Origin of the sequence: Flavobacterium sp. 90, assembly GCF_004339525.1 — a bacterium.
Classification (GTDB): domain Bacteria; phylum Bacteroidota; class Bacteroidia; order Flavobacteriales; family Flavobacteriaceae; genus Flavobacterium.
Map to the genome: position 1 here is coordinate 5,882,100 of NZ_SMGE01000001.1, position 230,686 is coordinate 6,112,785.

179 protein-coding genes and 1 riboswitch (2 of these 180 only partly in view) are annotated in these 230,686 nt (G+C 33.4%); of the genes, 92 read left to right on the forward strand and 87 right to left on the reverse strand.

What is annotated here, in order from left to right:
- The 3 genes from C8C83_RS23970 to C8C83_RS23980 form a co-directional block, all read right to left on the reverse strand.
- Positions 1–61: the 5' portion of a DUF2490 domain-containing protein gene (locus tag C8C83_RS23970; protein WP_121331049.1), read on the reverse strand. Its footprint begins 746 nt before the window's first position; 61 of the gene's 807 nt are visible here — the first part of the coding sequence; it begins with the start codon at positions 59–61; its stop codon lies off the left edge, out of view.
- A gap of 91 nt (positions 62–152) precedes the next feature.
- Positions 153–1,646 carry a DUF1254 domain-containing protein gene (locus tag C8C83_RS23975; RefSeq protein ID WP_121331050.1) on the reverse strand — a complete coding sequence of 498 codons (1,494 nt, stop codon included), beginning with the start codon at positions 1,644–1,646 and terminating at the stop codon, positions 153–155.
- A gap of 388 nt (positions 1,647–2,034) precedes the next feature.
- Positions 2,035–2,595, reverse strand: coding sequence for a hypothetical protein (locus tag C8C83_RS23980; RefSeq protein ID WP_121331051.1), 561 nt, complete (start codon positions 2,593–2,595; stop codon positions 2,035–2,037).
- Positions 2,596–2,775: 180 nt separating this feature from the next.
- On the opposite strand from C8C83_RS23980, the gene C8C83_RS23985 reads away from it, so the two are divergent.
- Entirely contained in the window at positions 2,776–3,186 is a 411-nt protein-coding gene (locus tag C8C83_RS23985) for a helix-turn-helix transcriptional regulator (RefSeq protein WP_121331052.1), read from the forward strand.
- Positions 3,187–3,312: 126 nt separating this feature from the next.
- Here the strand turns inward: C8C83_RS23985 and C8C83_RS23990 are convergent, their stop codons facing one another.
- Both C8C83_RS23990 and C8C83_RS23995 read right to left on the reverse strand, forming a co-directional pair.
- The gene (locus tag C8C83_RS23990) at positions 3,313–4,146 is read right to left on the reverse strand and encodes a macro domain-containing protein (RefSeq protein WP_121331053.1); all 834 of its coding nucleotides are present in this window, start codon (positions 4,144–4,146) and stop codon (positions 3,313–3,315) included.
- A gap of 48 nt (positions 4,147–4,194) precedes the next feature.
- Positions 4,195–5,130, reverse strand: coding sequence for a toll/interleukin-1 receptor domain-containing protein (locus C8C83_RS23995; protein ID WP_121331054.1), 936 nt, complete (start codon positions 5,128–5,130; stop codon positions 4,195–4,197).
- A gap of 151 nt (positions 5,131–5,281) precedes the next feature.
- On the opposite strand from C8C83_RS23995, the gene C8C83_RS24000 reads away from it, so the two are divergent.
- Both C8C83_RS24000 and C8C83_RS24005 read left to right on the forward strand, forming a co-directional pair.
- Positions 5,282–6,175, forward strand: a complete 894-nt coding sequence (locus C8C83_RS24000) for a retron St85 family effector protein (protein WP_121331055.1) — start codon at positions 5,282–5,284, stop codon at positions 6,173–6,175.
- 188 nt (positions 6,176–6,363) lie between these two features.
- Positions 6,364–7,323, forward strand: a complete 960-nt coding sequence (locus C8C83_RS24005; protein WP_121331056.1) for a retron St85 family RNA-directed DNA polymerase — start codon at positions 6,364–6,366, stop codon at positions 7,321–7,323.
- Positions 7,324–7,598: 275 nt separating this feature from the next.
- On the opposite strand, the gene C8C83_RS24010 is transcribed toward C8C83_RS24005, so the two are convergent.
- The 5 genes from C8C83_RS24010 to C8C83_RS24030 form a co-directional block, all read right to left on the reverse strand.
- Entirely contained in the window at positions 7,599–9,023 is a 1,425-nt protein-coding gene (locus C8C83_RS24010; RefSeq protein WP_121331057.1) for an amino acid permease, read from the reverse strand.
- A gap of 179 nt (positions 9,024–9,202) precedes the next feature.
- Complete coding sequence (locus C8C83_RS24015; protein ID WP_121331058.1) at positions 9,203–11,200, reverse strand: hypothetical protein; 1,998 nt, start codon at positions 11,198–11,200, stop codon at positions 9,203–9,205.
- A 1-nt stretch (position 11,201) separates the two neighbouring features.
- On the reverse strand, positions 11,202–12,287 hold the full coding sequence (locus tag C8C83_RS24020) for a S8/S53 family peptidase (RefSeq protein WP_121331059.1): 1,086 nt from the start codon (positions 12,285–12,287) through the stop codon (positions 11,202–11,204).
- A gap of 2 nt (positions 12,288–12,289) precedes the next feature.
- Positions 12,290–13,186, reverse strand: a complete 897-nt coding sequence (locus C8C83_RS24025; RefSeq protein ID WP_121331060.1) for a hypothetical protein — start codon at positions 13,184–13,186, stop codon at positions 12,290–12,292.
- Between the two features lie 2 nt (positions 13,187–13,188).
- Positions 13,189–14,775: a hypothetical protein gene (locus tag C8C83_RS24030; protein WP_121331061.1), complete on the reverse strand. Its 1,587-nt coding sequence runs from the start codon at positions 14,773–14,775 to the stop codon at positions 13,189–13,191.
- A gap of 691 nt (positions 14,776–15,466) precedes the next feature.
- Between C8C83_RS24030 and C8C83_RS24035 the strand changes: the two genes are divergently transcribed.
- Positions 15,467–19,579, forward strand: coding sequence for an HYR domain-containing protein (locus C8C83_RS24035; protein WP_132011936.1), 4,113 nt, complete (start codon positions 15,467–15,469; stop codon positions 19,577–19,579).
- 127 nt (positions 19,580–19,706) lie between these two features.
- Here the strand turns inward: C8C83_RS24035 and C8C83_RS24040 are convergent, their stop codons facing one another.
- Both C8C83_RS24040 and C8C83_RS24045 read right to left on the reverse strand, forming a co-directional pair.
- Positions 19,707–20,735 (reverse strand): rod shape-determining protein, encoded by a 1,029-nt coding sequence (locus C8C83_RS24040; protein WP_121331063.1) that lies wholly within the window; start codon positions 20,733–20,735, stop codon positions 19,707–19,709.
- Between the two features lie 264 nt (positions 20,736–20,999).
- Positions 21,000–21,698, reverse strand: coding sequence for a DUF1826 domain-containing protein (locus C8C83_RS24045; RefSeq protein WP_121331064.1), 699 nt, complete (start codon positions 21,696–21,698; stop codon positions 21,000–21,002).
- 417 nt (positions 21,699–22,115) lie between these two features.
- Here C8C83_RS24045 and C8C83_RS24050 point away from each other — a divergent pair, with 417 nt between their 5' ends.
- Positions 22,116–22,910, forward strand: coding sequence for a polysaccharide lyase (locus tag C8C83_RS24050; protein ID WP_121331065.1), 795 nt, complete (start codon positions 22,116–22,118; stop codon positions 22,908–22,910).
- Positions 22,911–23,033: 123 nt separating this feature from the next.
- Here the strand turns inward: C8C83_RS24050 and C8C83_RS24055 are convergent, their stop codons facing one another.
- Positions 23,034–24,122, reverse strand: a complete 1,089-nt coding sequence (locus C8C83_RS24055; RefSeq protein WP_132011937.1) for an NADH:flavin oxidoreductase — start codon at positions 24,120–24,122, stop codon at positions 23,034–23,036.
- A 278-nt stretch (positions 24,123–24,400) separates the two neighbouring features.
- On the opposite strand from C8C83_RS24055, the gene C8C83_RS24060 reads away from it, so the two are divergent.
- From C8C83_RS24060 to C8C83_RS24070, 3 genes are all read left to right on the forward strand, one after another.
- Positions 24,401–24,766: a DsrE family protein gene (locus C8C83_RS24060; RefSeq protein ID WP_121331066.1), complete on the forward strand. Its 366-nt coding sequence runs from the start codon at positions 24,401–24,403 to the stop codon at positions 24,764–24,766.
- Between the two features lie 265 nt (positions 24,767–25,031).
- Complete coding sequence (locus tag C8C83_RS24065) at positions 25,032–25,499, forward strand: nucleoside deaminase (protein WP_121331067.1); 468 nt, start codon at positions 25,032–25,034, stop codon at positions 25,497–25,499.
- Positions 25,500–25,505: 6 nt separating this feature from the next.
- A complete protein-coding gene (locus C8C83_RS24070; protein WP_121331068.1) occupies positions 25,506–26,387 on the forward strand; it encodes a helix-turn-helix transcriptional regulator in 882 nt (293 codons plus the stop codon).
- 10 nt (positions 26,388–26,397) lie between these two features.
- Here the strand turns inward: C8C83_RS24070 and C8C83_RS24075 are convergent, their stop codons facing one another.
- A complete protein-coding gene (locus C8C83_RS24075) occupies positions 26,398–27,585 on the reverse strand; it encodes an MFS transporter (RefSeq protein WP_121331069.1) in 1,188 nt (395 codons plus the stop codon).
- A 96-nt stretch (positions 27,586–27,681) separates the two neighbouring features.
- Here C8C83_RS24075 and C8C83_RS24080 point away from each other — a divergent pair, with 96 nt between their 5' ends.
- Positions 27,682–28,638 carry an AraC family transcriptional regulator gene (locus tag C8C83_RS24080; protein ID WP_233566195.1) on the forward strand — a complete coding sequence of 319 codons (957 nt, stop codon included), beginning with the start codon at positions 27,682–27,684 and terminating at the stop codon, positions 28,636–28,638.
- 307 nt (positions 28,639–28,945) lie between these two features.
- Here C8C83_RS24080 and C8C83_RS24085 read toward each other — a convergent pair whose 3' ends face one another.
- Both C8C83_RS24085 and C8C83_RS24090 read right to left on the reverse strand, forming a co-directional pair.
- Entirely contained in the window at positions 28,946–29,704 is a 759-nt protein-coding gene (locus C8C83_RS24085; RefSeq protein ID WP_233566196.1) for a carbonic anhydrase family protein, read from the reverse strand.
- A gap of 148 nt (positions 29,705–29,852) precedes the next feature.
- On the reverse strand, positions 29,853–30,206 hold the full coding sequence (locus C8C83_RS24090) for a helix-turn-helix domain-containing protein (protein WP_121331070.1): 354 nt from the start codon (positions 30,204–30,206) through the stop codon (positions 29,853–29,855).
- Positions 30,207–30,312: 106 nt separating this feature from the next.
- Between C8C83_RS24090 and C8C83_RS24095 the strand changes: the two genes are divergently transcribed.
- Positions 30,313–31,056: an SDR family oxidoreductase gene (locus C8C83_RS24095; RefSeq protein WP_121331071.1), complete on the forward strand. Its 744-nt coding sequence runs from the start codon at positions 30,313–30,315 to the stop codon at positions 31,054–31,056.
- Between the two features lie 122 nt (positions 31,057–31,178).
- Here the strand turns inward: C8C83_RS24095 and C8C83_RS24100 are convergent, their stop codons facing one another.
- Together C8C83_RS24100 and C8C83_RS24105 are read right to left on the reverse strand one after the other, a co-directional pair.
- On the reverse strand, positions 31,179–32,201 hold the full coding sequence (locus C8C83_RS24100) for an LLM class flavin-dependent oxidoreductase (protein ID WP_121331072.1): 1,023 nt from the start codon (positions 32,199–32,201) through the stop codon (positions 31,179–31,181).
- Positions 32,202–32,315: 114 nt separating this feature from the next.
- Positions 32,316–34,712, reverse strand: a complete 2,397-nt coding sequence (locus C8C83_RS24105) for an outer membrane beta-barrel family protein (protein WP_121331073.1) — start codon at positions 34,710–34,712, stop codon at positions 32,316–32,318.
- A 285-nt stretch (positions 34,713–34,997) separates the two neighbouring features.
- On the opposite strand from C8C83_RS24105, the gene C8C83_RS24110 reads away from it, so the two are divergent.
- Genes C8C83_RS24110 through C8C83_RS24120 form a run of 3 tightly spaced genes read left to right on the forward strand, consistent with a single transcriptional unit; the run spans position 34,998 to position 37,468 of the window.
- Positions 34,998–36,323, forward strand: a complete 1,326-nt coding sequence (locus tag C8C83_RS24110) for a HAMP domain-containing sensor histidine kinase (RefSeq protein ID WP_121331074.1) — start codon at positions 34,998–35,000, stop codon at positions 36,321–36,323.
- On the forward strand, positions 36,320–37,018 hold the full coding sequence (locus tag C8C83_RS24115; RefSeq protein ID WP_121331075.1) for a response regulator transcription factor: 699 nt from the start codon (positions 36,320–36,322) through the stop codon (positions 37,016–37,018). The genes C8C83_RS24110 and C8C83_RS24115 overlap by 4 nt, the downstream gene beginning before the upstream one ends.
- 18 nt (positions 37,019–37,036) lie before the next feature.
- Positions 37,037–37,468 carry a hypothetical protein gene (locus C8C83_RS24120; RefSeq protein WP_121331076.1) on the forward strand — a complete coding sequence of 144 codons (432 nt, stop codon included), beginning with the start codon at positions 37,037–37,039 and terminating at the stop codon, positions 37,466–37,468.
- A gap of 351 nt (positions 37,469–37,819) precedes the next feature.
- Here the strand turns inward: C8C83_RS24120 and C8C83_RS24125 are convergent, their stop codons facing one another.
- Both C8C83_RS24125 and C8C83_RS24130 read right to left on the reverse strand, forming a co-directional pair.
- On the reverse strand, positions 37,820–41,485 hold the full coding sequence (locus tag C8C83_RS24125) for an HYR domain-containing protein (RefSeq protein WP_121331077.1): 3,666 nt from the start codon (positions 41,483–41,485) through the stop codon (positions 37,820–37,822).
- Positions 41,486–41,908: 423 nt separating this feature from the next.
- A complete protein-coding gene (locus tag C8C83_RS24130; RefSeq protein ID WP_121331078.1) occupies positions 41,909–42,565 on the reverse strand; it encodes a DUF6766 family protein in 657 nt (218 codons plus the stop codon).
- Positions 42,566–43,005: 440 nt separating this feature from the next.
- Between C8C83_RS24130 and C8C83_RS24135 the strand changes: the two genes are divergently transcribed.
- Both C8C83_RS24135 and C8C83_RS24140 read left to right on the forward strand, forming a co-directional pair.
- On the forward strand, positions 43,006–45,147 hold the full coding sequence (locus C8C83_RS24135) for a catalase (protein ID WP_121331079.1): 2,142 nt from the start codon (positions 43,006–43,008) through the stop codon (positions 45,145–45,147).
- An 18-nt stretch (positions 45,148–45,165) separates the two neighbouring features.
- Positions 45,166–45,729, forward strand: a complete 564-nt coding sequence (locus tag C8C83_RS24140) for a ferritin-like domain-containing protein (RefSeq protein ID WP_121331080.1) — start codon at positions 45,166–45,168, stop codon at positions 45,727–45,729.
- A gap of 346 nt (positions 45,730–46,075) precedes the next feature.
- On the opposite strand, the gene C8C83_RS24145 is transcribed toward C8C83_RS24140, so the two are convergent.
- On the reverse strand, positions 46,076–46,525 hold the full coding sequence (locus C8C83_RS24145) for a response regulator (protein WP_121331081.1): 450 nt from the start codon (positions 46,523–46,525) through the stop codon (positions 46,076–46,078).
- Between the two features lie 650 nt (positions 46,526–47,175).
- Between C8C83_RS24145 and C8C83_RS24150 the strand changes: the two genes are divergently transcribed.
- Positions 47,176–47,760: a hypothetical protein gene (locus C8C83_RS24150; RefSeq protein ID WP_121331082.1), complete on the forward strand. Its 585-nt coding sequence runs from the start codon at positions 47,176–47,178 to the stop codon at positions 47,758–47,760.
- On the opposite strand, the gene C8C83_RS24155 is transcribed toward C8C83_RS24150, so the two are convergent.
- Positions 47,755–48,969: a helix-turn-helix domain-containing protein gene (locus tag C8C83_RS24155; protein ID WP_121331083.1), complete on the reverse strand. Its 1,215-nt coding sequence runs from the start codon at positions 48,967–48,969 to the stop codon at positions 47,755–47,757. The two genes, C8C83_RS24150 and C8C83_RS24155, sit on opposite strands and share 6 nt — an antisense overlap.
- 219 nt (positions 48,970–49,188) lie before the next feature.
- On the opposite strand from C8C83_RS24155, the gene C8C83_RS24160 reads away from it, so the two are divergent.
- Together C8C83_RS24160 and C8C83_RS24165 are read left to right on the forward strand one after the other, a co-directional pair.
- Positions 49,189–52,092 carry a TonB-dependent receptor gene (locus C8C83_RS24160; RefSeq protein ID WP_121331084.1) on the forward strand — a complete coding sequence of 968 codons (2,904 nt, stop codon included), beginning with the start codon at positions 49,189–49,191 and terminating at the stop codon, positions 52,090–52,092.
- A gap of 27 nt (positions 52,093–52,119) precedes the next feature.
- Positions 52,120–52,935 (forward strand): tyrosine-protein phosphatase, encoded by an 816-nt coding sequence (locus C8C83_RS24165; protein WP_121331085.1) that lies wholly within the window; start codon positions 52,120–52,122, stop codon positions 52,933–52,935.
- A gap of 61 nt (positions 52,936–52,996) precedes the next feature.
- Here the strand turns inward: C8C83_RS24165 and ppk1 are convergent, their stop codons facing one another.
- On the reverse strand, positions 52,997–55,030 hold the full coding sequence (gene ppk1, locus C8C83_RS24170; protein ID WP_158598190.1) for a polyphosphate kinase 1: 2,034 nt from the start codon (positions 55,028–55,030) through the stop codon (positions 52,997–52,999).
- Positions 55,031–55,453: 423 nt separating this feature from the next.
- On the opposite strand from ppk1, the gene C8C83_RS24175 reads away from it, so the two are divergent.
- Positions 55,454–56,755, forward strand: a complete 1,302-nt coding sequence (locus C8C83_RS24175; RefSeq protein ID WP_121331087.1) for a hypothetical protein — start codon at positions 55,454–55,456, stop codon at positions 56,753–56,755.
- A gap of 537 nt (positions 56,756–57,292) precedes the next feature.
- Complete coding sequence (locus C8C83_RS24180) at positions 57,293–58,132, forward strand: hypothetical protein (RefSeq protein ID WP_121331088.1); 840 nt, start codon at positions 57,293–57,295, stop codon at positions 58,130–58,132.
- Position 58,133: 1 nt separating this feature from the next.
- On the opposite strand, the gene C8C83_RS24185 is transcribed toward C8C83_RS24180, so the two are convergent.
- From C8C83_RS24185 to C8C83_RS24195, 3 genes are read right to left on the reverse strand one after another with little or no spacing between them, the layout of a single operon-like run.
- Positions 58,134–58,556, reverse strand: coding sequence for a hypothetical protein (locus C8C83_RS24185; RefSeq protein ID WP_121331089.1), 423 nt, complete (start codon positions 58,554–58,556; stop codon positions 58,134–58,136).
- 21 nt (positions 58,557–58,577) lie between these two features.
- Positions 58,578–59,408 carry a Sir2 family NAD-dependent protein deacetylase gene (locus C8C83_RS24190; protein WP_121331090.1) on the reverse strand — a complete coding sequence of 277 codons (831 nt, stop codon included), beginning with the start codon at positions 59,406–59,408 and terminating at the stop codon, positions 58,578–58,580.
- 18 nt (positions 59,409–59,426) lie between these two features.
- Positions 59,427–60,065 (reverse strand): hypothetical protein, encoded by a 639-nt coding sequence (locus tag C8C83_RS24195; protein WP_121331091.1) that lies wholly within the window; start codon positions 60,063–60,065, stop codon positions 59,427–59,429.
- A 142-nt stretch (positions 60,066–60,207) separates the two neighbouring features.
- On the opposite strand from C8C83_RS24195, the gene C8C83_RS24200 reads away from it, so the two are divergent.
- Positions 60,208–61,245, forward strand: coding sequence for a hypothetical protein (locus C8C83_RS24200; protein ID WP_121331092.1), 1,038 nt, complete (start codon positions 60,208–60,210; stop codon positions 61,243–61,245).
- A gap of 81 nt (positions 61,246–61,326) precedes the next feature.
- Here C8C83_RS24200 and C8C83_RS24205 read toward each other — a convergent pair whose 3' ends face one another.
- Positions 61,327–61,518, reverse strand: a complete 192-nt coding sequence (locus C8C83_RS24205; RefSeq protein WP_056194237.1) for a cold-shock protein — start codon at positions 61,516–61,518, stop codon at positions 61,327–61,329.
- 284 nt (positions 61,519–61,802) lie between these two features.
- On the opposite strand from C8C83_RS24205, the gene C8C83_RS24210 reads away from it, so the two are divergent.
- Positions 61,803–62,417: a YdeI/OmpD-associated family protein gene (locus C8C83_RS24210; protein ID WP_121331093.1), complete on the forward strand. Its 615-nt coding sequence runs from the start codon at positions 61,803–61,805 to the stop codon at positions 62,415–62,417.
- Between the two features lie 55 nt (positions 62,418–62,472).
- On the opposite strand, the gene C8C83_RS24215 is transcribed toward C8C83_RS24210, so the two are convergent.
- From C8C83_RS24215 to C8C83_RS24240, 8 genes are all read right to left on the reverse strand, one after another.
- Entirely contained in the window at positions 62,473–63,453 is a 981-nt protein-coding gene (locus tag C8C83_RS24215; RefSeq protein ID WP_233566197.1) for an alpha/beta hydrolase, read from the reverse strand.
- A gap of 104 nt (positions 63,454–63,557) precedes the next feature.
- Positions 63,558–64,139, reverse strand: coding sequence for a sugar O-acetyltransferase (locus C8C83_RS24220; protein WP_199735327.1), 582 nt, complete (start codon positions 64,137–64,139; stop codon positions 63,558–63,560).
- An 84-nt stretch (positions 64,140–64,223) separates the two neighbouring features.
- Positions 64,224–65,099, reverse strand: a complete 876-nt coding sequence (locus C8C83_RS24225; RefSeq protein ID WP_121331096.1) for a helix-turn-helix domain-containing protein — start codon at positions 65,097–65,099, stop codon at positions 64,224–64,226.
- A 344-nt stretch (positions 65,100–65,443) separates the two neighbouring features.
- Positions 65,444–65,590 carry a hypothetical protein gene (locus C8C83_RS27290; protein WP_158598191.1) on the reverse strand — a complete coding sequence of 49 codons (147 nt, stop codon included), beginning with the start codon at positions 65,588–65,590 and terminating at the stop codon, positions 65,444–65,446.
- An 808-nt stretch (positions 65,591–66,398) separates the two neighbouring features.
- Positions 66,399–69,533 carry a lantibiotic dehydratase gene (locus tag C8C83_RS24230; protein WP_132011938.1) on the reverse strand — a complete coding sequence of 1,045 codons (3,135 nt, stop codon included), beginning with the start codon at positions 69,531–69,533 and terminating at the stop codon, positions 66,399–66,401.
- A gap of 4 nt (positions 69,534–69,537) precedes the next feature.
- Positions 69,538–70,722: a lanthionine synthetase LanC family protein gene (locus tag C8C83_RS24235; protein ID WP_121331098.1), complete on the reverse strand. Its 1,185-nt coding sequence runs from the start codon at positions 70,720–70,722 to the stop codon at positions 69,538–69,540.
- Between the two features lie 178 nt (positions 70,723–70,900).
- Positions 70,901–71,062: a class I lanthipeptide gene (locus C8C83_RS27295; RefSeq protein ID WP_158598192.1), complete on the reverse strand. Its 162-nt coding sequence runs from the start codon at positions 71,060–71,062 to the stop codon at positions 70,901–70,903.
- A gap of 268 nt (positions 71,063–71,330) precedes the next feature.
- On the reverse strand, positions 71,331–71,987 hold the full coding sequence (locus tag C8C83_RS24240; protein WP_121331099.1) for a response regulator: 657 nt from the start codon (positions 71,985–71,987) through the stop codon (positions 71,331–71,333).
- Positions 71,988–72,088: 101 nt separating this feature from the next.
- Here C8C83_RS24240 and C8C83_RS24245 point away from each other — a divergent pair, with 101 nt between their 5' ends.
- The 6 genes from C8C83_RS24245 (at position 72,089) to pgl (ending at position 79,647) form a co-directional block, all read left to right on the forward strand.
- Positions 72,089–72,802 (forward strand): LytTR family DNA-binding domain-containing protein, encoded by a 714-nt coding sequence (locus C8C83_RS24245; RefSeq protein WP_121331100.1) that lies wholly within the window; start codon positions 72,089–72,091, stop codon positions 72,800–72,802.
- 383 nt (positions 72,803–73,185) lie between these two features.
- Positions 73,186–73,338: a hypothetical protein gene (locus C8C83_RS27300; RefSeq protein ID WP_158598193.1), complete on the forward strand. Its 153-nt coding sequence runs from the start codon at positions 73,186–73,188 to the stop codon at positions 73,336–73,338.
- A gap of 87 nt (positions 73,339–73,425) precedes the next feature.
- Positions 73,426–75,435: a sensor histidine kinase gene (locus C8C83_RS24250; protein ID WP_121331102.1), complete on the forward strand. Its 2,010-nt coding sequence runs from the start codon at positions 73,426–73,428 to the stop codon at positions 75,433–75,435.
- A 540-nt stretch (positions 75,436–75,975) separates the two neighbouring features.
- A complete protein-coding gene (gene gndA, locus C8C83_RS24255) occupies positions 75,976–77,385 on the forward strand; it encodes an NADP-dependent phosphogluconate dehydrogenase (RefSeq protein ID WP_121331103.1) in 1,410 nt (469 codons plus the stop codon).
- Positions 77,386–77,417: 32 nt separating this feature from the next.
- On the forward strand, positions 77,418–78,950 hold the full coding sequence (gene zwf, locus C8C83_RS24260; RefSeq protein ID WP_121331104.1) for a glucose-6-phosphate dehydrogenase: 1,533 nt from the start codon (positions 77,418–77,420) through the stop codon (positions 78,948–78,950).
- A complete protein-coding gene (gene pgl / locus C8C83_RS24265; RefSeq protein WP_121331105.1) occupies positions 78,931–79,647 on the forward strand; it encodes a 6-phosphogluconolactonase in 717 nt (238 codons plus the stop codon). The genes zwf and pgl overlap by 20 nt, the downstream gene beginning before the upstream one ends.
- 117 nt (positions 79,648–79,764) lie before the next feature.
- On the opposite strand, the gene C8C83_RS24270 is transcribed toward pgl, so the two are convergent.
- Entirely contained in the window at positions 79,765–81,276 is a 1,512-nt protein-coding gene (locus tag C8C83_RS24270; protein WP_132011939.1) for an SBBP repeat-containing protein, read from the reverse strand.
- Positions 81,277–81,619: 343 nt separating this feature from the next.
- On the opposite strand from C8C83_RS24270, the gene C8C83_RS24275 reads away from it, so the two are divergent.
- Both C8C83_RS24275 and C8C83_RS24280 read left to right on the forward strand, forming a co-directional pair.
- Complete coding sequence (locus tag C8C83_RS24275; RefSeq protein WP_121331109.1) at positions 81,620–83,614, forward strand: DKNYY domain-containing protein; 1,995 nt, start codon at positions 81,620–81,622, stop codon at positions 83,612–83,614.
- Positions 83,615–83,694: 80 nt separating this feature from the next.
- Complete coding sequence (locus C8C83_RS24280) at positions 83,695–86,259, forward strand: hypothetical protein (RefSeq protein WP_132011940.1); 2,565 nt, start codon at positions 83,695–83,697, stop codon at positions 86,257–86,259.
- A gap of 101 nt (positions 86,260–86,360) precedes the next feature.
- On the opposite strand, the gene C8C83_RS24285 is transcribed toward C8C83_RS24280, so the two are convergent.
- The 7 genes from C8C83_RS24285 to C8C83_RS24315 all read right to left on the reverse strand — a co-directional run bounded on the left by C8C83_RS24285 (position 86,361) and on the right by C8C83_RS24315 (position 96,352).
- The gene (locus tag C8C83_RS24285; protein ID WP_132011941.1) at positions 86,361–87,770 is read right to left on the reverse strand and encodes a TolC family protein; all 1,410 of its coding nucleotides are present in this window, start codon (positions 87,768–87,770) and stop codon (positions 86,361–86,363) included.
- 2 nt (positions 87,771–87,772) lie between these two features.
- Positions 87,773–90,922, reverse strand: a complete 3,150-nt coding sequence (locus tag C8C83_RS24290; protein WP_121331112.1) for an efflux RND transporter permease subunit — start codon at positions 90,920–90,922, stop codon at positions 87,773–87,775.
- Positions 90,923–90,993: 71 nt separating this feature from the next.
- Complete coding sequence (locus C8C83_RS24295) at positions 90,994–92,112, reverse strand: efflux RND transporter periplasmic adaptor subunit (RefSeq protein WP_121331113.1); 1,119 nt, start codon at positions 92,110–92,112, stop codon at positions 90,994–90,996.
- A gap of 174 nt (positions 92,113–92,286) precedes the next feature.
- Positions 92,287–93,363, reverse strand: a complete 1,077-nt coding sequence (locus tag C8C83_RS24300; RefSeq protein ID WP_121331114.1) for an adenylate/guanylate cyclase domain-containing protein — start codon at positions 93,361–93,363, stop codon at positions 92,287–92,289.
- A 173-nt stretch (positions 93,364–93,536) separates the two neighbouring features.
- Positions 93,537–94,292 carry a LytTR family DNA-binding domain-containing protein gene (locus C8C83_RS24305; protein ID WP_121331115.1) on the reverse strand — a complete coding sequence of 252 codons (756 nt, stop codon included), beginning with the start codon at positions 94,290–94,292 and terminating at the stop codon, positions 93,537–93,539.
- Between the two features lies 1 nt (position 94,293).
- Positions 94,294–95,394, reverse strand: a complete 1,101-nt coding sequence (locus tag C8C83_RS24310) for a histidine kinase (protein ID WP_121331116.1) — start codon at positions 95,392–95,394, stop codon at positions 94,294–94,296.
- Between the two features lie 124 nt (positions 95,395–95,518).
- The gene (locus C8C83_RS24315; protein ID WP_121331117.1) at positions 95,519–96,352 is read right to left on the reverse strand and encodes a universal stress protein; all 834 of its coding nucleotides are present in this window, start codon (positions 96,350–96,352) and stop codon (positions 95,519–95,521) included.
- Positions 96,353–96,619: 267 nt separating this feature from the next.
- Here C8C83_RS24315 and C8C83_RS24320 point away from each other — a divergent pair, with 267 nt between their 5' ends.
- Positions 96,620–97,069: a hypothetical protein gene (locus C8C83_RS24320; protein ID WP_121331118.1), complete on the forward strand. Its 450-nt coding sequence runs from the start codon at positions 96,620–96,622 to the stop codon at positions 97,067–97,069.
- A 461-nt stretch (positions 97,070–97,530) separates the two neighbouring features.
- On the opposite strand, the gene C8C83_RS24325 is transcribed toward C8C83_RS24320, so the two are convergent.
- From C8C83_RS24325 to C8C83_RS24335, 3 genes are all read right to left on the reverse strand, one after another.
- The gene (locus C8C83_RS24325) at positions 97,531–98,955 is read right to left on the reverse strand and encodes a SusD/RagB family nutrient-binding outer membrane lipoprotein (RefSeq protein WP_121331119.1); all 1,425 of its coding nucleotides are present in this window, start codon (positions 98,953–98,955) and stop codon (positions 97,531–97,533) included.
- Between the two features lie 12 nt (positions 98,956–98,967).
- On the reverse strand, positions 98,968–102,159 hold the full coding sequence (locus C8C83_RS24330) for a SusC/RagA family TonB-linked outer membrane protein (RefSeq protein WP_121331120.1): 3,192 nt from the start codon (positions 102,157–102,159) through the stop codon (positions 98,968–98,970).
- Positions 102,160–103,105: 946 nt separating this feature from the next.
- Positions 103,106–104,698, reverse strand: coding sequence for a S8 family serine peptidase (locus C8C83_RS24335; RefSeq protein ID WP_158598194.1), 1,593 nt, complete (start codon positions 104,696–104,698; stop codon positions 103,106–103,108).
- A 431-nt stretch (positions 104,699–105,129) separates the two neighbouring features.
- Between C8C83_RS24335 and C8C83_RS24340 the strand changes: the two genes are divergently transcribed.
- Complete coding sequence (locus C8C83_RS24340; protein WP_121331123.1) at positions 105,130–106,737, forward strand: class I SAM-dependent methyltransferase; 1,608 nt, start codon at positions 105,130–105,132, stop codon at positions 106,735–106,737.
- A gap of 615 nt (positions 106,738–107,352) precedes the next feature.
- Here the strand turns inward: C8C83_RS24340 and C8C83_RS24345 are convergent.
- Entirely contained in the window at positions 107,353–110,301 is a 2,949-nt protein-coding gene (locus C8C83_RS24345) for an Ig-like domain-containing protein (protein ID WP_121331124.1), read from the reverse strand.
- Between the two features lie 478 nt (positions 110,302–110,779).
- Here C8C83_RS24345 and C8C83_RS24350 point away from each other — a divergent pair, with 478 nt between their 5' ends.
- From C8C83_RS24350 to C8C83_RS24365, 4 genes are all read left to right on the forward strand, one after another.
- Positions 110,780–111,043 (forward strand): hypothetical protein, encoded by a 264-nt coding sequence (locus tag C8C83_RS24350; protein WP_132011942.1) that lies wholly within the window; start codon positions 110,780–110,782, stop codon positions 111,041–111,043.
- 26 nt (positions 111,044–111,069) lie between these two features.
- Positions 111,070–112,524, forward strand: coding sequence for an NAD(P)/FAD-dependent oxidoreductase (locus tag C8C83_RS24355; RefSeq protein ID WP_233566200.1), 1,455 nt, complete (start codon positions 111,070–111,072; stop codon positions 112,522–112,524).
- A gap of 95 nt (positions 112,525–112,619) precedes the next feature.
- Positions 112,620–113,501, forward strand: a complete 882-nt coding sequence (gene fdhD / locus C8C83_RS24360; RefSeq protein ID WP_121331127.1) for a formate dehydrogenase accessory sulfurtransferase FdhD — start codon at positions 112,620–112,622, stop codon at positions 113,499–113,501.
- Between the two features lie 72 nt (positions 113,502–113,573).
- Positions 113,574–115,937, forward strand: a complete 2,364-nt coding sequence (locus C8C83_RS24365) for an FdhF/YdeP family oxidoreductase (protein WP_132011943.1) — start codon at positions 113,574–113,576, stop codon at positions 115,935–115,937.
- A gap of 350 nt (positions 115,938–116,287) precedes the next feature.
- Here the strand turns inward: C8C83_RS24365 and C8C83_RS24370 are convergent, their stop codons facing one another.
- Entirely contained in the window at positions 116,288–117,223 is a 936-nt protein-coding gene (locus tag C8C83_RS24370; RefSeq protein WP_121331129.1) for a Dyp-type peroxidase, read from the reverse strand.
- 1,158 nt (positions 117,224–118,381) lie between these two features.
- Between C8C83_RS24370 and C8C83_RS24375 the strand changes: the two genes are divergently transcribed.
- From C8C83_RS24375 to C8C83_RS24390, 4 genes are all read left to right on the forward strand, one after another.
- Positions 118,382–119,365, forward strand: a complete 984-nt coding sequence (locus C8C83_RS24375) for a beta-ketoacyl-ACP synthase III (protein WP_099712035.1) — start codon at positions 118,382–118,384, stop codon at positions 119,363–119,365.
- A 227-nt stretch (positions 119,366–119,592) separates the two neighbouring features.
- A complete protein-coding gene (locus C8C83_RS24380; RefSeq protein ID WP_121331130.1) occupies positions 119,593–120,183 on the forward strand; it encodes a hypothetical protein in 591 nt (196 codons plus the stop codon).
- A gap of 20 nt (positions 120,184–120,203) precedes the next feature.
- Positions 120,204–120,719, forward strand: a complete 516-nt coding sequence (locus C8C83_RS24385) for a hypothetical protein (protein ID WP_121331131.1) — start codon at positions 120,204–120,206, stop codon at positions 120,717–120,719.
- A 122-nt stretch (positions 120,720–120,841) separates the two neighbouring features.
- A complete protein-coding gene (locus tag C8C83_RS24390; RefSeq protein ID WP_121331132.1) occupies positions 120,842–121,540 on the forward strand; it encodes a hypothetical protein in 699 nt (232 codons plus the stop codon).
- A 229-nt stretch (positions 121,541–121,769) separates the two neighbouring features.
- Here the strand turns inward: C8C83_RS24390 and C8C83_RS24395 are convergent, their stop codons facing one another.
- The 7 genes from C8C83_RS24395 to C8C83_RS24425 form a co-directional block, all read right to left on the reverse strand.
- A complete protein-coding gene (locus tag C8C83_RS24395; protein ID WP_132011944.1) occupies positions 121,770–122,615 on the reverse strand; it encodes a DUF4249 domain-containing protein in 846 nt (281 codons plus the stop codon).
- 5 nt (positions 122,616–122,620) lie between these two features.
- Positions 122,621–125,233 carry a TonB-dependent receptor gene (locus tag C8C83_RS24400; protein ID WP_121331133.1) on the reverse strand — a complete coding sequence of 871 codons (2,613 nt, stop codon included), beginning with the start codon at positions 125,231–125,233 and terminating at the stop codon, positions 122,621–122,623.
- Positions 125,234–125,344: 111 nt separating this feature from the next.
- The gene (locus C8C83_RS24405) at positions 125,345–126,187 is read right to left on the reverse strand and encodes a FecR family protein (RefSeq protein WP_121331134.1); all 843 of its coding nucleotides are present in this window, start codon (positions 126,185–126,187) and stop codon (positions 125,345–125,347) included.
- Positions 126,188–126,199: 12 nt separating this feature from the next.
- The gene (locus tag C8C83_RS24410; RefSeq protein WP_099712024.1) at positions 126,200–126,415 is read right to left on the reverse strand and encodes a hypothetical protein; all 216 of its coding nucleotides are present in this window, start codon (positions 126,413–126,415) and stop codon (positions 126,200–126,202) included.
- Between the two features lie 41 nt (positions 126,416–126,456).
- A complete protein-coding gene (locus C8C83_RS24415) occupies positions 126,457–126,978 on the reverse strand; it encodes a sigma-70 family RNA polymerase sigma factor (protein WP_099712023.1) in 522 nt (173 codons plus the stop codon).
- Between the two features lie 293 nt (positions 126,979–127,271).
- The gene (locus tag C8C83_RS24420) at positions 127,272–128,093 is read right to left on the reverse strand and encodes an alpha/beta hydrolase (RefSeq protein WP_121331136.1); all 822 of its coding nucleotides are present in this window, start codon (positions 128,091–128,093) and stop codon (positions 127,272–127,274) included.
- A 90-nt stretch (positions 128,094–128,183) separates the two neighbouring features.
- Positions 128,184–128,954: an alpha/beta hydrolase gene (locus C8C83_RS24425; RefSeq protein ID WP_121331137.1), complete on the reverse strand. Its 771-nt coding sequence runs from the start codon at positions 128,952–128,954 to the stop codon at positions 128,184–128,186.
- 573 nt (positions 128,955–129,527) lie between these two features.
- Here C8C83_RS24425 and C8C83_RS24430 point away from each other — a divergent pair.
- Positions 129,528–130,070 carry an isochorismatase family protein gene (locus tag C8C83_RS24430; RefSeq protein ID WP_121331138.1) on the forward strand — a complete coding sequence of 181 codons (543 nt, stop codon included), beginning with the start codon at positions 129,528–129,530 and terminating at the stop codon, positions 130,068–130,070.
- 10 nt (positions 130,071–130,080) lie between these two features.
- Here C8C83_RS24430 and C8C83_RS24435 read toward each other — a convergent pair whose 3' ends face one another.
- On the reverse strand, positions 130,081–130,419 hold the full coding sequence (locus tag C8C83_RS24435; RefSeq protein ID WP_132011945.1) for a hypothetical protein: 339 nt from the start codon (positions 130,417–130,419) through the stop codon (positions 130,081–130,083).
- Between the two features lie 238 nt (positions 130,420–130,657).
- Entirely contained in the window at positions 130,658–131,305 is a 648-nt protein-coding gene (locus C8C83_RS24440) for a GNAT family N-acetyltransferase (RefSeq protein WP_233566203.1), read from the reverse strand.
- Positions 131,306–131,594: 289 nt separating this feature from the next.
- Here C8C83_RS24440 and C8C83_RS24445 point away from each other — a divergent pair, with 289 nt between their 5' ends.
- The 3 genes from C8C83_RS24445 to C8C83_RS24455 are packed head-to-tail and all read left to right on the forward strand — an operon-like array spanning position 131,595 to position 133,088.
- Entirely contained in the window at positions 131,595–132,176 is a 582-nt protein-coding gene (locus tag C8C83_RS24445; protein WP_121331140.1) for a TetR family transcriptional regulator, read from the forward strand.
- 59 nt (positions 132,177–132,235) lie between these two features.
- Complete coding sequence (locus C8C83_RS24450) at positions 132,236–132,727, forward strand: acyl-CoA thioesterase (protein WP_121331141.1); 492 nt, start codon at positions 132,236–132,238, stop codon at positions 132,725–132,727.
- Positions 132,720–133,088 carry a nuclear transport factor 2 family protein gene (locus tag C8C83_RS24455; protein WP_121331142.1) on the forward strand — a complete coding sequence of 123 codons (369 nt, stop codon included), beginning with the start codon at positions 132,720–132,722 and terminating at the stop codon, positions 133,086–133,088. Before C8C83_RS24450 ends, C8C83_RS24455 begins: the two co-directional genes overlap by 8 nt.
- Positions 133,089–133,178: 90 nt before the next feature.
- On the opposite strand, the gene C8C83_RS24460 is transcribed toward C8C83_RS24455, so the two are convergent.
- Entirely contained in the window at positions 133,179–135,275 is a 2,097-nt protein-coding gene (locus C8C83_RS24460; RefSeq protein WP_121331143.1) for a M56 family metallopeptidase, read from the reverse strand.
- Positions 135,272–135,634, reverse strand: coding sequence for a BlaI/MecI/CopY family transcriptional regulator (locus C8C83_RS24465; protein WP_121331144.1), 363 nt, complete (start codon positions 135,632–135,634; stop codon positions 135,272–135,274). Before C8C83_RS24465 ends, C8C83_RS24460 begins: the two co-directional genes overlap by 4 nt.
- Positions 135,635–136,244: 610 nt before the next feature.
- On the opposite strand from C8C83_RS24465, the gene C8C83_RS24470 reads away from it, so the two are divergent.
- Positions 136,245–139,172, forward strand: coding sequence for an Ig-like domain-containing protein (locus tag C8C83_RS24470; RefSeq protein ID WP_158598195.1), 2,928 nt, complete (start codon positions 136,245–136,247; stop codon positions 139,170–139,172).
- A gap of 97 nt (positions 139,173–139,269) precedes the next feature.
- Here C8C83_RS24470 and C8C83_RS24475 read toward each other — a convergent pair whose 3' ends face one another.
- Positions 139,270–140,538, reverse strand: a complete 1,269-nt coding sequence (locus tag C8C83_RS24475) for an amidohydrolase family protein (RefSeq protein WP_121331146.1) — start codon at positions 140,536–140,538, stop codon at positions 139,270–139,272.
- A 3-nt stretch (positions 140,539–140,541) separates the two neighbouring features.
- The gene (locus C8C83_RS24480) at positions 140,542–141,666 is read right to left on the reverse strand and encodes a hypothetical protein (protein ID WP_132011946.1); all 1,125 of its coding nucleotides are present in this window, start codon (positions 141,664–141,666) and stop codon (positions 140,542–140,544) included.
- Between the two features lie 341 nt (positions 141,667–142,007).
- Between C8C83_RS24480 and C8C83_RS24485 the strand changes: the two genes are divergently transcribed.
- The gene (locus C8C83_RS24485) at positions 142,008–142,934 is read left to right on the forward strand and encodes a phytanoyl-CoA dioxygenase family protein (protein ID WP_121331149.1); all 927 of its coding nucleotides are present in this window, start codon (positions 142,008–142,010) and stop codon (positions 142,932–142,934) included.
- Between the two features lie 11 nt (positions 142,935–142,945).
- Here C8C83_RS24485 and C8C83_RS24490 read toward each other — a convergent pair whose 3' ends face one another.
- Positions 142,946–144,127, reverse strand: coding sequence for an MFS transporter (locus C8C83_RS24490; RefSeq protein WP_121331150.1), 1,182 nt, complete (start codon positions 144,125–144,127; stop codon positions 142,946–142,948).
- A 257-nt stretch (positions 144,128–144,384) separates the two neighbouring features.
- Between C8C83_RS24490 and C8C83_RS24495 the strand changes: the two genes are divergently transcribed.
- The 3 genes from C8C83_RS24495 to C8C83_RS24505 all read left to right on the forward strand — a co-directional run bounded on the left by C8C83_RS24495 (position 144,385) and on the right by C8C83_RS24505 (position 148,903).
- Complete coding sequence (locus tag C8C83_RS24495; RefSeq protein ID WP_121331151.1) at positions 144,385–145,725, forward strand: lytic transglycosylase domain-containing protein; 1,341 nt, start codon at positions 144,385–144,387, stop codon at positions 145,723–145,725.
- A 454-nt stretch (positions 145,726–146,179) separates the two neighbouring features.
- Positions 146,180–146,917, forward strand: a complete 738-nt coding sequence (locus tag C8C83_RS24500) for a hypothetical protein (protein ID WP_121331152.1) — start codon at positions 146,180–146,182, stop codon at positions 146,915–146,917.
- A 444-nt stretch (positions 146,918–147,361) separates the two neighbouring features.
- Complete coding sequence (locus C8C83_RS24505; RefSeq protein WP_121331153.1) at positions 147,362–148,903, forward strand: hypothetical protein; 1,542 nt, start codon at positions 147,362–147,364, stop codon at positions 148,901–148,903.
- 78 nt (positions 148,904–148,981) lie between these two features.
- Here the strand turns inward: C8C83_RS24505 and C8C83_RS24510 are convergent, their stop codons facing one another.
- Positions 148,982–149,422, reverse strand: coding sequence for a nuclear transport factor 2 family protein (locus C8C83_RS24510; protein WP_121331154.1), 441 nt, complete (start codon positions 149,420–149,422; stop codon positions 148,982–148,984).
- Between the two features lie 127 nt (positions 149,423–149,549).
- On the opposite strand from C8C83_RS24510, the gene C8C83_RS24515 reads away from it, so the two are divergent.
- Positions 149,550–149,948, forward strand: coding sequence for a helix-turn-helix domain-containing protein (locus C8C83_RS24515; protein ID WP_121331155.1), 399 nt, complete (start codon positions 149,550–149,552; stop codon positions 149,946–149,948).
- A gap of 123 nt (positions 149,949–150,071) precedes the next feature.
- Here the strand turns inward: C8C83_RS24515 and C8C83_RS24520 are convergent, their stop codons facing one another.
- Both C8C83_RS24520 and C8C83_RS24525 read right to left on the reverse strand, forming a co-directional pair.
- Positions 150,072–151,169 (reverse strand): SDR family oxidoreductase, encoded by a 1,098-nt coding sequence (locus C8C83_RS24520; RefSeq protein WP_121331156.1) that lies wholly within the window; start codon positions 151,167–151,169, stop codon positions 150,072–150,074.
- Between the two features lie 86 nt (positions 151,170–151,255).
- Positions 151,256–151,840, reverse strand: a complete 585-nt coding sequence (locus C8C83_RS24525; protein ID WP_121331157.1) for a Crp/Fnr family transcriptional regulator — start codon at positions 151,838–151,840, stop codon at positions 151,256–151,258.
- 109 nt (positions 151,841–151,949) lie between these two features.
- Here C8C83_RS24525 and C8C83_RS24530 point away from each other — a divergent pair, with 109 nt between their 5' ends.
- The 7 genes from C8C83_RS24530 to C8C83_RS24560 all read left to right on the forward strand — a co-directional run bounded on the left by C8C83_RS24530 (position 151,950) and on the right by C8C83_RS24560 (position 158,183).
- Positions 151,950–152,507: a GNAT family N-acetyltransferase gene (locus C8C83_RS24530; RefSeq protein WP_121331158.1), complete on the forward strand. Its 558-nt coding sequence runs from the start codon at positions 151,950–151,952 to the stop codon at positions 152,505–152,507.
- An 18-nt stretch (positions 152,508–152,525) separates the two neighbouring features.
- Positions 152,526–153,131, forward strand: a complete 606-nt coding sequence (locus C8C83_RS24535; RefSeq protein ID WP_121331159.1) for a DNA-3-methyladenine glycosylase — start codon at positions 152,526–152,528, stop codon at positions 153,129–153,131.
- A 25-nt stretch (positions 153,132–153,156) separates the two neighbouring features.
- On the forward strand, positions 153,157–153,663 hold the full coding sequence (gene mug, locus C8C83_RS24540) for a G/U mismatch-specific DNA glycosylase (protein WP_121331160.1): 507 nt from the start codon (positions 153,157–153,159) through the stop codon (positions 153,661–153,663).
- A 62-nt stretch (positions 153,664–153,725) separates the two neighbouring features.
- Positions 153,726–154,202: a GNAT family N-acetyltransferase gene (locus tag C8C83_RS24545; protein WP_121331161.1), complete on the forward strand. Its 477-nt coding sequence runs from the start codon at positions 153,726–153,728 to the stop codon at positions 154,200–154,202.
- 8 nt (positions 154,203–154,210) lie between these two features.
- Positions 154,211–154,924: a DUF6193 family natural product biosynthesis protein gene (locus C8C83_RS24550; protein WP_121331162.1), complete on the forward strand. Its 714-nt coding sequence runs from the start codon at positions 154,211–154,213 to the stop codon at positions 154,922–154,924.
- A gap of 472 nt (positions 154,925–155,396) precedes the next feature.
- Complete coding sequence (locus C8C83_RS24555; protein WP_121331163.1) at positions 155,397–156,863, forward strand: glycoside hydrolase family 130 protein; 1,467 nt, start codon at positions 155,397–155,399, stop codon at positions 156,861–156,863.
- Positions 156,864–157,217: 354 nt separating this feature from the next.
- Positions 157,218–158,183, forward strand: a complete 966-nt coding sequence (locus C8C83_RS24560; protein ID WP_121331455.1) for a hydrogen peroxide-inducible genes activator — start codon at positions 157,218–157,220, stop codon at positions 158,181–158,183.
- Positions 158,184–158,740: 557 nt separating this feature from the next.
- Here the strand turns inward: C8C83_RS24560 and C8C83_RS24565 are convergent.
- Both C8C83_RS24565 and C8C83_RS24570 read right to left on the reverse strand, forming a co-directional pair.
- The gene (locus C8C83_RS24565; RefSeq protein WP_233566204.1) at positions 158,741–159,538 is read right to left on the reverse strand and encodes an alpha/beta hydrolase; all 798 of its coding nucleotides are present in this window, start codon (positions 159,536–159,538) and stop codon (positions 158,741–158,743) included.
- Between the two features lie 55 nt (positions 159,539–159,593).
- Positions 159,594–160,013: an OsmC family protein gene (locus tag C8C83_RS24570; RefSeq protein WP_121331165.1), complete on the reverse strand. Its 420-nt coding sequence runs from the start codon at positions 160,011–160,013 to the stop codon at positions 159,594–159,596.
- Positions 160,014–160,598: 585 nt separating this feature from the next.
- Between C8C83_RS24570 and C8C83_RS24575 the strand changes: the two genes are divergently transcribed.
- Positions 160,599–161,192, forward strand: coding sequence for a hypothetical protein (locus C8C83_RS24575; RefSeq protein WP_121331166.1), 594 nt, complete (start codon positions 160,599–160,601; stop codon positions 161,190–161,192).
- 95 nt (positions 161,193–161,287) lie between these two features.
- On the opposite strand, the gene C8C83_RS24580 is transcribed toward C8C83_RS24575, so the two are convergent.
- Genes C8C83_RS24580 through C8C83_RS24590 form a run of 3 tightly spaced genes read right to left on the reverse strand, consistent with a single transcriptional unit; the run spans position 161,288 to position 165,638 of the window.
- Entirely contained in the window at positions 161,288–162,424 is a 1,137-nt protein-coding gene (locus C8C83_RS24580) for a PKD-like domain-containing protein (protein WP_121331167.1), read from the reverse strand.
- A 23-nt stretch (positions 162,425–162,447) separates the two neighbouring features.
- Positions 162,448–163,608, reverse strand: coding sequence for a YncE family protein (locus tag C8C83_RS24585; protein WP_121331168.1), 1,161 nt, complete (start codon positions 163,606–163,608; stop codon positions 162,448–162,450).
- Positions 163,609–163,640: 32 nt separating this feature from the next.
- Positions 163,641–165,638: a TonB-dependent receptor gene (locus C8C83_RS24590; RefSeq protein ID WP_233566205.1), complete on the reverse strand. Its 1,998-nt coding sequence runs from the start codon at positions 165,636–165,638 to the stop codon at positions 163,641–163,643.
- A 154-nt stretch (positions 165,639–165,792) separates the two neighbouring features.
- A riboswitch (cobalamin riboswitch) is annotated at positions 165,793–166,029 on the reverse strand.
- A 538-nt stretch (positions 166,030–166,567) separates the two neighbouring features.
- Here C8C83_RS24590 and C8C83_RS24595 point away from each other — a divergent pair.
- On the forward strand, positions 166,568–166,786 hold the full coding sequence (locus tag C8C83_RS24595) for a DUF5808 domain-containing protein (RefSeq protein WP_121331170.1): 219 nt from the start codon (positions 166,568–166,570) through the stop codon (positions 166,784–166,786).
- 605 nt (positions 166,787–167,391) lie between these two features.
- On the forward strand, positions 167,392–170,070 hold the full coding sequence (locus C8C83_RS24600; protein ID WP_121331171.1) for a T9SS type A sorting domain-containing protein: 2,679 nt from the start codon (positions 167,392–167,394) through the stop codon (positions 170,068–170,070).
- Positions 170,071–170,300: 230 nt separating this feature from the next.
- Here the strand turns inward: C8C83_RS24600 and xylA are convergent, their stop codons facing one another.
- Positions 170,301–171,626 (reverse strand): xylose isomerase, encoded by a 1,326-nt coding sequence (gene xylA, locus C8C83_RS24605; protein ID WP_121331457.1) that lies wholly within the window; start codon positions 171,624–171,626, stop codon positions 170,301–170,303.
- A 153-nt stretch (positions 171,627–171,779) separates the two neighbouring features.
- Complete coding sequence (locus C8C83_RS24610) at positions 171,780–175,166, reverse strand: glycosyltransferase (protein WP_132011947.1); 3,387 nt, start codon at positions 175,164–175,166, stop codon at positions 171,780–171,782.
- A 228-nt stretch (positions 175,167–175,394) separates the two neighbouring features.
- Between C8C83_RS24610 and C8C83_RS24615 the strand changes: the two genes are divergently transcribed.
- Positions 175,395–178,019, forward strand: coding sequence for a phosphatidylglycerol lysyltransferase domain-containing protein (locus tag C8C83_RS24615; protein WP_121331172.1), 2,625 nt, complete (start codon positions 175,395–175,397; stop codon positions 178,017–178,019).
- A 224-nt stretch (positions 178,020–178,243) separates the two neighbouring features.
- On the opposite strand, the gene C8C83_RS27305 is transcribed toward C8C83_RS24615, so the two are convergent.
- The 5 genes from C8C83_RS27305 to metN all read right to left on the reverse strand — a co-directional run bounded on the left by C8C83_RS27305 (position 178,244) and on the right by metN (position 182,220).
- The gene (locus tag C8C83_RS27305; protein WP_158598196.1) at positions 178,244–178,414 is read right to left on the reverse strand and encodes a hypothetical protein; all 171 of its coding nucleotides are present in this window, start codon (positions 178,412–178,414) and stop codon (positions 178,244–178,246) included.
- Positions 178,415–178,473: 59 nt separating this feature from the next.
- The gene (locus C8C83_RS24620; RefSeq protein ID WP_233566208.1) at positions 178,474–179,010 is read right to left on the reverse strand and encodes a hypothetical protein; all 537 of its coding nucleotides are present in this window, start codon (positions 179,008–179,010) and stop codon (positions 178,474–178,476) included.
- Positions 179,011–179,219: 209 nt separating this feature from the next.
- Positions 179,220–180,038, reverse strand: a complete 819-nt coding sequence (gene metQ / locus C8C83_RS24625) for a methionine ABC transporter substrate-binding lipoprotein MetQ (RefSeq protein ID WP_132011948.1) — start codon at positions 180,036–180,038, stop codon at positions 179,220–179,222.
- A gap of 504 nt (positions 180,039–180,542) precedes the next feature.
- Positions 180,543–181,196 (reverse strand): methionine ABC transporter permease MetI, encoded by a 654-nt coding sequence (gene metI, locus C8C83_RS24630; protein WP_121331173.1) that lies wholly within the window; start codon positions 181,194–181,196, stop codon positions 180,543–180,545.
- Entirely contained in the window at positions 181,189–182,220 is a 1,032-nt protein-coding gene (gene metN / locus C8C83_RS24635) for a methionine ABC transporter ATP-binding protein MetN (RefSeq protein WP_121331174.1), read from the reverse strand. Before metN ends, metI begins: the two co-directional genes overlap by 8 nt.
- 539 nt (positions 182,221–182,759) lie before the next feature.
- Here metN and C8C83_RS24640 point away from each other — a divergent pair.
- The gene (locus C8C83_RS24640) at positions 182,760–183,092 is read left to right on the forward strand and encodes a hypothetical protein (RefSeq protein ID WP_243653117.1); all 333 of its coding nucleotides are present in this window, start codon (positions 182,760–182,762) and stop codon (positions 183,090–183,092) included.
- Positions 183,093–183,443: 351 nt separating this feature from the next.
- Here the strand turns inward: C8C83_RS24640 and C8C83_RS24645 are convergent, their stop codons facing one another.
- Positions 183,444–185,648, reverse strand: a complete 2,205-nt coding sequence (locus C8C83_RS24645; protein WP_121331175.1) for a TonB-dependent receptor plug domain-containing protein — start codon at positions 185,646–185,648, stop codon at positions 183,444–183,446.
- Between the two features lie 135 nt (positions 185,649–185,783).
- Entirely contained in the window at positions 185,784–186,662 is an 879-nt protein-coding gene (locus tag C8C83_RS24650) for an NAD(P)H-binding protein (RefSeq protein ID WP_121331176.1), read from the reverse strand.
- An 83-nt stretch (positions 186,663–186,745) separates the two neighbouring features.
- Between C8C83_RS24650 and C8C83_RS24655 the strand changes: the two genes are divergently transcribed.
- Positions 186,746–187,126 carry a helix-turn-helix domain-containing protein gene (locus C8C83_RS24655; RefSeq protein ID WP_121331177.1) on the forward strand — a complete coding sequence of 127 codons (381 nt, stop codon included), beginning with the start codon at positions 186,746–186,748 and terminating at the stop codon, positions 187,124–187,126.
- Positions 187,127–187,193: 67 nt separating this feature from the next.
- A complete protein-coding gene (locus C8C83_RS24660; RefSeq protein ID WP_121331178.1) occupies positions 187,194–187,835 on the forward strand; it encodes an NAD(P)H-dependent oxidoreductase in 642 nt (213 codons plus the stop codon).
- 113 nt (positions 187,836–187,948) lie between these two features.
- Here C8C83_RS24660 and C8C83_RS24665 read toward each other — a convergent pair whose 3' ends face one another.
- Positions 187,949–188,386, reverse strand: coding sequence for a GNAT family N-acetyltransferase (locus C8C83_RS24665; protein ID WP_132011949.1), 438 nt, complete (start codon positions 188,384–188,386; stop codon positions 187,949–187,951).
- Between the two features lie 84 nt (positions 188,387–188,470).
- A complete protein-coding gene (locus C8C83_RS24670) occupies positions 188,471–189,937 on the reverse strand; it encodes a PLP-dependent aminotransferase family protein (protein WP_121331180.1) in 1,467 nt (488 codons plus the stop codon).
- A 78-nt stretch (positions 189,938–190,015) separates the two neighbouring features.
- On the opposite strand from C8C83_RS24670, the gene C8C83_RS24675 reads away from it, so the two are divergent.
- The 6 genes from C8C83_RS24675 (at position 190,016) to C8C83_RS24700 (ending at position 195,565) form a co-directional block, all read left to right on the forward strand.
- Entirely contained in the window at positions 190,016–190,459 is a 444-nt protein-coding gene (locus C8C83_RS24675; RefSeq protein WP_121331181.1) for a DoxX family protein, read from the forward strand.
- Between the two features lie 255 nt (positions 190,460–190,714).
- Positions 190,715–192,316, forward strand: a complete 1,602-nt coding sequence (locus C8C83_RS24680; protein ID WP_121331182.1) for an arylsulfatase — start codon at positions 190,715–190,717, stop codon at positions 192,314–192,316.
- 216 nt (positions 192,317–192,532) lie between these two features.
- Complete coding sequence (locus C8C83_RS24685; RefSeq protein WP_121331183.1) at positions 192,533–192,823, forward strand: hypothetical protein; 291 nt, start codon at positions 192,533–192,535, stop codon at positions 192,821–192,823.
- Between the two features lie 408 nt (positions 192,824–193,231).
- Entirely contained in the window at positions 193,232–194,068 is an 837-nt protein-coding gene (locus C8C83_RS24690) for a sulfite exporter TauE/SafE family protein (protein WP_099711973.1), read from the forward strand.
- Positions 194,069–194,072: 4 nt separating this feature from the next.
- On the forward strand, positions 194,073–194,462 hold the full coding sequence (locus C8C83_RS24695) for a DUF1634 domain-containing protein (protein WP_233566209.1): 390 nt from the start codon (positions 194,073–194,075) through the stop codon (positions 194,460–194,462).
- A gap of 80 nt (positions 194,463–194,542) precedes the next feature.
- On the forward strand, positions 194,543–195,565 hold the full coding sequence (locus C8C83_RS24700; RefSeq protein WP_121331185.1) for an LLM class flavin-dependent oxidoreductase: 1,023 nt from the start codon (positions 194,543–194,545) through the stop codon (positions 195,563–195,565).
- Between the two features lie 82 nt (positions 195,566–195,647).
- Here C8C83_RS24700 and C8C83_RS24705 read toward each other — a convergent pair whose 3' ends face one another.
- Complete coding sequence (locus C8C83_RS24705) at positions 195,648–198,032, reverse strand: TonB-dependent receptor (RefSeq protein ID WP_121331186.1); 2,385 nt, start codon at positions 198,030–198,032, stop codon at positions 195,648–195,650.
- Between the two features lie 210 nt (positions 198,033–198,242).
- Here C8C83_RS24705 and C8C83_RS24710 point away from each other — a divergent pair, with 210 nt between their 5' ends.
- A complete protein-coding gene (locus C8C83_RS24710; protein ID WP_121331187.1) occupies positions 198,243–199,523 on the forward strand; it encodes an acetyl-CoA C-acetyltransferase in 1,281 nt (426 codons plus the stop codon).
- A 239-nt stretch (positions 199,524–199,762) separates the two neighbouring features.
- Here the strand turns inward: C8C83_RS24710 and C8C83_RS24715 are convergent, their stop codons facing one another.
- Entirely contained in the window at positions 199,763–200,374 is a 612-nt protein-coding gene (locus C8C83_RS24715) for an NAD(P)H-dependent oxidoreductase (protein WP_121331188.1), read from the reverse strand.
- 107 nt (positions 200,375–200,481) lie between these two features.
- Here C8C83_RS24715 and C8C83_RS24720 point away from each other — a divergent pair, with 107 nt between their 5' ends.
- The 4 genes from C8C83_RS24720 (at position 200,482) to C8C83_RS24735 (ending at position 205,099) form a co-directional block, all read left to right on the forward strand.
- Positions 200,482–200,859: a helix-turn-helix domain-containing protein gene (locus C8C83_RS24720; RefSeq protein ID WP_121331189.1), complete on the forward strand. Its 378-nt coding sequence runs from the start codon at positions 200,482–200,484 to the stop codon at positions 200,857–200,859.
- 205 nt (positions 200,860–201,064) lie between these two features.
- Complete coding sequence (locus C8C83_RS24725) at positions 201,065–202,168, forward strand: hypothetical protein (protein ID WP_121331190.1); 1,104 nt, start codon at positions 201,065–201,067, stop codon at positions 202,166–202,168.
- Positions 202,169–202,325: 157 nt separating this feature from the next.
- Positions 202,326–204,236, forward strand: a complete 1,911-nt coding sequence (locus C8C83_RS24730; protein WP_121331191.1) for a fumarate reductase/succinate dehydrogenase flavoprotein subunit — start codon at positions 202,326–202,328, stop codon at positions 204,234–204,236.
- A gap of 116 nt (positions 204,237–204,352) precedes the next feature.
- A complete protein-coding gene (locus C8C83_RS24735) occupies positions 204,353–205,099 on the forward strand; it encodes a succinate dehydrogenase/fumarate reductase iron-sulfur subunit (RefSeq protein ID WP_121331192.1) in 747 nt (248 codons plus the stop codon).
- A 346-nt stretch (positions 205,100–205,445) separates the two neighbouring features.
- Here C8C83_RS24735 and C8C83_RS24740 read toward each other — a convergent pair whose 3' ends face one another.
- Positions 205,446–206,195 carry a dihydrodipicolinate reductase C-terminal domain-containing protein gene (locus tag C8C83_RS24740; protein WP_121331193.1) on the reverse strand — a complete coding sequence of 250 codons (750 nt, stop codon included), beginning with the start codon at positions 206,193–206,195 and terminating at the stop codon, positions 205,446–205,448.
- A 588-nt stretch (positions 206,196–206,783) separates the two neighbouring features.
- Here C8C83_RS24740 and C8C83_RS24745 point away from each other — a divergent pair.
- The 15 genes from C8C83_RS24745 (at position 206,784) to C8C83_RS24815 (ending at position 225,990) form a co-directional block, all read left to right on the forward strand.
- On the forward strand, positions 206,784–207,218 hold the full coding sequence (locus C8C83_RS24745) for a DUF1810 domain-containing protein (RefSeq protein WP_121331194.1): 435 nt from the start codon (positions 206,784–206,786) through the stop codon (positions 207,216–207,218).
- A 142-nt stretch (positions 207,219–207,360) separates the two neighbouring features.
- Complete coding sequence (locus tag C8C83_RS24750) at positions 207,361–207,711, forward strand: hypothetical protein (protein ID WP_165877255.1); 351 nt, start codon at positions 207,361–207,363, stop codon at positions 207,709–207,711.
- A gap of 311 nt (positions 207,712–208,022) precedes the next feature.
- Positions 208,023–208,718 (forward strand): ATP-binding cassette domain-containing protein, encoded by a 696-nt coding sequence (locus tag C8C83_RS24755; RefSeq protein ID WP_121331195.1) that lies wholly within the window; start codon positions 208,023–208,025, stop codon positions 208,716–208,718.
- Between the two features lie 33 nt (positions 208,719–208,751).
- Positions 208,752–211,040 carry a TonB-dependent siderophore receptor gene (locus tag C8C83_RS24760; protein ID WP_121331196.1) on the forward strand — a complete coding sequence of 763 codons (2,289 nt, stop codon included), beginning with the start codon at positions 208,752–208,754 and terminating at the stop codon, positions 211,038–211,040.
- Positions 211,041–211,045: 5 nt separating this feature from the next.
- Complete coding sequence (locus C8C83_RS24765; RefSeq protein WP_121331197.1) at positions 211,046–212,497, forward strand: DUF3526 domain-containing protein; 1,452 nt, start codon at positions 211,046–211,048, stop codon at positions 212,495–212,497.
- A 1-nt stretch (position 212,498) separates the two neighbouring features.
- Entirely contained in the window at positions 212,499–213,845 is a 1,347-nt protein-coding gene (locus C8C83_RS24770) for a DUF3526 domain-containing protein (protein WP_121331198.1), read from the forward strand.
- Positions 213,846–214,411: 566 nt separating this feature from the next.
- On the forward strand, positions 214,412–215,011 hold the full coding sequence (locus C8C83_RS24775; protein ID WP_121331199.1) for an RNA polymerase sigma-70 factor: 600 nt from the start codon (positions 214,412–214,414) through the stop codon (positions 215,009–215,011).
- Between the two features lie 67 nt (positions 215,012–215,078).
- The gene (locus C8C83_RS24780; RefSeq protein ID WP_121331200.1) at positions 215,079–216,191 is read left to right on the forward strand and encodes a FecR domain-containing protein; all 1,113 of its coding nucleotides are present in this window, start codon (positions 215,079–215,081) and stop codon (positions 216,189–216,191) included.
- Positions 216,192–216,193: 2 nt separating this feature from the next.
- Positions 216,194–219,547, forward strand: coding sequence for a SusC/RagA family TonB-linked outer membrane protein (locus tag C8C83_RS24785; RefSeq protein ID WP_121331201.1), 3,354 nt, complete (start codon positions 216,194–216,196; stop codon positions 219,545–219,547).
- A 4-nt stretch (positions 219,548–219,551) separates the two neighbouring features.
- Positions 219,552–221,030 carry a RagB/SusD family nutrient uptake outer membrane protein gene (locus tag C8C83_RS24790; protein ID WP_233566211.1) on the forward strand — a complete coding sequence of 493 codons (1,479 nt, stop codon included), beginning with the start codon at positions 219,552–219,554 and terminating at the stop codon, positions 221,028–221,030.
- The gene (locus tag C8C83_RS24795; protein WP_121331202.1) at positions 221,017–222,510 is read left to right on the forward strand and encodes a hypothetical protein; all 1,494 of its coding nucleotides are present in this window, start codon (positions 221,017–221,019) and stop codon (positions 222,508–222,510) included. The genes C8C83_RS24790 and C8C83_RS24795 overlap by 14 nt, the downstream gene beginning before the upstream one ends.
- Positions 222,511–222,691: 181 nt before the next feature.
- Positions 222,692–223,840, forward strand: coding sequence for a cytochrome c peroxidase (locus C8C83_RS24800; protein ID WP_121331203.1), 1,149 nt, complete (start codon positions 222,692–222,694; stop codon positions 223,838–223,840).
- Between the two features lie 144 nt (positions 223,841–223,984).
- Positions 223,985–224,311, forward strand: a complete 327-nt coding sequence (locus C8C83_RS24805; RefSeq protein WP_121331204.1) for a metalloregulator ArsR/SmtB family transcription factor — start codon at positions 223,985–223,987, stop codon at positions 224,309–224,311.
- A gap of 58 nt (positions 224,312–224,369) precedes the next feature.
- Positions 224,370–224,843, forward strand: a complete 474-nt coding sequence (locus C8C83_RS24810; protein WP_121331205.1) for a DUF6428 family protein — start codon at positions 224,370–224,372, stop codon at positions 224,841–224,843.
- A gap of 736 nt (positions 224,844–225,579) precedes the next feature.
- Positions 225,580–225,990 (forward strand): arsenate reductase ArsC, encoded by a 411-nt coding sequence (locus C8C83_RS24815; RefSeq protein WP_121331206.1) that lies wholly within the window; start codon positions 225,580–225,582, stop codon positions 225,988–225,990.
- A 93-nt stretch (positions 225,991–226,083) separates the two neighbouring features.
- Here C8C83_RS24815 and C8C83_RS24820 read toward each other — a convergent pair whose 3' ends face one another.
- Positions 226,084–227,529 carry a serine hydrolase domain-containing protein gene (locus tag C8C83_RS24820; protein WP_121331207.1) on the reverse strand — a complete coding sequence of 482 codons (1,446 nt, stop codon included), beginning with the start codon at positions 227,527–227,529 and terminating at the stop codon, positions 226,084–226,086.
- 78 nt (positions 227,530–227,607) lie between these two features.
- Positions 227,608–228,333: a hypothetical protein gene (locus C8C83_RS24825; protein WP_121331208.1), complete on the reverse strand. Its 726-nt coding sequence runs from the start codon at positions 228,331–228,333 to the stop codon at positions 227,608–227,610.
- Between the two features lie 213 nt (positions 228,334–228,546).
- Here C8C83_RS24825 and C8C83_RS24830 point away from each other — a divergent pair, with 213 nt between their 5' ends.
- A complete protein-coding gene (locus C8C83_RS24830) occupies positions 228,547–229,200 on the forward strand; it encodes a VOC family protein (RefSeq protein WP_121331209.1) in 654 nt (217 codons plus the stop codon).
- Between the two features lie 53 nt (positions 229,201–229,253).
- Positions 229,254–229,655: a tautomerase family protein gene (locus tag C8C83_RS24835; RefSeq protein ID WP_121331210.1), complete on the forward strand. Its 402-nt coding sequence runs from the start codon at positions 229,254–229,256 to the stop codon at positions 229,653–229,655.
- Positions 229,656–229,916: 261 nt separating this feature from the next.
- Here the strand turns inward: C8C83_RS24835 and C8C83_RS24840 are convergent, their stop codons facing one another.
- On the reverse strand, positions 229,917–230,686 hold the 3' portion of the coding sequence (locus C8C83_RS24840) for a BamA/TamA family outer membrane protein (RefSeq protein WP_121331211.1). The gene runs 307 nt beyond the window's last position; the window shows 770 of its 1,077 coding nt (coding positions 308–1,077); its start codon lies off the right edge, out of view; it ends in the stop codon at positions 229,917–229,919.

Below are 230,686 nucleotides of genomic sequence, written 5' to 3' on the forward strand. Positions count from 1 at the left end.
ATCCTGTTGATTTGCAAATAATAAAAAGGAGAATAGTAATCGTAGTCTTAATTTTATGCATCACTTTTTCTAATTAAAGTTTTGTGAATCAATTATTTCATCAGGCAAAAAGATTTTTTTAGGTCTTTTACCGATTTTATTTTCTGAAACTTTTATTTCGATTTCACTACTGCAGGCGGATTCCAGCTGTCGTTTAATACCGCTTCTTCCGGCCAATAACATCTTACATATAAAGAGAAAATTTCTTTTGGTGCAGGAAGCCAATTGCTGACTTTATCTTCAGAAGGTCGTGTGTTTTGAACATAAATGGTCAATGATCCATCGGCGTTCTTTTTTAGACTTTTATTTTTTGTTCCCAAAGAATATCTTTTAAGCTCATTTGGCGCGAAAAAATGTTCGGCATTATACAATGTAAGCGACCAGAATCCTTTTACAGGAGGAAGTTGTCCGTTTGCAAATGTTACCGTATACTTGTTTGCTCCATTTAATCTTATAGCTCCTTCATCAAAATCCTGATAAAAATATCTGGTTTCATTTGGTTTATTTACAAAAATATTGGCTTTGGCACAGGAAAGTCGTGTTAAGTAATCGTACCCAAACTGTCCTCCGTTACGTTGTGTTGTCCAATTGTATTTTACAGGATATCCTACATTTGCAAATTGAAATAATGGCGTAACGTAATTTTTATCCGCATCAATTGCAGCGTTTATGGCAACTTGTTTTAGTTTTGGGTTTTTAGCCAATGCGTCCAAAAGTGCCTGCGCCTGTGCATAAAACCCTTCTTCTCCCGGCATTGGTGGAACTTCCTTTAAAATATCAGATAATTGATCAAAGAATGTTTCAGGTTTTACCCATTTTGTTTCCGTTTTAGCACCATTTGGATCTGGTGGTGTTACTTTCGTTTTTTTCCAATCAGTTATTTTCATTTTACCATCAAAATCTTTCAGGGGATATAATCCAATTTGATTTATCAAAGGTTGTATCGCTTTTTTATCTACAGGATCATCTGTTTGAAATACACGCGGAATTACAATTCCACGACTTGTTGTAGCTCTAAAAACTGCGGTAATTCCGTCAGGTACTTTACCATTCCAGTCTTTATTAGCCAAGAGATAAAAACCAGGTTTTGTGCCATACATTTTGCCTAAACTCGCAAATCCGTCTGTACGCTGATCGCAAACCTGATATACCCAAAAACGATCACCAAAATCCGGTACCTGAACTACAACCGGACCTAATGTAAGATCTAGTGGAGACAATCCGTATACAACATCCTGATTTGGGCAAGCGACTGCTCTTTCTGCTGGTTCTACATAATCATTTAACATACATAAATGATTTGGTGGCGCTAACGGAAGTACTCCTCCCGCATATATAGCTCCCGGAAGAGCTCTAAATGTTTCTACACGATTATGAATGTTTGTCAAAGGCCAGCCCCAGGCATAAACAGTAGTAGCAAGATTCTTTACAAATGCTTCTGTCATTATAGTATTAGGAACTGGTGGAGCCGGTAATTTTTTTGCTATTGCAGTATCTGCTGAAGTTACTGTAGAATCTGCTGATTCAGAACTTACTACCTTATCTTGTTTTTTGCAAGCTGCTAACAAGAACACTAAAGAAAATAATAAAAAGAGAGTTTTTTTCATCGTATCAATTATTAAAATTTAGAAATAGAATACTGAATTTTTGGTACAAACTGAATCCTAATTTAATTCTGAACTTTAGTTAAAAATCAGAGTTTTATATATTTTAATTTGCCTTATAATTCGCTCTTACTAAATTATATCTAATGCTTAAATGAAAATTTTTAAACATGTTTCAAATTATAATTTGAAACAAAGTTTACAGGCTTTACGAGAAAATTCAAATATTTGACGGTAGATTACAAATATTCTAAATCAATACTCTTGATGTTTTATAACAGATGGACTTGCAGAATCAGGAATTAGAATAGCGATGTGTAAACATAAAATTCCAAAAAATCGATTTTGAAGTTTTCATACTTTCGATTTTAAGGTTTGGATAAGAGCTGTTTTACTCGGTTAGAGAAACAATCATATTTGGTTTCCTAATTTTCTCAACTCCCCTTTCTCGCATTAATCCTGCTGCATCGAGCATTTTGATTAAATGAATATAAGGCGTCGTCAGGTCAGATTCAGGATCTTCGGCATATGGAGATAATGAAAGCTCGAGGATTAGACATAGAAAGAATTCAAATTCTTTAAACGTTTTTTCGGCAAATGCTTTTTTAAATACAATAAAAGGATCGTCGTATTCTTCCCTTGTTAGCGAAGAAAAATGAAAAGCCGTTTCAGACCGTGAAGATTCCTTTACTTTCCATTTTTTGTTTTTCGCTTGAAGGCAATAACAGACTTTGAGAAACGAAAAGATAGCGGTGTAAAACACAAAAGCATTGCTTGGATTATCTTGTTCATAAACTTTAGTTTTATAACTGTAAATTACCAGTTCGGTTAAATTTTGTTTATAATAATCGAGACGTGCAAAAGCAAAAAAAGTTTCAATTGCCTTAAACGGATTTCCTGCCACATATTCTGTGCAAAAGTTAGTTTCGAAGCATATTTTATTCTTTTTCATACCAAAGCGATTTAAAATTTAACAGCTAATTTCCGTTCTTTCAAAAGGATAATCTAATCGAAATGCGCATATATTACCCCACAAAATGATGTATTACGGGATATTTTTCTATCTTTGAAACTCAGGATTTTTTAATCCGAAGGGCTTTATCTTTGAGCTTTTAGAAAATTAATATTCATTATGGAAGAGAAAATACATCAGGGAAGAAACGTAAAACGATTCAGAGAAATGCTTGGTATTAAACAAGACGCATTGGCTTTTGATCTGGGAAATGATTGGAATCAAAAAAAAATATCTCTTTTAGAACAAAAAGATGTAATTGAAGACGGTCTGTTGAAACAAATTTCGGCTGTATTAAAAATTCCAGTTGAAGCTTTTCAGAATTTTGACGAAGAACAAGCGGTGAATATTATTTCTAATAATTTTACAAGTAATGATACATCAACTTTAAATGCAGTTAACCCAAATTGTACATTTAATCCAATTGATAAAATTGTTCAGTTGTATGATGAAAAAATTGCATTGTATGAGCGTATGTTGAAAGAGAAAGAGGAAATGATGGCGAGGTTTGAGAAGTTGATCAATAAGTGATTACTTATAAAGATATAATAATGCAAAAAGAGACTTTCGAAGTCTCTTTTTTTTGTTTAAAACATTAGATAATTCTTTAATATTCTCCTATTTTTAATTGTTGTTACAAATTCCATGAAATTATATTTATTTCCAGTTATTTTTAATTAAATTTAGATCTATTTTTTCAAACATATCTTCAAGAAGTACAATTTTTACCGTTGCGCTTAATTCTTTTTCCTTAGTAAATTTCAATAATGACATTAATATTAATTGCAGCAATTGACTGGGGGGAAGTCCCACTCCTGAAAGTCCGTTACCAATAAGTGGCAAGTTAATATTGAATCCATTACCTTCGATTCTAACTTTTTCCCATAGCCCAGAAAGTGCAATTAACATCGATGAAGGATCACAAGTAGCTTTGCAATCGTTATCACTATTACATAATGCGAAAAGAAAGTATAAAGTTTCGCTATGCTTTAAAGTAATCGTTGTCCCTAGTGGAAATTTATTAATTTTACCTTCTGGTCTTTCTGTAATTTCGATATCTTTTCCCTCTAGTTGTCTATTCACCTCTACGTCGATTATATTATTATAACCGCCTAAAACTCTTTCAATGAATACTCCATGAACACTATTGGGTGAGACCGGCTTACCTATTAAGCTATCAAAATACTCATTAACAGGAATAACTCTATGACCATCAACCGAAAAAAGATCACCAAACTCGATTATAACTTTTGTGTTTGTATTTAGTAAATCAAATTTGACCGTTTTCTTCGGAAAGACAGAAATAATGCCTATTATAAAACTTGCTATAAAGTAAATTAATAAACAAAGGCAATTGTAACCTGTAATATTAACTCCTGATAATGCCATTAAAGGTTCTAAAAAAGTCCAAATCGAAGTATATCCGAAAATTATTGCTAAGACAAATCTCTTGGGATGTCTTTTTATACCTATTAATACTTTATTTACCATTTTTATTTGTTTTTATATAATAACCGATATGCTCTGACTTCAAATTTTCTATGCAGCTAAAGCATAATTATTTTCCCCTCCAATTGGCGTTCTTCTCGGTTTGCGATTTAAATTATTGACAAAACGAATAATTTTTTTCTCTAAATCAACTTCAACTTGATAATACTCTTTAGAATTAATATATAACTCATCTCTAATCCTTTTGTCAATAGTAATTTTCAAATCATCCGTCCTATATCCCGCAAAGTGTCCATAACTTGAGTAAGGCATATCAGATTCAATTCTAATTTTCTCTCCGAGTTCTAATTTAAAAACTCTTTTTAAACTTTCTGGTAATAAAAAAGGTCTTAAATTTTCAACATTTTCTTCACTATTATCTTTTTTATAAATCAAGTTCTGATATTTTAACTTCGATTCTACTGTATTGAATCCCACAAGTTCATAGTTCCCCCTATGTATTGAATGCGAATGTGACTCAGTTATTTCTTCGGAGGATTTTATTGTTTTTATTATTTCTGCTTTCTCATTTGAATTTATTGCTTTAGAAGAACTTCTTATTGCCTTCACTAATTTTAAAAAAAAACTTTCAAAACCATCTGAAATAAATTTTATTCTATTAGGGTCTGAAGCTGGTAAAACTACCTCTTCGGATAAATCAGCATATAATAAATCTTTTAATTCTTCAGGGATTTCACATTCTCTATATTTCACTGGTATAATTTTTTGCATTAAACCTGTTCGCTGATTAGAAATTGCTTTATTTAATTCAAACTTTACCCAATCTGATTTTACCGAAGTTGGTGAAAGAATTATGACTAGATGAGATGAAGTATTTAAAGCATTCTCTAATTTCGTCACTAAACTATCTCCTAAATCCAGTTGATCTTCGTCTAACCAAATTTCAATACTATTTTCAACTAAACAATCTTTTAAAGTTCGTACAAATTTTTTGTCTACACTACTATGAGAAATGAATACTTTCATATATTTGTTTTTATTTCTTCACTAATTTTTCAGAACACCAAGTGTAAGAAAAAAAAACAAGTAATTATTTTTTTGTTTTAAAATTTTTATCACTAATAGGAAAATTTAGTTGCGAAAAAATCAACAATCACTGTAATCATAAAATATAAAAATGGATGATATTTCAAAGGATGATTGCATAAAGTTATCTAATAAAATTAGAGAAGATATTTATAAACCTGCAAATACGTTTAAAACAACAATCTTTTTATGTGGTGCCGACATATATCAAAAAGATAAAATCCGATACCAAATTGCAGAAATAATGAAGAAAAATTGGCAATTTTCTTACACATATGACATTATATATCCCGAAGATATTTTTGATGAACTTTTACATAGTTCAAAAAAAAGAGATTTATTATCCCTAGAAGGATTATTAGCTGATAGCGTTGATGCAATAGTTTTAATACCCGAAAGCCCAGGATCCTTTGCTGAACTAGGTGCATTTGCAAATGATGGAAAATTACGAAAAAAAATAATATGCCTAGTTGATAAAAAATATAAAAAAGATAAAAGTTTTATTAATCTAGGACCTTTAAAACTTGTAAAAAAAGAGAATCCACATGGAGTTATTTTTATCGACCCAAATAATATTTCAAATGAAATGGGTAAGTTGTTAAATTCTTTAAAAAAAATGAAAAATACCAGCTTAAAAATGAGTAATGTAATTTCTCTATTACAAATTGATAATTTTTTACTACCCTCTATATATTTGTTAGAGCCTATCTCAAAATTAACTCTTATTAAACTGGTAGAGGTTGCAACTCAAGATGATTTAAATTCATTTCAAGTAACTACTACAGCTTTAACAAGTTTAACAAAAAAAAGATATGTTGAATTAACAAATACAGGTTATAAACTTACTAATCTAGGACTAGAGAATTTTCTAAAATTTAGAACTAATAGTAAAAAAAATATTAGAAAAAACAAAACTGTAGAAATTGATAATTTACGTTTAGAAATACTAAATTTGAAAAATAGAAATAAAAAATTAAGGATATAGGGAAAAATGATTTTAGACGCATTTTGTTTTATACATTTATGCGAGTGGCTGTTGTTCCAACAGCCGAGTTTTAAGCTAACTTTTATTATCACGAATTTTAAACAGAAAATCCCGTAGGTTTTCTATTTAAAATTCACTCAAAAATTTTGATGTAAAATATTTTCCCTATACCTTTTTAACAAATATAAATGAGTAACAACGGAATTATCAAATTAAACATGTTTGGATTACCAGTAATTCAAACCCTAGATGATTTTTCATTTATTTCGCATATTTCAAAATATACTATATATCAACTTTCTAAAAATTCTGATTATTATTATAAAATATACTTCATAAAAAAGAAATCAGGAAAACATAGGAAAATTTGTCAACCTAGTAGAAAGCTAAAAGGATTGCAATCGTGGATTCTTGTAAATATTCTGGAAAAGATAAAGGTTTCAAATTCTTGTAAAGGTTTTGAAAAAAATTCTTCAACTTTAGATAATGCAATACCACATGCAGGAGCAAATACGATATTAACTTTAGATTTGAAAGATTTTTTCCCATCTATCACAAGTAACCAAATATTTAATATTTTTAAAACTCTTGGATATAATGATCTAATATCCACTGTTTTTACCAATATATGTACATTTGACGGTTGTCTGCCTCAAGGTAGCCCCTGCTCTCCAAAATTAGCAAATTTAACTGCATGGAAGTTAGATTCAAGGATACAAGGTTACGTGGGCAAAAGAGGAATTAGTTATACTCGTTATGCAGATGACTTATCATTTTCAGGATTAAATCCGGTAAAAGTGGTAAATATTATACCTATGATAAAAGAAATAATTGAAGACGAGAATTTTTTAATTAATAATTCTAAAACTAGAATTTCAAGTTCAGGAAGAGCTAAAATTGTGACAGGTTTAGTAATAACGGATGAAAAAATAGGTATTGGCAAAAAAAAATTTAACAATGTCAGATCAAAAATTCATCATTTATCAATGCCTAGAGAAAATGGTAATATTAAACTACTTAATGAAGTACAGGGCTGGCTCTCATATTTAAATAGCGTTGATCGTGAAAGATTAATTAAAACGCAAAAATATATTGACCATTTAAATCAAAAATATCCGAACTCAATGATAAAATTTTTAGTAAAATAATATTTTGTTAAGACCTGAATCGTAAATTATTTATTTTAATTTATTTATTGAAAAAAAACTCATTGATATATCTAGTGTAACAACCATAGTCACCATTTTACTACTATAAATCAATTTGATTTCCAAAGATTTAAAAAAGCTTTCCTGAACTACTTTGTTTCAAGCAATTTCCTAAATAAATCATCAATAAAACAAAAACATAACATTAAAAAAAGGCATTGAAAATCAACTACAAATTGATAATCAATGCCTTTAAAATAATATATAAAATCTACTTATTCTTTCGCTTTAAGAACTTTAAAACATATAAAAAGAATCCCTAACCAAATAGGAATTAATTCTACGGATAACTTCATATTTGTGATCCACATGATGGATAAAATACCAAATAAAAACACAAAACAGATATAATTACTTACCGGATAAAATAAAGAAGGAAACTTAGTTTTTGTGTTTTCCTTGTCTTTCGAAAGTCTAAATCTTAGATGCGTATACGAAATCATAACCCAGTTAATAACTAAACAAGACACTACCAGAGACATTAAAATACTAAAAGCTTCTTCGGGCATTACTTTATTGATTAAAATACAGATCGCTGCAAAACACGAAGAAATTAAAATAGCATTAATGGGTACTGCATGTCGGTTTAGCTTCTTTAAAAACTTAGGCGCACTACCCTGATCTGCTAAACCGTATAACATACGCGAATTACTATATACACTACTATTATACACGGATAAAGCGGCAGTTAATACAATTAAATTAAGCACATTAGCAATAAGTTTTGTGAAAAATATTTTGGTGCCAAATAGCTCAAATTCCATTCCGTTTAGGTTTTGAAAAACCATTACAAATGGGCTGCTATCTGTAGTAATTTGTCTCCAAGGTGACAAAGCAAATAAGATTACCAATGCACCAACATAAAATATAAGGATTCTATAAATAACCTGATTGGTCGCTTTCGGAATGTTTTTTTCAGGATTTTCGGCTTCAGCAGCGGTAATTCCAATAAGCTCTAAACCTCCAAAAGAGAACATAATAAGCGCCATTGCAGATAATAATCCTTGAAAATCACCCTTTGCAGTTTTCTCAAAGAAACCTTTTGGAAAGAAACCTCCATCGTTATACAAATTATGAATTGTAGCGTGTTCTCCTCCTGTTCCGCTTATTAGCAAATAAGTACCAAAAAGTATCATTGCAATAATGGCAACAACTTTTATAATTGAAAACCAGAATTCTGTTTCTCCGTAAACTTTTACAGAGGCAAAATTCAGAGCATTAATAACCAGAAAGAAAAACAAACTAGATGCCCAAAGCGGAATTTCGGGCCACCAAAACTGCACATAAACACCAATGGCTGTAAGCTCAGCCATACTCACTAAAATATATAAAATCCAATAATTCCAACCCGATGCAAAACCGGCAAAAGAACCGCAATATTTATAAGCAAAGTGACTAAAACTTCCAGAAACAGGTTCTTCGACAACCATTTCGCCAAGTTGTCTCATTATAAAAAAAGCAATAATTCCTGCAATAGCATATCCTAAAATAACAGATGGTCCTGCTAATACCGCTGCCGGACCAATACCAAGGAAAAGTCCCGTTCCTATTGATCCGCCCAAGGCAATTAACTGAATATGGCGATTTGTCAGCCCGCGTTTAAGCTGATTATCTTGTACGTTTTCTTGTGTGTTTTTCACAAATTAGATTTTTAAGCGAGTAAAATATACCCACAAATGTATAAACAGCGAATATAAGTTAAAAAAGGAATCCTGCAAAGCACGCATTATACCAAAGGAATATTTATTTGTCTTTGTGAAGGCAAAACAAATAAAAACAGCAATTTATTTACAGGAATACTTTTAGCTAAAAACCAGAACTAATTTTGTGTATATAAATTAAAAAAAGGAATATCCACCACGAGGTTCAATCCATATCTTACATAATAATTCTTATCTACATTGATGTCTGTTGCTGTAACTTCTCTCAATTGCGGACCTAATTGTGCGCCTACACCAACCGATATAGGACATTTTCCAAAGCCCAAATAAAAATATAAACCTGGTGAAATAATATTTGAGAGCGTAACCTCAGAAGCAACTTTACTGCCATCATCTCCAGCTCTAAACGCAGCTACAGCACCAACGTCTATTAAGGGAACAAAAATGGTAAAACTTTTACCTCCTACATCAACAATATTATCGCCCTTCCCTCTTGTTCTAGGCTTTTTATCACAACCAAATTTCCAGATATTTCCCCAACTGAAAGCTATACCTACCGGAGCTGTAACGCCGTATGAAAATGCGTATCGATCCTCCTTCTTAAAAGTAGGCATATATTCAGCACCGACAAATGGCCCTATGTAAGCATTCAATGAAATATTAAAATCTGTTTCTCGCTTAATAGATGAACTGCCAACAGGCAATACTGCTGTTTCAATAGCCGCTTTAACTTCGTCAGAACTTTTGGCTTCTACAATATTGGCCATGAAAGTTCCGTATTTGATATATTTTTCTTTTAATTCAGGATTTATACCTTTTATTTCAGGAAGCAAAAGCGAAGTGTGCAATATCAACGCACTGTAGTTTTGTGATTTAATATCATAACACAGGTTTGTAGCGGCGTCAATAACCGTTACAAATTTTTTAATATCAGCAGTTAACTTTGAAGCAGTAGAATCTATAGCTGGATTATTAGGAAGCAGTTGAACAGTTAATTTCAGAAAATCAGAAATAGAAGATGCATACTCGGCATATTGTATTATTGAAGGTTGTTCACTTTTTTGTGTTATAGCTATAATGCTTTTTGTATTATCAGCTACACTACTCGCTTTTAGAGCAATATTTCTAAACGATTCAATAAACTTACGACCAGCCGGATCTTTCCATTTCGTATTTAATTCTGTTAAAAAACTTTGCAATGTAATTGATAGCGTTTTAAACTTAACTGGACGACTGCTATTCTTATCTGCTTCATAAAGCAATCCGAAATAGATTCTTAATGTAATATCATCTTTTATTAAGTCGTTAACTTGTTGTTTTGTAATCCAAACTCTATCATCGTCATTGCTTCTTAAAGATTTTGAGATTAAATTAACAAACAGGATTGCATTCGAAAAATTATCCTCAGGTTCACATGCTTTATCATTTGCAATCTGATCTATAATATCGGCAGTATTAGTTCCTTTAATAATTTCATCTGCTGTAATTATTGCGGCACTGATAGATCTGCCAGAAATACTATCTTTTAAAAAATGAGATATGGCATCTGCTCGCACTTTTATTATTTCATCGGTCCCATAACCTTCATAGCTAGACGTTTCACGTAAATTTAGAAGATTGGAACTAATAGCATTCAAATCTTTTTGAAATGAAGCTCTCAAAGCAGGTAACATTGCTGCATAATTATAGGCTGCTATATTATTTATAACACTTACAGTAGTGGGAAAAACAATTCTTGCTTCAGGATACTTACGCAGAAAATCTTGAAACTTTCTAAAAAAAGCAACGTTTAATTCCTCTTTGCTGCGTTCTACTAAAAATTTGGCAAGACCGTCAGCAAAGTTTGTGACATCAAGATTACCAACAGAGGAAAAAAAATTGCCTTTTAAATATTGATTATCTTCTCCTGCTGGTGCAGAAACCGATAGAAATGGGTTTCCACTAAAAACTGTAGCTATTTGGTTTTCTGTTAATTCAGCATCTGGAACATAATTTCTTAATATTTGATAAGCAGCAGGATTTTTTGTGACGACGACTTTGTTATTAAATATAACAGGTTTTAATTCAGCGAGTTTTTTCGCATCATAGTAGATATTTTGCCCATGTCCTGCACTAAATATTAGTACCGTGATAATCAATATTGAAATTTTCTTCATATTAAAATTTTAAAGGATTTAAGAAACTATACGAATCCGAATAATTACCTGATAAAGATTTTATTAACAATAAAACATCTGCCTTAGATGAGTTTTTATCTAATTGTTTGGTCGAAAAAAGTAATGCAATTATGGAAGTTATTACAGAAGTTGCCCAGCTTGAAGACACATCATTTGTTTTTGAATAGTCAATTCCATTTCCTTTAAATGATGTATAACCAAGAATAGGTAATAAAAAATTTAAACGAGAATCAATTTTAGCGGCATTATTAGCAAGAAACTCAAGTGATGCCGTACCAACCGAAACCGCGTTTTCGCTGTTTACTAATGGACAATTATCAATTTTTCGAAGTGTTTCATTCGTGCCAGCAGAACAAACAAAAAATACATTTTCTAAATCTTTGAATTTATCAAGGGCAAATTGTAAACTATCGTCTATGTTATAACTAACATTTATAATTACTTTGGTGTCTTTAAATAAAGAAATACAATTAATAAGTTTCTCATAATATTTATCATCCATTATCAAATTTCCATTCACATCATTATAGGTTAAATCTAGAATCGTAGCTGCAGAGCAAATTCCTTTTATAGTTGAAGTTGCATTAGAGCCAATTATGCCTGCTATAAAGTTGCTGTGTGACAATGGTACCTTTTCTGTAAGAATATTACCTGGTCGTAATATATTTTCGAATTTCAAATTCGTGCTAATAGGAAGATCTATAATTCCAATAACCGAATTTATCCCCTTTGTTTTTTTGATTTCTTCAGGAATATTCAAAAGGAAATTATAGTCTATAACTTGTTTAAGGTTTGTTCCGTCAAACCGTTCATCAATATACTTCTGAACATTTACACCCGCCTTATTTATAGTTGGTTGAAAAGATGAAACATCTCCACTTACCCACTTATCACTTACCCAACCATCTTCTATTTTATGCCAAACACCCAAGATGTTTTCATGTTGCTCAGTACTTTCATGAATAGAATCTTTTACAATAACCCCTACAACATTACTTTTCTTCGCAAAATCAATTACGGGAGTTTTACGAACGTTGAGTTTATTTGCTGTGACTACTACTTTCATAATTATATTCCTTTATTAATCCAGTTCAGAAACTGCAAAACACTATTGGCATAATTTTCCGCCTTTTTTCCGCTGCCATTATAAGCTTTAATGGTATGAAAGAGATCATTTGTATTATTTTTCCATTTGCTCATAAGTTCCTTCATAACCTTTTCAATACAATCATCAATAAAATACCAGCGTTTTTGTTCGAAAAAAGCTTGATCTGTTTGGATATGCTGCAAATCATACTGAAAAAGTCCATAACCTGCATATACCCAATGTTTTGGTCCCCAACCTCTTAATGCTCTTGTTTTATTAGCTTCTGTGATAAGTTCATTTGCTAGCGTCTGTCCGTATTTTTTTATAAAAGCTGCTGTATTTTCAGGAAACGCTTTTCGGGTTCCATTAGCATCACCACTGGCATCAAAAACACAAAAGCTTAATATCTCTTCAGGTGTATATTCATTAATCCATTTATAAATATAAATAGCAGTCTCTTTGCAAACAATTGCATAAAGTAATTGTTTTGTAAAAGGTGTATTCTCTACAGCAGTTTCGCATTTAGAGCCAAAATGTGTTTCCATCCACCTTGCTACCTTCAAACATTGTGTTTCATTTAGCGGTAAGTCTTCCGGCGGAGCTTTTGGCAATCCAATAGTTGCTTTACCTAAATTGCTATTAGTTACAGGAGAAGTATTGTTTGTTGAAGTCAGCGAAATAACGTCAAGTCCTTCTCCCCAATAATAATATCCGCTTTGATCACAGTACCACTTACCCAGAATATTTGTTAACTTTTCTTCCCCTTCGAATATGTGTCCCTTGAAAACTGCTCCTTTGATATTTGATTTATCATTAAAATCAGTTATCGGACCTGTTCGTTTATTCAATTTATTTACGATTACTTTTAACTGTGCCATAATTAACCAACAGCCTCCTCACCTGAATTGTTATTATTATTTGTTACCGGACTTGTACTGTTAGAATTTGAACCCGTTCCATTTGGCTTCCCTCCCGTTGGATCAGGATCTGTAGTTGGAGAAGCTTTAGATCCGGCACCGCGAACACTAATTAATTTGCTAAGCAGATCAAACCAAAACGGAGCGCCTAAAGTCAACGCTAATGCTGTTATCAGCCAACCCATAATAGTTTCCCATTCTCCTTTTTGATAGGAACTATACTGCAACCATTTAGCATCTTGTATTATGGGACATCGCTTGTTTAAAACGATCATTTTATTTAAAGTATCTTTGAACGTCGTTAAGCTATCAGAATGGTTTTCTTTCAATTTATTAGTTACCGTATCTTTCTCTTTTTTTAACTCTAGAATATCTTCATTCAGTTTTTTAATATTCTCTTTAAAAGCCGGAATAATAAGTAATGAATCTTTTGTTTTTATTTGTTTATTGAAACTGTCAAGTGTTATTAAAGAAGACTCAATTAATGCGATTTTTTTCTGTAAAACGCTTATGTTTTTCTTTACTTGTAATGCATCTTTATCACATTTAAAATACTTTTCACAAGTAGTACACGAATCCTTCCAGGGTCTACCTAAACCCATAATACTCTCCGCTTCCTTAGCATCCTTAGCCACCATTTTATAAGTATTTTGAAGATCTGTCTCATTTTGTGGCAGTGTTCCTTTTCGAATATGATCAACAGTACCGGCATAATTTCCCTGATCTTTAATAGCCATTTGAACAAGCTGTTCTCTTGCAACTTTATCTTTGCTCAGAATTCGGTGAATAGCAATCGTGTCCACATTAAAAGTACAAGCCATTATAAAACCAATAACAAACAACAAAACTCTGGTATATCTTCTATACCAACCCGTCGTTCTCTCCATTGTATCGTTGAACCATTGTTCCAGCATTGCTTTAAATAAATCAATATCCGCACCCGATTCCTGCCAAAGTGATCTTAGAAAAAAAGCTGTATTGGGATTTATTTCAACAGTTTGAGAAGCTGTTATTGTGCCAACTTGCTGAAGATTTTTTTCTTCAATTAATAGCTTAAAAGCCGGATTTGACTTATCATCTTGAGCATTTCCGCTACTAATAGGTAATTTATAAATTCTACCTTCTTTTATCGATTGATTTATGGTTTGTATTGCTTGTGATTCAGGCTTATCGAAGCCTTTTAATAAATCGATAATTACTTTCGAAAAATTAGCTGCAGTCAAATAAGCCGGTTTACTGTAGTAGTTATCTTCTCCCAGATATTTAATTAATGGGTGTGCATAAAACCAAACTGCTACTTTCTTGTTTTTAAGCATATTGACTAATCCAAACAAATGAAGTGTTCCATATATCCTATCATCAATAAAAGAAGACCACGTTACTTTTGTTTTGCCATCTTCCAACATTCTAAGAATGGCTTTCTCAAGCAGTTTTGCTCTAAAAGAAAATCTTACGGCAATCATTTCCTGAACTATTGTTGCTAAAAGACTATACAGCAAGAAGATGAAAGTAAGTCCAATAAAAACATCAAGGGCGACATTATTTATCATATCGAGAGTATTTAGATATTTATAAATATTAACTTTTATGAATGAGACCAAAATTGCAAACAAATCTGATTAATAGCATCTCTCCAACTAAATGAAAATATGTCAAAAAAATACAGAATCCATTATGCTTTCTTACATAATATACAAATTAGCCAAACCACATAAAAAGCTAAAAATCAAATAATTAAAAACAAATCGAAATTAAAAAAAATAAATAATATACTACAGGGTAAAAACACCTGTTTTGCATTGATTCATCTTTTTTATCTCTTTTAAGCAGTAAATTGTACCTCTTGATTTATTTTATTTTAAAAAACTGCTAAAAGCATATATCTGTTAGCTGCAAACCTTGAAAACAATAATAGATTTTTCACAAATATATATGCTCATTATAGATCTCAATTATGGCAAAACCGTAAAATTTTGTGCGTAATTCTTTCTGCTATTTTCCTTTTCTTCCTTATCAAATTCAAGTATTCAAGTATTTGCTATCCTCTAAATCTTACAAGTTTTTTTTATCAATATGGTTAATTTACTGAATAAATTGATTAATTTTAATCTTAAAATTCCTAAATAAAGACAGTAAATTTATAAATTTTATAATAATAGCTTAACTTTAAAGGTCCTAAATTTGAATTCTAACAACCTTATTTTTTAACAAATGAAACACTTTTACCAAACTCGCCATCTCATGGCCTTTTTAAGTCTTTTTTGGTGCTTCTCAATGTCCTTATTTGCACAAGGAACATCTCCGGCACCTCAAAATTTGCCTTATGTACAAGATTTTTCCTTATTAGAAGCGACCTCTACCGCATATCCCTCAGGATTACAGGGTTGGACAGCAAGTACAATTCCCGGAAGTTCATACAATACAAACGCTGTCTTAGTAGGAGATCGAGCGCTAACAGCCAGCAGCTCTGCTTCTACCACAAGTGGTAATATTCATAATTACAATGGAAAAATTGGATTTTTAAATTCCGGTTCATTAGACTTAACAATTGGTTTAGCAATTAACACATTGACAAAGTCAGGCATCGTAGTACAATATGATGCGATGGTAATTCGTAATCCTTATGACGGAACTGCCAACACTCGTATTAATGAAATGGTTTTGCAATATCGAATAGGAGAATCTTCAGTTTTTACTACTTTGCCTTCGACTTCATATTTAAGCAATACTGTTAAACAAACGACTTCCGGAGTTACTTCTCCTTTAAATCCCGTTACGATTAGTGTAATTTTACCGACTGAATGCGACAATCAGCCGGTTGTACAATTAAGATGGATTTCCAGACAAAATTCAGGCGCAGGTTCTCGTCCTTCTTTTGCTATTGATAATATTACGATTCAAAATGACACTACTCCGCCTGCATACGCTGATGGATATCCTAAAATAGAAAATATCCTATCCAATGGTTTTGATTTTTCAACTCAACTAAACGAAACTGGAAAAACATATTTTGTATTATTAGCATCAGGAAGTTCAAAACCAAGCGCTTCTCAAATCAAATCAGGTTTGGATGCCAATGGAAATGCCGCTTTACAATCTGGTATATTTGATGTGACCGACAAAACTTTGGCTTACACTAAAAGTATTTCCAATTTAACTATTGATACAGATTACGTTGTTTACGCTATTTCAGAAGATTCTTATGGCAATATTCAAACTGACAGTAATCAGCTGAATGTAAAAACCTCTAATGTTTTAGTACCTTCAATATCCATAACAAAGAATATAATAGATTTTGGTTTTTCAGAACAAAATTTTGCATCCAAAACAAGCAGTTATCAAATTCAGGCGCTTCATCTTAATGATGTAGTTACTGTTACTGCTTCAAATAATTTTACAATTTCAAAAAATCCAAATGATAGTTTCCAATCTTCTTTGGTTTTTAATGTACAAGATTTTGATACTAATAATACTCCAACGGTTTATGTGCGATTCACACCTAATGGAACTGGTAATTTTTCGGGACAAATAGACCATCAAACTTCAGGAGCAAGTACAAAAACGGTATTATTAACCGGTACAGGAATCAATCCTTATTCTCAAAATTTTAATGATGTAAATGTACTTACAAACAGTGGCTGGACTGCTTATAGCGTTGCAGGTGATAAAATTAAATGGGCAAGTACAAGCAGCCGTTTTAATAGTTCACCAGCAGCAGTCTCCATAAATGGTTATGCCGAAAACGGAGCTAGTAAGGATTGGTTAATTTCACCTCGATTACATTTAGATAGTTTCGATAAATTTCCATTATTATCTTTTTATTCCCGTAAATTCTATTCGGGTCCAAACTTAAAATTAATGGTTTCTGTTAATTATGACGGAACAAGCAGCCCTGAAACTGCTACATGGACAGAAATTGAAGGTGATTTCCCTTTAACTACAGGAGTTTTTAAAGCGTCTAACTTCATCAATTTAAGTGCTTATAAATCTGATAACACTTATATCGCGTGGGTATATGAAACTACTGCTTCAGGTGCAGATAATGCAGCCGAATGGACAATTGATGATGTAAGTATTACCAATGAAGCAACATTTTTAGCTTCTAATCCGAATTTAAATTTTAGCGAAACAAACGCAAATTCAACTTCAGACAGTCAATCGTTTATTTTCATGGCTGGAGGTTATGGTGATTTTACGATTTCTGCACCAACCAATTTTCAATTAGCGCTTGACAATACTAATTTTCAATCCAGTATTACTGTTTCTGCAAATGATGCATTAGTTGGTAAAACTATTTATGCACGTTTTGCTCCTTCAGTAAAAGCATTAAGTTTAGAAGGCTCTTTAACGGTTACATCTACCGGATTAAACCAACAAATAGGTCGTTTTACAGGTTCTTCTTTTCCAAAATCTGAAACTTTTGATATTGTAAGTTACAACTTAGAGTTTTTTGGAAGTGATGTAGTTGGAACAAGCGGAGAATTTGGTCCAATTGACGATGCATTGCAAGTTGAAAATGTAGCTAAAGTAATGAATAAATTAAACGCCGATGTTTATGTCGTTCAGGAAGTTTCTGATGAAGCTGCTTTGGAATCTTTGATTCAGAAAATAAGCGTAAATGGTAAAACATTTGACAAAAGTATTTCTCCGGCGTGGTCTTATTCATTTTCGCCACCAGATCCTCTTTTCCCTCCTCAAAAACTAGTGGTTATTTACAATACACAAACAACCAAAGTAAATAAAACACGCGTTATGTTTAACACTTTGTACGATAATATTCGTGCAGGAAATACCAGTTTACCTAATTATCCTGGTGGTAATAGTTCTAGTTTCTTTGCTTCCGGACGTTTGCCTTATTTAGTGAATGTTGAAACGAACATTAACGGCGTTAAAAAAGAAATCAACATTATCGATCTTCATGGTCGCGCCAATAGCGGAACTGATATTTCGAAATATAACATGCGTAAATACGACGCTGAATTATTAAAAGATAGTTTAGATGTAGAATTTCCTGATGCAAACTTTATGATTCTGGGAGATTATAATGATGATGTCGATGTATCTGTTATTACTCCGAATCCTTCTTCGTATCAAAAAATAGTAGAAGATACTGCTCGTTATAATGCTTTAACTTTAGAAATTAGTAAAGCAGGAGCTTATAGTTACTTAGCTTCGGGAGGATTTTTAGATCATATTATTATTTCTAATGAACTGACAAACGAGTATATTCCAAATTCTACTACTGTTTATGATCCGCGTTTGGATATTCCGAATTATGTGAATACAACCTCTGATCACGGACCTGTTATTGCACGTTTTGATTTTAAGAAAGCAGCGCAAAGCATAAACTTCCCTTCTATCACTATTACAGATGCTACATCTTATGATCTAAATGCTACAGCAACATCTAGTTTAGCAGTTACTTATGCAAGTTCTAATGAAGCTATTGCAAAAATTAGTAACGGAAAAATCCAGGTAATTAGCGCAGGAACAGTAACAATTACAGCTTCTCAATCAGGAAACGAATATTATTTGGCTGCAGCCGATGTTACTCAGTCTTTAACCATAACTGACACAAAATTACCTGTTATTACAGCACCTGCAACAATAACGCAAAGTAATGATACAGGAATATGCGGAGCAAAAATTACCTATGTAGCTCCAGTAGGAACCGACAATTTTCCGGGAGCAACTACGGTTCAAACTGCAGGATTAGCTTCTGGTACTGTATTTCCGGTTGGAGTAACAACAAATACATTTAAAGTAACTGATGCGTCTGGAAATACAGCAACAACCTCATTTAATGTAATTGTAAAAGACACTGAATTACCAATATTAAGCTGTCAGGAAAACATTATCCAGAAAAAAGATAACAGAATAAATGGTGCGGTAGTAACCTATTCTACTCCTTTAGCAACTGATAACTGTTCTGCTATTACCGTTACACAAACATCAGGATTGAAATCAGGAAGTGTTTTCCCAATGGGTATTACTACCAATACTTTCAAAGTAGTTGATGCAGCAGGAAATACAACAAGTTGTTCTTTTACTGTAAATATTGTAAAAACTTTACCACCAGATTGTGAACCAAACGGAGGAGTTTCGATAAAAGCATATCCTAATCCTGCAACTGACTTTGTCAATTTTACGGTTAAAGCAGACAAACCAAAAAATATGACAATAAAATTGTATGACATATTTGGATTTCAGGTTGTTACACCAGTAGAAATAACAGGAAATGCAACTGAAAACACCGTACAAATAGATATCAGTCGTCTTTGGAGAGGTATTTATATTTACACTTTAAGTAGTGGTAACAAAATACTATCTATTAATAAAATCATCAAAAAATAAAATAACTTACCTTATATTAAAAATGCCGGATTCCTTTAAAGAGTCCGGCATTTTTTGTATCCTGTAATTTTGGATTCTTTCGCATCTAGAGCTAAGTTTTGTCTAAAACAGATGCAACAAAATCTTTCTATTTTATAAGTACACTTTTATATTTAGCTATATTTTTTAAAACAATGCCGGTGCCTCTAACCACCGCTCTTAAAGGATCTTCTGCAATAAATACGGGTAATTCTGTCTTCTGTGATATTCGTTTATCAAGACCGCGCAACAGTGCTCCTCCTCCTGCGAGATATAATCCTGCATTATAAATGTCGGCAGCAAGTTCCGGCGGCGTCAATGAAAGCGTCACCATAATGGCATCTTCAATTCTTTGTATTGATTTATCTAAAGCTCTTGCAATTTCACGATAACTAACGTGTACCTCCTTAGGTTTTCCGGTAAGAAGATCCCTTCCGCGAACCGTTATGTCATCAGGAGCCGTTTCAAGTTCTTCCATAGCAGCTCCAACATCAATTTTTATTGCCTCTGCAGACGCCTCTCCAATATACAAATTATGGTGAGTTCTCATGTAATACAAGATATCATTGGTAAAAACATCACCGGCAATTTTTATCGATTTGTCGCAAATTATACCTCCAAGAGCAATAACGGCAATTTCGGTAGTTCCTCCTCCAACATCCACAATGATGTTTCCTTGAGGAAGCATAACATCCAGCCCCATTCCAATCGCAGCTGCCATAGGCTCATGAATTAAAAATACTTCTTTACCATTTACTCTTTCGCAAGACTCCTTTACTGCTCTCATTTCCACTTCCGTTATACCACTGGGAATACATACAATCATTCGCAATGCAGGAGTAAAAAAGTTTTTCTTCAATTCTGGTATGTTTTTTATAAACCAGCTGATCATTTTTTCCGAAGCATCAAAATCAGCAATAACGCCATCTTTTAGCGGTCGGATTGTTTTAATATTTTCATGTGTTTTACCCTGCATTAAACTAGCTTCTTTACCTACAGCGATAATTTTTCCATTCCTGATATCTCTTGCCACAATTGATGGACTATCTACTACGATTTTTCCGTCATAAATTATTAAAGTATTAGCCGTTCCTAAATCCATAGCTATTTCCACTATCATAAAATCAAATAAGCCCATAATATAGTTTTGTTTAAGAACGCTTTTGTTACTGCTTTATTCTCTAAAAACACGAAAATTTAACTACAATTCTTGCTCTCTGGCTGATATTTAGGTAAAAAACGAATTACAACTAACCAATTTTATAATTTTATTAATGAGAATTTTTGTTCAATGAGGCTCAATTTTTCTTTGTAAAGTAGTTGATTAGAAAAACGAAATATAGAAGTATTAATTTGAGATCATCAGGATACAAGAAGATTGTAATCCTTAAATTTTATTTCCTTAACAAATCAGCAACAACCTATATTCTCCTTCATTTTCTATTGGTGCTCTATGAATACAAGGCAAAACTTCTTGTTTTGGATGATCTACGGCCAATCGCCAAAGATGTCCTAAACCCAGATTAACAAGTTCTGCATCTGCATTTAGCTGATAATGCAGATCGAAATAATTTTCCTTCAAAAAGTCTTCGAATTCTTCTTCTGGTCCATCATGCAGCTCTTTTAACTTTGTTCGGATTTCCGGAATCAGGATTTTTTGTTCTGCTCCCGAATTAGAAACAATATCACTTGCCGCTCCGTGATACGTACATAAAAAAGTATCTGTTGCAATGGGCGAACGGTCAACATGAAACGAATACACATCTGTCGATATGAAATCAAATTCGTCGTCACGTTCATAACACTTTAGTAAATTAAGAGAAGGCGAAGCGCCAAAATCCGTTAATAATTGCAAATCGTTTAAGATTATTTCTCTTGCTATATTTCCCTTTTCTGATAATTGGAGCGCTATTAGATCCTCGGGATAAACTTCGGTTATGTTATCTTCTAAAGACAATTGCGCTACAATCTCATTAAAATCGCCATCCAAATTTCTGTACCAGCATAATGCGTTCCTTTCTCCTTTGAAATCAGTATTTATAAGCTCAGAAAAAGTAGAAACTAGTCCTATTTGGCTGTTGTCAGAAAATGTATTGTTCATCGTATATCTTAAGAAGCAAGTTACTTTATAGATTACAAAATTATATAATAGTAATCAGTTGCGGTGTTTTTATTGTTATAAACATTAGCTCCAAATCTCATTAAGTTAAATACTATATATAATCTTATTTGCAACATAAGATACTAAATCATTAATTATCTGAATCTTATACATTCTTTTTCACCTCTTTTTACTAATACTCATTTTAAAACCTAAAAAATAGGCAGAAAATACCACTTCGGGATTTCTGTGTACCCAAAATCGTACTTTTTTAATCCATTTACAAATTGTTATTAATCAACTTTGCTATATCAATTACTAATCTCATTGATACTGATTTTGAAAATTATTAAAAGCTTTCTATTTCATTATCAACGATGTAATTGTTATTTTTTTACTAACCCTAAACCTTTAAAAATGAAAAAATTATTAAAATTAACAAGTTTGCTTTTTATTACAGCATTAGTGTTTAACTCCTGCGAAAAGGAACAAGATTTAAATGCGCAGCAAAGCGTTAACAAAGACGAGAGCCAAATCGTCAACAATGAATTACAACAAAACACTAAAAAAGCCGCCGCATCAGCTGCTGCTGCATTAGCAGGTAGTGCCGGATCGAGAACAATCACTTTGCAAACCAATACATTATCATGTCCGGGTGGTTTGTGTACGTCTTATGGAGTTTGGTCTGAAGGTGTTTACACGGTTTGGTTCCAAATGAAATTTAATTCGGGATTTTACTGGAGCCGAGGCGGTAAATGCGGATACGGTATATTAATTGGTGACCAAAACACTGGTGGTGATCCGGGATGGGATGGAAATGGCGGAAGTGCCAGATTCATGTGGTATTGCCCAAATGGATCCAATTCTGCTAAAGGAAGCGGAGCTTATCTTCAGCCTTATGTGTATTATAGAGATCAGCCGGGGCAATTTGGTAATGATTTCGGAAAAAAATACTTCATCCAAGAAGGAGTTACTTATAACTGTCAGATATCTGTTAAGTTAAATACGGGATCTAGCACAAACGGATATGTCAAATATTATGTAAATGGAACAGAATTATTGAATCAAACCATTCGTTGGGTAACTAACGATTCTAAGCGAAATGTAAATGCAGTAAGTCTACACACTTTCCGAGGCGGAAGTCAGGAATATTGGAAAGCTCCGGTAACAAGTTCTATTACTTATCCAAGCGCGTCTTGGGATGCGCAATAGTTGTTATTCACTTTAAAACAATTTTGGTCGGAATAAAATAAAATCCAGCAACAAAATGATTTATAAATTATTCCGTAAAAGCCAATCACAAAAAAGCCCATTTCTTAGGAAATGGGCTTTTTTTTATAATGAACCTGCTTTTACAAAAGTCTGCCAACCACGCATTGTATCAATAAAACGTTCACTTAATCCGCCTTGACGCAAATAATCTGCCATTACAGGTAATTGCGGACTATCGTACATTGCGTCTGCTTTTACCTGAAGCGGAAAATCACGCTGAAGAATCGCTGCACGAGCAATAAGTACAAAATCACAACCTTCATCCAGAAGTTCTCCGGCACGTTGCGCACTCATAATTTTTCCTGCAGCACCTAAACGTACTCCCTTACGGGGAAGTTCGGTAAAAACGCTCAACATAGTTTTGCCTTTAAAAGTTCCTTCACGAACGATTTGAGCCGAATCCCACAAAGCTAAATCTAAATAATCGATTAATTCCCGATCAAAAATATCCGCGGTCACTTCCCGTAATTCCTCCAAAAGAAGTCCGTATCGCTCAATCGACAATCGCCATCCAATTTGAAAATCCGGGCCGCAAGCTTTGCGAATTCCTTCAATAACTTCAATTGTAAAACGAGCACGATTCTCCAGACTTCCACCGTATTTATCGGTTCTATCATTCAAATTTGGAGACATAAATTCCGAAAGAATCCATCCAAAAGCACCATGAACTGAAATTCCGTCAAATCCTGCCAGTTGAGCCCTTTTCGCAGCAGCGATAAAACTATCCTGAATTCGTTCTACTTCTTCGGTTGTAATTGCTTTGATTCCTTCTACTGTTTTTCCCGATGCAGGAGCCGGAATCCCTCCTATTGAAGCTTTGGCACGATGTCCGGCGTGATGCAATTGCACCGCTGATAATCCGCCTCCATTGCGAATAGAAGTTGCCATTTTGCTTAAACCCGATAAATGATTATCACTATGAATCCCTAACTGGCGCTCGAAAGCTATACCTCCGGCTTCTACGGTTGAGGCGCTGGTTTGAATTAATCCGTAACCGCCTTGAGAAAGTTGTTCCATCCAATATTGGTCGTATTCAGATGCTGTACCATCAAAATCACTTTGCTGACTCGTTAACGGCGCTAACATAAAACGATTTCTCATTGCCGAACCATGCAGCAAACTAAGAGGTTTAAATAAATCAGAAACAGACATATTATTTATTTTTTAAAGTTCTACTTATGTGAATTATTATCTGATGCAAAGTTGCTTAGAGATTGCTTCGGAAGAAATGGAGAATTTTTACTTTATAATGGACGTTTTGAATCTAATTTTCCAAAGTCATATTTTATTCTAAGTTTTTAAATCCTACCAATAACAGTATCTCGTAAGAAATCTGATGCTGAAAAAATTCTCCATCATAAAGTAAATTTCATCCATTCTTTAGCGACAATTGCTGCCGGATCTTTGCCCTGTTAATAAAAATTAATCAAATGAAAAAAACAGCAATTATTATTCTGTCTGATCCAAAAGTAGGTTCAGAAGAAGCGTTAGGACGTGTATTCAATGCTTTAGCATCAGCATATGAATTCAAACACGAAGGTGAAGATGTCAAAATTATTTTTCAGGGTGCAGGTATTAGATGGCCTGAACAACTGGAAAAACCTGAACATCCGGTTCACGCTCTTTATAACGAAGTAAAAGATCATGTTCACGGTCTTTCTAAAGGTTGCGTTGCCGTATTTGGTACTGAAATTTCAGGTTATGAATTATTGAATGATAATGAAGTTCCGGGAACTCCGGGTTTGCCAAGTTTTGTTAACCTTAGAAAAGAAGGTTACGAAATTTTGATTTTCTAACTCTGTTTTAAACTGTCCTCTTATTCTTTTAGAGGACAGTTTTTAATCATGTAAAAAAATGTTAAACACATCGAAACATAGATTTTATGTGCAAAAAAAAGGAGACAAAAAGAAATACATTTCTTTCACATAGCTTACTATGTGTATTTAGATTAAGTGAAACGCCTTATTTTAGTTTATCCCGATGCTTCGGGACTATGTTTCTATGTGTTAAAAAAATATACCTTTATAAAATCAAACGTAAATGACCTTTAAATTATAAATTATGCAAAAGGAATTTCAAGATTATATGCATCAATGTTTGGATCTTGCTAAAACTGCTTTGGCAGAAGGTAATCCGCCTGTGGGTGCCATTATTGTTTTAGATAAAAAAGTAATTGGTACAGGTATCGAATCAGGAAAATCAACTGGAGACATTACCAATCATGCCGAAATAATGGCAATTAGAGACGCGTTAAAAAATGGATTTTCAGATAAACTACATTTGGCAAAAATGTACACTACACATGAACCTTGTATTATGTGTTCGTATATGATTCGCCATCACAAAATACCTGAAATCGTTTATGGTACAAGTGTTCCTTATGTTGGCGGTTTCACATCAAAATACAATGTTTTGGCAACAGAAGATGTTCCGAAATGGGGAAATAAACCAAAAGTTATCGGCGATATTTGTACAGAAGAATGCAATGCTCTTAATGCTCAATTTTTAGAATTATTAAACAAATCGTGAATCGTTATGTTATCACAATCTGTATATACGCTGGTTAATCAGCAAAATGGCAACTTATCATTCAAAGTATTTGAGTTTGATAACAGTAGTTATTTTGATCATATTCAGCGCAATAATTACTTTACGTTGATTCTTATTACGTCAGGCGAAGGATTAGCTAAGGTTGATCTTTCCGAATATAGTTTTAAAGAAAATACTTTGTTTGCTTTTTATCCATATCAGCCTTTTATGTTGGCTTCAGAAGGAGTTTTGACCGGAATTTCTATTCAGTTTCATCATGATTTTTTCTGCATATACAGAAATCACAAAGAGATCGCCGCAAATGGTATTTTGTTCAACAATATTTATCAGCAGCCTTTTATACTTCTAGATCAAAATAATAAACAAACGCTCCTAAATATCGTTAACGAAATTATCGCCGAATTGAAAATGGAAGCTTTGAGAAAAGATGAGGTTTTGGTTTCTTATCTCAAAATATTTTTAGTGCTTGCAACCCGAATAAAACTCGAGCAACAAACTATTAACAATGAAGTTCGCAATGACAAACAATTGCTTATTATCCAAAACTTAAGAAATGCAATTGAAGATAATTTCCGAACCAAACATTCTGCAAGTGAATATGCCGATATGCTTCATGTAACGCCTGTTGTGCTTGCACGAGCTGCAAAAAATCACTTCAACATGACACTTTCTGACTTGATAACCGAAAGAATCATTGTCGAAGCAAAAAGAGAACTATATCTCACAAACAAAACCGTAAAAGAGATTGCTTATGAACTTGGTTATGATGATGAGTATTATTTTAGCCGTGTATTCAAAGGCAAAACTGATATCTCACCACAATTATATCGAGACACAATAGGTTTTAACCGAGCAGCTTTGAGCTAGTTTCCGCTAATTAATTCTTCGGTTTATACTTCACATACATCATTGCAGCCATAAGCACAATAAATGCCGCAGTTGCATACAAAATACTTGGACTATAATAATAAATAGCCGCCGCCAACAACGGAATAAACACATTAATAGCCGACTGTAAACTTTGGTTTACACCCTGCAATTTCCCTTGTTTACTTTCTTCTACAGATTGCGATAATTTGCCATTGTATGTTGGATCAAATAAACCTTCGCCCGAAATAATACAGATTACCGCAAGTGAAATTAGTACTGTCGAATGTACATAAACGCTTAACAGAATTAATCCTAGACCAATTCCTAAAATAATTAAACCTGTAGTTCCGATATTTTTCTCGTTGAAATGTTTCAATAACCAAGGCAACAAAACAGCTCTGGTAAGAATATCACAAATGCCAACAAAGGTTAAAATTCCACCAATAAATCCGGGAGTCCATTGGTAAATATCTTTTAAGAAAAGGGTAAAATTAAACTGAAATATACTTAAACCTATATAGAATAAAACGCCTAAAATAAGTAAAGGTTTGAGTCCTTTTAGTTTGAAAATTTCATTAAAATGAGAAAAAGTATTAAAACTGGAAACCGATAAATGTTTGGTTCGTTTTTCGGGAGCCAATGATTCGGGCAAAAGAAAATAAACCGCTACACCAGAAAGAAATATTAAAACCGCTGTTACAAAAAATGGTAATCCGATTGATATACTTCCTAATAATCCGCCCAAAGCAGGTCCGCCAATTTTTCCTATTCCCATAACGGCGCCAATATATCCAAACCATTTGGCTCTTTCTTTAGGTTCAGTTGTATCAGCTATATAAGCGAATAAAATACTGATATTTCCCGCTGTAAGTCCGTCGATTATTCGTCCAAGGAAAAGAATCCATAATGCGCCGCCAATTCCAAACAAAATATAGCCAATTACAGAACCAAGCAAACTGATCAAAAGGATATTTTTTCTTCCGTATCTGTCGCTCAATGCTCCAAAAACCGGTGCCGAAAAAAAGGAACATACTGCAAAAACCGACATCAGTAAACTCATGCCTATAACTACTTGTTGAGAGGGTAAATACTTGCTTATCAAAAAAGGAAGAAGCGGCAATACAATAGAAAAACCAATGGAATTCAAAAGAACGATTCCTATAATAATCCACAATTTATATTTCTTAGATTTCATGATTTTAAAAACTTTTAAATTATGGTACAAATTTATTCACTACATTAGAGTCAAAATAATCTTATTAGGCATAAAAATAGCCGTAAAAGACATTTTATGATTCAAAAGCAAACTGTGCCAAATGTTCTAAAAGCATTTGCTCATTTATTGAATACAGAAATAAAAGACTGGAAACTGGAAATTCCTGAAAAGTTTGGAAGAGGATATTGTATTGGCTTTAGGTTTAATGCCAATATCAGAATGATCATTTCTAATTATGAGCTTAATGAAGATATAATTGTCGAAAATATAGATCTCGATCATTCGAAGAAAACACTATTTTTTAAGTTTCAGAATATCTTTCCTGTAGCAGAAACTTTGCCTGGAGAAGTGTTGTTAAAAACCCTTCCATCGGTTTTAATCGGAACTAGTAGTTTGAATACCGATGCTGTAATTCCCATTCATACCAATACTGCGACTATCAATATTGAGATAAATGCTGATTATTTGAGCGAACTATTTGAAATTTCTGAAACATCAACGATTTTATACAATCTGTTACAGAATAAGCAGCCTTTGTTATTCGAACAAATGTTATATCCTTCTTTACAGAAAATTGCAGATGAAATTATATCAGAATCTGTTACAAAAACTTTCAAGCTATTTTTTCTAAGAATAAAAGCCGAAGAACTGATTTGCCGATTATTAATTGAATTAGAAAAAAGAGATACAAAACAACTCTATACTTTAAACCCTAATGATGTTGAAAAAATCTACAAAGCAAAACAGCAAATGCTTGAAAATCTAAGCATTCCGCCTGTAATTAACGATCTTGCCGTTTCTGCTAATATGAGTCCTACCAAACTGAAGAATTTATTTAAGCAGATTTTCGGGAATAGTATTTTCAATTATTATCAGGAATTTAGAATGAAAGAAGCTGCAATACTTCTAAAACAAGGAGATTTATCCGTTTCTGATGTTGGTTACAAATTAGGTTTCACCAATTTAAGTCATTTTTCGAAAGTCTTTGTTGCTCATATTGGTGTTAAACCGAAACAGTATAGTAAATTGTAAATTAGAATTCTAATAATAGTAAAGACACAAAATCGAGAAGATTTTGTCATTTCGACGGAGGAGACCCGAGCGATAGCGAACAGACGAAGTAAATCTTCACAAGTAACTCTGTAAAGAGAATCCAATCTTTGTCGAGCTTCTCGTGGAGATTTCTCCTCCGTCGAAATGACAATATTGAGGTATATTTAGATTACGCAAACCTTTGTCAAAGTTTAAAACTTTGACAAAGGTATCCATAGTTCTATAAATCTATCGCTAAGTTTTTTGTCAAGAAACTTAGCGTCTTAATGTCTTTACCAGATTAATTTTATTTTAAAAACTCTACTCTGCCTGTTTTCATATTATATACGGCTCCGCAAATAATTATTTCGCCCTTTTTTTCCATCTCTTTCAAAATTGGACTTCTCTCTCTAATTTCCGCTATCGAATGATACACATTTGCGTCACAAACTGCCTCTACAAACTCTTCATTATCAGCTTTGGCTTGTCCTTTAAAATCTTTTTTAGCTGTTGCAATTGCAGGTTGTATTTTATCCAGTAAAGTTGTGATGTTTCCTAGTTTTACATTTTTAATGGCTGATATAACTGCTCCGCAATATTCGTGTCCTAATACAACTACTACTCTGGCTCCGGATACTTTGCAAGAATATTCAAGACTTCCCAATATATCATCATTGACGATATTTCCCGCAACTCTGGCAACAAACAAATTACCTAAACCACTGTGAAATACATCTTCAACGGGAACTCGGGAATCGAGACAAGATAATACAACTGCTTTAGGAAATTGACCTAACGAGGCATTTCGAACACGTTCGGTCGTATTTCGAACTGTTAAATTATCTTCGACAAAATCTTTATTTCCTTGTTTTAAACGATTAATCACATCGATTGGTTTCAGTTTGGCTTGTTCTTCTGCGGTGAGAGGTTCCGTAACTAAGATGTGATCTTTTTTTATTGATACCGTATTTACAGTATCATTTTGCACTTGGGCTTGTGACGATGCTTTTTCTTTTCCGCAAGACACCATCAAAAGAATAGCAATAATTAATATACTTTTTTCCATAATAATGTAATTTAATATTTGATTAATAAGTGTATGGTTTATACTTATAAAATTAAAAAATATTTTGCAATGTAAAAACAGTATATATACTGAAAATCAATAATCTAAATTATTGATAATAATACTCAAATACTTTTAAGAAGAAGATTTATCTGTTTCCTGTAATCATTTTTCGATGTTCTATTCCCCAAGCTGTAAGTTTCTTTATGATCTCTTTTAATGTCAAGCCATACTCTGTTAGCTGATATTGAACACTTATAGGCTGAGTATCTAAAACAGTTCGGCTTATGAGTTGATTCATCTCTAACTCTTTTAATTCTTTACTCAGCATTTTATTTGAAATGCCGCTAACATCACTTAAAATATCCGAAAATCTTCTTTTGTTGTAATAACAGATAGAGGAAATAATCGAAATTTTCCATTTTCCGTTCAACACATCCATGGCATCATGAACTGCCATAATCTCTTTTTTATGTCCTAATTGACATTCACTGTCTTCCATAAGTTACCTTGTTACTCAAATGTTACTGTTACTTTTTGTTACAAAGTAACTAAAATAAATCTACCTGTACTAACTTTGCTCTATTAATACTAAAAATTACATAGAAATGGATTTCACAAACAAAAATGTCATCATAATTGGCGGAACTACAGGAATTGGATTAGCGACTGCTAAAGAATTTATAAATTCAGGAGCAAACGTTTGGATTACAGGAAGAAATAGCGAAAATCTTCAAAAAGCAGCAACCGAAATTAACAGCACTAAATTGACTACTGTAGTTTCAGACACTTCAAATTTGGCAGATATCTCTCTTTTGATAAATGCGTTTTCAGAAAGTAAAAGAGAATTAAATGTTCTTTTCCTAAATGCAGGAATTGGAACATTCGCAACAATTGATCAGGTAACAGAGGCTGATTTTGATGCTCAGTTTAACACCAACGTTAAAGGTCACTTTTTTACTCTGCAAAAATTACTTCCTTATTTAGCAAACGGCGCTTCGGTCGTATTTACTTCGTCAACAGTAGCAACGACCTCAAATTTATCAACCAGTATTTATTCTGCCACAAAAGGAGCGTTAAATAAAATTGCTCAAATTGCAGCAAATGAACTTGCAGAACGAAAAATCCGTGTCAACATCGTGAGCCCCGGACCTATCGAAACTCCCGGATTAGATACAGTTGTTCCTGCTGAAGCAAAAGAATATCTTGCAAATGCTGTAGCGCTTCAAAGATTAGGAGATCCAAGCGAAATAGCCAAAACGGTACTATTCTTGTCTTCTGATGCGGCGAGTTTTATCTCGGGAACTGAAATAGTAGTTGATGGAGGTTTTATCAATTATGCACTTAAATAAAACAAGCTTTTATTTGCTTAAAACTTGATCGGAACCAATAATCTATTGACTTTAAACAAATTAAACGCAAAAAAGCTCTCTTAAAAAAATAAGAGAGCTTTTTATGTTTGTTTTGAAGTTGTTTATCGCCAGCCCATTTCCGGAGCAATATGTTCAAGTATCGACGACAATATATGAACATTGTATTCAACGCCCAATGTATTTGGTATTGTCAGCAACAACGTATCGGCTTCCTGAATGGCTTCGTCTTGTTTCAACTCGGCGATGAGTTTATCAGGTTCAGCAGCATAGCTTTTTCCGAAGATTGCTCGTTTATCACTTTCGATGTTACCAAAACTGTCTGATCCTCTGCCTTGATCGCCAAAGTACATTTTGTCCTGATCGTTCATTAATGCAAAAATAGAACGGCTAACTGAAACTCGTGGTTCACGGTCATGTCCGGCTTTTTTCCATGCTTCTTTATACAACCTGATTTGTTCTGCTTGCTGAATATGGAAAGGTTTACCGTTTTCGTCGTACTTCAAGGTAGAACTTTGCAGATACATTCCGTTTTCAGCAGCCCAAACAGCGGTTGCATTAGACGCAGCTCCCCACCAGATTCTATCTCGTAATCCTTCTGAATGTGGTTCCAAACGCAACAAACCTGGAGGATTAGGAAACATAGGAAATGGATTTGGCTCAGCAAATCCTTCTCCTTTAAGCCTTTCTAAGAACTCTAAAGCTTTTTTACGTCCCATATCAGCATCTGTCTCGCCTTTTTCAGGTTCATAACCAAAAGCGCGCCAACCGTCAATAACCTGTTCCGGTGATCCTCTACTGATTCCTAATTGCAAACGTCCTTCTGAAATTAAATCAGCGGCACTGGCATCTTCAACCATATACAAGGGATTCTCGTAACGCATATCGATAACTCCTGTTCCAATTTCTATTTTGCTCGTTTTAGCGCCAATTGCTGCGAGTAACGGAAAAGGCGATGCCAATTGTCGGGCAAAATGATGTACTCGAAAATAAGCACCATCCAAACCAATTTCTTCTGCAGCAACTGCCAAATCAATAGATTGAAGAAGTGTATCGCTAGCCGTACGAGCTTTATAGGAAGGATGATTCGCCCAATGTCCAAACGACAAAAATCCTATTTTTTTCATAGATAGCTTTATTATTATTTACTATCTCAAATATACGCATCATTATCGAGTATTTCTAAGCGCTATTCATTTTATCGAAAAAACCAATTCCTAACAAAATGAACTTTTTTTTGACTATAATCTTTGCTGTTCTTCGGTTTGTCCTTCTTTCTTTTTATTTTCCAACTTCTGGTTTCCAAAATTATATTTAAAGCCTAATCTAATGCTTTGACTATCACCATAGGACAAAAAATAGTTGTATTGATCTGCATAATCTGTAGCGACTTTTTCCTTTTCGCCACGATAGATATCTGAAAGGATCGCGTATATTTCGCCATTACTTTTCCATATTTTCTTTCGAATAGAAGCCGAAAGATTTGAGGTTTCGCTAAAAACAAATGTACCCTGAACTGATGATGAATTGTATTGAAAATTTAATTCTGCGGTTAATTCTTTCTTTTTATTCAGAACAAAATGGTTGCTGATACTTGTATTATAAGTAGGTTTTCCGTTTTTGTATAAGTTCCCGTCTCTGCCCTGAAAACGATCTTCGACATAACTTAATCCAGCCTGAATTCCGGATTCCCAGAAATCATAGAAAGTAAGATTGGTATTAAATTCCAGTCCAAAGGCAAAATCTTTTTTAATATTCGTAAAATGATACACCAACATATTGGTTTCATAATCCTGATACGAAATTTCCATCGAAGGATCTTTTTCTAAGCGGTAAAAAAGATCAAAATTGTATTTGTTTTTCAGCGTATAAAGTAAACTAAGATTGTGACTTATCGTTGGCAATAATTTTGGATCGCCCGTAAAATAAGAATATGAATTATAATACGAACGAAACGGATTTAATCTGCTGTATTGCGGACGCGTAATTCGTTTTCCGTACGAAATTCCAATTTCATGACCTTCTGTTGGTTTGTAAAGCCCGTAAAATGTTGGGAAAAGCTTGAAATAATGCTGTTCATTAACTTCAAAAGTTGTCACCGAATTTCCTTTCAGACTTGTGTATTCGCCACGTAAACCCGCTTTCAGGCTCCATTTTCCAAATTCTTTATCATAACTTGTATATCCTGCCAAAATAGATTCATCATAAAGAAAAAGACTTGTTCTGTTTGGATTATTCACGAATTCGCCATTGATTTCGTCTTTATAATCAAGATTACTTTTGGCTTGTACATTTCCGAATTTTAATCCGGCTTCAAAAGTGCCGTTTTTTTCATTCGAATAATCGGTCTGGGCCGAAAAAAGCTGAATATCCTGTACATTATCACTGATAAAACGTGTTGTACGATAAGGACTTTCGTCGGGAAGCGAAAAAGCAGAAGCAATATCCTGACGTTCCTGACGCCAATATGTTGTATAATCTGCCATTACAGATATTTTCTCTTTTGCATCAAATAAATGATCGAAAGACATATTATAAGCGTTATTTCGTAACGGAGTTCTACGATTATTTCGGGTTACATAAAGGGAATCCAAAGCTCCATTTGCTCCGTAAATAAACGTTGGAACAGTAAAATCGCCCATTTGTTTAGGCGTTATTAATCCAGTTCCTCCGGCAGAAATTGTATTTAGCGAATCAATTTCGTAAGAAGCCTGAAGTCGATAAGAATGTTGTTGCAATGATTTTGATTTGCGTCTCATGATACTTTCCCAGCGAGAATCGATCGAACCATCTTCTTTTAGATAATGCACAACATCTGTTCCTTCATTGACATATACGCCAGCTCCAAAGCCATATCTTCCGGCAAGAGACAATTTTTTTCCTTTATAAAACTGGTTTGTCGACACAACTCCCTTTGGATAAATAGATTGCACATATGCCGTATTTACAGAACCTTTATACCCTAATGATATATTCTTTTTTAGTTTAATGTTCAAAACGGCACTTCCCTGCGCTTCGTATTTTGCAGGCGGATTGGTAATTACTTCTATCGATTTTACCTCTTCTCCACTTGTATTTTCAAGAAATTGCTTTAGTTCTTCTCCACTCAAATAGACTTTTTTGTCATTGATGGTTACAAGTATACTTTGGCTTCCGCGAATGCTAATTGCTCCCGTAGAACTTGTCGTTACGCTTGGTGTTTTGCTTAAAATTTCCCAAGCATTGTTTGAAGAAAGTGATGAATTTTCTACAGCAAACTCGAGTCTGTCCGTCAATCGTTTTACAATAGGCTTTTTTGAGGTAATGGTAACTCCGTCAAGATTATTTGAAATTTCTTTTAAAGAAAGGATTCCCAAAACGGTATCATTTTGAATGGTTATCTTTTTGAAATATTCCTCAAAACCAACTGTTTTCAATTTTAGCAGATAATTCCCTTTTATTATTCCGCTTAAGCGAAATTCTCCGGATTCTTTGGTCTGCGTTTCTTTATAACGTATAGAATCTTTTGTCTGCAAAAGCAAGACATCTGAAAAAGGTACGGCTTGATTAGAGCCGTCGATTACCTTTCCAGACAGGGAAACTTCTTGCGAATATCCCGCAAAAGAACCCCACAACAGTAACATGATTAATTTTTTCATTGATGATTTATTTGATGCAAATCTCTTTAAATCATTTTCCGAAAATGGTTAATATAGGGTTAACGAAGGGTTAAACACCAGAAGATGAAAACTGGATTGTAAACGCAAAAAAGCTTTTGATAAAGACAATTTAATCGTGACGCGGGTTTGCCTGATTTATGGTTTACAAATTTGGTTAAAGTACGGTTAACGGTGGTATTTTTAATCCGAGAAAGTTAAAAATGCAATAGCTTTGCTTTAGTAAAACAAACTGATTTCCTTTCTTAATCAAAACTTTGAAAACAGATGAAAAGAAAAATAATGCTTTTAATTGGTGCCTGTATTTTTACAGTAATTGCTTTGGCTACAATTCAAGGCTATTTTATCTACAATATTTATAAATTAAATGAAAAGGAAATAAATACGGCCATTAAAAAGCAAATTGCCCGACTGGAAGACACTAATGAATGTGAAAATCTGAACGATACCTGGATATTACAATCAAAAAAATATGTAAAGAAATATGTGAAGGGAAATGCAACAAAGCAAGATTATACCAAATACATTATTAGCAACAGAGATTCGCTTTCGAGAGCCATGAATGCTTACATGAAAAGGAATGCGCAACCTGGAGATTATCCTATTAGTTATTCGGTTTATATCAATTCAGTTGCAATCGTGAATCATGGAAAACCGGAGACTTTGTTTAATGGAAAAATATTAGTTCTGGCTAATGATACTTTAAAAAAGAACCAAATTCTCTCTTCGATGGGGCGTTCGGAAACTCAAAATACGGAAGACGAACTTACAATCGTTGTAAAAAGTGATCGTTATTATAATTTTGAGAAATTGCAGCAAACTATTATTTCTAAAATGACAGGTTTATTAATCTTTTCCGTTGTATTAATGGCGTTTGTGGTTTTCTTATATTATATGTCACTCAAAAACCTCATCACTCAAAAACGAATTGCAGATATCAAAACTGATTTTGTCAACAATATTACGCATGAGTTTCAAACGCCACTTGCAACAATGGATCTTGCCATTAAAACATTACAGCGAAAAGACGCACAAATGAGTCCGGAGCATTATAAAAATACGCTCGCTATGATTGCAAGGCAAAATGAAAGACTGCAAAAATTATTTCGTCAGGTAACCGAAGCTTCTGTAACGCCTATCGCCGGCAAAGATGTCATTCAGGTTACGAGTGAAGAAATTAAGGATATGATTGCAGATTTCGAACTTTCGAGACCTGATATAACTATTGAATTTACAAGTCAAAAAGAAGCTTTTACCATTTCAATGGATCGTTTTCACTTTAATACGATTTTGATAAATCTTTTGGACAATGCGGTAAAATATGGCGCTTTTAAAATTTTGGTCGACTTAAAACTAACGACAGGAAACTTTATTCTTGCTGTAACAGACAACGGAAAAGGGATTCCTGTTCAGGAGCAGGTTTCGATTTTTGATAAATTTTACAGAGTCGAAAAAGGGAATATTCACAATAACAAAGGTCTTGGCCTTGGGTTATTCTATATTAAACAATTGGTACAAACGTATAAAGGAACTATTAGCGTTAAAAGCGAAGAACAAAAAGGATCTTTATTCACCATTACAATTCCGGTATGAAACATCATATTTTATTAGTCGAGGACGATTTTGATTATGCTTCTATATTAAGGCAATATCTTGAATTTTCAGGCTTTAATGTAACCTGGGCAAAAGACGGTAAGGAAGCTTTGAAAATTTTTCCGGATACGAAACCTGATATCTGTATTCTGGATGTCATGATGCCTCACATGGACGGTTTTACGCTGGCTGAAAACATTATTGACAAACACGCCGAAACTCCTTTTATCTTTTTGACAGCAAAAGGTTTTAAAGAAGATAAAATAAAAGGTTTGCGTCTTGGCGCCGATGATTATGTGGTGAAACCTTTTGAAGTCGAAGAATTGATTTTGCGAATTCAAAATATTCTAAGGCGAAGTCAAAAACCAGTCGTAAAGAATGCACCGGAACCTATGGTATTTTCTATTGGGAAATATGTTTTTGATGGTGACAATTATACGCTTTCGCATGAAAAAATCACACAAAAGATTACCGAAAAAGAGGCACAATTGATTCGGTTTTTATATGCCAATAAAAATAAACTGGTCAAACGCGAAGATATTCTAAAGGAAATCTGGGGCAATGATGACTTCTTTTCCGGTCGAAGCATGGACGTTTTTATCAGCCGTCTTCGGAAATATTTTAGCGAAGATCCAGACATTTCTATTCCCAGCGTTCGAGGTCTGGGATTTAAATTTAATAGCAACAATGAATAAAAATTTAAAAATTCTATTATGAAAATCATCTTATTACTAACCCTTTTAATTTGGGGAACTTTAGCTCAGGCACAAACAGCAACTGCAACTGCGGGAAATACAACTGTTGTTGCAAAAGCGCCTTCCACACAAACAAAAACGACAAGATCTTCTTCATCTGTTTCGATTTCTAATTCAGATGATTCTTATTCTTTACTGGCAAATTTCGATGCTTCGAAAAGTAAAAAATTAGAAAAATTATTGTCTGATAACTTAGACAACGATATGGAATCAACTGAGCGTGGCAGCAAAATCTGGAAGAAAGACAACAATGGCGAAACTGCTTATTCTTTTGTATTAAAAGAAGGAAAATTAAAAGTCAGCATTGATAAAGAATTAGTTTCTAATGAAACCTTTGAGAAATTAAAAACATTAGGAGATAAAATTTCTGAAACACTTTCAAAAAACTAAAAGTTACTTTTTAGATTTCAAAATCACTAAATATTTGGATAAATCTCTCTCAAAGACACAAAATCACAAAGATTTTGTCATTTCGACGGAGGAGAAATCTCCGCAAGAAGCTCGACAAAGATTGGATTCTCGTTGCGGAGTTACTTGCGGAGATTTCTCCTCCGTCGAAATGACAAGATTACGTAGCTATGTGAAAGAAATGTATTTCTTTTTACATTTTTTTTAGCTGAAAAAAAATCTATATTTCTATGTATTATTTTTTTTAGAATAAAAGAACTAAAAAAAGCCGAAAATCAATGATTTTCGGCTTTTTTATTCAAAGAAAACTAAACTTTTATATCAGTATTAAACTTAATCTTTAATTACTTTTTTAGTCACAATTCCAGTCTCATTTGAAATCTGAAACATGTAAACTCCAGTTGGTAAATTAGAGATATTTAGTTTCGTAGCTGTTGCTTTTAATTCTTTCGAAAGGATAATTTGACCTGTTACGTTAAATACATTCAATTTTGCATTATCTGATGAATTCATTTCAATTGTGATGAAATCTTTAACCGGATTTGGATACAATCTGAATGAATTTTGAAATTCGAAATTTTTTGTTCCCAGAACTGTAACATCAAAACAAGTACTTTTTGCCGCACATCCGTTTTTTGTCACTTCAACAGCATAACTACCTAATTGTTTTGGCGTAAAAACAGGATTGGTTTCATTTGGAATTGTTGTAAATGTTCCGTTATTGCAAGTCATCCATTTATATGTCGCTCCAGTTTCGGCAACAGACAGTTTTCCTGCATTGTATGTAAGCGTTACATCAATACCTTTTACGGTTACTATTTGCGTCGCTGTTGCAATGTTATTACTTATGTCTTTTGCTGTCCAGGTTACTGTTGTGTTTCCGACAGGAAAACTTCCGGGAGCATTATTTGTAACGGAAACATTTGCACAACTATCCGTTATTGCCGGATATCCTAATACAACATTTATTGCGCTGCAATTTGTCTCCATCTCTGCTACGACATCAGCCGGAGCGGTTATAGTTGGTGGAGTTGTATCTTTTACGGTTACTATTTGTGTTGCTTTTGCGCTATTATTACTTCCGTCAGTTACAGTCCAGGTAACAGTTGTTTTTCCTAAAGAGAAACTTTTTGGAGCATTATTTTTAACTGAAGCAACTGAACAATTATCAGCCGTTGTTGGTGTTCCCAATACTACATCTTTGGCGCTGCAATATTCTCCAACTTCCACTGTTACCGCTGCCGGTGCTGTGATTGTAGGCAAAGTAACATCTTTTACGGTAACTGTTTGAGTAGCGGTTGAAGTATTATTGTTTGCGTCTTTTACTGTCCAGGTTACTTTTGTGTTTCCTAACGGAAATTCTGTTGGAGCGTCATTTGTCACTGAAACTACCGTGCAATTATCTCTCGTTACAGGAGTTCCCAATGAAACCTGTGTTGCTGTACAACCTGTGTTTAAATTTACGGTTACAGCTTCCGGAGCAATAATAGTTGGTTTTTCAATATCTGAATCTGTAATTATGACAAAATTCTTCGTTACAGTTTCCGAATTAGCATCTGTTATTTTACACCAATAATTTCCTTCCGGTAATCCGCTGGCGGTCGCTGTTGTTGCTCCATTAGACCAAAGATAAGTATAAGGACTTTTTCCATCGTAAACTGATACTATCGAAGCTGAACCGGATTGATTTCCAGGACAAGTTAAATTGGTTTGGATGGTTGTTGCGTTTACCGTAGGTTTAACATAAGTACCTTTTAGACGAATAAAATAAGCAGACCTAATTCCTTGATAACCTGAAAACACTCCGCCTACATTTATTTTTCCATCAGGAAATAAAGATATAGTATAAACCGGACTTCCAAATCCTGTTTTTGCGTCAAAGGTATTGTCTATTGTTCCATCAGTATTTAGACGTGTTAAACGGTTTTGAGTAACGCCTTGATACGTATTATATTCTCCTCCTAAAATTATTTTTCCATCAGGTTGCAAAACCACAGAAGTAATTGTACCGGTATAACCTGTTCCCACATTTTCAGTTATAGTTCCGTCAGCAAATAAAGTATCTTTACTTCCATCTGAATTTAAACGAATCAAATAACTTTGATAATTTCCCTGAGGGTTAGTATAACCTACAGTTACAATTACTTTCCCGTCTGGCTGTAAAACAATATTACTAACATCAACTGCAGAATCATGCAGCGTTTCGACATTAAAGGAAGTGTCTCTACTTCCGTTCGGATTTAGACGAATCAAATACTTTTCAGCAACTCCGTTAAAAGCAGTAAATGATCCTCCTAAAAGTATTTTACTATCTGGTTGTACTACAATAGAAGAAATTAAAGTTTTGGTAAAATCATAGCCCGTTCCCGGTTTAAAAGATTTGTCCTCGCTGCCATCGATATTCAAACGAAATAATTTTCTATAAGGTAAGTTTGGATAACTATCCACAAAAGCGCTTACGAGTATTTTGCCATCAGGCTGTAAAGCCATCTCTTCAACCGCATATTCAAATCTCTTAAGAAAGGAAGTATCCAGCGAACCATCAGGATTTAAACGAACCAGAGAATTTTTGGGTGAATTACCAGTCTCCGTAAATTTTCCTCTTACTAATATTTTTCCATCAGATTGCAATAGTATTGAACTAACTTCATTATTGAATTTATAATCAGGGTTAAATGAAGTATCCTTGCTTCCATCAGCATTTAAACGAATCAGTTTCTTTTGTGTTACTCCCTGAAAATTGTCAAAAAATCCTCCTATCAAAGTTTTTCCGTCAGTTTGTACCGCCGAACAAAACACCGCTGCGTCAAGACCTGTGTCTTTATTAAAAGAAGAATCTCTGGTTCCATCGGAATTTAAACAAACAATGCCTTTATCAATAATATCCCGACAGTAAGTATATTTTCCTCCAATAAGGATTTTTCCATCATTTAAAAGAGTTATGGCGTTAACATCCGCATTTGAACGCCCATTAAGAATATTTGCACTTTCACTAAAAGAAGGGATTGAATAAGTCGTATCTACGGTTCCGTCAGTATTAAAACGATAGACAGCATCATCACCATTAGATCTATAAACGGTTGCAAGTAGTTTCCCATCAGACTGTAAATACATATTACTCACACTTTCACTAGTCATGTAAATAAAATTACTTGGATTGACAAATGAAGTATCAATGCTTCCGTCCGGGTTTATACGAACCAAATATTTCTGAGCTACTCCCTGATAGCGTGTAAAACCACCGCCTACCATTATTTTTCCATCATTTTGTATTATAATAGACGCGACTGAACTGCCGGCGAAGCCAGATCCCATATTAAATGAAGTGTCTTTTGTACCATCTGCATTTAAACGTACCAAATAACTCTGGGCAACTCCCTGATAGGTACTAAAACTCCCGCCTGCAATTATTTTTCCGTCAGATTGAACAGCGACTGCAAAAACATTGCTATCAAATCCGTTTTTTATATCAAAAGTTGAATCAAGGCTTCCGTCAGCATTCAAACGAATTAAGCGTCTTCTGGGTTCTACATATTGTTTTTTATTAACCACAAGTATTTTCCCATCAGTTTGTAATGCTAAAACACTCACAAAAGCACTATTCTCCTGTACGGCTCCAAACTCAAAAGAAGTATCTTTACTACCATCCGCATTTAAACGTATTACAAGATTTTTGTCATTTTTATCGAGACCTCCTATAAGTACCTTTCCATCTGGCTGTAAAGCAACCGCTTTTATATCAAAAGTATTGTCTCCGTAATAATCAAAAGTTGGATCAACGCTTCCGTCAGGATTAATACGAATCAATAATTTTGTTATCGCACCATTATAGATACCCGCACCTTTTACAATTATTTTCCCATCTGGTTGTGTTACCATACAATTTACAATACCGCCAAATCCTGGTACTGGTCCAAAACTGTGCTCAATATCAGCAGGGTTTTGGGCAAAAGTTATTAAAGATTGTAAAACACAAAAAAAGAGTAGAATTTTCTTCATAGACTAGTAGTATTTATTTTATTATAATTAAATAAGCATCAGAATCTCAAACAAGTGAGGATGTCAAATCGCAACAAACATAACAAAAAACTTTACTTTTTTATTACGGTTTCCCGTATTGGTGGTATTAAATCAAGTAGAATATTTTTCTTTCTATCATTTCTCTTTATTCATCTCATTTATTCTCCTGATTTAAGGTTTCAGTATATCATTGGCTGTGCCTTCACTTAAACTCTTCCAGCGCACAAAATTTAAGACACAAACAATAAATATCAACAAAAGCCTTTAAAATGAAACGATAAAACCGTCTTGAATTTAGACGGTTTTTTTTATAGAAAAACGGGAAAATGTATATCTAATTTAAAAAAGCTGTTAGCTAAAACATCTTAATTTTAAATACTTATAAAAATCAAAAAAGAAAATTTATTCACCTGTTTTTGTATGAGGAGCATCTACAGCTTTCGATTGTGATGAACCTATTTGACGGAGAAAAATAGAAAGAACTATAATAGCAAATACAGATAGAAACTCACTTTGCCAATTTTGAAATGATTCAAACCAAAATCTGGAATCAGCGATATATTGAGAAGCTTTTTCTAAGGGTTTTCCTTTTATAGAGAGTTGTTCGTTTTCATCTTTTAAACTTCCGTAAAAGTGAGCCAAAAATGATAGCAGAAATAATAAAAGCAATGCAATACTTAACGAATGCTTATAAATGGCAAGAATCCATCCACCTTTTTTAACAGCCCACGGAGCATCTTTTTTAGTAGACGAAGGTTCTTTGTCTACCTCCTCTTCTTTATCAAAGTCTTTAGATTCTGAAGATCCTTTTTGCTGTAGAAAAATAGTTAATACAACAAGAAGTCCCATTTGAAGAAATTCACTTTCCCAATTCTCAAAAGTAGATTCGATAAAATGCCCGGTTGAAAAATAAGACATTAAAGTTATCGATGAAGCGCCATTTTCTATAAGTTCTTTATTGTGTTCCTTAAATCCAAAAATAATTTGTCCTGCAAAAGTCGCCACAAATAATGCAAAAAAGCAAATGGAAAGCCCATTGTTACGCATAAAGGTTTTCATAATTATTTTATGTTTATGAAGTTAATTCGTTAAGACCTATTTATTCTCTTTCTTACTATTTAATTATTTCGTCTACCAGTAAAACCTGCGATTCCATAAATTTTTCAGATCTAATAATAGCTTTTCATTTTTCTCCTTGAAATATGATAAAATTACTTCGCACCTTATTCAAACTATTTACATTATTCTAAAGCATTATTATATTATTACTTGTTTTTGTCACGAAATAAAACAGCTGTCAATATATTGATTTACAATAAATTAAACTCAACTGGCAATTGTATAATGTAAGAATTGTAATCTTATAACTGCAACCATGAGAGTAAGAGTACATTTGGAAACCCTGATTATTACACCATGTTTTATTTTCATTTTTTATAGAAGATAAACTTTATGGAACTTCTTTTTTCAGGCTTTTTTAACCAATAATACTAAACAATATGGAAAATTTGCAGGATGAAAAGCAGAGAGATCTGTCTATCAACAAATCTGACGGCACCAATAAGTTTTTAACCACAGACCAAGGTGTCAGAATCAATGATGATAATAATTCTCTAAAGGCAGGCGAAAGAGGTCCGTCATTATTAGAGGATTTTATTTTAAGGGAAAAAATCACCCATTTTGACCACGAAAGAATTCCTGAAAGAATTGTGCATGCGAGAGGTTCAGGTGCTCACGGTTTTTTTGAAGTAACAAACCCAATACCTGAATTAACCAAGGCCGGATTTTTACAAGAAGCCGGACTTAAAACCCCAGTTTTTACACGTTTCTCAACTGTTGCAGGATCACGTGGTTCTACAGATTTAGCAAGGGATGTTCGCGGATTCTCGGTAAAATTCTATACTCAGGAAGGAATCTATGATTTAGTTGGAAATAATATTCCGGTATTTTTTATTCAGGATGCGGCTAAATTTCCAGACCTTGTGCATGCTGTTAAACCGGAACCTCATAATGAAATACCGCAAGCTGCATCAGCTCACGATACGTTTTGGGATTTTATTTCGCTAATGCCGGAATCGATGCATATGATAATGTGGGTAATGTCTGATCGTGCCATTCCAAGAAGTTATCGAATGATGGAAGGATTTGGAGTTCATACTTTTAGATTAATCAATGAAGCAGGAGAATCTTCTTTTGTAAAGTTTCATTGGAAACCTAAATTAGGAACTCATGCTGTTGCCTGGGACGAAGCGCAAAAAATTTCAGGAAAAAATCCTGATTTTCACAGACAAGATCTCTGGGAAGCAATTGATACCGGTAACTTTCCTGAATGGGAATTAGGTGTACAAATCATTCCATCAGAAGACGAAAATAAATACGAATTTGATTTACTTGATCCTACAAAACTCGTTCCTGAAGAACTTGTGCCGGTTACTATTGTGGGAAGAATGGTATTGAATAAAAATCCTGATAATTTCTTTGCAGAAACAGAGCAGATTGCCTTTCACCCCGGACATGTTGTTCCCGGAATTGATTTCTCTAATGATCCATTATTACAAGGACGTTTATTCTCTTATACTGATACCCAATTATCACGATTAGGAAGTCCTAATTTTCATGAAATTCCAATTAATCGAAGCATAGCACCTGTACACAATAATCAGCGTGATGGACATATGCGTCAGGAAATTAATAAAGGCCGTGTAAGTTATCATCCAAATTCGTTAGGTGGCGGTTGTCCTTATCAGGCTAAAATTGCCGAAGGCGGTTTTTCAAGCTTTGAAGAACGTGTAGATGCACATAAAGTGAGGGAAAGAAGTGAAAGTTTTAGCGATCATTTCGGACAGGCAAAACTATTCTTTAACAGTCAGACAAAGACAGAAAAAAGTCATATCATCAAAGCTTTACGTTTTGAACTTGGTAAGGTAGAAACTGCTGCAATTCGATTAAGAATGCTTGGCTTATTATCTCAGGTTGACAGGGATTTGTCCGAAAAAGTAGCTATTGGTTTAGGAATGACTGTTCCAACAATTTTAGAAAGACCTTTAAATCATGGTGTCTCTCCGGAGAACGAAAATGGAAAACAAGAATCTAAAACAGTTGAATCTTCTGTACCGTCATCAGATGCATTGACAATGCTGAATAACCCTACCAACTCCCCTACAATTGCTTCAAGAAAAGTTGCTATTTTATGCGCCGACGGAGTATCTGAAACCGCAGTTTCAAATATCAAAAATGCTTTGCTAAAACAAGATGCCAAAGGTTGCATTATCGCACCGCATTTAGGATCTGTCATTACCGATACTGACGGTGAGCTTCATGTAGATTTTAGTTTCTTAACGGCATCATCAGTATTATTTGACGCTGTTTATGTTCCGGATGGATTAGGGCTCAACTTACTTGTCGACAGCGACGAAGTGAACGAGTTTTTAAACGATGCTTACAAACATTGTAAAGTCATTGGTGCTGATGGAGCGGCTTCGGCTGTATTAAGTGCAGCACCTTTTGCATCGAAAATCACAAATAAAGATCAGGGTTTAATAATATCAAGCGATGTTGCAAGCGAAAATTTTGCCAAAGAATTTATTACCGCTATGGGAAAACACAAATTCTGGGATCGCGAACCTAACCTGTACAATTAATTTTTTAAACTAATTATCATGAAAAATTCAGAAAAACCAAACGATACAAAATCGGCTAACAATAGTAAAGAAGCAATTGTTCAGCCTGTCAAAGATGCCGCAACAAAATTAAGAGAACTATTTATTGACAGCCTCAAAGATATTTACTGGGCAGAAAATGCATTAGTGCGCGCATTGCCCAAAATGGCCGCCAACGCAACTTCTGCATCGCTTGCCTCGGGTATTAAGGAACATCATGCCGTAACAAAACATCAAGTTGCACGTTTAGACCAGGTTTTTAACCTGTTGAAGCAAAAAGCAGAAGGAAAAAAATGCGAAGCAATGGCAGGACTTTTAAAAGAAGGTGATAGTATTCTTGAAGAAACAGAACCCGGAGCTGTAAGAGATGCAGGAATAATTGCGGCTTCTCAAAAGATCGAACATTATGAAATTGCTACTTATGGAACTCTGGTCGCGTTTGCAAAAACACTTGGAGAAAATGATATTGCAAAATTATTAACACAGACGCTTTCCGAAGAAAAAGAAGCGGATTGTCTGTTAAATGAAATTGCCTTAAACGCGGTGAATATTGAATCAATATAAAAACCTGTTGAGCTATAAAATTAAGGATGAATTTAAACGCAAAGGGCGCAAAGTTTTTTTTGTTATAGATTAATCGCATTAAACGCAAAGTTCGCAAAGCTATATTGATAAAGCTTTGCGAACTTTGCGTTTATATAAAACCTTAGAAATAAAAAACCTTTGCGAACTTTGCGGTTAAAATAATTAGTCAATACAAAATATTTTATGTTTCTCCACAGGTTTTTGTGTTGATACTGAATATTGTCACCGCCGAATAGCTTATGTTTATTTTAAAATAAAAAAAATCTGTAGTTTATGCAGATTTTTTTTGTTGTAATAATTTATAAAATTAAAGTTTTATAAAAAATCAAATTAATCTAAAATGCTTTTTACTTTCGCTGAGCGCAATCATGTCCATCTGCAATACTTGTTTTATAAGTGATTTTAGTCCGTTAAATGAACTAGGTTTTACAGCATAAAATGATGCTCCATATTCAAGTGCTTTATCAATAGTTAGCGGATCACTGCTGGTAGAAAGCATTATTATAAATAATTTTTTCAAATTGCTATCTTTTTTTATTTCCTGCAAACATCCAAAACCATCAAGCTTTGGCATGTTTATATCGAGAAAAACGATTTCCGGTAAAGAATCAGACTGCGTTTGAAGAATATCTATTAATTGCTTGCCATCTTCGGCCTGCGTTAAGATTACATTTTGGTCTACTTCAAGCAGGGCATCGACAAACATGATTCTATCATCATCATCGTCATCTGCTAAAAAAATAGATCTTTGATAATTATTATTTTTTAAAGACATTGCTGTATATTTTATAGTGCAAAAACATAAGACAAGAATTTAGAAATCTGCAAATGTTTATATAAAATATAAGCTATTGAAAATCGATAAATGATCGAATTATATCCCTGTAACGGGTTAATAACATTAAAGATAGTCATTAATTTTAAGAAAAATCACATAAAAAACATATTTTTAACATTTTATTCTAGAAAAGTGGCTCATATTACACGTTGTTATTAAACATCCTTCGAAAAACTATTAATAATCAAACAATTCTAAAAAAATCCAATACAAAGAGCAATTTTTATCCTCTTCTTCATTTCATTATTCTTATTTATTTCCTGTAAAGAAAAAACGATAATTTTTTTAAGTTATTTTACCTACACTTCATTATTCTATTAGCTCAGAATCTTCAACAGTAAATTCCAACGCTTAAACAGCAGTAAATTCAATACAAATTAAAAATATCGTAGTAGTACGGCGCATTTGCCAATAGTTTCGGAGACCAAAATCTTTATTTCAGTTCTCACTAACACATTAATTATAAAGTAATTGTAAATTTAATTTTAAACAAAAACTATCAAATTAAAAAAAAACAACTAAATTTAAATCCCAAAAATTTCTTTTAATTGCATCAGTAAAATTCTAACCATCTAATTTTTTATAGTATGAAATGGTTTAACAACTTGGAAGCAAAACTTAAGACTATTTTTTTTAAATCGAATACTTCGCAGGAAGTAGTCAATTTAAAAAAAGGAAAGAAACTTTATTTGTCGAACAAATTCAGTGAAGCTTTACTATACTTTGATAATTCGTTAAATTCCCGGTTTGATTTAAAAGTCTTTAAATTAAGAGCAAAGTGTCTTCAAAAATTAAATAAACATTCTCAGGCAATTGAAGATTTTGACAAATTGATCGAAGAGAATCCGTTGGAATTTTCGAATTATTACAGACGTGCTATTTCAAAAAATGCAGTATTTGATTTGCGAGGTCAAATTGAAGATCTTCACAATTGCATTTACTATTATAAAAAAAGTAAAAATATCGAAAGACCTATTCTGAAAAATCTTGAAACAGATTTAATTGATGCCGAAAATTATATCGAAATGGTGAAAAATTCTATTACTTCAATTCATAATGTCACTTACCTCGAAATAAAAAATCTCGTTAATGAATGTCTTCATCAAATAAAAAGTATAAGACTTCAAAAGAACCAATTTAGACAGATAGAAAACAATCCAATCTTGTTATGAAACTAATATTGGTGTCGAAATTAAATTAATATATTCTCTGGGTGTATGAGTGGTAATTTCTTTAAAATATCTATTAAAAGATGACTTAGAATTAAAACCAGATTCATAAGCCAAATCAAGAATATTAATACTGCTGTTTTTTTCTGTTAAACTTCTCAATTTCTCTTTTACATATTCAATTCTGTATTCATTCACAAAAGTGTAAAATGGCTTATTAACGAAATGATTTAATGTTTCGCTTATATGATATTTATTAATCATAGTAAGTTTTGCCAGTTTGTCAAGCGTTAATTCACTTTCCATAAAATACTGCTCTTTTTCCATCGCTTTTTCAAGTTTTAGCAATATTTTAAACATCTCGCTTTGACTTAAAATTTCCTTTCGCTTTTGTGGCTCGGGTTTTTCTTTTTCTAAAATCAGAATATTTTCAATTGGAGAATTCAGTACATAATTATTTTCTGGAGCTGAATTCATTTCGTCCTTAATTTCTTCGGATACATTATAATTAGCTGTGCTTAAAAACATTTCATTATTTATAGTAGTTGAAACAGGATCAACCAATACTCCATATTTATAAGTAATTATTCTAATCGTAATTATAACAAGTATGGTATAAATTATAGATCTGCTCAGGTAATTTAGAGAAAAAAATGAAGAGCTAAAGATTAAAAATAAAACGCTTAATATCCCGATCGATAAAAAAAGAGAAGCAAGCTGAACGATCAGTTTTTTTTCCTGACTATTTCTTGGCAGCTTATTTATAGCCAAATAAATGATTCCGCACGAAAAAATAATATCCAACGGAAGTAATGTATAAAGGCTAATAGTATTGTACCAATACAAAACCAAATAGGCTTTTGGAGATGTAACCGTCAACACACAAACCGTAGAAAAATAGCCAATCGCACCAATAATAAACGGAATAAAAAGATACCACTTTGAAGCGCTGACAAATTCAGGGCGAATGGTTTTTAAGGTATAGAGATACAATAACGGAATATAACAAAACCCGATAAAAGTATTGAGCATATTAAGAACCTGCTGGTCCTCGACAAAAGTAAAAATGAAAAACTTAATCGAGAGATGTAATCCTATGCAAACTACTAATGATATTAGCAAATCATCGGCGTTTTTTCGTAACCTGCTTCTTAAAAGTAATACTACGGCTAATAATGCCTGAAATATCCCAATGGCAATAATATATTTCATCTTAAAATCTTTGTGCTAAAGTACCATGACGCTGTTAAATTAATGTTTAGTAAATGCAAAACAATTGATTCATAACAATTTAATAACAAGAATTAAACACCTAAAAATCAACAACTTAATCACAAATCAAAAGATTGACACTTGATAAAAGTAGTTCTGGTTCGATAAAGTCGTTTCGTAGTTTAAATCGCAGCAATCTTTGCAAAAAAACTATAAAACATGACACCTACCATTATTTTAAAATCTTTGTTTAAAAAGGAAAAGATATTTAAAAAAATACTTTTCACCACCCTACTTACAGTTTGTTCCGTAACATCAAATTATGCACAAACTATAAAAGGAGTTATTACCAGTGATGCAGGAACATTACCTACAGCCAACATTGCTGGTAAAACATTTAATAATTCGGCAATTTCAGATTTACAAGGTGCTTTTACCCTTACTGCACCTGCTGAAGGAGAAGTTACTATTGAGATTAGTTATATAGGCTTTGAAACAAAATCTCTAACGATAAATCTTGTAAAAGGAATCAATGATCTTGGTTTGATTCAAATGTCGCCAGATGGTTCAAGTTCACTGAAAGAAATTGTGGTTAAAGGAACAATGGCGCCGTCTCAGGCAAAAGCGTACAGCATCAAGAAAAATTCACTTGCTATTATGGATGTAATGGCGGCAGATGCAATAGGAAAACTGCCGGATCGTAATGCTGCCGAAGCTGTACAACGCATGCAAGGTGTTGCCGTTGCGCGTTATCATGGCGAAGCAGATCAGGCAACCGTGAGAGGAACTCCTTTTGCGTGGACTTCTACTCTATTTAATGGAAATCGTCTTCCGAGTTCGAATGTTATGGGAAATCGTTCTTCTGTTTTGGATGCTGTTCCATCTGAAATGATTCAATATGTACAGGTTTCAAAAGCGATTACTCCAGATATGGAAGGAGATGCAATTGGCGGATCGATCAATTTTATTACGCGCAATGCGCCAACAAAACGTGTTTTGAATATTAGTGCTGCAGGCGGTTACAATACATTTAGCGAAAACGGTACTTACAACGGATCTGTAACTTATGGAGATAGATTCTTTAATAATAAACTTGGCGTAATTGTTTCCGGAGCAATCTGGAGCAGACAATGGGGATCTGATGAGTTTGCTGCAACTTATAATACCGGTGCAACTATTGTTGAGCAAAAAAAATCTCTTAATACAGTACTTTTTAAACGCTATATGGGAGAACGTGAAACTAAAGGATTAAACGTTGGTGCCGAATATAAATTGACGCCTTCTGATAAAATATTCTTTAGAGGAATGGCTAATAAATTTGATGATGTTCGTCCTGTTTATGAATCTTATATCGATTATACCAATTCTCGTTTTCAATACAATTACAGATATTCTCATTATCAAACTGCTTTGAATGGTTTTGAAATTGGCGGAGAACATCAAATGAGCGAAAAATTCAAACTAGACTGGAGTTACAGCAATCATAAATCCGAATATTATCTGGATACTCCTCCAACTTCTGGCAATAAAGGACTTCCTATTGCGACATTCCGTCAAAAGATTACGGGTGGTTTTAATGATCTTTCAAGCGATGGAAAACGCTATTGGGGATTTGACTCTCCAAACGGAGTTGGTGGAACAGTAGATCATTTTGAAACGGGAATTGCAAATCCAAATGAAGTAATGGATCCATCAAAATTATTACTAAACCAATTGGTAATTGCGCAGCTTAACAATAGTGAAAGAGACCAAATTGGACAAATTAACTTAAAAGTTGAAGCCAGTTCTAAAGTCAATTTGAAGTTTGGTGGAAAATATCGTCATAAAGACAGAACAAACACTTACGGATCTAATTATGTATATCTGCCTGGAGCAGCGGTCGGAATTCCAAATTCACCGGCTTTAGTACCACTTTCAAATTTACAAACAACAAATTTTCCTAGCGGAAGCAAGTTCTTCGGAAACATGAATGGCGATTTCAGTCAGTTTATTGTAAATCCATTGACCAAAGATCAATTGTTTGATATGTACGGAGCATCTTTTCAAAAGGCTAACGGATTTATGGATTTTACATCCAAAACAAATGCAACGGCTTTCTATACCGGTGATGAAAATGTAATTGCAGGTTATGCAATGGCTGAAATCGATGCTACAGAGAATTTTAAAATCGTTGGAGGTTTACGTAACGAATATACTTCTATGACTTTGAACGGAACTAAAGCAACTACACAAGGAACTCCGGCGGTTATTACTTTAAGTCCATCTGTGGTTGAAAATAATTATAATTCGTTTCTGCCAATGTTGCATTTGAAATATAAACTAAACGAAAAAGCAAATCTTCGTGGCGCTTATACACGCACATTTGTTCGTCCGAATTTTGGAGACATGACGCCGGGAAGTTCGACAAATACTACATCGTCTCCGCAAACTATTACGCAAGGAAATCCGGATCTAAAACCTACGTTCAGTAACAATTATGATTTAATGGGCGAATATTATTTTGACAATGTTGGAATTTTATCCGGAGGTGCATTTTACAAAAACATTACAGATGTTGTATTTACTGATGTAAGCATGCAAAATATTGATGGAAGTGATTATTTAGTTACTCAGGCAAAAAACTTAAACAAAGCTTCTTTATTTGGCTTTGAAGCCGGAATCAATAAAAGGTTTGATTTCCTTAACGGATTCTGGAGTGGTTTTGGAGTAGAATTTAACTACACTTATTTAGATTCGAAAACAGAAGTGCCTCGTGTTAGCGGAACCACTGTTTATAATGATAAAACAAGTTTACCAAACCAATCCAAAAACTTATTTAATGCAATTCTTTTCTACGAAAGAAATGGTGTAATGTTCCGTCTTGCAGGAAACTACCGCGGAAATTCAGTCGAAACAATTAATCAGCAATTAGGTCCTGATTACTACATCTGGACAGATTCTAACTTTACAATTGATGCTTCGGCAACGTTTAACATCAACAAAAAATTCAAGGTATTTGTTGAGTTGAATAATTTAAGTGATTCTCCTGTAAAAATGTACATGGGGAATGATAAACGCCGTGTTACTTCGCAAGAATGGTATGGAAGCCGTGGACAAGCAGGAATACGTTATGACATCTTTTAAAAACAAATAAATTAACTATAAAACAAAATGAAAAAAACGATAATTATGACTGCTATTTTGGTACAAACATTAGCAAATGCTCAGGTTACAGACAGCATAAAAAGATTAGTTCCTGTAAAAGGCGCTTTAAATTTCAGAGATGTTGGCGGATATAAAACTACTGATGGAAAAGAAGTTGTCTGGGGAAAAGTATACAGAAGTGCCGCAATTGATAAATTAACACCCGAAGATATTGCACTTTTAGACAAAAAAAAGATTCATACTGTAGTTGATTTTAGAGGTGTTGCCGAATCAAAAGCTGCTCCCGATCGCTTACCTCAAAATACTGATTATACTTTAAGTCCGGCAGGAAGCGATAGTATTCCGAATGCGATGCAAATGGTTAAACTTTTGAAAGAAGGTGGTTTCCTTGAAAAATTTTACGGAATCGACGCTGTAAAATATAGTGGTGACAGATTCCGTCCGTTGTTTGTAAAATTATTGACCGCAGACAAAAAAGAAGCTGTAATGTACCATTGCACTGGCGGACGTGATCGTACCGGAATGGCAACGGCTTTATTTTTGTATGTTTTACAAGTTCCTGAGAAAACTATCGAAGAAGATTATGTTGCATCAAATATCTACCTGAAGAAAATGAATAAAGGAATGATGGCGCCACTTGCAAAAATGAGCGGTTTATCTGAAGCTCAAATCGAAAATGAAATGGCATTAAAACCAGAACTTATTCGTTCGTTTTTTGGAGGAATCAAAACTCAATACGGAAGTGTGGAAGGTTTCCTGCAACAAGAAATGGGAATTGGACCAAAAGAAATAAATATTCTTAGAAAAAAATATACAAAATAGTATTTTCAAGTTGTTGTTGTTTATTAAAGCCTTTGCAAATGCAAAGGCTTTTTTCGTCAGATTAAAAGTCTTGAGATTCCTCTTTATTATTTTGAGCAATCCAATTGTAAATTTCGGTTTGAGCACGTCTCGGAATTTCTGAATTTAAAATTTCCAATTCGTTAATTCCTTCGCTATTTATACTTCTGCGTTTTGTGTTATCTTCCAGTTGTAATTCAATAATCTTATTGATTTCTGCAATATTTCTTTGATCATAAATAGGGAAAGCAACTTCTATTCTTCTGTTTAAATTTCGACTTAACATATCTGCCGATGACAAATAAACTTTTTCCTGACCATTATTAGCAAACTTATAGATTCTCGAATGTTCTAAAAACATATCTACAATACGGTAAATCTCGATGTTTTCAGATACATTTTTAATTCCCGGTAACAACGTGCAAATTCCGCGTACAATCATGATTACATCAACTCCGGCTTTGCTTGCTTCAATAAGTTTATCGATAATATCCTTTTCGTCAACTCCGTTTACTTTTAGAAAGATATAAGCTTCTTTGCCGTCTTTTTTGTTTTTTATTTCATCGTCTATTAATTCTATTAATTTCTCTTTCATATTAAAACCTGCTGCCATAATATGTTTTGGAGCTTCGGTTTTCTTCTTGCTTTTTAAGAATGTAAAGACTTTTTTTAAATCGTCTGTATATCTTTTTTCCGAAGTAAAAAATCCAAAATCAGAATAAATATTTGCGGTACTTTCATTAAAATTTCCCGTTGACATATAATTATAATGTTTTTTGTTTCCGTATTTATCTTTCATTATCACCATTGCAACTTTGGCGTGAACCTTTAGATTCGGCATACTTTGAATAATTTTTATTCCGGCATTTTTCATTTCTCTGGACCAGAATAAATTATTATATTCATCAAATCGCGCTTTAACTTCTACAAAAACAGTTACTTTTTTTCCGTTTTTTGCGGCACTTATCAGAGCATTTGCAATTAACGATTCTGATGAAATACGGTATAAAGTAATTTTTATCTCCAGAACATTTCTGTTAATTGCTGCCTGATTAAAAAACTGAAGTACATAATAATAAGATTGATAGGGAAAATGAAGCAATTGATTTTGTCTGTCAATAATTTCAAAAACCGACTTATTGCTTTCGAAAGGCAAATGTTGAAGACCTGGATAATTTGCTCCCTGAAGATTTGGTTTTACAGGATTTGGAAACCTAAATAAATCATAAAGATTGTGATGACTTCCTCCTTTTATCATTTCATTAGTATGAAGTCGGAACGCTTTTTTACATACCGAAATTGTTTCGGCATCCATATTATAATCATACAGAAATCGTGTCGATGAACCTCGTTTTCGTTCTTCAATTTTTGCTTCAATCTTTGCAATTAAATCTCCTGAATTTTCATCTTCTATCAGATAATTTTCGTCTCTGTTTAGCTTTATCGCATTGCAGGAAACTACTTTTCCGGTTGGGAATATTAGAGACAAACATTTCTTTATAATAGTATCAATCGAAATAATATAATCTGTATCTCCCAGACTTTGCAATTTTTTATATCGATCCAATTTATCCGATGGAATATTCAGATAAGCATAATGATAATTGCCCGCTGTATCTTTTAGCTTTACTAAAAAGTACAAACTTCGATTGTTTAAAAAATAAGTTTTCGGAAGGTTTACTGCGATATAAATGACCTGAATATAAGACAAAATAATACTTTTAAAATAATATTCGATCTCGTGTAAATGTTCTTCTAAAAGCTCTTGATTTTCATAATAAACAATATTATTTTCGGCTAATTCCGGCACAATCGAATTGTTCCAGATTGCACCAAATCTATTTTGCTGAAGATTAATTTCGGCTAAAATTTTATCTAGCAAATCTTTGTTTTTCTTTGAATTCTTGATCAGCAATTTTCTGATTTTAACTCTGAAAAACTCATCCAGATTTGAGGAATGAATCGCTAAAAACTTGATTCGTTCGTATAATGCATTATTAGCATCATTTGCTTCATCCAAAATACAGTTGTTGAAAGAAAGCCATGAAATCTCTGAAGGTATAAGGTAGTTTTGCACGTTTATTAAAATACTATTATAAGGGAATAAATTGGTTTGTGCTTTTTGACACTGCTGTAAATTTGAGAATTAATTACATTAAAATAAACTCAAACACAACCAGTTAACCATAATTTAATTTATCGGTAACATATCTTAATCTTCCTGATATCACGGTTATAACTTATCTACATACGCCATTATAACTGCGATATCTGCTTTAAATACTTGAACACTTTTACTGACTTCGCAAGCAATAAATAATCTTAATCCTATTAACTTTTTGTTAACCGTATTATAATACCCTCCAGATAGTACGATTTCTCTTTTACAGTACTTATAACTAGTAAGAATTATAATTCAAAAACAAAGTTTCTAATGCTAATCCGTAATGTATAAAAATCAGTGTATTTAAATCTATTATAAACCATTAAACCTAGAATTATGAAAAAACAGAATCCAAAAAAGATTTTAAGTAAAGTCTTAATTATTGCATTATCAGCAATTGCAATCTCTTGTCAGGACACGACAATGGACGAAGCAGAAACTACCGCTGTGGCAAAAGAGCAAAAAAGTTTCAAGAAAATGAGTTCAGCAGCAACTTCTGATTTGGCAAGAAGATGGGCGCCTATTCATTACAAAGATGTAGACGCTACAGGAACGTATTCTGAAGGTGGAAAATCTGATTATCTTACGGCTATTAATTATGACAATGACTGGAATGGCGAAAACAACTGGAACAATCTTCCGGCTTTTGCCAATTCTTTAGCGGCGCATTGTTACTATTCTGTAGTAGAATCAAACACGCATTGGTTCATTACGTATGCTTTTTTCTCTCCAAGAGATTGGACAGATAATCCGCTTTTGTACTCATTAGACCAACACGAAAATGATATGGAAGGTGTATTAATGATTGTAGAAAAAAATGGTTCAACTTATGGAACTTTAAAAGGTGCGGTTACGGTAAGTCATTCTGATTTCTTTTCGTATGTTCCATCCGGAAGTACTTTTGTAAGCGGATTGGAAAGTGTTGACGGAACTCTGCAAATGAGAGATTTTAACGGAGAATTACATCCTATTACGGCACAAGATGCAAAAGGACATAGCCTTAAAGCGTGGCCGCAGCACGATATTGACGGAGACGGGATTATCTATTATCCATCGGCAAGCGGAGTGGCTCAAATACCAGCTGACAATTATGATAATTATGTGGAATATAAACTTGTTGATATTTTTGAAAGCGGCGGATTATGGGATCAACGTTTTAATACACAATTGTTTTCTAGTCCAGGTGGAGGATTTACAGGAAATGACTTTAAAACCGGTGGTGCAAACGCTCCGTGGGCTTGGAATGACGGAAATGATGCGATTGTACAAGGTGGAGAATTTGCAACAGATCCTGCAAAACTAGCCGATAATTATTTTGATGGTGTAGGCAATCTTTCCCGCACTTATACGGATAATAAATACAATGCTTCGGCTGGAGGGATTGTAACGCTATACCAAAATTGCAATTATACAGGTTATGCAATCGCTCTGCCAGTTGGTAATTATACATTGGCTCAGCTAAAATCTTATGGTATTGTAAATGATGATTTATCATCTGTTCGATTAGAAAACGGGTACAAAATCACCATGTATCAAAATGATAATTATGGCGGAGAATCTGTTGTAATAACAGGAAATAATAGCTGTTTAGGAAGTTTTAATGATAAAGCCAGTTCGGTAAAAATTACTGCTCTGTAAGTTTTCTTTTTATTTTGGATATGCAAACGAAAATATTAGTACTACACTATATTCTTGTTTGCATATCCTTTTTATTCCTAATAAAAATCAAGAGTTGAAATGTGCCATTAGGCACTCAATATTGGTAATCATTATAGTTCAAAATTCACTGGCGTGCCGTAGGTACGCAACAAAATAATAACTATTGCGTACCTACGGCACGCTAAATTTATTCTAATTCATGTTTTCTACCAATATCTAGTGTCTAACGACACAAATTGTAATTAATGTAAATCAAGTATTCAAATGTGCCATTAGGCACTCAATATTGGTAATCATTATAGTTCAAAATTCACTGGCGTGCCGTAGGTACGCAACAAAATAATAACTATTGCGTACCTACGGCACGCTAAATTTATTCTAATTCATGTTTTCTACCAATATCTAGTGTCTAACGACACAAATAACAAAATTTTCAGCTTTTACAAAACTGATCTTTTTTTTATTAAATACTTCTGTATATTTGGATTAACCATAACCAAAATATAACCAACGATAATGCTTAAAAATACGCTGATTTGTTTTATTGCTTTTTCATTTTCCTTATTCATTTCCTGTAAAGAAAAGAACAGCAAAGTCAAGGATATTTCATCAAAAGAAGTAGCAAACGATACGAAACAACTAGAAGCAGAAATTGCAGATAACACGATTTATCCTGTCTATAATCTGGCACATAATACAACAGCAATAGTGGTAGAAATGTTTGATTCTGATAAAAATGGTGAATATCAAAAAATCTATACTAAAATCAACGAAACTGATTCTTTAGAGAATGATTTTTACAAACATGCATCTTTAAACGTAAGAAAATTTGAGTATTATGATACTTTAGGAATCGTTCAGCTTATTAAAAGTAAAGAATTAGAAAAGGAAATTAAGAAAATTATCGAACCTAAATATTATGTTTACGGAACTAAAGGATTTGCAGAAGTAACTGTCGATGAAGTCGTTTGCAGAATCGACGATTGCAGAGAAAATTTTATTGGTTTGACTTTTAAAAATTTTGATACCGCCAAAAATGGTAAACCTCTTCTCTGCTCTATTAAACCATTAAAACTAACTTACGGAAAGAACTATTTTGCCGTTCAAAATAAAATCCAAAAAATGGATGATAGTTTGGTCTATAGATACAGCGATACCGATCCTACAAGAGTAAAAGTTTTTGCTAATATTGGTCCGGCATATTTTGTCTATAATGATGATTTTTTATGGGGAAAAAATTCAAAACTTTCAAAATGTAAATTCCCTGAAAGAAGAGCTCTTATTCAGCAAAAAAAGAATGAATTTAAAACCATACTTTTGGGCGGATTAGATTTGTATGGTTTGAGTTGCGATTAAACTATTCAAAACTTACAATTCCGTAATTTATTTTTTCCATTTCATACTTAAAAGGCAAATACCACTCAGCTATCCATTCTCCATTTCTAAACACAAAAGATAAATGTCTTTTATTAAGATTTTCAGGAGTAAAAATTTCAAGATTATCTCCTTCATTTGGTTGATAATCAAAATCGAAACAATTTTTACTGTTTAGATCAATAAGCATTCTTTCATTTGTCAAATCTTCTGATAAAACTTTGTCCGGCATATACCCCATTCCGTCCATTGTGTACTTACTTGGACCCAAACATTTTTCTAATGTCCAGGTAAATTCATTACGCTTTTTATTTTTGGATTTTCTGGAATTTTTGTGATGCACAATCTTATCCATAGTAGCTGGAAAACAAGTACAAAGCTTAATTTCTTTTTCGGTTTTGCACATAAATTTTACTCTTAAAACAGATTATTCTTTTGTTATATCTTCTAATATTTCCCGAATTGTTTTTAAGGCTTCGGTTGAAGTTTCGCGAATGATAATTTTATTTTTCTTGTCTTTAATAAGCGCCGTAAATAAATTATCTTCGGTATTAATATCAACAATTGTTCCTCCATATTTTAAGGTTGTTTCTGCAATTGCCATTGGCAAATTTGTTGCTCCCGATGTTCCTACAATAAAAAGAATTCCTGAGTTTTTAGCTATTTTTAAAGCACTGAATTTTTTGTTTGTCTTTTCGTCATAATACTCATCAAACCACAAAATATTGGGTCTCATCCAACTTCCGCATTCTTTGCATTTCAGTAATTCGATATCTTTTTCGTTTAGATCTTCATCTATGTCTTTGCCTTTGATTTCAGCGGGAAGAAACTCTATTTCTTTACAGCCATTCGAACATTTAATTTCTCTGTTATTGCCGTGTATTTCGTATATTCTTTCTACTCCGGAACGTCTGTGCAGATTGTCTATGTTTTGAGTTATGAGATGAAATCTATCTTGCAAAAGATTTTCGATTGCAGCTATTTCGTGATGGCTTTTATTGGTCTGCGCATTTTCGAACATTTTTTTTCTGAAAAGAGAATATTGCCAGACTTCTTCGGGATTTTCCTTAAAATATTTAAACGTTCCAAATTCTTCCGGTTTATGAAATTTAGTTCCTTTTACCCAGATTCCGTCAACTCCTCTATAAGTTGGAATACCGCTTTCTGCCGAAATTCCGGCTCCGGTTAAAAACGTAAAAAGATTTCTGTTTTTCTTCTGATAAACCTGCCTTATGATTTCAGTAAGTTGTTCGTTCATATTTTAATTCTCTTACTATTATTTTGTCTTACTGAATGTTATATCGTCAGAACCAAGATCAGATTTCAGTATTAATTCATCAGAATTTTTTATTTCGAAAGTTAAATTTCTGGAAATATCCATTTCTGTAACTTCCCATATTTTATTTCCTTTTGCTAAAGCTTCTTTACTTGATTTAATAGTTAATGGAATAGGATTTTCGAAAATAACCGAAGAATCTCCATCGATACTTACTCTCAATGCATTATTATGAAATGGTTCAACTTGTACATTGGCAACAAAAAAGCCAGGCGCATAACCTTCTCTAACATCATCAAACAAATCTGTATTGCCATAAAGCAATCCTGCTAATGTTTTCTCAACTTCTTCTCTATTTTCATTATTTTCTTTCCATGAATATCCTTCAAAATTAGGAATGCTTTTAGGATCAACTTTTTCTAAAACCAAAAAGAGACTTTCCTTTGGATTATCAACATTTTTATATTCATATAATCCAACAAAATCAGTTAACTGCTCGTTAATTACTGGTTCCGTTTTATCTTTGACAATTTTCTGAGTTTCTTTGGGGATATTTTTATTAACAGCTTCTTTCTTTTCTTCTTTGCATGATGCTATAAGAATTGAAATAAGAAATAGGAATAGTACTTTTTTTACCACGATTTGTTTTTAAGTAAAACTAGGAAATTTTATTTCTCAACTCCAAAAGATTAAAGCAATAATTTTAAAAAGACTTTGGCTACTTTATTTTTAAATCATAAAATAAATTTTATCTTTCAACCAACCAAAAACTGACAATTAATTGAAAACAATTAAAAACCAACTAGCCGTTATTCTTCTATCTATTATTACTTTATCTTCTTGCAAGAATGATGAAAAATCAGCTAATAATAAAGCAAATACAACCATTAAAAAAGATAGTACCAAAATAGATACAAGTCTTAAAATGTCGACGATATTTTCTATTGCTAATTCCGATAATTCCGAAATAATTAAAATATCAGGTAACGAAGACACAGCAACCGACGATGATAAATTTTTGTTTTCCGGAGATAAAATTACGCTGATAGTTTCAAAATTTAAAAAAAACAAAGAAATTTTAAAATTAATTCAAGCAGATACCTTATTAAAAATTGAATATTGCATGGTCAATATCGATCCTCAACTTTTTTTAAGAAAGAAGATTCAAGATGTAGATTATTTTCTATTTGCAGTAATGAAATCTCCAATGGGCAATGGAGATCATAGTTTGTATTTGAGTTTTATAATGTTAAACATGAATACTCTTAAATTCTATACATTAGAATATATTGGAGAAAATACAGTAAGATCCAGAGAAACAGAAACAGTTGATGGTGCTTTCGAAGAAAGTAAAACCCTGGATTCTAACCCTGAAATCAAGAAAGAATTATATGAGTTTGCAAATCAAAGTAAATGGATTTACAAACCAACCGGAAAAGAAAAAGATATTAATTATTATACGAATTTTGAGCAAAAATGGTATTCAGATAATGCTTCAAAAAACGGAAAATCACCTGATATTATAACAAGCACGTACTATTCTGAAGATTTATTTAAATTTAATGGCGAATATGATAAAGACCAGGTTACCGAAAATGAATCTTTCAAAATTGTCACTTATTTTCGAAATAACGTTATAGCATACGACAAAAACAAAAAATTGTACTTTCCTATTATTGTGGAATCCTGTGCTCATGGATGCGCTAAAACAATAGAATTTGTATCTGAAAATGAAATCGAAGTAACATACGAAATGGATGTTCAGGAACCTTATACAATTGATTTGAATACGATCAAGTTCTTAAATAATCCATTATAAGAACTAAATATCTCTAAATATTTTTTCCAAAAAAAAAGCACCTGTTTTTCGACAGGTGCTTTTTTTCTTTGTCCTAATGTATTAGGCTACCACAACATTTACAGCATTAGGTCCTTTTTTACCTTCTGCTACGTCGTAACGTACTTCATCGTTCTCACGTATATTTTCTGATAAACCTGAAACATGAACAAAAATTTCACTTCCACCATTTTTTGGTGTAATAAAACCAAAACCTTTTTCTTCATTGAAGAATTTTACTGTACCTTCTTGCATCTTAAATAATTATTTGTTGGTGTAAATATATTAATTTTAATAGTACAAAACTGAAAAAGAACGAATTAGACCTAAACAATATATAAATTGTAACATAAGTAAACTAAATACCTCACATTTTTATCAGCTTGTAACGTCCCGATAACTTAAAATAAACTTAAGCGTTGAATCAAACTATCTGGATATCAATGCGATTTTGTATTTATTAATATGATAATTTTGAAAAACTTAAAAATAGCAATTATCTTTAGCTTCAGATTTCCCATTCTCAAAACACAATTAAAATGGCACAATTAAATTCAAAAGTAGACGAATATATTGCAAAATCGGAAGACTTTGCAAAGGCAATCCTGGAATATTTACGACAAATTATTCATGAAACCTGTCCGGATGCAGTGGAAGATATTAAATGGGGAACTCCTCATTACTCTTACAAAGGCGACCATTTATGTATGATTGCAGGTTTCAAAAATCATTGTTCTTTCAGTCTTTATAAAGCAGAGTTCCTAAAAGACAAAGAAATCGCAGAAAGTGTAAAAGCCGGAAAGAAATTTGGCTATATGGATAAACTGAAATCTGTATCTGAATTACCATCAAAGGAAGTTTTGGTTTCACTCCTTAAAGAAGCAATGACAATTAATGAGAATGGAATCAAAAAAGAAAAGCCCGTATCTGACAAACCAAAAGTGATTGAAACGCCTGAGTATTTAACAGAAGCGCTTAAAGCAAATACAAAAGCAAAAGAGGTTTGGGAATCGAAATCAGATTCTTATCGCAAAGATTATTTAGTTTGGATAATTGATGCAAAAACAGACGCTACAAGACAAAAACGAATTGAACAATCTCTGGAATGGATAGCGGAAGGAAAAGGCAGATTCTGGCAATACGCAAAGAAATAATTTTATAAATTAAAAAAACTCCAAAGTCATTTGATTTTGGAGTTTTCTAATTATGTTATTCTTTTAAATATTTTACAAAGAAGCTTTGTAATTTATCAAACGGAATTAATTCTGTTCTATCATAAAGATCAACGTGACCCGCACCCGGAACATAATATAATTCTTTTGGTTCTGCTGCACGTTTGTACGCGTCTTCACTAAATTCTTTTGAATGGGCTTTGTCTCCTGTAATAAAAAGTAATGGTCGTGGCGAAATTGTCTCGATATCATTAAAAGGATAAAAATTCATAAACTTAGTATTACTGCTCAAAGTTGGATGAGTTGTAGTTTCCGGCGATCCTCCTTTGGGAGTAAATTCACCTCTTGGCGTGCGATAGAAATCATAAAACTCACGTTGAATTGGATGTGTATTTTCATCTAATTTATGTACGGTTCCACTGGTGTATTTTGTTTCGCCTCCGTTAAATTCGGCATAACGTTGTTCTGCGGCTGCAGCAATAATTTTTTTTCGTTCTTCGAGTGTCTGCGAATGATTCAATAAATTACGATTTGCTGATCCCATATCATACATACTCACCGTTGCAATAGCTTTTAATCTTGGATCAATTTTGGCAGCACTTATAACAAAACTTCCGCTGCCGCAAATTCCAATAATACCAATATTATTTCTGTTTACAAACTGACGTGTTCCCAAGAAATCAACCGCCGCACTAAAATCTTCTGCATACATGTCCGGAAGAACTGCATTACGGGGTTCGCCCGCACTTTCTCCCCAAAAAGACAAATCAATTGCCAGAGTTACAAATCCACGTTCTGCCATGTTTGCTGCATACAAATCTGCACTTTGCTCTTTTACCGCTCCCATTGGATGTCCTACGATAATTGCAGGATTTTTTTCATTTTGATTAATGTTGTCTGCAATAAAAAGATGTCCTGCAACTTCTAAATTATATTGGTTTTTAAAAGTAACTTTATACATTTTGACATTATCACTTACTTTAAAAGTTGTAAATTCTTTTGATGTAATTTGTTTCATTTTTGTTTGATCTTTTTTGCCTTTTTGTGCAAAAGCGCTCGCACATAACATAAGGGACATAATTATTATAATTGAAATTCTTTTCATTTTATTTTCGTTGAATATTAATACTGATTTTCAGAAATAGATTTGATTATTTTAGCCGGAATTCCTCCCACAATAGTATTATCGGGAACGTTTCTGGAAACTACAGCGCCTGCAGCAACTATAGAATTTATACCAATTGTAACTCCCGGAAGTATTGTTGCTCCTGCTCCTATCCAGGCTCCTTTTTTTATTACTATAGGCATCGAAATTGTTGCTCTTCTTTCGACAGGATTAATGGGATGATTTGTTGTGATAAGATTTACCTTTGGACCAATGAGAACATTATCTTCAAGTGTAATTCCGCCTCTGTCCATAAAAGTACAGGCGTGATTTACAAATACATTTTTTCCGATAGTAATATTTTCTCCAAAATCAGAATAGAAAGGTGGAATTACAAAAAAAGTATCATCTACTTTCTTACCAATTAATTCGCTGAAAATAGCATTGATTTCCTGTATTTCATCTGTTACAATTGCATTGAGTTTTGCAGTTGTACGAATAGCTTTTTTAATAATCTTAAATAATTCAGGATATTCAGGATCATTAAGCTGAATTGTTTCGCCAGATTTATCTCTTGTAAAAATAGTTGTAGTTTCCATATTACTTTGCATTTATTGTGAATACAAAATTATTGGGAAACCGGATTTAAAGGGTAATAAGAATCAAACCGATAGTTAAGAATTTCAAACCAAATCCAAACGGTAGCTTTTAGGATTTGTTCCTGTGTTTTTCTTAAAGAAATTATTGAAATAAGAAGGATATTCAAATCCCAAAGCATACGCTATTTCGGCAACATTCCAGTCTGTATGCTGCAAAAGCGCCTTTGCTTCGCCAATAATGCGTTCAGAAATATGTGTTGTAGTAGATTTTCCTGTAACAGCTTTTACTGCGCGATTTAGATAATTTACATGCAGTGATAATGCATTTGAATAATCTTGTGCTGTTTTTAATTCAAGTGGTCTTTCGCTAGTCTCAATAGGAAATTGTCTCTCTAATAGTTCTAAGAAAACAGATGTAATTCGGGATTGAGCATTATTGATATTCGTATAATTTTCTGAAGGCTGCATTTTTAAAGCCTCATGAATTATTAAATTAATATAGTTTCGGATTAAATCATCTTTGAAAGCATAATCTGTTTGTTGTTCGGTTATCATTTTCTGAAAAAGTGTATTCAAAAAATCTCTTTGTTCTACGGTTATTTTCAATATAGGCGTGCCTCCTATTTTAAATAATGGCGAATGCTGTAAACTTTCGGAACGATCCGATTTTAAAAATTCTTCAGAAAACAAACAAGTATATCCAACATAACTTGTTGAGAGTGTTTCCCATGAATACGGAATATGCGGATTACCAAAGAACAGAACAGTTCCTTCTGCATTAAAACTTTTATCGGCATAATGTATAATACTTTCTCCGGTAGTCAAACAGATTTTATAAAAGTCTTTGCGGCTATAATTACGTGTCGCATTGCCATCGCTTTCTATTTGAAAAACATTAAAACCCTTTAATTTTAATTCAGTATTGAATTCTGAAACTGAGCGTGTGATTTTGTTTTGCATTTTACAAAGTTATAAAAAACAAACCTTCATTTTATTATAGTTCTGGATCAACACGAAAACCTGTCGAGCTATAAAAATTAAGGATGATTTTAACCGCAAAGCACGCAAAGGTTTCTTGTTATAGATTAAGCTTATTAAAGGCAAAGTTCGCAAAGCTTTATCAATATAGCTTTGCGAACTTTGCCTTTAAAATGATTAACCTATAAAAATATTTTTATGTTTCTACACAGGTTTTTGCATTGATCCATAGTTCTTCTATTCGGTTACTATTTTCAATAGATAAATATTTAATTTTTAAACCAAAAAAAACTCCAAAATCAAATTACTTTGGAGTTTTTTTTATTTTATTTATTCTTACGAACTTCTTTATTTGGCTTTTCTATTGCAGCATTAACCGGTTCTTCTGTTTTGTTCTGAAATAAACTTGAGAACAAACTTTTTTTCGACGTTAGGTTGATTCTAGGATCAATAATAGGGTTTATAATTTTCATAATGGTTTGGTTAAATTCGGTTTAGTAAATTATATTGTCAAAGTTTTTGCCAAAATAATAAAATTTTATCATTCTGAAACAAACTAAAATAAATATTAACTAAACTATTTGAGAGATTAGCAAAACAGCAATAAAGAAGACAATAGAAAATACCATTAAGTTGATGGTTCTGTCTTTATTCTTCAGTGATTTATTTGACATATAAAGTTTCGTAATCTCTTGGTTTCTTGTTTTGTTTGCTTTCATATTTCTAATAATTTGATGGTGTTTTGGGGCTATATAAGTTCATTTTCAACCAATAAAAAACAAACGCTATGCCAAAACGCTCCAAAACACCTCAAATTACTGACTAATAAATAATTACAAAACCAAATCTTTATATACTTTATATTTTCTTATCAAAATGATATGATACGCCTTCCAAAATGAAAGGCATTTATTAATTTTTACTTTTAACGCAATGCCATTGAACTAAGCTTTTTTAGACGCTTATGACGAGAAAAATTTCGCGCAAAGTCGCAGAGCCGCCAAATTTACATCGTCTTTTAAGTCTTCGCGACTTTGTGACTTTGCGAGAGATTCATTCAATACAGCGTTAAAATATTTCCCTTCACTTAATGACATTGACCTTTAACGTAATGCCATTGAGCTAAGCTTTTTTAGACGATTATGACGAGAAAAATTTCGCGCAAAGTCGCAGAGCCGCCAAATTTACATCATCTTTTAAGTCTTCGCGACTTTGTGACTTTGCGAGAGATTCATTCAATACAGCATTAAAATATTTTTCTTCACTTAATGACATTGACTTTTAACGCAACTGCATAAGCTCAGAATCTATCAGAGACGTTTTACAATCAAATTTTAATCTTGCTAACTTACCTTTGTAATGTCTCGCCAGCAAATCATAAACTACAAACTCGTTAGTGCGATTGCGCCCCATAAAAAGTCGGTCTAAATTCATGTGCAACAAACTTGAAAGTAATCCATTCAGTTTAACTTTTAGTTCATTTTGATCTCTTAATTTAAAAATCTCGTCCACTAAAAATCGATTAGATTGGCTCCGAATCTGAAGTAATTCCACAATAGGATAATATTCTTTTTCTTCTTCATTATTCGAATCCAGAATATCTTCTAATTGACTTCGTAATGTTCTAAATTTCTGATTCAAAGTTGTTTTTAACTCTTGTTTTCCGCCGTGTTCTTTAAAAAAAGAATTACTTAGCATTTCTATCAGATTATATTTTTCTTCTAATGTCAATCTAAAATCATTCAAAAATTCATCAACCGACCGAATTGCCATTTGCCATCTAATTGTTCCGCCATGATCAGCATCAATCATTTCCAGCATATCTGTAACAAATATGCTGTCATTAAAAAATAATTGTTCAGCAAGTTCAATGCTATTATCTCCATATCGATCTAATTCTCTTTTGTACGTATCAGTTTGAATTTTAGATATAATATGTTGGTCTAATAATGGTTCTAATTCTGCATTTATAAGCTGTAATATTTCACCATATTTTTCGAAATTAGTAATATGCAATCTAAATCTCAGATGAATATCAGGATCCGCATATCTGATAAAAAACCATTGATCAATACTGTTTTCACTTAAAAGTTTTTCGGTTATGCATTTTATTTTTTCCGATAAAATAGAATCGGCTGTTTTTACACCGCAATAAATTTTATAATACAACCATTCGCTACCAATAGAAAAGCTTTGTTTGCTTGCAAAAGTTTTCTTTTCTATAACTTTTGGCGATTCCTTTTTGGCAGTTTCATTTAGTACAATAGCAATACATTCGTTTGTGAACTCTGCTCCTTCTGTGTCTTTTATTAATGCAGCATCTTTTTCGAATAAATATTCAAATATGGTAAGTTCATTTCTGTTTTTTACAATATCTATAAAGGTGTCAACCGCAATTGGATTATCGCATGAAATCAATAATTCGTTGTCATATTCAATTACTAAAAACTTGTTTGGCAATTCAATTCGTTCTTTTAAATCAAAAAAGAGCTTTTGCTTTTCAATATTCGTTGCGGTTTTATTTTGAAATGGTTCTAAATCAGACTTATTTAATTGCCATGTTGCCGGACTTAAAACTGAATTCTGATATTCGACTCTTGGCAAAAAGCTAAATTGATTCGTTAATACTCCCCAATTGAAACCTAAAGCTGTCTTTGTAAAATATTGAGTTTGTAAATCGCCTAAAAAATGATAAACCGGTAAACTATTATTGCTGTGATTGTGCGCATTTCCCATACGGGGAATAATTTCTTTTTTTAGACGATTGTCGAATAAAATAATTTTATCGTCTTTTAATTTCAGTACTAAATCTTCCATTTTGACCTGAAATTCATCATCAACAGAACTTTTAGCCAAATACGGAATTTCATAATCACGAAAAGCTGGTCGCGACAAAACGTTTCCAGTTCTGCTTTCGGGTAAATGAACTATTTCTGCCAAGATTTTATCAGGCATTTGTTGTTGCTCAAATACTGCAATTTCTTTAGAAATATTCTCCAGCTTTTTACTGCCGCCCGCAAACCTGCCTAACAAATTTATGGCGCTGCTATTACCTGTACCTGAAATCGCAATTTTATTAGTTTCGGCATTAAGTACTTTGAACATTATTGAATAAGAAGAAGTCAATACTGAATCTGAAAAATCGATTCCTTTAAAGTCTGATTCGCTAATTTCAATAACTTTTTTATGCTCTTTTATGCTGCTAATAATTAATTTCAGTAAATGTGGCTGTACCGAATCCCATTTTATATCCTGTTCTTTGCTTGTTACATCTGCATAAATAGTATCGATTAAATCATTAATACCATTGTTGTCTTTTTGCGGATATCCAATGCCTGTTTCGGTATCTAATGCCAGTAATAACGGGATCTCTTTACCTTCATAATAATCCTCAAATCTGGTCTTAAAGTTCTCGAGATCAGAATTTATTTCCGGTGGCGTAATTTTATTCAAAAACGAAATCGCATTGTGTAATTGTGTCTGTATTGTTTTGTTCAAAGTTGCTGTCTCAGCTTTTTTATACAAATCAATTTGAAACAAGTTTGTTTCGCTCAATTCCGGTAAAATGATTTTTAATTTTTGATGTATGCTTTTATAGGTATCAATAGAATTGAAAAGTGATGCGTCATTAAATTCTATTAATTCATCGACTGAATCGAGTAAATTAATCAAATGCTTTAATTCATTACCAGGATTTATTTTAAAGATATTGTCCAGATTTTCGAGTAATCTTGAGAAATAATCTTCTCCGGTAATTGTAGGCTCAAATTCATTTATAAGCAATTGAGAAGCAATAATTTCTTCAACAAAATCATTGGCTTCCTCAAAACTAATTTCGTCATTAATCAATAAATGAACCAGTTCATCCTGATTTAATCCGTTTTTGCTTTGTTCTAAAATAAGGTCCAGATAAGGTGAATAATCAACTTTATTTAATTTATGAAAACGACGATTCTTAAGATAATAATATTCGATATAACGATAACAATCTCCAACAAAATAGATACTTGCGTTAGGAAAATATCTCAAATGAGGTTTAATAAAAGATTGTTTTGTTATTTCCTGCGCAATCGAAAAAAGCACATTCATGTCTAAACGAGTTCTGCGATTCAGGGTTTTGGTTAAATCTTTATTAAGCTCAATCTTGTTTTCGTCAGACCAATTACCAATACTCAAACCTGCAAATAAACCAAATGGTGTGCAACGATTACTTGCACGACTTTGATATTTGTACAACGAATTATTGATTTTCTTTAGCTCTTTATTATCAGTAATAGGTTTATTAAGATGTTTTCGAAATTCTTCATAAAATGCCGGCGATGCCACATATAGTGCTTCTAAAAAATTAGTTTCATTAATTTTTTGTTCAGTACTATAAAATGGCGAGCGAAAAATAAAGTGAGAATGAAATTTCATATACTTATGATAATAATAATGTCCTGTCCCATTTTGGTTCAATATTACTGATTGCACTAATCAAAGAAAGTCCGATACCGGAAACTCCTTCAAACAAACCAAATTCATTTACTAATGGCTCATCTTTACCGTGAAATTGCTTATATCCGGCAATTCCATCAGGATGTTCTGCTTTTTCTAAAGTGATTCCGTACCAATATTCGGCAGTTTCTCTGTATAATTCGATATTAGTATAATTATAGATTCTGGCATAAATATGTGCAATACCGGCGCTTCCGTGGCAAATGCTTGCGTCAACAACCGTATAAGTAAGAACATCTCTTTTTGAGGAATGCTTTGTAAATATTTCTAATGCAAATGCTACTAAATCTCTTTTGTCAAAGTATTTAGCATATTGAAAAATTGCCATCGCAACTCCTAAATCTCCATAACACCAAGCCAGATTACTGTCGGTTTTGTCATTATTTACTAATTGACTTGGAAAATAAAATTCTGATGAAGCATCAAATCTAACGCTTAGCAAAAAGTCAATACTTTTATTTAAATATTGTAGTAATTTAAAATCTTTCTTTCTATCAAATAATTTTAGCAGAACAAGAATTATAGACGGCACTCCATGCGCAAGTCCAAAAGAATATCCTTCTGTAGGATGTTCATCTTTTGCCAATGTAAAATCAACTTTCCATTTTAAAAAATTTGGATCATTCTCTTTTATTCTATCAATCGAAGCTAGCCAGGCGTCAAATAAATAATCATATTTAGACCCAATATTTTGTTCTAAAAGACTAAATACAACTCCTGTATTACCGTGCAAAAAATCTAAAGAGGTATCATTAGAAATAAATTCATGAAAAATTGAGTAGTCAAAATCGCTGATGTTATCCTCAAAATCAAAAAAATCTTCTTTCTCTAAATGATAAAGCGTATGCAAAATTCCGGCGATTCCAAAAGAAAAATTCAAATTATCCGGCTCCTGAAAATAATCAAATAACTCCTGAACATAAGCTTCACTTTCATTTAAGCGTTCTTTGTGCTTAGAATGATAAGCCATGAATAATACCAATCCTGATTGTCCTAAAAACAAAGAACAATCTGATTCGTCGTAAGTGTCGAAGGATTTTGAAATTTCCTTTAGTTTTTTCTCTACTTTACTTACTAAATCGTCGTTTTTTATAATTTTATTCCACATTTGTTATACAATTAAATATCACTGAATTCTTAAAACAATTTTAATGATGCTATCAATATTAAAAATATGGGCATTCACGTTTTCTAAAGAGTTATTACATTTTTTTATAATTTAACACCTTCCTATTTTTCAAGGATAAAACAGGAAGGTGTCTCAAAGTATTAAAAACCAAAAAAACTTAGTAAGTACACAATAATCCGCAAGTATTGTTAGTTGACTTTGTTGTAGATGGTTTTTCAGTTTGTCCACCACCAACAACTTTAGTCATTTGTTCATTATTTAATTTTGCAACGGTAACTTTGTTTAGAGTTAATTTACCTACGAATTTTACTTTTTTCATGTTAATTGTTTTTTATGTTTTTTGTATCGCTCCTTCACGTGGTTTATTCGGTTTAAGGTTTTCTCCTTTATGTTCCCTCAATTCTAAAAAATTGCAACCAACCCTTCTCTAACATTAATCATGTGCACTTGGTTTTTGTTAAAAAAGCAAATAATTGATAATTTTTATCAAACTTATAAAGAAGAGATGAATTGTATACATAGCAAAAACAACCTTTAACAAAGAAGGTTGTTTTTAGATAAATATTGTTAATTTTTGAAAATTGGTTTTAAATAAACCCTTGTTTTATAGCTTCTTTGACCAAACCGGAATCGTCAGTCACGTCAAAAGCTCTTTTCATTCTGATAATGCGTTTTTGGATTGCACTTGTAGTCAAAAAGATAACTCCTTCCAGTTCTTTTACTTTAAAACCTTTGGATAAATAGAATAGAATCTGACGGTTATAATCTTCAACCATTAATTCTTTTTTCCAGATGTCGTTAATGCAGTTTTGAACTGTAATACTTTTATATGAATTGCCTTGTAAAACCTCTGCTACAGCTTGTTGCAATTTATCCGGAGTAATATCATTTTTTATGATAAGTCCATCTAATCGCACATTTTTGTACAGTTCATAAACAACGAGAACTTCGGTATGTGCGGTGATCATAATAATTTTGCAATTGGGCATGATTTCTTTAATAAAACCAGCCAAATCACTTCCTGACAGAATAGATTTTTCTTCATATCCCGGCAAACCTTTATCAATTATAGCAATGTCAAATGATACTTTGGTTAAGGAAGTTTTCATAAGACAATTGTAAGCTTCCTCGCAATTATGGGCTTTTGAAAAAATAGGAGAATTTAATGCAAAAGGCGCCATTGAGAGTGCATTTATATAACCTTCTACGGTCATTGGATGATCATCTACTATGAGTACATTCATTCAAACATTTTTTTTAAACTTTAACAAAACAAGCAGTTTTTCTGCAACAAAAAAAATATTTACTTGCCTAGCTTGCAGCTTTTTATTCTTACTATAATTTAATGCGATTTTCTTTTCTTCTTATCGACGACAATGCCACTGATGTCAAGGGAACTCTGGAACTCTTTGACAATTTCCCTAATTATTTTTGCGCTGGTGTTGTCAAAGATAGTCAATCAGCGATAAACCAAATTATAAAAATAAAACCACAATTGGTATTTTTTCGCATTTCTGCTAAATCTAATGATGCCAACGCATTCTTTAAAACTGTAACAGAGTTATTTCAGTATCTGGATTACATTCCGTATTTCATTGCATTGGCTTCAACGCCAGATTATGCGCTTAGTGCCATACAATCAGGATTTTCAGATTATATGACTGAACCTTTACATTTGCACGAATTGGGGAAAATGTTATTTAAATTCGAAAAAAGAAATCCTCCAAATGTTGTATCAACAATTTGTATTAAATCTTATAGCGATTATCAATTTGTTGATTTGCAAAACATTACCTATTTAAAAGCAGACAATAATACTACTGATATTCAAATGGATAACGGCAAAACGGTTAATGCCTATAAAACGCTGAAACATTTTGAAGGCACTTTGCCATTTTACTTTCTTAGAATTCATAAAAGCTACATCGTAAACATCAATCATGTATCGAGAATACATTTGAGCAAATCAAAGTGTTATCTTAATTACAATGAAATATTGCCATTTTCATTGACGTACAAAGACAATGTTGATGCAATAATCAGGAAAATCAATATTTAAATTTCGATGAAATTATTCTTTTTGATAGTTCTAAAAAACTAAGGATTTTAAATACTCCTATTTCACCACGCAGATTCTACTTAAAACTATTCTGGTAAACAGGCTCACTATAACCTGCCTAAAATTCTACAATCTGTCTCTTATATCCGTTTAATTTGCAACAGATTTAACCAAAGAAGCTTCTAAAAATTGATATTGAAAATGGGGGAACATCTGCTTTTTTGCAGTGTCATTTTTAATATTTCAGAATGGTCAATTCCCGACTTTTCTAAAAAAGGTATTCCAATGTGGATAATGCCCAAATAAACCATTTTCTAATTTTTAACTATTTTCTAATGAAAAAACTAATAACTCTTTTCGGCTGTTTAACAGCGATTATTTTAATGACATCTTGTACTGCAGACAGTGTTGAAGGACCAAATGCTGAAGCTTTGAATAAAGAAACTAAGATAACTCCTCCAACCAATAACGATAACCCAAATACTACATCTAAGCTTACTGATGGGGTTGATGATAAAGATAAAGCTCAAGGTTAAGATTTTTTAATTAATAACCAGATAATACTGTTATTATCTGGTTATTAATATTTATTTTTGGAAGTATAACCACTATGTCCAAAACAATTGAAAGCAAACTTTAAAATAGTACTGCTAATTATTTTTTTTCAAATTACAGCGTGCCAGGATGCACACAAAACTGACGAATTAAAAAAAAATGTCACCATCGCTTTAAAAAATCTTGATTCTTCATCAGCGGAAAATGACGAAAAAGATAAAATAATTGACACACTCTACAATCAATTATTAGAACATAAAAACGATTCGATCAATAGAAATCTTTATTTCAAAATTGCAAGCAAATATTATAGCATCGATAAATACAGCAAATTTCTGACTGTAGTTAAAAGTGTCCATAATTTATCTGTCGAAGCAAAAGATGATGCTCATATTGCTAAATCATTATATTTCTTTGGGGATTATTATGATGAAGAATCACAATTGGACAGCGCTTTTAATTACTATTCTCAATCAGAAAAAGTATATTCTCAAATAAAAGATACGCTAAACATTGGCAGAACAAAATTATACAAAGCCGGAATTTTGTTTGATGCCGGAATCTTTTCCGAAAGTGAAGCACAAGCTGTAGAAGCTTTGAGATTACTTATAAAAACGAATAATACACGACTAATTTATGAATGTTATGTAATATTGGCCATTTCGCTAAAAGAACTTAATAACAGTACAGAATCTCTAAAGTATTTTGACCTGGCTCTAAAACAATTAGAAAAACAGGAAAAAGAAGGTTATCCTAAAAGCAAAATCGAAAAATCGAGAGTATCTTGTTTTAACAATATCGGAAGAGTTTATGAAAAACTAAAAAATTATCCCGAAGCAATACGTTTATACAAAAAAGGTCTAAAAATAAAGGACATAAAAAACAAACATCCAAAATCATACGCGATGTTATTGGATAATCTTGCTTACTCAAAAATGAAAATTGGCGATTTTAAAGGTGTTGATAAGCTTCTGTTTGAGTCCTTAAAAATAAGAGATAGTCTCGAGGTGTCAATTGGTATTGCATCGAGTAAAATTAATATTGGTGAATATTATCTTTATAAAAAGGATAAAAACAAAGGATTAGCTTATCTGAAAGAAGGTCTTAAACTGTCTAAAGAAATTAAAAGTAATCTGCATACCATTGAATCATTGAAGTTGTTAATGGCGAATGATTTAGAAAACAAAAACTTTTATACTTCTCAATATTTAAAAATTAATGACAGTCTGCAAAAAGTCGAAAGAATTACAAAAGACAAATTTGCAAGAATAGAATATGAAACGGATCAGGTCGAAGAAAAAAATGAGATTTTATCTCGTAGAAATACCATTATTATAATTAGTTCCGGAATTATAATTCTCTTTTTAGGAATCTTTCTGATTATATATCGTTTACGAGTAAAAAACAAAGAGCTTTCTTTTATAAAAGAACAACAAGAAGCAAATGAAAGAATTTATCAGCTTTTGCTAAAGCAGCAATCAGAAACAGAATGTGTGCGTAACGAAGAGAGAAATCGTATTGCGATGGAACTTCACGACGGAATTGTAAACAGTGTTTTTACAACGCGTTTTAATTTAATTCAGCTGGATTCTACTCAAGATGATAAAAAAGAACAACTTGTAAAAGAGCTTGAAAAAACAGAAAATGAAATCAGAAGAGTTTCTCATAACTTAACGCAAAACCAACTTTTTGAAGATAATAGTTTTACTGATGTAATAAAAAATCTGGTAGAATCGCAACAAAATCAGTTCAATACAAAGTTTGATTTCTCGGTTGATAAAGTTATAGACTGGACTCCGGTTTCAAGTACGAATAAAATACATATTTATCGCATCATTCAGGAAGCCTTGCAAAACAGTAACAAATACTCTAAAGCCGAAAGATGTTATATAATGCTTTTAAAAACCGGAGATAAAATTACCATTCGCATTTGGGATAACGGAATTGGATTTAATTCCGAAAAAATAAAAGAAGGTATTGGACTGCGAAACATAAAAGAAAGAACGAAATCACTAAACGGAGAAATGAAAATAATATCCGAAACAGGAAAAGGAACGACTATCGAAGTGATTTTTTAAAGCTGTTTTCTACTATATTTTTAATCTCGCAAAGGCGCTAAGACGCAAAGTTCAAACACAATATTGTCATTTCGACGGAGGAGAAATCTCCACAAGTAACTCCGCAACGCAAATTCAATCTTTGTGTAGCTTCTCGCGAAGATTTCTCCTCCGTCGAAATGACAAACCTTTGCGATTTTGCGTCTTTGCCAGAGTTTTGGCTAAAGCCATTCAAATTGATCTTATATAAACTCCAGCTAAAGCTGGAGCCTCTTCAAAAAAATTGTGTTTAAGCTTTGCTTTTAAAAATCTTGAACAAATAGAAATACTACAGATTTCGAGTTTTTATTTCCACAAGAAAAAAAGTATGATAATAAGCCTAAAAGTGGATTATTAATCACCTCTTATTTCACCATTTTTCTCTAACTTAGCGCTGTAGATCTTAAAATATAAGATTAAAACTAACTTTTTTTGATAACGAACTGAAAGAAAAAGGATTACTATTTTCTCTGGTTTCTATTCAGAAAAGCATTTTATAATAATTTTAGTTAATTGAAAACTATGAACAAATTTGATTTTGGAATTGTAGGACTCGGTGTAATGGGGCGTAATTTACTTTTGAATATTGCGAGTCATAACTTTGCTGCAGCAGGTTTAGATTTAGATACTGAGAAAGTTAATTCACTTCAACAGGAAGCTGATTCTGATCATATAATTGAAGCTACTACAGATGTTAAACATTTTGTATCGCTTATTCAACAACCAAGAGCTATTATGTTGCTGGTTCCTGCGGGAAAACCTGTCGACAGCGCAATAGCAAGTTTATTGCCTCACTTGGACAAAGGAGACATTATAATTGATGGTGGAAATACTTTTTATACGGATACTGACAGAAGATTTTTAGAATTATCTGATAAAGGAATTCACTTCTTTGGAATGGGAATTTCAGGTGGTGAAAAAGGCGCGAGATTTGGTCCTGCAATGATGCCGGGTGGAGATCAGAAAGCATACGAAAGACTTCGCCCAATTTTTGAAGCTATTGCAGCAAAAGTAGATGGAGAACCTTGTGTAGAATATCTAGGAAACGGTTCTGCCGGAAACTATGTAAAAATGGTTCATAACGGAATCGAATACGGAATTATGCAGTTGATTTCTGAGATTTATGACTTGATGAAAAGAGGTTATAATCTTGATGAAGAGACGATTCAGAAAACTTTTGAAGAATGGAACCAAACTCACGAGCTTAAATCTTATTTGATCGAAATTACCGGAAGTATCTTAAAAGAAAAAGACGAAGACGGAAGTCCGTTAATCAATAAAATTTCGGATTGGGCAAAATCTAAAGGTACAGGAAAATGGACTTCTCAAAACGCAATGGATTTGCAAGTTCCAATTCCAACAATCGATGCAGCAGTTTTTATGCGCGATATGTCTAAAACTAAACCGGAAAGAATTGAAGCTGCCAAAAAATTAACTTGGGAAGCTACTAAAACTGATGTTAATACAAGTGAAGCAATTGCGGCATTAAAATCGGCTTTATATTTTTCTATCGTTGTGACTTATGCGCAAGGATTAGCTCAGCTTCACACAGCTTCTAAAGAATATAATTACGGATTAAATCTGGAAACTGTTGCCAAAATATGGCGTGGCGGCTGTATTATTCGTGCTGCTATTTTAGAAGATTTCAGAAAAGCATATGTTTCGAAATCTGATTTACCAAACTTACTTTTAGATTCTGGAATCGCTTCAGAATTAACAAATAACCAGGCAGGAATGAGAGCAGTTATTCAATTTGCTGTTCAAAAAGGATTGCCTGTAGCCGGACTTATGAATTCATTGGCTTATTTTGATGCTTACAGATCAGAAAATCTTCCAACAAATTTAATTCAGGCACAACGAGATTATTTTGGAGCACATACTTACGAACGTACAGATGTTCCGGGTGTGTTTCACACAAAATGGTCTGAATAAAGAACTTTAAACAACACAACGACAACACACAAATGGGTAAGTTCAAAAATATAAATCCAACAATCATTGTGATTTTTGGAGGAACCGGAGATTTAGCAAAAAGAAAACTCTTTCCTGCATTTCAAAATCTTTATCTTGACGGACGTATGTCTGATAAGTTTGAGATTATCGCACTGGGAAGAGCCGAAAAAAGCAATGAAGATTTCCGTAGTTATGTCTTAGAAAATCTGGAAACCTTTTCGAGAAAAAAAGGACTTTCGGATCCTGAAACTCAAAAATTTCTTTCACATATAAGTTATCACAGTCTTGATATTGACAAAGAAGAATCTTATCAAAGTTTAAACGATAAGATAAACAGTATCGATGAAGCTTTTGGAGAACGTGCCAATCGTCTTTTTTACCTTTCGATTACGCCTTCTTTTATTACTACAATTTCAAGTAATATTAAGAAAATTGGTCTTGCAGCTAATCCAAAGCAAGATCGAATTATTATCGAAAAACCTTTTGGTTACGATAAAACTTCTGCAATTGAATTGAATGCCATGCTTTCGCAGACTTTTCAGGAAGAACAAATTTATAGAATTGATCATTACTTAGGTAAAGAAACAGTACAAAACATCTTGGCTTTCCGTTTTGGAAACTCAATGTTTGAACCTTTGTGGAGCCGTAATTTTATTGATTTTGTTCAAATTACAGTTGCCGAAGAAGTTGGCGTTGAAGAACGCGGAGGATTCTATGAAGGCGTTGGTGCATTAAAAGATATGATTCAAAACCATTTGCTTCAAATTTTATGTATGACGGCTATGGAAGCTCCGGCTTCACTTGAAGCAGATGATATTAGAAACCGTAAAGCCGATGTTTTAAAATCGATTCGCCGCATTAAACCTGATGAAGTAGATCACTATATTGTTCGCGGTCAATACGATTCAGGACTTATAAAAGGAAAACCTGTTGTAGGATATCGTGAAGATAAAGGAATTGCTCCTGATTCTAATACCGAAACCTATGTTGCGATGAAAATCTATCTGGATAACTGGAGATGGCAGGGAATTCCGTTTTATTTGCGTACCGGAAAAAGAATGCAGGAAAAACAATCTTCGATCATTATACAGTTTAAACCTGTTCCGCATTCGGCATTTTCTTATGGAAAAGAAGGAATGACACCAAACAGATTGATTATCAATATTCAGCCTGCAATGGATATCAAGTTGCAGTTTATGACCAAAAAGCCAGGATTATCACTTTCATTAAGACCGGCAGAAATGATTTTTGATTATTTCTCTTGTTCTACAATGTCACCGGAAGCTTATGAAACGCTTATCGCCGATGCTTTGGCAGGAGATCCTACTCTATTTATGCGTTGGGATCAGGTAGAACAAGCCTGGGATGCAATTGATACGATTCAACAAGTTTGGAAAACTACGGCACCAACCAATTTCCCTAATTACAAAGCAGGAAGCTGGGGACCTGAAGAAGCCGATGAACTATTGGCGCGTCAGGGTCATAAATGGATTCCAAACATACAAACAAAAGAAGAAATTTTAGATGATAAAGATTTACAATAATACAGAAGAAATTAATACTACAGCTGCCGATATTTTCGTAACAGCTGCACAAAAAGCAATTGCCGAGAAAGACAAATTTACAGTTGTACTTACGGGAGGTTCTTCTCCTGCAGGAATTTACAAATTATTAGCTTCTGATGCTTACAAAACTAAAATAGACTGGAGCAAAGTTTTTGTATTCTGGGGAGACGAGCGTTGGGTGCCTTTAAATGATGATTTAAGCAATGCAAAAATGTCTTATGCGTCATTATTAAGCCACGTTCCTGTTCCGGCAGAAAATATTTTTGAAATGTACAAAGATGGTGTTACACCAGAAGATTATGCAGTTACTTACGAACAATCTATTAGAAAAGTTCTTGGCGATGAAGGCAAATTTGATCTTATCTTATTAGGAATGGGAGACGACGGACATACAGCGTCACTTTTTCCCGGACAAGAAGTATTACAAGAACAAACTAAATGGGTTGACGCCTATTATCTTGAACCTCAAAAAATGCACCGAATTACGCTTACAGCTCCGTTAATAAACAAAGCCGAAAAGATTGTAGTTGTAGCTTTTGGAGAGAAAAAAGCGCATGCTTTAAAAGAAGTAACAACAGGAAATTACAATCCTGAAACTTACCCAATGCAGTTGATAAAACCTGTTTCGGGAGAATTAATATTTCTTGTGGATAAAAGTGCTGCGGGAACAAATTAAGATTTTTTTATACCCTAATATCAAAAAAGTTTATGCCTCACAGCATAAACTTTTTTTGTTTTTTATAATAATAAAAGTATGATATGCAAAGCTGTTCTCTATCAAATCAAAAATATTCTAATTGGTCTTTATTATCTCATTTTCATTGATATTACATTCACTATAAGAAGCTAGAAAAGCGCCATAAGTAGCCTTTTTTAATTTGACAAAATTGGCATTATTTAGCGGATCAAAACTCGCCGGACTGTCAAATGTTCCCGCAAGATATATCCTTCCGTCTGTTGTAAGTGCGATACCATGTCCTTTATCATAATCCTTGCCTCCCATAGATTTGGCGTAAATATAATTACCTTTAATATCATATTTCGCCAGAAAAATATCGGCTTCATAACCTGTCGTTTCTTTTGTTCTCCCCGGACTTGTCAGCTTGGCAATTTCTGCACTTGGGTCAAAATCAACTGTACCTTCAAAATAGCCTGTAACATATGCGTTTCCTGTGCTGTCTACAGCAATAGCATTGCCAATTACTCCTCTTCCTCCAGACATACTTTTGGCATAAATATAATCTCCTTCTGCATTATATTTGGCGAGAAACATTCCGCTTGGTTCTGGTGCAGATGAAATTGCGGTTCCTATTCCCGGATCAAAATCTGCTTCGTTTTCAAAAAATCCGGTAAGGTAGATATTATTGTCACGATCAAGAGCTATAGCTTTACTTTCATCTTTTGAACTTTCGCTTCCTATATTTTTTACAAAAACGAAATTCCCATAAGAATCATATTTTGCAAAGAAAATATTCTCATCATAAATACTCTTCATAATTGCAACTCCCTTTCCTGGATCAAAATCTGCAGTACCTGCATAATATCCGGTAAGATAAACGTTGCCTTTATCGTCATTGGCAATTCCTGAACTGTTGCCATTTATGTTTTTTGCATATACATACTCACCATTTGCATCATATTTGGTAAAAAACAAATGAACGCCATCTTGACTGGAGAGATTGGTTATTCCTTTTCCAGAGTCAAAATCGCAGATTCCCGTAAAATAACCTGTGACATATACATTTCCATTATCGTCCGCAGCAATGGCTTGTCCATAATCACGCTCTTTTCCGCCTATTGTATTCGCATAAAGTAATCTTCCGTCAGGATCATATTTAGCAATAAAAATATCAAAATCACCCGCACTAGCCTTTTTTATTATTTTTTTCTTAGAAGTAAAATTGGCTTTATCTTTAAAGCTTCCGGTAATATAGGCATTCCCATAACGGTCAACAGCGAGTGCGTTACAATTATCATATTCGATTCCGCCTAAAGCACAGGCGTATATATATTTTCCGTTGAAATCGTATTTTGCTACAAAAACATCCTCTTCGCCGGCACTCGTCAAATTGGCTATTCCTTCACTTGGATCAAAATCGGTTGTACCGGTAAAGTTCCCAGCAAGATAGATATTCCCTGCAGCATCAGTTTTTACGCTTTTAGCTTTAACAGAAAATAGCGCATTAGATTCTAATGGATTAATCCAATTCAACTGCAACGAGGTCTGAGCATGAATAGCAGGCATGAAAATAAAAAGCAACATTGGTAAAAGTAATCTGTGCAAAAATGTAGTTTTTAAATTCATAAAATAATTTTAAGAAACAGTAATAGATTCTCAACTTACAATAATATAAAAAATAGCTTTATTTTTTTACCCAAATATAAGTCAGTTTATACTTTATATGTACTACTAAAATTAAAAATTAAAGTTTTCAGGAATTTAAAAACCTCGTAAAATCATTTCTCACTTTTTAACTTTTATTACACACAAATTAAACAGTAAACTATCCCAAACTAATCTATATATTAGCATTTTTAACAGTACATTAATTGATAAAACAAAAAAAGTTTCTCCTCTCCCAACCTTTTTAGATTTTAATATATCTATATAATAAAGAGAACCGAAAAACCATAATAGATACCACAACATGAATAAATATTACTTTTTAGTATTATCAATTATATTGCTTTCAAATTTAAGCTGTGCACAAACTCCGGATTCCTTTTCGGTAATAGATCCTATTGTTGATACTGCTTTTGCAATATATCCAAGTGCAGGTTATTCGGCTCCGCTTTATATCAAAAACAATAACTATGTAATTTTTCAAAAAAATGCGAGTGAACGAAAAATTCTAAAAGACGCAGATGTTGAATCTTTTAGATCTCCAAGATTCAATGAATATGGTCTTTTTGCTTTAGATAAAAATGGTGTTTATTATAATGGCGATTTTATAGCAACTGATACAACCGGATTTAAAATCCTGGCCGAAATCAGGAATACAGAATACCTTGCTCGCCCGGATTTAGTATGGAAAACAAAGTATAAACTTTTTAAAAACAATATCGAGATTACAGAAGATATTGATATCGAAAGTTTCAGATCTGCCAGTAATTTTTCAACGCTTTATTTTAAAGACAAAAATCATCTTTATTATAATTTTAAAAAGATAAAAAACGCCGATGTAAATTCACTTTCAGAAACTTTTGAAGCTATTATTTATGACAAAAACTATGTTTATATAAATGGCGAGATTGGACTGCATAATGGCGATACGCTTCGTTCTGTAAATGATTATTTAATGAAAACTTCAAAAGAAGTATTGACATTAACAGGCCGGATGCTTGTTCCAAATATTGATGCAAAAACCATTCGACCATTGTCCCGACATTATTCTATAGATAAGAATTTTGTGTATTATGATGGTGAAAAAACAATACTTACAGCAAAAAATCCAGAAAAAATAAAAGCTTGGGATCAGGAAAACAGCCGTTTTATTTCTGATGGAAAAATGATTTATGCGGGTACAAATTATCCATTTCCTGAAGTTGACGCTAAAACTTTTGGAATGATTCCGTTTTCAGATTGGTACTTTGATAAAAATGGAATTTATAGACGAGAATGGAACGAAAAAGAAGGAAAATCTGAGTTTAAGAAATTCCCTTTTGTTTATACACATAAAGTTACATCCAAAAATACTTTTCTTGGCCAATCCTATCGCTATTTGATATATGAAAATCAGGCTTATGATCTTTCTAAAAAGAAAATGTATAAAAATCTCTCTCAGACGCAAATCAATGCTGCAAAAAATGCTAAAACAGACATCTTCAATTCAACAGGAAAGAAACTTTACGAATATCAGTTGTATGAAAGTGATAATAAAATTTATATCAACAGCAAAGAAACAACCGCAGATGCTGAGACTTTTGAAAGAATTCTGAATTGTTATAAAGACAAAAATAATGTTTACACTTATTATAGAAGTGATAAGCTAATTCCTATAAAAGGTATTGATGCACAAAGCGTTAAGCCATTCTTTAATTTTCTGGCGGACAAAGATTATATCTACAGTGGCGCCAATAAAGTAATAAAAAATAAGAATGTCGAAATATTAGCAGTCATAACAGGAAACAGACCCGGTTGTGGTTTAGATACAACTCCTTCTTCTGATTATTATCTTCTAAAAAATGATGATGGATATTGGCTTGCTTTAATTTCAAATGTAGTTAATATTAAATATTTAGGCAATAAACCAATCGAAGGCACAGGAAATATTGGTACCCTATATACTCCTCCGGCAATAATCGCGCCCGGAACTATAGACGAAAACAAGATTTATAATACAGTAGACCTAGATGTATTGCCAGATTATAACGGAGGAATGGCTGCAAGAAATAAGTTTGTAGAGAAGAACTTTAAAGCACCAAAAGACGAAGGAGAAAGAATTCAAGGAAAAATTTATTTGTATTTTATAATCGAAAAAGACGGAACAATTACGAATCAAAAAGTACTGCGAGATTATGGTTATGGTTCCGGCGCAGAAGCTTTGAGAGTCCTGAATAAAATGCCAAAATGGATTCCGGGACAGATAAAAGGAAAAACGGTAAGGTCTGCTTATAGTACTGTATTTGTTATTCAGAAATAAATTAGCATCAAAAATTATTAGACCTGTTTATGTTTGAAAAACCATATTCTGTAATTCCAATTTGTATAAAAGAGTGATTTATGAAAAGAATACTATTTGTTATTTTGCTTTGTTGCGCGTCAAATAATTTGTTTTCGCAAGCCAAAACCGGATATACCTTAATCCCTGATTCTAATTTTGAAAAATGCCTGATTGATATGGGATATGATTCTGGTAAACCTGACGGAAAAGTATTGACAGCTAGTATTGCCAATGTAAAAAGATTGGATATTTCGAAAAAAAACATCTCAGATTTAACTGGCATACAAGATTTTGAGTCCTTAACTGAATTGTTCTGTGGTGGAAATAAATTAACGAAGCTCGATCTTAGCAAAAATACCGCTTTGACTAATTTAGATTGTTTTGATAACAGACTGAAATCATTAAATTTAACCCAAAATACAGCTCTTATTTATTTACGTTGTTTCAATAATTTATTAACAGCATTAGATGTAACACAAAATACAAAACTAAGTGAGCTATTTTGCTCCAGCAATAAATTAGAAACTTTAGATGTAAGTAAAAACAGTATTTTAATAGAATTATTTTGTTTTCAAAATCAGTTAACTTCTTTGAATTTGCATCAGAATAAAGTTTTACAATATTTGCAGTGTTTTAATAATGAACTTACTTCGCTGGATTTAAGCCAAAATACAAATTTAGCTACTTTAGAATGTCAATATAATAAACTAACCCAATTGAATTTAACTCAGAACATTAATTTGGGTTATTTACAATGTTTTGACAATCAACTAACAGCGATAAGTTTTTCCAAAAATAATACCCTTAAAACCATAGACTGTTCCAATAATCAATTGACTGCATTGGATCTTAGTCCTAACAAAGCTTTGAAAGATTTGGGATGTCGTAAGAATCAGTTAAAAACATTGGATTTATCAAACAGTCCTTCTTTAAAAGGTTTTGATTGTTCCAAAAATCAATTAACTGATTTGAATATTAAAAATTGTCCTCGTATAAGTTATATGTTTGTTGAGGAAAATCCTGATCTAAAATGCATTAGCGCAGATTTTGATGGTAAACCATATGATGGCAGTTCTATGTCAGACTTTTCAAAATGCAGGATAATATGCATAGAACTCGAACCTGGATATACGGTGATTCCGGATATTAATTTTGAGAAAGCTTTAATTGCATTAAAATATGATTCTGGTGAACCGGACGGAAGAGTCTTTACAGCAAATATTGCCACTATTACAGATTTGGATGTTTCGAATAGCCAAATCAAAGACCTAAAAGGTTTGGAAGCTTTTATCGCTTTAAAAACGTTGGATTGCTCTAAAAATGGTATTGAAAATCTGGACATTAGCGAATGTAAAGCCTTGACAAAACTTACTTGTACTAAAAACCAAATGAGCTACTTAACTGTAAGCAATAATAAAAATCTGACTGCGCTTTACTGTCAGGAAAATTGGCTTACTACTTTGGATATTTCTACAAATAAGGCTTTAAAAGAATTAAATTGTGAAGTGAATAGTATCGATTTAGATGTTTCTCACAATAAAGCACTTACTTTTTTAAATTGTGAAAATAATCATATGACTTCTTTAGATGTTAGCCAAAATAAAGCTTTACTAAATTTGAGCTGTGGTTACAACGATTTAAAATCTTTGAAATTGTCTAAAAACAAAGCACTTACTACTTTATATTGTGACAATGCCTTATTAACGGAGCTAGACGTTAGTAAAAACACTTCTCTAATCGAATTGGGCTGCTATTCCAATCAAATAACAAACCTGGATTTGTCTAAAAATATGCGTTTGAATTACATTGATTGTCAGTCTAATAAAATGAAGAATTTAAATGTTTCCAAAAACACTGCTTTGACAATTTTACGATGTAATGACAATAAATTGACAACTTTGGATTTATCTAAAAATGTAATTTTAGAGGAGTTATTTTGCAGTCATAATCTCTTAACTGTTTTAGACATTAGTCAGAACCCAAAATTAGAAAAACTTGAGTGTGCCGATAATCAATTGACAAATCTGGATATTTCTAAAAATAAAAACCTGAGCAAGCTGTATTGCAATGAGAATAAATTAAAAGAACTTAATGTAAGTTCAAATACAATATTACGTAATTTTAGCTGCGCATCGAATCAAATAACAACTTTGGATGTCTCTAAAAATACGGTTTTATGGTATTTTAATTGTAGTTCAAATAAACTGACAAGTTTGGATCCAAGTCAAAATACTCTTTTAATGTATCTTGAATGCAACTCTAATCTATTGAAGAATTTGGATATCAGTAAAAATACAGCTTTGAAAGAATTTCGTTGTAAGCAAAATAAATTAGAAAATTTAGAGCTGTCTCACAATCTTCAATTAACGAGAGTTTCATGCGAAGAAAACAAGTTGAAAACTCTCGATTTATCCAAAAACACAGCATTGCTTGATTTAATTTGTTCTTCGAATGAATTGATTTCACTTAATCTCAAAAACGGAAATAATAGCACAATATCCTATGTTTCTGCTCTTAAAAATGAAAATCTCAAATGCATTCAGGTTGACAAAACAGATTTTACTTCTTCGAGATGGTTCAAAGATTCTGGTGTGATTTTTAGTACTTCATGTCAATCGAATTAAGCCTTATAATATTCTTTTCTTAAAATTTACAACCATTTATAAAACAAAAAATCCATCATCTTTACAATTACTATAAAGATGATGGATTATTGAATGTTTTTTTATTGCGCTCCTCCGCCTAAAGCGCGGTATAAATTTATTGCTGCATTTAGCTTTTCTAATTTTATAGCTACAACATCAAGTTCATTTTGCAACGAACTATTTTGCGCTACAATTACTTCAAGATAACTCGCCATTCCGCTTTTGTATAAAAGTCCGGCATCTGAAGTTGCTTTTTCAAGCGAAACTGATTTTTCTGTCGCAAGAACAATTCTCTCATCTGCATATTTTAATCTTGACATCGCATCATTTACTTCTCCAACCGCAGTTATATAAGATTGCTTAAACTGAATCGCTGCTTTTTCTTGTTCTAAAAGTGCAACCTGATAAGCTGTTCTTAACTGTTTCTTTCTAAATATAGGCTGCGCTAAATTTGCTGCAATCGATTTGGTTACAGATCCCGGGAAATTAAACCAAGTATCAAACTGAAATGAATTTACTCCAATCGATGGACTTAAACTTAATGTTGGATACATCGTAGCTTTTGCCAATCCTGTTTTTGCATAAGCAGACATTACAGCATATTCGCTTGCTTTAACGTCTGGTCTTCGACTTAAAAGCGAAGCTGGAATTCCAGATGGAACCTCAACAGCAAATTCTGATGCATTTAAGTTTCCTGCACGTGCCACAGTATTTGGATATTCTCCGCATAAAATCTGCAAAGCATTTTCCTGAACTGCAATATTCGCTTTTGCTAAAGGAACCAATAATTCGGCTGTTTTTTTCTGCGCTTCACTTTGGTTTAATGCAAGAGAACTTATTGATCCTGCGGTATATTGCAACTTCATCATGTTTAAAGTGCTGTCGCTCAATTCAATATTTTTCTGCGCAATTTTAAGCTGTTCGTCTAATCCTAAAAGGTCATAATAAGCTTGTGCTACCTGAACAATGATTCTGGTTTTTAATGCCGAAAGATTTTCTTTCTGAGCAAAATAAGTTGCTTTTGCGTCTCTTTTTTGCATTGCAGCTTTTCCCCAAATATCAACTTCCCACGACATACGAAGATTGGCGCTGTAATCATCCAGATAATTTTTACTCGTAAATTGGGCGCTTAACGAGCCATTCAGCGAGTTTTTAGACTGATACGTTCTACTTGCTCCTGCATCAAAATCAAGTGTTGGAAGCAATGATAATTTTGCTTGTTTGTAATTCAAATCCAACTGTTCCATGCTTTTCATTGCGATAAGCACCTCGTTATTTTTAACGAGGGCTTTTTCAATTAAATCAACCAATAATGGATCTTTGTAATAACTTTTCCACGGAAGTAAAACCGTATCTCCCGTTACCGCAATTTCTTCGCGGTATTTATCAGGTGAATTTAATTCTGCACGGGAATATTTTTTTCCTACCACACATGACGTTAAAATCAAGCCGGTAAACAAAGTAATTCCGATTTTATATAGTATTTTCATTATTATTCTTTTATAGTTTGAACTACGGTTTTCTTGCCCGAAACTTTTTCCTGTAAATATTGAAATACAATGAAAAGCAACGGAATCACAAAAACTCCCAAAATAACTCCGCTCAACATTCCAATTGATGCGCTCACACTTATCGATCTGTTTCCTACTGCAGTTCCTCCAGCGGCAAACATCAACGGAATCATCCCTACAATAAAGGCAAGCGAAGTCATGATAATTGGTCGCAACCTTGACCTTGCACCTTCAATTGCCGCTTCAACAATACTTAAACCTGACAGACGTCTTTGAAGTGCAAACTCTACAATTAAAATGGCATTTTTAGCAAGAAGTCCCACTAACATAATGAGCCCGACCTGAACGTAAATGTTGTTATCTAAACCAACAGCTTTTACTCCGGCAAAAGCGCCTAAAATTCCTGTTGGAATTGAAAGCAAAACCGCCAACGGCAATAAATAACTTTCATATTGTGCTGCCAATAAAAAGAATACAAACAACAGACATAATCCAAAAATGGCAATCGTTTGGTTTCCTCCTGCTTTTTCTTCCAGACTTAAACCTGTCCATTCATAACTGTAATCAGCTGGAAGTTTATCTAAAACTTTTTCTAAATTACCCATAATCTGACCGTTACTGTAACCCGGCAATGCCATTGCGGTAATATTTACCGAATTATAAAGGTTGTAACGATTCACCGATTCCGGCCCGTAAACTTTATGGAATCTCACGATTGATTTTACAGGAACCATCTTCATCTCTGCATTTCTAACAAAAATTTCGTTAAATGCATCCTGATCCATTCTGAAGATTCCATCGGCTTTTACATTAACTCTGTAAAACTTACCAAATCGGGTAAAATCTGATGATTGATCTCCCGCAAAATACGTCTGAATATTTCCTAACAGCTCTTTGATATTTACTCCCATTTGACGCGCTTTGTCTTCATCAACTTCCAATTCCAGCTGCGGATAATCAGCTCTAAAAGTCGTATACGCATATTGAACTCCGGGTTGCTGCATAATTTGTCCGATCACTTTATCTGACATTGCTTTTAAAACTTCCGGACTTCTTGCCATTCTGTCCTGCAATACAATTTCGGCACCACTCGTTACACCAAATCCTTCTACAGGCGGCATTCTGAATACCATAACCGAACCTTCTTTGATTTTGGATAATTTGGCCGTAACACTATTCAAAATTTCATCAATATCTTTAACTTCACCTCTATCTTTTTTAGGCTTTAATTTAATAAAACCCAATCCGTATGCGGTACTGGAACTGTTACTCAAAATATTAAATCCAGTAATACTCGTATTAACATCAATCGCTTTTTCTGATTCTAATATTTTCTCCATTCTCTGAACTACTTCAGTTGTACGATCAAGCGCTGTTCCCGGTGGCATCGATAAACTGTACACCATAAATCCATCATCTTCAAGCGGAACGAAACTTTTTGGCGTTGACATCATCATATAAATTGCAAGGGCAGTTATTCCGGTAACCAATCCTGCTGCAATCCATTTTCTTCCCACAAGAAAACGAACACCTTTGATATATCTTCCGGTAAAATTGTTGAAACCCGTATTGAAACCCACAAAAAAACGGTCTTTAAAACTGGTTTTATGTTCGTGATTTCCGTGTTTGTCACCATGGTTTTTTAATAGAAGTGCACATAAAGCAGGCGTTAACGTCAAGGCATTTACAGCCGAAATAATAATCGCAATTGCCAAAGTATAAGCAAATTGTTTATAAAAAATCCCCGAAGATCCTGTCATAAAACCAATTGGAATAAATACTGCCGACATAACCAAAGTAATCGAAACTACTGCTCCGGTAATTTCTGCCATTGCACTGTGAGTCGCTTCTTTGGCTGAAATCCCTGCGTCTTCTTCCATTTTACTGTGAACGGCTTCTACCACAACAATAGCATCATCGACTACAATTCCGATCGCCAAAACCAACGCAAAAAGTGTTAGAATGTTAATCGTAAATCCAAAAACCAACAAAAAGAAAAAAGTTCCTACAATCGCCACTGGCACTGCAATAGCTGGAATAATCGTCGAGCGAATGTCCTGCAGGAATATAAATACAACAATAAATACCAAAATAAAAGCTTCAAACAAAGTCGATTTTACCTGTCCTGTCGCTTCGTCCAAACGATCTTTGGTACTCATTACGTTCACGTATTTAATTCCGGGAGGAAAAGACTTCGATAATCGCTCTACTTCTTTATTAATCCCAATTTCAATATCGTTTGCATTAGAACCCGAAGTCTGTAAAATTGCCATTGTAACCGCATTTTTACTGTTCGATTTATTATCCCCGCTATAAGAGATTGAACCAAATTCTACTCTTGCGACATCTTTAAGACGCAACAAATTATTACCGTCATTTTTAACTACAATATTTTCATATTGCTCCGGTTTGTTTTTCTTTCCTTTATATCGAATTACATATTCTAAAGCCGCTTTTGATTCTTCTCCCAATTTTCCCGGAGCAGATTCTAAACTTTGATCTGCAATTGCCTGCGTAACATCAGATGGAACCAAACCTGCATTTGCCATTTTTCTTGGGTCAAGCCAAATTCTCATCGAATAATCCTTCTGACCAAAAATCTGAACCTGACCAACACCAGGAACACGTTTCATTTGTGGAACCAGATTGATATTAGCATAATTCTGAAGAAAAAGCTCGTCGTACTTTTTGTTATCATCTGTATACAAGTTGAAAATAACAATCATACTATTTTGCTGTTTCGACGTTGTAAGTCCCATTCTGATTACTTCTTGCGGAAGTTTTGGAGTCGCTTGCTGTACTCTGTTTTGAACGTTTACCGCAGCCTGATCCGGATCTACACCTTGTTTGAAAATAACGCTGATCGAAAAAGATCCGTCATTACTGGCAGAAGATTTAATGTACTGCATATTTTCAACACCATTAATCTGCTCTTCTAACGGAGTTACTACAGAACGGATTACTGTTTCACTATTTCCTCCCGGATACGAACCACTAACCATTACTGTTGGAGGCGAAATATCAGGAAATCTGGTAACCGATAATCTTGTAAGACCAATAATACCCAAGATCACCAGAACAATGGAAATTACTGTCGCCAATACTGGCCTGTCTATTATTTTTTTTAACATGGAAAATGTTATTTATATTAAAAACTAAAAATTATTTTTACTAAGAGCCTTTACGATAACAGCATTTAGCGTTACTTGATTATCGCTCTTACTTCGATACCATCACTTAGCGCATCGATAGAATTTAATGCAATCTTATCACCGCTTTTTACACCGTTTTTCACGAAATAATTTGTGCCCGAACTTCCGGCAACTTCAATTGGTGTCATGGCTACTTTATTGCCTTTGCCTAAAACAAAAACAAAAAACTTATCCTGAATATCCTTCACGCTTGCCATTGGTACCGTTACAACAGAAGACAAATTGCTGTTTAAAATAATTCTTGCCGAACCTCCTGCGCGTAACAGTTTTTTAGGATTTGGAAAAATCGCTTTTAAGGCAATTGTTCCGGTAGTTCTGTCAATGTTTCCACTCGCAATTTCTAATGTTCCTTTTTGATCGTATGCACTATCATCTGCCATAATAAGACTTACTGTTTTCTTTGATTTTGAATCTTTGGCGAAAGTCAGATAATCAGATTCGCTCATCGAGAAATAAACAAATACTGTATTGATATCTGATAAAATAGTCAACGGAACAGTATCTGATGGCGTAACCAAATTTCCAACACGGTTTGGAATACGGCTGATATAACCGCTTACCGGAGCTTTTATCAAAGAGAAATCAGCGTTTATTTGTGAAGATCCTAAAGCTGCTTTTGCTTGTGCTGCCTGAGCTTGTGCTGCATCGTAATTTGCCTGTGCCGTTTTTAGCTGCATATCCGAATATACTTTTGCGTCAACCAAAGGTTTTACTTTTTCAATTTCAAGTTTAGCATTCGCTAAGTTTGCCAAAGCGCTTTTGTAAGCTGCACGACTGCTGTTAACCTGCTCTGCATAAACATCTCCTTTAATTTTAAAAAGTAATTGTCCTTTGTTTACATAATCACCTTCTTTTACATAAATTGCTTCAAGGTATCCTGAAACCTGCGCTTTAATATCAACATTTACGGTTCCTTCTACAGTTCCGGGATATTTTTTCTCCACTTCACCTGTAACAGATTTTGCCTGAAAAAAATCTACTTCCGGTTTTGGAACCGCCATTGCATCTGCTTCTGATCCGCTTTTACCGCATGAAGAAAAACCGATGATAATCAATAAAACTACAACCTTATTGAGTGTTTTATAATTTTGGAAAAATTGTTTTGTCATTTTATTTCACTTTAATGAATACATAGAATTTGACGGCAAAATAACAGCACAAAACGACCTTTAAACAGAAGAAAGTTACCCAAACGGAATTTTTCGATACTGAAACGAATACGTATCTGACCAAAGAAAATCAGATCTTTTAAAAATGGAATTTTAGAAAAATATCAGTAGCAATTATTCGGCTGTCATGTATATCGTAACCGATTTCTTTTTGCCACGTAAAAGCGTAGTTCCGGCAACTATAAAGTTTTCCTGATTTGCATGAGACAACTGCTCATAAAAAGAATTTGTAATTAAAAGATCGGCTTTAAAACTATTGCATAAATCCCGTACTCTTGCCGCTGTACTTAATACATCGCCGTGATATGCAATTTCGGTTTTAATCTGACCAATTTCTGCTACGGTAACAAGGCCTTCATTTACCGAAGCTTTAAATTTTGGCTTTAAGCCGAATTTCTTTTGATAAAACTGCTTTCTTTCTAACAATCTGATAGAAAATTTCTCGTAAAGTTCGATGCATTGTTGTCTGTCAAAACCTTCTGAAACTTTCCAGGTTAAAACTGCTTCGTCGCCTACATATTGATATACTTCGGCATTGTACTTTGGAAGCAATTCTGATAAATCATTAAAACATTCCTGAAGCAAAAGGCTGTAATTATAATGTCCGGCTTCTTCGGCTGCAGTTGTTGAAGAATACATATCGAGAAACATAAATATTCGGTATTCTACAACCGGAATCATATAGTTTCCTCTAAGTAAACTTTCGAAGTAATTTTTCCCCATTCGGCGGCGAAATACCTGAAATAAAGTGATAAAAACATAAACAATAAGGCAGTAAAATGTAAAGCTTAAAATCCACATATTGCTAAGTTGCAAAACAAATAAATTGTCAATTGTTATATAATGCGCTTTATTAAGTCCTGCAATTATAATAAGTCCAATTATACATGTTATTAGAAAAAGAAGGCTTCGAAGCAGAATCATTAGTAAGATTCCGAAGTTTTTAAAAAACCTCGGATACACATATTCCTGTAGTAAAAAGAGGTTTGTACCAATAAAAATACCCACAAAAAAAGCAATGATAAGCTCTGCTTTTAAAAAATCTACTGCACTTGATCCAATCTCCTGAAAATAAAAATCGCTAATCATACTATACGTCATAAAGACATAGAAAAACAGCGCCATAATCCATAATACAATAATCTGCAGGTATTCTTTGAGCTTTAAAAAGGTTTTTAGGGAATATTTCATTTAAGATAATTTTGATACAAACCAGACTAAAAAAAGAATAGAAGTCCGGGAAATAATGTTGCAGCAAAATTAAAACAAGAAGATAACGCAATAGAAAAAGTCTTACCCAACCGTTGATTACACGTGCTCAATAGTGAATTATTACAACCCAAAATGATTACAAAATATTCCTTTTAGCGATCCATCCATTGTTTGAAAACCGGAGCTTTTTCGCGGCTTATGATTACTTCACGTTCAGTATCTAATTTAAGCTGTATTTTGAGCTTTGCATTAAAATAGTTTGAGATCGATTTTATACTTTCTACCCGAATAAAAAACTGTCTGTTGGCGCGAAAAAAAACATCAGGATCAAGTTCCTGTTCTAATTCTTCCATTGTTTGGGTAATTGGAATAACGGTGCCATCTTTAAGCACTAAATTACTGGTTTTAAATTCAGAATATATAAAATCAATATCGGCGACATCTACGCTTTTATAACCATCGCGATAGGTTACTAAAAAACGCAATCTAAAAGAAGGTTTATTCATAAAACCTTTCAGAATTCCGGCAATATCTGTGGCATTATTTTCAACTTTCGAAATGGATTTAAACTTTTTTAAAGCAAATTGAAGTTCGTTTTTTTCGATTGGCTTCATCAGATAATCAATGCTATTTACCTTAAAAGCTTTTATGGCATATTCATCATAAGCCGTTGTAAAAATAACAGGAGAAGTAATTTCGACTTCATCAAAAATAGAAAAACTCAATCCGTCTGCCAGACGAATATCCATCGTGATTAAATCCGGTGCGGGATTTGAATTCAGCCATTTAACAGAATCTGCAACGGTATCAATAATTGCCAGAATCTCGCAATCGGGTTCCAGTTCTTCCAACAATCTTTTTAGACGGCTGGCGTTGATACTTTCATCTTCTACAATTAAAATTTTCATACTATTTTGTAATTAAAGGCAAACGTACACAATAAGCCCCATTTGACTCTGAGAAAACGGGCATTCTATCGTGCAGAATTTTATATCGAAACTCAATATTTTTATGTCCGATTCCTGTCGAAACCAGGCTCTTTCCGGCTGTTGGCTGCAGATTATTTCTAACCACAAGATCGCCAAGATCTGAATAAATAGAAATCGTAAGCGGATTTGACACAGTTGCCATATTATGTTTTACGGCATTTTCGACCAATAACTGCAATGTTAATGGCGGTAAATGACGGTCTAAACAACTCATATCAATTTGTAATTTTAATTCGATTTTTTCGCCTTGACGTTTCTTTAAAAGATAAAAATAAGCATTCAAAAATTCAAGTTCTTCTTTTACCGTAATCGTATCTTTATTTAGGTTTGAAATCATATAACGATACACTTTTGTAATATTCTCCAAAAATGATGCAGCGGCTTTTGGATCTTCATGAATCAACTCCGTTAAAGCACTAAAATTATTAAAGATAAAATGCGGATCAAGCTGTAGTTTTAAAGACTCTAATTCATATTTTGCTGCAGCTTCCTGAAGTTCAGACGCTTTGACTTTTAGTTCTGCCGCTTCTTCAGATGTTACACGCCAGCGGTTTAGCAAAAATATACTGGTATGGATAAAACTTATAAAAAGGGATAATATCGCAGCCATTAAATTGGACTGCCAGATTTGGACAAGTTCGCTCTCTTTTAATGGTGTCCAAGAGTATAAGTACATCCATAAATAAGAGAATAAATAGTTTAAAAGAATGTTACCTAAAATAATACATATAAACTGTGCAAAAGCTCTAAAAATTGGCTTTTGTTCCCAACTGATCCAATAATTTAGGGTTCTCCCAACAAAGAGACTTAATTCTGTAAGTACAGCACAATAGATCAGAATTATAAATATATCAAGCGTCCAATCTATCACTAATAAAGTATTGTGCTCAAAATCCTGATAGGGATTCAGAAAATAATACGATGATAAATAAATCAGGAAAACCACCGGTATCACAATAACTCTATAGTATTTATAGAAAAAATTCTTTCCGGATGGTTTATTTTGAATACTTGAATTCATTAACTAATAATTGGTGAAATACTAAATTTATGCATTTTAATTGAAACAAAGATAAAAATTGACAATGCCTATTACACTTCTAAAACCTTTTTCTTTCTGATATATGATTTTAGTTTATTGCTTTCTAATAATTTGGGAAAGACAATAACGGAATATCCAGACCTGCCGCCATAATTCTGGTTTTGCTTTTATGAACTAATGAATCCCAAAAGCCATATTTTTGAGGTACCATTACTAAAATATCAGCATCATAATTTTTGATTTCTTTCTCTATTTCCTTGATAACCGAATTTGATTTTACACTTTTATACATGTATTTCACTTGCTCAAATTCTTTTTCTAATGTAGAAGTCAGCAATATTTTCTCTTGTTCTTCTTTTAAATTATTCAGTTTTTCTTCTACGCTAAAGAACTCAATTTCTGCTCCCAAATCACTAACAATCTGCCTTATCCAGCTAAATCTTTTAATTGCTGATAAACTCAAAGTATCAGAAGCATAAAGTATTTTTTTGACATTATGGAAACGGGCTTTTAAAGGCACAGCCAAAACCGGAATATTCAAATTTTTTATGACAGCTGTAGTTGAATTTCCCATTAATTCCTGTTCAAAAGAACGCTCTGCCATTCCCATAACCACAAGACTTGCAGCTGTACTGCCAATAAGATAAGAAAGTTCATCTTCTAAAAAAGAATACGTGCAGACAGAACTAACTTCTATTTTGTATAAATCAGCTATTTCTGAGCTTAATGTTTCAAGTCGGAAAGCTGTTTTTTCAATTTGTTTCTGCAAGTTTTCTGCAGTAATAAGAGAATTAGCACTGTGAAAACTTAACGAAAAGGAGTTAAACAGAATCAGCTTGGCTCCTGCAGTTTTTGCAATTCCTGCTGCATAAGTAACAGCATTATTTGATATTTCTGAAAAATTTGTCGCGGCAATTATAGTCAGTGGAGAAATCATAAGTAGATCAATTAAACAATTATTGTTGTAAAATTGCTTAATTAACGCTTTCGGTATTTTTTTAAATTACTGAAGAATCATATTTTTAATCTCAACCGTATTTTTGAGTTTCTGAAACTAAAGTATAACTTTGGATACGGCAAATTGTCTTTTAAAATATATTTTAGAACTTTAGCTTAATGCGTTCTTAAAAGTATACTACTATAAAATTTCATTCCTATCACTTTCATGCTTACCTTTGCCGCGTAAAAAATTTTACGCCCCTTTATGATCTTATACCTACTTTTTCAAATTCTGATTTCCTGGTTGTTAACCTGTTGCATTCTCAAAATATTCAACGCGGCATTATCAAACTCAGACAATGAATTTTACCGTGAACCCACTCTTCTTACAAGTCTTCTTTTTGCTATTGATATAAATTTACCGCTTAAAGCGAAATTAAAAGCGGGAAAGATATTCCATCACAGCTTTGGACTTTGTTTTGCTACCATTTATTATCTGCTTTGGTACAATGAATTTGCAGAAATTTCATGGACGCCAACTATTATTATTGGTTTCATTAATGGTTTAATCCGAATTATAAGCTGGACTTTTCTCGTCGAAATTATACCATCAGCTCACACTAAGAATTTTAAAGGTTATTATCTGCAACTTGTATTTGTACACAATATTTTTATCATTATTGCATTTTCTGTAGACTGGTTAATTCAGTTATAACTATTATAATTTATCATCTCAAGAACATAAAAAAATCCGCAAAGTCAATAATAGACAATTGCGGATTTTTTCCTTAATTTGATTTTACTAGTAAGCACTAAAATCGAGTGTATTACTTTTGTTGAGTGTAATTTTTAACATATAGAAACATAGATTTTCTTTCCCTAAAAGGCGTTTCACTTATTTAAATACATCCCGATGCTTCGAGCAATGTCATTAAGTTAAGGGGAAATCTACAAAATTACTTAACAGTTTAATCCGGAAAGTAATTAGAAAAATCCGTTTTTATCAGCGTTTTCGCTTTAGCGAATCAGTTAAATCAGTGTCTAATTTTGACGCGGATAAAACAGATTTACTTCGTAAAAACGCAGATAAAAACGGATTTTATTTTGTTTCCTTTTTTTTGCACATAAAATCTATGTTTCTATGTGTTTAGTTTTTTTTCGAATTACAACCAAAACTTATTTTATATCAAACCATAGTTTTGTAGTCAACAAATCTTTTCCCTGAGTTGCTATTGCAGCTTGGTAGCTAGTTCCATTTAGTGATTGCTCAGTACCCGGATAAAAGAAACGCGAAGGAATCTGTCCGTCTAAAACTGTTGCAGGACCAGCTGTCAAAACAGGATAATCAAGTCTTCTCCATTCTACAAAAGCATCAAGCCCTTGTCCGTAGAATGCAATCCATTTTTGAGTACCAATTGATTTCGCATAATTTGTTGCATCGTACTTTACATCCGCCTGATTAAGGTAATTCGAAACCACTGTTGCATCGTTAATACCAAATTGATTCAATGAAGCAGTAATTGCATTTTTGTAAAGCTGCTCTGCATCTCCGGGAATAAAACCACGCGCTACAGCTTCAGAAAGATTGAATAATGTTTCAGAATAAGAAGCAATTACAGCTGGAGAAGTTGATGTTAAGAAATATTTACCCGGTTTCGATGTTTTGGCAAAACCCTGACTATTAGCATCACTATTTGATAATCCGTTTGCTCCACCAACATATTTACCTACAGTTGCATCAGATGGCAATTGTGCATAAACCGGCAAACGCGGATCTGATAATGCATATAATTTATCCACCAAAGTTTTTGAAATACGGTAATCATCTCTCGTTTCAAACCATGCCGAAGCCGGATTTTGTTGCGGCGAACTGATGTAAACAAACTGAAAAGTATCAGCATTACTGCTCAAAACTCCTGCAGCATCGCTTGTTGCATCAATTGCAGCTTGTTTTGCCAAAGCAGGTTCTCTGTCTGAAATTCTCAACGCAATACGCAAACGAAGTGAATTTACCAGTCTCTTCCATTTTAAAATATCACCTTTGTAAACCAAATCTCCTGTTACTGTACCGTTTGTTGTAGCAAGCAAAGACTGCGCTTTTTTCAAATCTTCAAGTAATCCTGTATAAACTTCTTTTTGAGTATTATAAGTTGGTGTTACTTTTTGACCTGCATCTTTATAAGGAATACTTCCGTAAGCATCTGTCAACAACAAAAATGTCCATGAACGCAACGTTAGTGCAATTCCTTTGTAATTTGAATTTGCCTGTTGATCAGAAAAATTCAGAATTGTGTTCAAATCCGTAATTAAAGTTGCATATCCTGTATTCCATAAAGTCGTAAAAGACGTGTTGGATACATCGAATCTGTCCGGTTCTGTATATTGAATTTTAGCCCAATGCTGAACAAATAATAAAGACGAATCAAAGTTATTTGTTGAACCCCAATATAAGTCAGCGCCCTGTTTTAATGATCCTGTTAACAGGTAAGGTGCCAAAGGTGTTTCGGTTGCATTTGGATTTTTATTTATTTCATCCAAATCGTTGCTGCAAGAAGTCAGCGACAATGCAAATAGAGTTATATAAGCTATTTTTTTTAGCATGATTTCGTGTTTTTAGAATTTAAGATTAACATTAAGGCTATAACTTCTGGTAGTTGGCAGAGACAAACTCTCTAAACCTTGTGCATTTCCAGTATTAAAAGCCGATTCAGGATCGATATTTGGCGCGTCTTTGTAAATAAAGAACAGGTTACGACCTGAAGCTGTAAAACTTGCTCCGGCTAATCCCAGTTTCTTAACTAGTTTTTTATCAACATTATAAGTAAGTTTTACTTCTCTTAATTTCACGTAAGTTGAACTATAAAGATAGGCTTCACTTATATTGTAAGATGCTTTGTAATATTCCTGTGCACTCAATAATGTAGTATTTGGAGTTCCATCAGCATATACTCCTTTAAAGATCATTCCGTCATCATAAACTACAGCGCCACTTGGAGCAGTTGTACCAGCTGGAAGCGACGTTTTTACACTTCCGTTACTTGCCGTTGTATAATAGCTTAAACCACCATTTGCTGCGTCACGACCCGGCATTGTTTGATCTAAAACTCCTGTATAATTACCAGTTCTGTTCGTTCCGGAGAAAATCTGTCCTCCTACACTTGCATCAACAAGAAATGAAAGTTCAAGATTTTTGTACGTTAATGTGTTTGTAACACCTCCTGTATAATCCGGAGTATAATGTCCTAATACTTTCTTTTGTGGATCTGCTTTTGGCAATCCATTTGCTCCAACTACAATGTTTCCGTTTGCGTCACGTAAATAAGCAGTTCCGTAAAGTGCTCCATAAGCCTGACCTACAGATGCCAATACATCAACACCTCCAGAAGAACCAATTGTGTAGTTTTGAATTTGTTTATCATAATCCAAAATCTCAACTTTACTTATGTTCTTAGCATAATTTACAGCAACATTCCATCTGAAATTTTCTGTTTGAACAGGATTTCCGTCCAATTGAATCTCTACACCATGATTGTTTATTTTTCCTGCATTGATTAATTGTGAATTATATCCACTCGCAGCTGTTGTTTTGATTTCTAAAATCTGATCTAAACTGTTTGTATTATAATAAGCAAAATCAAAATGAAGTCTGTTTTTCCAAAAAGAAGCTTCTAAACCAACTTCTGTAGAACGTGTAGTTTCAGGCTTCAGATTATCGTTAAGTTTCTTTTGTGAAGAAGTTTGAATTGGATTTCCGTCAAATGCCGTTTGAAAATTATAAACTGTAGACAATTGATACGGATCTGCGTCATTACCAACTTCTGACCAACCACCACGTAATTTTAAGAAATCAAGTGTATTACTTTTCAAATTCAAAGCGTCTGTTAAGATCACACTTCCATTAACAGAAGGATAAAAATAAGAACGGTTATTACTTGGCAATGTTGATGACCAGTCGTTACGAGCAGTTACGTTTAAAAATGCATAATTTCTAAAACCAAATTGTGCCGATGCATATGCACTGTAAACTTTTAATCTTGAATAAATATTTGATGAAGTTAACGGATCACGTGAATTCGTCAATGTATATAAATCCGGTACAGCAAGACGCGGTGCTTTTTGATAATTGTTTGCATCACTGTGCGTACGAACGTTGAATCCTGCAAGAGCATCTAAACTAAAATCATCGTTTAATTTTTTAGTATAAGTAAAGATACCTTCTGTATTTTGTTCACTAACTGTATAAGCGTCTTCGGCATACGATCCAAAAGGAGTTCCGTTTGTACCATATTTAATCTCATATTTTCTACGATCATTGTAATAATCAATTCCTGTACGGAATTTAAAATTAAATCCTTCAGCAAGTTTTGCATCCAAATGAATATCACCAATCAAACGGTTACGTTGCTGACTAGTTGTATTATAATAAGCATTCCAATATGGATTACTATAATAGCTGTTATTCCAGTTTACATTTCTGTTTCTTTGAACTTCCTCAGTATCTACCTGACGTCCAAACCATAAAAATTGTAACATTACACCTGCAGCACGGTTACCAGACGGACCACCCGGAAGTGCCGGAGCGTCTGTAACAATATAGTTCGCATTTACACCAACTCTAACGCCTTTTGAAATTTGGTAATTCGTATTAATCGTAAAGTTTGTTTTGTTTACTTCACTATTTGGTACAGTTCCCAATTGTTTTTGATTGTTTACTCCTAAACGAAAATCTGATTTATCATCTGATTTTGCAATAGAAATACTATTATCATAAGTAAGTCCTGTATTAAAGAAATCCTTCACATTATCAGGATGCGCGATAAAAGGAACCGCTACACCATTTGAATTAAATTGCGGAATAAGACGTCCGTCTAATTTTGGTCCCCAGCTTTCATCAACACCATCATTAACTCCGCCACCTTTACCATCTACGAAACTAAATTTTCCGTTTGATCCCTGACCAAATGAGTTTTGAAATCTTGGTAAAGTTGTAACCTGAGAAACCGTAATACCGGTATTAACTGTGATACCAAGTCCTTTTTGATTTTTTCCTGATTTTGTAGTAATCAAAACAACACCATGTGCAGCACGTGATCCGTAAAGTGCCGCAGCATTTGGACCTTTCAATACTGTCAAAGTTTCAATATCCTGCGGATTAATATCGGCAATTGCATTTTTGAAATCACGAGTTGCTCCACCAACGCTTCCTAATTGCGAGTTGTCTACCGGAACTCCATCAACCACAAATAATGGTTGGTTATTTCCCGCGATTGAAGTTTCTCCACGAATAACAATACGTGAAGATCCCATATCTCCCTGAGAATTAGTGATACGTACACCCGCCAATCTACCGCTAAGACTATTCAGGAAGTTCGTTTCTTTAGTTTCTCCTAAATCCTTTCCTTTAACTGCTTGCGTTGTATATCCAAGAGATTTCTTTTCTTTTGAAATACCCAATGCAGTAACTACAACTTCTGAAAGTGCATTTTGTTCCTGAGTAATTTCAATTACAACCGAATTTTGATTAACTACAGTTTCCAGTCTTTTATATCCCAAAAAGCTTACGATTAAAGTATAAGGAAATTTTTGTCCGGTTTGGAAATAAAACTTCCCGTCAAAATCTGTCTGAACTCCGTGTGTAGTACCTTTTATGTTTATTGAAGCTCCAATAACCGGCTCCTTTGTAGCAGCATCAATCACTATTCCTTCGAGTTTGGACTGAATTAACGGTTTGGTCTCCTGAGCCTTAATCCCTATGGAAATCAACAAAATGCATAGGTATGCATATCTATTTAATTTTTTTTTCATTACTTTGTTTTGGTTTAAAAAATAAGGCGAGTCCGGAAGGATTTACTCCACTCCCACTTTCCTTATAGAGATGTACAATTTCTTTAAGCTTCACCATTTCTGCTGCAACAGAAATGGTTTTTTTTTATCTGCATTGCATTCGTTTTTTCATTTTCTTTTTTTTTATTATTATTTTGATTTAGTTTTTTACAAGATTTCTACCCTAAAACTTTAAGGTTCGTAATTATTAAAATTTATTTTGAATTAGAGATTGAAGAGTTTTTTACAACGAAAAATCAGAAGAAATAAATTGCCGAATGGTTCTTACTTGTTGAAAAATGAAATGTTTTTTGTAACCTTTAATCTTTTTTTATTTACTTTATTTTTAAACCCTACTAATTTGATAGAACAAAAGTATGTTAAAAATATTAACTCCAAAAGTTTAATCGTTTTTTTTGTAAAAAAAATGTTAATTAAAATTTTAGTAAAACTTTAAAGCGCTAAAAACAAAAGAGTTAATAGTAATTCCGTTTTTTTAACACCTGTAAGAAATTTTCTAGAATGAAAGGATTAAACACCAAAAAACTATTGTTTTAAATCCTGCAATTAATAATGTGAAGTGAGTTTTTTGCTGAATAAATGATAATTTGACTGTGAGTTTTACTCCATCTCTTCTCAAATTATCATTGTTTTGTACTAATGCACTTTATAAATACAATTACTTCTAATGGCATTTTTGTCAGAATTATTTCGGTAGGTTTTATTTTTATTTAAAAAAAAGCTCCCTAATTGTGATTTAAAAAGAAGATATTTGGGAGGAAAAATGGAAGAAAAAGTATTGCAAAATAATGCTGGTTTATACTTTAAAAAAAGAACAAAAAGTGATTCAGATTTATGTATTGTATAATACTTAAAGTTTTATAATATCTGTATCTAAGAAAAAAAGGCTTAATCTTGAAAGATCATATCATTTTTTCTTTTTACTTACCTTATCTGCAAGCTGCATTGCATTATAAACATTCAAAACTTTTCCCGATTTGGATAATTCAGAAAAAGGAACTTTTTTATCTTTTGTTCCCGGAACTATAACTTGTAAATCATAAGATGTTCCTGAATTCATAATGATTTCCTTAACCTGAGCAACAGTTAGATTTGGATAATAAAGCCAAATTAACGCTGCAGTTCCTGAAACCATCGGAACAGACATTGAAGTACCAGAATCAAATTTATAGCTGTTGCCTGCACCGGTAGAGTATATTTCATCTCCCGGAGCAAATAAGTCTACATTTTGTTTTCCGTAATTAGAATAATCAGAAACAAAATTACTGTCCAATTTATGGTTGACACATCCGACTACAATAAAATTGGAACAAAATTCTTTGTTATCTTCAGGATTAGTATCTGTTGTATAATATTTTACCTTATCAAGATCATCACCTTCATTACCCGCACTGCGAATTAATAATACATTATGTTCTTCGGCATATTTAAAAGCTGCTGTAACCCAATCCTGATGCAAAGAAAACTGCTTACTAAAAGACATATTAATAATCTTTGCTCCATTGTCTACAGCATAACGTATAGCCATCGTAATATCTTTATCATGTTCATCTCCTGATGGAGAAATATTAATAGGCATGATTTTAACATTCTGAACAATCCCTTTTATACCGATATTATTTTCTCTGTTAGCACCAATAACTCCTGCCATTTTTGTGCAATGATCCTGAATAGATCTATGTCCTGCTCTATTATTGCTGACATTATTATTGCCATAACCTTTCTCTAAGATATTAGGGTTGTCACCTATTAACAGGCGCTCATTGTACTCTAAATTCAGGTTTTTATTTACAATAGAATCAAGTTGAGTTTGTAGATCTACTAACTCTTCTAAAGTACTGTCATCAGTATTCAAGTTAACCATCATATAAGATATTAACGCTCCCAGATCTTTATCATTATCATCACGTCTTTGTCTGTATCTTTTATCATTTATTTTATACTTTTTGTACAAGCTATCCAGTTGTTTATAAGTATAATCTTCTTTAGGAAAGAAGTATTTTAAAGTATCTTTTACCAAAGGATAAATGGCGACATTATGATTTATGGATTTCAACCAATTTTTTGAATATTTTTCTTTTTCATCAAACTTTTTTAAAGCTCTCTGATATTCGTTATACTTATATAGATCTTTAGGATCAATTTGGGCTTCTGTTTTATCTTTAAATAATGGTCCCCATTCCTGCATAATACGAACATATTCATATCTATTCCAGACTACATAACCACCGCTTTTGGTTCCTGTGAAACTCCAGCCGTTAATGTCATCAACATAACCGTTATGGTCGTCATCGATGCCATTATTTGGAATTTCTTTGTTGTTTGTCCAAAGCTGTCCTTGTAGATCTTCATGATTTATATCAATTTGAGTATCTATTACCGCTACAATAATACTTTTACTTTTGGATTGCTTTTTATTTAAACGGTACCATTTATCTAACGAAATACCTGGAATAGTATCTTCTTTATAATCTTTTAAATACCAAGTTTGTAATTCCAAAGATGTAAGATCTTTTTTAGGGTCTTGCTTAAGAGGATTAGCTGACTCTTTTACGGATTTACAACTAATTAAAAATAAAATTGAAAGAATAATTATATAAATTGATTTTGGCATTTCTTAAATTGAAGTCTATGAATGTTTAAACTTTGTTTTATTTATGTTATTGACTTTTTCGGCTAGTGGCATGATTTTACAAATATAAATTTTATTTAACATGTAAATACCTGGCTTCATTTTCTACTTATAGAAATGTAGTATCTTTTGCAATTTAATATATCTGTTAACGAATGTAAGAAGTATTCTTATGAATAAAAAAAACTGAAAAAGAAAAATATCTAAAAATCATTCTTCGAAATAATATTAATTAGCTTTTTACTTTTTTAAGGTATCAAATTAAATCACTATTTTTAACAAAGCATCAATCTCTTACTATGACCGATAAATCACAACTTCGCAGCTCCATTTTCAGACATCTTGACGGCCTGGCTGTTGCTCCTGTAGCAATAGCATTGAAGAATCATGGCGTTTTAGAATTTATCTTAGAAAAAAAGCAAATACAATTATCTGATCTTGTAACTGTTTTTAAAGCAAATGAAGGTTATCTGAATGTTGCTTTAAGGATTTTGGCTTCTCAGGACTTTTTAGAATACGAAGTCAATAACGAAACACAGGAAATTAAGATTTTTGTAAATGAAAAAACAGAAATAGCTTTTTCAATGTTTCCTCTTTATCAGGATGTCGTTGATTTACTGCATTTTTCTACTCAGTTTCATTCCCGTCTTTTTGATGATGCGCCGTTTGAAAAACTCAATGTAATTTTCGAAAAATATAAAAAAAATTACGGAATCGAGTTTTCTAATGATGCTTTGAAAAAAAGTATTCAGGAACAAGTTTTAAAACATATTGAAGGTTATTTGATTGGTCCAACAATCGTTCGTCTGGCGATGAACGGAATGTTTCACAAGTACTTTATGGAAACTTCTTTCAGACCGGAAGAGTTTCATAAATCTCCTGAAAATTTCAAAAAAATATTAGACTTTTTTGTACATCTTGGATGGTTTCTCGAAAAAAATGGAAATTACCAATTTACCGAAGTCGGTTTGTTTTTTGCCAAAAGAGCCAGTGCTTATGGCGTTACCGTTTCTTATTTACCAACATTTGCCAAAATTGAGGAATTAATTTTTGGTGATCCAACTGTTTTAAGAGCCATAGCCGATGGCGAAAACGAAATTCACGTTGATCGCGAAATGAATGTTTGGGGCAGCGGCGGTGCTCACGATACTTATTTTAAAGTTGTCGATGAGATTATAATTAGTCTTTTTAATCTGCCAATTGAACAACAACCAAAGGGAATCCTGGATATGGGTTGTGGCAATGGCGCTTTTCTGCAACATATTTTTGAAGTAATCGAAAGACAAACCTTAAGAGGAAAAATACTGGATGATTATCCGTTATTTCTCGTTGGTGCCGATTATAATCAGGCTGCACTAAAAGTAACCAGAGCAAATCTTATAAAAGCAGATATTTGGGCAAAAGTAATTTGGGGAGATATTGGTCGTCCCGATTTACTATCAGATGACTTGAAAGAAAATTATAACATCGATTTGAAAGACTTGCTTAACGTGAGAACTTTTTTAGATCACAATCGAATTTGGACAGATCCGGAACACATTCACAAAGACAGAATAAGTAAATCTACCGGTGCATTTGCTTATCGCGGAAAAAGAATCAGCAACAATTTGGTAGAAGATAATCTTCTGGAGCATTTACAAAAATGGTCGCCATATGTTCGCAAATTCGGTTTACTTCTGATCGAATTGCATTCCATAGATCCAAAACTTGCAGCCACTAATTTAGGAAAAACTCCTGCAACGGCTTACGACGCAACACACGGTTTTTCTGATCAATATATTGTTGAACTTCCTGTTTTTAATAAAATTGCTGCAGAAGCAGGATTATTTCCCGATAACTCGTTTTCTAAGCAATTTCCTGACGCTAACATCGCCACAGTAAGTATCAATTTATTAAAAGGAAAATAAATAAAAATGCCAGATCAAAAGTCTGGCATTTTTGTTTTTTAATATTTAATGCAAATCAAGGTTTAAAATGTGCCTTTAGGTACTAAATATTGGTAGTCATTGTAGATTCAAAATACGTTGGCGTGCCATAGGTACGCAACAAAATGATAATAATTGCTTACCTACGGCACGCTAAATTTATTACTAATTCTCATTTTCTACCAAGATTTAATGCCTAAAGGCATAAAATATAGAATTTCAACTCTTGATTGGTATATTTAATAAATTACTTCACAATTAGCTTTTTAGATACACTACATTTAATGTCTAATGGCACAAATTATGGAATTTCAACCCTTTGATATATTTAACAAATCACTTCACAATCAACTACTTAGACACATTAAATTTACTATTTAAAACAAATCAAGGTTTAAAATGTGCCTTTAGGTACTAAATATTGGTAGTCATTGTAGATTCGAGATATGTTGGCGTGCCGTAGGTACGCAACAAAATGATAACTATTGCGTACCTACGGCACGCTAAATTTATTACTAATTATCGTTTTCTACCAAATATTTAGTACCTGACGGCACAAATTATAGAATTTCAACTCTTGATTGGCGTGTTTAAAAATTACTTCACAATCAATTTCTTAGAAACATTAAATTCATTAGAACTAATCGTAACGATATAAACTCCTGAAGTCAAATGATGATCAATTTTTGCTGACACGTTGAGTTTGTTTACCAAAACCTTTCTTCCATTTATGTCCGTAACCGTTACTGTTGCCTGATTCCCTGCTTTTAATTCCGGAAAAACAACATTAAACTCATTGTTGATCGAAGGATTTGGATAAAGACTAACTAACGAATTATTCTCGATAGTTACTGCTTCTTCAATTCCATTTGCTTTTTTGGATGTCGAAGTACTTTGAAATTGCCATTGTGCACTTTCCCAGTTGTTTTGAGCTCCGGCATATTGAGCAGAACCATTTAGATTTTCGATATGAATCATGCTTCCGGTTTGCCATCTGTTTTTAATTCTCACCCAGGTTGCGTCAACATTTTCGGTTGACCATTGTGCGCTATACCAACCATTTGAACCAACATTACATTGCACCGCTCCTGTTAAGTTTTCGATATTCATCATATCTCCCGTACCCACATTTTTTAAGATATAATAAGTGGCATCAACAGCAACTTTTTCCCATTTGTAGTTATTGTTTGCTACAGTTGGGCCATATCCTACATTTGCTCCGGCATCATATAAATAATTACCGGTCCATTTATTTTTGATTGTAAAGTAGTTTCCGGTTGCTGTAGTAACCGTAATTGCAGCAGTACTTGTTTTATTTCCGTCTACGGTTGTTACCGTAATTGTTGCCGTTCCGCTTGCAATTGCTGTTACTAAACCTGAAGCATTAACCGTTGCTACGCCAGTATTATTTGAGGCATAACTAACCGATTTATTAGTTGCGTTTGAAGGTAAAACTGTTGGCGTTAATTGTTGCGTTGCTCCTACTGATAATGATGCAGATGTTGGGCTTAAACTAACACTTGTTACTGCAACATTTGAAGAACTTACGGTAATTACAGCAGTTGCCGTTTTTGCTCCGTCCTGAGTTGTAACTGTAATTGTTGCAGATCCAGAAGCAATTGCAGTAACTAATCCTGAACCATTTACAGTTGCTACACCTGTATTATTAGAACTATAACTTACTGTTTTGTTTGTAGCATTTGCAGGAGCAATAGTTGGCGTTAATTGTTGTGTTGCACCAACGCCTAAAGTCGCTGTAGTTGGCGAAATCGTAACTCCCGTTACAGGAACTGATGTCGTTGAACAACTCGCACTTTGAGTCCAAGAAAATGTACCAATTGCACTAATTTCTTCATTTGCAGCAGCACTACCGCCTCTATTCGAATAATTCATGTTACAATATGTACCGTTTCCGGCAGGAGAACCCGCGATAAGTACAAAATATCCTCTTCCCCAGTTTCTGTTAAGCGCATTATTGTTTGGATATTCCTTACCCGTTCCGTTAACCGTAATATCCTTGAAACTAAGATTATAAATACCATCTCCGGATCTTTTACTTATCGAAATTGCATCGTTTCTTGAATCTAGAATATCAATGTTATAAAGCTGAACATTTTTTACCTGACTTCCCGCATTTGTAGCGCTGAAAATATCTACAGCTGCTACAGGATTGTTGTAAGTATCATTAAAAGTTCCGCATGTTGATACCGTGATATCGTGAATTTCGTGCATTCCATCATTGTTAAAAGGCGCTCCCGGAAAGTTATTGCTCACACGAATACCCGCTTCAAGATTGTCTTTTATAATTAAATTGTAAGCTTTGTTGTTTTTTCCCCCATAAATCGCAAGTCCGCAAGCACGCCAGCAGTTTTCAGAAGTATTGTATCTAAAAGTATTATTGATACATTCCAATCCATCTGCAGACCAAATCGCCTGATCGTCATCGCCATTATTTCTGAAGTTACAATGCTCTACAATTGCATTTGCAGTTCCTTTGCAAAGATTAATTCCATCAGCATAATTATTTCTAAAACGACAATGAGATAGCGTAAAACCATCAGCAATTGCAGGTCCTCCGGTATTATATTGTGCAATCCAGGCGCCACATTCAAAGTGTTCTGCCCAAATATTTTTTACTACTGAAGTACTCGTAAAAACACCATTTATACCTTTATAAGAGTTACTTCTCGATGCCGAATTTGTAGTCAAATAAAGATCCGTAAATGAAATTCCTGCTGCATTAGCACGCAATCCTCCGTTTAAACTGCTGGTATTCGTAAAATTAATTTGAGTGTACCACATTCCAGCACCTATCAAAGAGGTATTTGCAGTACCAAAATACAATTCGCGATTTACGCTATAAACGCCAGTTGGTAGAAAAATCTTTTTACCACCATTTGCATCAATAAAAGTTTGAAGATCGCTTCCGTTTCCGGTATAAGTTACTGCACCTGATGGAGCTGTAATAGCCGTTGCAACGGGTTCTATCTCAGCAAAATCTACATGAACATTTCCGGATTCTCTAACTAATTTTAAAGTTCCTGAAACTGCAATTTTGTTCGGAAGTTTATAACGAACTTCATCAAATCGCATTCTTGGATTTTGATTGGTAATTCCGTTGTTGTTTGGATTTCCGTTGCTCCACAAATATTCCCAAGACCAGGTTGAAGTCAAGGTTAGCGTTGTAATTTTTGTGTTTCCGTCATAAACGCCCAAAGTCGCCGTTTGACCGTCAGGAACGCTGTATCGAATTACAAGTCCATCTGCGGCTTCAGTAAGCGTCCATTGAACTGTTGCATTTGTCGCAGACATATTCACACATTGCTGATCTGTCGCTTCTGATTGCAAATCTGACTGAACATATGATTTTGAAGTAGTTGCAGCGCCATTAGACAATTGTCCAACGTTTGCTTCGTACCTTTTATACGCCGCATCATAATAACCTCGTTGCGCATACAAACCTGAGGTTAAGAGCATAAAACAAATCCATACGATATGGAAATATTTCTCTCTTCTAAAAAAATTAAAATGTAATGGATTCTTCATAATTTTTCGGTTTTTTAAAATTAGTAAGTTAGTTCCTAAAAAAAGGCTACAACGAAACTAGATTTAAAAAAGAGCAAATAAAAAACATAGATAAAAAATCGAGGTTAATATATTGTTTTCAATACATCAAAAACCTGATAATCAATTATATATATTTTAATTATAAATAAAAAATCAAGAATTAATATAGATAAAAGTTTAAAATTCAGCGCTTCAAAAATGAGAATATGAAAATAAATTAACATCATTTATAGCACTTTCTTTTTTTAGATTAGTAATAATGAAAAATTCATATTTAAAGAGGTGAAAAATTATTAAAATTAATCTAACAACGTCCCAATGCTACAACATAATATTGTCATTTCGACCGAAGGGAGAAATCTTCGCAAGTAACTCCGCAACGAGAATCCAATCTTTGTCGAGCTTCTCACGAAGGTTTCTCCTCCGTCGAAATGACAAACTAGACGAAAATGTTGTTATGAAAATGATTGCACTAGCCCTGATAGCAGTGGAAATCCTTTTACTTTTTTCTTTAAAAAGTAAAAGATTGAAACGAATAGCGGGATTAGCTCCTAAAAAAAGATTTAGTTTTATCATAGAAATAGAAATGACAAAACCTTTACGATTTTGTTCCCAAAGCTTCAAAAATATGTGTTTACCTCCGTTAGTTTTGCACTCGCGATCTTTTGTCTTAAATTTGCACAGCCGTGACAAACAGCAAAATGTTGGAAAATATAAATAAAGAACGTCTGGATCAGGCAAAATAAAGTGGAAGTAGAAAATAACGAAACGAGTTGGATCATTTGTGAAGAATGTCAGGGACGCGGTAAAAAAAGCCGTGGAATCACCAGGAAAGCAAAACTTCGCTATCAAAATGCGTTAGCGCAATTTGAAAAAACAAATGGCGAAACAATCGCTCCAATTACGCCAAAAGGACACCAACACATTTGCCCGAAATGCTCTGGCTCAGGATTGATTCCTTCTGAAAATCCTCCTGTTGCAGATACCAAAAACTACCCACACGTTGCTATTATTGGCGGCGGAATTGGCGGAGTTGCTTTGGCTGTAGCTTGTTTACACCGAAAAATTCCATTTACGATTTATGAACGCGATACTAGTTTTGACGCTCGATCTCAAGGTTACGGACTTACTTTGCAACAAGCGAGCAAAGCCATCGAAGGATTAGGTGTTTTTTCGCTAAAAGACCGAGTAATTTCAACAAGACATCTCGTGCATACTACTGAAGGTAAAGTCATTGGAGAATGGGGAATCAGAAAATGGATTCAGTCAGACGGGAAAACTTCTACGAAACGTTCTAATATGCATATCGCCCGTCAATCGTTGCGTTTGGCTTTATTGGAACAACTTGGCGGACATAACGCTGTACAATGGGGACATCAATTAGTAGATTATACCAAATGTGAAGACGAAAGTATTGCACTGAATTTTCAGGTCGATGGCGAAATAAAAAGCGTCAAAACCGATCTTGTTGTTGGTGCCGATGGTATTCGAAGTTCTATCAGAAACTTACTAATTGGCGAAGAATCTGCTCCTTTACGTTATTTGGGTTGTATTGTGATTTTGGGTATTTGTCCATTAAATGCGCTTGAAAATCCTGATAATTCTTTATTGGATTCGGCTACGGTTTTTCAAACGGCAAATGGCAATGAACGAATTTATATTATGCCTTATAAAGAAGATTCGGTAATGTGGCAACTTAGTTTTCCGATGCCCGAAGACGAAGCTAAAGCATTAAGTGCTAAAGGAACAAAAGCACTTAAAGAAGAAGCTTGTCGAAGAACGCAATGGCACGATCCAATTCCGCAAATTTTATTGGCAACTGCCGAAGCTCAAATTTCAGGATATCCTGTTTATGACCGCGAATTACTTCAACCGGAATTATTGGAAAACGCAGGTTCCGTAACTTTAATTGGTGATGCAGCACATCCTATGAGTCCGTTTAAAGGACAAGGCGCAAACCAGGCTTTATTGGACGCACTTATGCTGGCTCGGGGAATTTCAAAAGGCTGCCGACCTTCATCTGAATGGAGAAAACTTGGAATAAGAAAAAATGTCTTAACCGAATTTGAAGCCGAAATGTTAGAACGCAGCGCCACCAAAGTAAAAGATTCTGCCGATGCAGCGGAATTTCTACATTCTGATATTGTACTTCATGAAGGCGACGAACCTAGAGGACGCTGTTTAAAGCGAAAAGAAACCTAATATTTCGTGTATAAAACATTCGATTATAAGAAGTAATAGCGATTATTTAAGGATTTATTTTCTTAATTTTACTTAGCTTTTTATAATCAACTTACATGGAAATGAATAATTTGGAATTAGTTTCCATTAAGGAAGTACTAATTAAAAAGGTCAATGGTTTCACTAGTTCAACGGTATCAGATATTCTTTCTGTAGAAGAGCCTTTGGAAATAAAGATCGAATACGGACCTGAAAATCAAAGGATACAAAAGAACGTTTCTGTTACTATGCGAACTCCCGGAAATGATCCGGAACTTGCCATAGGTTTCTTATTTACGGAAGGAATTATTTCTTCTTATCATGTTGTAAAAAACGCTTTTCATTTACAAACCGGATGTAAATTCGAAAAGAAAAACAATATTCTCGTTGAACTAAAAGAAGATTTTATTCCACATTTAATGAACGCTGATCGCAATTTTTATACGTCTTCGAGTTGTGGCGTTTGCGGAAAAGGTTCGATTGAATCCATAAAAACTGTTAGTTCTTTTAATCACAAAAATCGACCTGAATTATATCTTTCGATAGATATTCTAAATCAATTGTCACAAAAATTAAGATTAGCTCAAAGCGATTTTGCTTCTACTGGAGGAATTCACGCTTCCGGTCTTTTTTCTATTGATGGAAATCTTATGTTTTTGCAGGAAGATGTAGGGCGACATAATGCTTTAGATAAGCTAATTGGTGCTGCTTTGGCACAAGATTTACTGCCTTTAAACCAATACATTTTGCTCCTTAGCGGAAGAGCCAGTTTTGAGTTGATTCAAAAAGCGGCTATGGCAGGAATAGCAATTGTCGCTGCAATTGGTGCTCCGTCAAGTCTTGCGGTAGAATTAGCCAAAGAATTTAATATCACACTTTTGGGATTTCTAAAAGAAGATCGTTTCAATATCTATAATTCCAGTGATGATGTCATAATTGAAACTTCGCATCAATATTAAAAAGATCATCATCCTAAAAAAGTAAAATCATATTCAACACTTTTATTCCGTGCTAATTAAATAGAAAAAGCCATGAAAGAAGAGCAACACGATAAAAATCCTGACCCACAAAAATTACCGGATCCTGAAAATCCATACAAACTTTTAGACCTGAAATTAACAAAAGTAGAAAATTGGGCGGCGGGAGTTCCTGCGGTTATCTCTGCTTTTAGTGATCTTATCGAAGAAAAAACGCTTGTTAGAGGAACAAAAGCATTATTTAAAATGAATCAGGTTGGTGGTTTTGATTGCCCAAGTTGTGCGTGGCCTGATCCTGATGACGAAAGATCTCCACTTGGCGAATATTGTGAAAACGGTGCTAAAGCACTTGCAGAAGAAGCTACGACCAAAAAAGTTACCGCTGAGTTTTTTAAAGAAAACTCCGTTTATGATCTTGCGAAATTAGACGATTATCATATTGGTAAAATGGGACGATTAACAGATCCTATGTATCTTCCTAAAAACGCTACACATTATGAACCAATAAGTTGGGATGATGCTTTCAAAAAAATAGCAGAACATCTGAATGCTTTAGAATCTCCCAATGAAGCTGCTTTTTATACTTCGGGAAGAACTAGTAATGAAACGTCCTTTCTTTATCAGCTTTTTGCAAAAGAATATGGCACTAATAATATGCCCGATTGTTCGAATATGTGCCACGAAACCTCCGGATCAGCTTTAAGACCAACAATTGGCATTGGAAAAGGAACCGTAACATTAGACGATTTTTATGATACGGATGTTATTGTAATCATTGGGCAAAACCCAGGAACTAACGCGCCACGAATGTTGAGTGCTTTATCAAAAGGTAAAAAGAACGGAGCAAAAATTATTGCTATAAATCCGTTGCCGGAAGCAGGATTAATGGGATTCCGAAATCCGCAGGAAATTAATGGTATTATTAGAAGCGGCGTTAAACTGGCTGATCTTTATTTGCCGGTTAAAATAAACGGAGATATGGCCTTGCTAAAAGCTCTTGAAATTATATTACTTGAACTAGAAAATAAAAATCCCGGAAAAGTATTTGATTACGATTTCATCAAAGAAAAAACGACTGGATATGAAGACTTTCTGAAACAGTTTGACGATTATAATTTTGATGATCTTGTCTCATTTTCAGGAGTTTCGAAAGAAGCACTTTATGAAGCTGCCGAAATTATCGCCTTCAAAAAACGAATTATTGTTTGTTGGGGAATGGGACTTACACAGCAACCCAACGGCGTAGAAATGATCAGGGAAATTCTCAATATTTTATTGCTTAAAGGAAGTATTGGTAAACCTGGCGCTGGAGTTTGTCCTGTTCGTGGTCATAGTAATGTGCAAGGAAACAGAACGATGATGATTGACGAAAAACCAACGGATGAGCAGCTTGATCGCCTTCAGGCGTTTTATGGTTTTAATCCGCCTAGAAGTCACGGTTATGATGTCGTGAGAGCAATAAAAGCAATGCAGGAAGAAAAAGTGAAATTACTATTTTGCATGGGAGGAAATTTTTTATCAGCAACACCAGACACGACTTATACCGCGAGTGCTTTAAGAAAACTTAATTTAACGGTTAATGTTTCTACCAAACTCAATCGCAGTCACTTGATTCACGGACAAGAAGCCTTGATATTACCTACTTTATCCCGAAGCGATATTGATATTGTCAACGGCGAAGCACAGTTTATAACCACAGAGAATTCTATGGGCGTGGTACAATCATCAAAAGGAATGCTTAAACCAGTTTCTGATAATCTTATTAATGAAACTCAAATTGTATGCAAAATGGCGATGGCAACTTTAGGAAGCAAATCTGTTATTGACTGGAAACGTTATCACGACAGTTATGATGCCATAAGAGATGACATCGAAAAATGTATTCCGGGTTTTGAAAATTATAATGTAAGAGTACGCGAAAAAGCTGGTTTTTATCTCCCAAATGCCGCACGACACGGGCAATTTATTACGAAAAGATTTGGCGATCGAGCGCCATTTACTTTAACAACAATACCAAAGAATGAACTTGCGCCTGACGAATATATGATGGCAACAACACGAACGCACGATCAGTTTAATACCACAATCTATGGTCTTGACGATCGCTATCGTGGTATAAAAAACGAACGCAGAGTAATATTCATGAATCAAAAAGATATTGATCTGGCAGGATTAAAAGCCGGTGACAAAGTCGATTTATTCAATTATGATGACGATATCGAACGAATTGCGCCGTTGTTTATAATTGTTTCCTATCAAATACCTGAGAAAAATGCCGTTACTTATTTTCCGGAAACTAATGTTCTGGTTTCGGTTAATAATGTTGTGAAGGACAGTAATATGCCGGCATCAAAATATGTGAAGATTAAAATCAAAAAACACGATCCAAAAATTTATGATCGTATAGGTCGATTGTAATTGGATTATGCTGGTGTAGTCCCTACGGGACAAACATTGGGTACCTAATAATTATTCTACCAATATTTAATCTCTCCGAGATATATTTTTACACGTAACTATGTGGTACAATACTTCTTTAGGAGTTAAATATTGGTATCAAAAAAAACAAAAACGCAAAAAAAATATCTAGTGTATCCACAATATTGTCATTTCGACGGAGGAGAAATCTTCGTGAGAAGCTCGACAAAGATTGGATTCTCGTTGAGGAGTTACTTGCGAAGATTTCTCCTCCGTCGAAATGACAAAAACTTAGCGACTTAGCTCCCGATAGCTATCGGGATTGCTAGATTCATTTACAACAAAAACTCTCATTCCGCTGAATAATCATCTAATAAATCAAATGTTGGAACAAAAAACAACGTTCCGGTTTGTGCTGTGCTAAAATCTAATATTCGATCATAATTTCCTGGAGGATTTCCTAAGAACATATTTTCAAGCATCTTCTTTGTGGTGCTGAATTTACTGGAATAAGCAATAAAATAAGTTCCAACTTCTCCTTTTGAGGGATTTCCGAAAGGCATATTATCACGCACAATTTTCAAATCCTCGCCATTTTCGTCTGTTATGGCGGTAAGTGCGCTATGCGAATTTGTTGGTTTTACGTCATCAGCCATTTCGATATCATTCATTTTAGATCTTCCAATCACTTTTTCCTGATCTTCTGTGGATAGATTTTCCCAGTTTTTCATGTTGTGAAAATACTTCTGAACAAACAAATAACTTCCACCTTTATAGGCAGAATCTTCCTCTCCTACTACGCCAAAAAAATCTCTTTCTTCACCTATCGGATTTTCGGTACCATCGACAAAACCAATAATTGAACGACCGTCCCAATATCTGAAACCATGAACTTCTTCCAGACATTCTGCTACCGATTCCAATACATTTGAAATTGCCATTGCCATATCAAAACAAATCGCCGCATTTTGGGCTCTTAAATGAAAATGAAGATCGCCAGCTGTTGAAATTGCAGCATGTTTTGCGCCTTCAATTGGTTCAAAATTTACTAATTCCTTAGGCAAAGGCGTTGGCAATCCAAGTTTTATCCAGGCATCATGTCCAATTCCCATGACACAACTGGTTCTTCCGTCGGGAATTCTAATCGTATAAGAATTGTTTAAATTACTGACCAATGCACAAATTTTCTCAAATGCAGGCTTTATATCTGCCTCATTTTTAAATTTCCAAACCATAAAAATGGTATTATTATTTGGATAGTCAGTGACGCTTTGCGGATGATTCATACTGGGATTTAATTGGTTATTTTCGATCAAATTTAAAAATAAAATTCTAAAGAAAGAATTACTATTCACTAAATAGAAAGAGTCTTAAAAGTTTACATTATCATAAAACAAACTTCACTTAACAACTCAATAAAAACAAATTAAGTTTTATAATATTACCTTATTCAATTCGTTTTTTAAACTAGAATTAAATGGAAACTAAAATCTTTCTCTATTGGCTAATTCTATTTGGAATTTCCTTTGTAATTACCAAAATAGATTACCAATTCAACACTTCAATTGTTTACTTCAAATACTTCAGAAGTTGGTCTGCTAATGCCTTTTATTTTGTAAAAATTACGGGAATTTCCATGATTTCTGCCTGGCTATTTTTTCAAATAATTCATCTAATATTCAAAGACCATTTCATGTTTTTTAGTGAAATTCTAAATCCCTAAAAAATAAAAAAAAGCGCTAAATCTTTCAATTTAGCACTTTCTTCATTAACCAATTACGTGTATTTATAAAAAAAATTAAACACACAGAAACATAGCTTTTATGTGTAAAAGTGAAGGCTTAAAGAAATACATTTCTTTCACATAGCTAATCCCGAAGCGCCGGATATCTTTAGATAAGTGAAACGCTATTTTTAAGTTTATCCTAATGCTTCGGCACTCTGTTTCTATGTTTTTAAAAATATTTAGCAATTTCAAAAATTAAATCAAGGCTGTTTAAGTTTTTTCTGAAACAAAAAAAGTGTTCAAATTACATTTTAAGAAATCGATTGCGCGATAAGAAACAGGAATAAAAACCTTTCTAAAAATCCTTCATAACTCGGTATTTTTATATGTTTAACAATTTTTTAATACTATAAAGCAGGTGTATAGACAAATAAATCTAGGATTCCTTCTACTACATTTCTATCTTTGCACCAAAAAAATAAGGTTCATTTTATGAGTTATTTTTTTTGTTTCCGGTAAAATCGTTTTGATTTTTACTTCGAAATAATCCTCTCACTGTCCTGATTAAAAATAACTATAAGAATGACTTTGATTAGAGAAATACGAAAAACTTCTCTTTACTTCACAGTTTCTTTATCTGACTTTGAGAAATCCTCTAAGCAAAATGCTGCTCAGAGAATCAAAATAAAAAAAAACACAATAGAGAAACAATACATAAATGAATACACTTAACGCTTCCATTATTGCTATTGGGGGATATGTACCTGAAACGGTTTTAAGCAATACTGATTTAGAAAAAATGGTAGATACCTCAGATGAGTGGATTACTTCACGCACAGGTATAAAAGAAAGAAGAATACTTGACGATCCTGCTTTGGCAACTTCAGATATGGCTTCTTTTGCAGTTAAAGATTTAATTGAAAACTACGCAATAGATCCACTTGATATTGATTGTCTAATTTTGGCAACCTCTACACCAGATCGTATTTTAACTCCTGCAGCCAGTTTGGTATGCGAAAAAGCGGGCTTGAAAAATGCCTGGGGATTTGACCTTAACTCTGCTTGCAGCGGATTCTTGTACGCACTTTCAGTTGGAGCAAGTTTTGTTGAAAGTGGCAGATATAAAAATGTTATCGTTATTGGCGCTGACAAAATGAGTTCTATCGTAAATTATGAAGACAGAAATAGCTGTATTCTTTTTGGTGACGGTGCGGGAGCTGTACTTTTACAACCAAATACTGAAGGACGAGGAATACAACAAAACATCTTTAGAACTGACGGAACCGGAGCTGAATATCTTACGGTTCGTGCCGGAGGTTCTCTACTTTCGACTTCTGAAGAAACGATTCATAATAAACAGCATTTTGTACAACAAGAAGGTAGAACTGTCTTCAAGCAAGCTGTAAAAAACATGAGTGGAACTTCTAAGGAATTAATGGAAAAAGCTTCCTTAACTCCTGAAATGGTTGACTGGGTGATTCCACATCAGGCAAACCTTAGAATTATTCAGGCTGTAAGTGAAGATATTGGTATTGGTATTGAAAAGTTCAAAATAAACATTCAGAAATACGGAAATACTACCGCAGCAACGATTCCTTTATGTCTTTGGGATTTTAAAAATGATTTCAAAAAAGGTGATAATATCATCGTAACCGCTTTTGGTGCTGGATTCTCTTGGGGAAGTATGTACATAAAATGGTAATTTAAAATAGAGCTTAATATTTAGGTTTTATCTTTTAAATAAAAAAACACTCAATACAAATTTGTGCATTGAGTGTTTTTTTATGGAATAATCTCAAATCATATTTACTTTTATTTTTTGCAGGCACTATTAAAATAACTCTATATTTGAAATAGTTAAGCTGATAAAATCTAAGAAACTAAAATAATTTAGAATACAGAAATTCATGCTTTTTTATAATCGATTTGATGGAAAAAATAACGGTTTTAGCTCATAAAATATATGCATCACAGCCTTTACTGAAAGGATTTCAAGATAGTTTAGAAAATAAACTTCATGTTTTATCTAATACTGAAAAGATTGATCTCTTAGTTTATTGTTTTAAAAACTATGACAAAGGATTTAATATTTCTTTAATTCTTTCTTGTCCAGATATATGGAAAAATTTTATTCTAAAAGACTGGGCTTTATTAATATCAAAAATGTTCCCTCGTAAAGAGTTTGATAAACATTCTTTTAAAGATATAAATTCAGTATCTTACTGCGATATTTTAATACTAAACGGAATTATTGGTATTAATCCTTTTAGGTATATTTTCGATAATGAACAATTTACTATTGAAGAAAAAAAACTCCTTTTTGATTTTTTCAAACATCGTGGAGAATATACTTTTTACATCAACGAAAGAGAACTTATCGAAGATATTGTACACTTTTATGATTTAGAAGTTTTTCAGGAAATTGTAATAATGAAGGAAAAGCTACTTTTAGAAGGTTTAACTCCTACTGTAAAATATCAGGAAATTATGAAGCAATATTCTTTTCTTGAAATTTTATAAAAAAAATAAAACAATTATAAATGAGACTAATAGACAAATTTTATTGTATTCAATCTGAAAGATATGGCGACGGATCTACAAAGATTATTGCCGAAGAAATTGTTTCTGTAAAACAAGAATTAAAACGTCCGATGATTAGCCTTATTGGCAAAGGTGATGGTATTACATCTCATAAAAACAGACGTTTTTTTAGAAAAACGTTGTCTGCAAATCCTAATTCATATGAATCTTTTAGCGAAAAAGAATTATTATTTCTTTCGGAGATCTATAAATTTGATGTTGCCGAACATGATATCTATAAAGGCTATTTTTCGAGTGTTTTAAAAATACATCCACTTTATCAAAGTCCGGCAGATCTAATTTTTATTGAAGAGGACGAAAAAAAGTATTTAAGAATCGAATTTCATCGCTGGGAACTCGAAAACCAACCAAGATCTGCAGGTGAAGATTCGCTTGGCGAAAATATTACGTACGTTTTAGGTTTTTGGGAAAATCCTTTGTTAACGGATGAAATAATCGCAAAGATTAAAAAATAGATTTTCCGCATGTTTACTGGCTTTATTGAGATTTTTTTTAAATCAAAACTGTCCGTAAAGCTAAGATCTTCAATTCTTAAGTTATAAAATTTATAATCACAAAAGTTTTATGATATAAATAAATGATACAATCAAAACAAATTGAACGTTTAAGTTTAATCAAAAATCTAAACAACAGAGTACAACTAAAATATCTTGGTTGGGAAGAACCAAGTGCTGGACAAATGATTGTTTATCATTCTGTTTTGATTGATGACCTTGACAGAACAAATGAGCTTTTTGGGAAAAATAGGATTCAATCTTTTATAGATGAAAAGATTGAAATTGAACATCCAACTAAAAATTTTGCGTTTCTTCCGAGTCTTGGTTCTTTTTTAATAAACATTTCTACTTATCATAAAACAAATTTAGATACTTATCACAGAGTTGATAAATCTATGGTTGTGGATTCGTTAGTTGGAAGTTTTTTTTATCCTGATCATCATTTAACGATCAATAAAAGAAGTTTGGTCGTAACTGATTTGGCAACTTTAGAAAAGAAAAGAATAAAATTTAATGAAGATGTTGATATCGAATGGGCATATTTTATTAATCCAACACAGATTCAAATTATTCAGGCATTTTCTAATCTTTCTTTTATTTATGATTTGAAGGAAGAAAAAATTATAGACAAAAGAGATGTTGTAAACAATAGTCTATATCCTGATATTTTCAGATGGATTTACAGAGGTCAAAAATATAATTCAAACCAAATAGAAATGGAATTGATTCAAAAAAATGAAGATGGTTTGGTTTCAAGTAAGTATTTCGAAATTATGTAAATAAAAAACATCTGACATAAATATTTATATGCCAGATGTAATTACAAATCAACGTACAATTAAACCTTTTATTTAACCTTTTTTGTGTGTAAAGTATTTAAACATATTAAGTATGTTTTTATACTGTATCTAATAAATCTCTCGCAAAGTCGCCAAGTTTATAATCTCTTTGCGACTTTGCGAGATTTTTTTAAATCATATATTGTAAAAAAACTTAACTAAGAGACTCTTATTTAACCAAGTATGCTACTTTATCGGCTTCGCAAAGTCTGAAATAACCGAAAGCAAAATTATTTGAATCAATAGTATTTACGATGTTACCTCTGATGTTTCCCGGAGGAATTGAAAATGGACTTCCGCCATATATTTCTAAAATTAGGTTCATATAATTATAGAAGTTTTTAGAAATACCGCGATGTGTAATATTAATCGTTTTTCCGGGCTGTATTTTGTCATCGGCATTTGTGAATCGATTATTTATTTCATTTCCATTATAAAATTCATCGTCTGTAAGTAAATATTCCGGATATATTAGGAAATCAACTTTATAATCTGTCAGATAATAATTGACCTGATCAACCGGATCTTTAAAATAATATACCACTTCGATTGACTCTTTTCCTTGTCCATCTTTATGGATTTCCTGCTCTACTCTGTCAATTGGTGTAACAGATGTCAGCTTTTCGGTCGCTTTAAAACTTTGTCCTTCTGCGGTTACAGAAAGTGTATAATCCATATTTAGAACCGGAACAAAATTATTACATACATAAGAACCCGGTTCAGTCTCATTGAAAGTAAAAACATCTCCATTACTGTTTTGAACTTTTACTTGTGCTCCTGAAACCTTTGGCGTGGTATTGTTGTAATATGGTGCAGTTTTACTGATTTTAATAACCTGTACATTTCCCGTCGTTCCTTTTTGCCAGATAATTTCTGCATCGACAACTAGTCTTGTTTCGCCGGTTTCTAAATCAAGTTTTACAACATCTTCACAAGATGAAAAAAACATCACAGAAAGAAGGCTTAAAAAAAACAGCGCTTTACTTTTAAAATTATACTTTCTAATCCTTTGCATATTTATTAAAATTTAAAATTATAAGAAACTCCAGGTACTACCCCAAAAATTGATAGTCTTCTGGTTTCATTTGCTCCTGTATCATCATTTGTTGCAAATGTCATTGAAGCAGCATTTTTTCTATTGTACACATTATAAAGACTGAATACCCAGTAGCTTTGCCATCCTTTCTTTTTGTCTGGTTTTGGTGTATAAGTCGCCGCCAAATCTAAGTGATGAAAAAGTGGTAATCTGTTTTCATTTCTAAGAGAGAAATTAGGAATATTGATTCCGCCAAATTCATAATATCCGTTTGCATATGTCACCGGCTGTCCAGATTGCAGCGTGAAATTACCATTAAAAGACCATTTAGGACTGTATTCATAACTTCCTACAATGCTCAGATTGTGCAGTTTGTCGTATCCTGACAAATACCACTCACCATTTGCAACACCAGGTTCTTCTGGAGTTCTTCCGGGTGTTTTTTGTTCTGCTCTTGATAAAGTATACGAAACCCATCCTGTAAGACGTCCGGTATTCTTTCTCAGCGATAATTCCATACCGTATGATCTGGCTTTACCATTCAGGATCACCTGTTCTACATTATTATTTGCCAGAATATTTGCTCCGTCTATATAGTCAATACGGTTTTGGATTTTCTTATAAAACAATTCTCCTTCAAAAGAATAATCTTTGTCCTTAAAATTTTTAAAATATCCTACTGCGTATTGATCCAGAATCTGTGGTTTTGCAAAAGGTCCGCTTGGTGTCCAGATCGTCATTGGCAAAGGCGACTGTGTATTTGACAACATATGAATGTATTGTGCCATTCTGTTATAACTTGCTTTTACAGATGTTTCGTCGTTAAAAGCATATGATAATGAAGCTCTTGGCTCCAGATTATCAAATTTACTTATTGTTTCTCCGCTTTTATAAGAGATAGTTCCCGTTGGAGTTCCTTTTTCATAAATATGATATAACGGATTATAGACTACTGCCTGCCCGTTTTCATACGTGCTTATTTCCTCGCCTCCTAAACGATAAAACATACTATACCGAAGTCCGTATCTTAAATTCAGTTTCTCTGTAATCTGATGTTCGAAGTCTAAATAAACCGAAGATTCAAAAGCATATTTTCTATCTAATTGTTTGTAATTAAACTGCGAAACTGAGTTGGTAGGTTCTACCGTTCCGGGATTAAAATTATAATATTGACCGTCGATTCCGTAGTTTAGTTTTAGCTTTTCTGATAAAGTATGATTCCAGGCATACTTAAGTCCCGAAGTCTGGATGTTATTATTCCATTTAAAAAACTCTGTAGGTAAGCCAAGATTAAATCTGTAATCACTATAGAAAACGGATAAATTAGCACTTAAATTATCCGAAAACTTATGCTTCCAGTTTAAGGTTCCCATGGTATTTCCAAAGGTGCTGGTAAAACGATTATCGATATCAAAAACATCATTTCCAAAGTATCCCGAAAAAGAAAGCGTATTATTAGCGCCAAAACGGTAATTAAGTTTCGCGTTAAGATCATAAAACATCGCTGAATTACTGTTATCTGCCAGTTTCAAAAATAAATGGGCATAAGAAGTACGTCCTGCGACAATAAATGAACCTTTTCCTTTCTCGATAGGTCCTTGTACCAAAAGTCGGCTTGATATTAAACCAATTCCTCCATTAACTTTATATTCTTCAAAATCTCCGGTTTGTTGCGTTACATCAAGAACTGAAGAAACACGTCCACCAAATTTAGAAGGAATTCCACCTTTATATAATTCTAATCCGTTTATAATATCAGCATTAAAAATAGAGAAGAATCCAAACATGTGAGAATCACCATATACCGGAGCGCCATCCAAAAGAATTAAATTTTGATCTGCTGCACCACCACGAACATTAAATCCTGACGAAGCTTCTCCGGCATTTGTAACTCCGGGCAATGTCAATAATGATTTTAAAGGATCCGGCTCACCCATAGCGGCTGGAATTCTTTTAATCTCGGCCATCGAAAGCTTGCTAACACTCATTTGAGTATTCTTTACATCAACAGCTTTGCTTGTGGTTATAATCACTTGTTCCAGCTCCTGACTGTCAGAATCCATTGTAAAATTTATCCTTGAATCATCAGATACGGTTATTTTCGTTTCTTTATTTTTTAAACCAATATAACTAATCGCAACAGTATAACTTCCTTTATCCAGGTCTATAGCAAACATTCCGTTTCTGTCTGTTGTTACGCCTGTTTCCAGTTCTTTTATATAAACATTTGCTCCAATAATAGGTTCATTATTATCGTCAAAAACCTGTCCGGTCAGCTTGTTTTTTTTTTTAGCTGTTTTTGTTGCTTTTTGCTTCACAAAAATGTTGTTGCCAACGATCGAAAACTGAACTGTTGCAGTTTTATTTAATTCATTAACAAGATCTTTTATTTCAATATTTTTATATGTTTTTTGGTGGGTAAAATAATGCTGACTTGTATTGATCTGATCTGTAAAGGCAAATTTAAAATCGGTTTGATTTTCAATTTGTTTAAAGAATTCTTTTAAAGCTACCGTTTTATCTACCGTTACTGTAACGTTTTGGGAGAACGCACTTAAACCGAATAAAAAAAAGCATGCGGAAATTATATGCTTCATGAAATTTTGTATTTTTGAATATTATTAAATGGAATAGTTTCATACTATCCTTACTATGAGGAGGATGTGTAGTTTCGCGGCTAGTGCATCCTTTTCTTTTCTATTTCTTTTCTATTGAAAAGTAACTTCTTTTAATTCATCGTTTATTTCAAAGTTTAGGTTATACATTTCTGATATTAATTGTACAATTATTTTTAAATCTTCTTTTTTATTGATTCTTACCGTAATTCGCTGATTTGAATATTCTGCCGGAATTATCACTTTATAACCGTAATTCTCCTGAATATAAACACTTACATCGCTTAATTTTTGGTTGTCAAAATCAATAAACCTGCTAAACTCAGTTACTTCGGCCGTATTGTTTGCATACGTAAATGTTTCGCCCGGAACGAGAATCCATTTTTTGTCCTGATTTTTTACGCTCATCTCAACGCTTCCTTCAAAAAGGGAAACACTCACACTATTTTTTGAACTTCCTTTTACCGTAAATGAAGTTCCTAAAACGGTTGTTGTTGTTTCTTTGCAAAAAACCTGAAAAGGATGTTTCTTGTCTTTTTGAACTTTAAAATATCCTTCACCTTCAATTTCTATTTTTCTGTTTGTTTCGAAATTATTGGCATAGGTAAGTTTAGAATGGGGACTTAACTCAACTCTGGAACTATCCGGTAAGAAAACAGTTTTTATTTTTGATGTTGTGTTTTCAATTACATTAGAAGCAATAAATACATTTTGTGTTACAGAATCTCTGTTAAAATAAAGTCCGGTTCCAATCAATGCAAATACTAAAACTGCCGCCGCTGCCGCATAACGCCAAATCTTAAATTTTGGCTTCTTTGCCGAAAAAGCTTTAGATTGAAAATCTTCCCACGAAGCTTCTTTCTCACTATCGGAGTGTGAAATAGGAACTTCGTCCCAGATCTTTTTTAATTCGTCTTCTATTTTTTTATCACTCATATCTTTGGGGCGTTAAAGTTTCTGACAATAAAATCCTTGTTTATTAAAAACACCATAAACCATTTCTTTAATTTCTCTGTTGGTTTCGATTTTTAGAACATGATTAGAATCTTCCAGATCAAAATTCATGATACAATCAGAAATAACAAATTGAAGAAGCCTTACAATAAAACGTGCGTCTTCCTTGGTTGTAATATCTGTTTTGTAAGCTTCTATATTGGTTTTCATGATGTCGTTTTTATATATAACAAACGAGATCACAAAAGTTCCTAATGGTTTTCGATTTTTTTTCGAATAAATTTACTGGCGAGATAAATATGATTGGCAATTGTCTTTTCAGAAAGTTCTGTCATTGCTGCAATCTCCTTATAACTAAGATTTTCCAGTTTGTGTAGTGTATATATTTTTTGTTGTTGCTCCGGAAGAAGATTTATGAAATTATATAATATTTCTTGTCTTTCTTCAAAAACTTCGGTTTCTGTGTCTTCTTCTTCGGCCTGAACGTGAAAAGAATCAAGCTGAATGATCTTATTCTCTCGATTTACGTGATTGATGATAATGTTCTTGCAAATGGTGAACAATTGTTTGTCAAACAAAACGTCTTCATTTAGCAATTCTCTTTTATTATAAAGTCTTAAAAAAGTTTCCTGAACAAAATCCTGCGGAGTAAGAACTGTAAAGTTAAATCGTCTGGCAATGTTTATAAGTTTATCATAGTAATTAAGGTAAGCTTCCTTGAAAGAAGCCTCATTACCTTTTTTTAAACTTAATATAAACTTTCTATTGTCCATAACTTAAATATGATAATTAGTCTAAACTCATTGTCTATTATAATATTGTATTATAAAAACGACGCCTTAAGACTACCTTAATCATTTTCTTAATAAATCCTAAGGTGCAAAGAACAGAAATAAATTTTATTCTGGAATTATTTAACAGAAAATTATACTTTAATAAATCATTTCCTAAAATCAAAAATCACTTTCGTGAAAGAATGAAAAACAAAAAACCTCTTCAGAATGAAGAGGTTATGATATTAACAAAAGAAACAACAAAAAGTATTTGTTGTTTTAAATTTTGATTACTAAGATTTAATAAATGCCAGTAAATCTGCGTTGATTATGGCTGCGTGAGTTGTTGGCATTCCGTGTGGCAAACCGGGATACGTAATGATTTTTCCGTTTTTCAAAAGTTTGATTGCACTCAAAGCTGTCGTTGCATATGGAACAATCTGATCGTCTTCTCCGTGTAATATCAATACAGGAAAGTCAACACTTTTAAGATCTTCGGTAAAATTAGTTTCCGAGAATGCTTTTATACAATCGTAATGCGCTTTAATGCCGCCATTCATTCCCTGACGCCACCAATTGTCCTGAATTCCTTTTTTGATGTCTGCTCCTTCTCTATTATATCCGTAAAACGGAAATGTTATATCGTGGTAAAATTGCTGTCTGTTATTGGCGGTATTAGCACGAATATCGTCAAAAACTGCTAATGGAACTCCGTTTGGATTATTGGCATCGACGATCATATAAGGCGTTACGGCACTTATAAGTACAACTTTCGAAACTTTGCTTTTTCCGTATTTTGCCGCATAATGAATCGCTTCTCCACCTCCGGTTGAATGTCCAACATGTATTGCATCTTTTAAGCCCAAAAATGTTGTCAATTCATCTACATCAGCTGCATAAGTATCCATTTCGTTGCCTGTCGCAGTTTGCGTAGATCTGCCGTGTCCGCGTCTGTCGTGAGCAATTACTCTATATCCCTGCTCTAAGAAAAAAAATATTTGTGCATCCCAATCGTCTGCAGACAATGGCCAACCATGATGAAAGAAAATTGGCTGCCCCGTTCCCAAATCTTTGTAATAAATCTCTGTTCCGTCTTTTACTGTAAACTTGCTCATTTTAATTTCGTTTAATGGGTTTATTAATGATTTAAAATTGAATTTGTCTTGCTTAACTTTATTTTCTAAACTAAAGTGTTTTGCAAAATTTTATAATCCTTCGTACCAATCTAAAATATAGTCTGCAACGGATTCCCATCCTTTTTCACCACAAATAAAATGGCTTTTGCCTTGAAAGATCTTCAAATCGACACGACTGTTTTTATCTGAATATTTATTTGCTAATGTGGTTGTAAGCTCAGGCGAAAATATATTATCACTTCCGCCGCCAATAAATAATATAGGCTGATGCGGTTTTTTAAAATCAATATTAGAAAAAGAGTTTAATACTAATTCTCTGTTTACTTTAAAACTTTCCGGCACTGCAAAATCATCATAAGCTTTTGCTCTTTCTGAAGATGGCAATGTGTTAAAAAAGTTTCTATCATACCAATCGCGATTTCCTAAAAAATACTTTTTGCCAGAGAAAAAACCAAATGCAGGAAGTGCTGCTTTTAAAGTTGAAAGTGGAGGAAAAACATTCTTTGGAGGTGCGCCATCTATACTTACTGCAGCAGCAACTTTGTCTAGTTCCAGCAATTTCATTACTGCCATTCCTGCCATAGAATGCCCAATAACTAATGGTTTTTCGGGCAAGGTTTTAATTAGTTCCAGAAGATTATTTATCACATCAATAAATCCTGTTCCGGTAAGCGCAGGATGAACCTGATTTCTTAAATCTGCCGGAACTCCTTCGTGTCCCGGATTTGCCGGTGTGTAAACTTTATAGCCCTTTTGTTCGTAATGGGTTTTCCAATTTTCCCAAGTGAGGTTGTTTACAAAATTTCCGTGAATAAGAATTATGGATTTTGATTTTGTCATAAGATTTAATATTTAATGAGTAATAAAGTATGGATAATGACGATGTACTATTTTTTAAGGTCAAATTATTACTCTGATATTCCTTAGAATAAATCAGTCTGATTATGTCCTTAGTTTTGCGATCTCGAAAATTCAGGCAACCATTAAGCCAAATATACAAAATACTAACTATCAACAACTTAAACCTTTAAAAATATTTTATCTATCGCTACATTTCGCTAATTTTTCAATGCTTTTATGATATATAACAAAAAATGCATTCCGCGAAAAGACATAAAATTCACCCGTGATATCCATGCTTTTGATTACTTAACAGTTTAATTAAGAAAGTAATTAGAAAAATCCGTTTTTATCTGCGTTTTTACGAAGTAAATCTGTTTTATCCGCGTCAAAATTAGAGGCTGATTTTACTGATTCGCTAAAGCGAAAACGCTCATAAAAACGGATTTTATTTTCTAAAAGCTTAACTTAATAACATTACCTTCAGGGACTATATTTTACTAATTAATACAAGTAAAGCAATTGACTTTTTTACTAAATTTGGTTGAATTATCTAAACAAAAATTAAAGTATATGAAGATTTTACCATCAAATTCTACGTTGCTTGTCATTGATGTACAGGAAAAATTATTGCCAAAGATTTATGAAAATCAAGACGTAATGAAAAATGTAATCTGGGCAATAGATTTGGCTAAAATAATTGGTATTCCAATGCTTTTAACGGAACATTGTCCAGAAAAAATTGGAACTACGCCAGCGATAATCAGAGAAAAATTTGAAGAAAATGATATTGTCACAAAGACTTATTTTTCGGCAGTTCGCGAAGGAAATCTTCTGGAACACATTCAAAAAGAAAGAAAACAAATTATTGTCGCAGGAACCGAAGCTCATATTTGTGTACAACAATCAGTTTTGGATTTTCTGGAATTAGGGTATAAAGTTTTTATATTGGATTCGGCTGTGGGAACCCGAAATCCAATTGATAAAGAAAGAGCATTACAAAGAATGCAGCAAAATGGTGCCGAAATAATTACTAAAGATATGCTTGCGTTTGAATGGCTCGAAAAAGCAGAAACAGAACTTTTTAAGATTGTGCTTAATCGGTTTATTAAATAGAATAAATAAATTATTCAAAAAAGTTCTTTGCCTTTTTCGTTAAAAAAAGCTCGTATTTATAATTTTTCCTGTTCTTTCTAAATACATATAAAAGCTTTGAATTGGCTTTCTTTACGATTTTATCTCCTTCTTCAATACAATCATTTTTATCAAAAATATAGCTTGTAAAAGCATATTCAGTTCTAATGCTATCATAAAATATTATATATCCATTTTGCTTAATATCAATTCTTTTAATTTCGAAATTATAGTCAATTGCATATTCTCTTTTGGACTCATAAACATTTGAAATTAAAATCGCTGTAAGTACACCGACAAAACCTATTATCAAATAAAATGCTCTTTTCATTTTAGCTATTAAACCTTTAAAATTAACAGTCATCAAATAGAAGCAAAAAAACAATTTTTATCAAAATATTGAATATTAATTTATTGTTACTTTTTTTAATAAACTGATTCTGGTTAAGGAAAAATCTATAATTCTACAGCAAATAAATCTCTCGCAAAAACGCAATCCTGTCCTGAAGTTTTGGGTTTAAACTTTGTAACCTTGCGAGATTAATTTTATTACTTACAGCTTAATTTAATTATTTATTTTTCGGATCATATAACATTGCCGTACATAAACAATTTTTTCTTTCTTTACTTATCAAAATTGGGCAATTGACGCATAATTTACAATTCTCCCAGAAAACCTCATCTGTCGTTAATTCCGAATAAGTAACGGGTTCAAAACCTAGTTCGTGATTCATTTTCATAACTGCCAATCCTGTGGTTAAACTGAAAATGCTGGCTTCGGGATATTTTTGACGGCTTAATTCAAAAATCTTTCTTTTAATTCTTTTTGCAAGTCCTGTATGTCTGAATTGTGGTGCAACTATTAATCCTGAATTCGAAACATATTTGTCATTTTCCCAAGAAGAAATAAACGAGAAACCTGCCCACGATCCGTCTGGTGCAAAAGCAATAATTGCTTCACCATTTTTTATTTTTAATTCGAGCGATTCAGGAGAACGACCGGAAATTCCTGTTCCTCGCGCTAAAGCAGAAGATAAAGTTGTATCGCAAATTTCTTTTACCCAAAAAATATGATTCGCATTAGCAACCTCAATCGTAAAATCGAGTAATTCTTCGGGAATTTTATCGTTTGAGAATAATGTTGTTTTATCCGGAAATGAATTAGGCAATGGAAAAATTTTGCCTGAAAAATCTATGGGGGGAAGTTCAGTTTTCATATTTGATATTTGGAAATACAAAACCGAAAATTCAAATCCTATACCGCAATTACATTACAACAGAACTATAAGTGTTACAATCTGTTTATCTTGAACTTACGGAACAAACAAGACTTTTCTGCTTATAAATATAGCTATCAAAATGATACGCTTTTATCATTTTGGTATCGTTGCTTTTCTATTTTAATCTGTTTAAAAATTTTCTAAAAATTAAGTACAATTTTTCAAATACCGATCGGTATTTATGATTATATTTGTTGTGATCTTATTCATTTCTAAAATAAAAATTATGAATACTTCCGAATTTATACTGGATAAAGTGGCGCCTATTTTTAATAAACAAGGATATATTGGAACTAGTCTAACCGATATAACAAAAGCAACTGGTCTCACAAAAGGTGCTATTTATTGTAATTTTTCTAATAAAGAAGATTTAGCATTAAAGTCATTTCAACTCAATATAAGCATCGCAATAATACCTTTATTCAAAATAGTTGCTAATACAGAAGGATCTTTAAATAAATTACATGCCATAACTGAATATCAACGAAGATATTATGATTTAGTCAAAGACAGAGGCGGATGTCCAATGTTGCGAGTTGGTGTTGATACCAAATTTAATAATCCGTTATTATTTGAAGCGGCGCAAAATTTATCTCAAAAATTCACTTTGGGTTTAACCAATATCATTAACGATGGTATTTCTAATAATGAAATTCAATCTAATATTGATGCTGTTAAATATGCAAAAATAATATTATCGCTTATTGAAGGAAGTTCGCTTCTTGCCTTTACTCATAATGATCAAAGCTATATAAACAACTCAATGGATTTTATAGATCATACAATAATTGAAAGCTTCAGGAAGTAGAAGAAAAATTTTTTAACCTATCAAATACCGATCGGTATTTGATGTAATATATTCGAAAAATGGAAAAAGTATTAAAAACAAAAAGAAAAGTCAGATTTCAGGATTGTGATCCTTTTAATCATTTAAACAACTCCAAGTATTTAGAATATTTCCTTAATACGCGCGAGGATCAAATTGCAGAACATTATGATCTTGATGTGTTTAAATACATGCATTCTACAGGACTTAGCTGGGTTGTTGCTTCTAATCAAATCAGTTATATAAAACCGGCTTTTACAATGGAAACCATATTAATTGAGTCACAATTGATTCAATATACTGATAATCTTTTGTTGGTTGAAATGAAAATGTGGAATGAAAATGAAACCGAATTAAAGGCAATTCTATGGATAAAATTTATTCCGTATAATGTTCAGACAAAAAAATCGGCAAGTCATTCTGATGATCTAATGAAACTCTTTCAATCTGTTGTTGTTCCTGTAAATCAGTCCATTTTTGAAAATAGATATATAGAAACTATTCAAAATTTAAAAGCCAGAACTCATGCCTAAAGTAGAAACAATAGAACGGTTTATCGCAATGGTCGAATCTAACGAACATGACAAAGCGATTGAAAAATTTTATACGATTGATGCTTCGATGCAGGAAAATCAATCTGAACCAAGAATAGGCAGAGATCTTCTTGTAACTAATGAAAAAAACACTCTTTTGAAGGTTAAATCATTAGTATCTAAATGTGTTCGCCCCTATTTTATCAACGGTGATTCTGTTGTTATTCAATGGTTTTTTAGATTTGAATGGAAAGATGGACGTGTTTCTGAAATTGAAGAAATCGCTTATCAAAACTGGGAAAATGAACTTATAAAGAAAGAGAAGTTTTTTTATGACCCAAAACAATTTACAGGTTCATAATCTTAATTATTTACTTTTAATAAATAGAATTAAAAAAGCCCATTCCTTTCGGTTTGGGCTTTTTAGTCTTACAACTCTGATTGTTTTGTATTAATTACCAAGAACGGATTTTAATTCAATATACTTATTTAAGTCATTAAAATTATGTCCTTTACCTTTCATCGATTTTATGAAAGATGGTGTTGTACCAGTTGCTTTAGCGCCAATAATATCGTCAATACCCAAATTACTGAAACCAAGATCTTTGTATTGTTGTAATAATTCCGGTGTAATATTTTGAGATCTCAAAGCAACCAAATCGTCTGGTTTTATGTTGTTATATCCTGCTTTTTGAAAATCACTTACATATTCAGGCGTTACATTCAGAGATTTCATTGCAATAAAATCGTCTATTTTAATGTTTTTGTAACCTGCTTTTTGAAAACTGCTTACATATTCGGCAGTTACATTTAAAGATTTCAACGCAATTAAATTACTGTTTGAAATATCATTATATCCTATTTTTTTAAACGAATTAATAAAGTCCTGATCGATATTCATAGATTTAAAAGCAATGATATCATCATCAGCGTCTTTGTCGTTTTCGGCACCTGAAGAATTTCGAACATCAGCAATATATTTTCCGTCAATTCCCTGAGATTTCAATGCTATAAGATTACCCGGACTAACATCTTTGTAACCTGCTTTTTTGATCTCTTCGATAAAAGCTTTGTCTATTTCTAATGATTTAAAAGGAACAAGATTGTCTAAATCAATATCCGGAATTGCCTGTTTGATAGAAGTTATATACGCTTCATTTACGTCTAAAGCAGCAAGTGGAATAACCTGATCTTTGTCAATGTTATTGAAACCTTTTTTCTTTAGCATTTGAACATAAGATTTTTTGATGTTTATCATAAAGAAAACCATAAGATCACTGTCGTCTTTAAGTACAACTCCTTCTTTAGACATTGCTTGACTATAATCCTTATTAGGCGTAAACTTATAAGTTCCCATACCTTTGTTTCCTTCAAATTTTCCAACAAAAGACATTGTTCCTGCTTCGCGTGTTAAGGTAAATGTCCCTTCTTTGTCTCTTGGTAAATTTGAAAATTCACTCACTTGAAAAGTGCTGTTAGAATTGTTATGTTCGTCATTTTTAAATTGAATATTGATTGTATTCTCTTTAATTGTAGCAAACCAATCTCCTTCAGTTCTTACACTGCTGTGAATGTTTATATTCTTTTCTGGTTCTTCTTCTTTAGAAGTAAGATTTTGACTTTGCGCTGCCGGTTGATTAAAAAGGCACGCAAACAACACCAATATTGGCAATAGGAAAAAGTATTTCCAAGTGGTGTGCACGTTTGATTTTTTCGAGTTCATCATGATGATTCGTTTTTTTAATAATGATTGATTATAGTTGGTTGTAAGACTCAAAGGGAATTGTGGCGCAGCTACTTTTAGTAAACTAAATTGGTAGCTTTCTTTTTCGACAGTATCTTGCTGAAGCATTTGATCGTCTGTCAAAAATTCAAGGTTAATTTCTAATGCTTTTCTCCATTGCCAGGCAAACGGATTAAACCATTGAAAGATCAAAACCATCTCTGCAAGCAAAAGATCGATGGTGTGTTTTTGCTCAATATGAATTTTTTCATGTAGCAAAATCTGATTGTAGGTTTCCCATTCATATTTCTCCGGATTGATAAAGATATTATTACCAAAAGAACACGGCGCTTTATCGTCTGTAATCTCGATAATACGAAACTTCCCATCCTGAATAACTGATTGTGAATAAGCTCTGTAAAGCAATATAACGACTTGCATCAAAAAGTTAAGTGCAAAAACGATTACTCCAAACCAATACAAATAAACCAACCATTTAAGTATTGATTCAATTTTAAAGGTTTCTTTCGTTTGCTCTACAACTGTTGATTCTACAGGTTGTATTTGTGGTTTTGTGGTTTCAATTTTTTCAACTGTAGTTTTATCAACCGTAGTTTTGGCAATTACAACTGTTTTTTCAACCGCTGTTTTTCTCAATGATAATTCTTGCGGAACCGGAACGAGTGGCAAAATAAAAGCCATAATCATACAAGCCAACAATATATATCTGTTGAGATAAAAGAAGGTTTCCTTTTGCAAAAGCAATTTATAAAATACAAAACAAGCTGCAAGAATAAGGGCTGTGTATAAAATATATGGTATCATATTTTTCCTTTTTTAATGATGTCTACGATTTCATCTAAATCATTTTCGGTAAGCTTTTGTTCTTTTGCAAAAAAGGCAAGCATTCTTGGGTACGAATTATCAAAATATTGACTAACAATATCCTTCAATGCAAATTGTTGGTATTCTTCTCTACTAATCACCGGAAAAAAGCAATGCATATTCCCCGCTGTTTCACTATTCAGGAATCCTTTGTCTTTAAGAATCTTGACTATTGTTGCTACACTATTATAATGTGGTTTTGGATCTGGCAATAATGGAATTATATCTCTTATAAAGGCTTTGTCTAAATCCCAAAACACTTGCATGATTTGTTCTTCTCTTTTGGCTAGTTTTATCATCGTTAAATCTTTTTACGAAGATACTACTAATTAATTAGTAGACAAACTAATTGATTAGTATTTTTACTAATAAGTTAGTAATTGGATTACTTTCTTAGAAAAAAACAATCAAACAAAGTTATTAAAATCAAGTATATCAACAACTTAAATATAATTATCTAAAAATAATAAATTTCTAATAATGAAGAGGTTCCTGTTCATTATTTTGAATTTGAGCGAAAAAAAACTCTTCGCGACAAGAAGAAATCACTTTTTTTAAAGCCAGATTAACCAAAGGTTGTTTAATTTTTAATTAAAAGTTAACGAATTCTACAAGCTATAAGCAACACAAATAGTAGCGTCAGGCGGAATCATTTCGAACAAAATCATATTCTTAACAATTCTATAATTCAATCATAATTTTGTCTGAGCAGCCAGAAACAGAAGTTTTAAAAGAACTAAATAAACTCAAATCTTAAAAATTTAAACATAATTACAAGATTTGGTTATCTACATGTAAAATCTCTTAAAATTTAACATTACAAACACAATACATTAATCAGTTCATGTTATTAAGGTAATGTTGCGATTCTATCTTCGCAACTTAAATAACACAAAAAAACTGTCAAAAATGAAACTAAAACTACTATTAATCTTTGCAATTACTTTAATTTGCAATAATGCCTTTTCACAGAAAGGTTTGCTTATCTCAGAGATTCTGACAAATCCCAATGGCGATGATTCTCCATTAGAATATGTCGAACTTGTAGCCACAACTACAATTAATTTTGCAACTACACCTTATACGGTTGTTTTTACAGACAATGGTACTGCAACTTCAAACGGATGGAAAGCCGGAAGTTCTGTTACTTATGCTTTCTTAATCAACTCAGGTTCTGTTACGGCGGGACAAGTTGTTTATGTTGGAGGTTCTTCGATGTTGCCTTTAAGCCAAAGTGGAATTGCTTTAAAAACTAAAAACACCGGAACAACTGCCGGAGATAGTTTTGGTTCTAAAAATACTGCCGGAGTTTTAGGAAACGGCGGTAGCAATGCTGATGCTGTTGCAGTATTTGATGTAACAGCTTCTTCAATCTCCTCTTCTACAGTTCCTGTTGATGCTGTATTTTTTGGTGATGCTGTAGGAAGCGCTTTCAAAAGCTCAAGTTCTGGTTATCAATTGCCTGTAAATGATAAATATAATGGAGGAAAACTACAAACTTCTTCTTATTTGGCGCCAGATCCTGGAAGTGATGAATTAGTAAAAGCAACTTCTGGTGTTTACAATACTTCAACTAATACTTTTACAACAGCTCGTACATGGGCTTTAACAACTACTACGAGTTATAATTCGACTTCAATAACTATTGCAGGAACTCCGGTTGTAAATATTAATCCAACAATAACTTTGGCAACACCAACCGTTTCCGGAAATGCTCCTGCAACAGTAAGTTTATCTGCAACAGCAACAGATTCTGACGGAACGATTTCTAAGATTGAATTCTTTAACGGATCTACTTTGTTAGCTTCTGTAACTTCTTCTCCATACACGTATTCCTGGATAAATGTTGCTGCGGGTTCTTATTCGATTACAGCAAAAGCAACTGATAATAGCGGAGCATCAACAACTTCTACAGTTCAAGCTGTAACGGTAAATAACGGAACTCCAACAAATGCTGCGCCAACAGTAACTTTGGCTACCCCAACAGTTTCCGGAAATGCTCCTGCAACAGTAAGTTTATCTGCAACTGCAACAGATTCTGACGGAACGATTTCTAAAGTTGAATTCTTTAACGGATCTACTTTGCTGGCTTCTGTAACTTCTTCTCCTTATAACTATTCCTGGACAAATGTTGCGGCAGGTTCTTATTCTATTACTGCAAAAGCAACTGATAATAGTAATAATACAACAGTTTCTTCTGTAAAAACGGTAACGGTAAACAGTGCTGTAAATGTGGCGCCAACTTTAGTTTTTAATACTACGGCTTCAAAATTTGTGAGTTTATCAGCTACTTCTGCAAAAGTAGGTTGTGTGATGAACAACAACACTGATCCTTTTATTGTTTCAGGTCTTGATATTACAGTTACCGATGATAATCTTGACGGATTAACATTCTCTATGACGAGTTCTAAAACAAGTGTGGTTCCAAACGCTAATTTTACCATAACCGGAACTGGCAATGCACGTAAATTCAGAATTAATCCAACAGGAGTTGGATATTCGACTTTAACCTTAAAAGTGACTGACGCTCAAGGCGGAAATAAATCTATAACTGTAAATGTTGCCGTTTCTCAGGCTTTGGCTACAGCTTCACTTAAAGATATTTATAATGCTGGTGTAGCCGATGGTTCGACTGCAATTCCTATTGATGAAAATTATATGTTTGCTGCCGATGATGAAACAAATGTGATTAAATTATTCAGCAGAAACAATTCAGGACTTTCTGTTTATCAATTTGATGTGAATCCATATTTAGCTTTAAGCGGAACTGAAGTTGATATTGAAGCGTCTTTTAGAAGTACAACAAAACCAAATCGTATTTACTGGATTGGCTCTTTGAGTAATTCTAAATCAGGAGAAGCAAGAGCGGACAGAAACCGAATTTTTGCTACGGATATTGTAGGAACCGGAGCTAATGCAACGCTTGTTTTTGTTGGATATTACAGCAACCTTAGAAGTAAACTTATTACTTGGGGAAATAATAATGGTTACAACTTTACAGCAAAAGCAGCTACAGGAATTGAGCCAAAACGTATAGACGGTTTTAATATTGAAGGTCTGGAAATGGGTCCTGACGGAACAACATTATATATTGGTTTTAGAGCGCCGTATGTTGGAAGCGGAACTAACAAAGCATTAATTTGTCCTTTGCAAAATTTTGAATCTTGGTTTGGAAACGGAAGTCCTTCTGCTAATCCTGTTTTTGGTTCGCCAATCGAATTAAATCTGAACAATCACGGAATTAGAAGTTTAGGTAAAAATGCTTCCAATAATTACATCATTGTAGCCGGAAGTTATGCTGGAACTGGAACTTTTGAATTGTACTCGTGGAATGGTCAAAGTGCAACTGCTCCGGTTTTACTAAATGCTAATTTAGCGAGCCTTAAACCGGAGGGAATTGTTGATGTTCCAGCTGACATTTCGGGATCATTTACTTTAGATTTAGTATCAGATTTGGGGTCAGATATTCCGTATAATGATGGTTTAGAAAACAAAGATGTTGTAGAACCAAATCACCGTAAATTTTTAACGTCAACTATTAGCGTAAGCGCTCCATCAACAGCTAGAAAAGCTACTGTTCAGGAAGAATCTGTTGCTCAAATCACCGCAAATGAAGTAATCGCGTATCCAAATCCTTTTACTTCTGTACTAAATATTGATTTTTATGATCTTGCGCCCGAAAGCATTTCGGTTTACAGCCAGAATGGTTCGCTTGTAAAAGAAATACATTCGGTTACAAAAGGTTTAAATACATTTGATTTTAATAATTTAAGAACCGGAATCTACTTTATTACTTACACGGGAATGCAAAAAGCAATTACAGTTATTAAACAATAATTGTCTTAAAAATAATTAATTAGCCTAAATCGGAACAAACGAATTCTGTTCTGATTTAGGCTTTTTACATTTTATCCATTTCAATAATACTTGCTATTTAAGGATAATACTTGCTTTTCAAATATTTATTAATGTTGTCTCTCGCCATTTTATCCCAAAGTGATTTTTTTTCTGAAATCATCGCTTTTGTAGCATAATTTCTAAATCCTTTGACAGCATCTTCTTCTAAACTATTTGTTTCGGTCATAAAATAATCTGTACCAAAAAGTATTTGCTTTCCATAAGATTTACTTGCCTCCTCAAAAAAAGTTTTATATAGCTCATTATTTTCTTTTTCCAGACACTCGGCCACACTATAAGATATATCCGTATAAACATTTGAATATTTAGTCATCAAACGTTGTATTTGATTGAACCAATTTTCATCTAAAACCCCATAAGGTTTAGCATATTTATTTTCTTTATTTGGATCCGTTGCTTCTTTTATTTGAGGTACACCGCCAAAATGCGCAAAACATATTTTAAGATTTTCAATTTTTTCAAGCATCGTTTCATAAGAATGAGGTTCTAAGAAATACGAACAAGTCTTTTTGCAATTTTCTCTCTCTACCAATCCAAGAAGTCTGTTTCTAAAGGTTCCTTTTTCATTAATAAATTCAGGTTTATCATAAACCTTTCCCGTATACGGATCAATTGGGTTAAGATTATTGACAATATAGTTTTTACTAAAATTATAAATTCCGCCCATATAATAAGTATGCGTCATTACAGGAACACCATTAGCAGCAGCCCATTCAAAGGTTTTTTTAAGCTTTTTGTCAAAAGCATAATGCCCGGTACTTGGATAGATTTTTAAACCCTGAAAAGGATAAACATATGTTCCGCCAACTTCAATTTTAGTTTCAAAATAGCGTTCTACAGTCTTCTGAATTTCATCTTCGCTGCCTTTCCATCTTGGATCAAGTCCAAAAAAAGGTAAAATACTGGTTGGATAAGTTCTTTTTATCTGAATCACTTCTTCAATTTGACCTTCAAATCCGCTTACAGATCTGCCAACACCAAGGTATTCCAGATTTTGACACAGCGTAACAAATTCAAATGTTTCGTTAGGATATCGGGACATTAAGTTTTCAAAAACAGCCGCCTGATCTTTACTTTTGCCAATTTGCAGAAACGTCGCATACCTTTTAGCTTTTACTATGTCACTTCCAGCTATACTTTTAACGATCCAGGCGCCCAGATCAGTATTGGTAAAATTATCAACTGGTTTTGCTAAAAATGCAGGTAAATATAGTTTCAGAAAATCTTTTGGAGCATTATTCATCGTGAATATATGCGTGTGAGCATTTTTATAAGTATCCTTCATGATCTATACTTGTTTAATTACTGTTTGAGCTGTAGAAGTGGCCTTTCTTAAAAGATCAAACCAAAATGGAGCTCCCAAACTCGCCACAAAAGCCGAGATAATCAACCCTAATATTTTAAGAAAAATACAGGAAAATGTAATCTCGTGTTTAGAACATGATGTCGCCTTTTTTTCTGATTTATTATTAGAAGTAGTCGCACTGGCTTTTGCTGATTTGCAGGCACATTTTGTAGTGTCTTTGGTATTCAAACAGATAGGTTTATTCCACCCAATAGGCAAATCAAGATTGTTTTTTAAACTATCTATTTGTTTCGATAATTTTTTAATGTCTTTTTTAGTCGAATCGATAGCGGCTTTATTGACAATAGTGACTTTTTTCATAGTGTCATATTTTGCACTAAGACCTTCTAATTGTACTTGATTCTTTAAATAATAATTAATCATTCCTGCTCTTCCCGTTGGATTACTTTCATAATATTTAAACAAAGCAATACTATCTACATTAATAGCCAGACTTACAAAAAGACCAATAAAAAACAAACGTTTTCTCGAAAGCTTTTTATACCACGCACTGGTTCTGTCATTAAATTGGTCAAACCAAGTTGTAACTTCGGTAACCAATTGGTCATAAAGTGTTGTCTCATTGCAACCGTCATTACTTACAGCTTTAAGTTTTGCTTTAGTGAGAGCATTTCGCAACATTATAATCAAATCACTTTGCCCTAAATAAGTAACAGAGAATTCAAAATTGTTCAGTAAATCATTTTTGTACTTTGGCACCTTAGCCGAAGCTTTTGGGTGAAGTATTTTAGCCGCCTGAACATTCGCAACGGTGTCAATTAATACTTCCGCCAAAGTTTTGGAACAGATTTCTGTTGGAGGTGCTTTTTCAGATTTAGTCAGTAACTTGATATTACTGTTATTGTACATCAATAATCCCCAATTAATCTGATTAGAAAAATCGAACAGTTTTTCAATAATTTTATTTCTGAAAAACCTTCCTCTTTCACTTTTAATCTGTACTCCTACTTCAAGAATCATACTGCAAAGAAGTGCAAACAAAGCCCAACTAATGACTATTGAAAGAGCAACCTGAACAATTGTAGAAGAAAAAAAACTTACATCCATTATCTCTAAGTTTTAAAGTTTTGCTTACTCTTTAAAGGATTTTTAGCCTACTCCTTATGGATTTATATAAAACAAATTCTTTATTTTCCTGACATTACCGAATAACAACTTATAATCAAGCAATTAACTCTAAAAAAAACAGAACAAGTTATGCAAAAAAAAGCATTTTTTCATAAGTAAATACCCCTGTTTTTGAGTTATTTAATCAACTGAAGCTTTAAAGTTTTCTCTTTATAATTACTGGATTTCATTCAGAAACTAAAACAGGTATTTATACTTTAGATAGAAAACTAATAATTGCTATTTTTGAATAAGCAGATTCTTATTCTAAATCTATCCAAATGAAAGAGACTTTTACTATTCTTGAAAAACTATGGGAACGTACTTTAAATCCTTCCAATGCTTCTTCTGCGAATGAAATTCAAAATTGGGACGACGAAATAAAAGCTTTATATCAATTGGGTATTGGTATGGAAGATGCGCTGCAATTTTTATACTTTGAAAAACCTGATTTCGAAACATTTAAAACCTGGGCAAACAATAAAAATAAAAGCAACAAATCTGAATCTAATGGTTTTGAAGTTGATGTTCTTTCAAAGGAAGACCTAGAATTTTGGGATAATAACGGCTATGTAATTTTAAAAAATGCAATCCCAAAAGAAGATTGCGAAGCTACACAACAAGCAATTTGGGATTTCTTAGAAATGGATCCCAACAACAAAAAAAGTTGGTATAACAGACATGAAAATCAAAAAGGTTTAATGCTTAATTTTTCGGATCACGAAACCTTAAATAAAAACAGATTTTCGCCAAGAATAAAAAAAGCATACGAACAGCTTTATAAAACAGATAACATTTACAAAACTATTGATAAAGTAAGCTTTAACCCTCCTGAAACCTCAGAATTTACTTTTTTAGGAAGTCCGCTTCATTGGGATACGAGTTTAAAACAACCTATAAAATTTGGGCTTCAGGGACTGCTCTATCTCACAGATTGCAACATTGATGAAGGAGCTTTTCACTGTGTTCCGGGATTTCACAACGAGATAAATCATTGGCTTGACAATCTACAGCCAGACGAAAATCCGCGAGATAAAGCTATTGCGACATTACAACCGAAACCTATTGCAGGAAATGCCGGCGATTTTATAATCTGGAATAATACTTTGCCGCATTGTGCTACAGCAAACAAAGGAAAAAATCCAAGAATGGTGCAGTATCTTACCTATTTACCAAATGAATATAATGCTGATGGAGAATGGATCTAAATCTTAGAAAGTTACGCTTTTTCGACTTTTCGCAAACGGATCAAAACATATCCTAAAGCAAGGAAAACCATTGCTGCGCTGGCATACATAAGCATTGGGATTTTTGCAATCACATCCTGATACATCCATCCTGCAATAAGTGCTCCAAGACCAATTCCGGCTTCAAGAGCAATATACATTGTTGCCATGGCTTTTCCGCGATGATCGGCGAAACTCATATCAACCGTCCAGGCGTTTAAAGCCGGAGAAACAATTCCGGTAGAAACTCCGTAAAGCGCAGATCCAACTAAAAGTCCTGTGATTGAAGTCGAAAATCCAACGATGAATAGTGATATAATCAAAAAGAACAATCCAATTGCTATTATATGCAAACGGCCGTATTTGTCTGATGCTTTTCCGGCTCCAAAACGAATCATTACCGAAGTAATTGTAAAGACCATAAAAAACAAGCCTTTATTGGCGATTCCTAAATGCTGACTCCAATCCGGAATTAATGTCAAAATCACGCCATAAGCCATATAAGAAAGAAATGTCACAATAGCTGCCGGCAAAACTTCTACGGCTATAATATCATTTCTTGAAATCCTTAGAATACGCAAACTAAAACGTTGTTTGTTTTTTAAAGTTTCTTTCATGTTCATCAAAATTACAATCGACATCAAGGCAAAAACAGAAGATGCGTAGAAAAGCATGTTCATCGAAGAATATATTTTAATTGTACTTCCAATCGCTGGTCCTAAAGCCATTCCGATTGAGAAACAAAGTCCGTGCAATCCTAAAGCTTCTCCCCAACGCTCTCTTGGAACAATATCTGCAACATAAGCTGCCGTTGCTGTAGGTTTAAATCCTGTAGAGAATCCATGAATTAACCTCAAAAATAAAAACCCCGAAACGGTTCCTAAAACCGGATAAAGAATACCACACACAAAACAAACAATCGATCCAACAGCCATAACAGGAACTCTGCCTAAAGTATCTGTCAATCGACCGCTAAAAGGTCTTGAAATTCCTGCCGTTAACGTAAAAAGCGCAATAATTAATCCTTTATACTCCGCTCCGCCCATATTACTCAAATACTCAGGAAGTTCCGGAATCAGCATATTAAAACTTGCCGAAAACAGTAAGGAACTTAAACAAACTAATCCAAACTGAAGATTATAGATTGGGTGAATGGCTTTGATTGGGGAATTCATGAAGTGATTTTTGAAGCGCAAAGATAGAGAAAACTCTAATTTCAAACTAATCAATCACAAAGCTAATTGAGTAAAGATTAACGCTAAATCAATTTTAAACCTTTCCTGAAACACACTGATAAAAGTCTGATATTGATTATTATATGGCTTATCATGGTCATAATAAGAAGCAGACACATTGTAATTTTGCGCCGTTATAATAAAAAGGAAATTACATAAGTAATAACCTAAATAACAAATCATTAACTCTTATAAATATGAAAACAAAAAATACCACACTGTACTTTTATATCCTATTCTTAATTCCATTCTTTTCGCAAGTAATTGGTCAGAATAAGGCAATCAATTTAAAAGAGAAAAACAATACTTACCTCGACTCTGTAAAAAAGACATTTGTCAGGAATAATATGTCTGCTCGTGTTGACAGCTTGTGGATGAAGGAATTAACAAATCTGGATGCTTTTAATACGCTTACAACCGAAATTGAAAACGGTGCCGTGGATCAAAAAATTGATTTAGAATTGCCTACTGAATTACTTAAATCGAGACTAACTGCGATGAATGCAAAATCGCCTTTCAATATTGAATACAATCCACAGCTTGAAACCGTTATTAAATCTTTTCTTAAATACAGAAAGAAATCATTTGGTAGATTAATGGCTGCTTCTGAATACTATTTCCCTTTGTTTGAGGAAGCTTTGGCAAAAGAAAAAATTCCACTTGAAATCAAATATCTGGCTGTTGTAGAATCTGCATTAAATCCAAAAGCGGTTTCGAATATGGGAGCAACAGGACTTTGGCAATTTATGTATAATACCGGAAAACAATACAAGCTTGAAATCGATTCTTATGTTGATGAACGTCACGATCCTCTAAAATCTACAGAAGCTGCCGCAAAATACATGAATAGTATGTATAAAGCTTTTGGTGATTGGGATTTGGTTTTAGCCGCTTACAACTCAGGGCCCGGAAACGTTTCTAAAGCGATCAATCGTTCTGGCGGACAAAAAAATTACTGGAACATTAGAAAAAATTTACCAAAAGAAACACAAGGTTATATTCCCGCATTTCTTGCTACAATGTACCTTTATGAATATCATGCCGAACACGGGATTCAGCCTGAAAAAGCATTAGTAAAACATTTTGCAACAGATACAATAATGATCAAAAAACAAATGAGTTTCAAGCAAATTTCTGACTTGATCGACATTCCAATTGCGCAATTAGAATTATTAAATCCTTCGTATAAACTGAATATTGTTCCGGTTTACGACAAACAAAAACATTTTCTAAAATTGCCTCAGGATAAAATAGCCGTTTTTACTTCGAATGAAGAAAAAATTTATGCTTACGCCGAATATCAGGCAAATTTACGGGAGAAACCTTCTCAAAATTCTATGATGATTGCGTCTAAAACGACTAACCCAAAAAAAACTGCAACATTTGAAAAAGCAAAATATTATGTTATTCAAAAAGGAGATACTCTGGGCAGCATCGCAAGAAAATATTCTGTAAGTGTTTCTGATCTAAAAAAATGGAATAAAATAAATACTGAATTATTGGCATTAGGCAAAAGCTTAAAAATAACAGCAAAATAGTATTAAATAGAAGTTTTTATTAGAAATACGAATCAAAGGTTAAAATTTGCCGTTAGGCACTAAATCTTGGTAGAAAACAGGAATTAGAATAAATTTAGCGTGCCGCAGGTACGCAATAATTATCATTTTGTCGCGTACCTGCGGCACGCCAACGTATTTTGAATCTACAATGACTACCAATATTTAGTGCCTAACGGCACAAATTATAGAATTTCAACTCTTGATTGGTATTAAAACTACTTTTATAAAGTGTTTCATCACATAATAAAAGTAGTTTTTATCAGTTTTGAAACTTCTAAACCAACGTTATTTATTGTAAAAGTTTTTTAAAATTTGCCTTTTTTATACAGCTCTTTAAAAAGTTTAAAATATATTTACGTTTTGGTTAATAGAATTACGCATCGCAAATAATGAATTAATGCAGCGTCAAGCCAATTAATTTTAAGCAGTCAGAATGGAAAAATATAACGTATCAGTAGTGTCATCAACTTTAGAGGATAATACAATACCCAACGATAAAATAAAGAAAGTCGATTTATTACCAGATCCTGAATCTCGTTTAGATTCAATGGAAATGAAAGAAAAACCTCTTATGGATTCTACTATTCCGTTTAGAGATTTAACAAATGTTGCGACTAAAAAAGAAAGCATTACCAAACTGATTGACAAACTTGATGTTGAAACTAATATTAGATATCAAAGAACTGTAGAAGATACGTATTGCAATGTATATTCATACGATTATTGTTATTTTTCGAAAGTATATCTGCCAACGGTTTGGTGGACAGATGAATCTCTTGAAAAAGTATTAAACGGGCAAGAAGTTGAGCCTGTTTTTGAAGAAACTGTTGATCGCATTTACTCCAGCGCCATACACGATTGGTTTTTAGAATGGGGAGTTAGTTTTGGCTGGGAAAGAATCCTTACTGTTGATGAACTTCAAAATAAGGTAAACGCTAATGGCGGAATTGGAATTATTTGTGCCAAAAGAAAAGAAAAAGGACTTTCTGGTCATATTGTTCCTGTTGTTCCCGAAACAGATTTACATAAAGCGTATCGAGAAAATGGTATAGTAGTATATCCGCTACAATCACAAGCCGGAAAATTAAACTATAATTACTTTTCAGAAGTTAGAGAAGACTGGTGGAATGACGAGCTATATTCCTCTTATGTCTTATATTACCATGAATAAATAAAAACAATTTCCTTAATTGTTTAAACTTCTAAAAACTTTATTGATTTTCAATGTGTTAACTATTTGTAAATCACATAATAAAAAACTACTTTTGCAACTTGGAAAAAAACAGGAATAGTAAAAGTTGTCATTCGGCTATTCATCTTCTTAAATTATTGATATAAAAGTAATTAACATCAATACTAATTTTATAACCTACTTATAAAATTATATTGATTTTATCAATCATTCAGTCGATACAAGTGCAAAATTTCTAAAACTAATATAAATTCATACAATTTTAAAAGTAAATCAAGACTTTTTTAATGGATGCAACCAATTATGCTTTATCCGTTAAAAGATTTCTTGCCTCTGATTGTTAGCAGATTAGTTTTTTTTTCCGAATAAAAAAGCAGTGATTTTAAACAATTAAATTAACCATAAAAAAGACAATTAGTATAAATGAAAGACAATCAGACACAAAAATATTATTGGGGAATAGGATTAGAAAACGAAACCTACATGCAATTTGAAGAATCCCTAATTGTCTCTGGTGAATTTATACAAGAAAAAATTGGCTTTGAGAAATATAGTATTGACTATAGAAAATGCTACAAACCAGAGAGTTTAACTCCTGTCTTGAAAAAAGCTTTTGATATAAACGAAAACTACACAGTAAGCAGAATGATGAACAGTCATTCGCTTGAAAAGCTGGATATTAATTTTCAGCATAAAACATTATCGCCTGTAAAACCATTAATAGATACTGAAACTGGTGAAGTGATTGCAAAACCAATCGAAAATCCGGATTATCTTGGGCAATCTATCATGGAAGTTTTTCTTGAAGATCAGCCTTATAACATTCAAAGTATGATTACCCAAAGAAACAAAACGATGGGTTCTGTACATTTTGATGGTGATTCGATCGAATTTGTAACTAAATATTTTGAAAATAGAACAATAGCTGATTCTTGCAAAGAACTAAAAGCTACTAAAAAACTATTTCTTGATAAAATCAATGAATCTGCTGTTTTAGACGGAAAATTAAGTTTTCCGGATTACAACAATGGTCTTAATATGTTCATGACAAATCAGGAAAATCTTGTTTTGTTCAACAACGGAACGTACCACTTTCATATTACATTGCCGTCATTGACAGAAGATAGCCGAATTGTAGATTATAATGAGTTTAATAAAACGCATGGTAACGCAATTTATTTACTGCAATGGTTTGAACCTTTCTTTATTGCAACTCTTGGAAGCCCGGATATTATGGGAGTCATAAGTGACAAATATAGTCTGGACAAAAAATTTACTTTGGGTTCTATGAGAAATGCCATGTCTCGCTACATAGGTGTCGGAACTTATAATAAAGCAATGCCAAAAGGTAAAATCCTGACTTATAAAGTGGACGATTTTAGAAAATTGCTAAAATTTGAAAAAGAAGAAAACATTTGGTGGCGTGATCAAATTGAAGCTGACATGGAATATGAAATGCTCTCTGAAGTTGGTCTTGATTTTAATCAGGAAAAAATGTACCAAAGCGGATTTGAATTTAGAAGCTTTGACGAGTTTCCTGCTGAATATTTAAATGATGTTCTTTTTTCTATCATCTTAATATGTGAGCATTCCTTAAATCTGCCTGATGTTCAATGGGCGCATGATAGTAAAGCCTGGAATAATTTAGTTTTTAAAACTTTAAAAATGGGTTATTCGACTGAAATTAATGAAGATGAAAAGAAAGAAGTTCTGGATTTACTACAAATATTAAATCCATCAGATTCTAATTATGACACTCTAAAATCTGAATTTGAAGCAATCGTTTTATTAGACGAATTTTTCTTTAAAATCCTGGCTGTTTTACACGATAAATACAAAGACAACAACGTTTGTCTGGATGCAATGTACGGACAAAAAACAAGTTCTCCGCCTAAATGGGATAACTTTAATAAATACCAAACAGAGAAACATTTACAGCAAATTGGTGATTTTTGCGAAAACTAAGATTTCGCATTTTAACTATACAATTACGGGACAAAGAAGCTTTTTCTTTGTCCCGTTTTTATTACTTAATAATATTATCTAATTCGCGATTATTCGTGATTCAACAATTATAAAATATCCCACACGTTTTTTTATAAGCCATTTTCCGTTTTGATATACGTACTGATCTTCATACTTCACGCTATAATCAGTAAGTACATCCTTGCCTTCAGATTCGCTTATCATTTTTATCTGAGAAAAAGAAACACCAGATGCATGCTCTTTATCTATAGTAACATTATGTGGTCCGTTTAATGTAAAATAAGTTTTAACCTGAGAAGCATGTCCGTTAAATTCTTTTTCAAGATTCTCTCTTCCTGAAACATTTGCCGCTAAAAAGTCATTCATATAAGCCTGATAAATAACATCTGATGTGAAAACACTCATTTGTTCAACAATCTTTTTTTCATCGCCTAAGATTGCATAAGCATCAATTAATTGTCTTAATTCTTCTTTTGTTCTTAAAATTTCTAGTGTCATAATTTTGTATTTATTATTTGAAAATTCTTTACTGTAAATGATTTACAGATTCAAAAATAATTTATATTTGCTTACATTTTATTACTAGTTACTAAAAGGTTATCTAGTTATTTTTTAGAACCACTACATGAAAGAACAAAAAGAAAACTTAGCAACCAATAAAGAATTTACCAATGAATGTACTACAATGCTTGCAGCAGTAAGTGATGCCTTATACTCTATTGGTGGAAAATGGAAATTAATGATAATCATTGCAATGGCAAGAGGAAATAATAGATTTAGTGAGCTTCAAAAACAAGTTACCGGAATTTCAGCAAGAGTTTTATCGAGTGAACTCAAAGAACTTGAGCTCAACGGATTTATTATAAAAAAAGTTTCAGTTGGATATCCTGTACTAATTGAATACGAACTTCTGCCTTATAGTCACACACTTGAAGAACTTGTTGGAGCAATGACCAGGTGGGGAATTCAGCATCGCCAAAAAATTAAAAACGATCGTTCTGGTGATGTTTCATCTAATAAATAATAAAAACATCCCATTAAGAATATTCTTTTTGGGATGTTTTACATTTAAAAAGTACGTTATGGTACTTCTTCTGTTTTTAAATTGTCTTTTATAAAAGATCGCTTTACAACATTATCTTAAACATTAAGGAATTATTTTATCATTTCGTAATTGCGCAAACAATTCAAAAAATGAATCTTTACTTTCTTTATAGGTTGTAAAACCAAGCTTTCTACTTTTCGACATATCTGTTATTACTTCCAGAGGTAATCCTAAATCAAGATCTGTATGCCAAGCAGAAGCCAATTGCCCCAAATCTTCTTCTATTAATTGATGTTCTTTGCTAATTTCTTTCCAAATAGCATTCTTATTTTCTAATGCTGCCTCAAGTGGTCTAATACTTCCATTATATCCTTCAAATTCAATATCGAACCATTCTGCGATTTTCGGCCACAGCCATTTCCATCTAAAAAAATCTCCATTTATAACATTAAAACCCTGATTTTGAACTTCAGTACTAGTTGCTGCCCAAATAATTTGATCTGCTAAAACCTTTGCATCAGTAACATCAGACAAACCGTTCCATAATATATCAGAACCTGGCCAAATAAAAGGAGTTCCTTCATACTTGCAAATACTGGCATAAACCGCCAATGTTGTTCCCATATTCATGGCATTACCAATAGTTTTACCAATTAAAGTATGCGGTCTGTGTACGTTCCAGGCAAAACCATCTCTGGCAGCAGCTGCATAAACTTCATCTTCTTGTGCATAATAAAAATTAGGAAGATTTAAGCGAGGTTGCTCTTCTCTTAAAGGTGTTTCCGGTAAAGTTCCCGCTGTAGCATAAGCATCAAACGGTCCTAAATAATGTTTTAAACCCGTAACTAACGAAACATGTTTTACTGACTTTTTAGGAGATAATACATTTAGTAAATTCCGAACCATAGCACTATTAACTCTGATATTTTCTTCTTCAGTATCATTTCGCATCCATGTTGTAAAAAAAACATGTGTTGGCGCAACATTTGCTAAAGCTGTTGCTAATGATTCTGTATTCAGCAAATCCGCTGCAATTGGGCGTAAACCTTCAATATCATTTTTCGGATTTCGGGACAATCCATAGACAGTCCATCCATTTTCTAAAAGTTTTAATGCCAGATTACTTCCAGCAATACCAGTCGCTCCGACTACTAAGGCAATCGTATCTTTTTTTTCTTGTGTTGATTTTTGAAAATTCATAAGATGTTTTATTTTTTTCAAAATTACGCTCAGGATAAAGCTCAAAACGATGACCTAAAACAAGAAATTAGCTTGATATAAATCAATTATTTCTGATCTAAAATGATATTCTTTTTAAGCCTGCTCAATGTTTCGGGCGAAAGACCAAGATAAGACGCTAATAAGGTTTGCGGTATTCGCTTGATTAAATCCGAATTATTTTCTAAAAGATGTTTGTATTTTTCTTCTGCAGTATGTGTATGCGAACTTATTAATCTTCTCTCTTTTGTAATTAAGCTATTTTGAAAAAGTAATCGGAAATACCGATCCATTACAGGAACTTGCAAAGTTAAATTTTCGAAATCTACACTCGTAATCAACAATACTTCCGAATCTTCCATCGCATCAATACTATAAAACGAAATTCCTCCGCCAAAAAAGCTGCTCATGTCAGATGTCCACCATCCTTCGGGAGAAAACTGATTGATGTGTTCATTTCCTCTGTCATCAACATTATACGCTTTTAAAAGCCCTTTTGATACAAATATCAAATAATTACAAACATGACCTTCAACTACCAGAAATTGCTTTTTCTTTAGTTTTTTAGATTTAAAAAAAATCTTTATTAGTTCCTTTTCCTCTTGGGTAAGTTTGACTTTTTCTTCAATATGTTTGAAAATTATATCGTACATTTTTATTACTTTACTTTAATGAATTATGAAGTCTAACAAATGTATGCTATTTATTTTTTAACTTTCGTCATCTGAAAAACAAAGCAATTGAATATTAAAAAACTATAGAATGGTTTTAGATTTTAAAAATTTCCCACAACTCCTGACAAATCGACTAATATTGCGAAACATCGACAATAGTGATGCAGTCTTAATTCATAAACTGCGTTCGGATGAAATTGTAAATGCATTTGTAGGCAGAGACAACTCCTCTACTTTAGAAAAAGCAAAAGATTATATCCTGAAAATAAAGAATTTAATACAGAAAAATGAATGTATTTATTGGGTTATCAATTTAAAAGAAAACAAAGATCTGGTTGGATGTGTTTGTTTGTGGAATTTTGATCCTAAAAATGAAATTGTTGAAATTGGATACGAAATGCTGAGTGAATTTCAAGGAAAAGGAATCATGGGCGAAGCCCTCAAAAAGGTAATCGAATATGCATTTGAAGAAATGAAAGCAAAAATAATAACTGCATTTCCATCCTCTGATAATGATAGTTCTGTTGCAATTCTAAAAAAGTTAAATTTCGAATTCGAAGAGAATAAATACAATAATACTCATGAAAATGTAAAAAATCTCGTCACTTATACGTTAAGAAATCCTTCCATTCTAAAAGCCATTTAATAAAGTAAAAAAAACACTTTGAAACTACAATTCTCTTATTACCTCAATCAGGATGTGCTTTTTCTGGCTAAAGATCTTTTAGGTAAGGTTCTTTTCACTCATATCGACGGAGAAATTACCGCGGGCATAATCGTAGAAACCGAAGCTTATTTTGGTGTTCAGGATAAAGCTTCTCATGCTTACGGCGGGCGTCGCACCGATCGAACGGAAACTTTATACAATCAAGGCGGAATTTCGTATGTCTATCTTTGTTACGGAATTCATAATCTGTTTAATATCGTGAGTTCTGTCGAAGGAGAACCACATGCCGTTTTAATTCGGGCAATTGAACCTTTAATTGGCAAAGATATTATAGAATTAAGACGTAAAATGGCAATTACTAAAGCGGCGATTTCATCTGGTCCGGGTTCCGCTGCCAAAGCTCTGGGAATTGATCGTTCTTTTAACGGAAAAGATTTAGCCGGAGAAGAAATCTGGATCGAAGATCACGGAATTCGATATACTGACAATCAAATCTTGGCAGTTCCTCGCGTAGGTGTTGCATATGCTCAGGAAGATGCACTTTTACCTTGGCGTTTTTGTATAAAAGACAACAAATATGTGAGTAAACCTAACAAGTTTTAAATTATTAAAATCAAAGAACACTAAAATGCTAACCGATATTATTGCCAAAGATCTTAAAGTACTTTTTTGCGGAATTAATCCCGGTTTAAAATCGGCTTCAGACGGTCATCATTTTTCAGGAAGAAGCAATCGTTTCTGGAAAGTTTTACATCAGGCCGGTTTTACGCCACAACAAATCGAACCCGAAAATGACTTCATAATTCTTGAATTAGGATACGGATTAACAACTGCAGTCGCAAGACCTACAACGCGTGCTGACGAACTTTCGAAAGAAGAATTTAGCGATTCTATCCAAATTTTTAAAAGCAAAATAAACCAATTTCAACCTCAATATATTGCTTTTCTTGGTAAAGCAGCTTACAAAGCTTTTTCGGGCAAAAAGCAAATTTTATGGGGTTTACAAGAAGAGGAATTCTGTGGTTCCAAAGTTTGGGTTTTACCAAATCCAAGTGGTTTGAATCGAGGTTTTATGTTAGATGATCTTGTTAGTCATTATACCGAATTATATTTGGTTATTGCAAATCAAGTCTAGCAAAAATCCAAATCACATCAATCCTATGTTGCCTTTTTAATTATTTTAAATACATTTGAGATATGGATATAAATAATAAAAACATACTTATAAGACCGGCTGCAAACACAGATTTACCGCAGCTTAATGAGTTTCTGCAATTTCTCGTTGAAGCAGAACGTCCTTTTGATCCAACCTTAAAAGAGGGAAAAATTTTCTATTATAATATTCAGGATTTTATCTCAGACGAACAAACAGAACTTTTGGTAATCGAAGAAGATAATGAAATTATTGGATGCGGATATGCGCAAATTCGATCTGCAAAACCTTATAAAAATTATGAGCTTTTTGGATATCTTGGCTTTATGTATGTAAAACCCGAATTTAGAGGAAGAGGCATCAATAATTTATTAATGAACGATCTTAAGAAATGGATTTTATCAAAAGGAATCTCTGAAATCCGACTTGAAGTTTATTCCTATAATGAAGCCGCCATTCGTGCTTATGAAAAAGCAGGCTTCAAAAAAATAATGACCGAAATGCGTTACGAGATTAACTAATTACATATATGGAGATTGAAAAAAACGAAGGAATTGCAGAAATTTTAAATAGAGAATTTGCTAAAATTAATTCAACTTTAAAAGTTTTAATTTCAGAAAACCCAAGTAAAGTATCTCAGAATTCAGCAATAGTTGAAAACGGAAATAGATTTTCGCAAATAAATATTATTGAAGAGGAAAAAATTTATAGATCTGATTTTTGGAGAGATGGCGTCTATTTAGCATCCGGAAAAGCACCAAATATTACAGAATTTGTAAAAGCCCTAGATTATTGGTTGTGTCAGGATGTAACCACTAAAATGTTTTCTGAAAAATTTAAATTTATTAACACTAGTGAAAGATCTTTTGCTTTTGACGAGGGAAGAGAAATTGAATATCAATGGGAAGATTTATTACAAGATAATAATGATTGGAATCTTAGAGAATTTGTTAGCTTAGCAATTAATGATGAAATTTTAAGTAATCTTTTTCCATTTACAAGTCATGGTACTTTATGTTTTAGCAAATGTACGGGCTATCCTTATGATTATGAAGGCTTACCACATGTAACACCCAAAGAATTTGAAAAGAAATCAGGAATTACAAATGAAAAACAATTTATAGTGACAATAAATAATATGGAATATCTTGGTGAAGGGAATGCTGTTACTGCTCTAAAAATTGTTAAAGCTAATTTACCAAAAGGCTTGGAACGCGCCAGAAAAGGAGTCGCAAAAGATTAAAGAAACATTTATTACACCTTTGAAAAAGATTTAAGTTCAAATTGACGTGTGATTTTTTTTCGAAAAGTTCCGCAGGAACAAAATATATTGTAGCCATGGATTAAAATCCATCATTCTCAATCGGAACCCAATCTTGTCATTTCGACGGAGGAGAAATCACACTCTCAGATCGACAAAGATTGGTGATTTTGATTGTGGAATTTCGAGTGTGATTTCTCTTTCCTCGAAATGAAAAAAATGACTATTCTGTTTACTAAGAATCGATTAATTTTGAAGCTTCGGGATTAACCCATCGAAAAAGAATCAAAAAATAAAGTTTTTTTTCTTTAACAAAATCACTAACTTGTATATAATTACTACAATATATAGTATTAATCTTGTTTTAATTCTTTCTATTTCCCCACTTTTTTCAGAACAAAATTGTACGTAGTATATCTGAAGTAATTTTTCTAACATAAAAAAAAGATTTATTATGCGAGTACCAGTCATCCGAAAAAATATATTATTTTGTCCAGATTCTAAAAGAGTTGTTGCCCGATATTTTATGAATGGTGATGAACGAACCCAACAAATGGTCCTTCGTATAATGATGCTCGATGAAAAACAAGTTCTCGAAACCTTAGAACAAACACTTCGCGAGTTTGCGAGACGTCATCGAAATATTTCGGCTATATTTTTTAAACATTGCGAACGAATAAGACCTTTAATCGAGGCTTTACAGATTGATTATGAAGCCATGTCTCTGGACAGAAAAATGCTTATAGGTTCTTATTGCACAATGGAATATGCTATAGAATCTGCCGCAATTTTTAATCCGTCTATTGTCGAGGATTTTGATCAGTCAGGACTTGAAGAAGGCGAAAAACGTGTTATTATTTCTTTTAGAGCAACGGGTGAAGGTCATATCTCATCCATTGTTTTTAGACGAGGAATTCTCGACAAAAATAATAACCTGCAAGTCATGAAAATTGGTCATAACATTGACAAGGCCGAGATTAATCATAAATCGACTTTCAATAAAGAGCGATTCCTGTTGAAATTATCTGAAATGCACACACAGGACAAATACATCACGCAAATCATGCAGGAATTACCGAATGATTTTGAGTATGCTGTTCTGAAAAACCTGGTTACGGTTGCTTTAAGTGATCCTTCGATTCGTGAAGAAAGAAGAACTGCACTAACCGAAATAATGTGGCTCGCGAAATCATTCTACGATTTAGAATTCAAGCATGATTCTGATATTACGGAGCGTGTTATATTTCCAATCTCTGAATCTGAAAGCCGCGGTATCGAAGATGCACGTTTTGTCCGTTTTACAGATGATGACAATTCTACCCGAGTTATGGCAACTTACACCGCTTACAACGGTCACGCGATATTACCTAAACTTATTTCTACAGAAGATTTCTATACTTTTAGAGTAATGCCCTTGCATGGTGTTGGCGCTCAAAATAAAAACTTAGCATTATTTCCAAAAAAAATAAAAGGCAAATTTGCCATGCTCGCCAGAATTGATGGTGTTAATAATTACATCATGTATTCTGATCGAGTTACACAATGGAATACTCCTGTTTTGCTACAAGAACCACGTTATACTTGGGAATTTACACAAATTGGAAACTGTGGATCTCCACTTTGGACAGAGGAAGGCTGGCTTGTAATCACGCATGGCGTTGGAACAATGAGACGTTATTGCATTGGCGCTTCGTTATTTGATCTTGAAGATCCAACAAAAGAAATTGGAAGACTTAAAGAACCTCTACTTTCACCACTAGAAGACGAACGTGAAGGTTATGTACCAAATGTTGTCTATTCTTGTGGCGCAATTATTCATAACAATAGTCTAATTTTACCTTATGCCGTATCTGATTATTCTTCGACTTATGCTATTGTTGATATGGTCGAATTGTTGGATGCATTGAGAAAAAGTAAATAATATTGGATTTACAACTTTTAAATAGTCTCAAGCTTTAGCTGGAGTTATAAATTAAATCAGAAAAAAGGCTTTAACCAAAATGTTTTTATCATTTGGCTAAAGCCTTTTTTATTATCAATTCTTCAATCATATTTCAACCATAGCCCAAGGTTTCAACCTTGGGTACTTTTGATTATAACATATTGCGTTCCCATGGTTGAAACCACGGGTTATGGTTGATTAATTGTACGATAAAAATCGTAATAATTTATTGTGTTCTCATGATTGAAAATGTACGTTATCTCTAATTTTGAAAATGAAAGTTTAATAACTTCAACTAATATTTTTCTATCTTTATATAAAAATTTTATAAAGATGACCATTCAGCAATTAAAATATATAGTCGCATTAGACGAAGAGCGCCATTTTGCCAGAGCTGCAGAAGTTTGTATGGTAACACAACCCGGACTGACGATTCAGTTAAAAAATTTGGAAGAAGAAATTGGAATCAAAATTTTTGATCGGAATAAAGTGCCTTTAACACCTACTCTACTTGGAATTGAGATTATAAATCGCGCCAAAAAAATTCTTCGTGAAGCTGATGAAATTCGGGATTTTGTGGTTAATGAAAAAAATAAACTTGAAGGTGAAGTCAAAATCGGTATTATTTCGACATTATCACCCTATCTGATTCCGCTTTTTATTAAGGCAATGAAAATAGCAACTCCCAAAATGCAATTCATTATAAAAGAAGCTAATACAGGTCAGCTTATGAATGATGTTATGACCGGAGCGCTCGATGTAGCAATTATGGCAACTCCAACAGGAAATCCGCATTTAATAGAACATCCGGTTTTCAAAGAGCCTTTTGTTGCATATTTAAATACCGTTCATCCTATGGCAGCAGAATCTCATTATGAACTACAGCCGTCAGACAGAGCCGAATTACTTTTACTCCAAAATGAATATTGTTATAATGCACAACTATTGGACATTTGCGACATAAAAAATCCAGGCAAAATAAAAGAACAATTCAGTTATGATATCAGTTCGATTGAAACCTTAAAAAATCTGGTTCGAGCACAATTAGGATTTGCAATAATACCGGAACTTTCAATGATTAATGAAGTCGAAACAGGCCTTTTTAAACATTTTAAAGAACCAAAACCTGTTCGCGAAATCAGTCTTGTGGTTTCAGATACTTTTTCGAAAAAATTACTTCTCGAAAAAATGAATGAAGCAATTTGGAATTGCCTTCCGGAATCCTTACAGCAAAATTTTGCCTATAAAAAGATAAAATGGAACGATTCTCCTTATTTTATTAAAGCAACCACGAGATAAGTTTTTTATAGAAAGTTAAATTGTGTGCATAAAGAATTGGGTTGTGCCGTTAGGCACAAAACGTCGGTAGAAAAGTTAAAGACGTCAAATCAAAGATCGAAAGTCAGAATAATGTGCCTTTAGGCACTAAATGTTGGTAATAAATAGGTTCGGAATCCGTTGGCGTGCCGTAGGTACGCAACAAAACGAAACTTATTGCATACCTACGGCACGCTAAACCTGTTCCAAATTCATATTTTCTACCAACATTTTGTACCTAACGGCACAACCTAATTCGTGATTCATATTAATCATAAAAAAAACTGTTTCTACCAACGATTTATACCTAACGGCACAATCCAACTTCTATATCCGTCTTAATCATAAAAAAACTGTTTCTACCAACGTTTTGTACCTAACGGCACAACCCAAATTCTATATCCGTCTTAATCATAAAAAAACTGTTTCTACCAACGTTTTGTACCTAACGGCACAATCCAATTCTTGATTCATATTAATCATAAAAAAAGCCTAAATACTTTACAGTATTTAGGCTTTTTATAAGTAAGATGTTTGAATTATTTTTTGCTTAAATCTTTAGCTGCGCCAATAATTACGTTAGCAACTGCATCAGGTTGAGAGATGAAAACACAGTGGCTTCCTTTAACTTCTGTAACTTTAGTATTTGAACGTTTGTACATTGCACGTTGAATAGAAGGATCAATACTTTTATCTTGTGTTGCAAGAACTGCATAAGCCGGTTTATCTTTCCATGCTGCTTTTGTTATAGGTGTTCCAAATCCTTTTGCATAAAAAGCTCCTTGAGATGCGTACATAAATACAGCCAGTTCTTTACTTACATCGGCACAAAATCCTGCGTGAAATTTAGCTTCATCATAATAAACAATTCCTTTATCATTTGGAGGTAAAACACCGTTTTCCGGAGCTGGAGGTGCAGTTTGTAACCATTGTACAGTATTTTCTCCGTTATCAGGCTGAAAAGCCGCTACATAAACCAATCCAACAACTTTTGGGTGATTTCCAGCTTCAGTAATTACAGTTCCGCCCCAAGAATGTCCTACCAAAATTGTTGGTCCGTCTTGATTATCAAGTACTACTTTTGTTGCTGCAACATCATCTTCAAGAGAACTTAAAGGATTTTGAACGATTGTTACTTTATATCCTTTTTTAGAAAGTATATCATATAAATTTCTCCATCCGGAACCATCGGCGAAAGCTCCGTGTACCAAAACTACATTTTTAACCTTTGTTGGCGCTGTTTGCGCGCTTACATTTGCTACCGCTAAAAGACTTAAAATTAATGCTGCAGACATGAATATACGATTCAATTGTCTTTTTAAAATTGCTGTTTTCATTTGTTTATTTTTTAAGATGTTATGATTTAATTTAATTGTGGTTATTAGAAATTAATTAAGATATTAGAGTTGATTTTAAAACGATTTCTGTATTAAGTAATTTTGAAATTGGACAAATTTCTTTTGCTTTTTGAGCTGTTTTTTCAAAATCTTCAACAGAAATTCCAGGAACTGAACCCGAAAGTTCCAAAGTGATTAAAGTAATTGTACCATCTTCAAAAGTTACTTTTGCAACTGTGTTAAGGTCTTCTGGCACAAAACCAGTTTCTGATAATAAAAAGCTCAATTGCATTGTAAAACATCCTGCATGTGCCGCGGCGATCAATTCTTCAGGATTTGTTCCTACTCCTTCTGCAAAACGAGTTTTAAAAGACAGTTGTGCGTTGTTTAATGTTGTACTTTGAGTTGTAATGGTTCCGTTTCCTTCCATTCCTGTACCTTTCCAGTTTGCGTTTGCGTTTCTTGTAAATTTCATGACTAAAGTTTTTAATGTTATAAATTTTTGATTTTCAAATAATTGTTCTGATTTGATGAGACAAATGTATAGCGGTTATCCTCATTAATCAAATTGATAATTTTGTAGTCTTATAAATAAAATTTATAATATTGGATTTTTAATTTTAGTAACGGTCTATCTTTTATGGCGCCGAGCTTACTATTGCTTTTAAAGATTTAAACGCTTACTTTCTAATTATTTTAGCCAACATATGTGCCATGATCAAAATCTCCTTATAAAATGGATATTGAAACTAAAATCTGATCTAGAAACTTGCCGTATTTCGCTATAACATTCTAAGGAATATTGATATCTCGTCATAAACAAAATAAACCCTAAAGTGAATTTTCTTTAAATACAACTTCAAACAGACTTCTACTTATAAAGCATTCGTATTCAAAAATTTACTAACTTTAGAATATAAGTTCAGATCGTATTCTCTTGGCAGAAAGTCTAATTTAGAAGACAATTAATTCTCGCCGAATGCAATAAACATCCATTAATAAATGTTATCTACATAGGCATTAATACGTTTTTAATGCTTTAAATAAATTACAAGGAAGTATGAAAAAAATAATGTTTATAATTATAATAACCGGGATTTGTCTACAAGGATATGCTCAAAAAGAAGTGAATGGTAAATACAAACCAATTCCGGCCAACAATTCTGAAATAAAAGAAAATCTACCGCCAACAGAAATACCTCCAAAGACAGATACGCCGCCGGTAAAAGATCCAACGGTTTTAAAAATCAATCCGGATGACCTTTATAAAAATAATAGTCTCTATAAAAAAGAAGCTAATGTTGAAGGAATTTTCTATAGAAGAAATGAATATTTAGGCGGTTATGTGACCAATACAACCGTTTCGTCAGTTCGATATCGTGATGCTGCTTTTGTAGATGGAGACAAAATCAGAGTTTATCTGAATGATAAAGTGATTGAAAAAGAAGTAAGTCTAAATGGAGAATTTCAGGGTTTCAAAATAACGCTGGTAAAAGGAATCAACAAAATTGATTTTGAAGCTTTAAACGAAGGTTCTGCATCACCAAATACAGCCGAATTTCAGGTTTATGATGAAAAAGGCGAAGTAATCAAAGCCAGCCAATGGAATGTTGGAACTGGTTACAAGGCAACTATTATATTGTATAAAGAATAAATTTGTTCTGCAATCTAGAAAAACAAACCCGACAAGCTTTCAAAAACTTGTCGGGTTTACTTTTTAATTGAATCTATAAGATTCTGAATAATAATTTACGGTAAATTCAAATCTTTAAATCCTGCAACTTCTGTAGAAACTTCTCCTAACCAACCCGCTTCTGCACGATTCGAATTATAAACTTTTACAAAGTCAATTCCTTTTAGTTTTACCGATTCTCCTTTTGAGTTTACAGCCCAATCGATATTAATTTGCGCTTTGTCATCAGCATTAGACCAGTTGTCTGCGTAACCCCAATCGTATGCCGGACAAACCCAATAACTTCCTGTTCCTGATTGATCGAATGCATTAGATTGCAAAAATGTTCCTTTAAAAGTAATCGTATTTCCTTTCCAAGATGGATAAAAAGGCTGACTGTGAAAAGGATTTTTAGAAACATAACCTGTTTTTCCCTGATTATCCGTCCAGCGAATATAATTTGGCTCACTTGGATCTTCCGGTTCTGTAGCTGGTTTGTAATACGTTAGCTCGTAATTTTTAATTGTAGTTGCTTTGTTATGCTCAGAACCGGCAATTTCGAACCATTCATCGTCCGGTTTTCCATTTCCGTTAGCATCGATAGAAACCATTATAATTCCAGGTTCAGCCCAATTCGAAAATGCATTTCCAAGTACAATAAAATCACTTCCTTCTTTATTAATAACGGTATGATCAAAACCGAACGTTACATAACCTCCAAATCCTCCAAGGCTAATCATACTATTATCAGTCGTGATTGCTTTTTCAGCTTTTGCTCGCATGGTTTCATCTGTATCTCCCGCTTCATATTGCGGTAAACCATTTGTAAATTGTCCCGGCGCAGGAAAGAAATCGAACACATTTTTGATTCTGTTTAAATACGCCTTATCGTTTACTGTAACCGTAAATGATTTCGAACTTTCGCCTACTCCATTTTTAGCTTTAAATTCAATATTATAAGTTCCAGCTGTTGCAAATACATAAGATAAATCAGCAGTTGTTGAAACTTCCTTGTTATTTACGAACCATTTATAGGTATTCTCGATCTCACTTCCCACTTGAGGTTTAACACTGAACCATTGCATTTTATCTGCAACGAAACCATTTGCAGGAATAGTAATTTCAATTTTTGGAGGATTCTGTACAGCATCATCATCTTTAGAACATCCCGCCAGGAACAGGACAATTGACAAGGTAAATAAAATCTTCTTCATTTTTCTTTTTTTAATTTTAAAGGTTATTTATTGTTTTTGATAGTTTTCTTTAGTTTAAAGGCAAAGTGAGCCGGAATATCTCCTGTAATTACAGTAAACTTATTTTCTCCGTTTTTATCGATACAATACAGTTTTCCGGGTGACACATAATCACCGGCATCTGTTATGTAAACATTTAGCGAGAAAGGATCAACAGCAAGTCCGTAAGGTGTTTTTATTTGATCGCTAACGGCTTTCGGTAAAAAACTTCCTTCAAGCAAAGTCTCTTTTTTTACATCGATCATTGAGTAATTTATTTTCCATTTGAAAGTGACATAACTAAACTCAGATCCAATTATATAACCTTTATCGCCCACAATAGAAAGATTGGCACAAGCGATATCAAAGGTTTTCTTGACTTTATCTGTTTTGGTATCAATGACAAAAAGTTTAGACGGAATACTATAATAATCGCCGCGAGAACTTACATAAATATCGCCATCTGCATCTGCTTTAAGTCTGTGAAGGTTTATTGCAACATCAATATCTTTGATTTTTGTAAAGGTTTTTAAGTCTATTACAGAAACTGTTCTTTCGTAATTTGGCGGACTATATCCTCCGGAATTTGCGATATACAATTTGTCGCCTACAATTGCCATTTCTTCAGGCTGACGTCCTACTTTTACAGTTCTTGTAATCTTAAGTGATGTAGTATCGATTTCGGCAACAAAACCATTTGGAGAATTTTCTCCCAATTGTACTTCGCCATCATAAGCGCTTGCATAAGCTTTTCCGTTTGCGAAAGTCACGTAACGACAGTTTTTTATATCAATAACTTTAAGACGTTTCGTCGTTGAAGCATCCATAACTTCGATCTTATTTGAGTTATTGATTACTGCATAAACTTTTGATCCGTAGATACCAATATCATTTCCCACATCTCCCAAACCTAAAGTCGCTTCGGGATTTGCCTGACCGTAAACATTTCGTCTGTAAGTCCCGGATTGATAGTCATAATAGTCTAATGACGATTTGTTCATATTCATATTTCCTTCGTTAAGAAGATAAAATCCGTCGACTGTTGTAACCGTTTCCGGAGGCAATACGACAACTTCTTCAGGGATAATAGGATCATCTTTCTGACACGCCTGAAAACTCAAGGTTATTAAAACCAATACGATCAAAAACTTGAAGTTTGTTTTCATAATAGAAAATTTAATTATTAGTATCTTTTACATTAAAAATTTACGGACAGACTCAGGCGATAATTTCTTCCGGGCATCGGAAAATTTAAAACCACATCATAATATTGATTGAAAAGATTGTTAACCTCCGCTCCTATTTTCGTTGGAAGTTTTAAGAATTTCCCATCCCAAATCAAAGCCACATCGCTGGTATACCAAGGCTTTACATAATTTACAGGAATATTGGCTTTCTGACTGTATCGTTCTCCGGTATAAATAAAGCTGTAGTTCAACTGCCAGTTTTTACAGCTTATAGACGAAGTTGCCGTTCCGCTGTTCATTGGCGTATACGGAATCTGATCTCCATAAGTCGTGCCTTGTGGCGTAACATCGATTGCTTTTTGATAGGTATAACTTAAACCTAAATCCAAAAATATATCTTCCGGAAAACGAAATACGAAGTTGGTATTTAATTCAAAACCTGTAATATCAACTTCGCCAAGATTCATCATCGTCCAGCGAAATAAATTTGCAGAAGGCATCGCAACAATTTTATCTTTTACGTGATTATAATATACATCAGCCTGAAAAGACGCTGATTGCAGAAACTTTTTTGGTTCGATTATATAAGTTGAACCAAAATCGTATTGTGTAGTAAATTCAGGCTTTAAAGAGCTGTTTCCGATAAAAGTATAATACAAATCATTGAAAGTTGGCATTCTGAAAGATTCTTTATAAAATGCTCTGACTCTGAAATTTTTACTATCGAAAGGCTGATAAGAAGCCGATACAACCGGACAAAAAACATGCTGACTGTCTCCTTGCTGATAATATTTTACTTGTTCGTCAACGTAAGCACCTAATAAATTTGCCTGAATATCAAGTCTTGACCAATGCATTTCTGTAGATAATGCGGCCAAATAAGAATATCGGGTTGGATATGGAAATCGGTATAAATTAGCAGTAAGTGTATTGATCGAAAAATCTGTTGCCAAAGAAACTTTCCACCATTCTTTAATCGTGTATTGGTTTACAACAGAAGCATAAAATTCATTTTGATAATATTTATTATCCAGCGCTCCCTGAAGTGTTTTATAATCCGGATCAATGTACCGATTATAATCTCTGCTGAATTTTATATTCGCCAATAATTCGTATTTCTTAGAAAAAGAATTTTGATAAGAGCCGTGAACAAAAAAGTTTCTGTCCCATTGTCGCTGCACATATTCATATTTATTGGCTAAAATTGCTCCCGGAAGTCCGCGTTCAGAATCATAATAATACGCTTTTAACGAGGTTTGACCAGTGTTTCCAAGTTTTCCCTGAAATGTCAATTCGCTTCTTAACGCTGTAATATCTCCATTTTGACGAACTGCCGTTGTATCATAACCATTTGTTTTTTGGTATCTGTACCTATATTTTCCATCGGCTTTAAGCCATTCAGTACTTGCTGTAAGAGAGAATCTGGAAGATAATTTTTGCTGATATAGAAAAGAAGGATTAAAAAGTCCGAAGGAACCTGTTTTTACGCCAACTCTTATTTTTGTATTTTTTCCGGAGGAGAAATCGGGAATTTTTGTCTTTAAGAAAAGTGTATTCGAAGCGAAAAAACCTCTTGCTGGCTGAAAAATAGTCGATTTCTGTCCGTTATACAATTCAATGGCTTCGATATTATCCAGCGAATATTTCCCAAGATCTACTTGTCCGTTTTGAGCATTTCCAACGGTCATTCCATCATAAAAAACCGCCGTATGAGCGCTTCCTAAACTTCGGACATTGATAGTTTTCAAACCGCCAATTCCGCCATAATCTTTCAATTGCACTCCAGAAAAATAACGCACAGCATCTGCAACAGAAAGACTATTTAATTTTTCGAGCTGTTTTCCTGACAATATCTGTACAGGCATAGGAGATTCGACCTTAAACTCACGCTTGCTTGTGGTTACAATAACCTCATTCAATTGATGTTTCTTTAAAGAATCTGATTCCTTATTATTTTTCAGCGGATTATCCTGTGCATACATCGGATTCAAAAATAAAATCCATGCCAATACAAAAAATCCACTATGTATTAGGCGAAAACGCCTATGTTCACATAAGTGCATAAAAAAATACTCTATTTAACTAAATAGTTGTTAACGGTAAAATCGAAATCAAATGTTAGTTTGATATTTGTGTTTGTCTCAAAACTCTGGTCCGCGAGAGCTTGAAATTATACGCATTGGCAGGTCTCCTGACTTATTCCCATTTTGATCAGCCTTCCCACATTTAGAAAAAATGCAGTGGCAAAAGATTCGATTTCAAAGGCTTAAAAAAGCGATTAGATCAGTCAAAATGTTGCATGGAATTTACAGTAACGGGCTTGTTCAGGATTTGCACCTGATTCCCTCTTCGTCAGCTAAACTCGAAAAGAATAGCTAAACCATTGCGAGCGCAAAGATACATAAACACACCAGTTAATACCTATTTTCTGATAAAAAACAGAAAACAGAAGGGTATATAACTATAAAACAGATGTTTTTAATTACAATTGTTTTTATTAGAAATAATTAATTTAATACAAAATCCCGAAGTTAAATATCATTAAGCTTCGGGAATAATTATAATATTATGTTGAAGAAATCTCTCCTTAAGACGTAGCTTAACCCCAATCTTGTCATTTCGACAGAGGAGAAATCACACACGGAACTCGACAAAGATTGGCGATTTTGATTGCGGATTTTCTAGTGTGATTTCTCCTCTGTCGAAATGACAAAAACTTTGTGTCTTTGCGCCTTTGCGAGATTAATTATATTTTTAAAAAAGCTTAACGAATAGCGGGATCAGCTCCTGAAAAAAAAATACTTTTATCATAGAAATCAAAAATGACAATATTGTAGTCTCTTTATAATATTAATTTTAATTAGCTTTCTTTTAAACTAATATCCAACACTTAAAAAAATTAAGAGTAACTTTATAATTCTAAAAATTAATAAAAGAAATGGAAAATAACAGAGAAAACAGCAATCTTTCAGATTCTAAAAACTGGAAATGGGGATTTTTCTATTATAACAAAAATGACAAAGATTTATTTCCACCTAAAAGAAATGGACAAGCAGGATTTACAATAAATTTCGCAAATCCTCGCTCCGTAATTCTATTTCTTGTGTTTATAATTTTACTTTTAATTCCAATGTTTTTTATATTTTCTAAAGTATAAAATATAACTTTTACAAGAAATACATACCTCTTCAATATTGGATTTTTTTACATTACTTTTTGTGAAAAAAGCATAATAATGCTTCTCTATCAAATACAAATTAAGTCAATTACATAATTTAAAATATCATACCAATCAAGAATTGAAATGTGCCGTTAGGTACAAAATATTGGTAGAAATTAGATTATAAATACATTGGCGTGCCGTAGGTACGCAACGAAACGCTAATCATTGCATACCTACGGCACGCTAAATCAATTCCAATTGATGTTTTCTACCAACATTTTGTACCTAACGGTACAAGTTGCAGACTTTCAACTCTTGATTTCTACAAATATTTTTTTGCTAACAACATCAATTGCTGGCTTTCACTCCGTGATTATTATGTATAATTATGTATTTAATTGTCTTCGTTTTTTAAACATTAATAAAATGGACTTCCTCAAACATTATCAATAACACATAAACACATACCATAATTAACTCATTAAAAAATAAGTAAATCATTTATTTTTTAACATTATATACATCATATTAATATTTTTCTTATCATTGTAGCACAGTATAGTATAGTACTGCATCTTAACTATTTAAAATAAATTATTATGCAAGAAAAAATTACAAGAGAAAAATTTTCGGTTAAAGGATTTCTTACCGTCATACTATTATTATTTGCTTTATGCAGTTTTGCACAAACCTATGAATTCGAGAATGGAACGCGCACCAATAGCGCCAACATTCAAAACTGCGATGCTTGTTCCAACAAAATAGTTGGGAATTTAGGAGGTGATAGCAGTGTTTCTGTCAACGTTTCTGTAACGACAACTGGCTGGTACAATCTGCAATTGTTTTATTGTACGGGCGATCCCAGAACCATTCGTTTAACGGCAGGTTCCGCAACAGCCATATCGATTCCGTGTGATCCTAGCGGAGGCTGGAGTACTGCAGCCTCAAAAAACATCAGTGTCTATTTAAACAGCGGAACCACTACTCTGCTTTGGGATAACACGAATTCCTGGGCGCCAAATTTAGACAAGTTTGTTTTGACTCCAATGGCGGCATCAACGACTCAAACAGTGAATTTTGGAACCAATAACAGTGTGGTTTACAATTTAACCAACAAGACTTATAACGTAAAATTCAATGGCGCAACAGTAATTACTAATGCATCTGCTTATGCGTCTAGCGATCAGCAATATGTGAGCAGTAATTTTGCTTCGGCGGTTTACTCTACAGAAGCGTTTACAGATAATATCGGTAGTGGTACGAAGCATATTTTCACTTTAAGTGGAAATTATACGTTGGGAATGCAACAGATTTTCTACACTTATACCAATAAAAATTATCTTGCAGTTCAGGTTGTCCTTACGGGAAATGGCTCGAATTGCTACAAAATGTCGCCTTTGACAAGTTATCAGGTAACGCCAAATTTTGGCACAGGAGATACTAGAGCCGTTTTTGTGCCTTATGATAATGATGCTTGGGTTCGCTATAATGCTTATCCGCTTAATGCTGCAGATTTTACAGCGTCTGAGGTTACTAACATTTACAACAATACGAATCGAAAAGGATTAGTTATTGGTTCTCTTGAACACACAAAATGGAAAACCGGAATTACGGTAAACGGTGGCGGAACCTCATCTGCTTACGTTTCGGTTATTGCAGGATGGACAAAAAAGGAAGTTACGAGAGATACTCGTGGTCATGGTTGGGTAAATGTTGGGCAAACAAGTTGTCCTTCGCCTAAAGTGATTATAAGTGCAAATGACGATTGGCGAACTGGTTTTGAAGAATTTGCTCAGGCAAACGCAGCGCTTCAACCTAAATATATTTTCGATTGGACGGCACCAAAACCAATGGGTTGGAATAGTTGGGGCGCCATGCAGACTTCTATTAATCTAACGAAAGTCAATGCCGTTGTAGACTTTTTCAAAAACGATTGTCCGGCTTTCAAAACGGAAGACAATACTTTATTCATCGATCTTGATTCGTATTGGGATAATATGTCTGATGCACAACTGGCACAATTTGTTACTTATGCTAAAAGCAAAGGTTTTAAAGCCGGTATTTACTGGGCTCCATTTGTAGATTGGGGAAAATATAATCGTCAGGTCGAAGGTAGTTCGTACAACTACAATCAATGTTGGACGACGGTTAATGGTGCTCCTTTTGAATTGGATGGCGCATATGCCATGGATCCCACAAGTCCGGGAACTAAGGCGAGAATACACTATTTTATCAATCGTTTTAAAGCCGCTGGTTTTGAGATGGTAAAAGTCGACTTTTTGACGCACGCCAGTATTGAAGCCGATAGTTTTGTGAACTATCAATTACATACAGGAATGGAAGCGTATCAGGAAGGAATGAAATATTTAGTCGACGAAATTAATGGTACAATGTTAGTCGAAGCAGCGATATCTCCAAATATTGCAACAGGTCCGTATGTGCATATGCGTCGTATTGCCTGCGATGCTTATAGCAGTATTGGAGATAGCGATTATACACTTAACAGCACAACTTATGGCTGGTGGCAAAATCAAATTTATGATTATCTTGATGCTGATCACGTTGTATTTGGTACTGTTACTGCAGGAGAAAATCGTGCGAGACTTTTAGGTAGTGTCGTAACGGGAACGATTACAACTGGTGATGATTTTTCTGTTGCGGGAGCCTGGAAAGCAAAAGCACAATCACTTTTACAAAATACTGATGTTATGAATGTTGCCAAAGCTGACGTGCAATTTCGCCCTGCTGATGGAAATACAGGTTATAATGCTGCCAATGTTTTTTCAGCTACAAAAAACGGAGTTACTTATGTAGCTGTTTTTAATTATAGCAATGCAGCAGTAACCAACAATGTCAATTTAAGCCGTCTTGGCTTGGGTTCCGGAAATTATACGGTTAAAGAATTGTATTCTGGTGCAACAAGCACAACACAAGGAACTTTGAGTGTTCAATTGCCTCAGGCCGATGCAGCTTTATATGCAATTTCGGTGGCAACGAATTTAAGTACGCCTAATTATTTTAAAACTGCTGCGACCAATTATGTGTTTCCAAATCCGGCATCAAGTACTTTCAGAATAAAATTTGATCATACTATAAATGGTCCAGTTGCGCTTTCTATGTATGATACAGCCGGAAAAGAAGTTTGGAAAACGATTATTATTGCCGAAGACATGATTACTTCTGAAGTTCCTGTAAATGGTCTTGCCAAAGGTGTTTATATGATAAAAGCTTCAACAGAAGGGAATTCGGTACAAAACTTTAAATTTGTTAAGAATTAGATTTTACAATTTGCCTCAATTATAAACTTAAAATCCCATTCGCTTCTGTGAATGGGATTTTTGATTTTGAAGACGAATTTCACTAATTGCCACTAATTAGTTTGTGGAATTAATTTCACAAACTAAGCAAATCCTTTAAATTTGTGAATATTAGTAAAATTCGTGTTTAAATTGATTCAGAATATTTGCTCCAGATAACATTTCGATGGATTTATTATGACTCTTCTGAATTAAATATAACGATTAATTATATTCTCAAAAAACTCTTGTTTTCCGCTTTGTAGTTCCAGTTCGCCGTTTTCAATTGCAATCGTGTACAAATCTTTAAAATTCAGTTTACCCTGTTCGAACTGTTTCCCTTTTCCGCTATCAAAAGAACTATAGCGTTGTTTTCTTAAATTTTCATATTGTGACGAACTAATAATTTGATCAGCAGTCAATAAAGCTCTTGCAAAAACATCTGCGCCACCAATATGTGCCAGAAAAATATCCTCCATATCTGTAGAGTTTCTTCTAATTTTTGCATCAAAATTTACGCCGCCACCATTAACTCCGCCCGCTTTAAGAAAAACCAGCATCGCTTCTGTAACATCCTGAATGTTATTTGGAAACTGAGAAGTATCCCAACCATTCTGGCTATCTCCTCTGTTGGCATCAATACTTCCTAACATCCCTGACATCGCTGCTACATCAAGCTCATGCTGAAAAGTATGCTGTGCTAATGTTGCATGGTTTACTTCTATATTTATTTTAAAATCTTTCTCTAAACCATGTTGGCGTAAGAAACCAATTGTCGTGGCGCAATCAAAATCGTATTGATGTTTTGAGGGTTCCATAGGTTTTGGTTCTATTAAAAAATTTCCTTTAAAACCTTGTCCTCTTGCATAATCTCTTGCTTTAGTCAAAAACGTTCCCATATGATCCAGTTCGCGTTTCATATCCGTATTTAATAAGCTCAAATAACCTTCGCGCGCTCCCCAAAAAACATAGTTTTCGCCTCCAAGCGCAATAGTTACATCCAACGCTAATTTTACCTGAGCCGCAGCTCTGGCAACTACTTTAAAATCCGGATTTGTAGCAGCTCCGTTCATATATCGCGGATTCGAAAAACAATTGGCAGCTCCCCAAAGCGCTTTAATTCCTGAGATTGCTTGTTTTTCTTTTAAATAATCTGTCATGGTTGCCAATCGCAATTCCGTCTGGGTAAAAGTCTGTCCTTCCTGAACCAAATCATGATCGTGAAAACAATAATAATCGAATCCCATTTTGCTTATAAATTCAAAAGCGGCATCGGCTCGATTTTTTGCAGACTGAATAGGTTCTCTTAATTCGTTCCAGGCAAGAGTCTGAGTTCCTTGTCCAAAAGGATCTGAACCATTACCTCCAAAACTGTACCAATAAGATATTGCAAATTTAAAATGCTCTCGCATAGTTTTGCCAGCAACAATTTGGTCAGGATTATAATATCTGAATGCCAAAGGATTGTCTGAATCCTTTCCTTCAAAATTGATTTTACCAATTCCTTTATAATACTCTTTGTCTCCTAAAACTACCATTTTTCTTGCTTTATTATTAACCTGATTTCCTTTTCCAACCCTTGCTATATCAAGATCCAAATATATAGTTTAAATGACCATTTGAAAATAAAAAAACGTTTGAATTGTTACTTTAGAATAGATTTTTGTTATAAAAGACTAACCCCTTAGAAACTAATCTAATGAACTCACATTTCCGGTTCTGGTCAATACTCCCCAACTCTGACTTTCTCCTTTTATGGCTCTTCTAATGGCTCTGAACAATATCACATACATTAATTGACGATACACAAATCGTTGTGGAATAAGCCATATTAATTTACTTAATCGCTCTTTTTCAAAGACAAAAGCAATTACACTCACTAACATATCGACAAGCATAAATACCAAGTAATAAATCGCAATTTTATGAAGACTGTCCGGATCATTATGATTCCAGATTAAACTTAAAATCAAGATTAAATCTGCCAGTGGAGCAAATATTGGAAGCAGAATCTGAAATATCAGCACATTTGGTAGCGAAATCATTCCCAAACCTTTATATTTTGGATTAAAACAAGCATCGCGATTTTTCCAGAATGCCTGCATGATTCCGTAGCTCCAACGAAAACGCTGTTTCATAAACTCATTCAAAGTTTCCGGAGCTTCTGTAACCGCAACGGCTTCAACACAATTGACAATGCGGTAGTTATTTCGCAAAATTCTAATCGTCAAATCACAATCTTCGGCTAGAGTATCTGTTGTAAATCCTCCGGCATTTTCTATCGCTTCTTTTCTAAAAGCTCCAATTGCGCCAGGTACAACCGTAATTCCATTAACTAAATCAAAAGCTCGTCTGTCAAAGTTTTGTGCAGTTGTATATTCAATACTTTGCCATCTTGCCAACATCGTATTTTCGTTACCCACTTTTACATTTCCGGCAACAGCGCCAACTTGCTGATTGTTTTTAAATTGTAGTCTGAAACACTTCATTAATTGCGAAAGCGCGTCGGTTTTTAATTGCGTATCGGCATCAATACAAACTACAAAATCACTATTTGTAATGGAAATTCCATAGTTTAAAGCAGAAGCTTTTCCGCCATTCACTTTAGTGTGTACTTTTACAATATGATGATCTTTATATTCTAAATCTACTTTAGAAAAAGTGCTGTCTTTTGAACCATCATCAACAAAAATAATATCGAAACTTGGGTAATCTTGGCGCAACAAATTCTGAATTGTTTTTACCGCATTTACTTCTTCATTATATGCCGGAACAATAATACTTACTTTAGGATAATTTTCTCCTTCTGTAGTATAAGACAATGGATGTTTGTAGTCTTTCCATTTCTTGTAAAAAGCCATAATTGCCATCAGTAAAATACGAAAGAATCCTAACAGAATTGCAATCCAGAAAACAGCCGTAATAAAATGTCCAAACCAATATCCCAGACCAAAAATAATATTGTCAAGCGTCATTAAATTCCCTTTGGCTTTGGGCATGATTTCGTTTTTACTTTTTCCTAATAACTTAGAAACAGTAGTAAATTTAACACCTTTGTCTTTAAAATATTTAATAATTCGGGGCAAAGCTTCTACAGTTTGTTGCCTGTTTCCGCCCGCATCATGAAGTAAAATGATTCCTTTGGTTGGATCTTCTTCATATTCTCTGATGGTTCTGGCATAAATACTGTCAGCGATAATTCCTTTTTCCCAATCGTTGGGATCGATACTTTCTCCAACCGTATAATAATTCTGCGCTTTACTCAACGCAACAGGTCTTAGTTCCGCTTCTGTTGTAGGTTCTGCATCTGCATTATATGGCGCTCTAAAAAGTACGGTGCTTCTGCCAGTAACGGCTTCGATCAGCAAACGCGTAGTTTCCATTTCTGCCGAAGCCCTTTCTTTACTTACCAATGCAATATTTGGATGCGTAAAAGTATGATTCCCAATTTCGTGACCTTCGGTATAAATTCGCTGTAAAAGCGGAATATTATTTTCACCCTGAAGTCCCACAACAAAAAAAGTTGCAGGTACATTTTCACGTTTCAAAATATCCAGAATTTGTGGTGTATAAGTTGGATCAGGACCATCATCAAAAGTCAAAACAACCTCATTATGTACATTCCCAAACTTGCTGATTACATACTTTGTTGGCAGTTCAAGATAACTTTCCTCGGTTATTATCGATTCTTTCGGATCTGCCTGAAGTTTAATTTTCCCTGGCTGAGGATCTGTCAAAACATTCAAAACTTCGCCTTCTCCAATATAATCCGGAGTCGAAAAACTCATGTGTACTTTTTCTAATGTTCTAAAATCAAAGCTGTTTTTTGCAACACTTTCGTTCGTCAAACTTCGATTATAATAATGCCACAATCTGCCGTCTTCGCTCCCTAATCGCCATAATGCCGTGCCCGCGGTTCCATATTCATCTGCAAACCGAATCGTATTAAAATTCGTCGCTGCATCTGTAAAATACACCTGATGTTTGTTCCCTCTTCCGTCTTTATAACTAAAAGAATTGTTATAAGTATTATTATCGAAAGTAATCGTTGCGCCATATTGTTTTGCGAGCGATAAAGCTTCATCATAAGTCACGGTTATGGCTTCTTTATTTTGTTCCCAATCATAACCATATCCGGCAAAACAGAGAATAATTTTGTTTGATGGAATTTCTTTCGCAATCTGATCAAGGATTCTTTCTGTCCATTTCTGACTGCTTATTGCTCCCGGAACACTTCCTGCATAATGCTCGTCATATGCCATCAAAAACATATAATCATTGTATTTTGCCAATGCTTTTATATTAAAATCGCCATTGTCAGCCATGATATCCTGCGTGACAATAAAGCCTTGTGCATGCAATTTTTCGTAAAGTTCCTTCTGAAAAGCGATTATTGGTTCGTCGCTGCTTTCTTTAAATTCCTCAAAATCAATATTAATTCCCTGAAGTTTATATTGCTTAAGATTCTTTACAATATCATTTATCAGTCTTTCTCTTTTTACATCGTCATGCAGAATTCGGTGCACCAAATCTCCATCAAAATCTCCACCTTTCGATTCATTTATATTGTTGATTATTGGAATAATTTTGATTCCGGCTTTCTTCATAATCTTCAAAGCTGCCGTATCAATTTCTGTCCGAAGTAAATCAGTTTTAGGATCTATAAAAAACCATTCGGGAATCACCATATTGAGTTTATCAATATTTTTTTGAAGCGAAAACAAACTCTGCGGATCCCAATCTACATAAAAAGCGGCACGGATTTCCTGAAAATCAACGGCCTGATTTTGCTTTTTCAACTCTTCCATTTTTGATTTTGATCTCAGGAAACTATCAAAACCTTTGTATTTTCTAAGATCTTTTGCGCTAAGTTCCTGCGGAATTGTTGGACTTAATAATTTTTGTGTCGAAGGATCATTACCCAAAATTGGCAATACAGGTTTTAAACCTCTTTGCAATGTGATAATAAAGACAGGAATTAGCATTAATAAGAAAAAAATAATCAATCGTGTTGACCATTGAAAAGTTCGCCAGCGTAATTTTGTTTCCGTCTGAAATACTTGTTTTTTATCTTCCATAATCTTCTCAAAATAGATGCATAAATGTACATCAAAAATTTTATTCGATTAAATTATTATCAGCATATTAACAATTTTCACGTTCTAAAACAGATTTTTATTATAATTCTTTTACGAATCTAAAATTTCGGCATACAATTCTTAATTCACTGACTTTTAAACAATCAACCATCTCAAATAACAAATAATTGTGGTATTTTTATAACAACGTAAATAAGTAAGCTTATTATGACAGAAACAAAAGACACGAATACCGAACTAAGTTTTTTCAAAAAAAGAGTATTTAATTTCTTTTCGAAAAAGGGTAAATTATTAGGTCAGATTGTCTTGACGCTTATTTTTTTTCTAATTGCTTTTTGGTTTATAAAACAAGAACGAACCGAACTTTATCAAATCAAAAACAGCATTAGCGAAGCAAGTCCGTTATGGATCTTAATTGGTTTTTTAGTTACTATATCCTATATCTTTCTGCAAGGATTAATGTATGTCGTTTCATTTTCGGCGATTGGTGCCAAAATCACTTTGAAAGATGCTACAAATTTGTTCTTGAAACGTAATTTTATTAGTGTATTTATTCCTGCTGGCGGTATTACCTCGCTTCTATTTTTTACAGAACCTTTGCTAAAAAAAGGCGTAACTAAAACAGATGTTCATTTATCATCGGCACTTTACGGTTTCACAGGTATTCTTTCCGTTGTTCTTTTTGCAATACCATTGTTTCTTTTTTCTCTGCTAAAAGGTGATATTGGTTATAACGAATGGTTGGTTTTTGGTCTTGTAATCGTCATAATTCCATTATTTTTTCTATTGTTTAATTCTTTACTTCAAAAGGGAAAACTCTATAGATTTATATTGAGAAATTTTCCCAAAATCGAACCGTTTTTACTTGATTTACAAGAACACAAAATAAACAAAATCGGCTTTTTCAAGATAGTCTTATGCTCCGTTATAATTGATGCAGTGGGAATTTTACATATTTACATTGCCATGAAGGCGCTTCAATTTGAATCGTCTCTTTTTGCAGCAACAATGGCTTATATTATCGCCGTAATTTTCCTAATTATTTCTCCATTTTTAAGAGGTTTGGGCGCAGTCGAAGTTTCTATGGGATATATTTTAATTCGGTATGGTTTTGATAATATGCAAGCCGTTGCTATCACTTTATTTTATCGCTTTTTTGAATTTTGGCTTCCTTTATTAGCGGGTATTATTCTTTTTGTTTCCAAAATTCAGAAGCTCTTATTACGCGTTATTCCTGCTTTACTTCTGCTGATTCTTGGTATTGTCAATATAATTTCTGTGCTCACGCCTGCAATTCATAGCCGTTTACATCTTCTAAAAGATTTTCTGCCAATTGAAGCTATAAGTACCTCAAATTATTTGGTACTTACAACCGGATTATTTCTATTGGTTACGTCAGCATTTATGCTAAAAGGACTCCGAATGGCATGGTGGTTTGCTGTGCTTTTATCGGTAATTTCTTTAATAGGAAATCTAACAAAAGCAATCGATTTTGAAGAATCTACGGTTGCGCTTCTGGTACTTTTTGTTTTAATCGCTACACGAAAAGAATACTATATAAAAACAAATCCAAAGCTTGGTATTATTGGGTTACAAACTTCGTTATTGAGTATTCTTGCCGTACTTATTTATGGCGTTCTTGGCTTTTATTTCTTTGATAAAAAGCATTTTAATATCGATTTTAGTTTAGTAGAATCGATTCGATATACACTCCAGAATTATTTTCTGATTGGAAGTGATAACCTGCATCCAACAGGAACTTTTGCTACACATTTTCTAATTTCGCTGAAGATTAGCGGATTCCTTTCTTTTGGCTTTTTAATCTATACTTTGGTAAAACCTTCGATCTTAAAAAATACGCCAACAGACGAAGAAAAAGAGATTGCAACTAACTTAATGCAGCAATACGGAAACTCAAGTCTGGGTTATTTTAAAACCTATTTTGATAAATCATTCTTTATTTCGAAAAGTAAAAATGTCTTTATTTCGTATCGGTTAGCAGGCAATTTTGCTGTTGTTTTAGAAAATCCTGTCGGAAGTTCCAGCGAAGAAATCAAACTTTGCATTCTTGAATTTGATCAATTTTGTTACGATTTTGGACTTAGAAGTATCTATTACCGAATTCCGGAAGCAAGTCTAAAAACATACACAGATATTGGCAAGAAATACTTCTTTCTTGGACAAGCTGCGGTTGTTGATCTTGGAGAATTTCATCTCGAAGGACAGAACCGAAAATCGTTGCGAAATGGTTTAAAAAAGATTATAGATCTTGGTTTGCAATCCATTGTAAATGATCCTCCAATAAAAGACGGATTATTGCAGCAAATAAAAGCGGTCAGCGATCAATGGCTTCAGGAAACTTCGAGAAAAGAAATCCTTTTTTCTCAGGGAATTTTTCTGTGGGAAGAACTCAAACAACAAACCATTATTACAGTCGAAAACAGCGAAGGCAAAATTCTTGCATTCATAAATATCATTCCTGATTATGCAAAAAATGAAAGCACTTACGATTTAATCCGAAAAACTGATGATGCGCCAAATGGCATCATGGACTTTATTATGGTTGCGCTGTTTAATTATCTCAAATCAAAAGACATTACTAATGTCGATCTTGGTTTGGCGCCAATGAGCGGAATCGAAAATCCACAAACCATTCAGGAAAAATCAATGAAATACGCTTACGAAAAAGTAAAATCATTTTCTCATTATAAAGGTTTGCGCAATTTCAAAGACAAATTTTCTCCTTCGTGGCACAATCAATATATTGTTTTTGAAGATGATTATGATTTAATTCAAATACCCCGAATTTTATCTAAAGTGATAAAACCTTAATTCTTTGGCGTGATTTTTATTTAAGTATAATCCCGAAGTTTCTGGATCGAGAGCAAATATTAAAAGTAGTAGTGCTTTACTAAAAAGTGCTCTCATAAGCCCCTTTTTAGATTAAAGACTTAATTTTAAATGTATTCTCCTTTCCCAAATTTAATTCTTTTCAATATGTAATTCATAAAAAAAGCGATCCAATAGATCGCTTTTTTATTAATATTTTGACAAACTTAAATAGGTAAAGATTTTATATGTTCTAAAGTTTTTTTTGCAAGTTCTATTTTCTCAGTAAACAAATTTCTACCATTTATCTCACGAGCAACTTCAGATAACTTTTCCTTTGTCTCACTTGACATCGCAATAATTTTTACCTCTTTCAGTGTTTTATTATCTTTTCTCATAATCACTTTATTTAATTGATTATTAATACATATCAAAATCAATTATTATACAAAATTATCTATTTTTTCTTGTAAACAAGTATTCCAATGTATTTATTTTTTGGGAAATATTGTACAAAATCTCTTTGCTCTTCATTCAAACCAAAGAAAATATAATTCTTTGAAAGTTCTTTAAAATATTTGTCTACAAAATAAGTATAAGTTCTTATTCTTCTACTTTTGTTTTTACAAGTTCCTAAACATTTTTTAGAACATGATTTTTTACATTCTTCCGCAAATGAATCTGAACTATCACTGCCTTGCACATATATGGGAAATCCGGGATTATCATTAAAAAATTTAGGCACAGTACTTAAGACCGTATTAAATACATTCCACATATCACCATTATTACTATTTTCTTTATCAGAAATACTTTTAGTTTCAGAATTATAATTTCCAAATCCTAAATTATAAATTGTTGCGCCGCTCTGTGTTTCGAAAGCTGAATATTGAACTGCTTTGATGATTTTTTTTTCACCCGTACTTTCAAAAAGATACTGCAGGATAGAATTTTGTATTGATAAGTTCGTTTCATAAATATCAATATTATTCATAGGTTTTTTCTTTCAAAATTACCAAATATTATATGAAGTATGGCAGTATTTAAAATTCAACAATCTTTTATTTTGTACAACACTAAACATCAATACTTTATAATATTTTCTTTGAAATTCACTTGCAAAATCTTACAATTCCTTTTAAAACAAAAAACTCACCAGATTATGATGAGTTTTTAAATTGAAAATATATAGTAAATAAGAAATTACCAGCCTTTTACCGCTCCGCCTTTAAACTCGCGAACGGCTGCCTGCTCTACTTCTGCAGATTGAAAAGCTTTTACAAACTGTTGTATTTTCTCTTCTTTTTTATTGTCTTCACGACTTACGATAAGATTTACATAAGGAGAATCTTTATCTTCAACAAATAAAGCATCACGCGCAGGAACTAATCCGGCTTGTGAAGCAAAAGTATTATTGATAATCGCAATCGTTACGTTTTGATCGTCTAAAGCTCTTGGTAATTGTGGCGCTTCAAGTTCTAAAATCTTAAGGTTTTTAGGGTTTTCTACGATATCAGTTACTTTAGGCAATAAACCTACATTTGGACGCAATTTCAATAATCCGTTTTTTTGTAAAAGCAACAACGAACGTCCACCGTTTGTTGGATCATTTGGAATAATAATCGTGCTTTCGTTTTTTAATTCCGAAAGGTTTTTGATTTTCTTCGAATAAGCAGCAATTGGATAAATGAAAGTTTTTGCGATAATTGCTAATTTATATCCGCGTTGTTTTGATTGTTCGTCAAGATAAGGTTTGTGCTGAAAAGCATTTGCATCAATATCTCCCTGACTCAAAGCCTCATTTGGAATTACATAATCGTTAAACGAAACCAACTCTACATCTAAACCATATTTATCTTTGGCTACTTTTTGTGCTGCCTGCGCCACAGCATATTCCGGTCCAGCAGCTACACCAACTTTTATGTGATGCGGATCGTCGTTTTTACTTTTTCCGCAATTAGCCAATGATAATGACAAGGCTATAATTCCGGCTGCTTTTAAAAAATTTATTTTCGTATTCATTCTTTTATTTTTATAATTAATATCTATTCTGTGTGTTTGTTTTAATTCTTAATTTATATTTATCTGTTCACTGTGTGTATTTTACCGCAAAGTGCGCTAAGATTTTCGCAAAGTTTACTAAGATTTGGTTGTGTAAACACAATTTAAAGTACGCAAAGCTTTGCGAACTTTGCGTTTTTAACAAACTTAGCAGAGTAAAAAACTTTGCGCACTTTGCGGTAAAATCTCAAAGTTATTCTCCTATTTTTTAATTTTTAATTCCTGATTTTTAATTGAAATCTGAGTGTTCTCTGTGTGTTTTTTACCGCAGAGTTCGCAATCCCGATAGCTATCGGGATTCGCAAAGTTCACTAAGATTTGATTGTGTAAACACTTTATAAAGTACACAAAGCTTTGCGGGCTTTGCGTTTTTAACAAACTTAGCAGAGTAAAAAGCTTTGCGAACTTTGCGGTAAAATCTCAAAGCTATTTTTTAATTTTTAATTTCAAATTTTTAATTGAAACCTATCTATGATCAAATCGTTTTGATAAAAAATCACCCACAAACTGTATCAGAAACACTAACAAAACAAGCAATCCCAAAACTGAATTCATCGTTACCGCATCATAACCAATATATCCGTATTGATATCCAACTTGTCCTAAACCGCCTGCTCCCACAGCTCCACCCATCGCCGAATATCCAACAAGTGTGATTAAGGTGATTGATGCTGCGTTTATTAATGATGGCAAAGCTTCCGGAAGTAACACTTTATATACAATTTGAAAAGGAGTTGCTCCCAAAGCTCTTGCAGCTTCAATTAATCCGGCAGGCAAACCTAACAGACTATTTTCTACAAGTCGTGCTATAAATGGTGCGGCTCCAATACTTAAAGGCACTAATGCTGCACTAACACCAATCGAAGTTCCCACAAGTGCACGTGTAAACGGAATCATCCAAACGATCAAAATAATGAACGGAATTGAACGAAAGATATTCACCAAAACTGATAAAACTCTGTTTAAAACCGGTTGTTCTAGGATTTGATTTTTACGAGTTAGAAAAAGCAAAATTCCTGTTGGAAGTCCCAGCGCAAAGCCAAAAAAACCAGAGACAAATGTCATAACGATAGTTTCCCAAGTGCCTTTTAATAATAATTCAAAAATGGATTCAGACATAACCTATGATTTCAGTTTTAATATGTTTAGAAATAAAATATTGGATTGCAGCTTCGTAATTCTCGCGTTTACCGGATAATTCGATCAGCATAACTCCGAAATTAACGTCTCCGGCCTGATCCATTTGTGCGCTTACAATTTTAAAATTGGTGTCGAATAATCTCGAAACTTCAGAAATAACAGGTTCATTTACTGATTTTCCGGTCATTTCAAGTCTTAACAAAGGGCTTAAACCTTCGCCATCTTCCTTTTGAAGCTTTTCCAGATAAACCGTCGGAATATCAAGATGTAACGATGACGAAATAAATTCTTTTGTCAATTCATGCTTTGGATCTGCAAAAATTTCACCAACACTTCCCTGCTCTATTAATTTTCCGTGACTGATTACGGCTACCTCATCACAAATAGATTTTACAACTTCCATTTGATGTGTAATCAATAAAATGGTAATATTAAGACGACGATTGATATCTTTTAATAAGTTTAAAATTGATCTTGTTGTCGCCGGATCCAATGCGCTAGTAGCTTCATCGCATAATAGCACTTTCGGATTATTGGCTAATGTTCTCGCAATCGCAACTCTTTGTTTTTGACCACCCGAAAGACTTGCAGGATAATCGTTTGATTTTTCGGCTAAACCTACTAATTGCAATAATTCTAAAACTCGTGTCTGAATTTCTGATTTTGAAACTCCAACAAGTTCCAACGGAAAAGCAACATTCTCAAAAACAGTTCTCGATGAAAGCAGATTAAAATGTTGAAAAATCATTCCAATTTGTCTTCTTTCAATTGCAAGCTGCGCATTTGAGAGTTGTATTAACGGTTTTCCATCTACTATAATTTCTCCCGAAGTTGGTCTTTCTAATAAATTTACACATCGAATTAATGTGCTTTTTCCTGCTCCGGAAGTTCCTATTACACCAAAGATTTTCCCTGGAGGAACTTTAAGTGAGACATCTGATAAAGCCGAAACAATTCGGTTTTTCTGATGGAAATTTTTAGTTACATTTTTTAATTCAATCATTTTTTTTATTCAAGTTTATTTGGGGTAATAAAATGTTTCATTGCTTTAGAATTTGATAAATTTTAAAATAAAAAGACCTTTCAATTGTTTATGAAAGGCCTTAAAATAAATTCATTTTTTATATCAGCCAGATCAAAACATACGCATAGCAACATCACAACACATCATCATGTTGCAGCTATAATACATTCTATTCTGGTTATCGTTTTTCATTTCTGGGGCAAATTTAAAGAGTTATTTTTAATTTTTATGCATAAAACCATAAAACTTTTATTATCCTATCAATGTAATAGGTTAATAAGCGCCAAACATTGCAGAATCATTAAAAAAATCAGATAATTTATATATTTTTTCTCGCCTCTTTTTATTACAAAAAACACCAAACAACCTACAAATCAGACACATACACTCTAAAAACAATACTTTCATGCTAAAAGTCTGTTAAATAACAGGTTCTTTATAAAACTAAACTGTCAAATATTACGTATGTACGGAAATACGATAGTCTGGAATGGTATATATTCAAATGGTATTGGTTTTTGGAGCATATTGAATTTTATCACACTCCAGATTATCGTTTTTTATTTAATTTTAAAATTGTAGTAGAATTGGAAGAATTAGACGTTCAACGGTTAAAAAAAGCTTTAGATTATCTGGAAAGCAAACAAAGAGAATTAAAAAAACATCATCAAAATGACACCCGAAGTATTGAATCTCTTATAAAATACTTAAAAAGAGATATGCTCGAACAGTTTCATTTATCAGCTTATGATCATGAAATTAAACCCGAAATCAAGAACACCGAAAATTTTATTAGCAATGTAAAAAATATACTTGAGAAGTATTCCGTAGGATATACAGAGGAAATATAAATTTCTTTCACGCTAATTATTGGTAATCATAAACTTCAAAATTCGTTCGCTTGTGATAGCAGAGCAACAACGAATAATCCCCTTGCGTACCTACCGCACGCTAAATACACTCGTATTTTTATTTTTTCTACCAATGTGTTGTACCTGACGGCATAAAAGGCAGATTTTGTTCATTTAGATAAAGTTTTTAAAATGTGCCTTAGGCACTCTAAAGGTTGGTAATAATAAACTCTGAAATTCGCTGTCGTGCCGTAGGTACGCAACAAAACGACTTGCATTGCGTACCTACAGCACGCTAAATACATTCGCATTTCTATTTTTCTACCAATATGTTGTACCTGACGATACAATTTACCAACTATATTTTAAAATTAGTCTTGCGCTAAAAGGAGTTCCTGCCGTAAAGTGAATTTCTTCTACAGGATCCGCTTCATTTGCCAATCTTGATTCAGTCAGGAATTGAGTTTCTTTCCATTTTGTATTAAAGATATTGTCGATATTCATTCCTATTGATACTTTTTTAATTTGATAATTTACCGAGAAATCAGTGATACAATATCCTTTTGCAACTACCGAATTATCTTCATTTGCAGGTCGGTCACCCAAAAATCTTGTTCTCAAACTTCCTGAAAAACCTTTTAAATCTTTAACCGAAATTCCGTTTGTCAAAGTATTAAGCGGAGCAAGCGGCAAATAGTTGTTTCCTTTAGGTTCATCAATCGAGCGTGCATGTGTGTATGTATAATCAGTATTCCAAAATAACCAATTGGTTAATTGATATCTAAAACCAAAATCAAATCCTTTTCTTTCTGTTTTACCACTTGGTTCAACAACGGCTTCGTCTCCAACATACACAAACTCTTGTGCTAAATATAAATACCAAATTGCTGAGTTAATTATCATTCTTGGAAAAGGTTTCCAGTTAATTCCTAAATCTGCGCCATAGGTTTCCGGAAGAATTTTTTGTCCCTTTTGCGCCACGACAACACGAGTATCATTGCTATGAAAGCCTTTTCCAATTTTAAGAAAATATTGCAAAGTATTGTCTTGTGTGTACAAAAAGTTAAGCTTCGGACTTACTATAGATTTGCTTTGAGTTTGATTGCTATAAACCGGAAGTAATTGATCTTCGTAACCAAATTTAAAATAATCCAAACGCAAACCAGCGTTAATAAGCCATTTTCCAGACGTAAAATCAAAACTCGTATAAGCAAAAAGATTACTCTGATTGATATTACCCAAACTTAAATATTCTAAAACAGTTTTACGATTTAAGGTATGCGATAACTCAATATCTTTATTATTGTCATTTCGCAATCCTGCACCCAATTTAAAAACCCACTTTTCATTTAATTTTCGATCATATTCAGATTGAAAACCAATTATTGTTCTGTTTTCCTTCTGTTTAATCTGATCACCATTAACGGGATCATTCAGAAAAAAAGTAAAATTAGAATACAATTCAAAATCATATTTACTAAGATATGCCGTGTTTTTAATTTGAGAATATTCATCAATTTTTGAATCGTATTGCAAATTAAAATTCGTTCTTCCGGTATTTCCGCCTTCGTTTGAATCAATAGCTCCAAAATGAGAAATCATTCCGCTATTTACGGCACGATCCGGAATTTGACCGCTGGCATCCCATTGGCTTGTAAAATGCGATAAAGAAATTGCTATTTTGTCATTATTATTTATTCTAGCCGAATATTTAGCAAATAAATTGATTCGGTTAAAGTTCTGCGGAGCATCAAAATAACCGTCTGTCATCATGTATTCTCCGGCAAAATAAGCTGATTGATTTTCTTTATTCAAAAGATTAAATAACGCAACGGTTCTGTAGCTATTAAACTGTCCCAATTCAAAAGAAACAGAGCTATTGTCTAATGCATTTTTAGTACTGAATCCTATATATCCTGCGGTGGTAAAATCGCCTTTATCGGCAAAATAAGATCCTTTATCAAAATCTATTTTATCTACCGTTTCCGGAATCACAAAATGTAAATCGGCGTAACCTTGTCCATGAGCGTGAGAAACCATATTTACAGGCATTCCATCAACAGAAACATTAATATCTGTTCCATGATCGCAATCAAATCCTCTTAGAAAAATTTGTTCTGCTTTTCCTCCGCCCGCATGTTGTCCGATAAAAAGTCCCGGAACTTTGCGCATTAAATCCTGTGAATTTGAAATGGGCTGAATTTCTAAATCTATTTTAGAAATTGTATTTAAATATTTTAAACTATTGGTAATCTTTACTTCTTCAAGTAAAAAAGGTTTCTCGTCAAGCGAAATGCTTATAAAATCAAAATTGACAACCTTAATCTTTTGCGTTATATATCCTTGTTTTGATACTTGTAAACTATCTTCTGTATGAACTCCTTCGAGTATAAATTTTCCATTTATATCTGTATGCGCGTGCGATTTAGAGTTTAAATTACGAATCATTACATCCATAAGAGGTTTTCCATCCTCAGCATTAACAACTCCATTAACTGATTGTGCATTTATAGAAAAAGACAATATAAAAATTCCGAATACAAATAATAATCTCATGCGCTTAAAAAAATGCAAATATAGCGCAAAATAATTGTAAAAATAATACTACAATATTTTATTATATATTCTACAACAAAAAATATTTTATAAAAAAAAAGAGCTAATTTTTATAATCAGCTCTTTTTGTGTTAATTAGAAATTAGCAGCAAATTCTTTTGCAAAATCTTCTAATTTTGTCGTTCCATCAACAGAAACTTTATTCTTTAAGAAATCTTCCTGAATTTTTCCGCTTCTTAAACCAGATCCCATTTCGGTATATAATTCGGCTATTTCTTCCGGTAATCCGGCTTCTTTCATTCCGCCAAGAGATTGTTCATCTGTAAATTCTACCCACGGTAATTCTGGTTTATCAATTGCCAAACCTAAAACCTTTGCAACATCATTTGGCGTGCGGATATCACTAATAATATAGCGAATATTTTTTCCTCTTGAAGTTTTTACCAATTCTGCTGCTGCTGCAGTTGCAATGTTTTCAGGATGTACAAACGGCATTACAGTTTCTCCTGCATAATTTGAACCAATAATCCCTGCTCCTTTTATCATCGGAACATTAGCATATAAATTATTATAGAAAAATCCGGCACGAAGAAAAGTAACAGACACATTATCTAATGTTTCGTAGATTTTTTCGATGTTATAAAGTCCCGTAATCGGACCAGTTCCACCAGGTAGATCAGCACCAATACTACTTAACATAACCACACGTTTTACTCCTGTTGCTGCAATTGCTGTTGCGATCGCTTTGCCGGCATCTGTAGTATTTGCAATGATATTTGATCCTCCCATATTTGGTGGAGTCAATGCAAAAACAGCATCAGTTTCTGCAAATGTTTTTTTCAAAAAGTCAGCATCACTAACAGATCCTATTGCTGCTTTTGCGCCCAAAGCCTCAATAGCTTCTACTCTGTCTGAGCTGCTGCTCACAACTGTTACCTGATTTCCTGACGCAATAAGTTTTTGAGCCAATGGTTTTCCTATATTTCCTAATGAACCTAAAATTGTAATTTTCATAGCTTTATTATTTTTTTATTATCTGAAACAAAGGTATATTTGTACTTACTTTTATACAAGTACTTACCCTAAAGTATGCACAAATGACAGCGATTAAAGAATCTTCTACTATTCAGGAAAATAAGCAATATGCCTTAGAAAAATGCCCAGTAACCTATGTTATGGAAAAAATTGGCGGCTATTGGAAACCTATTATTATCTATCATCTTTCCGACGGAAGTAAACGCTATAGCGAATTAAAAAGAGCGATTCCCGCTGTGACCGAAAAAATGTTGATTCAGCATTTAAAGCAGCTCGAAGCTGATAATCTTGTTATTAGAGAAGCCAAACCTGTTGTTCCGCCGTATGTAACTTATCGTCTCAGTGCAGCAGGAAATGGTTTAATGCCCGTTATAGAGGCAATGGCAATATGGGCTTTTAAAGATAAAGAAGATGGGTTTAATGACACTTCATCTGGACTGTAGTTTTTATATAAATTGGTATAGAAAATCAGTCCACTATAATTTTACTTTTGCTTAAAAATTTATTCAAATGAAGAAAGTATTAGTTTTAAATTCAAGTGCCAGAAAGCAAAATTCTAAAAGCAGAAAACTTACCGAAGTATTTACAGATCATTGGAAAAGCATCCAAAATAATGCTCTTATTAATTATCGTGATTTAGGCGAAAGTCATGTTCCTCATATCAACGAAAATTGGATTGCAGCGGCTTTCAAACCTCAAAACCTGAGATCTTTGCAAGAAGTTGAAGCTTTAAAAACAAGCGACGAATATATTGCTGAATTACGCGAAGCCGATGTAATTGTAATTGGTGCTCCAATGTACAATTGGTCAATTCCAAGTAGTTTAAAAGCTTATATTGATCAGGTCTTAAGAGTTAATGAAACGTGGAAACTAAATCCTGAGAATATTCAGAATCCATATATTGGTTTACTTCAAAATAAAACTGTATTTCTTTTGCTTTCAAGAGGCGCTCAAGGTTATGAAAAAGGAGAATATAACGAGCATATGAATTTTCAAAGCAACTATCTAAAAACCGTTTTCAATATTATTGGTATTACCAACATTCATATGATTGCCGTAAACGGAGAAAGTTTTGATCCCGAAAAATATCAGGAATCTATAAATAATTCGCATCAAGCGATAAGAGATTTGATCGAAAAAGAATTGAATTAATTTTATTGAACACGAATTTCACTAATTTTCACTAATTGAAATGATTAAAATAGTTTGTGAAATTAATTTCACAAACGAATTAGTGCAAATTCGTGAAATTCGTGTTTAAATTATTATTTTAATCTGTTTGATAAATGAACCGCTGTCAATTCAAAACCGTTTTTTAAATATACTTTTTGGGCTGTATTATTCGTAAAACCAGTATCCAGAACTACAGCTTCTTTGCCAAGCGAAATAGCTATTTCTTTTATGTGATTTAATAATTGAGTCGCAAAACCTTTTCCTCTGTAATTTTCAAGCGTACACAAATCATCAATATAAATGATATTTCCGCTGTGCAAAGAAGTCATAACACGATATCCGGCAAAAGCAACAACTTTATCTTTATCCATGATTCCAGCGATGCTGTACTTTTCGTTTTGCATCATTTCTGTAATCGTCGCATTCCAGTTGTTTTTATTCAAATGTGGTCTTAATACATACGCTACATCCCAACATTGTTCGATTTCTTGTGTTGTTTCGATTTTTTTAATCTGATAAATAGACTCCATAATTCTGTGTTTTTTATACAAAATTAGAACAGTAATCAGAATGTAAAATACCCCAATTCTAAAATCGATAGTGGTCCAGAAGTCTTATTGAAGTACGTTTTTGAGGATTGCTAAAGCTTTTTCCATTTCATTTTCTGTCAAGGAAGCAAAACCCATTCGTATTGCATTTGGAGAGAAATAATCGTTTTTATAAAAAGTCCCGTTATTAATAGAAAGTCCTTTTTTACCAACTTCATCAGCCATTTTTATTAAATTAATTTTCTCCTTAAAATTTGCCCAAACTGCCAATCCGCCTTCAGGAATTCTAAAGTCAATTTCGTTTTTAAAATCAGAAGTCAGAATTTCGCAAAAATGATTTCGGCGTTGTTTGTAGATTTTTAATGATTTTCTAAAATGCCTGTCCATTTCTCCATTTTCGAACATAATAGCAAAAGCTTCTTCCAATAATGTATCGCCTTGTCTGTCAATCATTTTTCTTAAAGATGCCGTTGCTTCAATAAAAGCGGAAGGTCCAACCATAAAACCAATTCGCAAAGCAGGCGCAAAAGTCTTTGAAATTGAGCCAATATAAATCACATTCTGATTGTGATCAATACTTGCCAGTGGCAAATAAGGCTTATTATCATAGTGAAAATCAAAATCGTAATCGTCTTCTATAATCGCAAAACGATATTCTTTAGCAAGATTCAGCAGCTTTAATCGGCGTTCCATACTCATCGTAACGCCAGTTGGGCAATGATGATGCGGAATTATATATACGGCTTTAATTTTTTTATGTTTCAGAATTTCCTGCAAATAATCAACATCCATTCCGTTATCATCTATGGGAACTCGTTCTAAATTTGCTCCACAGTATTTAAACGTATCATCGGCAGTTGCAAAACTTGAAACGCCGACAACTATAGTATCATTTGGATTTAAAATTAATTGAGACGCAAGATAAATTCCCATTTGGCTGCCTTTTGTAATGATAATATTTTCGGGCGAAACCACTAATCCACGTGTATTTGAGAGATAATTACAAATCGCAATTCGAAGATTTTCAGATCCTAATGTACTTCCATATTTCAGGAAGTTTTTGCCATAAAATTTTCTGGATAAACTTCTATATTCACGCATCAATTGATCTATTGGTGCCAAGCGAACATCGGGAAAACCATCGTCTATAACAATTGGATCTTTATGAATGTTTTTACCGTAAGAGTTTATTTCTTTCTCAAAAGTATTGGTCCAGATAAAACCTTCCTGAAACTGCTTTTTATTAGTTTCCGGTAATTTTACTTTAGAAATTATAGGCAATTTCGAAAGTACAAAAACACCTTTCCTATCTACAGATTCTGCCCAACCCTGACTAATTAATTCTTCGTAAGCCAATTTGACCGTATTTCTATTAATGCCTATGAGTTCTGATAAAACACGCGAACTTGGCAATGCATCTGACGGTTTCAAAGTACCATTTGTAATCAACGAAATAAAAGTATTGCACACTTGTATGTAAAGTGTTACTGACGATTCACGATCAACTATAATTAAGGTTTTATATGGTAGCATCTGGGCTGTGGTTTTTATATAAATTGGTCTGTAAAGTTACCCAACATCTTTATACATTTACATAAAAATTTAATCCAAATGAAAAATATAACAATACCACAAGCAGGTTTAATTCTAAGAATTGTTTTAGGAATCACAATGTTATCAGCCGTTGCAGATCGTTTTGGACTTTGGGGCGCGCCCGGAGATCCTGGTGTTGCCTGGGGAAACTGGGATAATTTTATTGCTTATACACAAACACTAAACTCTTTTGCCAGTAAATCTGTAGCCGGAATATTAGGTGCTTTGGCTACCTTTTTTGAGATTCTGTTTGGTTTATTCTTAATCATCGGTTTCAAAACCAGAATCGTAGCTTTTGGAACTTCCGGATTAATGTTGCTTTTTGCGCTTAGTATGGCGATTTCGGTTTCGATAAAAGCACCATTTGATTATTCAGTTTTAACAAGTTCTGCCGCGGCATTACTGCTTTCAACTATCGAAAGAACTTCTTTTGCTTTTGATAATAAATTTAGAAAAATATAAAACAAAAAAATACTTCTGAAAAATCCCTCAAGAATCAATTCTTCAGGGATTTTTTTATTTCATATAGCTACCCATAAAAATATGATATTAAGATATTTACAAAATAAATTATCCAAAAAAACGTACTTAATCTAATATTATTTTGATAATTTTAACAGTAAATTCTGAGGCACTCAATCTGCCATTTGAATCTTTTTACAAAATATCCTTTATTTCTCCCTAAACATAAGCCAATAAATTAAAAATTTTAGATTTATGAAAAGAACTATTTTGATTAAAAAAATTTTTTTAGCCTTCCTTTTTATTTTCTTCTGCCAAAAAATATCGGCGCAGGCAACACCTTTAAGTAAAGCAAAACCAATAGCCGGAAAAGAAAACTGGCAATCCGCAATTCCAAATCCTGAACAGGATAAAATAGCCACCGATAAACTGGCTGCACTTAAAAAGAAAACTGGAAAAAAGCCCAATATAGTTTGGTTTCTAATTGATGATATGGGTTTTGGAGATCCCGGATTTAATGGCGGCGGAGCTTCAATTGGTGCTGCAACGCCTAACATGGATCGATTGGCAAAAGAAGGATTATTATTGAGTTCTACCTATTCTCAACCAACTTGTACACCTACCCGATCTGCAATTTTAACCGGACGTATTCCCGCGCGAACCGGCCTTACAAGACCTATTTTAGCAGGAGACGTACTTACTGCAAATCCCTGGGCAGACGAGATTAGTTTACCCAAAATACTGAGTCAATCCGGTTATAAAACAGTCCTTACCGGAAAATGGCACGTAGGCGAATTAGAAGGAATGCGTCCATTTGAAATTGGTTTTGACGAATACTACGGCTATTATGCTGCCGAAAAAGAAATCACACAATCTTTTGACAAAAGACGTTATCCTGACTTGGTTTTAGATCCTTTTAAACTGGATGCTTACAATAAAATGGGAGCTTCTAAAGATCTGGTTTATGGAAAAAAAGGTGGAAAAGAAGAATTAATTAAAGCAACAACCAGCACAGAAGATATCGCAGAAGCTGATCAAACTCTGGAAGCTTTTTCGATTAAAAAAATTAAAGAGTTTGCCAAATCCGGAGAACCTTTCTTTTTGGAGCATGCTTTTATGAAAGTACATACCGATAATTGGGCTTCGAAAAAATATGAAGGAAAAAGTGACAGCAAATATCCATATAAAGATGCTGTTGTTGAAGTTGATGCTATTATTGGTGAAATTGTAGCCGAACTTGAAAAAAATGGATTACTTGAAAACACCTTCATCTTTATCACCTCTGACAATGGTCCGCAAGGAGATTCCTGGCCAGATGGCGGTTATACACCTTTTAGAGGGACAAAAGGATCTGCCTGGGAAGGCGGAACACGTGTTCCTGGCGTTGCATACTGGAAAGGAATGATCACACCGGGACGTCAAAGTGCTCAATTGTTTGACTTAATGGATTTGTACAATACAAGCGCTTACATTGGTGGTGCTTTTGATAAAATCCCAACTGATCGCCCTATTGACGGCATTAATCAGACTTCATTTTTACTGACCGATAATGGCATTTCGAATCGTGACCGAGTTTATACATGGGTAGAAACGCAATTAATGTCAATTCGTCTACACGAATATAAAATGTACTTTAATATCACAGAATCTGAAGATCCACATTTAATGATCGATCAGTCTACAGTAACCAAAACCGGATTGGCTCCGTGGTTATTTAACCTCTACATAGATCCCAAAGAAACCAGAGTTGTGGGTCATGCTCTCAACGCGTGGACGGCTCCAATGGCAGCAGAAGCAAAATATCATGCAGCCTCTTTTGTTAAATTTCCTCCTAAAAAAGTGGGATTAGGACAGTAATTTTTTTTTTCATCTTCTTTATATAATTATAAAAGCTTCCTTTTTGGGAGCTTTTTGTTTGTTGTTACAATTACTAAAATAAATTTTATTTGATTATGGATTTCCGTAAAACAACTGATTATTAAATAGTAACCTTTGTTTTCAAAGGAATTAGCATTATTGAGATTTTATAATAGAAAATTCCGTAACTATTTATTAATTAAAATAAAATCAAAAATGGGACTTATAGCAAAAGCCGATTTACATTACAAAGATTACTCATGGACTGTACTAGCCGGAGACGATCCAAGAATATCAGGAGAACCTGATAGTACTTTACTTAATAGAAAAGAAGGGTATGAAATTTTATATTTCATAAATAAATTTTCTGAGCAAAATAATTTCAAACAAAAAAATTCTGCCTTAAAGGTAGAAAAAATGATTCGAGAAGAAGTTCCAAATGAAAAAAGAAGTCAAGAAAACATTAAGACTTGGATTGAACAGAATTGGAATAAAAGTAAATTTTAAAAAGATTAATCAATAACAAAATTTACACCAACAGTATATTATTTTGCTCCAAAAAGAGACAGTTTAGTGCTGTCTCTTTTACATAACATTTAATTTTCCAATCATCTACGTTCAAAACATGGGGATTATATAACATATTATTGAAATTATGTAAATACTTCAAAAAGCTAAATTCTAAAATTACACATTGCTTTGAAGATCCGCTAATTCATAGAAACCAATTCTTGAAGTTATACTTTAGGAATTGATTTTTCTAATTTAAAAACAGATAGGCTAAATTCTGTCAAAGTTGCCAAACATAACTCTCTGATTTAGTAGTTATTTCCTTTTTTAAGGTTTTTTTAAGCCCTCAAATATCTTTCTACAAAATTTCTATTCGTAAATTAGCGCCAAACAAAATTTATCCGAATGACAGTACTTACATTTACCCTGATTATGATTCTTGGCGCTTTTTTAGCAGGTTTTATTGGCTCATTATCAGGTTTAGGTGGCGGAATCATAATTATTCCGCTTCTAACAGTCGTTCTTGGAGTTGACATTCATTATGCAATTGGTGCCGCTTTGGTTTCTGTAATTGCCACTTCTTCAGGTTCAGCTTCGGCATATGTCAAGGAAGGAATCACCAATATGCGACTGGGAATTTTTCTTGAAATCGCCACAACAATTGGTGCCGTTTGCGGAGCTTTACTTTCTACAATTGCGCCAACTTCGTTTATAGCGATATTATTTGGTCTTACTTTAATTTTCTCTGCTATAAATTCTCTTCGAAAAAAAGAAGAACATATTGTTTTAGAATCAAGTCCTTTGGCAAAAAAACTCCGCTTAAACGGAACTTATCCCACACATGATGGCGAAGTCGTAAGCTACGGAACCAAAAACGTCGTTGGAGGTTTTGGTATGATGGGAATTGCCGGAATGATGTCGGGATTATTAGGGATTGGTTCTGGTGCTTTTAAAGTGATTGCAATGGATAATATCATGAGAATTCCGTTTAAAGTGTCTACCACAACCAGTAATTTTATGATGGGAGTTACCGCAATGGCGAGTTCTGTAATCTACATTCAAAAAGGATATATCGAACCCGGAATTTGTATGCCTGTTGTTATTGGTGTTTTATTTGGAGCTATGGCTGGAGCCAAAGTATTAGTGCGAACAAACCCTAAAAAACTAAGAATATTTTTTGCCTGCCTGATTTTTGTACTTGCAGTGAATATGATTTATAACGGAATTAATGGAAAAATCTAAGGTTATGCAAAACGAAAAATTTGGAGAAAAAGACTTTCAGTATATAATTGGTAATTTATTGCGTTATGGCGTTTGGACGTCATTGTCTGTCGCTTTTATAGGTGGAATTGTCTATTTATTCGGACATAGTACAGATATTGAAAACTACTCTGTATTTCATGAAAATGATCGTAATATATTCGAAGTAATTTCGGCTGTTTACAATGGTGCGATTCAGGGAAATGGAGAATCTTTGATCTTTGTTGGAATTATTCTGCTATTTCTAACGCCTGTTTTACGTGTGATACTTTCATTATTTTCTTTCCTTTTAGAAAAAGATTATCTTTATGTTGGCATTACGCTAATCGTGATTCTGATCATATTAATTAGTGTCTCTTTTGGTTTTTCACATTAGAATGTCGCTTTAGGCAATATACTTTTTTTGAAAACGCTTAAAATATGTTATTACTAACGCTATAAGCTAAATAAAAAAATATGGAAATAGGAATAGACAGTTTTGCTTCGGCGATGTACGGAGATAACAATACTTTGAGTAGTGTTGATGCAATGGAACAATTACTGCAAAGAATTGAACTGGCAGATCAAGCCGGACTTGATGTTTTTGGAATTGGAGAACATCATAAAAAAGAGTTTCTAGATTCGGCTACAGTTGTTATATTGAGTGCTGCTGCTGCAAAAACAAGCCGCATTAGGTTATCAAGCGCCGTTTCGGTTTTAAGCGCTGCAGATCCTGTCAGAGTTTATCAAAGCTTTGCAACTTTAGATTTAATTTCGAAAGGAAGAGCCGAAATCGTCGTAGGCCGCGGATCTTCTATTGAAGCTTATCCCCTTTTTGGTTTTAACCTGAATGATTATGATGCACTTTTTAAAGAAAAGCTTGAACTATTTCTACAAATCAGAGACAATGAATTTGTAACGTGGTCAGGGAAATTTCGTCCCGCATTGAATAATCTTCCTGTTTATCCGAGAGCAATCCAAGAAAAATTACCGGTTTGGCTTGGCGTTGGTGGAACTCCGGAATCTTTTGTAAGAGCCGGAAGTCTTGGTTTACCTTTAATGGTTGCTATTATTGGAGGACAAACACATCGTTTTCGACCTTTAATTGATTTATACCGTGAAGCCGGAAAAGCCGCAGGTTTCAAACGCGAAGAACTAAAAGTAGGAATACATTCGCCAGGTTTTGTTGGAACTACAACCGAAAAAGCAATCGAAGAATATTATCCGGGTTACGCTGAACTTTGGACAAAATTAGGACTCGAACGCGGTTGGCCACCCGTTACAAAAGCCAAATTTGACGGACTTATCGACGATTTGGGTGTTTTAATCGTTGGAGGTCCGGAACGTGTTGCCGAGAAAATCTTAAAACACAGCGAAGCACTTGGAGGAATCTCAAGATTTACATTCCAAATGGATAATGCCGGACTTACACATACTCAATTAATGAATGCGATCGAACTCATCGGATCAAAAGTAATTCCGTTGATACGTAAAGGATAAATATAAATTATGAGTTATGAGTTATGAATTGTTAGGTAAAAATTATAGCCACTAATTCATAATTCATAACTCATAACTCTTTTTAGAATTTATAAGTTACGCCAACTCTAAAATTTCTTGGCGCTTCTGTTTGCCAATAATAAGCAGTAAGCCATTCATAATAAGATCCGCTGTAAAGGTATTTATCCAAAATATTGAATACGTTAGCCGTAACTTTTATCTTTCCGGTTTCATAAGATAAACCTCCGTCAAGTTTGAAATAGTTTGGCAACTTTTCTCCGCCTTCGCTCCAAGTATCCGTTTGGCGACCTGCAAGATAAGTACCTCCAATAGATGTGCCAAAACCTTTAAATTTTCCGCTTTGAAGCGTATAATTTAACCATGCGTTTGCAGTATGTTTAGCGTAACCCGGCACTACAGAACCAACTTTCAAGATATTTGAACTCGTTACAATTGACTCTGTAAAGGCATAATTTGCAACAAGATTAAGTCCGTCTAATAATCTTCCTCTAACATCGAATTCAACACCTTCTGCTCTTTTTTCTCCTAAAGTAATTTTATAAATATCGTTTGGTCCATTTGCAGGATCAGCCGTAAGTTCATTTTCTTTTGTAATGCGATAAACAGATAATGAAGTATTCCAAGATCCGTCAAACCAATCTTTTTTTACACCAAACTCGATATTATTTCCAGTTAATGGTTTTACTTTATCCCCGTTTTTAATAATACCTGATTGTGGTAAAAACGCCTGATCGTATAATCCGTAAACGGCAAGATCATCAGTTATAGAAGCACTAATACCTATACGTGGCGTGATATGACTGTCAGCCTGAGTTTCTCCCCAATTTGTCTGGCTAATCCAGGTATATCTTCCTGCTAAAGTCAATCTAAGTTTATTTTCAAAAAAACCAAGTTCATCTTGCACATATCCTGCAGCATATTCTGAGTTCATTTTTCCGCCGGCTCTTACTGAAAGCGGTGTTGTATGATCGAAATTAGGAAAGCCATTCGAAGGAGTTCCATAATTTGGATTGTAAACATTAAACGGATTTGCAGCTGTATCAAGATTGTGAGATTGTCCCCAATCAGCCATATAATCTTTATTTCCCATGTCCAAACCACTTAATATTTTATGTGAAACTGATCCTGTGTTGAACTTTCCGTTTACAAAAATCTGTCCTAAGTACATATTACTTTCTGCATCCCAGATTCCAACATTTCTAATGATATTTCCTTTTCCAAGAGCATCATCGTCTGAACCAACAGCACTTGGCCAAGAACTATATCCTTGCTGAAGATATTTGAAATAAGAAGTTTGTGCTGTCAATTTCCAGTTATCATCAAACTTATGTTCGAACATAAGATATCCGCTATGATCTTGTATATTAGTATCTGGCAATCCTGGTTGTGTCATTGTAAATCCAACCGGTAAAGTTGCATAACCTTCAGATTTTGGACCAAAAACATAGTAAGAACCAACCTCGGTCATGTTGGCATATTGAAAATTATATTCCGCAGTAAGCTTTGTTTTATCATCAATTTGATACGAAATAACCGGAGCAATTACATAACGATTATTATGTTCGAAGGCACGATGCGAACCTTTATTTTGAGCTGCTCCATTGAATCTGTATAATAATTTTCCTTTTTTATCCAGTTTTCCATCAAGATCGATGCTTACTCTGTAAAAATCGTAACTTCCGCCTAAAACAGAAACTTCACCTTTAGTAATTCCCGTTGGTTTTTTGGTAACCACATTATAAAGTCCGCTTGGATCACCACTCGAAAGCATAAATCCTGCCGGTCCTTTTACAAATTCAATATGATCCACAAAACTCATATCTTCAGTAAGAGGTCCCCAGAAAGAAGAAACCACATTAAAACCATTACGGAAAGCCTGAATTTGAGAACCACGCATTGTAATATTAGTGTATAAATCTCCCCAATGTTCCAAACGAACCGCTCCACTCACGTTTCTGATTACTCCGTCGCTCATACTTGTAATTTGTTGATCTTTTAATGTCTGAGCACTTACAATCTGAATATTTTGAGGAATTTCTAATACAGGAGTTTGCAATCTTAAAGATAACGAAGGCTTATCTTGCTTGTATTTATTTTTTGTAATTACTACTTCATCAAGATCTTCCTGACTTTCAGAAAGCGTAAAGTTTTTAGTCGTTGTTTGTTTTGCGATAACCACAATTTGGTCTTCAACTTTATGAATTCCAACAGATCTTATAATAATTGTATAAGTTGCCGGTTTTACGTTTTTAATCTCATATTGTCCGTCTTCATTGGTAGTGGCAACATATCTTGTTCCTTTAAGAACAACAGTAATATTTTCAGCAGGCACATTTCCGCTTAGCGAAATCTTTCCTGTTACTTTTCCAAGTTCCTGACTCATCATTTGCAATGAAGTTAGAAACATAAGACTAAATAAAACTTTTTTTAGGGTCATTATATTCATTTTTAATTGGTTTTGATTTTCGTGCAAAAGTAAATGCTAAATATTTCTTAAACAAGATTATTTTTAATTATTCTAAATAAAAATAAATCCAACAGAAACATACGAAAATGTTAAAACAATATTATCCTGTAAAAACTCCAATTATAAATTAGTCTGCTTATCTTTAAACTTGAAAACTAAAAAAGGAACCCACAAAACAAATCTCATACGATGAATAATACCACTACTGTTAGAAAAGTTGCCATAGTAGGTTATAACCGAATTCCGTTTGCAAGAGCAAATACGGCCTACGCCGAAGTTGGAAATACAGATATGATGACCGCTGCCTTAAACGGACTTATTAGCAAATATAATCTTGAAGGTAAATTACTTGGTGAAGTTGCCGGAGGTGCTGTAATTAAACATACTTTTGATAATAATCTGATCAGAGAATGTGTCATGAAAACAGCTCTAGATCCTGCAACTCCTGCTTGTGATTTGCAACAAGCTTGTGATACCGGAATAGAAAGTGCCATTTATATTGCCAATAAAATTGCTTTAGGACAAATAGAATCCGGAATTGCCGGAGGAGTTGATTCCATTAGTGATATGCCAATTGCAGTGAGCGAAAAACTCAGAAAGATTTTACTAAACGCCAGGCAAGCAAAATCATTAGGCGAAAAAATCAAGTTGTTTCTAAAACTTCGTCCGAAAGATTTGTCGCCATTAGTTCCTAAAAATGAAGAATCACAAACCGGACTTTCGATGGGTGGTCATACCGAAATTACGGCTAAACATTATCAAATTTCCCGCGAAGATCAGGATAACTTCGCACTCAAAAGTCATTTGAATATGACAAAAGCTTACGACGAAGGCTTTTTTGATGATATGATAACTCCGTTTAACGGACTTGAAAAAGACAATAATCTTCGAAGAGACAGCACTATTGAAAAACTAGCAAAACTAAAACCGGCTTTCGATAAAGTAAACGGAACTCTTACAGCCGGAAATTCAACGCCGCTTACAGATGGTTCGTCATGCATACTTCTCGCAAGTGAAGAATGGGCAAAAGAACAAGGACTTCCTATTCTTGCCTATATTTCGTTTGCTGAAATCGCAGCAATTGAGTATGTGAAAAATCAGCAAAACCTTTTATTAGCACCTTTATTTGCTGCCAGCAGAATGCTCGAAAAAGCAGGTTTGAATTTGCAGGATTTTGATTATTATGAAATTCACGAAGCTTTTGCAGCACAAGTTCTAGCGACTTTAAAAATCTGGGAAAGCCCGGAATTAAGCGCTCAAATTGGACTCAAAAAACCTCTTGGTGCAATAGACAGAGAAAAACTAAATGTAAAAGGAAGCAGTCTTGCCGCAGCGCATCCTTTTGCCGCAACAGGCGGAAGAATAATTGGCGTAATGGCTAAATTATTAAACGAAAAAGGTTCCGGAAGAGGATTTATTTCGATTTGTGCCGCCGGAGGACAAGGTGTTACAATGATTATTGAGAAATAATTACTATTGTCAGGCTGAGCGAAGTCGAAGCCCTTGCCTATCCAACCACATTTCGAATCAATATTTTTAGCCACGAATTACACAAATTTCCACTAATTTTTAATCGCATAAATGTAAAAATGATTTGCGAAAATTTGTGTAATTCGTGGCAAACAATCTTTAAAAACAAAACCCGACAAGTTCCAAAAACTTGTCGGGTTTACTACATACGAAAATGTCCAACTCTCGTAGTTATTACTTTAAAAAGCAAATTCCTCAACTGCAGACAACGCTTTCGGTAAAGCATTTTCGGCAAAATCAGGAATTGCAGTTCCTTCTACGCGAAAAACAGTAACATCGGTAATCCCTAAAAATCCTAATACAGCACGTAAATACGGTTCTGAGAAATCATAACTTTTATAAGGTCCTTCAGAAAATATAGCGCCTGAAGCAATCGCTAAAAACACTTTCTTATTCGTCAATAACCCTTTTGGTCCATTCTCATCATAACTAAAAGTCTTTCCTGCTCTCGCAACCTGATCAATCCAACCTTTTAAAACTGCCGGAATTCCAAAATTGTAAAGCGGAACTCCAATCACAATAATATCAGCTTCTAAAACCTCTTTTGTTGCTGCATCAGAATATTTCAAAGTCTCTTTATGAGCTTCAGTTTGTTGCTCTGCCGGAGTATAAAAAGCATTAATATCCAATTCGCTCAAATAAGGCAAAGGCGTTTTAGAAAGATCAAGCGTTTGGATTTCGGTCTCACTATATTCCGCTTTCAGTTTGTCAAGAATAGCATTCGACAATTTGTTACTAAATGAAGCATCGCCTTTGATGCTTGTTACTATATTCAGAATCTTTTTACTCATTTTTATAATTGTTTTGTTTACGATACAAACTTATATACATTTGCTATCTCTTTTATAGTACTATCCTCAAGGATAGCGCTATCCTTGAGGATAGTAACGTAAATTATATGAAAACAAAGAACGAATTAACAGAAAATATGGCTTGTGGTCATCAGCCGGAAGAATGTATGGCAGCATTATTACCGGTGAGAGATGCTTTGGAAGTTTTAAGCGGAAGATGGAAATTGCCTATTCTAATTGCATTGTCAAACAGGCCAAAACGATTTAAAGAGATTTCTAAAGATATAACCGGAATTACAGACAAAATGTTATCGAAAGAACTTAAAGATCTGGAGATAAACAAACTGGTTACCAGAACTGTTTATGATACTTTTCCGCCAACGGTGGAATATGCAAGAACAGAACATAGCCACACTTTGTATAATGTTATTGGAGCATTAAATGAATGGGGAACTTTACATCGAAAAGAAATCATTGGACATTAGAAAATCTGACAAAATCCAAAACCCGCAGATTATACGGATTTGCACAGATTTTTTTTATTATTTAAATTAAAATTAGCGCTAATTCGTGGCAGAAAGTTTTTTTAAGCCATTAAAGTTTTAATAAAACAAGAATCAAAAGTGTAACAAAATCAAAAAAGTCGTCTCTATAATAAAAAAGTCATAAAATCAACCTGATATTTTTATTATGAAAACATTAAAATTAGCTACATTACTGATTCTGAATTTCTTTTCATTTTCAAAAACAAATGCTCAAACTACTCCAAATGACAGTATAAAACTCGATTATACTAAAATTTATGCGCTTGCATTAGACGGAAATCCAAAACAAGCCTTGCCTTTACTTGAAATTGATCCTACTAAAAAAATAGCAGAAAAAGACTTAAAATTTAAAACCAATTTCGAAAACCGATTTAAGTTTGCAGCAGATAAAAGTGATTTCCTGGAAACCCGAAAATCAAAAATAGACGAACTTTTAAAAATTTATAGAGATTACTGGAGATTCTCTTTCTTAAATAAAGAAAAGAAAACGGACACTTTGATTATGAAAAATGTTACCGATTTCCTTAAAAAAAATCTTCCGGCTGCAAAAAACTTATCACTTAACGAAGACAGTATCAATGTCTATCAAAAAAAATACATCTCAAACTTAGGTTATCACACAACTGGTTTTGGAAAAACCGGCGGACTTTATGATTTATTAGTTTGGAAAACAGAAAAAGATACGATCTATAAAGTGAATTATGAAGGACAGGAAACTTCAATTAAAATCTACTTTATGGATGATTTTATAACCTTAGGCTGGAGCGAATATGCCACTTTGGGACGTTATTATCCTGCAGGTTGGGCAACTCAGGAAGCTTTATTTTGTGTAAAAAAAGCATACGATTTAAAATCAGAAACCTTCAGAGTAAGTTATATTGGTCATGAAGGCAGACATTTTGCCGACTATAAATTATTCCCAAAATTGAAAGGTGTTGGTTCTGCTGATTTAGAATACAGAGGAAAATTGACGGAATTATCACTTTATTCCGAAGATGGACTTTACAAAAGAATTCAGTCTTTTATCAATAACGGAAACTATGACAGCGATAACGGTCATTCGATTGCGGCTTATTGTGTTATCAGAGATTTATCCCGTTTTTTATTTAATACTGACTACGAAAAGAACTTAGATAAATGGAAAACAATTCCTGCAAGTAAAATAAATCAGGCTGCAGCCAAAATACTTGAGGAAAACACCAAATCATTAGAGAAAATTCCAAATGTCGAAAAGTTTGTTAAACAGTAATAAACGTTGAGCTAAACAGAAGCTAAAAAAAGTATTTCTTGATAAATAATAGTTTTTTATTTACAAAAAATCATTTTTTTATAGTAAATTAGACCTTCTTATAACCTAAGTTTCTTTTTTAGAATTTGTGTACGAATTCATTTTAAATAAAACCAAAATGATAGACTCAAAAATACCAGAAGGTCCACTAGCAGAAAAATGGAATAATTATAAAGCAAAAGCCAAACTTGTAAATCCTGCCAACAGAAAAAAACTAAACATTATAGTCGTCGGAACTGGTCTTGCGGGAGCTTCATGCGCTGCATCACTTGCAGAACAAGGTTACAATATCAAATCATTTTGTTTTCAGGATTCTCCAAGAAGAGCGCATTCAGTAGCCGCTCAAGGCGGAGTTAATGCTGCAAAAAATTATAAAAACGACGGAGACAGCACTTTTAGAATGTTTTACGACACCATAAAAGGCGGTGATTTTAGATCTCGCGAAGCAAATGTTTACCGTCTTGCGGAATGTTCTGCACATTTAATCGATCATGCCGTCGCACAAGGCGTTCCTTTTGCCAGAGAATATGCCGGATATCTGAATAATCGATCTTTTGGAGGTGTTCAGGTTTCGAGAACTTTCTACGCTCGCGGACAAACGGGGCAACAACTTTTACTTGGCGCTTATCAGGCTTTATTACGTCAGGTTTCATTAGGAAAAGTAGCAATGCATACCCGTCATGAAATGCTGGAATTAGTTGTTATTGACGGAAAAGCCAAAGGCATTATTGCCCGAAATCTGGAAACCGGAGAACTCGAGCGTCACGTTGCCGATGCCGTAGTATTGGCTTCCGGAGGTTATGGCAAAGTATATTATCTGTCAACATTGGCAATGGGCTGTAATAGTTCGGCAATTTGGCGGGCGCACAAAAAAGGTGCTTATATGGCTGGCGTAAGCTGGATTCAGTTTCACCCTACTTCACTTCCGCAACACGGAGAAAATCAGTCTAAATTGACTTTAATGTCAGAATCTTTGCGTAATGACGGCCGAATCTGGGTTCCGAAAACTGCCAAAGACGACCGAAATCCAAATACAATTCCTGAAGAAGAACGCGATTATTATCTGGAACGCAAATATCCTTCTTTTGGGAATCTGGCTCCACGCGATATTTCGTCAAGAGCTGCTAAAGAACAAATTGATGCCGGACATGGCGTTGGACCCATGAAAAATGCCATTTATCTGGATTTCTCCGATGCCATAAAAACGCAGGGAAAAGATAAAATCGAAGCCAAATACAGCAATCTTTTTGCGATGTACGAGAAAATTACCGGAATCAATGCCTACAAAGAACCAATGTTGATTTCGCCATCGGCGCACTTTACCATGGGCGGACTTTGGGTTGATTATGAATTAATGAGTACAATTCCCGGATTATTTGCTCTTGGAGAAGCTAATTTTGCAGATCATGGCGCAAACCGACTTGGTGCAAATTCATTACTTCAAGCGTGTGTAGACGGGTATTTTATTGCGCCTTACACAATTCCGAATTATTTGGCTGGCGAATTAAACACTCCAAAATCAGATATAAATCATCCTGCTTTTGACGAAGCTGAAACTTCGGTAAAAGCACAATTAGATAAATTTTTGAATAGTAAAGGAACACTTTCAACAGATTATTTCCATAAAAAAATTGGAAGATTGCTTTATGAAAAATGCGGACTTTCGAGAAGCAAAGAAAAACTGGAAGACGCCTTAAACGAAATCAAATTACTAAAAGATTCTTTTGAAAAAGACCTTTTAATTACCGGAGACGATACAATTAACAGCGAACTTGAAAAAGCCGGACGTATTGCAGATTATATAGAACTCGCCGAATTAATGTGTCACGATGCCTTGCAAAGAGAAGAATCCTGCGGCGCACATTTTCGCGAAGAATATCAAACTCCTGATGGCGAAGCGGTTCGAAATGATAAGGATTTCTGCTATGTTTCGGCTTGGGAATGGAAAGGAAAACAACACGTCCCGGAATTACATAAAGAACCTTTAGTATTCGAATCCGTTCAACTTGCTGTGAGAAGTTATAAATAATTGTTGATTGTTAATTGTAAATTATTAATCCATAAAACTCACTTTTACAACTCACAACTCAGAAATAATTTATAATTAATAATTCATAATTAACAATTAATAATTAATAATTACCTATGAAACTATATCTTAAAATATGGCGACAACTCAATACTGCTTCCAAAGGAGAAATGGTAGATTATGAAATTGATAATGTTTCTGAGCATATGTCTTTTCTCGAAATGCTCGATCTTTTAAACGAATCTCTTATTCAGAAAAAAGAACGTGTTATAGAATTTGATCACGATTGCAGAGAAGGAATTTGTGGTCAATGTGGCGTTATGATTGACGGACGAGCGCATGGACCTTTAAAAAATACTACAACTTGTCAGCTTCATATGAGAAGTTTTAAAGATGGAGACACGATTTATATTGAACCTTTTCGTGCAAAAGCATTCCCCGTTTTAAGAGATTTAAAAATCAATCGATCTGCTTTTGATTCTATAATTGAAGCTGGTGGTTTTATTGGCGCTTCAACTGGTCAGGCACCCGAAGCAAACAGTATTCCGATATCTTATGAAACTGCCGAAGCTTCCTTTGATGCTGCCGCTTGTATAGGATGTGGAGCTTGTGTTGCAACTTGCAAAAATGCAAGTGCGGCATTGTTTGTAGGAGCAAAAATCACGCATTTGGCTTTACTTCCACAAGGAAAAATTGAAGCATCAAAAAGAGTTTTAACGATGGTAAGTCAAATGGATGCAGAAGGTTTTGGAAATTGCTCAGACACAAGAGCCTGTGAAATAGAATGTCCGCAAGGGATTTCTATTCTTTCCATTGCAAAAATGAATTCCGAATATGCTAAAGCAATAATTTTTAGAAAATAACAACATATTATTTCTTTAAAACACATAGAAACATTGATATTATAACTCAAAAAATGGCATTTCAATTAATAAAAATAAGCATAACAATCTTTATGAGAGAAGTGCGGTTCTTTTTTTGAAGCCTTTTTGCCCCATACTCGCTCTGTTTCTATGTGTTAAATAAATATTCTTTAACGAATTTCTCGCAAAATCTTAAAGGCGCGAAATTCAAAACTTAAAATAAAAAACTTTGCGTCTTCGCGACTTTGCGAGATTATTTTTTAAGCTTTTATTTGACGCAGCAGAGAAAATTGCACGCAAAGTCGCCAAGACGCAAAGTTTTTATATAATAGATCTTTGAGTTTAATTACACTGCAAAATAAGGCGTCAGAATATCTTCAAAATTATACAATCCTTTTTGCTTGTTTTCTAAGTTTTCAGCAACAAAAACAACTCCATTACCAAATGCTTCTCTTGAAATAGATTCGTGAATAAGACGAACTGTTTGATACGGAAATCCAAATATAACTTCGTGTTTTCCAACTATTCCCCCTGCTCTAACTGAGTTGATATTGTCTTTGTCAATATCTAAAGCTTCTGCAATTTTAACCGCCGTTCCTGATGTTCCTTCTTTCTTTTTAAAATGTTCTTCATTGACTTCAATATCAACCCACGGCGCAATTTTCTTTAGAAACTTGGCTGCAAAAAGTAAATAATTCACACCCAAAGTAATATTTGGAGACCAAAATACAGTTGTTTTATGCGCTAATTTCTTTAGTAATTGCAGTTCTTTATCTTTATAATGCGAAATTGCCGATATAATTTTGATCTTTCTATTCGCTGCAATTTCGCCATAAGTATGAATTCCTTCGCTTGACGAAAAATCAATAATTACATCAACCGGATGTTTGTCCAGTAATTCTTCTATCGAAGTTTTGGAACTAGAGTAAATTAATCCCGGTTCGTCTGACTGAACTCCAAAAAATTCCGGAACTGATCTGTGTTCTAAAACAGTACTTTGTCTTAAAACCCATTCCAGGCAAAATTTATTGTTTTCGAGTAGTATTGATGCTACTGATTTTCCAGTTTTTCCGAATCCGATTAGTCCTATTTTCATAATTTATTTTTTTATTGAGCGATACGCCCGTTTGTAGAAATTGGCTTTTTTTGAAGTTCATGCCAAATCAAAAATTTAATTATTATCTAAGTCGATAATTATCCTCTAATAGTAAAAATAGAGATATTATAACGGGAACACTAGAAATTATTGAGTTTTGTAACAAAAAAGAACCACGTTAACAGGAATAATATTGTGAAAATATTTAACCGCAAAGATGCAAACACAATATTGCCATTTCGACGGAGGAGAAATCACACACGGAATTCGACAAAGATTGGTCTTTGCGAGGAACGAAGCAACCACACTAACAAAAATTACGAATTGAATTCAGCAAATGAGATTGCTTCGTTCCTCGCAATGACAAAACTTTGCGTCTTTGCGAGATTAATAAAATTCGCCATCAAAAAATCATTAAAATCACTTTAATATGTGGCATTAAAACAAATATTTCCGATTAATACTACAGGATATAATTCGCTTAATATATTTAAAAAAAATTGATACAAAAAAATAATCCAAATGTACAACTTAACATATTTTCAGTAGTTTTACGACCTGATTGCCCCCAACTAAAATCAGCAAATAATGGCCTACAACAATAAAGAATTAGTACGTTTTTTAGACGCACAAAATAAATTATACTTATCGGCACTTTCCGAAATTAAGAAAGGAAAAAAAGAATCTCCCTGGATGTGGTTTATTTTTCCTCAGATTAAAGGACTTGGTTCTTGTGACACCTCAAAATTCTACGAAATAAAGAATGCCGACGAAGCAATTGCTTTTCTGGAACATCCAATTTTAGGAAAACATCTTCTGGAAATTACCTCTGAATTAATCAAAACAGACGAGAAAACTGCTACAGATATCTTCGGAAATCCTGATGATGAAAAACTGCAATCCTGCATGACATTATTCGCGAGTATTCAAAATTCGGAACCAATATTTGAAGAAGTATTAGACAAATACTTTGACGGTTCTTCTGATTTTCATACGCTTCAATTGTTGTATAGTAATTTCTGAATCTAATATAATTGTCTCAGAAAATAGCTAAAAAAACATTCCTTTTTGGTGTATTTCTAAATAAGAAAACTATATTTGCAACCAAGTTGCGTTAGTTAATAACTCAGGAAGTCTAGTAGACACGCTGATTGCCAAATCAAGAATGAAAAAGAAAATTGTCTTAATTAATCTTTTCATGTCTGTTACGGTATTGTTCGCAATGCTGTTTCAGACCATACATTCTTATGAGCATGTTTACAAACAATTAACCGAAAAACAGTGCCATCATAATTCAGTTAATGGGCAAAAACAAATCACACACAGCCATTCTGTAGAAAATAATTGTCACGTTTGTCATTTTGCGTTTAGCACTTTTATTCCCAATTCATTTCAAGCTTTATCTTTTCATAAAGTAATTACTCAAACTTCTTATGTATTCTTTTATACAAAAGTCGCTTCAAACTTCTTTAAAGGCAGTCTTTTTGCCCTTAGAGCACCGCCTTCAATTCTTTAGTTTACAACATTTTTTTCGAAAATCTAAAAGCTTTTTACCTATTCTTCAATATAGAAGTTAGGTAAACTTATTTGTGTATTTATTTGATTTCCTTTCTATACAAAAGAAAGTGACTTATCATTTATATTCCGAAAAGGCATTCTTATTTTTCAAATTCAAATAGAAATTCTTCTATCAAAATAGCTGTAAACTATCCTTTCATTTTACTCAAATTCTAAATTCCTCACTGTGCCAAACAGCAACTGAGTCTGCGACCGCGACTGAAAACTGAGACTGAAAACTAAAAAAATCACCCAAATACATAAAAAACTATGCTTATAGCTGAAAATCTAACGAAAAAATACGGCGATTATGTTGCCTTAAACAAATTGAATCTAACCATTAAAAGAGGCGAAATCTTTGCACTTTTAGGTCAGAATGGTGCCGGAAAAACAACTACAATAAATCTGTTTTTAGGTTTTATAGAACCAACAGACGGAGAACTTAAAATCAATAATATTTCGGTTATAGAAAATGCTTCTAAAACCAAAGAATATGTCGCTTATATTCCTGAAACAGTGATGTTATATCCAAATCTTACCGGTTTAGAAAACTTAAAATTCTTCTCCTCTCTCGCAGGATTCAAATATTCATCTGGAGAATTGACTTATTTTCTCTCGAAAGCAGGTTTACAACTTAAAGCGCACGATCAGAACCTTGGCGGATATTCTAAAGGAATGCGCCAAAAAGTAGGTATTGCGATTGCGATTGCCAAAAAAGCCAAAGTTCTATTACTTGACGAACCTACAAGCGGGTTAGATCCTAAAGCTTCAAACGAGTTTTCTCAAATTCTGAAAGAACTTTCGGCAGACGGAACAGCAATATTAATGGCAACTCACGATATTTTCAGAGCCAGAGAAGTCGCGACACACATTGGAATCATGAAACAAGGCAATTTAGTAACGGTGATCGAAGCTGATAAAATATCGGCAAACGAACTCGAAAACTTGTATTTACAAACTGTATAAAAGGAAATAGCATTTTCAAAACCAACCAAAAAAATGAAACATTTAATCTTAATGCTATTGATATTCAGCAGTTCGCAGTTTATTCAATCGCAAAACATAAATAAAAAAATAAAAGATAGTATTGCTCAGGATTCCATAAAACGGAACGAATTACAAACTGTTGAAATCATTGGTCGTTCGACTAAAAAATACAATAGCGATTATTCTTTTGCGGCGACAAAAACGGCTGCATTAAACAAAGATATTCCGCAATCTATCTCGACAATTACAAAGGAATTAATTGCTGACAAAGGCGCTTTTTATCTTGCCGATGCCGTAAAAATGGCAAGCGGTGTAATTCCGGCGAGTTATTACAATCAATATACCATTCGCGGAATTAGTCAAAACGAAGAAGGTCAAATTGTAAACGGAATGCGAACTCGCCAATATTATTTTCTACAGCCTTTAACCAATAATATCGAACGTGTTGAAGTTATTAAAGGTCCTTCGAGCGCCACATTTTCGTCTGTTGATCCTGGCGGAAGCATCAATTTGGTGACTAAAAAACCTCTTGCCGTTAACCGAAAAGAAGTGAGTTTGAGCGTAGGAAGTTTTAGCACTTTACGCGGAACTCTTGACTTTACAGGACCGCTTAACGAATCTAAAACCTTATTATATCGTATTAATGGAGCGTATCAGGAAGCAAAATCGTTTCGGGATTTGGTGAGTAATAAATCGTTTTTGATCTCTCCATCATTCAGTTATATTCCGAATGAAAAAACAGCAATCAATACTGAATTAATTCTAAGTAATATGACAGGAACTCTCGATCGCGGACAACCTATTTTTGGCGCTGTAGCTGGAGTTACGAATCTAAATCAAACACCAATTAGTTTAAATCTTGGCACTCCAAGTGATTATTTTAAATCGAAAGAAATGATTTTGATGACGAATTTCACTCATAAATTCAATTCTAAAATTGGTTTTAATGCCCAATATATGAAACAAACCTGGACCGAAAACCTTCAGGAACACAGAACGACAAATGCTTTTGCGGTCGATATGAACAATAAACCTGTTACAAGTCTGGCGATGATGCAATTTGTTCAACGTCAGCAATATTGGGACATTGATAATTTGAGTGCTTATTTTAATTTTGATTTAAAAACCGGAAAACTCAAACATAAACTCCTTGCAGGTTACGATTTAAGCAGTTGGAACAAAACCAAAGGCGGCGGACAAAATGCTGCAAGAGGTTATTTGCTAAAAGACGGAACTGTAGCGAGTACTTTTGTTCCTGCAAACGCAGCCAATTACCAAACGACAACAATTGATGGAGTTGTTTTACCAAAACCAAATGTCAATTATTTCAATTTAAATAATCCTGTTTATACCTTAACAAGTCCTGAAGATTACACCTTAAACGTTAGAACTGCGTTGCCATCTGCGTTGACGACTACAAATGCAATTTATATTCAGGATCAGATTCAGTGGGAAAAATTCACCGTTTTGTTGGGTTTAAGAAACGAATGGTTTGAAGACATTACCAATTATGAAACCAACAAGGAATTAACAGTCAAAAAAACGGCATTGTTGCCACGCGTGGGACTTACTTATGCAATTAACAACGAAATCAATGTTTATACGACTTATCTTGAAGGTTATCAGCCACAATCGAATACGGTGACTTTAATGCCACAAACCGGAAGTTTACCCGCCGGAAGTCTCTTTGATCCGCTTAAAAGTAATCTGAAAGAAGTGGGTGTAAAAGCGACATTCTTTAATAATTCAATGAGTTTTAATGCAGCGGTTTACGAAATCAATCAGCGTAATATTTTGATGAATGCCAATGATCCTGCAAACCCTGATTTATTGGTAACCAGAGGCGCCGAAAGAAGTCGTGGTTTTGAGTGCGATCTTGCAGGTTACATCACTCCAGATTGGCAAATAAATGCTTCGTATAGCTATATAGACGCTAAAATTACAAACGATCGTGATCTTTCATTAATTGGTGCCAGAAAACAAAATACACCAAAAAACAGTGCCAATTTATGGACGCGTTACAATTTCAATTCAGATTCTGGTTTGAAGGATTTGGGAGTTGGTTTTGGGATGCAATATCAAAGCAGCAAAGTGCCTTGGTTTACAAGAGCTTTTACACTTCCTGATTTCACCGTTTTTGATGCTGCTTTATATTACAAACCCAACAAAAGTAATATGCAAATTGCTTTGAATGCAGGTAATTTATTCAACAAAACCTATTGGTTAGGCGCACAGAATTATTTGAGATTATTTCCCGGAGCTCCAAGAAATTTCAGCCTTACTGTAACTTATAAATTTTAATTGGTATGAAATCATTACACATAGAAATTTTAATCGCCAAACATCTAAAGAATTCCGTTTTTAAGAATAAAGCGGTATTTATCATCACGCTTTTTATTGGTATTATTTTGCTTTATGCTGCTTTTTCGGGTTGGGAAAATTACACCAACCAAAACGAAACCAGTGAAAAATACCAACATGAATCGAGAGAAGACTGGTTGAAAAATCCGGATAAAAACCCGCATCGAATGGCACATTACGGAAATTTTGCCTTCAGAAAAAGCACGCCTTTAAGTGTTTTTGAATTTGGAATGGAACCGTTTTTCGGGAATGCCATATTTCTGGAAGCGCACAAACAAAATACAGCCAATTTCTCTGAAGCAGGATTTTCCAACAGTATGCTTCGTTTTGGCGAAATAAGTATTGCGATGGTTTTGCAGGTTTTATTGCCTTTATTGATCTTTTTCTTAGGCTTTAATTCGGTCGCTGCCGAAAGAGAAAACGGAACTTTAAAACTCCTTTTAAGTCAGGGAATCAATTGGAAACAACTTTTAATTGGTAAAACATTAGGAATCGCTTCTGTAATTATGATGCTTTTTCTACCCACAATTATTGTACTTGTATTTATCTGGTTATTGCTTCAGGATTTTAGCATTTCTGCCGATGAAACGATCAAAATGGTATTGTTTATTCTGTTTCATTTTATATATCTGATGTTCTTTTGCGTCATTTCTGTTTTAATTTCGGCGTTAAGCAAAACCTCCAAAAAAGCGTTGATTTCATTGATTGGAATTTGGTTGGTTTTCACGATAATTCTGCCAAGAACGACTCAGGCAATCGGAGCTTATATTTATGAAGCGCCTTCTAAGATTCAATTCAATAGCGATATAGAAAAAGATATTCTGAAACAAGGCGATAGTCATAATCCGAATGATTTGCATTATAAAGCGATTAAAGATTCTCTTTTACGTGTTTACAAAGTCGATTCAATACAGAAACTTCCTTTTAATTATTCGGGTTTTATTATGACCGAAGGCGAGAAAATAAGTTCTAAAATCTATAATCAGCATTTAGAAAATCTATTGAAGGTTTATGAACAGCAAAACAGTTTTTCGAAGACGATTTCTTTTATAAATCCATACATCGCGATCAAAAACTTATCAATGGGATTGTCCAATACAGATTATGATTCGTACATAGATTTCCAAAAACAAGCTGAAGATTATCGCTATAAAATGGCGCAAAAAATGAATGCATTGCAGGTAAAATATATCAGTAATAATAAGCCAAAACCTACTGATAAACCATTGACAATTGGCAAAGAACATTGGGCTGATCTAGAAGAATTTCATTATGAATCAAAAGGAATTCAGGATGTTTTAAAATCCGAAATTATTGCTCTTATCTCCATTTTTCTCTGGATTATAATGCTTTTTATATTTATTCGAATTGCAGCCAAAAACCTTAAAGCCATTTAATATGTTAGCATTACTATTTAAAAATTTCATACGATCAAAAGGAACCAAAATTGGACTGATATTTCTGTTGATTATCTGTTTTATAAGTCTATTAATTGGGCGACAATTTCAGCAAAAACAACAAAACAATATTACCGAAGCGGCAATTTATCAAAAAGAACATATTGCCAGAAATGCCGCTTTTCATAAAGACGAAATTGGACTTCTACTCTACTATATCAAGTTTTCTTTGGTCAATAAAACATTGCCAATTAACAGTCTCGCAATTGGTCAGCGCGATGTAAATCCCTCAATTCAAAGTGTTACAATTCGTGGTCTCGAAGCTCAGAAATATGATTCAGAACTCAATAATCCGAATAATCTTTTGTCCGGAAATATCGATTTTAGTTTTGTATTAATTTATCTTTTTCCACTCTTGATTATTGCATTTTCGTATAATTTAATTTCGGAAGAAAAAGAAAGCGGAACCTGGAAAATCGTCGCAACTCAAAGCCAAAACACCTTTCTGTACATTCTGAAATTATTCTATATTCGAATTTTAAGCATGATTGCATTATTAACGATCGTACTTTTTATAGCAATATTGTTTCTGAATATCCCATTTAACCAATCACTTTTTACCTTTTACACAATAGCAATTCTCTACATTTTATTTTGGTTTGCAGTAAGCTTTTTTATCGTTTCTCTGCAACAGCATTCGAATTTTAATGCGGTTATTTTATTGACGATTTGGTTGTTTCTAATTATCATTTTACCGGCAACAATCAACACTTACATTGTCAATAAATATCCAATTCCCGAAGCTCTGGAATTGACTGTAAAACAACGAAATGCCTATCATGAAAAATGGGATATGGATAAAAAAATTACAATGGATAAATTCTATAACCATTATCCGCAATTCAAGCATTATCCTTTGCCAAACGCTGAGTTTAGCTGGCTTTGGTATTATGCAATGCAACAAGCGGGTGATGATGATTCTGCAAAACAATCAAGAGAATTAGAGCATAAATTACAACAACGAAATAAAGCAAGCGAGTTGATTGCGCAATTTATTCCGACTTTGCATACGCAGATTCAGCTTAACGAAATTGCTAAATCTGACTTAGGAAATCAGCTTTTATTTCTGAAAGAAACCAAACATTTTCATGAAAAAATGCGTTTGTATTTCTATCCAAAAATCTTTGATAATGCTGATGTCAGCAAAGAAAACTGGTCTAAATTTAAGGTTGAAACATTTAGTGATTCCTCCGAAATAAGTTTTATGAAAGCGTTTATACCTTTATTACTTTTCAATTTATTATTGATTGGTTTTGGATGGAGGAATTTTAAAAACAATATTATTTAACCGCAAATTTTTTAACCGCATTTTTTTTAACCGCAAAGTTTGCAAAGGTTTACGCAAAGTTCGCAAAGTTTTTAGGCAAAGCTTTGCGGAGTTTGTGAAAATTATTTAACCGCAAAGAACACAAAGGTTTACGCAAAGTTCGCAAAGTTTTTAGACAAAGCTTTGCGGACTTTGCGTTTTTATAAAAAGCCAGCATAACAAAAAACTTTGCGTGCTTTGCGGTAAAAATACAGTTGTTTTTAGATGACAGGAATTTTAAGCTTAATATTATTTAACCGCAAAGCACACAAAGGTTTACCCAAAGTTCGCAAAGTTTTTAGACAAAGCTTTGCGGACTTTGCGTTTTTATAAAACCTAGCATAACAAAAATCTTTGCGTGCTTTGCGGTAAAATCTACATTGCTAAGATTTTTTCTTCTTATTCTGACTAATATTATTTCAAACAATCTTTATTTTAATTTTATTTAGAATTAATATAAATAAACTTTTATATTTGCCGCTTTCTTGGCAAATTCTGGTAGTTTTCTAAATTTACCCGATTCCCAAATCCAAAGTAAATTTCGTTTGATGAACATTAATAACAGTTTCGAATTAAATCTTTTTGAATCTTTCAAAGAAGGAGACGAAACTGCTTTCACGTATTTCTACGACAAATACTTCCGCCGAATTACTGCTTTTAGCGTTCAGTTTATTTATGATAAAGAGGAAGCCGAAAATCTCGCACAAGAAGCTTTTTTGCATTTATGGCAAAGCAGAGAAACTGTAGAATCGATAAACGGAATACAATCTTTCTTGTACACTTATGCGAAATCGAAATGCCTGAACATGATTCGGCATAATAAAGTAAAGGATAAATTTAAAAGTGAAGTTTTAAATCAGAAAGAACGAGAATTGGATATGGAAATCTTAAACTCGGTACAATTTGACACTTTAGAATTAACGGAATTAGAACGTTTAATTCAGGAATCAATAAGTGATCTTCCACCAAAAACCAGAGAAGTTTTTATAAAAAAGCGTTTCGAGAATAAAAAAAATGCAGAAATAGCCGAAGAAATGCAAGTATCGCTAAAAGCCGTTGAAGCCCACATGACAAAGGCTTTGAAGATTTTAAAAACCAAATTATCGGATTATTTATTCTTGATTTTTATCCTTATTTGTAATAATTAAAAATAAAAGGTAGGGTATTTTATTTCTGAAGTGTACTTACAATAACCAGAAGTTTAAAACCAAAATAATGACATCGAAACTTATTTATAAATATCTTTCTAATGAAGCTTCAGAACAAGAAGTTCAATCTCTTTTTGATTGGATCGATGCTTCTGAAGAAAACAAAAAGCACTTTATATCTTTAAAGAAAACTTGGGCTTTAGCAGCACTTTCGGATGAAATTACGTCTGAATCAGTTTCGGTGATTTCGATAAAACCAAAAAATAATGCTATTCAGTATTTAAAATATGCCGCTGTATTTTTAGTTTTATTCGGATTAGGAAAATTGGCTTTCGATTTTACTCAAAAAACAAAATCATCAAAAGAAATTGTTTTAGAATTTGCTGATGGAAGTTCTGAAATCATCACAAAAAACAATCAAACTAAAGTTATAAACGACAAAGGAAGTTTGATTGCAAAGAAATTTCCAAACCATATTGTTTACTTCGGAAAAGTTCAGGATCAGAAAGTGGTTTATAATACACTTAAAGTTCCATACGGAAAACGATTTAAACTTACCCTTTCTGACGGAACGATTGTGAATTTAAATTCGGGGACAACTTTTCGTTATCCGGAACAATTTGGAATCAATGGTAAAAGAAATGTATTCTTAACCGGTGAAGCTTTTTTTGAAGTTGCAAAAGACAAACAACATCCGTTTATTGTAAACGCGAATAAGGTTGATATTGAAGTTCTTGGAACAAAATTTAATATCAGTGCATATCCAGAAAACCCAACGGTTAATAGTACTTTGATCGAAGGAAGTATTCAGATGTATGAAGTTGAAAACAAACAAAATTTGGTTTTACTTCTTCCAAATCAAATGGCAACCTGGCAAAATAACGCTAAAAAAATCACAACAAAAGCAGTTGATCCAAGTTTTTATTCGGCATGGACAAAGGGCGAACTTGCTTTTAAAGATACTCCATTTTCAACGATCGCTAAAATAATTCAACGTACTTATGATGTCGAAATCATCAATGAAAATACTGTTTTGGCCAAGCAGAATTTTACAGGTACGATTAAAATTAGTGAATCAAGTGTCGAAAATATTTTAGAACTTCTAAAACGTGACACGCCATTTAATTATTCGATCGAAGAAAATACGATTACCATTACCAATCCTTCCATAACTAAATAAACATGACTTTTACGATACCCAATTTCAGGAAAATTCTATTTTTCCTAGCGCTTCTTATATCCAGTTTTAAAAGTTTTTCTCAGAATAAAGGCATAACATTACAGCTAAAAAACAAACCTATTAGTTTCATTATCAAATCAATTGAAGATCAAACTGATTTTAGAATCATTTATAATGCAAGAAAAATTGATGCCGATCAACTTGCGGATATTAATGTACAAAATGCGACTTTAGAAGTTGTGTTAACGCAATTATTTACCGGTAAAAACATTTCTTTTTACATACAGAAAAAGCAGGTTTTATTAACGAACTCCGCTCCTGCTCCAACTTCTTCAAATCCTGATGAAAAGGAAAGATTTATTAGCGGAATCGTTTATAGTGCCAAAGAAAAACAACCGCTTGCCGGAGCAACAATACGCATAAAAGGTACCGGAATGGGCGCTATAACTGATTTTAACGGAAAATTTGTTTATCAGTTAAAAGGAAATAACATCAATAATATAGTGCTTGAAGCTGGCTTTTTAGGAATGGAATCTCAAGCTATAAAGGCAGATACTAAAAAAGAATTTACATTTTATCTGGAAGAATTCACAGATGAGCTAAATCAGGTTGTGATTACGTCTTCTTACGGAACTAAAAAACTTAAAGAGGAAGTTGTTGGAAGTATTTCGAGCTTAAACGCCAAAGATATTCCGGTTCAACAAGCCTCGGAAAGTATTGATAAAATGGTCGAAGGACAAATTGCCGGGGTTTTGGTCGAAAATGTTTCGGGAATTGGTGGTCCGGTTAAAATTAATATTCGTGGTCAGGGAACTTTAAAATCTTTGTCTAATTCTATTTTAGGTACTTCTACTCAGCCTTTGATCATTGTCGATGGTGTAATTATGAGTGAACAAGGCGGTATTGATAACGAATTTTTTAACGGAGGAAGATTATCTGAGGGATTATCGAATCCGTTAGCCATGATTTCTCCTGATAATATCGAAGATTTTACGGTTTTAAAAGATGCTGCCGCGGTTGGTATTTATGGTGCTGATGGTGCAAATGGTGTGATTTTGATTACGACAAAAAAGGGTAAAAAAGGCAAAGTTCAATTTGGATTTTCGAACCAACTTGGAGTTTCATCGGCTATTAATCAAATTAAATATTTGAATGGCGCGCAATATACGGACTTGCGAAATGATTATTTAAAAAACACTTCTACAGATTATGTTCCGGTTCCTTATAACGGAATCAACACGGATTGGTTTGGATTATTGAACCAAAACGGGATTTATAACAAATATAATTTCAGCGTTTCCGGAGCTACTTCAGATTTTTCGTATCGAAGCACAATCACCTATCTAAATATCGATGAGCCTCAATTAGGGAATACTACAAAACAGCTTAACGGAGGACTTAATTTAGGATATCGACATTCAAAATGGGATATTAATTTGTCTTTAAACCCTAGTTACATCAAAAAAGATGCTCCTAATATTTATTATGATTTTGCTTATTTGCCTACAATTTCGCCTTATAATCTAGATGGAACTTACTCAAATCTTGGTCTTTCAGGAGGAAATACGGGAGGAAATCCTTTGGCAGCAATTGAACAAAATAGAAATGAAACAGAAAGCCGTGGAATCTTAGGAAGTTTGAATTTAGGTTATGAATTAAATAAAAATATAAAATTCGGGACTTTATTTGGTCTTGATTATATTGATAAAGTTCAAGATCGCTATTTTTCGGGAGAAAATGAAAGTGGACAAAACAATGGAACTTTCGTCCTGAACGAAAAAACATATCCCAACTGGGGAAGACGCCTTATAAATAACCGAAATGCTACCAAATGGAACTGGCAGGGACAAATGTTATTTAATAAAGAAATCAATAAAAACAATACGATTGACGGCGTTGTAGGTTTTGAACTTTCTGAAGAAAAGGCGGATTTTGATTATTCATCGGCTTCAGGATTTGTAAATCCTAACGTAATTAATCGCATTGAAGATGCTCTGCAAGATGATAATCCTGCAACTCCTTTGGTTGATGAAAGTAAAACGAGACAGGTTCACGGATCTGATATTAATTACAATTCAAGAGTTTCTTTGTTCTCACAGATAAACTACAATTACAAGAAAAAATATTATGCGTTGGTCAATTTCAGACGTGACGAAAGTTCTGTTTTTGGCGACGATACAAATGTTGCTTACAATAGCGGTGCAGGTTTAGCGTGGATTGCGAGCAACGAAGATTTCTTAAAATCAAATTCATGGATTGATTTCTTAAAGGTGAAAATAAGTTATGGTTCAACCGGTAATTCACGTATCGGTTCTTATAGATCAAAAGGTCTCTATACTGTTTTACAAAATGGTTATAATGGCGATACAAGTGCTTCATCAAGCGTTTCTCCTAACGGAAATTTAAGTTGGGAGAAAAATGTAAAATTCAATACCGGAATCGATTTTAATGTATTCAATACGGTCGAACTTTCATTAGAGTATTATTATGATAGTTTATCTGATTTGATTGTTGCACGTGATATTCCAACAGAAACCGGTTATAATTCTGTGCAATTAAATGCGGCAGATATGTACAATAAAGGTTTTGAGTTTACGACCAGAATCAAGTGGTTTCAAAAAGGAAAATTCAAATGGACTTCTTCTTTCAATATCTCGACGGTAGATAATAAAGTAACGGATTTGGTAGGTTTAGGAAGCGATTATTCTGTGGCTAATATTGCTCTTGCTCAAAAAATTGGTTACAGTACTTCAACGATCTGGGGTATAAACTGGGTGGGCGTTGATCCCGCAACCGGAAGAGATTTGGTTAAAAAAAATGGACAAGTTTATGATGCGGCAACTTACAACAGATTGTTTACCAATGCTGATTGGGAACCAATTGGAGATTCACAACCTAAAGCTTTTGGAGGTTTTAGCAATCGTTTTACGCTAAACAATATTACATTATCGGTAACAGGCGCTTTTCAATGGGGCGGTGATAAATTAATTTCAGATGAAATGATCTCAAAACCAAGAACGACTTCAAACCGAAATATGTCTGTAAATGCATACGATTACTGGAGAAATCAAGGCGATGTTGTCTCTCAGCCTGCGCCTAGTAACAATACATTATTGTCTAATATGAGCAAATATGTTTATGACGCTACTTATATCAAAATCAGTAATATAAACCTGAGTTATAATGTTCCGCTAAAAAATACTTTTCTGGATGCTTTAACGATTTTTGCAGATGTTTCGAACGCATTGTATTGGTACAAAGAAAAAAGTCCGGCGGGAATGAATGGTATCAGAGAATTTAATTACACTTATCCGCAAGCCAGAACGATCTCCTGCGGAATTAATACTAAATTTTAAAAAGATGAAATATTTTAAAAATAGAACAGGGTTTAAATTAGCACTGCTTTTCACCTTACTTTGTTTATTGCAAGGCTGCAGTGATTTTCTGGAGCAAGAACCTGGTACACAAATTTCGATTACAGAACAGCTAAAAAATAAACAAGGTATGTTACAAGCCGTAAATGGCATGTATCGTGGTCTTGAGGCTAATGTACGTGCAGGTGTTTTTCCTGTTTATGCGGATGTTCAGGGCGGAAATTTAAAATTTACTCCTTCGACAACAGTCAGTTCATTAGGTTTAATTAGTATTCCGTCGCCTATTACAAACCTTTATTCTTTTGAAGATCAATCTGATAATTCTAATTTTGCGTCTTTTTACAGCAATAGTTACAGCACTATCAATCAATCAAATTTGATTTTAGAATTTGTCGATGCATTGCCGGACGCTACAGAAGCTGAAAAAAATCAAATAAAAGCCGAAGCCCTGACTGTTAGAGCGTATTCTCATTTTTTACTAAGCGAAGTCTTCAGCCAAAATTACGCTTATACAGATGATGCATCGCATTTAGGAATTATTTACAACAAAGCGTCATTAGTTCAAGGTCTTACTTATCCGGCGAGAGAAACTGCTGCCAATACTTATGCTTTGTTAATCGATGATATTACAACAGCTATAAATTTATATGCTAATGCTTCGCTTTTGACTGGTCCTGCTTATTCTTATTTTAATAAAACGAGTGCAAAAGCATTATTGGCAAGGGTTTATCTGTCTAAAAAAGATTGGAAAAACGCTTACGAAACTTCCAATGATATTATTTTAAATTCGGGTGTAAGTTTAGTAAATTCAGCGGATTATATCGCACAATGGGAACAGCCGGATTTGCCTGTTTCTGAAATTTTACTTGAATTTACGATTCCTAAAACTACTGATGGAACTTCCAGCGGATCATTATCTGTTCCTTTCGGATATACTTCTGCAACTGTTTATGGCGATTATGCTGCTTCACAAGATTTATTGGATTTATATGAAAATGACGATATCAGAAAACAGTTGTTTCTGGAAAAAACAATTCCAACTCTTGTCAATTTACAATTCGAAAACCAGAAGTATTATTTTACCAAAAAATTTCAGGGAAACCCAGGATATGTTGCCTTTAGATTAAGTGAACAATATTTAATTCGCGCCGAAGCTGCATTAAAACTTAACAATCCGGAGCAGGCAAAAACAGATATTAATACCATCAGAGCAAGATCTAATGCCACTTTATTGACGGATACAAATAATCTCGAAGAACTTATATTTCTGGAAAGAAGAAAAGAATTATGTTTTGAAGGTCATCTGTTTTTTGACCTTGCCAGAAACAAAAAAGACATTTCACGCAATGACGGTTGTATTTCGCTTAACTGCTCGCTTACCTACCCGTCGCCAAAATATGTAATGCCAATACCACGCTTCAACATTAACCTAAATCCAAACTTAAAACAAAATGAATCATACTAAAATTATATCCGTATTAAGTATTATTGTTGCCTTATTTGCATCTTGTTCTAAGGACGATTACAGGTTAGATTCTAAAAATGTTGATCCTTTTATACGCTTCAATTTTCTGGCAACTGCTGCAGGAGTTCCGCTCGAATATCCTGCCGTAAGTACAACTTTGGCTCCAGCCACAACATATGACAATAAATCAATTAAGAAATTAAAAGTTCCGGTAACGCTAACTTCCACAACATTAAAATCACCTGTTACAGCAAATTTTAGCGCGGTAACATCAGGAGATGCCAATACTTTTAGTGTTGAACCCGAAAATCAATTATTGTTTGAAGGCAATAAACTGACGGATACTATTTATCTTTCGTTTGATAAAAGATGGAAAGACAAACAAACTATAACTCTGAAATTAGAAAATACTTCTGATCCTGCAATTCACATCGGAAACCTGAATACAGCAGCACCAAATAATACTTTTACCATTAATTTGGCAGAAATAAGTACCACTTATACCATTCCTGACAAGCAAATTACAATAAAAGGAATTGCTGGCGAAAAAGTAGATTTTAAAGTAAATTTCCCTAACGGATTTATTCCATCGGAAATTGAAAATCTGTCTATTTTTAAATTTGTAAATGGTTTTGAATATGCATTAAGTCATGACGAATTTGGTGACAACAGAAGTTCTGTTACCTATCATTTGACACTTTTGGAAGACATTCAAAACGATGATGTCAGGTTTGAAACTAAAATCACACTGATTAATTCCACCAATTACATTGCAACGGGAAATACCGTTTTACAAATTATAAAACCAATCAAATCACCGCGAGATATACAAACTAATCCGGCTTCTAAATTCTACGATTTATCGAATAAATTTTACCTCACTTATGGCGAAAACTGGTTTGATAAAAGCGGTACTTGTGGATGGCAATCTTATAATGCATTTACGTTTCCGGTTGTCGTAACAAAAGATTCAGAAAATGCCATATTATATAGTGATAACGGCACAAGCAATACAAATGATGATATCTACCACGATGCTTTTAAAATAGGATTTAACGTAGTTACAGGAAATTCGACTACAAATTCTTTTAACTTAAAAAGATGGTTTACGAACGAAAATGTAAATGGAGCAAATTCTCCTGGGCTTAATATCACATCTGCGCTTGAATTTTTTCCCGAAAACGGAACCAGTAAAACAAACGGAAGTGTACTTGTAAATCCGCAATCGATAACAATTGCGCCAAGCGGAAAAGGTCCCGATGGAAAAGATAAACCTGGTCATGTTATAGAAATCGCAGGAGAAGGAACTTATAAAGAAATAAGCAACGGTTTGTTTGAGATTTCATTTGAATTAAAACTAACAAACGAACTACTTTTTGGAGGAACGGTTTCGTGCCAATACAGAATGTATAACAATAAAACATATCCAAAATTAGCGCCTTTAGATGCATCTTGTCCTAAGGAAGTTACGTTGCCGTAGATTTAGTTTTTAGTTTTCAGTTTTCTGTCGCAGTCGCAGTCGCAGTTGAACGCAAGTCACCTTTGTCAAAGTTTAAAACTTTGACAAAGGTTTACGTCTAAAAAAACTGAAAACCGAGACTGAAAACTGTGACTGAGACTGAAGACTGAAAACTGAGACTGAGACAAAAAAATAAACAAAAATGAAATTGAAAAAAATAATAATCCCTCTTTTATTCCTATTAAGTTTAACGGCTTACAAAAGCATTGATCAACCTGATTATATCGATGTTCAGGAATTGCGAAAATTATATTCCAGCGGAGATCCGTCAACTTGGCCAACAGCTGAATTGGATAAAAATGTAGATAAAAGTACATTCCGTGATATTGGAGTACTTCCTGCTGTGCCTTATCCTGATTATAATCCGTATTCGAAGGAAAAAGAAAGTCTGGGTAAAATATTGTTTTTTGATCCGAGGTTATCGACAAGCGGACAAATTGCGTGCGCTTCCTGTCATAATCCAGAATTGGGCTGGACAGATAATTTAACGCGTTCTTTTGGTCATGATCGCCAAACGGGAAAACGAAATTCGATGACGATTTTAAATTCGGCGTATGCCACATCTTTATTTTGGGACGGACGTGCAAAAAGTTTAGAAGATCAGGCACAATTCCCGATTGGAGATCCTCTTGAAATGAACGAAAAACTGACAATTGCCGTTGATAAAATTGCCAAAATAAAAGGCTATAATGCTCTTTTTGAAGCTGCTTTTGGAAATAAAAAAGTATCATTGGAACGCATACAATATGCCATTGCAACTTTTGAAAGATCTATAAATAGTCCGAAAAGTAAATTTGATCAGTTTGTTAGCGGAAAATCTGATGCTTACACCGATTCACAAGTAAAAGGTTTGCATTTGTTCAGAACCAAAGCGCAATGTATCAATTGTCATAATACGCCATATTTTAGCGACAATCAATTTCATAATGATGGACAAACTTTATTTGGAACAAAAAATGAAGATTTCGGACGTTATAATGTTATCAAGAACAAAGCAGATATTGGAAAATTCAGAACACCAACGCTTCGTGAAGTAGTAAACACAAAACCATGGATGCATCACGGACATTTTCCGTCTTTATTGGATGTTGTTGAATTATACAATTTGGGAAATCCCTCGCCTGTTCAGAAAAAATATTTGGGCACAGAACGCGATTCTTTGATTCCAAAAGTAGATCCAATGCTAAAAAAACTGGATTTAAATAAAGAAGAAATCAGTGATCTTTTGGCTTTTATAGAAACATTGAGTACGCCAACAAGAAGAATCATAATTCCAACATTACCGAAATAATTTAGTTTGTAATTTGCCCCATAAAATTTCAAACCTGCAAAGCCCGTTTCATTAATTTGAAATGGGCTTTTTTTGAAAAAATAAGTTAAATATTTTTTACTTTAAAATCTATATCGTAATATTGCAATATAAAAAATAAAAGCTATGGGAGCGACTAAAACAGAACATTTTACAGATAAGCAAAACCAAATCGCAACTATTGCCAAAGCATTAGGACATCCAGCAAGAATTGCCATTATTGAATATCTTTTGAAGGTAAACGAATGTATTTGTGGTGATATTGTAAACGAATTGCCACTTGCGCAACCTACCGTTTCTCAACATCTTAAAGAACTTAAAAACGCCGGACTTATAAAAGGAAATATCGAAGGAAATGCAATTTGTTATTGCATCAACGAAGAAACTTTTGATGTTTTAAAAGGGTATTTTTCGAATATTATAGCGGTAACTAAAAATCAAAAATGTTGCTAAAGCATTTTTTTAGCAATCTATATCGCAATATTGCATTATAACTATAAAATAAAAAACAATGAAACTATCAGATATTAAGCGAATACTTCCAACACTCGAAAACGTAGAATTTCAGTTGGAAAATGGGACTTTTGTTCCCGAACATTTCCATGTTACAGAAGTTGGAATGATCTCAAAAAACTTTATTGATTGTGGCGGCGTAATTCGTCACGAAAAGGCGGTGAACTTTCAGCTTTGGAACGCTGATGATTACGAACATCGCCTAAAACCAACCAAACTTTTGAATATCATAACTCTTTCTGAAGAAAAATTAAACATTGAAGATTTAGAGATTGAAGTCGAATATCAAAGCGAAACAATTGGCAGATATGATTTAGAATTTAATGGCAAAAATTTTATCCTAAAAAGTAAAACTACAGCTTGTTTAGCGCAAGATGCTTGTGGAATTCCTTCGCAAAAGCAAAAAATAAGTTTGACTCAATTGCTTACAGATTCAGGAAGTTCGTGTTCACCTGATGGCGGTTGTTGTTAATAATATATGAAAATCAAGAATTGAAATGTGCCTTTAGGTACTATATATTGCCAGAAATTTAGGTAAAACGTAACAGCGTGCCGTAGGTACGCAACAAAACGGTGAACATTGCGTACCTACGGCACGCTAAATTCATTTCAATTGATGTTTTCTACCGATATATAGTGCCTAACGGCACAAAAGAACTTTAAAACCCTTGATTCGCACATATTCAAATCAACAATTAAAATGTGCCTTTAGGCACTATATGTTGGTAGAATTTTAGATAAAAAAGGTAACAGCGTGCCGTAGGTACGCAACAAAACGGTAACCATTGCGTACCTACGGCACGCTAAATTCATTTCAATTGATGTTTTCTACCAATATATAGTACCTAACGGCACAAAAAAACTTTAAAAAACCTTGATTCGAACATATTCAAATCAACAATTGAAATGTGCCTTTAGGCACTATATGTTGGTAGAATTTTAGATTAAAAAGATAACAGCGTGCCGTAGGTACGCAACAAAACGTACCTACAGCACGCTAGATATATTTTCGATTTATTTTTTTACCAATATGTTGTACCTATAAGGCACAAAAAAACTTTAAAATTTTGATTTGAATATGTTCAACCTATTAATTAAATACAAAAAACCAATTATCATCACTACATCTGTTATTGTATTGCAGCTTATTTTTGGCTTTGACCCAAAGTTTTGCATTATCAATATCATTTGGTTATTCGTTTAAAATTATGAAAAAGAAGATTCTCGTACTTTGCACCGGAAATAGTTGCAGAAGTCAAATTGCTGAAGCCTATTTAAGGCATTTTTTTGATGATAAAGCCGAAGTTTACAGCGCCGGAGTTGAAACACATGGCGTAAATCCCAGGGCGATTGCAACGATGAAAGAAGACGGAATTGATATTTCAAATCACACGTCGAATCATGTTGATGAATATGAAAATATTGATTTTGATATCGTAATTACCGTTTGTGACAATGCCAAAGAACGATGTCCGTTTTTGCCAACAAAAGCTAAAAAACTACATCAAAACTTTCCTGATCCTGCAAAAGCGACTGGAACTGAGGAAGAAATTTTAAACGAATTCAGACGCGTCAGACTAATGATTAAGGAATATTGCAGTGCATTACAAATTTCTTAATTGCTGTTGAATTACAATTAAAAAGCCTATTTCCACATCTCTTGGAAATAGGCTTTTTCTTTTAGAACTCGACTCTAAATATGAATTTTCCCTTTATTTTAAAGCTTGTTTTAGCTCTGCTATTTTCTTATTAACTCTTGCGCGATAATCTGTATCTGTGCTTAATTCTGCTGCTTTTGTATAACTCAACAAAGCATTTTTTATATCCTTATTTACTTCATAAGCTTCTGCTAAACTATCATAAACATTACTGGATTTAGGATATTCTTTGGCATTTAGGCTAAAAACCGAAACTGCTTCAGGCACTTTTTGATCGTGATATAAAAGTATGTATCCAATTCTATTAAGATGTTCCTCTAAATTGACATTCGCGTATTTTGGATCTTTTTTCAAAGAAGCAAAAGTATTTTTTAAACCCGAAACGTTTTCCTGCGCACTTTTCATTAAAGTTTCATACGCTGCAAAGCCATAATCTATGATATCGTTATCAACAAAATGAGCAATCTGATTGATGATATCTTCGACATTTGCATCACTTCCAATTCCGTTTGCCATAAATATAATACTCAAATTATCGTTTGGAAAATTTCTGTAAGCAACTCTTCTACCTCCAGAAAAACCATAAGATGTATGTCCGTTTATAATGCGTTCATCCCAGCCTAAAGTAAATTTATAATCGGTTTTTGTAAACGGAAATAAAGTCCACATTGTGTTTTTAGTTTTCTCATTAATGAGTTTATTTTCATTGAATTTACTATCCCATTTTATAAATTCATCCATCGTAATATTGATTCCGTTACAGCTATTTAAGTAACTTCCGTTATTAGAAAGTCCGATTTGCATTTTACCTCCCGAAAAATTATTGTAAGGTGTAACTCTGTTTGCAAAAATATCTCTGGAATCTGTAGAGAAAAAAACATCTTTATTTTCAGCCTGATTTCCAAACTGGTTTTCGATTATAAATGTTTCAATATTTTGTTTGCTAATGGTTTCGATAATCTTTTGAAGCAACCAAAAATTCGTTTGATTGTACTCATATTTTTCGCCTTTTTCGAATTGAATCGCATCGGCAAATACTTTTGCTTTGGCTTCATTTTCCGGCAATTGTTCATAATTTACAATATCCGGAAGTCCCGAAGAATGTGTAACCAAATGTTTGACTTGAACTGAATTCCATGTTGCCGGCAAATCAGGAAGGTATTTTGAAATAGGATCTTCTAATGCCAGTTTATTTTGTTCAATCAATTGAAAAACTCCTATAACAATAATCGTTTTTGTCAAAGAATAAATTCTGAAAATAGATTTATCCGAAACTGGTACATCAAACTCAATATTTGCTTTTCCGTAATTATTTCTATGAATAACTTTTCCGTTTTTTATTACCGCAACGGCGATTCCGGGCATATTATACTTGGTTGTAACCTCAGTTAAATAGTTATCAATTTGTGTACTTGATTCCTTTATTGTCTTTGGTTTTTCCTGTGCCGATAAAATCATAAACGATAATAATGAAGTAAGCGAAATAAATAGTTTTGTCATAGTAAATGGTTTTCAAGAATAGACGCTACTTTTTTGTTTTTGTGACAGTTATTACAACTTTTTTATTTTGGATAACTTTTATTCTTCAAACAAAGCATCAAACTTTTTTATCAAAATACTTTGTTTATTTTTCTTCTCCAAAGCAATAAAAATGTATTTATCATTAAAATATAAGATCTCAGGAGCTTTAGAATAACAATCTTTTTTCTCAATATCATGAAGTAAAACCTGAATATTTTCTATGCCTGAAAAATCTTTTGAAACTTTAGAAAAACAGATAAATGTAATTGTCATATTCAATATTAATACAATCGATACATATAGACCAAAAGTTAGTTTTCTGTGGATAAATTCTCCAAAACAGACATAAGCCAAACCAGTCAAAAAGCTTAAAAGGAACAAAAACTTCCATAATGAGTTAAGCTCTTTTAATTGTATGATGTCTTGAATATCACTAATTATCCATCCAATAATTAAAAGCGTAATAATCAATGCAATAAATATAATTACAACAACTTTTATAAGAACACCTACAAGTTGATTAGGCGTTTCAGTTGGTAAAGTATCAACTTTCTTCCTGTTTTTAATAGTTTGAAGAATGATTGAAATTGGGAAAACTAAAAAAAATAAAACAAACAAACCATCAGAAATCAATTGTGAAATCGAGAAAAAACGAATCATATAGGATGAAATAGAACCTAACATCCACAATTGCCATATTCCGCCTAATACTGTTGGCACAATTGCGATCATCGTTATATTCTCTTTTATTTTTTTATAAGAACTATTTAGATATTCGTTCATCCGTTTTTTCTTTCAAACATACTAAAAAATACTTATTCGTGTTATTATTAATAATATTTTAAAAGCTAATTTTTAACACGATACTTCTTCTCATAATAATTTCTTATTCTTTCATTGAAGTATAAAATCGTTCACTATTGAGAATACTATAATCCTTTTTTAAATTTGTTTGAAACGAAAAGAAGTTTTGCTTCTCTATAAAAGCCTACTATTATGAAACTACAGCATATCCAAATTCTAACCAACAATATTCAGCAAACTGCCAAATTTTACAACGACATTCTGGAACTCCCAATTATAGAAAAAACATCAAAATCCGTTACCATTAAAGCAGGAAATTCGATCTTAAAATTTGTAGAAAATCCTGATTTTAATTCGATGTATCATTTTGCTTTTAATATTCCTGAGAATAAACTTGAGGAAGCAATTGCATGGTGCAACGACAAAATAGATTTAGTAATAATTGAAGATAAACGTATCATCGCGAATTTTGAAACCTGGAATGCAAATGCGGTTTATTTTTACGATAACAATGGTAATTTATTAGAGTTTATTGCCAGACATGATCTCGATAATTCACAGATAAAACAATTCAGTTCTAAGTCGATATTGAATATTAGCGAAATTGGTCTTGCAAACGAAGATCCAATAGAATTAGGAACACAATTAATAGAAGATTATAATCTTTCTTTTTTTGCTAAAAACTTTAATAGTGAAGCTTTTGCAGCCATTGGTGATGACGAAGGATTACTAATAATCGTCAAGCCAAATCGAAATTGGTATCCTACTCAAACGCCTTCTAAAAGTAATAAAACAGAAATCAGGATTGAAAACAATAACGATTCTATCCATTTATCTTTCGAATAAAAAAGTTAGAAAAAACATTTATCTTTATAATTGTAATTTAAATAAGAATAAAAATGCCATTTGTCCGAATCAGCCTTCTTAAGAAACTTTCGCTGGAAACTAAAAACAATATTTCAGAATCGATTCATCATGCTTTAATAGAAGAATTTCATATTCCGAAAGATGATTATTTTCATGTAATTGAAGAATTAGAACCTCATCAGATAAAATATCCTGAAAGTTATCTTGGTGTTTCACATTCTGATGCTATTGTTTATGTTCAAATAACAGCCGGACAAGGCAGAACACGTGAACAAAAGACGAAATTATACCATCAAATTGCAACCAAAATTTCGACCTCAACAGAAATCCTGATTAACAATGTTATTATTGTTTTAATGGAAAATAATGGTCTTGAAAATTGGTCTTTTGGAAATGGAGAAATTCAAATATCTGCACATTTAAAGAATTTATAACTTTTTGACAGCATATAATTCATCTTCTTGTTTTACTTGGCGCATAAAAAATTAAATACCTAGATATGGTGAATAAATCCCTAGCAAAGACACAAAATCGCAAAGATTTTGTCATTTCGACGGAGGAGAAATCTCTGCGAGAAGCTCGACAAAGTTTGGATTCTCGTTGCGGAGTTACTTGCGGAAATTTCTCCTCCGTCGAAATGAGAACATTGTGTTTAAACTTTGCGTCTTAGCGCCTTTGCGAGATTAATTTATTTTCTAAAAAGCTTCGCCAATTCTAAAATAAAGTCCCCAATCTCCTTTTCCAACGGCGGCATCAAGTCCAACATTAAATTTTTCGGTTTTGAATGCTCTGTAACGAATACCGGCTCCGGCTCCGGGATATAATTTCCAGTTGAAACTTTCTGTATCTGAACCATAAATTGTAGCCACACCCGCAAACCCTACAACTCCAATTTTTTTAGCAAAATTATAGCGATATTCTGCTTGTAAATCGATAAGTCCGTCGCCGCGATATTTCCCTTCAGAATAACCTCTGATATCTTCATTACCAATCGTTACTTGTTGTTCGAACGCAATATTTCCTAACCCAAACTTACCCGAAAAACGAGCTGCAAGAACATCAACTCCATTTCGCATTGGAAAATATTTATTAAACTCTGAGAGAATTTTATTGGCACTGACATCATTTCCAAACCATTCCGGATAAGTAAGCCATCGCAATTTTATTTTATCTCCTTTGGTAGGATAATAAACGGCATCGCGGGTATCATAAAGCATTAGCAACTGCAATCCATTTGTATGTGTTACAGAAGTTGGCTGAACATCGTCTTCGTATTTGGTGTCATAATGTGCATAGGCGTAACCAAATCCTGCATAAAATGCTTTTATTATTTTACGTTGTAGACTGAAGTTTATTATCGTGGTTTTGGTTCCGTAATTATAGAAATCCGGCGTATCAATATCATCCACAAAATACTGCGCATTTTTATTTCCGTTTGCCAGAAACAATTGTGCACGCCAGCGAT

Bases quoted from the DNA above. Each gene is read 5' to 3' on its own strand.
- C8C83_RS24275 (WP_121331109.1), top strand. From the start codon at position 81,620: ATGAATAAATATTACTTTTTAGTATTATCAATTATATTGCTTTCAAAT.
- C8C83_RS27305 (WP_158598196.1), bottom strand. From the start codon at position 178,414: ATGAGAAAAGATAATAAAACACTGAAAGAGGTAAAAATTATTGCGATG.
- C8C83_RS24205 (WP_056194237.1), bottom strand. From the start codon at position 61,518: ATGCAAGAAGGTACAGTAAAATTCTTCAATGAAGAAAAAGGTTTTGGT.
- C8C83_RS24775 (WP_121331199.1), top strand. From the start codon at position 214,412: ATGAACATTAATAACAGTTTCGAATTAAATCTTTTTGAATCTTTCAAA.
- C8C83_RS24040 (WP_121331063.1), bottom strand. From the start codon at position 20,735: ATGGGCTTATTTGATTTTATGATAGTGGAAATAGCTATGGATTTAGGA.
- C8C83_RS24180 (WP_121331088.1), top strand. From the start codon at position 57,293: ATGCTTAAAAATACGCTGATTTGTTTTATTGCTTTTTCATTTTCCTTA.
- C8C83_RS24085 (WP_233566196.1), bottom strand. From the start codon at position 29,704: ATGGAAAAAAGTATATTAATTATTGCTATTCTTTTGATGGTGTCTTGC.
- C8C83_RS24210 (WP_121331093.1), top strand. From the start codon at position 61,803: ATGGCACAATTAAATTCAAAAGTAGACGAATATATTGCAAAATCGGAA.
- C8C83_RS24225 (WP_121331096.1), bottom strand. From the start codon at position 65,099: ATGCAAAACAAAATCACACGCTCAGTTTCAGAATTCAATACTGAATTA.
- C8C83_RS24455 (WP_121331142.1), top strand. From the start codon at position 132,720: ATGCCTAAAGTAGAAACAATAGAACGGTTTATCGCAATGGTCGAATCT.
- C8C83_RS24570 (WP_121331165.1), bottom strand. From the start codon at position 160,013: ATGAAATTTACAAGAAACGCAAACGCAAACTGGAAAGGTACAGGAATG.
- C8C83_RS24760 (WP_121331196.1), top strand. From the start codon at position 208,752: ATGAAACATTTAATCTTAATGCTATTGATATTCAGCAGTTCGCAGTTT.
- C8C83_RS24050 (WP_121331065.1), top strand. From the start codon at position 22,116: ATGAAAAAATTATTAAAATTAACAAGTTTGCTTTTTATTACAGCATTA.
- C8C83_RS24065 (WP_121331067.1), top strand. From the start codon at position 25,032: ATGCAAAAGGAATTTCAAGATTATATGCATCAATGTTTGGATCTTGCT.
- C8C83_RS24580 (WP_121331167.1), bottom strand. From the start codon at position 162,424: ATGAAGAAGATTTTATTTACCTTGTCAATTGTCCTGTTCCTGGCGGGA.
- C8C83_RS24280 (WP_132011940.1), top strand. From the start codon at position 83,695: ATGAAAAGAATACTATTTGTTATTTTGCTTTGTTGCGCGTCAAATAAT.
- C8C83_RS24780 (WP_121331200.1), top strand. From the start codon at position 215,079: ATGACATCGAAACTTATTTATAAATATCTTTCTAATGAAGCTTCAGAA.
- C8C83_RS24685 (WP_121331183.1), top strand. From the start codon at position 192,533: ATGGGACTTATAGCAAAAGCCGATTTACATTACAAAGATTACTCATGG.
- C8C83_RS23975 (WP_121331050.1), bottom strand. From the start codon at position 1,646: ATGAAAAAAACTCTCTTTTTATTATTTTCTTTAGTGTTCTTGTTAGCA.
- C8C83_RS24450 (WP_121331141.1), top strand. From the start codon at position 132,236: ATGGAAAAAGTATTAAAAACAAAAAGAAAAGTCAGATTTCAGGATTGT.
- C8C83_RS24650 (WP_121331176.1), bottom strand. From the start codon at position 186,662: ATGAAAATTACAATTTTAGGTTCATTAGGAAATATAGGAAAACCATTG.
- C8C83_RS24555 (WP_121331163.1), top strand. From the start codon at position 155,397: ATGCGAGTACCAGTCATCCGAAAAAATATATTATTTTGTCCAGATTCT.
- C8C83_RS24715 (WP_121331188.1), bottom strand. From the start codon at position 200,374: ATGAGTAAAAAGATTCTGAATATAGTAACAAGCATCAAAGGCGATGCT.
- C8C83_RS24055 (WP_132011937.1), bottom strand. From the start codon at position 24,122: ATGTCTGTTTCTGATTTATTTAAACCTCTTAGTTTGCTGCATGGTTCG.
- C8C83_RS24765 (WP_121331197.1), top strand. From the start codon at position 211,046: ATGAAATCATTACACATAGAAATTTTAATCGCCAAACATCTAAAGAAT.
- C8C83_RS24415 (WP_099712023.1), bottom strand. From the start codon at position 126,978: ATGGACAATAGAAAGTTTATATTAAGTTTAAAAAAAGGTAATGAGGCT.
- C8C83_RS24410 (WP_099712024.1), bottom strand. From the start codon at position 126,415: ATGAAAACCAATATAGAAGCTTACAAAACAGATATTACAACCAAGGAA.
- C8C83_RS24480 (WP_132011946.1), bottom strand. From the start codon at position 141,666: ATGGATGTAAGTTTTTTTTCTTCTACAATTGTTCAGGTTGCTCTTTCA.
- C8C83_RS24270 (WP_132011939.1), bottom strand. From the start codon at position 81,276: ATGAATTTAAAAACTACATTTTTGCACAGATTACTTTTACCAATGTTG.
- C8C83_RS27300 (WP_158598193.1), top strand. From the start codon at position 73,186: ATGACATCTTGTACTGCAGACAGTGTTGAAGGACCAAATGCTGAAGCT.
- C8C83_RS24545 (WP_121331161.1), top strand. From the start codon at position 153,726: ATGGATATAAATAATAAAAACATACTTATAAGACCGGCTGCAAACACA.
- C8C83_RS24330 (WP_121331120.1), bottom strand. From the start codon at position 102,159: ATGAAAAAAAAATTAAATAGATATGCATACCTATGCATTTTGTTGATT.
- C8C83_RS24735 (WP_121331192.1), top strand. From the start codon at position 204,353: ATGAAACTATATCTTAAAATATGGCGACAACTCAATACTGCTTCCAAA.
- C8C83_RS24240 (WP_121331099.1), bottom strand. From the start codon at position 71,987: ATGAATGTACTCATAGTAGATGATCATCCAATGACCGTAGAAGGTTAT.
- C8C83_RS24420 (WP_121331136.1), bottom strand. From the start codon at position 128,093: ATGAGCAAGTTTACAGTAAAAGACGGAACAGAGATTTATTACAAAGAT.
- C8C83_RS24485 (WP_121331149.1), top strand. From the start codon at position 142,008: ATGAAAGAGACTTTTACTATTCTTGAAAAACTATGGGAACGTACTTTA.
- C8C83_RS24520 (WP_121331156.1), bottom strand. From the start codon at position 151,169: ATGAATTTTCAAAAATCAACACAAGAAAAAAAAGATACGATTGCCTTA.
- C8C83_RS24295 (WP_121331113.1), bottom strand. From the start codon at position 92,112: ATGACAAAACAATTTTTCCAAAATTATAAAACACTCAATAAGGTTGTA.
- C8C83_RS24375 (WP_099712035.1), top strand. From the start codon at position 118,382: ATGAATACACTTAACGCTTCCATTATTGCTATTGGGGGATATGTACCT.
- C8C83_RS24615 (WP_121331172.1), top strand. From the start codon at position 175,395: ATGACAGAAACAAAAGACACGAATACCGAACTAAGTTTTTTCAAAAAA.
- C8C83_RS24510 (WP_121331154.1), bottom strand. From the start codon at position 149,422: ATGACACTAGAAATTTTAAGAACAAAAGAAGAATTAAGACAATTAATT.
- C8C83_RS24745 (WP_121331194.1), top strand. From the start codon at position 206,784: ATGGCCTACAACAATAAAGAATTAGTACGTTTTTTAGACGCACAAAAT.
- C8C83_RS24550 (WP_121331162.1), top strand. From the start codon at position 154,211: ATGGAGATTGAAAAAAACGAAGGAATTGCAGAAATTTTAAATAGAGAA.
- C8C83_RS24525 (WP_121331157.1), bottom strand. From the start codon at position 151,840: ATGTACGATATAATTTTCAAACATATTGAAGAAAAAGTCAAACTTACC.
- C8C83_RS24245 (WP_121331100.1), top strand. From the start codon at position 72,089: ATGCGATTTTCTTTTCTTCTTATCGACGACAATGCCACTGATGTCAAG.
- C8C83_RS27295 (WP_158598192.1), bottom strand. From the start codon at position 71,062: ATGAAAAAAGTAAAATTCGTAGGTAAATTAACTCTAAACAAAGTTACC.
- C8C83_RS24190 (WP_121331090.1), bottom strand. From the start codon at position 59,408: ATGAACGAACAACTTACTGAAATCATAAGGCAGGTTTATCAGAAGAAA.
- C8C83_RS24105 (WP_121331073.1), bottom strand. From the start codon at position 34,712: ATGAAAAAATTAATCATGTTACTGTTGTGGGGTTCTTTTGCGGGATAT.
- C8C83_RS24060 (WP_121331066.1), top strand. From the start codon at position 24,401: ATGAAAAAAACAGCAATTATTATTCTGTCTGATCCAAAAGTAGGTTCA.
- C8C83_RS24155 (WP_121331083.1), bottom strand. From the start codon at position 48,969: ATGAAATATATTATTGCCATTGGGATATTTCAGGCATTATTAGCCGTA.
- C8C83_RS24460 (WP_121331143.1), bottom strand. From the start codon at position 135,275: ATGATACCATATATTTTATACACAGCCCTTATTCTTGCAGCTTGTTTT.
- C8C83_RS24830 (WP_121331209.1), top strand. From the start codon at position 228,547: ATGAAACTACAGCATATCCAAATTCTAACCAACAATATTCAGCAAACT.
- C8C83_RS24145 (WP_121331081.1), bottom strand. From the start codon at position 46,525: ATGTCTTTAAAAAATAATAATTATCAAAGATCTATTTTTTTAGCAGAT.
- C8C83_RS24620 (WP_233566208.1), bottom strand. From the start codon at position 179,010: ATGAATAATATTGATATTTATGAAACGAACTTATCAATACAAAATTCT.
- C8C83_RS23990 (WP_121331053.1), bottom strand. From the start codon at position 4,146: ATGGTAAATAAAGTATTAATAGGTATAAAAAGACATCCCAAGAGATTT.
- C8C83_RS24310 (WP_121331116.1), bottom strand. From the start codon at position 95,394: ATGAATTCAAGTATTCAAAATAAACCATCCGGAAAGAATTTTTTCTAT.
- C8C83_RS24175 (WP_121331087.1), top strand. From the start codon at position 55,454: ATGAAAAAACAGAATCCAAAAAAGATTTTAAGTAAAGTCTTAATTATT.
- C8C83_RS24395 (WP_132011944.1), bottom strand. From the start codon at position 122,615: ATGCAAAGGATTAGAAAGTATAATTTTAAAAGTAAAGCGCTGTTTTTT.
- C8C83_RS24045 (WP_121331064.1), bottom strand. From the start codon at position 21,698: ATGAACAATACATTTTCTGACAACAGCCAAATAGGACTAGTTTCTACT.
- C8C83_RS23980 (WP_121331051.1), bottom strand. From the start codon at position 2,595: ATGAAAAAGAATAAAATATGCTTCGAAACTAACTTTTGCACAGAATAT.
- C8C83_RS24390 (WP_121331132.1), top strand. From the start codon at position 120,842: ATGATACAATCAAAACAAATTGAACGTTTAAGTTTAATCAAAAATCTA.
- C8C83_RS24505 (WP_121331153.1), top strand. From the start codon at position 147,362: ATGAAAGACAATCAGACACAAAAATATTATTGGGGAATAGGATTAGAA.
- C8C83_RS24015 (WP_121331058.1), bottom strand. From the start codon at position 11,200: ATGAAGAAAATTTCAATATTGATTATCACGGTACTAATATTTAGTGCA.
- C8C83_RS24370 (WP_121331129.1), bottom strand. From the start codon at position 117,223: ATGAATCATCCGCAAAGCGTCACTGACTATCCAAATAATAATACCATT.
- C8C83_RS24115 (WP_121331075.1), top strand. From the start codon at position 36,320: ATGAAACATCATATTTTATTAGTCGAGGACGATTTTGATTATGCTTCT.
- C8C83_RS23985 (WP_121331052.1), top strand. From the start codon at position 2,776: ATGGAAGAGAAAATACATCAGGGAAGAAACGTAAAACGATTCAGAGAA.
- C8C83_RS24035 (WP_132011936.1), top strand. From the start codon at position 15,467: ATGGCCTTTTTAAGTCTTTTTTGGTGCTTCTCAATGTCCTTATTTGCA.
- C8C83_RS24440 (WP_233566203.1), bottom strand. From the start codon at position 131,305: ATGAAAACTGAACTTCCCCCCATAGATTTTTCAGGCAAAATTTTTCCA.
- C8C83_RS24835 (WP_121331210.1), top strand. From the start codon at position 229,254: ATGCCATTTGTCCGAATCAGCCTTCTTAAGAAACTTTCGCTGGAAACT.
- C8C83_RS24235 (WP_121331098.1), bottom strand. From the start codon at position 70,722: ATGTGGAATAAAATTATAAAAAACGACGATTTAGTAAGTAAAGTAGAG.
- C8C83_RS24600 (WP_121331171.1), top strand. From the start codon at position 167,392: ATGCAAGAAAAAATTACAAGAGAAAAATTTTCGGTTAAAGGATTTCTT.
- C8C83_RS24405 (WP_121331134.1), bottom strand. From the start codon at position 126,187: ATGAGTGATAAAAAAATAGAAGACGAATTAAAAAAGATCTGGGACGAA.
- C8C83_RS24425 (WP_121331137.1), bottom strand. From the start codon at position 128,954: ATGACAAAATCAAAATCCATAATTCTTATTCACGGAAATTTTGTAAAC.
- C8C83_RS24185 (WP_121331089.1), bottom strand. From the start codon at position 58,556: ATGTGCAAAACCGAAAAAGAAATTAAGCTTTGTACTTGTTTTCCAGCT.
- C8C83_RS24740 (WP_121331193.1), bottom strand. From the start codon at position 206,195: ATGAAAATAGGACTAATCGGATTCGGAAAAACTGGAAAATCAGTAGCA.
- C8C83_RS24495 (WP_121331151.1), top strand. From the start codon at position 144,385: ATGAAAACAAAAAATACCACACTGTACTTTTATATCCTATTCTTAATT.
- metN (WP_121331174.1), bottom strand. From the start codon at position 182,220: ATGATTGAATTAAAAAATGTAACTAAAAATTTCCATCAGAAAAACCGA.
- C8C83_RS24130 (WP_121331078.1), bottom strand. From the start codon at position 42,565: ATGAAAACCTTTATGCGTAACAATGGGCTTTCCATTTGCTTTTTTGCA.
- C8C83_RS24790 (WP_233566211.1), top strand. From the start codon at position 219,552: ATGAAATATTTTAAAAATAGAACAGGGTTTAAATTAGCACTGCTTTTC.
- C8C83_RS24565 (WP_233566204.1), bottom strand. From the start codon at position 159,538: ATGAAAACAGCAATTTTAAAAAGACAATTGAATCGTATATTCATGTCT.
- C8C83_RS24100 (WP_121331072.1), bottom strand. From the start codon at position 32,201: ATGAAAAAAATAGGATTTTTGTCGTTTGGACATTGGGCGAATCATCCT.
- C8C83_RS24230 (WP_132011938.1), bottom strand. From the start codon at position 69,533: ATGAAATTTCATTCTCACTTTATTTTTCGCTCGCCATTTTATAGTACT.
- C8C83_RS24695 (WP_233566209.1), top strand. From the start codon at position 194,073: ATGCAAAACGAAAAATTTGGAGAAAAAGACTTTCAGTATATAATTGGT.
- xylA (WP_121331457.1), bottom strand. From the start codon at position 171,626: ATGGTAGTTTTAGGAGACAAAGAGTATTATAAAGGAATTGGTAAAATC.
- C8C83_RS24560 (WP_121331455.1), top strand. From the start codon at position 157,218: ATGACCATTCAGCAATTAAAATATATAGTCGCATTAGACGAAGAGCGC.
- C8C83_RS24750 (WP_165877255.1), top strand. From the start codon at position 207,361: ATGAAAAAGAAAATTGTCTTAATTAATCTTTTCATGTCTGTTACGGTA.
- C8C83_RS24315 (WP_121331117.1), bottom strand. From the start codon at position 96,352: ATGATTTCTCCACTGACTATAATTGCCGCGACAAATTTTTCAGAAATA.
- C8C83_RS24345 (WP_121331124.1), bottom strand. From the start codon at position 110,301: ATGAAGAATCCATTACATTTTAATTTTTTTAGAAGAGAGAAATATTTC.
- C8C83_RS24160 (WP_121331084.1), top strand. From the start codon at position 49,189: ATGACACCTACCATTATTTTAAAATCTTTGTTTAAAAAGGAAAAGATA.
- C8C83_RS24150 (WP_121331082.1), top strand. From the start codon at position 47,176: ATGAAATGGTTTAACAACTTGGAAGCAAAACTTAAGACTATTTTTTTT.
- C8C83_RS24445 (WP_121331140.1), top strand. From the start codon at position 131,595: ATGAATACTTCCGAATTTATACTGGATAAAGTGGCGCCTATTTTTAAT.
- zwf (WP_121331104.1), top strand. From the start codon at position 77,418: ATGGGTAAGTTCAAAAATATAAATCCAACAATCATTGTGATTTTTGGA.
- C8C83_RS24805 (WP_121331204.1), top strand. From the start codon at position 223,985: ATGGGAGCGACTAAAACAGAACATTTTACAGATAAGCAAAACCAAATC.
- C8C83_RS24090 (WP_121331070.1), bottom strand. From the start codon at position 30,206: ATGGAAGACAGTGAATGTCAATTAGGACATAAAAAAGAGATTATGGCA.
- C8C83_RS24595 (WP_121331170.1), top strand. From the start codon at position 166,568: ATGGAAAATAACAGAGAAAACAGCAATCTTTCAGATTCTAAAAACTGG.
- C8C83_RS24680 (WP_121331182.1), top strand. From the start codon at position 190,715: ATGAAAAGAACTATTTTGATTAAAAAAATTTTTTTAGCCTTCCTTTTT.
- C8C83_RS24655 (WP_121331177.1), top strand. From the start codon at position 186,746: ATGACAGCGATTAAAGAATCTTCTACTATTCAGGAAAATAAGCAATAT.
- C8C83_RS24285 (WP_132011941.1), bottom strand. From the start codon at position 87,770: ATGAAAATACTATATAAAATCGGAATTACTTTGTTTACCGGCTTGATT.
- metQ (WP_132011948.1), bottom strand. From the start codon at position 180,038: ATGAATACGAAAATAAATTTTTTAAAAGCAGCCGGAATTATAGCCTTG.
- C8C83_RS24725 (WP_121331190.1), top strand. From the start codon at position 201,065: ATGAAAACATTAAAATTAGCTACATTACTGATTCTGAATTTCTTTTCA.
- C8C83_RS24165 (WP_121331085.1), top strand. From the start codon at position 52,120: ATGAAAAAAACGATAATTATGACTGCTATTTTGGTACAAACATTAGCA.
- C8C83_RS24070 (WP_121331068.1), top strand. From the start codon at position 25,506: ATGTTATCACAATCTGTATATACGCTGGTTAATCAGCAAAATGGCAAC.
- C8C83_RS24730 (WP_121331191.1), top strand. From the start codon at position 202,326: ATGATAGACTCAAAAATACCAGAAGGTCCACTAGCAGAAAAATGGAAT.
- C8C83_RS24720 (WP_121331189.1), top strand. From the start codon at position 200,482: ATGAAAACAAAGAACGAATTAACAGAAAATATGGCTTGTGGTCATCAG.
- C8C83_RS24220 (WP_199735327.1), bottom strand. From the start codon at position 64,139: ATGGAAACTACAACTATTTTTACAAGAGATAAATCTGGCGAAACAATT.
- C8C83_RS24700 (WP_121331185.1), top strand. From the start codon at position 194,543: ATGGAAATAGGAATAGACAGTTTTGCTTCGGCGATGTACGGAGATAAC.
- metI (WP_121331173.1), bottom strand. From the start codon at position 181,196: ATGTCTGAATCCATTTTTGAATTATTATTAAAAGGCACTTGGGAAACT.
- C8C83_RS24290 (WP_121331112.1), bottom strand. From the start codon at position 90,922: ATGTTAAAAAAAATAATAGACAGGCCAGTATTGGCGACAGTAATTTCC.
- C8C83_RS24755 (WP_121331195.1), top strand. From the start codon at position 208,023: ATGCTTATAGCTGAAAATCTAACGAAAAAATACGGCGATTATGTTGCC.
- C8C83_RS24705 (WP_121331186.1), bottom strand. From the start codon at position 198,032: ATGAATATAATGACCCTAAAAAAAGTTTTATTTAGTCTTATGTTTCTA.
- C8C83_RS24770 (WP_121331198.1), top strand. From the start codon at position 212,499: ATGTTAGCATTACTATTTAAAAATTTCATACGATCAAAAGGAACCAAA.
- C8C83_RS24800 (WP_121331203.1), top strand. From the start codon at position 222,692: ATGAAATTGAAAAAAATAATAATCCCTCTTTTATTCCTATTAAGTTTA.
- mug (WP_121331160.1), top strand. From the start codon at position 153,157: ATGCTAACCGATATTATTGCCAAAGATCTTAAAGTACTTTTTTGCGGA.
- C8C83_RS24670 (WP_121331180.1), bottom strand. From the start codon at position 189,937: ATGCTACCATATAAAACCTTAATTATAGTTGATCGTGAATCGTCAGTA.
- C8C83_RS24005 (WP_121331056.1), top strand. From the start codon at position 6,364: ATGAGTAACAACGGAATTATCAAATTAAACATGTTTGGATTACCAGTA.
- C8C83_RS24320 (WP_121331118.1), top strand. From the start codon at position 96,620: ATGATCTTATACCTACTTTTTCAAATTCTGATTTCCTGGTTGTTAACC.
- C8C83_RS24135 (WP_121331079.1), top strand. From the start codon at position 43,006: ATGGAAAATTTGCAGGATGAAAAGCAGAGAGATCTGTCTATCAACAAA.
- C8C83_RS24140 (WP_121331080.1), top strand. From the start codon at position 45,166: ATGAAAAATTCAGAAAAACCAAACGATACAAAATCGGCTAACAATAGT.
- C8C83_RS24110 (WP_121331074.1), top strand. From the start codon at position 34,998: ATGAAAAGAAAAATAATGCTTTTAATTGGTGCCTGTATTTTTACAGTA.
- C8C83_RS24435 (WP_132011945.1), bottom strand. From the start codon at position 130,419: ATGAAAAGAGCATTTTATTTGATAATAGGTTTTGTCGGTGTACTTACA.
- C8C83_RS27290 (WP_158598191.1), bottom strand. From the start codon at position 65,590: ATGAAAATTATAAACCCTATTATTGATCCTAGAATCAACCTAACGTCG.
- C8C83_RS24300 (WP_121331114.1), bottom strand. From the start codon at position 93,363: ATGAAATATTCCCTAAAAACCTTTTTAAAGCTCAAAGAATACCTGCAG.
- C8C83_RS24465 (WP_121331144.1), bottom strand. From the start codon at position 135,634: ATGATAAAACTAGCCAAAAGAGAAGAACAAATCATGCAAGTGTTTTGG.
- C8C83_RS24820 (WP_121331207.1), bottom strand. From the start codon at position 227,529: ATGACAAAACTATTTATTTCGCTTACTTCATTATTATCGTTTATGATT.
- C8C83_RS24385 (WP_121331131.1), top strand. From the start codon at position 120,204: ATGAGACTAATAGACAAATTTTATTGTATTCAATCTGAAAGATATGGC.
- C8C83_RS23995 (WP_121331054.1), bottom strand. From the start codon at position 5,130: ATGAAAGTATTCATTTCTCATAGTAGTGTAGACAAAAAATTTGTACGA.
- C8C83_RS24795 (WP_121331202.1), top strand. From the start codon at position 221,017: ATGAATCATACTAAAATTATATCCGTATTAAGTATTATTGTTGCCTTA.
- C8C83_RS24380 (WP_121331130.1), top strand. From the start codon at position 119,593: ATGGAAAAAATAACGGTTTTAGCTCATAAAATATATGCATCACAGCCT.
- C8C83_RS24000 (WP_121331055.1), top strand. From the start codon at position 5,282: ATGGATGATATTTCAAAGGATGATTGCATAAAGTTATCTAATAAAATT.
- C8C83_RS24340 (WP_121331123.1), top strand. From the start codon at position 105,130: ATGACCGATAAATCACAACTTCGCAGCTCCATTTTCAGACATCTTGAC.
- C8C83_RS24430 (WP_121331138.1), top strand. From the start codon at position 129,528: ATGAAGATTTTACCATCAAATTCTACGTTGCTTGTCATTGATGTACAG.
- C8C83_RS24020 (WP_121331059.1), bottom strand. From the start codon at position 12,287: ATGAAAGTAGTAGTCACAGCAAATAAACTCAACGTTCGTAAAACTCCC.
- C8C83_RS24500 (WP_121331152.1), top strand. From the start codon at position 146,180: ATGGAAAAATATAACGTATCAGTAGTGTCATCAACTTTAGAGGATAAT.
- C8C83_RS24365 (WP_132011943.1), top strand. From the start codon at position 113,574: ATGAAAGAAGAGCAACACGATAAAAATCCTGACCCACAAAAATTACCG.
- C8C83_RS24215 (WP_233566197.1), bottom strand. From the start codon at position 63,453: ATGAAACAAATTACATCAAAAGAATTTACAACTTTTAAAGTAAGTGAT.
- C8C83_RS24690 (WP_099711973.1), top strand. From the start codon at position 193,232: ATGACAGTACTTACATTTACCCTGATTATGATTCTTGGCGCTTTTTTA.
- C8C83_RS24475 (WP_121331146.1), bottom strand. From the start codon at position 140,538: ATGAAGGATACTTATAAAAATGCTCACACGCATATATTCACGATGAAT.
- fdhD (WP_121331127.1), top strand. From the start codon at position 112,620: ATGGAAATGAATAATTTGGAATTAGTTTCCATTAAGGAAGTACTAATT.
- C8C83_RS24825 (WP_121331208.1), bottom strand. From the start codon at position 228,333: ATGAACGAATATCTAAATAGTTCTTATAAAAAAATAAAAGAGAATATA.
- C8C83_RS24785 (WP_121331201.1), top strand. From the start codon at position 216,194: ATGACTTTTACGATACCCAATTTCAGGAAAATTCTATTTTTCCTAGCG.
- C8C83_RS24305 (WP_121331115.1), bottom strand. From the start codon at position 94,292: ATGAAAATTTTAATTGTAGAAGATGAAAGTATCAACGCCAGCCGTCTA.
- C8C83_RS24645 (WP_121331175.1), bottom strand. From the start codon at position 185,648: ATGAGATTATTATTTGTATTCGGAATTTTTATATTGTCTTTTTCTATA.
- C8C83_RS24530 (WP_121331158.1), top strand. From the start codon at position 151,950: ATGGTTTTAGATTTTAAAAATTTCCCACAACTCCTGACAAATCGACTA.
- C8C83_RS24030 (WP_121331061.1), bottom strand. From the start codon at position 14,775: ATGATAAATAATGTCGCCCTTGATGTTTTTATTGGACTTACTTTCATC.
- C8C83_RS24815 (WP_121331206.1), top strand. From the start codon at position 225,580: ATGAAAAAGAAGATTCTCGTACTTTGCACCGGAAATAGTTGCAGAAGT.
- C8C83_RS24490 (WP_121331150.1), bottom strand. From the start codon at position 144,127: ATGAATTCCCCAATCAAAGCCATTCACCCAATCTATAATCTTCAGTTT.
- C8C83_RS24660 (WP_121331178.1), top strand. From the start codon at position 187,194: ATGAAGAAAGTATTAGTTTTAAATTCAAGTGCCAGAAAGCAAAATTCT.
- C8C83_RS24470 (WP_158598195.1), top strand. From the start codon at position 136,245: ATGAAACTAAAACTACTATTAATCTTTGCAATTACTTTAATTTGCAAT.
- C8C83_RS24325 (WP_121331119.1), bottom strand. From the start codon at position 98,955: ATGCTAAAAAAAATAGCTTATATAACTCTATTTGCATTGTCGCTGACT.
- C8C83_RS24675 (WP_121331181.1), top strand. From the start codon at position 190,016: ATGAAAAATATAACAATACCACAAGCAGGTTTAATTCTAAGAATTGTT.
- C8C83_RS24075 (WP_121331069.1), bottom strand. From the start codon at position 27,585: ATGAAATCTAAGAAATATAAATTGTGGATTATTATAGGAATCGTTCTT.
- C8C83_RS24610 (WP_132011947.1), bottom strand. From the start codon at position 175,166: ATGGAAGATAAAAAACAAGTATTTCAGACGGAAACAAAATTACGCTGG.
- C8C83_RS24515 (WP_121331155.1), top strand. From the start codon at position 149,550: ATGAAAGAACAAAAAGAAAACTTAGCAACCAATAAAGAATTTACCAAT.
- C8C83_RS24120 (WP_121331076.1), top strand. From the start codon at position 37,037: ATGAAAATCATCTTATTACTAACCCTTTTAATTTGGGGAACTTTAGCT.
- C8C83_RS24810 (WP_121331205.1), top strand. From the start codon at position 224,370: ATGAAACTATCAGATATTAAGCGAATACTTCCAACACTCGAAAACGTA.
- C8C83_RS24665 (WP_132011949.1), bottom strand. From the start codon at position 188,386: ATGGAGTCTATTTATCAGATTAAAAAAATCGAAACAACACAAGAAATC.
- pgl (WP_121331105.1), top strand. From the start codon at position 78,931: ATGATAAAGATTTACAATAATACAGAAGAAATTAATACTACAGCTGCC.
- C8C83_RS24095 (WP_121331071.1), top strand. From the start codon at position 30,313: ATGGATTTCACAAACAAAAATGTCATCATAATTGGCGGAACTACAGGA.
- C8C83_RS24585 (WP_121331168.1), bottom strand. From the start codon at position 163,608: ATGAAAACAAACTTCAAGTTTTTGATCGTATTGGTTTTAATAACCTTG.
- gndA (WP_121331103.1), top strand. From the start codon at position 75,976: ATGAACAAATTTGATTTTGGAATTGTAGGACTCGGTGTAATGGGGCGT.
- C8C83_RS24025 (WP_121331060.1), bottom strand. From the start codon at position 13,186: ATGGCACAGTTAAAAGTAATCGTAAATAAATTGAATAAACGAACAGGT.
- C8C83_RS24125 (WP_121331077.1), bottom strand. From the start codon at position 41,485: ATGAAGAAAATTCTACTCTTTTTTTGTGTTTTACAATCTTTAATAACT.
- C8C83_RS24575 (WP_121331166.1), top strand. From the start codon at position 160,599: ATGAAAAAAATAATGTTTATAATTATAATAACCGGGATTTGTCTACAA.
- C8C83_RS24710 (WP_121331187.1), top strand. From the start codon at position 198,243: ATGAATAATACCACTACTGTTAGAAAAGTTGCCATAGTAGGTTATAAC.
- C8C83_RS24080 (WP_233566195.1), top strand. From the start codon at position 27,682: ATGATTCAAAAGCAAACTGTGCCAAATGTTCTAAAAGCATTTGCTCAT.
- C8C83_RS24350 (WP_132011942.1), top strand. From the start codon at position 110,780: ATGAAAATGATTGCACTAGCCCTGATAGCAGTGGAAATCCTTTTACTT.
- C8C83_RS24400 (WP_121331133.1), bottom strand. From the start codon at position 125,233: ATGAAGCATATAATTTCCGCATGCTTTTTTTTATTCGGTTTAAGTGCG.